Annotated in this window: 211 protein-coding genes, 1 tRNA gene, 2 pseudogenes and 1 riboswitch (2 of these 215 cut by a window edge); of the genes and pseudogenes, 137 read left to right on the forward strand and 77 right to left on the reverse strand. The window is 67.6% G+C overall.

Annotated elements, in window-relative coordinates; genetic code table 11:
- From SGRAN_RS04210 to SGRAN_RS04220, 3 genes are all read right to left on the reverse strand, one after another.
- Positions 1-394, reverse strand: the 5' portion of a protein-coding gene (locus SGRAN_RS04210; protein WP_067180878.1) for a radical SAM protein. It extends 926 nt beyond the left edge of the window; the window shows 394 of its 1,320 coding nt (coding positions 1-394); it begins with the start codon at positions 392-394; its stop codon lies off the left edge, out of view.
- A complete protein-coding gene (dapF, locus tag SGRAN_RS04215) occupies positions 391-1,197 on the reverse strand; it encodes a diaminopimelate epimerase (RefSeq protein WP_067180881.1) in 807 nt (268 codons plus the stop codon). The genes SGRAN_RS04210 and dapF overlap by 4 nt, the downstream gene beginning before the upstream one ends.
- An 88-nt stretch (positions 1,198-1,285) precedes the next feature.
- Entirely contained in the window at positions 1,286-2,908 is a 1,623-nt protein-coding gene (locus SGRAN_RS04220; RefSeq protein WP_067180884.1) for a putative bifunctional diguanylate cyclase/phosphodiesterase, read from the reverse strand.
- 285 nt (positions 2,909-3,193) lie between these two features.
- Between SGRAN_RS04220 and ffh the strand changes: the two genes are divergently transcribed.
- From ffh to SGRAN_RS04245, 5 genes and pseudogenes are all read left to right on the forward strand, one after another.
- On the forward strand, positions 3,194-4,648 hold the full coding sequence (ffh, locus tag SGRAN_RS04225; RefSeq protein ID WP_067180887.1) for a signal recognition particle protein: 1,455 nt from the start codon (positions 3,194-3,196) through the stop codon (positions 4,646-4,648).
- Positions 4,649-4,688: 40 nt separating this feature from the next.
- Positions 4,689-5,138 (forward strand): annotated as a pseudogene (gene rpsP, locus SGRAN_RS22910) (30S ribosomal protein S16); the annotation flags it as partial.
- A gap of 311 nt (positions 5,139-5,449) precedes the next feature.
- Positions 5,450-5,935, forward strand: a complete 486-nt coding sequence (gene rimM, locus SGRAN_RS04235; protein WP_067180893.1) for a ribosome maturation factor RimM — start codon at positions 5,450-5,452, stop codon at positions 5,933-5,935.
- 30 nt (positions 5,936-5,965) lie between these two features.
- Positions 5,966-6,247, forward strand: coding sequence for an AbrB/MazE/SpoVT family DNA-binding domain-containing protein (locus SGRAN_RS04240; protein ID WP_067110728.1), 282 nt, complete (start codon positions 5,966-5,968; stop codon positions 6,245-6,247).
- Entirely contained in the window at positions 6,244-6,621 is a 378-nt protein-coding gene (locus SGRAN_RS04245; protein ID WP_076073733.1) for a type II toxin-antitoxin system VapC family toxin, read from the forward strand. Before SGRAN_RS04240 ends, SGRAN_RS04245 begins: the two co-directional genes overlap by 4 nt.
- Before the next feature lie 12 nt (positions 6,622-6,633).
- Here SGRAN_RS04245 and SGRAN_RS22515 read toward each other — a convergent pair whose 3' ends face one another.
- Positions 6,634-6,804, reverse strand: coding sequence for a hypothetical protein (locus SGRAN_RS22515; RefSeq protein WP_172709608.1), 171 nt, complete (start codon positions 6,802-6,804; stop codon positions 6,634-6,636).
- Positions 6,805-6,889: 85 nt separating this feature from the next.
- On the opposite strand from SGRAN_RS22515, the gene SGRAN_RS04250 reads away from it, so the two are divergent.
- The 4 genes and pseudogenes from SGRAN_RS04250 to SGRAN_RS04265 all read left to right on the forward strand — a co-directional run bounded on the left by SGRAN_RS04250 (position 6,890) and on the right by SGRAN_RS04265 (position 10,079).
- Positions 6,890-7,825 (forward strand): LysR substrate-binding domain-containing protein, encoded by a 936-nt coding sequence (locus SGRAN_RS04250; RefSeq protein ID WP_237233744.1) that lies wholly within the window; start codon positions 6,890-6,892, stop codon positions 7,823-7,825.
- A pseudogene (trmD, locus tag SGRAN_RS04255) lies at positions 7,822-8,569 on the forward strand (tRNA (guanosine(37)-N1)-methyltransferase TrmD). Before SGRAN_RS04250 ends, trmD begins: the two are co-directional and overlap by 4 nt.
- On the forward strand, positions 8,566-8,943 hold the full coding sequence (gene rplS, locus SGRAN_RS04260) for a 50S ribosomal protein L19 (protein ID WP_067110698.1): 378 nt from the start codon (positions 8,566-8,568) through the stop codon (positions 8,941-8,943). Before trmD ends, rplS begins: the two are co-directional and overlap by 4 nt.
- A gap of 110 nt (positions 8,944-9,053) precedes the next feature.
- Positions 9,054-10,079, forward strand: coding sequence for an aspartate-semialdehyde dehydrogenase (locus tag SGRAN_RS04265; protein WP_067180899.1), 1,026 nt, complete (start codon positions 9,054-9,056; stop codon positions 10,077-10,079).
- 15 nt (positions 10,080-10,094) lie between these two features.
- Here SGRAN_RS04265 and SGRAN_RS04270 read toward each other — a convergent pair whose 3' ends face one another.
- Positions 10,095-11,675: an ABC-F family ATP-binding cassette domain-containing protein gene (locus tag SGRAN_RS04270; RefSeq protein WP_067180901.1), complete on the reverse strand. Its 1,581-nt coding sequence runs from the start codon at positions 11,673-11,675 to the stop codon at positions 10,095-10,097.
- Positions 11,676-11,796: 121 nt separating this feature from the next.
- Positions 11,797-12,765 (reverse strand): magnesium and cobalt transport protein CorA, encoded by a 969-nt coding sequence (locus tag SGRAN_RS04275; protein WP_067180904.1) that lies wholly within the window; start codon positions 12,763-12,765, stop codon positions 11,797-11,799.
- A 434-nt stretch (positions 12,766-13,199) separates the two neighbouring features.
- On the opposite strand from SGRAN_RS04275, the gene SGRAN_RS04280 reads away from it, so the two are divergent.
- The 4 genes from SGRAN_RS04280 (at position 13,200) to SGRAN_RS04295 (ending at position 18,204) form a co-directional block, all read left to right on the forward strand.
- Positions 13,200-13,577: a BlaI/MecI/CopY family transcriptional regulator gene (locus SGRAN_RS04280; RefSeq protein WP_067110709.1), complete on the forward strand. Its 378-nt coding sequence runs from the start codon at positions 13,200-13,202 to the stop codon at positions 13,575-13,577.
- Complete coding sequence (locus SGRAN_RS04285) at positions 13,574-15,253, forward strand: M56 family metallopeptidase (protein WP_067180907.1); 1,680 nt, start codon at positions 13,574-13,576, stop codon at positions 15,251-15,253. The genes SGRAN_RS04280 and SGRAN_RS04285 overlap by 4 nt, the downstream gene beginning before the upstream one ends.
- Positions 15,254-15,364: 111 nt before the next feature.
- Positions 15,365-16,123 (forward strand): hypothetical protein, encoded by a 759-nt coding sequence (locus SGRAN_RS04290; RefSeq protein WP_067180910.1) that lies wholly within the window; start codon positions 15,365-15,367, stop codon positions 16,121-16,123.
- Positions 16,120-18,204 (forward strand): TonB-dependent receptor plug domain-containing protein, encoded by a 2,085-nt coding sequence (locus tag SGRAN_RS04295; protein ID WP_067180913.1) that lies wholly within the window; start codon positions 16,120-16,122, stop codon positions 18,202-18,204. The genes SGRAN_RS04290 and SGRAN_RS04295 overlap by 4 nt, the downstream gene beginning before the upstream one ends.
- Before the next feature lie 209 nt (positions 18,205-18,413).
- Here the strand turns inward: SGRAN_RS04295 and SGRAN_RS04300 are convergent, their stop codons facing one another.
- Positions 18,414-20,075, reverse strand: coding sequence for a M28 family metallopeptidase (locus SGRAN_RS04300; RefSeq protein ID WP_067180916.1), 1,662 nt, complete (start codon positions 20,073-20,075; stop codon positions 18,414-18,416).
- Between the two features lie 198 nt (positions 20,076-20,273).
- Here SGRAN_RS04300 and pip point away from each other — a divergent pair, with 198 nt between their 5' ends.
- Positions 20,274-21,365 carry a prolyl aminopeptidase gene (gene pip, locus SGRAN_RS04305; RefSeq protein WP_067180918.1) on the forward strand — a complete coding sequence of 364 codons (1,092 nt, stop codon included), beginning with the start codon at positions 20,274-20,276 and terminating at the stop codon, positions 21,363-21,365.
- 6 nt (positions 21,366-21,371) lie between these two features.
- Here pip and SGRAN_RS04310 read toward each other — a convergent pair whose 3' ends face one another.
- On the reverse strand, positions 21,372-23,534 hold the full coding sequence (locus tag SGRAN_RS04310) for a S9 family peptidase (protein ID WP_067180920.1): 2,163 nt from the start codon (positions 23,532-23,534) through the stop codon (positions 21,372-21,374).
- Between the two features lie 504 nt (positions 23,535-24,038).
- Here SGRAN_RS04310 and SGRAN_RS04315 point away from each other — a divergent pair.
- The 15 genes from SGRAN_RS04315 (at position 24,039) to gp17 (ending at position 35,518) form a co-directional block, all read left to right on the forward strand.
- A complete protein-coding gene (locus tag SGRAN_RS04315) occupies positions 24,039-25,001 on the forward strand; it encodes an IS1595 family transposase (RefSeq protein ID WP_067180923.1) in 963 nt (320 codons plus the stop codon).
- Positions 25,002-25,139: 138 nt separating this feature from the next.
- The gene (locus SGRAN_RS22105) at positions 25,140-25,976 is read left to right on the forward strand and encodes a hypothetical protein (RefSeq protein ID WP_148650792.1); all 837 of its coding nucleotides are present in this window, start codon (positions 25,140-25,142) and stop codon (positions 25,974-25,976) included.
- Positions 25,977-26,242: 266 nt separating this feature from the next.
- On the forward strand, positions 26,243-26,386 hold the full coding sequence (locus SGRAN_RS22520; protein WP_172709609.1) for a hypothetical protein: 144 nt from the start codon (positions 26,243-26,245) through the stop codon (positions 26,384-26,386).
- The gene (locus tag SGRAN_RS04325) at positions 26,383-26,592 is read left to right on the forward strand and encodes a hypothetical protein (RefSeq protein WP_148650793.1); all 210 of its coding nucleotides are present in this window, start codon (positions 26,383-26,385) and stop codon (positions 26,590-26,592) included. Before SGRAN_RS22520 ends, SGRAN_RS04325 begins: the two co-directional genes overlap by 4 nt.
- Positions 26,593-26,792: 200 nt before the next feature.
- Complete coding sequence (locus tag SGRAN_RS04330) at positions 26,793-27,410, forward strand: hypothetical protein (RefSeq protein WP_067180931.1); 618 nt, start codon at positions 26,793-26,795, stop codon at positions 27,408-27,410.
- A 271-nt stretch (positions 27,411-27,681) separates the two neighbouring features.
- Positions 27,682-29,016, forward strand: a complete 1,335-nt coding sequence (locus SGRAN_RS04335) for a DNA-packaging protein (RefSeq protein ID WP_067180934.1) — start codon at positions 27,682-27,684, stop codon at positions 29,014-29,016.
- 167 nt (positions 29,017-29,183) lie between these two features.
- Positions 29,184-30,290, forward strand: coding sequence for a phage portal protein (locus SGRAN_RS04340; RefSeq protein ID WP_067180935.1), 1,107 nt, complete (start codon positions 29,184-29,186; stop codon positions 30,288-30,290).
- A gap of 13 nt (positions 30,291-30,303) precedes the next feature.
- A complete protein-coding gene (locus SGRAN_RS04345; RefSeq protein ID WP_067180938.1) occupies positions 30,304-30,612 on the forward strand; it encodes a DUF6127 family protein in 309 nt (102 codons plus the stop codon).
- Between the two features lie 44 nt (positions 30,613-30,656).
- The gene (locus SGRAN_RS04350) at positions 30,657-31,061 is read left to right on the forward strand and encodes an HK97 family phage prohead protease (protein ID WP_082737413.1); all 405 of its coding nucleotides are present in this window, start codon (positions 30,657-30,659) and stop codon (positions 31,059-31,061) included.
- A 5-nt stretch (positions 31,062-31,066) separates the two neighbouring features.
- Entirely contained in the window at positions 31,067-32,206 is a 1,140-nt protein-coding gene (locus SGRAN_RS04355; protein ID WP_082737065.1) for a phage major capsid protein, read from the forward strand.
- A 161-nt stretch (positions 32,207-32,367) separates the two neighbouring features.
- Entirely contained in the window at positions 32,368-34,113 is a 1,746-nt protein-coding gene (locus SGRAN_RS04360; protein ID WP_067180940.1) for a tail fiber domain-containing protein, read from the forward strand.
- Positions 34,110-34,268, forward strand: coding sequence for a hypothetical protein (locus SGRAN_RS22525; RefSeq protein WP_172709610.1), 159 nt, complete (start codon positions 34,110-34,112; stop codon positions 34,266-34,268). The genes SGRAN_RS04360 and SGRAN_RS22525 overlap by 4 nt, the downstream gene beginning before the upstream one ends.
- Positions 34,269-34,284: 16 nt before the next feature.
- Positions 34,285-34,566 carry a phage fiber-tail adaptor protein gene (locus SGRAN_RS04365; protein ID WP_067180943.1) on the forward strand — a complete coding sequence of 94 codons (282 nt, stop codon included), beginning with the start codon at positions 34,285-34,287 and terminating at the stop codon, positions 34,564-34,566.
- Positions 34,563-35,108 carry a head-tail connector protein gene (locus tag SGRAN_RS04370; protein WP_067180946.1) on the forward strand — a complete coding sequence of 182 codons (546 nt, stop codon included), beginning with the start codon at positions 34,563-34,565 and terminating at the stop codon, positions 35,106-35,108. Before SGRAN_RS04365 ends, SGRAN_RS04370 begins: the two co-directional genes overlap by 4 nt.
- Positions 35,108-35,518 (forward strand): tail completion protein gp17, encoded by a 411-nt coding sequence (gene gp17 / locus SGRAN_RS04375; protein WP_172709611.1) that lies wholly within the window; start codon positions 35,108-35,110, stop codon positions 35,516-35,518. Before SGRAN_RS04370 ends, gp17 begins: the two co-directional genes overlap by 1 nt.
- An 86-nt stretch (positions 35,519-35,604) precedes the next feature.
- Here gp17 and SGRAN_RS04380 read toward each other — a convergent pair whose 3' ends face one another.
- On the reverse strand, positions 35,605-35,943 hold the full coding sequence (locus tag SGRAN_RS04380; protein WP_067112904.1) for a hypothetical protein: 339 nt from the start codon (positions 35,941-35,943) through the stop codon (positions 35,605-35,607).
- Positions 35,944-35,989: 46 nt separating this feature from the next.
- On the opposite strand from SGRAN_RS04380, the gene SGRAN_RS04385 reads away from it, so the two are divergent.
- From SGRAN_RS04385 to SGRAN_RS04430, 10 genes are all read left to right on the forward strand, one after another.
- Positions 35,990-36,397: a phage tail tube protein gene (locus SGRAN_RS04385; protein ID WP_067112902.1), complete on the forward strand. Its 408-nt coding sequence runs from the start codon at positions 35,990-35,992 to the stop codon at positions 36,395-36,397.
- Complete coding sequence (locus tag SGRAN_RS04390) at positions 36,394-36,708, forward strand: gene transfer agent family protein (RefSeq protein ID WP_067180952.1); 315 nt, start codon at positions 36,394-36,396, stop codon at positions 36,706-36,708. Before SGRAN_RS04385 ends, SGRAN_RS04390 begins: the two co-directional genes overlap by 4 nt.
- Positions 36,709-36,711: 3 nt before the next feature.
- Entirely contained in the window at positions 36,712-36,966 is a 255-nt protein-coding gene (locus SGRAN_RS04395; RefSeq protein WP_067180955.1) for a phage tail assembly chaperone, read from the forward strand.
- A complete protein-coding gene (locus SGRAN_RS04400; RefSeq protein ID WP_067180958.1) occupies positions 36,959-37,534 on the forward strand; it encodes a tail tape measure protein in 576 nt (191 codons plus the stop codon). Before SGRAN_RS04395 ends, SGRAN_RS04400 begins: the two co-directional genes overlap by 8 nt.
- Positions 37,534-39,855, forward strand: coding sequence for a DUF2460 domain-containing protein (locus SGRAN_RS04405; RefSeq protein ID WP_067180961.1), 2,322 nt, complete (start codon positions 37,534-37,536; stop codon positions 39,853-39,855). The genes SGRAN_RS04400 and SGRAN_RS04405 overlap by 1 nt, the downstream gene beginning before the upstream one ends.
- A gap of 5 nt (positions 39,856-39,860) precedes the next feature.
- The gene (locus tag SGRAN_RS04410; RefSeq protein WP_237233748.1) at positions 39,861-40,712 is read left to right on the forward strand and encodes a DUF2163 domain-containing protein; all 852 of its coding nucleotides are present in this window, start codon (positions 39,861-39,863) and stop codon (positions 40,710-40,712) included.
- The gene (locus SGRAN_RS04415; RefSeq protein ID WP_237233749.1) at positions 40,705-41,106 is read left to right on the forward strand and encodes an NlpC/P60 family protein; all 402 of its coding nucleotides are present in this window, start codon (positions 40,705-40,707) and stop codon (positions 41,104-41,106) included. Before SGRAN_RS04410 ends, SGRAN_RS04415 begins: the two co-directional genes overlap by 8 nt.
- A 12-nt stretch (positions 41,107-41,118) precedes the next feature.
- The gene (locus SGRAN_RS04420) at positions 41,119-43,296 is read left to right on the forward strand and encodes a phage tail protein (protein WP_067180965.1); all 2,178 of its coding nucleotides are present in this window, start codon (positions 41,119-41,121) and stop codon (positions 43,294-43,296) included.
- 14 nt (positions 43,297-43,310) lie between these two features.
- Positions 43,311-43,757 carry a DUF2793 domain-containing protein gene (locus SGRAN_RS04425; protein ID WP_067180969.1) on the forward strand — a complete coding sequence of 149 codons (447 nt, stop codon included), beginning with the start codon at positions 43,311-43,313 and terminating at the stop codon, positions 43,755-43,757.
- A 137-nt stretch (positions 43,758-43,894) separates the two neighbouring features.
- On the forward strand, positions 43,895-45,013 hold the full coding sequence (locus SGRAN_RS04430) for an OmpA family protein (RefSeq protein WP_067180972.1): 1,119 nt from the start codon (positions 43,895-43,897) through the stop codon (positions 45,011-45,013).
- Positions 45,014-45,528: 515 nt separating this feature from the next.
- Here the strand turns inward: SGRAN_RS04430 and SGRAN_RS04435 are convergent.
- A complete protein-coding gene (locus tag SGRAN_RS04435; protein ID WP_067180975.1) occupies positions 45,529-46,065 on the reverse strand; it encodes a DUF1993 domain-containing protein in 537 nt (178 codons plus the stop codon).
- A gap of 37 nt (positions 46,066-46,102) precedes the next feature.
- Entirely contained in the window at positions 46,103-47,914 is a 1,812-nt protein-coding gene (locus tag SGRAN_RS04440) for an ABC transporter transmembrane domain-containing protein (protein ID WP_067180977.1), read from the reverse strand.
- A 239-nt stretch (positions 47,915-48,153) separates the two neighbouring features.
- On the opposite strand from SGRAN_RS04440, the gene SGRAN_RS04445 reads away from it, so the two are divergent.
- The gene (locus SGRAN_RS04445) at positions 48,154-49,374 is read left to right on the forward strand and encodes a polyhydroxyalkanoate depolymerase (RefSeq protein ID WP_067180980.1); all 1,221 of its coding nucleotides are present in this window, start codon (positions 48,154-48,156) and stop codon (positions 49,372-49,374) included.
- A gap of 321 nt (positions 49,375-49,695) precedes the next feature.
- On the opposite strand, the gene SGRAN_RS04450 is transcribed toward SGRAN_RS04445, so the two are convergent.
- Positions 49,696-50,091: a YkvA family protein gene (locus SGRAN_RS04450; RefSeq protein WP_237233750.1), complete on the reverse strand. Its 396-nt coding sequence runs from the start codon at positions 50,089-50,091 to the stop codon at positions 49,696-49,698.
- Positions 50,092-50,115: 24 nt separating this feature from the next.
- On the opposite strand from SGRAN_RS04450, the gene SGRAN_RS04455 reads away from it, so the two are divergent.
- Positions 50,116-51,108, forward strand: a complete 993-nt coding sequence (locus SGRAN_RS04455) for a dipeptide epimerase (protein ID WP_067180983.1) — start codon at positions 50,116-50,118, stop codon at positions 51,106-51,108.
- Between the two features lie 33 nt (positions 51,109-51,141).
- Here the strand turns inward: SGRAN_RS04455 and SGRAN_RS04460 are convergent, their stop codons facing one another.
- Together SGRAN_RS04460 and SGRAN_RS04465 are read right to left on the reverse strand one after the other, a co-directional pair.
- A complete protein-coding gene (locus tag SGRAN_RS04460) occupies positions 51,142-51,603 on the reverse strand; it encodes a pyridoxamine 5'-phosphate oxidase family protein (protein WP_067111070.1) in 462 nt (153 codons plus the stop codon).
- A 74-nt stretch (positions 51,604-51,677) separates the two neighbouring features.
- The gene (locus SGRAN_RS04465) at positions 51,678-52,079 is read right to left on the reverse strand and encodes a VOC family protein (protein WP_067180986.1); all 402 of its coding nucleotides are present in this window, start codon (positions 52,077-52,079) and stop codon (positions 51,678-51,680) included.
- 200 nt (positions 52,080-52,279) lie between these two features.
- Between SGRAN_RS04465 and soxR the strand changes: the two genes are divergently transcribed.
- Complete coding sequence (gene soxR, locus SGRAN_RS04470; protein WP_067111065.1) at positions 52,280-52,750, forward strand: redox-sensitive transcriptional activator SoxR; 471 nt, start codon at positions 52,280-52,282, stop codon at positions 52,748-52,750.
- Between the two features lie 88 nt (positions 52,751-52,838).
- On the opposite strand, the gene SGRAN_RS04475 is transcribed toward soxR, so the two are convergent.
- From SGRAN_RS04475 to SGRAN_RS22530, 8 genes are all read right to left on the reverse strand, one after another.
- Entirely contained in the window at positions 52,839-53,129 is a 291-nt protein-coding gene (locus SGRAN_RS04475) for a putative quinol monooxygenase (protein WP_067180989.1), read from the reverse strand.
- 19 nt (positions 53,130-53,148) lie between these two features.
- The gene (locus SGRAN_RS04480) at positions 53,149-53,745 is read right to left on the reverse strand and encodes a carboxymuconolactone decarboxylase family protein (RefSeq protein ID WP_067180992.1); all 597 of its coding nucleotides are present in this window, start codon (positions 53,743-53,745) and stop codon (positions 53,149-53,151) included.
- On the reverse strand, positions 53,745-54,926 hold the full coding sequence (locus tag SGRAN_RS04485; RefSeq protein WP_067180995.1) for an acetyl-CoA C-acyltransferase: 1,182 nt from the start codon (positions 54,924-54,926) through the stop codon (positions 53,745-53,747). The genes SGRAN_RS04480 and SGRAN_RS04485 overlap by 1 nt, the downstream gene beginning before the upstream one ends.
- 63 nt (positions 54,927-54,989) lie before the next feature.
- Positions 54,990-55,448, reverse strand: coding sequence for a MaoC family dehydratase (locus SGRAN_RS04490; RefSeq protein ID WP_067111056.1), 459 nt, complete (start codon positions 55,446-55,448; stop codon positions 54,990-54,992).
- Between the two features lie 93 nt (positions 55,449-55,541).
- A complete protein-coding gene (locus SGRAN_RS04495; protein ID WP_067186890.1) occupies positions 55,542-56,672 on the reverse strand; it encodes a mechanosensitive ion channel family protein in 1,131 nt (376 codons plus the stop codon).
- Between the two features lie 65 nt (positions 56,673-56,737).
- Positions 56,738-57,748, reverse strand: a complete 1,011-nt coding sequence (locus SGRAN_RS04500) for a DNA topoisomerase IB (RefSeq protein WP_067180997.1) — start codon at positions 57,746-57,748, stop codon at positions 56,738-56,740.
- A 58-nt stretch (positions 57,749-57,806) separates the two neighbouring features.
- The gene (locus tag SGRAN_RS04505) at positions 57,807-59,186 is read right to left on the reverse strand and encodes a putative O-glycosylation ligase, exosortase A system-associated (protein ID WP_067111052.1); all 1,380 of its coding nucleotides are present in this window, start codon (positions 59,184-59,186) and stop codon (positions 57,807-57,809) included.
- Positions 59,179-59,349 carry a hypothetical protein gene (locus tag SGRAN_RS22530; protein WP_169799691.1) on the reverse strand — a complete coding sequence of 57 codons (171 nt, stop codon included), beginning with the start codon at positions 59,347-59,349 and terminating at the stop codon, positions 59,179-59,181. The genes SGRAN_RS04505 and SGRAN_RS22530 overlap by 8 nt, the downstream gene beginning before the upstream one ends.
- A 95-nt stretch (positions 59,350-59,444) precedes the next feature.
- On the opposite strand from SGRAN_RS22530, the gene SGRAN_RS04510 reads away from it, so the two are divergent.
- Positions 59,445-60,647, forward strand: coding sequence for a TIGR04063 family PEP-CTERM/XrtA system glycosyltransferase (locus SGRAN_RS04510; protein ID WP_067181000.1), 1,203 nt, complete (start codon positions 59,445-59,447; stop codon positions 60,645-60,647).
- Positions 60,648-60,670: 23 nt separating this feature from the next.
- Positions 60,671-61,486, forward strand: a complete 816-nt coding sequence (locus tag SGRAN_RS04515; RefSeq protein ID WP_067186892.1) for a hypothetical protein — start codon at positions 60,671-60,673, stop codon at positions 61,484-61,486.
- Positions 61,487-61,647: 161 nt separating this feature from the next.
- Here SGRAN_RS04515 and SGRAN_RS04520 read toward each other — a convergent pair whose 3' ends face one another.
- Complete coding sequence (locus SGRAN_RS04520; protein WP_237233752.1) at positions 61,648-61,974, reverse strand: hypothetical protein; 327 nt, start codon at positions 61,972-61,974, stop codon at positions 61,648-61,650.
- On the reverse strand, positions 61,971-62,234 hold the full coding sequence (locus SGRAN_RS04525; RefSeq protein WP_067181003.1) for a hypothetical protein: 264 nt from the start codon (positions 62,232-62,234) through the stop codon (positions 61,971-61,973). Before SGRAN_RS04525 ends, SGRAN_RS04520 begins: the two co-directional genes overlap by 4 nt.
- A gap of 135 nt (positions 62,235-62,369) precedes the next feature.
- Here SGRAN_RS04525 and SGRAN_RS04530 point away from each other — a divergent pair, with 135 nt between their 5' ends.
- On the forward strand, positions 62,370-63,041 hold the full coding sequence (locus SGRAN_RS04530) for a S24 family peptidase (RefSeq protein ID WP_067181006.1): 672 nt from the start codon (positions 62,370-62,372) through the stop codon (positions 63,039-63,041).
- Between the two features lie 247 nt (positions 63,042-63,288).
- Here the strand turns inward: SGRAN_RS04530 and SGRAN_RS04535 are convergent, their stop codons facing one another.
- The gene (locus tag SGRAN_RS04535) at positions 63,289-63,594 is read right to left on the reverse strand and encodes a hypothetical protein (protein WP_067107089.1); all 306 of its coding nucleotides are present in this window, start codon (positions 63,592-63,594) and stop codon (positions 63,289-63,291) included.
- Positions 63,595-63,811: 217 nt separating this feature from the next.
- Between SGRAN_RS04535 and aqpZ the strand changes: the two genes are divergently transcribed.
- Positions 63,812-64,537, forward strand: a complete 726-nt coding sequence (gene aqpZ, locus SGRAN_RS04540; RefSeq protein ID WP_067107091.1) for an aquaporin Z — start codon at positions 63,812-63,814, stop codon at positions 64,535-64,537.
- A 36-nt stretch (positions 64,538-64,573) separates the two neighbouring features.
- On the opposite strand, the gene galU is transcribed toward aqpZ, so the two are convergent.
- The 6 genes from galU to SGRAN_RS04570 all read right to left on the reverse strand — a co-directional run bounded on the left by galU (position 64,574) and on the right by SGRAN_RS04570 (position 69,482).
- Complete coding sequence (galU, locus tag SGRAN_RS04545) at positions 64,574-65,437, reverse strand: UTP--glucose-1-phosphate uridylyltransferase GalU (RefSeq protein ID WP_067181009.1); 864 nt, start codon at positions 65,435-65,437, stop codon at positions 64,574-64,576.
- 53 nt (positions 65,438-65,490) lie between these two features.
- Positions 65,491-65,991 carry an OmpA family protein gene (locus SGRAN_RS04550; protein WP_067181012.1) on the reverse strand — a complete coding sequence of 167 codons (501 nt, stop codon included), beginning with the start codon at positions 65,989-65,991 and terminating at the stop codon, positions 65,491-65,493.
- Positions 65,992-66,007: 16 nt separating this feature from the next.
- Positions 66,008-67,207 (reverse strand): diguanylate cyclase domain-containing protein, encoded by a 1,200-nt coding sequence (locus SGRAN_RS04555; RefSeq protein WP_067181015.1) that lies wholly within the window; start codon positions 67,205-67,207, stop codon positions 66,008-66,010.
- On the reverse strand, positions 67,204-67,737 hold the full coding sequence (locus SGRAN_RS04560; protein WP_237233753.1) for a YfiR family protein: 534 nt from the start codon (positions 67,735-67,737) through the stop codon (positions 67,204-67,206). Before SGRAN_RS04560 ends, SGRAN_RS04555 begins: the two co-directional genes overlap by 4 nt.
- A 150-nt stretch (positions 67,738-67,887) precedes the next feature.
- Positions 67,888-68,424 carry a peptide-methionine (S)-S-oxide reductase MsrA gene (msrA, locus tag SGRAN_RS04565; protein WP_067181021.1) on the reverse strand — a complete coding sequence of 179 codons (537 nt, stop codon included), beginning with the start codon at positions 68,422-68,424 and terminating at the stop codon, positions 67,888-67,890.
- A gap of 56 nt (positions 68,425-68,480) precedes the next feature.
- Positions 68,481-69,482: a M48 family metallopeptidase gene (locus SGRAN_RS04570; protein ID WP_067181024.1), complete on the reverse strand. Its 1,002-nt coding sequence runs from the start codon at positions 69,480-69,482 to the stop codon at positions 68,481-68,483.
- 355 nt (positions 69,483-69,837) lie between these two features.
- Here SGRAN_RS04570 and SGRAN_RS04575 point away from each other — a divergent pair, with 355 nt between their 5' ends.
- From SGRAN_RS04575 to rpsI, 4 genes are all read left to right on the forward strand, one after another.
- Positions 69,838-70,866: a COX15/CtaA family protein gene (locus SGRAN_RS04575; RefSeq protein ID WP_067181027.1), complete on the forward strand. Its 1,029-nt coding sequence runs from the start codon at positions 69,838-69,840 to the stop codon at positions 70,864-70,866.
- Positions 70,863-71,630, forward strand: a complete 768-nt coding sequence (locus tag SGRAN_RS04580; protein WP_067181029.1) for a hypothetical protein — start codon at positions 70,863-70,865, stop codon at positions 71,628-71,630. The genes SGRAN_RS04575 and SGRAN_RS04580 overlap by 4 nt, the downstream gene beginning before the upstream one ends.
- Positions 71,631-71,804: 174 nt before the next feature.
- Positions 71,805-72,284, forward strand: a complete 480-nt coding sequence (rplM, locus tag SGRAN_RS04585; RefSeq protein WP_067107115.1) for a 50S ribosomal protein L13 — start codon at positions 71,805-71,807, stop codon at positions 72,282-72,284.
- A complete protein-coding gene (gene rpsI, locus SGRAN_RS04590; RefSeq protein ID WP_067107118.1) occupies positions 72,284-72,781 on the forward strand; it encodes a 30S ribosomal protein S9 in 498 nt (165 codons plus the stop codon). The genes rplM and rpsI overlap by 1 nt, the downstream gene beginning before the upstream one ends.
- A gap of 90 nt (positions 72,782-72,871) precedes the next feature.
- On the opposite strand, the gene SGRAN_RS04595 is transcribed toward rpsI, so the two are convergent.
- From SGRAN_RS04595 to SGRAN_RS04610, 4 genes are read right to left on the reverse strand one after another with little or no spacing between them, the layout of a single operon-like run.
- Positions 72,872-73,915, reverse strand: coding sequence for a phosphotransferase family protein (locus SGRAN_RS04595; RefSeq protein WP_067181030.1), 1,044 nt, complete (start codon positions 73,913-73,915; stop codon positions 72,872-72,874).
- Positions 73,912-75,012, reverse strand: a complete 1,101-nt coding sequence (locus SGRAN_RS04600) for a hypothetical protein (protein ID WP_067181032.1) — start codon at positions 75,010-75,012, stop codon at positions 73,912-73,914. Before SGRAN_RS04600 ends, SGRAN_RS04595 begins: the two co-directional genes overlap by 4 nt.
- 49 nt (positions 75,013-75,061) lie before the next feature.
- On the reverse strand, positions 75,062-75,910 hold the full coding sequence (locus tag SGRAN_RS04605; protein ID WP_067181035.1) for a metallophosphoesterase family protein: 849 nt from the start codon (positions 75,908-75,910) through the stop codon (positions 75,062-75,064).
- Positions 75,907-76,737, reverse strand: coding sequence for a diacylglycerol/lipid kinase family protein (locus SGRAN_RS04610; protein ID WP_067181036.1), 831 nt, complete (start codon positions 76,735-76,737; stop codon positions 75,907-75,909). Before SGRAN_RS04610 ends, SGRAN_RS04605 begins: the two co-directional genes overlap by 4 nt.
- Before the next feature lie 113 nt (positions 76,738-76,850).
- Between SGRAN_RS04610 and SGRAN_RS04615 the strand changes: the two genes are divergently transcribed.
- From SGRAN_RS04615 to SGRAN_RS04625, 3 genes are read left to right on the forward strand one after another with little or no spacing between them, the layout of a single operon-like run.
- A complete protein-coding gene (locus tag SGRAN_RS04615; RefSeq protein WP_067181038.1) occupies positions 76,851-77,780 on the forward strand; it encodes an alpha/beta hydrolase in 930 nt (309 codons plus the stop codon).
- Positions 77,777-78,559: a nucleotidyltransferase family protein gene (locus SGRAN_RS04620; RefSeq protein WP_067181041.1), complete on the forward strand. Its 783-nt coding sequence runs from the start codon at positions 77,777-77,779 to the stop codon at positions 78,557-78,559. Before SGRAN_RS04615 ends, SGRAN_RS04620 begins: the two co-directional genes overlap by 4 nt.
- 55 nt (positions 78,560-78,614) lie before the next feature.
- Positions 78,615-79,379, forward strand: a complete 765-nt coding sequence (locus tag SGRAN_RS04625; protein ID WP_067181043.1) for a phosphocholine cytidylyltransferase family protein — start codon at positions 78,615-78,617, stop codon at positions 79,377-79,379.
- Here the strand turns inward: SGRAN_RS04625 and SGRAN_RS04630 are convergent.
- From SGRAN_RS04630 to SGRAN_RS04650, 5 genes are all read right to left on the reverse strand, one after another.
- Positions 79,367-79,795 carry an HIT family protein gene (locus SGRAN_RS04630; protein WP_067181046.1) on the reverse strand — a complete coding sequence of 143 codons (429 nt, stop codon included), beginning with the start codon at positions 79,793-79,795 and terminating at the stop codon, positions 79,367-79,369. The two genes, SGRAN_RS04625 and SGRAN_RS04630, sit on opposite strands and share 13 nt — an antisense overlap.
- A complete protein-coding gene (locus tag SGRAN_RS04635; protein WP_082737067.1) occupies positions 79,792-80,874 on the reverse strand; it encodes a CDP-alcohol phosphatidyltransferase family protein in 1,083 nt (360 codons plus the stop codon). The genes SGRAN_RS04630 and SGRAN_RS04635 overlap by 4 nt, the downstream gene beginning before the upstream one ends.
- Positions 80,867-81,979: a glycosyltransferase gene (locus SGRAN_RS04640; protein WP_067181051.1), complete on the reverse strand. Its 1,113-nt coding sequence runs from the start codon at positions 81,977-81,979 to the stop codon at positions 80,867-80,869. The genes SGRAN_RS04635 and SGRAN_RS04640 overlap by 8 nt, the downstream gene beginning before the upstream one ends.
- Before the next feature lie 65 nt (positions 81,980-82,044).
- The gene (locus SGRAN_RS04645) at positions 82,045-82,737 is read right to left on the reverse strand and encodes an HAD family hydrolase (protein ID WP_067107149.1); all 693 of its coding nucleotides are present in this window, start codon (positions 82,735-82,737) and stop codon (positions 82,045-82,047) included.
- A 12-nt stretch (positions 82,738-82,749) separates the two neighbouring features.
- Entirely contained in the window at positions 82,750-84,282 is a 1,533-nt protein-coding gene (locus tag SGRAN_RS04650; RefSeq protein ID WP_067181053.1) for a lipopolysaccharide biosynthesis protein, read from the reverse strand.
- Between the two features lie 142 nt (positions 84,283-84,424).
- Between SGRAN_RS04650 and SGRAN_RS04655 the strand changes: the two genes are divergently transcribed.
- The 3 genes from SGRAN_RS04655 to zapE are packed head-to-tail and all read left to right on the forward strand — an operon-like array spanning position 84,425 to position 86,922.
- Positions 84,425-85,207, forward strand: a complete 783-nt coding sequence (locus SGRAN_RS04655) for a succinate dehydrogenase iron-sulfur subunit (RefSeq protein WP_067107158.1) — start codon at positions 84,425-84,427, stop codon at positions 85,205-85,207.
- A 46-nt stretch (positions 85,208-85,253) separates the two neighbouring features.
- The gene (locus tag SGRAN_RS04660; protein WP_082737069.1) at positions 85,254-85,745 is read left to right on the forward strand and encodes a PaaI family thioesterase; all 492 of its coding nucleotides are present in this window, start codon (positions 85,254-85,256) and stop codon (positions 85,743-85,745) included.
- Positions 85,746-85,779: 34 nt separating this feature from the next.
- Positions 85,780-86,922 carry a cell division protein ZapE gene (zapE, locus tag SGRAN_RS04665; protein WP_067181056.1) on the forward strand — a complete coding sequence of 381 codons (1,143 nt, stop codon included), beginning with the start codon at positions 85,780-85,782 and terminating at the stop codon, positions 86,920-86,922.
- On the opposite strand, the gene SGRAN_RS04670 is transcribed toward zapE, so the two are convergent.
- Positions 86,872-87,915, reverse strand: coding sequence for a polysaccharide deacetylase family protein (locus tag SGRAN_RS04670; RefSeq protein ID WP_067181059.1), 1,044 nt, complete (start codon positions 87,913-87,915; stop codon positions 86,872-86,874). The two genes, zapE and SGRAN_RS04670, sit on opposite strands and share 51 nt — an antisense overlap.
- A 402-nt stretch (positions 87,916-88,317) precedes the next feature.
- Between SGRAN_RS04670 and mdh the strand changes: the two genes are divergently transcribed.
- From mdh to SGRAN_RS04715, 9 genes are all read left to right on the forward strand, one after another.
- On the forward strand, positions 88,318-89,280 hold the full coding sequence (mdh, locus tag SGRAN_RS04675) for a malate dehydrogenase (RefSeq protein WP_067107167.1): 963 nt from the start codon (positions 88,318-88,320) through the stop codon (positions 89,278-89,280).
- A gap of 117 nt (positions 89,281-89,397) precedes the next feature.
- Positions 89,398-90,288: a succinate--CoA ligase subunit alpha gene (gene sucD / locus SGRAN_RS04680; protein ID WP_067181068.1), complete on the forward strand. Its 891-nt coding sequence runs from the start codon at positions 89,398-89,400 to the stop codon at positions 90,286-90,288.
- A gap of 105 nt (positions 90,289-90,393) precedes the next feature.
- The gene (locus SGRAN_RS04685) at positions 90,394-90,684 is read left to right on the forward strand and encodes a GIY-YIG nuclease family protein (RefSeq protein ID WP_067181071.1); all 291 of its coding nucleotides are present in this window, start codon (positions 90,394-90,396) and stop codon (positions 90,682-90,684) included.
- A gap of 50 nt (positions 90,685-90,734) precedes the next feature.
- Positions 90,735-93,554 (forward strand): 2-oxoglutarate dehydrogenase E1 component, encoded by a 2,820-nt coding sequence (locus SGRAN_RS04690; protein ID WP_067181073.1) that lies wholly within the window; start codon positions 90,735-90,737, stop codon positions 93,552-93,554.
- An 81-nt stretch (positions 93,555-93,635) separates the two neighbouring features.
- Positions 93,636-94,865 carry a 2-oxoglutarate dehydrogenase complex dihydrolipoyllysine-residue succinyltransferase gene (gene odhB, locus SGRAN_RS04695; RefSeq protein ID WP_067186896.1) on the forward strand — a complete coding sequence of 410 codons (1,230 nt, stop codon included), beginning with the start codon at positions 93,636-93,638 and terminating at the stop codon, positions 94,863-94,865.
- Positions 94,866-94,976: 111 nt separating this feature from the next.
- A complete protein-coding gene (gene lpdA / locus SGRAN_RS04700; RefSeq protein WP_067181075.1) occupies positions 94,977-96,374 on the forward strand; it encodes a dihydrolipoyl dehydrogenase in 1,398 nt (465 codons plus the stop codon).
- 42 nt (positions 96,375-96,416) lie between these two features.
- Positions 96,417-97,781 (forward strand): amidohydrolase, encoded by a 1,365-nt coding sequence (locus SGRAN_RS04705; protein WP_237233754.1) that lies wholly within the window; start codon positions 96,417-96,419, stop codon positions 97,779-97,781.
- 13 nt (positions 97,782-97,794) lie between these two features.
- Positions 97,795-98,436 (forward strand): trimeric intracellular cation channel family protein, encoded by a 642-nt coding sequence (locus SGRAN_RS04710; protein ID WP_067181078.1) that lies wholly within the window; start codon positions 97,795-97,797, stop codon positions 98,434-98,436.
- Positions 98,437-98,492: 56 nt separating this feature from the next.
- Entirely contained in the window at positions 98,493-99,395 is a 903-nt protein-coding gene (locus tag SGRAN_RS04715) for an alpha/beta fold hydrolase (protein ID WP_067181080.1), read from the forward strand.
- Positions 99,396-99,402: 7 nt separating this feature from the next.
- Here SGRAN_RS04715 and sppA read toward each other — a convergent pair whose 3' ends face one another.
- From sppA to SGRAN_RS04740, 5 genes are all read right to left on the reverse strand, one after another.
- Positions 99,403-101,382: a signal peptide peptidase SppA gene (sppA, locus tag SGRAN_RS04720; RefSeq protein WP_148650794.1), complete on the reverse strand. Its 1,980-nt coding sequence runs from the start codon at positions 101,380-101,382 to the stop codon at positions 99,403-99,405.
- Positions 101,383-101,489: 107 nt separating this feature from the next.
- A complete protein-coding gene (locus tag SGRAN_RS04725; protein ID WP_237233755.1) occupies positions 101,490-102,407 on the reverse strand; it encodes an NAD-dependent epimerase/dehydratase family protein in 918 nt (305 codons plus the stop codon).
- 40 nt (positions 102,408-102,447) lie between these two features.
- Positions 102,448-103,554: a glutamate 5-kinase gene (proB, locus tag SGRAN_RS04730; RefSeq protein WP_067186903.1), complete on the reverse strand. Its 1,107-nt coding sequence runs from the start codon at positions 103,552-103,554 to the stop codon at positions 102,448-102,450.
- Positions 103,555-103,679: 125 nt separating this feature from the next.
- Positions 103,680-104,723 (reverse strand): GTPase ObgE, encoded by a 1,044-nt coding sequence (gene obgE / locus SGRAN_RS04735; protein WP_067181082.1) that lies wholly within the window; start codon positions 104,721-104,723, stop codon positions 103,680-103,682.
- Positions 104,724-104,791: 68 nt separating this feature from the next.
- Complete coding sequence (locus tag SGRAN_RS04740) at positions 104,792-105,400, reverse strand: TetR/AcrR family transcriptional regulator (protein WP_067186905.1); 609 nt, start codon at positions 105,398-105,400, stop codon at positions 104,792-104,794.
- Between the two features lie 76 nt (positions 105,401-105,476).
- On the opposite strand from SGRAN_RS04740, the gene SGRAN_RS04745 reads away from it, so the two are divergent.
- Positions 105,477-106,367, forward strand: a complete 891-nt coding sequence (locus SGRAN_RS04745; protein ID WP_067107197.1) for a metal-dependent hydrolase — start codon at positions 105,477-105,479, stop codon at positions 106,365-106,367.
- 99 nt (positions 106,368-106,466) lie between these two features.
- Positions 106,467-107,042, forward strand: coding sequence for a GNAT family N-acetyltransferase (locus SGRAN_RS04750; RefSeq protein ID WP_237233756.1), 576 nt, complete (start codon positions 106,467-106,469; stop codon positions 107,040-107,042).
- A gap of 240 nt (positions 107,043-107,282) precedes the next feature.
- Here SGRAN_RS04750 and SGRAN_RS04755 read toward each other — a convergent pair whose 3' ends face one another.
- Both SGRAN_RS04755 and SGRAN_RS04760 read right to left on the reverse strand, forming a co-directional pair.
- Entirely contained in the window at positions 107,283-107,729 is a 447-nt protein-coding gene (locus SGRAN_RS04755; RefSeq protein ID WP_067107200.1) for an NfeD family protein, read from the reverse strand.
- Between the two features lies 1 nt (position 107,730).
- A complete protein-coding gene (locus SGRAN_RS04760; protein WP_067181083.1) occupies positions 107,731-108,642 on the reverse strand; it encodes an SPFH domain-containing protein in 912 nt (303 codons plus the stop codon).
- 67 nt (positions 108,643-108,709) lie between these two features.
- On the opposite strand from SGRAN_RS04760, the gene SGRAN_RS04765 reads away from it, so the two are divergent.
- Together SGRAN_RS04765 and SGRAN_RS04770 are read left to right on the forward strand one after the other, a co-directional pair.
- Complete coding sequence (locus SGRAN_RS04765; protein ID WP_067181086.1) at positions 108,710-109,516, forward strand: HpcH/HpaI aldolase/citrate lyase family protein; 807 nt, start codon at positions 108,710-108,712, stop codon at positions 109,514-109,516.
- Between the two features lie 242 nt (positions 109,517-109,758).
- A complete protein-coding gene (locus SGRAN_RS04770) occupies positions 109,759-111,258 on the forward strand; it encodes a M28 family peptidase (RefSeq protein ID WP_237233758.1) in 1,500 nt (499 codons plus the stop codon).
- A 249-nt stretch (positions 111,259-111,507) separates the two neighbouring features.
- Here the strand turns inward: SGRAN_RS04770 and SGRAN_RS04780 are convergent, their stop codons facing one another.
- Complete coding sequence (locus SGRAN_RS04780; RefSeq protein ID WP_067186907.1) at positions 111,508-112,881, reverse strand: class II 3-deoxy-7-phosphoheptulonate synthase; 1,374 nt, start codon at positions 112,879-112,881, stop codon at positions 111,508-111,510.
- 251 nt (positions 112,882-113,132) lie between these two features.
- On the opposite strand from SGRAN_RS04780, the gene SGRAN_RS04785 reads away from it, so the two are divergent.
- The 13 genes from SGRAN_RS04785 to SGRAN_RS04845 all read left to right on the forward strand — a co-directional run bounded on the left by SGRAN_RS04785 (position 113,133) and on the right by SGRAN_RS04845 (position 127,600).
- Positions 113,133-113,807, forward strand: coding sequence for a Crp/Fnr family transcriptional regulator (locus SGRAN_RS04785; protein WP_067181092.1), 675 nt, complete (start codon positions 113,133-113,135; stop codon positions 113,805-113,807).
- Between the two features lie 76 nt (positions 113,808-113,883).
- Complete coding sequence (locus SGRAN_RS04790; protein WP_067181094.1) at positions 113,884-114,228, forward strand: arsenate reductase; 345 nt, start codon at positions 113,884-113,886, stop codon at positions 114,226-114,228.
- 75 nt (positions 114,229-114,303) lie between these two features.
- Positions 114,304-114,846, forward strand: a complete 543-nt coding sequence (locus SGRAN_RS04795) for an RNA polymerase sigma factor (RefSeq protein ID WP_067181096.1) — start codon at positions 114,304-114,306, stop codon at positions 114,844-114,846.
- On the forward strand, positions 114,846-115,925 hold the full coding sequence (locus SGRAN_RS04800) for a FecR family protein (RefSeq protein ID WP_067181098.1): 1,080 nt from the start codon (positions 114,846-114,848) through the stop codon (positions 115,923-115,925). Before SGRAN_RS04795 ends, SGRAN_RS04800 begins: the two co-directional genes overlap by 1 nt.
- Positions 115,926-116,399: 474 nt before the next feature.
- Entirely contained in the window at positions 116,400-119,852 is a 3,453-nt protein-coding gene (locus SGRAN_RS04805; protein WP_237233761.1) for a TonB-dependent receptor domain-containing protein, read from the forward strand.
- Between the two features lie 339 nt (positions 119,853-120,191).
- Positions 120,192-121,265: a glycerophosphodiester phosphodiesterase gene (locus SGRAN_RS04810; protein ID WP_067181101.1), complete on the forward strand. Its 1,074-nt coding sequence runs from the start codon at positions 120,192-120,194 to the stop codon at positions 121,263-121,265.
- Positions 121,262-122,197, forward strand: a complete 936-nt coding sequence (locus tag SGRAN_RS04815) for an aldo/keto reductase (RefSeq protein ID WP_067181103.1) — start codon at positions 121,262-121,264, stop codon at positions 122,195-122,197. Before SGRAN_RS04810 ends, SGRAN_RS04815 begins: the two co-directional genes overlap by 4 nt.
- A 158-nt stretch (positions 122,198-122,355) precedes the next feature.
- Entirely contained in the window at positions 122,356-123,219 is an 864-nt protein-coding gene (panB, locus tag SGRAN_RS04820; RefSeq protein ID WP_067113598.1) for a 3-methyl-2-oxobutanoate hydroxymethyltransferase, read from the forward strand.
- Between the two features lie 146 nt (positions 123,220-123,365).
- Positions 123,366-124,136: a tetratricopeptide repeat protein gene (locus SGRAN_RS04825; RefSeq protein ID WP_067181105.1), complete on the forward strand. Its 771-nt coding sequence runs from the start codon at positions 123,366-123,368 to the stop codon at positions 124,134-124,136.
- 1 nt (position 124,137) lies between these two features.
- Complete coding sequence (locus tag SGRAN_RS04830; protein ID WP_067113592.1) at positions 124,138-125,475, forward strand: outer membrane protein assembly factor BamB family protein; 1,338 nt, start codon at positions 124,138-124,140, stop codon at positions 125,473-125,475.
- A gap of 42 nt (positions 125,476-125,517) precedes the next feature.
- Complete coding sequence (der, locus tag SGRAN_RS04835) at positions 125,518-126,888, forward strand: ribosome biogenesis GTPase Der (protein ID WP_067181108.1); 1,371 nt, start codon at positions 125,518-125,520, stop codon at positions 126,886-126,888.
- Positions 126,878-127,099 carry a sulfurtransferase TusA family protein gene (locus tag SGRAN_RS04840; RefSeq protein ID WP_067181111.1) on the forward strand — a complete coding sequence of 74 codons (222 nt, stop codon included), beginning with the start codon at positions 126,878-126,880 and terminating at the stop codon, positions 127,097-127,099. Before der ends, SGRAN_RS04840 begins: the two co-directional genes overlap by 11 nt.
- A gap of 105 nt (positions 127,100-127,204) precedes the next feature.
- Positions 127,205-127,600 (forward strand): Hpt domain-containing protein, encoded by a 396-nt coding sequence (locus tag SGRAN_RS04845; RefSeq protein ID WP_237234048.1) that lies wholly within the window; start codon positions 127,205-127,207, stop codon positions 127,598-127,600.
- Here the strand turns inward: SGRAN_RS04845 and SGRAN_RS04850 are convergent.
- The gene (locus SGRAN_RS04850; protein ID WP_067181116.1) at positions 127,594-128,853 is read right to left on the reverse strand and encodes a DUF418 domain-containing protein; all 1,260 of its coding nucleotides are present in this window, start codon (positions 128,851-128,853) and stop codon (positions 127,594-127,596) included. The two genes, SGRAN_RS04845 and SGRAN_RS04850, sit on opposite strands and share 7 nt — an antisense overlap.
- A gap of 353 nt (positions 128,854-129,206) precedes the next feature.
- Between SGRAN_RS04850 and SGRAN_RS04855 the strand changes: the two genes are divergently transcribed.
- Complete coding sequence (locus SGRAN_RS04855) at positions 129,207-130,031, forward strand: Coq4 family protein (RefSeq protein ID WP_067181118.1); 825 nt, start codon at positions 129,207-129,209, stop codon at positions 130,029-130,031.
- A gap of 120 nt (positions 130,032-130,151) precedes the next feature.
- Here SGRAN_RS04855 and SGRAN_RS04860 read toward each other — a convergent pair whose 3' ends face one another.
- From SGRAN_RS04860 to SGRAN_RS04870, 3 genes are all read right to left on the reverse strand, one after another.
- On the reverse strand, positions 130,152-130,892 hold the full coding sequence (locus SGRAN_RS04860) for a DUF72 domain-containing protein (RefSeq protein ID WP_067181120.1): 741 nt from the start codon (positions 130,890-130,892) through the stop codon (positions 130,152-130,154).
- The gene (gene purL / locus SGRAN_RS04865) at positions 130,889-133,129 is read right to left on the reverse strand and encodes a phosphoribosylformylglycinamidine synthase subunit PurL (RefSeq protein ID WP_067181123.1); all 2,241 of its coding nucleotides are present in this window, start codon (positions 133,127-133,129) and stop codon (positions 130,889-130,891) included. The genes SGRAN_RS04860 and purL overlap by 4 nt, the downstream gene beginning before the upstream one ends.
- Before the next feature lie 73 nt (positions 133,130-133,202).
- Positions 133,203-133,895, reverse strand: coding sequence for a hypothetical protein (locus SGRAN_RS04870; protein ID WP_311880685.1), 693 nt, complete (start codon positions 133,893-133,895; stop codon positions 133,203-133,205).
- Between the two features lie 37 nt (positions 133,896-133,932).
- On the opposite strand from SGRAN_RS04870, the gene SGRAN_RS04875 reads away from it, so the two are divergent.
- The 21 genes from SGRAN_RS04875 to SGRAN_RS04975 all read left to right on the forward strand — a co-directional run bounded on the left by SGRAN_RS04875 (position 133,933) and on the right by SGRAN_RS04975 (position 169,921).
- The gene (locus SGRAN_RS04875; RefSeq protein ID WP_067186910.1) at positions 133,933-134,208 is read left to right on the forward strand and encodes an exodeoxyribonuclease VII small subunit; all 276 of its coding nucleotides are present in this window, start codon (positions 133,933-133,935) and stop codon (positions 134,206-134,208) included.
- A 3-nt stretch (positions 134,209-134,211) separates the two neighbouring features.
- The gene (locus SGRAN_RS04880) at positions 134,212-135,135 is read left to right on the forward strand and encodes a polyprenyl synthetase family protein (protein WP_067181129.1); all 924 of its coding nucleotides are present in this window, start codon (positions 134,212-134,214) and stop codon (positions 135,133-135,135) included.
- On the forward strand, positions 135,135-135,641 hold the full coding sequence (gene coaD, locus SGRAN_RS04885; RefSeq protein ID WP_067108184.1) for a pantetheine-phosphate adenylyltransferase: 507 nt from the start codon (positions 135,135-135,137) through the stop codon (positions 135,639-135,641). The genes SGRAN_RS04880 and coaD overlap by 1 nt, the downstream gene beginning before the upstream one ends.
- 92 nt (positions 135,642-135,733) lie before the next feature.
- Positions 135,734-136,555, forward strand: a complete 822-nt coding sequence (locus SGRAN_RS04890; protein WP_067181132.1) for a peptidylprolyl isomerase — start codon at positions 135,734-135,736, stop codon at positions 136,553-136,555.
- Between the two features lie 152 nt (positions 136,556-136,707).
- On the forward strand, positions 136,708-137,763 hold the full coding sequence (gene queA / locus SGRAN_RS04895) for a tRNA preQ1(34) S-adenosylmethionine ribosyltransferase-isomerase QueA (protein WP_067181135.1): 1,056 nt from the start codon (positions 136,708-136,710) through the stop codon (positions 137,761-137,763).
- 270 nt (positions 137,764-138,033) lie between these two features.
- Positions 138,034-140,307: a TonB-dependent receptor gene (locus tag SGRAN_RS04900; protein WP_067181138.1), complete on the forward strand. Its 2,274-nt coding sequence runs from the start codon at positions 138,034-138,036 to the stop codon at positions 140,305-140,307.
- Between the two features lie 55 nt (positions 140,308-140,362).
- Entirely contained in the window at positions 140,363-141,964 is a 1,602-nt protein-coding gene (locus SGRAN_RS04905; RefSeq protein WP_067181140.1) for an arylsulfatase, read from the forward strand.
- A gap of 133 nt (positions 141,965-142,097) precedes the next feature.
- On the forward strand, positions 142,098-144,275 hold the full coding sequence (locus tag SGRAN_RS04910; protein ID WP_067181143.1) for an EAL domain-containing protein: 2,178 nt from the start codon (positions 142,098-142,100) through the stop codon (positions 144,273-144,275).
- A 58-nt stretch (positions 144,276-144,333) separates the two neighbouring features.
- Positions 144,334-145,458, forward strand: a complete 1,125-nt coding sequence (gene tgt, locus SGRAN_RS04915) for a tRNA guanosine(34) transglycosylase Tgt (protein WP_067181145.1) — start codon at positions 144,334-144,336, stop codon at positions 145,456-145,458.
- Between the two features lie 287 nt (positions 145,459-145,745).
- Complete coding sequence (locus SGRAN_RS04920; RefSeq protein ID WP_067181148.1) at positions 145,746-148,841, forward strand: TonB-dependent receptor domain-containing protein; 3,096 nt, start codon at positions 145,746-145,748, stop codon at positions 148,839-148,841.
- 42 nt (positions 148,842-148,883) lie between these two features.
- Entirely contained in the window at positions 148,884-149,780 is an 897-nt protein-coding gene (locus SGRAN_RS04925) for a D-alanyl-D-alanine carboxypeptidase family protein (protein WP_067181151.1), read from the forward strand.
- Positions 149,781-149,806: 26 nt separating this feature from the next.
- Positions 149,807-151,507, forward strand: coding sequence for an N-acyl-D-amino-acid deacylase family protein (locus SGRAN_RS04930; protein ID WP_082737072.1), 1,701 nt, complete (start codon positions 149,807-149,809; stop codon positions 151,505-151,507).
- A gap of 70 nt (positions 151,508-151,577) precedes the next feature.
- Positions 151,578-159,299 (forward strand): autotransporter-associated beta strand repeat-containing protein, encoded by a 7,722-nt coding sequence (locus SGRAN_RS04935; protein ID WP_067181153.1) that lies wholly within the window; start codon positions 151,578-151,580, stop codon positions 159,297-159,299.
- A gap of 87 nt (positions 159,300-159,386) precedes the next feature.
- Positions 159,387-159,731: a RidA family protein gene (locus tag SGRAN_RS04940; protein ID WP_082737418.1), complete on the forward strand. Its 345-nt coding sequence runs from the start codon at positions 159,387-159,389 to the stop codon at positions 159,729-159,731.
- Between the two features lie 47 nt (positions 159,732-159,778).
- Positions 159,779-160,678 (forward strand): LysR family transcriptional regulator, encoded by a 900-nt coding sequence (locus tag SGRAN_RS04945; protein ID WP_172709613.1) that lies wholly within the window; start codon positions 159,779-159,781, stop codon positions 160,676-160,678.
- A gap of 122 nt (positions 160,679-160,800) precedes the next feature.
- Positions 160,801-162,048 carry an FAD-dependent oxidoreductase gene (locus SGRAN_RS04950; protein ID WP_067181162.1) on the forward strand — a complete coding sequence of 416 codons (1,248 nt, stop codon included), beginning with the start codon at positions 160,801-160,803 and terminating at the stop codon, positions 162,046-162,048.
- 161 nt (positions 162,049-162,209) lie between these two features.
- Positions 162,210-163,520: a dicarboxylate/amino acid:cation symporter gene (locus SGRAN_RS04955; protein WP_082737073.1), complete on the forward strand. Its 1,311-nt coding sequence runs from the start codon at positions 162,210-162,212 to the stop codon at positions 163,518-163,520.
- 8 nt (positions 163,521-163,528) lie between these two features.
- Positions 163,529-165,247 (forward strand): gamma-glutamyltransferase, encoded by a 1,719-nt coding sequence (ggt, locus tag SGRAN_RS04960; RefSeq protein WP_067181165.1) that lies wholly within the window; start codon positions 163,529-163,531, stop codon positions 165,245-165,247.
- The gene (locus SGRAN_RS04965) at positions 165,244-166,947 is read left to right on the forward strand and encodes a gamma-glutamyltransferase family protein (protein WP_067181168.1); all 1,704 of its coding nucleotides are present in this window, start codon (positions 165,244-165,246) and stop codon (positions 166,945-166,947) included. Before ggt ends, SGRAN_RS04965 begins: the two co-directional genes overlap by 4 nt.
- Before the next feature lie 21 nt (positions 166,948-166,968).
- Positions 166,969-168,972 carry a CapA family protein gene (locus SGRAN_RS04970; protein ID WP_067181171.1) on the forward strand — a complete coding sequence of 668 codons (2,004 nt, stop codon included), beginning with the start codon at positions 166,969-166,971 and terminating at the stop codon, positions 168,970-168,972.
- 22 nt (positions 168,973-168,994) lie between these two features.
- Positions 168,995-169,921, forward strand: coding sequence for a D-alanyl-D-alanine carboxypeptidase family protein (locus SGRAN_RS04975; protein ID WP_172709614.1), 927 nt, complete (start codon positions 168,995-168,997; stop codon positions 169,919-169,921).
- Between the two features lie 150 nt (positions 169,922-170,071).
- Here SGRAN_RS04975 and SGRAN_RS22535 read toward each other — a convergent pair whose 3' ends face one another.
- Positions 170,072-170,242 carry a NepR family anti-sigma factor gene (locus SGRAN_RS22535; protein ID WP_172709615.1) on the reverse strand — a complete coding sequence of 57 codons (171 nt, stop codon included), beginning with the start codon at positions 170,240-170,242 and terminating at the stop codon, positions 170,072-170,074.
- A gap of 195 nt (positions 170,243-170,437) precedes the next feature.
- Here SGRAN_RS22535 and SGRAN_RS04980 point away from each other — a divergent pair, with 195 nt between their 5' ends.
- From SGRAN_RS04980 to SGRAN_RS05015, 8 genes are all read left to right on the forward strand, one after another.
- Positions 170,438-171,232, forward strand: coding sequence for a response regulator (locus SGRAN_RS04980; RefSeq protein ID WP_067181177.1), 795 nt, complete (start codon positions 170,438-170,440; stop codon positions 171,230-171,232).
- 160 nt (positions 171,233-171,392) lie between these two features.
- The gene (locus SGRAN_RS04985) at positions 171,393-174,098 is read left to right on the forward strand and encodes a bifunctional [glutamine synthetase] adenylyltransferase/[glutamine synthetase]-adenylyl-L-tyrosine phosphorylase (protein ID WP_067181180.1); all 2,706 of its coding nucleotides are present in this window, start codon (positions 171,393-171,395) and stop codon (positions 174,096-174,098) included.
- Positions 174,095-174,562, forward strand: a complete 468-nt coding sequence (gene bcp / locus SGRAN_RS04990) for a thioredoxin-dependent thiol peroxidase (RefSeq protein WP_067181183.1) — start codon at positions 174,095-174,097, stop codon at positions 174,560-174,562. Before SGRAN_RS04985 ends, bcp begins: the two co-directional genes overlap by 4 nt.
- A 38-nt stretch (positions 174,563-174,600) precedes the next feature.
- Positions 174,601-175,392: a ferritin-like domain-containing protein gene (locus tag SGRAN_RS04995; RefSeq protein ID WP_082737075.1), complete on the forward strand. Its 792-nt coding sequence runs from the start codon at positions 174,601-174,603 to the stop codon at positions 175,390-175,392.
- 108 nt (positions 175,393-175,500) lie between these two features.
- Positions 175,501-176,202, forward strand: a complete 702-nt coding sequence (locus SGRAN_RS05000; RefSeq protein ID WP_067181186.1) for a M23 family metallopeptidase — start codon at positions 175,501-175,503, stop codon at positions 176,200-176,202.
- An 89-nt stretch (positions 176,203-176,291) separates the two neighbouring features.
- The gene (locus SGRAN_RS05005) at positions 176,292-176,633 is read left to right on the forward strand and encodes a HesB/IscA family protein (RefSeq protein WP_067181188.1); all 342 of its coding nucleotides are present in this window, start codon (positions 176,292-176,294) and stop codon (positions 176,631-176,633) included.
- 40 nt (positions 176,634-176,673) lie between these two features.
- On the forward strand, positions 176,674-177,444 hold the full coding sequence (xth, locus tag SGRAN_RS05010) for an exodeoxyribonuclease III (protein WP_067181191.1): 771 nt from the start codon (positions 176,674-176,676) through the stop codon (positions 177,442-177,444).
- 301 nt (positions 177,445-177,745) lie between these two features.
- Positions 177,746-178,609, forward strand: coding sequence for a class I SAM-dependent methyltransferase (locus tag SGRAN_RS05015; protein WP_067181194.1), 864 nt, complete (start codon positions 177,746-177,748; stop codon positions 178,607-178,609).
- Between the two features lie 10 nt (positions 178,610-178,619).
- On the opposite strand, the gene SGRAN_RS05020 is transcribed toward SGRAN_RS05015, so the two are convergent.
- Positions 178,620-179,789: a hypothetical protein gene (locus tag SGRAN_RS05020; protein ID WP_067181197.1), complete on the reverse strand. Its 1,170-nt coding sequence runs from the start codon at positions 179,787-179,789 to the stop codon at positions 178,620-178,622.
- Positions 179,790-179,907: 118 nt separating this feature from the next.
- On the opposite strand from SGRAN_RS05020, the gene SGRAN_RS05025 reads away from it, so the two are divergent.
- Positions 179,908-181,080 (forward strand): fatty acid desaturase family protein, encoded by a 1,173-nt coding sequence (locus SGRAN_RS05025; RefSeq protein ID WP_082737076.1) that lies wholly within the window; start codon positions 179,908-179,910, stop codon positions 181,078-181,080.
- A gap of 285 nt (positions 181,081-181,365) precedes the next feature.
- Here SGRAN_RS05025 and lptG read toward each other — a convergent pair whose 3' ends face one another.
- Entirely contained in the window at positions 181,366-182,463 is a 1,098-nt protein-coding gene (gene lptG, locus SGRAN_RS05030) for an LPS export ABC transporter permease LptG (protein WP_067181199.1), read from the reverse strand.
- A complete protein-coding gene (gene lptF, locus SGRAN_RS05035; RefSeq protein ID WP_082737077.1) occupies positions 182,463-183,671 on the reverse strand; it encodes an LPS export ABC transporter permease LptF in 1,209 nt (402 codons plus the stop codon). The genes lptG and lptF overlap by 1 nt, the downstream gene beginning before the upstream one ends.
- 145 nt (positions 183,672-183,816) lie before the next feature.
- Between lptF and SGRAN_RS05040 the strand changes: the two genes are divergently transcribed.
- From SGRAN_RS05040 to SGRAN_RS05050, 3 genes are read left to right on the forward strand one after another with little or no spacing between them, the layout of a single operon-like run.
- Positions 183,817-184,332: a DUF2141 domain-containing protein gene (locus SGRAN_RS05040; protein WP_237233763.1), complete on the forward strand. Its 516-nt coding sequence runs from the start codon at positions 183,817-183,819 to the stop codon at positions 184,330-184,332.
- An 18-nt stretch (positions 184,333-184,350) separates the two neighbouring features.
- Entirely contained in the window at positions 184,351-185,322 is a 972-nt protein-coding gene (locus SGRAN_RS05045) for a diacylglycerol/lipid kinase family protein (RefSeq protein ID WP_067113740.1), read from the forward strand.
- Positions 185,323-185,332: 10 nt separating this feature from the next.
- Complete coding sequence (locus SGRAN_RS05050) at positions 185,333-186,193, forward strand: hypothetical protein (RefSeq protein WP_067181208.1); 861 nt, start codon at positions 185,333-185,335, stop codon at positions 186,191-186,193.
- A gap of 96 nt (positions 186,194-186,289) precedes the next feature.
- Here the strand turns inward: SGRAN_RS05050 and SGRAN_RS05055 are convergent, their stop codons facing one another.
- The 3 genes from SGRAN_RS05055 to SGRAN_RS05065 form a co-directional block, all read right to left on the reverse strand.
- On the reverse strand, positions 186,290-188,308 hold the full coding sequence (locus SGRAN_RS05055) for an ATP-binding protein (RefSeq protein WP_082737078.1): 2,019 nt from the start codon (positions 188,306-188,308) through the stop codon (positions 186,290-186,292).
- Positions 188,309-188,421: 113 nt separating this feature from the next.
- Complete coding sequence (gene spt, locus SGRAN_RS05060; protein ID WP_067105238.1) at positions 188,422-189,624, reverse strand: serine palmitoyltransferase; 1,203 nt, start codon at positions 189,622-189,624, stop codon at positions 188,422-188,424.
- Positions 189,625-189,712: 88 nt separating this feature from the next.
- A complete protein-coding gene (locus SGRAN_RS05065) occupies positions 189,713-189,949 on the reverse strand; it encodes an acyl carrier protein (RefSeq protein WP_067186916.1) in 237 nt (78 codons plus the stop codon).
- A gap of 148 nt (positions 189,950-190,097) precedes the next feature.
- Here SGRAN_RS05065 and SGRAN_RS05070 point away from each other — a divergent pair, with 148 nt between their 5' ends.
- Both SGRAN_RS05070 and SGRAN_RS05075 read left to right on the forward strand, forming a co-directional pair.
- Entirely contained in the window at positions 190,098-190,688 is a 591-nt protein-coding gene (locus tag SGRAN_RS05070) for a Pycsar system effector family protein (protein ID WP_067186917.1), read from the forward strand.
- 112 nt (positions 190,689-190,800) lie between these two features.
- A complete protein-coding gene (locus tag SGRAN_RS05075; protein ID WP_067181211.1) occupies positions 190,801-192,204 on the forward strand; it encodes an MATE family efflux transporter in 1,404 nt (467 codons plus the stop codon).
- On the opposite strand, the gene SGRAN_RS22110 is transcribed toward SGRAN_RS05075, so the two are convergent.
- Entirely contained in the window at positions 192,152-192,796 is a 645-nt protein-coding gene (locus SGRAN_RS22110; protein ID WP_148650795.1) for a hypothetical protein, read from the reverse strand. The two genes, SGRAN_RS05075 and SGRAN_RS22110, sit on opposite strands and share 53 nt — an antisense overlap.
- On the opposite strand from SGRAN_RS22110, the gene groES reads away from it, so the two are divergent.
- Together groES and groL are read left to right on the forward strand one after the other, a co-directional pair.
- Positions 192,795-193,082 (forward strand): co-chaperone GroES, encoded by a 288-nt coding sequence (gene groES, locus SGRAN_RS05080; RefSeq protein WP_067105234.1) that lies wholly within the window; start codon positions 192,795-192,797, stop codon positions 193,080-193,082. The genes SGRAN_RS22110 and groES overlap by 2 nt on opposite strands.
- A 63-nt stretch (positions 193,083-193,145) precedes the next feature.
- On the forward strand, positions 193,146-194,789 hold the full coding sequence (gene groL / locus SGRAN_RS05085) for a chaperonin GroEL (RefSeq protein ID WP_067105233.1): 1,644 nt from the start codon (positions 193,146-193,148) through the stop codon (positions 194,787-194,789).
- Between the two features lie 66 nt (positions 194,790-194,855).
- On the opposite strand, the gene SGRAN_RS05090 is transcribed toward groL, so the two are convergent.
- The 4 genes from SGRAN_RS05090 to SGRAN_RS22915 form a co-directional block, all read right to left on the reverse strand.
- Positions 194,856-195,551 (reverse strand): DJ-1/PfpI family protein, encoded by a 696-nt coding sequence (locus tag SGRAN_RS05090; protein WP_237233766.1) that lies wholly within the window; start codon positions 195,549-195,551, stop codon positions 194,856-194,858.
- Positions 195,552-195,572: 21 nt separating this feature from the next.
- Positions 195,573-195,665, reverse strand: a riboswitch (ZMP/ZTP riboswitch).
- A 50-nt stretch (positions 195,666-195,715) separates the two neighbouring features.
- Positions 195,716-195,901: a hypothetical protein gene (locus SGRAN_RS05095; RefSeq protein WP_067181217.1), complete on the reverse strand. Its 186-nt coding sequence runs from the start codon at positions 195,899-195,901 to the stop codon at positions 195,716-195,718.
- Between the two features lie 78 nt (positions 195,902-195,979).
- Complete coding sequence (locus SGRAN_RS05100) at positions 195,980-196,309, reverse strand: entericidin EcnAB (protein WP_067181220.1); 330 nt, start codon at positions 196,307-196,309, stop codon at positions 195,980-195,982.
- A 182-nt stretch (positions 196,310-196,491) separates the two neighbouring features.
- On the reverse strand, positions 196,492-197,064 hold the full coding sequence (locus tag SGRAN_RS22915) for a hypothetical protein (protein WP_237233769.1): 573 nt from the start codon (positions 197,062-197,064) through the stop codon (positions 196,492-196,494).
- Between SGRAN_RS22915 and SGRAN_RS05110 the strand changes: the two genes are divergently transcribed.
- The 6 genes from SGRAN_RS05110 (at position 197,045) to SGRAN_RS05135 (ending at position 204,277) form a co-directional block, all read left to right on the forward strand.
- A complete protein-coding gene (locus SGRAN_RS05110) occupies positions 197,045-198,031 on the forward strand; it encodes an ArsR/SmtB family transcription factor (protein WP_067181222.1) in 987 nt (328 codons plus the stop codon). The genes SGRAN_RS22915 and SGRAN_RS05110 overlap by 20 nt on opposite strands.
- The gene (metF, locus tag SGRAN_RS05115; RefSeq protein WP_067181225.1) at positions 198,028-198,969 is read left to right on the forward strand and encodes a methylenetetrahydrofolate reductase; all 942 of its coding nucleotides are present in this window, start codon (positions 198,028-198,030) and stop codon (positions 198,967-198,969) included. The genes SGRAN_RS05110 and metF overlap by 4 nt, the downstream gene beginning before the upstream one ends.
- 25 nt (positions 198,970-198,994) lie before the next feature.
- Positions 198,995-200,047, forward strand: coding sequence for a homocysteine S-methyltransferase family protein (locus tag SGRAN_RS05120; protein WP_067181227.1), 1,053 nt, complete (start codon positions 198,995-198,997; stop codon positions 200,045-200,047).
- A gap of 4 nt (positions 200,048-200,051) precedes the next feature.
- A complete protein-coding gene (locus SGRAN_RS05125) occupies positions 200,052-200,576 on the forward strand; it encodes a GNAT family N-acetyltransferase (RefSeq protein WP_067181230.1) in 525 nt (174 codons plus the stop codon).
- A 24-nt stretch (positions 200,577-200,600) separates the two neighbouring features.
- Entirely contained in the window at positions 200,601-203,222 is a 2,622-nt protein-coding gene (gene metH, locus SGRAN_RS05130) for a methionine synthase (RefSeq protein WP_067181232.1), read from the forward strand.
- Positions 203,223-203,317: 95 nt separating this feature from the next.
- Positions 203,318-204,277 carry a right-handed parallel beta-helix repeat-containing protein gene (locus tag SGRAN_RS05135; RefSeq protein WP_067181234.1) on the forward strand — a complete coding sequence of 320 codons (960 nt, stop codon included), beginning with the start codon at positions 203,318-203,320 and terminating at the stop codon, positions 204,275-204,277.
- A 22-nt stretch (positions 204,278-204,299) separates the two neighbouring features.
- On the opposite strand, the gene SGRAN_RS05140 is transcribed toward SGRAN_RS05135, so the two are convergent.
- The 5 genes from SGRAN_RS05140 to SGRAN_RS05160 form a co-directional block, all read right to left on the reverse strand.
- Positions 204,300-204,803 carry a type III secretion system chaperone family protein gene (locus tag SGRAN_RS05140; RefSeq protein ID WP_067105222.1) on the reverse strand — a complete coding sequence of 168 codons (504 nt, stop codon included), beginning with the start codon at positions 204,801-204,803 and terminating at the stop codon, positions 204,300-204,302.
- Between the two features lie 169 nt (positions 204,804-204,972).
- Positions 204,973-205,251, reverse strand: coding sequence for an accessory factor UbiK family protein (locus SGRAN_RS05145; RefSeq protein WP_067181236.1), 279 nt, complete (start codon positions 205,249-205,251; stop codon positions 204,973-204,975).
- A gap of 37 nt (positions 205,252-205,288) precedes the next feature.
- Positions 205,289-205,837 carry a TspO/MBR family protein gene (locus SGRAN_RS05150; RefSeq protein WP_067181238.1) on the reverse strand — a complete coding sequence of 183 codons (549 nt, stop codon included), beginning with the start codon at positions 205,835-205,837 and terminating at the stop codon, positions 205,289-205,291.
- A 62-nt stretch (positions 205,838-205,899) separates the two neighbouring features.
- Positions 205,900-206,640 (reverse strand): TlyA family RNA methyltransferase, encoded by a 741-nt coding sequence (locus SGRAN_RS05155; protein WP_067181239.1) that lies wholly within the window; start codon positions 206,638-206,640, stop codon positions 205,900-205,902.
- Positions 206,637-208,703, reverse strand: a complete 2,067-nt coding sequence (locus SGRAN_RS05160) for a protein-disulfide reductase DsbD family protein (protein WP_082737420.1) — start codon at positions 208,701-208,703, stop codon at positions 206,637-206,639. The genes SGRAN_RS05155 and SGRAN_RS05160 overlap by 4 nt, the downstream gene beginning before the upstream one ends.
- A gap of 95 nt (positions 208,704-208,798) precedes the next feature.
- Here SGRAN_RS05160 and SGRAN_RS05165 point away from each other — a divergent pair, with 95 nt between their 5' ends.
- Together SGRAN_RS05165 and proC are read left to right on the forward strand one after the other, a co-directional pair.
- Positions 208,799-210,472 carry an alkaline phosphatase family protein gene (locus SGRAN_RS05165; RefSeq protein ID WP_082737079.1) on the forward strand — a complete coding sequence of 558 codons (1,674 nt, stop codon included), beginning with the start codon at positions 208,799-208,801 and terminating at the stop codon, positions 210,470-210,472.
- A gap of 19 nt (positions 210,473-210,491) precedes the next feature.
- Positions 210,492-211,322, forward strand: coding sequence for a pyrroline-5-carboxylate reductase (gene proC / locus SGRAN_RS05170; protein WP_067181243.1), 831 nt, complete (start codon positions 210,492-210,494; stop codon positions 211,320-211,322).
- Between the two features lie 22 nt (positions 211,323-211,344).
- Here proC and SGRAN_RS05175 read toward each other — a convergent pair whose 3' ends face one another.
- On the reverse strand, positions 211,345-211,854 hold the full coding sequence (locus tag SGRAN_RS05175; protein WP_067181244.1) for a MarR family winged helix-turn-helix transcriptional regulator: 510 nt from the start codon (positions 211,852-211,854) through the stop codon (positions 211,345-211,347).
- A 76-nt stretch (positions 211,855-211,930) separates the two neighbouring features.
- On the opposite strand from SGRAN_RS05175, the gene SGRAN_RS05180 reads away from it, so the two are divergent.
- The 3 genes from SGRAN_RS05180 to SGRAN_RS22115 all read left to right on the forward strand — a co-directional run bounded on the left by SGRAN_RS05180 (position 211,931) and on the right by SGRAN_RS22115 (position 213,667).
- Positions 211,931-213,016, forward strand: a complete 1,086-nt coding sequence (locus tag SGRAN_RS05180) for a branched-chain amino acid aminotransferase (RefSeq protein WP_067181247.1) — start codon at positions 211,931-211,933, stop codon at positions 213,014-213,016.
- 54 nt (positions 213,017-213,070) lie between these two features.
- Positions 213,071-213,145: transfer RNA gene (locus SGRAN_RS05185), tRNA-Gln, on the forward strand.
- A gap of 174 nt (positions 213,146-213,319) precedes the next feature.
- A complete protein-coding gene (locus SGRAN_RS22115; RefSeq protein WP_210434199.1) occupies positions 213,320-213,667 on the forward strand; it encodes a hypothetical protein in 348 nt (115 codons plus the stop codon).
- Here SGRAN_RS22115 and SGRAN_RS21495 read toward each other — a convergent pair.
- The 4 genes from SGRAN_RS21495 to SGRAN_RS05210 form a co-directional block, all read right to left on the reverse strand.
- Entirely contained in the window at positions 213,636-214,514 is an 879-nt protein-coding gene (locus SGRAN_RS21495) for a hypothetical protein (protein WP_237233771.1), read from the reverse strand. The genes SGRAN_RS22115 and SGRAN_RS21495 overlap by 32 nt on opposite strands.
- A 621-nt stretch (positions 214,515-215,135) precedes the next feature.
- Positions 215,136-215,879: an SDR family oxidoreductase gene (locus SGRAN_RS05200; protein ID WP_067181253.1), complete on the reverse strand. Its 744-nt coding sequence runs from the start codon at positions 215,877-215,879 to the stop codon at positions 215,136-215,138.
- 55 nt (positions 215,880-215,934) lie between these two features.
- A complete protein-coding gene (locus SGRAN_RS05205) occupies positions 215,935-216,852 on the reverse strand; it encodes an alpha/beta hydrolase (RefSeq protein ID WP_067181256.1) in 918 nt (305 codons plus the stop codon).
- Between the two features lie 10 nt (positions 216,853-216,862).
- Positions 216,863-217,666: an enoyl-CoA hydratase/isomerase family protein gene (locus SGRAN_RS05210; protein WP_067181259.1), complete on the reverse strand. Its 804-nt coding sequence runs from the start codon at positions 217,664-217,666 to the stop codon at positions 216,863-216,865.
- Here SGRAN_RS05210 and SGRAN_RS05215 point away from each other — a divergent pair.
- The 4 genes from SGRAN_RS05215 to SGRAN_RS05230 all read left to right on the forward strand — a co-directional run bounded on the left by SGRAN_RS05215 (position 217,659) and on the right by SGRAN_RS05230 (position 221,340).
- Positions 217,659-218,543 (forward strand): TetR/AcrR family transcriptional regulator, encoded by an 885-nt coding sequence (locus SGRAN_RS05215; RefSeq protein WP_210434200.1) that lies wholly within the window; start codon positions 217,659-217,661, stop codon positions 218,541-218,543. The genes SGRAN_RS05210 and SGRAN_RS05215 overlap by 8 nt on opposite strands.
- Before the next feature lie 90 nt (positions 218,544-218,633).
- Complete coding sequence (locus tag SGRAN_RS05220; RefSeq protein ID WP_067181264.1) at positions 218,634-219,428, forward strand: enoyl-CoA hydratase-related protein; 795 nt, start codon at positions 218,634-218,636, stop codon at positions 219,426-219,428.
- An 11-nt stretch (positions 219,429-219,439) separates the two neighbouring features.
- Positions 219,440-220,603: an isovaleryl-CoA dehydrogenase gene (locus SGRAN_RS05225; RefSeq protein ID WP_067181266.1), complete on the forward strand. Its 1,164-nt coding sequence runs from the start codon at positions 219,440-219,442 to the stop codon at positions 220,601-220,603.
- Positions 220,600-221,340 carry an SDR family NAD(P)-dependent oxidoreductase gene (locus SGRAN_RS05230; protein ID WP_067181268.1) on the forward strand — a complete coding sequence of 247 codons (741 nt, stop codon included), beginning with the start codon at positions 220,600-220,602 and terminating at the stop codon, positions 221,338-221,340. Before SGRAN_RS05225 ends, SGRAN_RS05230 begins: the two co-directional genes overlap by 4 nt.
- Before the next feature lie 18 nt (positions 221,341-221,358).
- Here SGRAN_RS05230 and SGRAN_RS05235 read toward each other — a convergent pair whose 3' ends face one another.
- Positions 221,359-222,105: an SDR family NAD(P)-dependent oxidoreductase gene (locus SGRAN_RS05235; protein ID WP_067181270.1), complete on the reverse strand. Its 747-nt coding sequence runs from the start codon at positions 222,103-222,105 to the stop codon at positions 221,359-221,361.
- A gap of 302 nt (positions 222,106-222,407) precedes the next feature.
- On the opposite strand from SGRAN_RS05235, the gene SGRAN_RS05240 reads away from it, so the two are divergent.
- Entirely contained in the window at positions 222,408-224,753 is a 2,346-nt protein-coding gene (locus SGRAN_RS05240; protein ID WP_067181272.1) for a TonB-dependent receptor, read from the forward strand.
- A gap of 319 nt (positions 224,754-225,072) precedes the next feature.
- Positions 225,073-226,221, forward strand: a complete 1,149-nt coding sequence (locus SGRAN_RS05245; RefSeq protein ID WP_210434201.1) for an acyl-CoA dehydrogenase family protein — start codon at positions 225,073-225,075, stop codon at positions 226,219-226,221.
- A 216-nt stretch (positions 226,222-226,437) separates the two neighbouring features.
- Here the strand turns inward: SGRAN_RS05245 and SGRAN_RS05250 are convergent, their stop codons facing one another.
- On the reverse strand, positions 226,438-226,860 hold the 3' portion of the coding sequence (locus SGRAN_RS05250) for a TetR/AcrR family transcriptional regulator (protein WP_067181275.1). Its footprint extends 183 nt past the window's final position; only the last 423 of its 606 coding nucleotides appear in the window; its start codon lies beyond the right edge, outside the window; the stop codon is at positions 226,438-226,440.

Genomic DNA, 226,860 nt, shown 5'->3' on the forward strand with positions numbered 1-226,860 from the left:
CGAACGGATTTAGAGGACGAATCACCCCCTCGACCGTTCGCCCTGACCCCGGATTAAGTCCGGGGGAAGGGCCGTCCTTCTTCCCAATGCGATAGCTCTCGGCCAGCCCCTTGGCATCGTTCGCCACCACCCGCGCGCCCATGTCCGCGAAGCGCTGCGCTTCCAGTTCCGCCGCGCATCCGGTCACCACGACATCTGCGCCCGGCCGCTCGCGCAACGCGCGTCGCACCGCCTGCCGCGCCTGCCGCACCGCCTCGTCGGTCACCGCGCAGCTGTTGAACACGATCGTGTCGGCCGCGCCCGCGCACAGCGCCGCCGCGCGCACCGCCTCGCCCTCGGCGAGGTTGAGCCGGCAGCCGAAATTGACGACCTCGACGCGGGGGCCGGCGCTCATCCGAAGCGGGCCCAGTCGGTCTCGCCTTCGAACACGCGCGTCGCGGCGCCGCTCATCACGATCGGCTCGCCCTCGGCCCAGCGGATGACGAGGTCGCCGCCGGGCAGCGACACGGTGACGGGCGAGCGGACCAGCCCGGCGCGGATCGCGGCGACCGCGGTCGCGCAGGCGCCGGTGCCGCACGCGTGCGTCAGCCCGACGCCGCGTTCCCAGACGCGCAGCTGAAGCTGGTCCTCGCCGTCGAGGCTGGCGACGTTGACGTTGACGCGCTCGGGAAACAGCGGATCGCTCTCGATCCGCGGCCCCAGATCGGCGAGCGGCACGGCGTCGGCCTCGGGGACGAAGAAGATGATATGCGGGTTGCCGACATTGACCGCCGCGCCATGTTCGAGCTCGTCCCAGGCGACGGGCATGTCGCGCGTGTCCATCGGCATCGCGAGCGGAATCCGCTCCCAGTCGAACGCCGGCTCGCCGAGCGTCACTTCGGCGCCGCCGTCGGCCGGGGTGACGCGCAGCATCCCGCCCAGCGTCTCGATCACCGCGGGCTTGCCGAGCAGCGTCGCGACGCAGCGCGTCGCATTGCCGCACGCCTCGACCTCACCGCCGTCGGCGTTGAAGATGCGCATCCGGACATCGGCCTTGTCCGACGGTTCGAGCAGGATGAGCTGGTCGCAGCCGATGCCGTGGCGGCGGTCGGCGATCGCATGCGCGCGCGCCGGCGTCATCGCGACCGCGCGCTCGCGCGCGTCGATGACGACGAAGTCGTTGCCGAGGCCGTGCATCTTGGTGAAACGATCCGCCATAGCGGGCGCATTTAGGGATGCGGGGCGGGGAAGTCTAGCGAGGCGTCCGAGTCCGCCCGACTCTCGCTTTCCTTGCGGAGAGGGCGTTTCACGCCTGCTTGCGCAATTCGTCTTCCTCGCCCGCCGGCGCGTCGGGCAACGCCGGCATCCGCAGCAGGCCGCGGTCGGCGAGCATCCGCGCCGTGTCGTCGGCGGACATCGCGCGCCCGTAATGCCAGCCCTGCCCCTTGAGGCAGCCGAGCCGCATCAGTTCGATCGCGCTCGCCTCGTCCTCGACCCCCTCGGCGGTGATCGGCATGGCGAGGCTTTCGCCCAGCCGGATGATCGCGACGACGATCGCCCGCGCATCGGAACTGCCGCGCATCGCCGCGATGAAGCTCTTGTCGATCTTGATCCGGTCGAACGGCAGCGCGCGCAGGTGCGACAGCGACGAATAGCCAGTGCCGAAATCGTCGAGCGAAAGCGACACGCCCTGATTCTTGAGGCTGGTGACGATCGAGCGGACGAGCGGCAGATTCTCGAACAGCGAGCTTTCGGTGATCTCGACCTCGAGCTGGCTTGCCGGAAAGCCCGTTTCGACGAGCAGCTTGGTCAGCTTCTGGCTGAACCAGGGGTCCTTCAGCTGCTGCGGCGAGATGTTGACCGCGAGCATGATCGAGGGGTCCCAGGCCTTGGCCGCCTCCATCGCCTGGCGGATGACCTGCAGCGACAGTTCGCCGATCAGCCCGCTTTCCTCCGCGATCGGGATGAAGCGTTCGGGCGGGATCATCCCATATTCGGGCGAATCCCAGCGCATCAGCATCTCGAAGCCGACGAGGCGGCCGCTCGCGATGTCGACCTGCGGCTCGAAATGGGGAACGAACTCGCCGCGCGGCATGCCGCCGCGGATTCCGGTCTCGATCTGGTTGCGGACCTGGACCGCCATCTCCATCCCCGGTTCGAACCAGATGTGGCGGTTCCGGCCCTTGTCCTTGCCGTGATACATGGCGATGTCGGCCTGGCGGACCATCGTTTCCATCGTCGTGCTCGCGTCGTCGGCGAGCGCGATCCCCAGCGAGGCGCCGATGCGGATATGCTGCGCGTCGTGCGCGACCGAATCCTCGAGCGCGGCGACGAGCTGTGCAGCGAGCGCGTCGATCTGGGGCCGCGCGGCGGGCTCGAAGACCAGCATCGCGACGAATTCGTCGCCGCCGAGCCGCGCCTTGGCCGCGTTCGGCGGCAGGACCGTGCTGATCCGGTCGGCCGCGACCTTCAGCACGCGGTCGCCCGCGGCGTGGCCGTGGATGTCGTTGACGGTCTTGAAATGATCGAGGTCGAGCAGGAAGAGCGCGACCTGCCGCTGCTGCGCCGCGGCGCGCGCGATCAGTTCCTGTCCCCGCGCCAGCAGCGCGCGGCGGTTGAGGAAACCGGTCAGCGGGTCGGTGTCGGCGAGGTAGCGCGCGCGCTGCTCGGCCTCGGTCCGCTCGCGGATCTCGCGGTTGAGATCCTCGTAGCGGCGCCAGCCGAACAGGATCAGCGCGATGTTGAGGACCAGCGCGACCGACAGCACCTTGTCGGGGCCGCCGCCCAGGCCGATCAGCGTCTGCACCACCGCCTGCATCACGTTGCTGCCGGTGCCCACGAAAAGCAGGATCGCCGCAACGACGATGCCGCCGGCAACGATATCGCGCCGCGCATCCTCGCTTCGATCGCGCCGCCTGGGCGCCGCCATTGTCTGAATAGTCCCCACCATCGACGCGATACTGCCCGCGAAGCGGTGAAATTTGCGTTAAGTGATCCGGGGCGGCGGAACGGCGCGGTCGCTTCGATCTCCTGCGTTGCCGCGACTTGCCTTTTGCCGCCCTTTTGCCTAAAGGCGCGGCGTGCGTCCGCATGATGCGGATGGACGGATCGACATCCGCGACGGAAATTCTGTCCACGGATAGCCGCTGGTTGGCGAGGTTTCGCTCACCGGCGTCTTTTGCGTTGCGGTGTAGGCAAGGGATTGTAAAGGCGCATGTTCGACAGTCTGAGCAATCGGCTTGGCGACGTTTTCGGAAAGCTGCGCGGTCGCGGCGCGCTGACCGAGGCCGACGTGCGCGCCGCGATGCGAGAGGTGCGAATCGCGCTGCTCGAGGCCGATGTCGCGCTGCCCGTCGTGCGCAGCTTCGTCGATCAGGTCACCGAACTGGCGATCGGCCAGAATGTCCTGCGCTCGGTCACCCCGGGCCAGCAGGTGGTCAAGATCGTCAGCGACGCGCTGACCGAGATGCTCGGCGCCGAGGCGGTCGAGCTCGACCTCGCCGTCACCCCGCCGGCCGTCATCATGATGGTCGGCCTGCAAGGCTCCGGTAAAACCACGACGACCGCGAAGATCGCGAAGCGGCTGAAGGAAAAGGAGCGCAAGAAGGTGCTGATGGCGTCGCTCGACGTCAATCGCCCCGCCGCGCAGGAACAGCTGGCCGTGCTCGGCGAGCAGATCGACGTCGCGACGCTGCCGATCGTCGCGGGCCAGCAGCCGACCCAGATCGCGCAGCGCGCCCTGCAGGCGGCGAAGCTGCAAGGTTTCGACGTGCTGATGCTCGACACCGCGGGCCGCCTCCACGTCGACCAGCAGCTGATGGACGAGATGCAGGCGGTGGCGCGCACCGCCGAGCCGGCCGAGACCCTGCTGGTCGTCGACAGCCTGACCGGCCAGGACGCGGTGCAGGTCGCGCAGCGCTTCACCGAACAGGTGCCGCTGACCGGCGTCGTGCTGACCCGCATGGACGGCGACGCGCGCGGCGGCGCCGCGCTGTCGATGCGCGCCGTCACCGGCAAGCCGATCAAGTTCGCGGGCACGGGCGAGAAGCTCGACGGGCTGGAGACCTTTCATCCCTCGCGCATCGCCAACCGCATCCTCGGCATGGGCGACGTCGTCAGCCTTGTCGAGCGTGCCGCCGAGACCATCCAGGCCGACGAGGCCGAGGCGATGGCGAAGAAGATGGCGAAGGGGCAGTTCGACCTGAACGACCTTCGCACGCAGCTTAACCAGATGCGCCGCATGGGCGGGCTCGGCGCGCTCGCCGGCATGATCCCCGGCCTCAAGAAGGCGCAGGCGGCGATGGCGCAGAGCGGCACCGACGACAAGATGCTCGTGCATTTCGACGCGATCATGGGATCGATGACCCCCAGGGAGCGCGCGAAGCCGGAGATCATCAACGCCAAGCGCAAGATCCGCATCGCCAACGGATCGGGCACGACGGTGCAGCAGGTGAACAAGGTGCTCAAGATGCACCAGGAAATGTCCACTGCGATGAAGAAGATCCGCAAGATGGGCGGGCTGAAGGGCCTCGGCGCGCTGTTCGGGCGCGGCGGCGGCATTCCCGGCATGCCCGGCCTTGGCGGCGGCGGAATGGGCGGCGGTCTGCCCGGGCTGGGCAGCGGCGGCCTGCCGCCCGACCTCGCCAATCTGATCAACAAGAAGAAATAATCCGAATATCCCCGATTTTCAGACAAAGAAGGACAATATCATGGCTACCTCCATTCGCCTGTCGCGCGGCGGTTCGAAAAAGCGCCCCTATTACAAGATCGTCGTCGCCGATTCGCGCAGCCCGCGCGACGGCCGCTTCATCGAGCGTATCGGCAGCTACAACCCGCTGCTCGGCAAGGATAATCCCGAGCGCGTGAAGCTCGACGTCGAGCGTGCGAAGCATTGGGTCTCGGTCGGCGCGCAGCCGACCGACCGCGTCGCCCGCTTCCTCGACGTCCTGGGCGTCAAGGAACGCGCCGCGCGCAGCAACCCGCAGAAGGGCGAGCCGGGCGAGAAGGCCAAGGAACGCGCCGAGGAGAAGGCCGCGAAGCTGGCGGAGGCCGAGGAAGCCGCGAAGGAAGCCGCCGCGGCTCCGGCTCCCGAGGCACCCGCCGAGGAAGCGGCTGCGCCCGACGCCGCCGAAGCGCCTGCGGCTCCCGAAGCCGCCGAATCGCCCGCGGCTCCCGAAGCCGCCGAATCGGATGCGACCGGATCGGTGAAGAGCGAAGCGACGGCCGAAGCCGTTGCCGATGCGGTGGCCGATGAGGTTCCGGCCGAAGCGACCGCCGAAGATGCGACCGCGATCGCCGAGGAAGTCGCCGAGGGCGGCCCGGCCCCGGAAGCCGACGAAAAAGACCGAAGGTTGATTCTTCTCCCCTCCCGCTTGCGGGAGGGGTCGGGGGTGGGCCTGTGACCGCCAGGTCAGAGCGCTCGCCTTCGGCTCGCCCACCCTAACCCCTCCCGCAAGCGGAGGGGAACGATATGGACCGCCCCGTCACCCTTGCCGCCATCGCCGGTGCGCACGGGGTGCGGGGCGAGGTGCGGCTGAAGCTGTTCGGCGAAGGCGCGGATGCTCTCCGCGCCTTTTCCGTTTTCGACGCGGGCGGGCGCAAGCTGACGCTGAAATCGGTGCGCCCCGCCAATCAGGGCGCGGTGGCGAGCTTCGCTGAAATCACCGACCGCGGCGCGGCGGAGGCGCTGCGCGGCACGCTGCTGACCGTCCTTCGCTCGGCGCTGCCGCCGCTGGGCGAGGGCGAATATTACCACCATGACCTGATCGGCCTGCCGTGCGTGTCCACCGACGGAACCGCGCTGGGCCATGTCGCAGCAGTCGAAAATTTCGGCGCGGGCGACATAATCGAAATCGAGAAGCCGGAGGGCAAGCGCTTCATGGTGCCGATGAATGCGCAGGCCGTGCCGGAGTGGAACGAGAATGGTGTCGTCGTTGACGCGGCCTTCGTCGAATAGTATATACAATACGTATATACGGAGGCAGTGATGACGAAGGAATATCGGGCCAAGATATTCAAGTCGGGCAATTCGGTCGCGTTGCGGCTGCCGAAGGCGCTCGGGCTGGAAGCAGGCACCGAGATGATCTTGCGCGAAGAGCATGGCCAGTTCCGTTTCGAACCGGCCGACAAGCCCAAGGCGAAGATCGACGTCAGCGGCTTCGCAGGCAAGGCGCCGGGCATCAAGCTGGCGCCGCGCGAGGACTTCGATGAACGCCCGAGCGCGATTGCAGCGCGCAAGGCAGCCGAGGAAGCGGCAAAGAAAGCGTGATCCGCTACCTGATAGACGCCGACGCCGCTGTCTATGCGATGGACGACGGACACGAATTGCTGACCGCGCGCGTCGCCGACCATGCACCGGGCGAAATCGCGATGTCTGTCATCAGCTATGCCGAAGTCGCCTATGGCACTTATGTCGGTAAGCCGCCGCCGCCCGAAATCCTCGAAGCGTTCATCGAAGCCATACCGCTTGTCCCATTCGACGAGGCGGCGGCGCGGGCCTATACGAAGCTGCCGTTCAAGCGCGCCCGCTTCGACCGCCTGCTTGCGGCGCATGCCCTCAGCATCGGAGCGATCATCATCACCAACAATGAAGATGATTTCGCCGATGTTCCAGGGCTCCGCGTCGAGAACTGGACGCGGTAGCGCCCGGCCTGCTCAGCAAATACCGCTTATGCCGCTGCGGCGGCGGGGGTCGGGGCCGCGCGCGTCTCGCGGGCGGCGTAGCCGGGCGATGGCGGTGGCCAGCGACGCGAAGCCGCGGTCGAGGTCGGCGCTGAAACGGCCGTGATTCTCGGCCCAGCCGCGCATCCACATTTCGTCGATCATCGGTCTTCTCCTGCGGGATGGATGCGAGCCAGATGCGCCTTGCGCCCGCACATCGCCAACAAAAGCTTTGTGGCATGACATAAGGATGACTTATAGGTTGGCGATGCCCAACCTGCCCCCTCTCGCTGCGATCCGCGCCTTCGAAGCCGCCGGCAGGCTGGAGAATTTCTCGCGCGCCGCCGAAGAGCTCGGGATGACGCAGGCGGCGGTCAGCTATCAGGTGCGCCAATTGGAGGATCGCCTCGGCCGGGCGCTGTTCGTTCGCGAGAAAGGGCGGGTGCGCCTGTCCGAGACAGGGCAGCGGCTGCTTCCGGCGGTCCGTGCCGCCTTCGCGTCGATGGGCGACGCCTTCGCCGCGATCGGCGATGACGAGGCGGACATATTGACGATCAGCGCCGCGGTCACCTTTGGCGGCACCTGGCTCAGCGCGCGCATCGGGCGCTTTCAGCTGCGCTATCCCGATCTGGCGGTGCGGTTGTCGATGTCGAACGACTATGTCGATTTCGACGCGTCAAACGTCGACGTCGCGATCCGCATCGGTCCGGGGGGCTGGCCGGGGCTGCGCGCCGATTTCCTGTTCCGCAGCCATGTGACACCGATCTGCTCGCCGGCCTTTCGCGACGCGAACCGGATCGCGGCGCCGGTCGACCTGCTGCGCGTCGAGCGGCTCGCGCCGAACGACGGCTGGTGGGCGGGGTGGCTCGCCGAAGCGGGAGTCGACGTCGCGCCGCCGCCGCGCCGCGGGGTCGAACTCGACAGCCAGCTTCAGGAGGCGAGTGCGGTGCAGGGCGGTTATGGTGTCGCGCTGATGACGCCGCTGCTGTGGCGCGCCGAACTCGACAGCGGGCGGATGGTCCAGCCGTTCGACACCCTCTACCAGCCCGGCGGCGCCAACTGGCTCGTCTATCGCGAAGGCCGCAGCCGCGTGCGCAAGATCGAACGATTCCGCGAATGGCTGCGCGAGGAGATGGAAAAGGATCGTCCGCTGCTGCCCGAGGCGCTATGGGAGCCGCTGCCATGAGCTTCGCCGCCGTTCCCCTGACCCTTTATCCCGACATGTTCCCCGGTCCGCTGGGGCGACAGCATGGCAGGGCGTGCGCTCGAGAGCGGCCTGTGGTCGTGCGCGCCGGTGCAGATTCGCGACTTCGCGGCGGACAGGCATCGCACCGTCGACGACACCCCGGCGGGCGGCGGGGCGGGGATGGTGCTGAAGGCCGACGTGCTGGCGGCAGCGGTCGATCATGCGGCGGCGGAGCATCCCGGTTTGCCGATTCTGGCGATGACCCCGCGCGGCAAGCCGATCACGCAGGCCCGCGTGCGCGACCTGGCGGCGGGGCCGGGGGCGATCATCCTGTGCGGCCGCTTCGAGGGGTTCGACGAGCGCATCTTCGACGCGCGGCCGATCGAGCAGGTTTCGATGGCCGATATCGTCCTGTCGGGCGGCGAGATGGCGGCGCTGCTGCTTCTCGACGCTTGCATTCGACTGCTTCCCGGCGTAATGGGCGCGGCTTCCAGCGGGGACGACGAATCGTTCGAGAACGGTCTGATCGAATATCCGCACTATACCCGACCTGTCACATGGGAAGGGCGCACGATCCCCGAAGTGCTGCGATCGGGGGATCATGCGAAGATCGCCGCCTGGCGGAAACAAAGGGCGGAAGAGGACACACGGTTACGCAGGCCGGACCTTTGGGAGCGTCATGTCGACGCTCGGGACCGACCTGCCTCTGGCGCGCAGCGAAGAGAGAAGGACAAGAGGCCATGAACCTCATCCAGACGATCGAAGCCGAGGAAATCGCCAAGGCCGCCAAGGATATCCCGACGTTCCGCCCCGGCGACACGCTGCGCGTCGGCGTCAAGGTGGTCGAAGGCGAACGCACCCGCGTCCAGAATTTCGAGGGCGTGTGCATCGCGCGCTCGAACAAGGGCATGGGCTCCAACTTCACCGTGCGCAAGATGTCGTTCGGCGAAGGTGTCGAGCGCGTCTTCCCGCTCTATTCGCCCAACATCGACAGCATTACCGTCGTCCGCAAGGGCGCCGTCCGTCGTGCGAAGCTCTACTATCTGCGGGGCCGCACCGGTAAATCGGCGCGTATTGCGGAGCGCCGCGAATACCGGTCGGAAGCCGGCGAAGGCTAAGGAGAGCTTTCTCCCCACAAAGCCGAAACAGCTTTCCAAGACGACCGGTTCCGCCCCAGCGCGAAACCGGTCGTTTTTCGTTTCAAGCACCAGCATCAAAGGACAAGTTCATGGGTTATCGGATCGTCGTCGCGGGCGCGACGGGCAATGTCGGCCGCGAAGTCCTCGCCATCCTCGCCGAGCGCGAGTTCCCGATCGCCGAACTGGCCGCGGTCGCCTCGTCGCGCAGCCAGGGCGAGATGGTCGAGATCGGCGATACCGGCAAGACCGTCAAATGCCAGAATATCGAGAATTTCGACTGGGCAGGCTGGGACATGGCGATCTTCGCCATCGGGTCCGACGCGACCGCGATCCACGCGCCCAAGGCGGCGGCGGCGGGCTGCGTCGTGATCGACAACAGCTCGCTCTATCGCATGGACCCCGACGTGCCGCTGATCGTGCCGGAGGTGAACCCCGATGCGATCGACGGCTATACCGCGAAGAACATCATCGCCAACCCCAACTGCTCGACCGCGCAGATGGTCGTCGCGCTGAAGCCGCTGCACGATGCCGCGGGCGTCAAGCGCGTGATCGTATCGACCTATCAGTCGGTTTCGGGCGCGGGCAAGGCGGGGATGGACGAGCTGTGGAACCAGACGCGCCAGATCTTCGTCGGCGACGAGAAGGACGTGCAGAAGTTCACCAAGCAGATCGCCTTCAACGTCATTCCGCACATCGACAAGTTCCTCGACGACGGGTCGACCAAGGAGGAATGGAAGATGGTCGTCGAGACCAAGAAGATTCTCGACCCCAAGGTGAAGGTGGTCGCGACCTGCGTGCGCGTGCCGGTCTTCGTCGGCCATTCGGAATCGGTGAATGTCGAGCTGGAACGGGAATTGTCGGCCGAGCAGGCGCAGGAGATCCTGCGCGAGGCGCCCGGCGTGATGCTCGTCGACAAGCGCGAGGACGGCGGATACGTCACCCCGGTCGAATGCGTCGGCGACTATGCGACCTTCGTCAGCCGCGTGCGCGACGACAACACGGTCGACAACGGCCTCGCCTTCTGGTGCGTCAGCGACAACCTCCGCAAGGGCGCGGCGCTGAACGCGGTGCAGATCGCCGAACTGCTCGGGCGGCGGCATCTGAAGAAGGGGTGAGGGGGCACCTCCCCCTCATTCGCCCAGCGTCACCGTGCGCGTGATGCCGATCGCCTCGAGGAACGGGCGGTCGTGGCTGACGACGAGCAAGGCGCCGTCATAGGCGGCGACGCCGGTCTCGACCGCGGTCAGCGAATCGAGGTCGAGGTGGTTGGTGGGCTCGTCGAGGATCAGCAGCTGCGGCGGCGTCGGCGCGCCGAGCGTGCAGGCGAGGCCGGCGCGCAGCATCTGGCCGCCGCTGAGCGTGCCGACGACACGGTCGGCGGCGTCGGCGCGAAAGCGGAAGCGCGCGAGCGCGGCGCGGCACTGGTTGTTCGTCGTCCCCCGGTTGAGCCGGGCGAAATTGTCGGCGATCGACAGCATGGGGTCGAGCAGCGAAAGACGCTGGTCGAACAGGGCGAAGGGCACGCCGACGCGGACCCGCCCCCGCTGCGGCGCCAGCGTTCCCGCGACGAGCGCGAGCAGCGTCGACTTGCCCGAACCGTTGGGACCGGCGAGCGCGACGCGTTCCGGGCCGGTGATCGTCAGCGACAGGTCGCGGATCACAGAAACATCCTCGCCATAGCCCGCCAACACATGATCGAGTTCGAGCACCCGGCGCGAGGCCGGCAGTCCGGTCGCGGGCAGCGCGACCGCGAGCGGATCGACGACCTCGATCCGCCCGCGGGCGTCCGACAGCGCGCGTTCGGCCTCGGCCTGCTGGCGGTCGGCCAGCCGCCGGTTCGCGCCGCCGCTGGCCTCGGCGCGGCTCTTGAGCGTGCCGAGCAGGATCGCGGGCTCGTCGCCGCGCGCCGCCTTGCGCCGGCCGCCGGCGTCGCGGCGCGCCTGGCGCTCGGCGGTGACCTGCGCCTGCCGCCGGACCGCATCGAGCCGCTTCTCGGCGACCCCAAGCTCCGCTTCGGCGGCGGCCTGTTCGATGGCCTTGCGATCGGCGTAGGCGCTCCAGCCGCCGCCGTAGCGTGCGGCGCCGAGTCCGGTCAGCTCGACGATCGCGTCCATCTCTTCGAGCAGTTCGCGGTCGTGGCTGACGACGATCGCGCCGCCGCGCCAGCCGCGCAGCAGGTCGCGCACCGCGTCGCGCCCTTCGCGGTCGAGATTGTTGGTCGGTTCGTCGAGCAGCAGGAAATCGGGTTCGGCAAAGATCGCCCCCGCCAGCGCGACGCGCGTGCGCTGGCCGCCCGACAGCCGGGCGAGCGGGGTGTCGGGCGGCACCGGCAGGCCGAGCCTTGCCAGGCTTTCGTCGATCCGCGCTTCGAGCGTCCAGTCGGCATCGGCGAGTTCGTCGGCGGTGGCGTGACCCGCCTCGGCCTTGCGGAGCAGCGCGACCGCGGCGCGCGCGCCGAACAGGTCGGCGACCTGGGCGTCGGGATCGACCTGCACCGTCTGGCGCAGCATCGCGAGGCTGCCGTCGACGGCGATGCGCCCCGACGTCGGCGCGATCTCGCCGGTCAGCAGTCGCAGCAGCGTCGATTTGCCGACGCCGTTGCGTCCGACGATGCCGGTGCGCTCGGGCTGGAATTGGAGGTCGAGGTCCGACAGGACGGCGCGGCCGTCGGGCGTGGACCAGCCGAGATGGGCGAGGGTGATGGCGGGCATGGACAAGGCTTTCCTGAAGGCAAGGCGGGGGACGCTGCGTTCAGTTGCGATCCATGATTCCATCGACTCCGTTGAGGGGGTGAGCCCCCTATCTAGGGTCGCGATGTCCGGCGGGCAAGGGTCACAGCCAGCCGATGTGCTTGAAGCGCCAGTAGAGGAGGCCGCAGATGCCGCCCATCAGCGCGAGCGCGAGAGGATAGCCGAAGGTCCAGCCAAGCTCGGGCATATGCTCGAAATTCATGCCGTAGATGCCCGCGATGGCGGTCGGCACCGCGAGGATCGCGGCCCAGGCGGCGAGCTGGCGGGTGATCGCGCCCTGGCGCTGCTGTTCGAGCAGCGAATTGGTGTCGACGACCGAGGCGGCGACGTCGCGCAGGCCGGTCAGGCGAAATTCGGCGCGCTGGACATGATCCCACACGTCGCGAAAGAAGGGGCGCACGGGATCGTCGATACACGGCAGCGGCGCGGTCGCGAGCTTTTGCGCGACGTCCTTCATCAGGCCGGTGAGTCGCTGGAACCGGATGACATGGTGTCGCTGCGCGTAGAGGTGGCGGATCTCGGCGGCGTCGAGCGGCGTGTCCATCACGCTGTCCTCGAGCAGCAGCAGGCGATCCTCAATCGCGTCGATGACCGGGAAATAGCCGTCGACGATGAAATCCAGAACCGCGTGGAGCACATAGTCGGGGCCGTGGCCGAGCAGCGCCGGGCTCGATTCGAGCTGCGCCCGCACCTCGGCATGGCCGCGCGCCGAGCCGTGGCGGACGCTGACGATGAAATGGCGGTCGACGAAGAAGGCGGTCTCGCCCGGCTGGATCGCGTCGCCGTCGAGGTTGGCGGTGCGCGCGATGACGAACAGCTGATCGCCATAGACCTCGACCTTGGGAAGCTGGTTCGCCTTGAGCGCGTCCTCGACCGCGAGCGGGTGGAGGCCGAAGCGCGCCGCGATGCCTTCGAGTTCGCCGGGCGTGGGTTCGTAGAGGCCGAGCCAGAAGAAATCGCCCGGGTCGCTTTCGTCGGGGATCGTCTCGTCGGGGCCGAGATCGCGGACGAGCTTGCCGTCGTGATAGAGGCGGGCGGCCATGATCGGCATCGGCAATTATCCCCTTTCGACGGGTAATCATTCCCCGGCGAAAGCCGGGGTCCGGACGGCATAGCGCTGCCGCGCGTGGACCCCAGCTTTCGCCGGGGGACAAGTCCCTGCGTGTCTGCAGGACATATACGCCATCGTCTGTGACGGATGCAGCGCCGTTCGACAAGCGTGAGGCGAGGGTGGACGGCGGGAGTGGGGAGCAGGGCGCCGCCCGGTTCGTCATTGACCTCGGAGAAAGCCGGGGGAAGCAATCTCCCGCCATCGGCCTTGCGCAAGACCGATGGCTGGCGATCGCTTCGTCGCCCGCGGCTCCTCGCAACGACGATCGGGTTAGTGGTTCGGACCGGCGGTGTGTCTTATGCGAATAAATCGCTTGCCATGGGTGCGCTACAAATGTAGCTAGGCTACAAATGTAGCGCATAAGGTGATTCGCCATGCTGTCCAGCCTGCCCCCCCGCGAACGCGAGATCGTCGACATCCTTTATGAAAGGGGCGCCTCGACAGTCGCCGAGATCGGCGAGGCGCTGAGCGACGCGCTGTCGGGCTCGGCGATCCGCGCGATGCTCAAGCGGCTCGAGGCCAAGGGCTTCGTCGACCGCACGGCGTCGGAGCGCGGCTTCCTCTATGCGCCCCGCGTGTCGGACAAGGCGGCGCGCAAGTCGGCGCTGAGCCAAGTCGTGCGCGTCTTCTTCAACGGGTCGGCGACGAGCGCGGCTGCGGCGCTGCTCGGCATGCAGGACGAGATGAGCGCGAGCGAACTCGACGAACTGCAAAAGCTGATCGCCGATGCGCGCGAAGGGAGAGCGAAATGACGATCACCGCCGCGAGCCTGCTGGAGCTCGGCCTGAAATCGCTGCTGATCGCCGGGCTGACGCTGGCGATCCTGCGCCTCGTGCGGACGCGTTCGGCGGCCGAGCGGTCGCTGGTCGCGCACGCCGGACTGGTTGCGCTGCTGGCGCTCCCGGTCGCGGCATTGCTGCTGCCGCAATGGACGCCGCTGCCGGCCGCCTGGTCGGTGCGGCAGGCGGCGGCGCTGCCGGTGACGGAAGTCGCGGCGATGCCGGCGGAGGCGCTGCACGATGCAGCGCCCGTGGCGGCGGCGACGTGGAACTGGCCGTCGCTCTCCGACATGGCGCTCGGCATTTATGCGCTGCCGCTGCTGCTGCTGTTCGCGCTGATGGCGCTGGCGGTGGTGCGGCTGTTCGCGATGCGCGCGCGCGCCGACGTGCTGGTCGAGGCGTCGTGGCTGTCGGCCCTGGCCGAGGCGCAGCGGCGCATGGGCTTCAAGCACGGCACCGCATTGCTGGTGAGCGAGGAATTGCGCTCGCCGATCAGCTGGGGCGTGCTGCGCCCGACGATCGTGCTCAGCCCCAAGGCGGTCGGCGCGGTCGGCGAGGCCGAGGCGATCATCGCGCACGAACTGGCGCATGTCGCGCGGCTCGACTGGGCGAAGCTGCTCGCCGCCCGGCTGGCCTGCGCGCTTTTCTGGTTCAATCCGCTGGTCTGGATGCTGGCGCGCGAAAGCCACCAGCTGCGCGAGGAAGCCGCCGACGACGCCGTGCTGATGGCCGACATCGACGGCCCCGATTATGCGACGCTGCTCGTCGGCGCGGCGCGGCACGACAATCAGGGCGCGCTGCTTGCCGCGCACGGCGTCGCGCCGGGCAAGGGCAGCCTCAAGCGCCGGATCACCCGCGTCCTCGACGCGAGCCTGAAGCGCGGGCCGGCGAGCGCGAGCTGGATGCTGATGAGCCTGGTGCTGCTCGCCGGGATCACCGCGCCGCTCGCCGCCTTTTCGGCCACCACCGGGCAAAGGGCAGCGGCGGCAGTCCACGCCGTCGCCGCCCCCGCCCCGACCGCGGCACCGCAGTCCGCCGCGGTCGCGGGCGGCGCCCCGGAGGCCGCGACGCCAGCCGCTCCGGTCGCGAAGCCGCAGGCCGGTCCATTGACCGTCGACGAACTGGTGGGGATGCGCGCGGTGGGAGTGACGCCCGAGGATGTGCGCGCGATGCGCCGTCATGGGTCGGTCGATTCGGACGACATCATCGCCGCGAAGGCGAGCGGGGTCGATCCCGACTATATCGCCGCGATGCGCCGTCTGTTTCCGCACGCGGCACTCGACGACATGATCGGCGCCAGAGCATTGGGCGTCTCGCCCGATTACGCCCGCGCGATGCAGGCGCAGTTCCCCGACGTCGATCTCGACGATCTGACCGCGATGCGCGCGGTCGGGGTGACGCCCGATTATGTTGCACGGATGCGCCGCGCCGGCCAGCCGCTGTCCGATCCTGACGACGCGATCGAGGCGCGGACGGTCGGAAGCTGGGGCAATGGGCGGCACAGCGTCGTCCGGTCGCGGTCGGGGGCGACCGTCCGGGCCGAAGCCGGCGGCAGCGTCGAAGTGCGCAGCGCCGACGGAGCGGTGGTGCGGGTCGCGGCGCCGAGCCCGCCGGGACCGCCAAAGTCGCCCGTAGTACCGAAGGACTGACGCCCGGCCACTGGCCGAAGCGACACCGCCGATCATCGAACCGAAGTTTGGAAACGCCGTTGCGGCGGCGAGCGGAGACGCTCGGCCGGCGCAGGGAGGAGGAGTATCCCCATGAAAGCCAGAATCAACGCCCTGTTCGTCGCCGCGGGCGCCGCGGTCTTGCCGGTCATCGCCTGCACGGCGCCGGCGCAGCAGAGCCAGGCCGCCGCGCCCGCGAGCGACGCCATCCGCTGGGAGGTGTCGGTGCGCGATAGCGGAGACCACGCGCCGCGCCTGCGGCTCAGCCAGCGCAAGTCGACCAGCGACCTGCAACTCGATGGGCGCCGCGCCGAGTTCGGCGCGGCGCGGTCTGCGCTGGGCGGTGCGGCGGGACCGGTGTCGTTCAGCGTCGTGCACGAGGCGGGGCGGCTCGATTGCAGCGGCCGCCTGAATGCCGCGTTCGACGGCGCGGGCCATTGCCGGTTCCAGCCCGATGCGGGATTTGCGCGGGCGCTGTCCGATCGCGGAATCGGAACGCCGTCGCGCGACCAGCAGCTCGCTATGCTGATGGTCGATGCCACCACCGCCCTTGCCGACGGGCTGATCGGAGAGGGCGTGCGGCCGAAGGACGGCAGCGACCTGATCGCCGCGGCGGCGCTCGGGGTCACGGGCGCCTATGTCCACAAACTCCAGTCGGGCGCATTGCGGCTGACGGCGATCGACGACGCGATCGCGTGCAAGGCGCTGGGGGTCGATGGTGCCTATGTGCGCGGGCTCGCCGCGGCGGGCTATGCCTCGCTGTCGTCCGACGAGGTGGTGAGCCTGAAAGCGCTGGGGGTGACGCCCGACTATGCGCGGTCGATGAATGCGGCCGCGAGGGCGGCGAAATGAGCCGCTGGACGAGCATTGTCGCTCTCGCCGCGGCGCTGGGTGCGGGCGCGGTGCAGGCGCAGGAGGCGCCGGCCGCCCCGGCGATCGCCCCCGCTCCCGCGCCGTCCGACGCGGCGCGGCAGGTCTATGCCCCCGCCGACTTCGCGCGCTATGCGCCCAAGAACGCCTATGACATGCTGGCGCAGGTTCCCGGCTTTTCGATCCGCGACAATGAGGAGCGGCGCGGGCTGGGGCAGGCGACGGGCAATGTGCTGTTCAACGGCGTGCGCCCGTCGACCAAGTCCGACGATATGGCGACGCTGCTGTCGCGCATCCCGGCGGGCAATGTCGAGCGGATCGAGATCGTCGACGGCGCCTCGCTCGATATTCCGGGGCTGTCGGGACAGGTCGCGAACATCGTCTATCGCGCCGACGATTTTTCGGGGCAGTTCGCCTGGAAGCCCGAGTTCCGCGCGCATTATGCGCATCCGCTCTATACCCGCGGCGATATCTCGGTGCGCGGGCGGACCGGCGCGATCGAATATGAACTCGGCCTCTACAACAACGAGGGCGCGCGCAGCGCCGCCGGCGGCCCGACGCTGATCCTCGACGGTGCGGGGCGCATCGTCGAGCAGCGGCACGACGTCTGGCGCAGCCCCTATGACACGCCGAAGCTGTCGGGGCATCTGACATGGGACGGCCCCGGCGATTCGATCGCGCATCTCGGTGCCCATTATCAGCGCAAATACGACCGCTATGTCGAGGACGGGCTGCGGACGAGCGTCGGCGACCCCGACCGCTTCCGCACCGTGCGCGAGAAGAACGACAGCTGGAATTACGAGTTGAGCGGCGATTACCAGTTCGGCCTCGGCCCCGGAAAGCTGAAGCTGATCGGCCTGCGGCGTTTCAGTCACGAACCCTATTCGCAGGAGATCGTCACCCGCGTCGCCGACGCGACGCCGCCCGAGGGCGACCGGTTCGCGCAGCGCGGCAATCTGGGCGAGACGATCGCGCGCGGCGAATATCAGTGGAAGATGCTGGGCGGCGACTGGGAATTGTCGGGCGAGGCGGCGTTCAACACGCTCGACAATGTCGCGTCGATCGCGGTGCTCGATCCCGCCGCCGGCGTCTTCGTCGACCAGCCGTTTCCGGGCGGGATCGGCGGCGTCAGCGAGGATCGCTACGAAGGACTGCTCAGCTTCGGGCGCAAGCTGACGGACACGCTGTCGTTCCAGCTCGTCGCGGGCGCCGAGCATTCGAAGATTACCCAGACGGGCATCGGCGGACAGGAGCGCAGCTTCTTCCGTCCCAAGGGATCGCTGACGCTCGCCTGGGCGCCGTCGGCCGATCTCGACATGTCGTTGAAGATCCGGCGGCGCGTGCTGCAGCTGTCCTTCTATGACTTCCTCGCGCGGGCATTCCTGAACGACGACAATCAGAACGAGGTCAACAACGACCTGAGGCCGCAGCAGGACTGGAGTTTCGAGTTCGAGGCGAACAAGACGCTCGGCGTCTGGGGGTCGACGAAGCTGAACCTCGTCTACCGCGATGTCGAGGATCGCGTCGACGTCATCCCGGTCGGCGCGAGCGGCGAGGCAGTCGGCAATATCGACCGAAGCTGGGCCGCGGCGATCGACTGGACGACGACGATCAACCTCGACCCGGCGGGGCTGAAGGGCGTCAAGGTCGACACGCACCTGCTGCTCCAGACCTCGTCGATCCGCGATCCCTTCACCGGCGAGACGCGCCAGTGGAGCGGCTTCACCGACCGGCAGATCGAGATCGACCTGCGGCACGATATTCCGGGCAGCGACTGGGCATGGGGCTTCAACGCCAACCACAGCCACATTCAGCCCAACTATCGGCGCAACCAGGTCGACCGGACGTGGGAGGGGCCGGTGTTCGCCAGTCTCTTCGTCGAGAACAAGGACGTGTTCGGAATGACGGTGCGGGCGCAGGTCGCCAATATGTTCAACGCCCGTTCGCGCCGCGACCGGACCGTCTACACCGGTGTGCGCGGCGAAAGCCCGATCGCCTTCGTCGAGCAGCGCGACCGGCTGATCGGACCGGTCTTCGCCTTTTCGGTGCGGGGGAAGTTTTAGACTCCGATGACTTTGGAATGATCCGCTTCGTCATTGCGAGCGGAGCGAAGCAATCCAGAGCGGTTTACATGAGCTCTGGATTGCCGCGCGGCTTCGCCGCTCGCAATGACGATTCCATTCGATGTGGTTCCCCGGCCGGGGAGGGCCCGCCGGTTCGGTTTCAACGGGCTTTGGCGACGATAACGATTACCGCGCGCCTAACCCTCGCGCTATTGCCGCGCAGCGGCGCTTTCGGCGCGGATGGCGCCGAACTCGCTCGTCGGCTGCCAGCCGGGCCAGCGGGTCGAGCGTGCGAGTTCGTCACCGATCTGGTAAAAAATCTGAATATCCTGAACCGCGCCGTCGAGGTTCCAGCTGGGGTCCCAAGCGTCGCACGCCTGATGATAGCATTGGCCGGTATAGGCATCGACCCATGCCTGTCCGGCGGCCTTGCCGCCTTCGACGAGGTCGGAGGCACCCGCGATGCCCATCATCAGCAGGACGGGAACGCCGCGCTTGGCGAGGCTGAAATGGTCGGCGCGGAAGAAGAGGCCGCGCTCTGGCAGGCTTTCCTCGCTGACGCTGCGCCCCTGCGCCGCCGCGAAGCGGGCGAGGTCGTCTTCCAGCGTGCTCTGGCCCTTGCCGACGAGGATCACGTCCTTCGCGCGGCCCGCAGTCTGGAGGATGTCGAGGCCGAGGTTGGCGACGGTCTTCTCGACCGGGAAGAGCGGATTGGCGGCATAATGTTCGGAGCCGAGCAGGCCGCGTTCCTCCGCGGTCCAGAAAGCGAAGACGATGCTGCGCTCGGGCGGCGGCGCGGCCTTGAACAGGCGCGCCATCTCGAACATGCCGGCGACGCCGAGCGCGTCGTCGTTGGCGCCGGCGCGATAGATGCGGCCCTGCGCATCGGGTTCGCCCTCGCCATAGGCATCCCAGTGCGCGCCGATCATCACCACCTCGTCGGGGCGCTGCGTGCCGGTGATCTTCGCGAGGACGTTCTGGCTCTGCACCTCTTCGTGCGTCGCGGGAATGGCGGCGTCGAAATTCGTGCCGAGGTCGACGGGGCGGAAATCGGCGCGGCGCGCGGCGACGCGCAGCTTCGCGAGGTCCTGACCGGCGGCGGCGAACAGCTTCGTCGCGGTGTCGCCCGAAATCCAGCCCTGCAGCGCGAGGCTGGTCATCTTTTCGGGCGGGACGACGAGACCGTAATTCTCGCCGCCGGGGCTGTTGACGACATTCCAGCCGTAACCCACGCCCTCGGTGTCGTGGACGATCAGCGCCGCGACCGCGCCCCGGCGCGCCGCTTCCTCGAACTTGTAGGTCCAGCGACCGTAATAGGTCATCGTCCGGCCCTTGAACTTGCCGAAGGCGGGCTCGCCCTTCTTCGCGACGAAATCGGGGTCGTTGATCAGAAAGACCGCGACCTTGCCCTTGAGATCGACGCCCTTGAAATCGTCCCAGCCGCGTTCGGGCGCGTTGACGCCATAGCCGACGAACACCATCGGCGCGCCGGCGACCACGGCGCGGTCGTTCGGCTGAAGCGTCGATAGATAGATGTCGGTGCCGAAGGCGAGCGGGGTGGTCGTGCCGCCGCGGTCGAAGGCGAGCGTTTCGGGAGTGCCGAGCCGGGTGTGGAGCAGCGGCACGCGCTGCGTCCAGCCGCCGTCCGATCCGGCGGGTTCGAGTCCGAGCGCCTGCAGCCGGCCGATCAGATAGCCGACGGTGCGTTCCTCGCCGACGGTTCCCGGCGCGCGACCCTGGAACTGGTCGGAGGCCATGGTGCGGACGGTTTCGGTGATGTTCGCGGGGTCGATCGCGGGCGCCGCGGTCTGGGCAAGCGCCGGAACGGCAAGCAGCAGGGCGGCGGTGGAAGCGGCAAGGCGCAAGGTCATAGGGCGGTCATTTCCGATCGGTGCGGCGCGACCGGGCCGGGGCCGGTCGCCTTCTGGGGCTGGCGATGCCACCGCAATTGCGTCGCTGCGGCTTTCGCCGCAAGGACGATTCAGACATGGCATCGGAGTCGCCCTAGCATGGGGGCGTGGCGCGCGGCCACCCCCGAGCGGCGGCGTGCGCAACGAAAGGAAGACAGGATGGATTTCTCGCGGCTGCAGACATCGAGCAAGATCGGCGACGACTGGGTCTATCCCGAGGCGGAGGCGCGGCGCAGCGGGTGGCTGACCGTCGACAGCGATCCCGAGCATCGAGTCTACTGGGAGGACTATGGCAACCCGGCGGGCGAACCGGTGATGGTGCTGCACGGCGGTCCCGGCGGCGCCTGTTCGCCCGCGATGGCGCGCTATTTCGACCCCGCCCGCTATCGTATTATCCTGTTCGACCAGCGCGGATGCGGCAAGAGCGAGCCCAACGTCGCCACGGCGGGACCGGCGGCGGCGCTGGCGCGCAACACCACCGCCGACCTGATCGGCGATATCGAGAAGCTGCGCGACCATCTGGGCATCGCGGGACGGATGCACGTGTTCGGTGGAAGCTGGGGCAGCACGCTATCGATGGCCTATGCGATCGCGCATCCCGATCATTGCGCGAACCTGATCCTGCGCGGCATCTTCCTGGGCGCGGCGGAGGATCTGCTCTATCTGTATCAGGGCAATGCCGCGACGTGGCATGAAGACCCGTTCGGGCTGACCGCACCGGGCGCCTATATCCACTATCCCGACGAATGGCGCGCGCTGCTGGAAGTGCTGAGCGTCGAGGAACGGCGCGACGTGATGCGGTCGTACAAGGCGATCTTCGACATGGTGCCCGCGACCGCCGAGGAGAAGGAACGCCAGCTCGCCGCGGCGGTGACATGGTCCCTATGGGAAGGAACGATTTCGAACCTGATTCCCGAGGCGGGCGATACCGGAAAGTTCGGGGAGGCGGGGTTTGCTTTGTGCTTCGCCCAGATCGAGGCGCATTATTTTGCCCATGACCTGTTTCTGGAGCCGGGGCATTTCTTTCGGCATATCGACACGCTGGTGGCGATTCCGGTGCATATCGTCCATGGTCGGTTCGACGAGGTGTGCCCGCTGACGCAGGCGTCGCGGCTGGTCGCGGCGCTGCGCGGCGCCGGGGCGGAGCCCGCGACCTATGTCGTCACCAACGCCGGGCACAGCGCGATGGAGCGCGAGAATGCGCTGGCGCTGACCGCGATCATGGACGGGCTGCCGCCGCTGGCCGCCTGAGCGCGATCAGTCCGTTCCGCCCGCCGCCGCCGCCCCGGCCGCCGCCGGCGGGGTCCAGCCGTGGCGGTATCTGGCGAACCAGGCGAGGATCGCCGAGGCCTTGGCCGCCGACTGCGACGGCCGCGCGGCGATGCCGCCGTGGCTGGCGCCGGGCACCTTGACGAGCGCGGTCGGGACGCCGCGCAGCCGCAGCGCGGTATAATATTGCTCCGACTCGCTGACCGGGGTGCGGTAATCCTCGCTGCCGACGACGACCATCGTCGGGGTCTTCACCTGGCCGACGAGCGAGAGCGGCGAGTGCTTCCAGAAGGTCTCCGGATTCTCCCACGGCATCGCACCGAGCCAGTAGCGGCCGAAGAAGGCGGGGCCGTCGGCGGTCAGCGCCTGCGACGTCCAGTTGATCACCGGCTTTTGCGTCACCGCCGCCTTGAAGCGGTCGGTGTTGCCGACGATCCAGCTGGTCAGCACGCCGCCGCCCGAACCGCCGGTCACGAACAGCGCGTCGGGATCGGCGATGCCGAGTTCGATCGCGCGGTCGACGATGCTCATCAGGTCGAAATAATCATTGCCCGGATAGGCCTTGTCGATCGTGTTCGCGAACGCCTCGCCATAGCTGGTCGAACCGCGCGGGTTCGACGACAGCACCGCATAGCCCGCGGCGGCGTAGAGCTGGTTGTCGGTCGCGAAATGCGGGCCATAGGCCGAGAAGGGGCCGCCGTGGATTTCGAGGATCAGCGGCACCCGCCGACCCTCGACATAGCCGGGGGGCAGGGTCAGCCAGCCCTCGATCTCCAGCCCGTCGAGGCTGGAGGCAACGGTGATCTTGCGCACCTCGCCCAGCGCCTTGGTCTCGCGCAGGCTGCGATTGAGGTCGGTCAGCATCCGCGTCTTACCGCCCGCGGCGAGCTGAACCTCCGCCGGCCGCGTCGGAGTGCCGCCGGTGAAGGCGATCGCGCCGGTGTCGGCGACCGAGAAGCTGCCGCCGGTGTAGGGCCGGTCGAGCCCGCCGCCCGACAGGCCGGTAACGACGGTGCGCGCCGAGCCGTCGAGCCCGATGCGCGCGACCTTCGTCTCGCCATGATCGTCGTACTGGACATAGAGGCTGCGCCCGTCGGCGGCCCAGGCGACGTCGTCGACGCTGTAGTCCCAGCCGGCGGTCAGGCTGCGGCGGCCCGAACCGTCGGGGTTCATCACGTAAAGCTCGCTATTCTCATAGGCGCGCAGCTTGTCGTCGAAACCGACATAGGCGATCAGCCGGCCGTCGGGCGAGACGACGGGATTGGCGTCGGGGCCGTCGCGGTCAGTGAGCTGGGCGATGCGGCCGCTCGCGACATCGAGCGCGAAAATCTCGCTCTCGCGGGCGTCGTTTTCCCAGTCGGGCTTGCGGTTGGCGCCGAAATAGAGGGTGCGCCCGTCGCGCGACCAGCTGAGCGGCCCGCCGTCGTGATAGGGGCCGAAGGTGAGCTGGCGCGGCGCGCCGCCGGTCGCGGGGACGAGAAAGATCTTCTCGAACCCCGGCTCGATATAGCCCGCGCCGTCGGCGCGATAGGTGAGGAGGTCGTGGACCTCCAGCGGATCGGCCCATTTGGCGCCTTCGGGCTTGTTGGCGGGGGCCGAGCCGAAGGTCGGCGCCGCGTCCTTGACCAGCATCGTATAGGCGATCGAGCGGCCGTCGGGCGACCAGGCGATGCTCGACGGGCTGGTCGGCAGGCCGGTCAGCCGCACCGCCTCTCCGCCATCGATCCAGCGCACCCACAGCTGCGCGCCGCCGCCCTCGGTCGAGGCATAGGCGAGGCGCTTGCCGTCGGGCGACCAGCGCGGCGTGAAGGCGCTGCCGCCGCCGTTGCCGCCGGTGACGGGGGTTTCCTGCCCGGTCGCGGTGTCGATCAGCCAGATGCTGCCGATCGCGCGGTCGGTCATGATGTCATTCTGTCGCCGGACATAGGCGATGCGGCGCCCGTCGGGGCTGATCTGCGGATCGGCGGCGATCGCGAGGTCGAAGATGTCGGCGCCGGTGAAGTGCCGTTCTGGCGCGGTGCGCGCGCTGCCGCTCGCGGATGCGGTCATCGCGGCGGGTTCGGGCTCCGGCGCCGCCGGCTGATCCTGCGCGGCGGCGAGCGAAGCCTGGAACGCGAAGAGGCTGACGCCGAGGATAACGAGTTTGCGCATGGATTTTCGACCCCTGTTTCCCTTTGAATCGCAGCGGTCTGAACCTTTCGACCGGGGCGGTCAAGCGGGCGGCGGAGAGGGCGCGCATCGTTTGAAAACGGCGTGCAGTTTCGCCTGCCTCGTCACTCCGGACAAGCGGGAGCCCGGATCGAGTCGGCAATTCCCCTCAGGCAAGTAATGAGCTGTTCCCCGGCGAAAGCCGGGGTCCAGATGGCACGGCGCTGCCTCGCATGGACCCCGGCTTTCGCCGGGGAACAGTGACTTGTCGAAAAGGGAGGATTGCCGATCAAGTCCGGGGTGACGGGGAGGGGAAAGCGCTTTTCCGGAGCCGGGCTGCGTCGCCGATGGCGGAGGTTGGGCCGCGCGTGCAGGGGAAGCAATATAAAACCATATAGGTTATTTTTATTGACATCGTAACGCTGATATGGCACAAGTAGCGTGATTATGTACTTTACAAACCCACGCTGACATGCTAGGAAAAGCTCATCAAACGGAGCTTTCACCATGTCGGTTCTCTCTTCCCCCTATTTCCACGACGAAGCCAAGGCCTTCGAGTATCTGGAAAGCGTCGTCTGGGCCGACGGTGTTGTCTGCCCGCATTGCGGCGTGGTAGGCGGTCGCGTCTATGACCTGTCGGGCGTTCGCGGCAAGCCGACCCTGAAAAGCCCTGAGGGTGCCGTGCGTTACGGCCTCAAGAAGTGTGGCGAGTGCCGTAAGCAGTTCACCGTGAAGGTTGGCAGTGTGTTCGAGCATGCCCGCATGCCGCTCCACAAGATGCTACAGGCGGTCCATCTGATCGCTTCGAGCAAGAAGGGCATTTCGGCCCACCAGCTTGGTCGCGTTCTGGAGGTCCAGTACAAGACCGCTTGGTTCCTCGCCCACCGCATCCGCGAAGCCATGCGCTCCGGCGACCTTGCTGCCCCGTTCGGTTCGGGCGGCGGCGCTGTGGAAGTGGATGAAACCTATTTCGGCACCAAGGAAGGCCGTCGCGGCGCGAAGGCTGGCACGGCCCACAAGTTCGGCGTTCTGGCGCTGGTGGACCGCGAGAGCGGCACCATGCGCTCGTTCACCTTCGACAAATTCCGCGCGGACGAAGTCCACCCGATCGTTCTCAACAACATCGCCCGCGAAGCCCGCCTGATGACGGACGAAGCCAAGATGTACAAGAAGATCGGCCGCGAGTTCGCGGAACATGGCACGACGTTCCACGGCGCGCGCCAGTACGTCGATTACAGCGACCGCACGATCCACACCAACACCGTCGAAGGCGCGTTCTCGATCTTCAAGCGCGGCATGAAGGGCGTCTATCAGCATTGCGGCGAGCAGCATCTGCACCGCTATTTGGTCGAGTTCGAGTTCCGCTACAACACCCGTCAGGCGAACGGCATTGATGATAGAGGCCGTGCTGTTGCGGCGGCGCGTGGCATCGTTGGGAAGCGGCTCACCTATCGGCGGATTGACGCGTAAGCGATAATTCGCTCACCAGAATGTGTCTTCGCGTCTTTTGTTCCTCATAATTTGGAGACGCGAACGCGCATCGCCTATTGCGCAAACGTCTTCGAGGCCCTATGCGACTCGCCTACCCCATAGGCGGAGTGTGTCTCGATGACAGGCGAAACGGTACAGTTTGAGCAGGCAGCGGCGTCTTCCGATGAAGCTACGAAGCGTGAGCAGTCGACCATCGGCTTCCCGTATCATGATCTCGACGCCGCAAGCGAAGTTGCGCAGGCTGTGTATAATCGGAGCGGCTTGGGAACTTGCGAACTCGATGAGCTCGCAGCGGAAATGGGACAAGTGATTAGCGGCGCGTTTCGCGTCAAACTCGCTGCTGCACGAACATTTGAACTTGTCGAGAAGGACGGGCGTAGCGCGGTGAAGCTGAGCGAACTCGGCCGCCGTATTGTCACCGATGATCATGCCGGGGCTGCGAAGATCGAGGCGTTTTTGAGCGTGCCACTCTACGCTAAAATCTTTGATGCGTATAAGGGCCAGAAGCTTCCGCCGATGAAGGCCCTGGAACGAGAGATGGCAACCCTTGGCGTTGCCGTAAAGCAGACGGACAAGGCGAGGCAGGCTTTTGAGCGCGCAGCTAAGCAGGCTGGTTTCTTTGACGCAGGCAGCGACCGCTTGGTACGCCCTCGCGCCGACGCCCCGAGCGGGGGCGGCAAAGCCGATATTGATAATGGCGATGTTCGAGCAGACAAATTGAAGGATGACGATGCTGCACGCCGCAAGGGCGGTGGGGGTGAACCTCCGAGCGGTAAAGATCACCCTTTGATCAACGGCCTACTGGTCACTCTGCCTGATCCGGGAACGGCTTGGGATAAAAATGGGCGTGCTGCTTGGCTAAAGATGGCGGAGTCGATCTTCGACATGATCTACAAAGTTCCATCGACCAAAGGTAATTGGCAGATCGACGATGACGAAGATGACGACATTTAGAAGTGAAACGGGGCGCGCACTCTTATGCAACAACGCCCCGTCTCACTCGGAACCAACTAGGAAGGAGGTGATGGGCATGGCCCGGCAACAACCTAGCTAGAGGCTAACACCCCGGAGAAAGAGACCTAGACCATCTCCCAATCTGGCAGTGCCCGCAAGGGGGTACAAGAAAAGACTAAGCTCATCCACTCTAGCCCACTCGTAGCCGGGGGTCTAAATGACCCCCGGCCTTTGTGCTATATACGGGAATCGTGGAGAATTTGCAAATGAGCGGTGAACCAAAGCGGTCCCAACTCGATAAGTTCAAGGAAGCGGCGCGCGACCTCGAAACCGACGACGATCCCAAGCACTTCGACGAACGCCTAGGGAAGCTCGTGAAGCGTAAGCCGGTGTCGGAGAAGGGTAAGTGAATCTCCCGCAGCCAATGTCGCTGGAGTTCAACCTGATCGCGGTTGCATTTTTCCTTGTGATTGCCGTCGTGCCGCAACAGGCGCTCAACGTTGCCAGCTTCGGTAGGGTGAAGCAGCTTGGCCCCAAGGAAATATTGGGCTGGCGGTTATTCGCAGGTTTCTTTGCGTTAATGGCCGCAATCAAGGTTGTGAACCAAATAGGTTAGAATATCTTGACAAAGCGTGACGATGGGTGTAGAGATTTCTACATCATGGCGAATCGCGTCCACCGTAAGGGGCGCTCGCCAGTCAAGATGCCTGTGGGTTTGCAAAGTACATAAACGCCACAAGCAGTTCATCATCGAGAATTGCGATTCGGGCCGGCGCCTTCGGGCGATCCGGCCCGATCATTTTGGGGAGCGACGGAATGGAACAGGTGGTGCGGGCCGGCAATCGTCGCCGGCTGATGCGGGCGAAGGCGCCGCGCACGGCCCTTTCGACGCGCCAGTGCGAGACGTTCCTTTCCCATCTGGCGGAAAGCTGCAACGTGACGTGGTCGGCCGCGCAGGCGGGGCTGGTCTGTTCGACGGTCTATCGGCTGCGCGCGCGCGACGAGGCGTTCGCCGCGGCGTGGCAGGAGGCATTGACGGCCGGATATCAGCGCCTGGAAATGGGGCTGGTGCAGGCGGCGCTGGCGCTCGTCGAGGGCAGGCCGGGCGCGACTGTTGCCGGGAGCCGCAAGGGCGGCGAGCCCGGTCCGGGCAGCGCGGACGGAAAAGGCGCAAAGGCGGCGCGCGCGGCGAAGGAGGGCGCCGCGACGGAACCGGACGCCGCGAAAGGCGGCGACGAAGGGCGCGTGATCGCGCCGATGACGGTCGATCAGGCGATCAGCCTGCTCGGCCGGCACCAGGCGTCGGTCCGTGGCGGCCGGGCACGGACGCTGCGGCCCGACAAGCGGATGCCGACGTCCGAGGAAACCGACGCCGCGATCCTGAAGCGGCTCGCCATCCTGCGCCGACAGCGCGGGCTGGCGCCGGAGGGATAGGGGCTTGGACCCCGGCGGACGCCGGGGAACGGTTCGTTGCTGGAAAGGGATGATCGCCAACGCGTTTCGGCATGACGAAGCGGGGAAGCAGGGTGCTTCGACCCAAGGCCGGTGCCTGTTTGCAATCGCCATGATCTCCCTTCTTTCGGGGCAGAACGGGACGGGCAGGCTTCATGCCGCCCGTTCTCCCCTCCCGTTGGCGGGAGGGGATCGCGTGTCATGGCGGGTCATTTCTTTCCCTGTCGGGGAGCGGTGAGGGAGGATCGGGCGGATGGGGCAGGCGCATCGCGATGTCGTCGGCGACGTGCTCGAGAAATTGTCCGCGCTGTCGCCGCGCGACCTGCGCTTCGTGATGCGGGGATTGACCTGGGGCCAGCGCCGCGAGCTGATCGAGCGCTGGCACGGCTGGGCGCAGGACGGGCAGTGCGAGCCGCCGGGCGACTGGCGCATCTGGATGATCCGTGCCGGGCGCGGCTTCGGCAAGACGCGCGCCGGGGCGGAATGGATCAGCGAGTGCGCGCGCTCCATGCCGGGCGCGCGCATCGCGCTGGTCGCGGCGAACGAGATCGACGGGCGGCGCGTGATGATCGAGGGGCCGAGCGGGCTGCTGGCGGTTGCGCGCGGGCATGAAAACCCCGACTGGCGTGACGGGGTTCGCGAACTGCATTTCGGCAACGGCGCGATCGCGACGCTCTATTCGGCGGCGGCGCCGGAGAATCTGCGCGGACCCGAGCATCATGTCGCCTGGTGCGACGAGCTGGCGAAATGGCACCGGGGCGCGACCGCGTGGGACAATCTGGTGCTGGGGATGCGGCTGGGCGACCGGCCGCGCATCCTGATCACCACGACGCCGCGGCCGACCGCGCTGATCCGGACGATCCGCGCGCTGCCGGGGTTCGCCGAAACGGTCGGCGGCACGCACCAGAATGCCTATCTGCCGTCGAGTTTCGTCGAGGCGATGCAGGCGGTCTATGGCGGAACGCGGCTGGGGCGGCAGGAACTGGACGGCGAGTTGGTCGAGGATGTCGAGGGCGCGCTGTGGACGCGCGCGCTGATCGAACGCTGCCGCGTCGGCGCGGCTGGGCTGGGCAAGCCGCGGCGCGTCGTGATCGGCGTCGATCCGCCCGCGACGTCGACCGGCGATGCGTGCGGGATCGTCGTCGCGGCGCTGCTGCGCGACGGGCGGCTGGCGGTGGTCGAGGATGCGAGCGTCGAGACCCCGCCGCCGCATGTCTGGGCGCAGGCGGTGGCTGCCGCGGCGGCGCGCTGGGGCGCCGACCGGGTGGTCGCGGAAAGCAATATGGGCGGCGAGATGGTCGCGGCGACGCTGGCGCAGGCCGACGTCGCGCTGCCGGTCGCCACGGTCCACGCGAGCATCGGCAAGGCGCGCCGCGCGGAGCCGGTCGCGCTCGCCTATGAGCGCGGGCAGGTGGTGCATGCGGGGACGTTCCCGGCGCTGGAGGACCAGCTTTGCGGGTTCCAGACCGGCGGCGGCTATGCCGGGCCCGGCGGTTCGCCGGACCGGGCCGATGCGTGCGTGTGGGCGCTGGCGGAACTGCTGGAACGGCTGAGGAAAGGGCGCGCGCCGGGGGTGCGCAGGGTTTGATCAAAGCCCTCTCCCCTTCAGGGGAGAGGGTTGGGAGAGGGGGAGCCACGCACGCCGGCCCCTCTCAACTTCGGCTAGCGAGCAAGCTCGCAAGCCTGCGTATCTCTCCCCTGAAGGGGAGAGAGTGGGGCTTGCGGTGTGGCGGCTGGCCCATTGAGGAGACAAGCATGAACTGGTTTGGCCGCAAGGCCGCATCGTCGACGGTGCGGCCCGCCTTGTCGCGTGTTTACGGAACGTGGAACGCGCCGGCGCCGCTGTCGTGGGAGGCGCAGGTGCGCGAGGGTTATCTGGGCAATGCGATCGTCCAGCGGTCGGTGCGGCTGGTCGCCGAGGCGGCGGGGGCGGCGCCGATCGCGGCGGGCGACCCGGCGCTGCTGGCGCTGGTCACGGCGACCTCGGGCGGGCAGGGGTTGGTCGAGACGCTGGCGTCGCAGCTGCTGCTCCACGGCAACGGCTATGTGCAGATATTGACCGATGGCGCGGGCGCGCCCGCCGAGCTGTTCGCGCTGCGCCCCGACCGGGTGACGGTCGAGGCCGACGGGCGCGGCTGGCCGGTCGCCTATCGCTACAAGGCGGGCGGATGCGCCGCGGTGCTGCCTGCCGAGGACGGCGCGGGGCGGCCGGCGGTGGTGCATGTCAAGGCGTTGCACCCGCTCGACGATCATTATGGCGCGGGCTGCCTGGCGGCGGCGCAGGGTGCGATCGTGGCGCATAATGCGGCGGCGAAATGGAATGCGGCGCTGCTGGGCAATGCGGCGCGGCCGTCGGGGGCGCTGATCCACGATCCGGGCGACAAGGGGATGCCGCTGTCAGCCGAGCAGGTCGACCGGCTGCGCGAGGAGCTGGCCGAAAGCTTTGCCGGCGGGGCGAATGCGGGGCGGCCGCTGCTGCTCGAGGGCGGGCTGAAGTGGCAGGCGCTGTCGCTGTCGCCCGCCGACATGGATTTCCTGGAGTTGAAGCACAGCGCGGCGCGCGAGATCGCGATGGCGTTCGGGGTGCCGCCGATGCTGCTCGGGCTGCCCGGCGATGCGACCTACGCCAATTATCGCGAGGCCAATCGCGCGCTGTGGCGGCTGACCGTGCTGCCGCTGTGCGCGAAGATATTGGGCGCGGTGTCGCAGGGGCTGGCGGGCTGGTTCGGCGGTGCCGAGCTGCGCGTCGACATGGACCGGGTGCCGGCGCTGGCCGCCGACCGGATGGCGCTGTGGCGCGAGGTGTCGGGGGCCGACTGGCTGACCGCGGCCGAGAAGAAGGCGCTGCTGGGCGTCGACTAGCCGGAGATACGACATGGACGAGGAAGAGGCGCTGGCGCGGCTGATCGCGCTGGCGGGGACGCGCGCGCCCGACGCGGCGCTGCTGCGCGCGGTGGTCGAGGAGGCGAGCGAGCTGGACGCGCGGCGGGCGCTGGCGCGACTGGGGCTCGCCGACGCGGCGGCGCGCGACGACATCGGCGACCTGCGCCAACTGCTCGGCGCGTGGCGCGACGCCAAGACGAGTGCGTGGAAGGCGGCGGTCGACTGGGCGGCGCGCGGCCTGCTGGCGCTGCTGCTGGTGGGGCTGGCGATGAAGCTGGGGCTGCCGGGGCTGCTGCGGTGAGGGGTGGGGTCGTTCGACAGGCCCACCCCCCGGCCGCCTCCCGCCTGCGGGAGGGGGGGATACGGTTCGCGGGCTATGCGTCGGTGTTCGACCGCGTCGACCGCGGCGGCGACGTGGTGCGCGCCGGGGCTTTCGCGGCAAGCCTGCGCGCGCGGCGCGCGGTGCCGCTGCTGTGGCAGCATCGGCCGGGCGCGCTCGTCGGAACGATCGAGATGCTGGCGGAGGATGCGCGCGGGCTGCGCGTCGTCGCGCGGGTGACGCACCCGACCGCGGCGGCGCTGGTCGCGCGCGGGGCGCTGACCGGGCTGTCGTTCGGATACCGGGTGCGCGGGGCGCGGGGCGCGAACCCGCGCGAGCTGCTGGCGCTCGACCTGGCGGAGGTCAGCCTCGTCGCGCAGCCGATGCAGCCGCTGGCGCGGGTGATCGCGGTGGATTCATGGAAGGAGTGAAACGCATGGACGAGATGGAGATGAAGGCGGACGCGCTCGAGGGGGCGTTCGATGCGGTGCTGGCGGCGGAAGCGGTCGACGAGCTGAAGGTATCGGTCGCGGCGCTCAAGGCGCAGGTCGACGCGCAGGCAGTCGCGGCGGCGCGGCTGCCGCTCGACGGGGCGAAGGCGGCCGATCCGGCGCGCGACGCCTTCGTCGACCGCTATCTGCGGCGCGGGATCGATGCCGGGACCGGGATGAAGAGCCTGTCGGGGGCGTCGGGCGGCGAGGGCGGCTATGCCGTGCCGCGCGAGATCGACGGGGCGATCGCGGCGACGCTGAAATCGCTGTCGCCGATCCGCGCCATCGCGACGGTCGTGCAGACGGGGACGAGCGGCTATCGCAAGCTGATCGCGACCGGATCGACCGGCGCGGGATGGGTCGGCGAGACCGACGCGCGGCCCGAGACCGGGACGCGCAGCTTCGCCGAGATCGCGCCGCCGTCGGGCGAGCTTTACGCCAATCCGGCGGCGAGCCAGGCGATGCTCGACGACGCGATGTTCAACGTCGAGGACTGGCTGGCCGACGAGATCGCGCGTGAGTTCGCGGTCGCCGAGGGCGCGGCCTTCGTGTCCGGTAACGGGACGAACCGGCCGAAGGGCTTCCTGTCCTATGCAACGACGAACGAGGCGGACAGCGCGCGGGCGTTCGGGACGCTGCAGTTCGTCGCCTCCGGCGCGGCGGGCGGCTTCGCGGCGTCGAACCCGCAGGACAAGCTGGTCGAACTGGTCCACAGCCTGCGCGCGCCCTATCGGGGCGGCGCGTGCTGGGTGATGAATTCGGACACGCTGGCGCGCATCCGCAAGTTCAAGACCACCGACGGCGCCTTCCTGTGGCAGCCGGGACTGGTCGAGGGCCAGGCGGCGAGCCTGCTGGGCTATCCGGTCGTCGAGGCCGAGGAGATGCCCGACGTCGCGGCGAACAGCCTGTCGATCGCTTTCGGCAATTTCCGCGCCGGCTATCTGATCGCCGACCGCGGCGAGACGCATATCCTGCGCGACCCGTTCAGCAACAAGCCCTTCGTGCATTTCTATGCAACCAAGAGGGTCGGCGGCGCGATCATCGATTCGAACGCCATCAAGCTGATGAAATTCGCCGCGAGCTGATCGGCCCGCGTGCGAGGGGCGCCCGGTTCCTGCCCTCCAACCCTTTCGGGGTGGGGCCGGGCGCTACGCTTCGAGGCCGCCGCCCGGCGGCCTGCATCCCCTGCCGCTGCAACCCTCCCCCGTCGAGGGGATGGAGTCTTGTTGGAAAGGATGGCGCTGCCATGCCGACCCCCTTTTTCGCCGACCTGGTGCGCGAGCTGTGCCACGAGGGCGGCACCGGCCCGCTGACGCCGACCGGCGCGGTGCCCGGCCATCGCCGCTTCGCGGGCGCGGTGCCCGCCGATACCGAGTTCCACTATGCGATCGCGGGCATCGCGCAGCCCGGCGAGTGGGAGGTCGGCACCGGCCGCCTCGATGCCGCCGGCCGGCTGGTGCGCGAGGCGGTCGCCGCCTCTTCGGACGATGGCGGCCGCGTCGATTTCGCGCCGGGGCTGAAGACGCTGGCGCTGACCGTCGGCGCCGGCTGGTTCACGGCGCACGACGCGGCGGTTGCGGCGCTGGATGCGGCCGACGACGATCTGGCCGTCGCGATCGCCGCGAAGCAGCCGCTGTCGACGGCGCATCCTGCGGCGACGACCGGTGCGGATGACGACCTGATGACCGTGCGGCGCGGCGCGGGATGGGTGAATATCCCGCTGGCCGCGCTTGTCCGGCGCGGCGCGGACGGCCATGTCGGCATCGGCACCGCCAATCCGGCCCAACTGCTGGAACTGGCCGGCGGATCGCCGAGGATGCGGATCGTGCCGGCTGCTTCGGAGCAGACGGGCGGGATCGAAATCGTCACCGACGGCGCGCACGAGGCGTCGTTCACCGCTCGCGGATCGACGGGCGAGCTGAATATCGCGGCCGGCCGCGCGCCCGGATGGGGCGGGAACATCCGTTTCTTCACGGACACGACCGAAAAGATGCGACTGACCGCCGCGGGACGCCTGCTGCTGGGCGGCGCGGCCGACAATTATATGCTCAACATCGCCTCCGGCGCGGCGTCACGCGGCATCGTCGCGGACTTCAACACGAACGGCCATGTCGGCGCGCTGATCAGCTTCACGCAAGCCGGCATCACGAACAACTGCTTTGGCACCATTCCCGGCACCGGCGATTTCGGCTGGTATGTGAACCGCAACGGCGTCGCCGACGGCGTGCTGCTGATGCGCCTGACGGCCGCCGGCAGCCTTGGTATCGGGACCGACACGGCCGCCGTCCGCCTCCATGTCAAATCGTCCGGCGAGATCATGCGCCTCGAAACGACGGCGGCGCGCGGGTCGGGCAACGGCTTCCTGTCCTTTTATGATCCGAGCGGTCGGAAGGGCTATTTCGGATATGGCGGCACCAGCGAGACGATTTTCCTCATGAACGAGGAGAACGGCAATATTGAATTCGGCACCAATGCCGTCTCGCGCTGGTATGTGGAAAGTGCCGGCCACTTCACGCCCGTGGCCGACAATGCCTATGACGTCGGCTGGTCGGCGGGTCGCGTTCGGAACCTTCATCTGGCCAGCAATCCAATCGTCACGTCGGACATGCGCGAAAAGGCATGGCGCGGCGCGGCGAGCGCCGCCGAACTGGCGGCGGCAAAGCGGATCGCGTCCGAACTTGGCTTCTATCAATGGAACGATGCGGTCGCCGAAAAGGGGGCCGAGGGCGCGCGGCTGCATTTCGGTGTGCGGGCGCAGGCGGTGTGGGCGATCATGGCCGGCGAAGGGCTGGTCGATCCGATCGACGCCGGGGCCGATCCGACCAGCCGCCATGCCTTTCTGTGCTGGGATCGCTGGGCGGAGGAGCGCGACGCCGAGGGGCGGATCGTCCGCGCGGCGGGCGAGCGGTTCGGCATCCGCCCCGACCAGCTCGCGCTGTTCCTGATCGCGGCGCAGGAGGCGCGGCTCGCGGCGCTGGAGGCGGCGGCATGATCGGCGGCGCGGCGCTGGGCGCGCGCGCGATCGGCGATGCAAGCGGCCGCATCCTTGCCGCCGAATGGCGCGGTCCCGACCGGGTGGCGCCGCCGCGCGCGCGCGTTCGCCTGGCGCCCGACCCGGCGCGCCGGATCGCGGTGGACAGACCCTGACCGGAAAGGACCGACGATGGCGATGATGGTGAAGGATCCGGGAACGCGGATCGACTTCGAATTCGACTGGGCGGCGGCCTGTCCGGCCGGGCAGGCGGTGGCGGCGAGCGACTGGGCGGTCTGGCCCGACGAGCCCGACGGGGTCGCCGTGGCGGCGATGGCGCACGGTCTGGCGCGCGCGACGGTGACGCTGGAGGGCGGGATCGCAGGGCGCGTCTATCGCGTCACCAACCGGGTGACGATGACCGACGGCCAGATCGAAGAGCGGTCGATGGCGGTGCGGGTGGAGGAGCGATGATGGTGGAGAGCCTGTTGCCGGGCGAGGTCCCGGTGAGCCTGGACGAGGCGCGCGGCTGGCTGCGGATGGGGGCGACGATCGACGATGCGGTCGTCGCCGGGCTGGTCCGCGCCGCGGCGAGCATCTGCGAAGCCTTTGTCGGCCAGTGGCTGATCGTGCGCGCGGGCGAGGAAAGCCTTGTCCTGCGCGGCGGCACCCTGCGGCTTGCCGCGCGGCCGGTCGTCGCGGTCGATGCGGTGACGCTGCTGCGGCCCGATGGCGCGGAAACCGTGCTGGGCGCGGACCGCTACCGCGTGACGATCGCGCGCGACGGGTCGGCGCGGGTGGCGATCCACGCGGCCGGCGACGCCGAATATGCGCGCATTGCGTTCCGTGCCGGCATGGCCGCGGGACCCAATGCGGTGCCTGAGGCGATCCGGCAGGGCCTGTTGCGCATGATCCAGCACCTCCACGCCGCGCGCGATGGCGCGGACGAGACGCCGCCGGCGATGATCGCGGCGCTGTGGCAGCCGTGGCGGCGGCGCACGCTGGGAGGCGCATGATGACGGGCGCGGAACAGGCGGTGCGCGCGAAGGCGCTGACGGTGCTGGGCGCGGACGACGTGCTGGCCGGGCTGGTGCATGGCGTGTTCGACGGCGTGCCGCCGCGCGCGAGCGCGCCCTATGTCTCGGTCGGTGCTGCCGAGGGTCGCGACTGGGGGACGAAGGACCGGCCCGGGTGCGAGGTGCGGCTGACGCTGAGCCTGACCGGTGCCGGGTTGCCGGCCGACGCGGGCGGGGCGGCGGCGCGGATGGAGGCGGCGGCGCGCGCGCTGCGCGGCCCGGCGGGCGGCTGGACGATCGTCGCGGTCAGGGCGCTGCGCAGCCGGCTGGCGTTCCGGCGCGAGGGTGGCTGGCGGCACGATCTGGTCGTGCGGTGCCGGTGCCTGGCGGGGGTGCGGGAGGAGGCGTGACCCGGTTCGGCGTCATGCCGCGCTGGGTCCCCGCCTTCGCGGGGACACGGGAACGCTTCGCTCAGGGACGATCGGGACAGGGGCGATCAGGAATCGCCGGGGAGGGTGTTGGTCGAGGAATAATCCTTGAACTTCTCGATGAAGTTCACGTGATAATCGTCGATCTGCATGTCGGCATTCTCGGTGGCGTCGGCCTCCGAATCGCCGCTCGCGCGGTCGAGCGCGATCACCGCCTGACGAAAGGCGGTGCGCTCTGCGGTGCAGGCACCCTTGATCGCCATTTCATATTCGGCGTCGCCCATCTTGCCCTCGAGCGACTTCTTGAGGTGGTCGCGCAGGCATTTGGTGAAGGCGGCGCGCGACGTGTCGACCGCGGCGGTGGGCGATGGTGCCGCCAAGGCCAGGAGCAAGCTTGTGATCAACATCCTGCGACTCCCCGTTTGCAGATGATTTGCGAAGGAGAATTAAACCATGGGGATCGAAAATGGGAGCGCTTTTCTGCTGAAGGTCGGCGATGGCGCGACGCCGCCCGCCTTCGGCACCGTCGCCGGGCTGCGCACGACGCAATTGTCGGTGAACGGCGAGGCGGTGAACGTCACGACCAAGGATTCGGGCGGCTGGCGCGAGCTGCTGTCGGGCGCGGGAGTGCGGTCGGTTTCGGTGAGCGCAGCGGGCCTGTTCACCGGGTCGGCGGCCGAGGTGCGGCTGCGCGGCCATGCGCTGGCGGGCACGATCGACGATTATGAGCTGAGCTTCGAAAGCGGCGAGCGGCTGCGCGGGCGCTTCCTGGTGACGCGGCTCGATTATGCCGGCGATTACAATGGCGAGCGCCAATATGTGCTGGCGCTCGAGTCGAGCGGCGCGGTGGTGAGCCTGTGAGCGCGACCGCGAACCCGCTGCGCGGCGAGGCGGTGCTGCGGATCGGCGGCACCGCGCATGTGCTGCGCCCGAGCTTCGGCGCGCTGGTCGCGGCGGAGGCCGAGCTGGGGCCGCTGTTCGCGCTGGTCGAGCGCGCCGCCGACGGGCGGCTGGCGCTGGGCGAGCTGGCCGGGCTGTTCTGGCATTGCGTGCGCGACCGGCCGGCGGAGCTGACGCGCGAGGCGGTCGGCGAAGCGGTGGTCGCGCAGGGGCTGGCGGCGGTGACGCCCGCGCTGCGGATGCTGCTCGGGCAGATCTTGCAGGGGCGGTGATCGGTGGCGGAGGAGGATGCCCACTCCGCCGCCCGCGAGCGCGAGGGGCGTTTCGGCGATGGCGCGGCGCGATTGTCGGGGGTGATGGCGCGGCTGTGCGGGTGGCGGCCGGGGGAGTTCTGGGACGCGACGCCCGCCGATGTGGCGGCGGTGCTGGCGGGCTGGGCGCCCGAAAATGGCGCGGACGGCGCGGACGGCGCGGGCGGCGTCGATCGCGCGGTGCTGGCGGCGATGATGGAGCAATATCCCGATGGATGACGAAATCGACGAGATTGTCGTCGCGGTGCGCGCCGACACCGGCGCCTTTCGCCGCGACATGGCGGCGCTGCGCGCCGAGCTGGGCGCGCCGCTGGCCGACGCCGCCGATGCGGGCGCGCGCGGGATCGAGCGCGCGCTGGGCCGGGCGGTGGTGTCGGGCAAGCTGGGGTTCGAGGATCTGAAGCGGCTGGCGCTGTCGGTGATGGCCGACATCGCGCGCGCGGCGGTGTCGGGCGGGGTCGGCGCGGTGCTGGGCGGCGCGCGCGGCGGCGGCGGGCTGCTCGCGGTCGGGCAGAGCCTGGCGCTGGGGCTGCTCGGCGCGCCGGGCCGCGCGACCGGCGGGCCGGTGAGCGCGGGGCGCGCCTATCGCGTCGGCGAGCATGGACCCGAACTGTTCGTGCCGGGCGCTAGCGGGCGCATCGAGCCGGCGGCGGGCGCGGCGGTGCGCAATATCGCGATCACGGTGAACGTGCGCGGCGCGGCGGGGAGCGAGCCGGGGCGGCTCGCGCAGACCGGGCGGCAGCTGGCGCGCGCGGTGCGGCGGGCGGTGGCGGAAGGCGAAGGCTGATGGGCTGGGCGCTCGTCGCGGCCGAGCCGCATCACCGCAAGGGCTGGATCAAGCGCTTCGACCCGCGCTTCTGGACCGTCGATTTCGCGCGGCCGATGATGGCGAGCGTGGTGACGACCGCGCCGACGGCGCTGCGCGTCGAGACGGTCTTTTATGACAAGGCGGACCTGGCCGGGCTGATCTGGGAGGCGGAGGACCGCTGGGACCACCCGCTGCTCGCCTATGAGACGCGGCGCGATTTCCGGCATGTGCGGCTGCGCTTCCGCTGGCGATCGGGCGGGGTCAAGCCGCTCGATGCGCTGCACGGGCCGACGCTGACGATCGAGGGGCGCGACGCGGCGGGCAACCCGCGCGCGTGGTATGTGCGGCTGTGGAACTATGCCGAGGGCAGCGCCGAGGATGCGGTGGTGACGCTCGATTTCGACGCGCTGGCCGGCGGTTTTCTGTTGCCGGGGGAAAGCGACCCGGTGTGGGCGGGCGACGTCGACCGATTGTTCGTCTCGCTGGTCGCGCCGGGCTATGACGGCGGCGCGGGCGCGCTCGCGGCGCCGGCGCAGGGCTGGGTCGAGGTCAGCGACATCGCCTGTTCGGGATCGGGATCGGTGCTGGCGATCGGCGACGCGGTGCTGCCCGAGCAGCGGCTGGGAATCGCGAACGGCTATGACGACTGCTATCACCTGACCCCGGCGCGGGTGGTGCGGCAGTTGGAGCAGCTCGGCTATCGCGGCGACGTCGTCCATTATGTCGGGATGAGCCATTATATGCGGCTGGCGGCCGAGGGCGGCGGCTATCGCGTGCAGGCGGCTGGCGGGGTGCTCAATGCGCCCGCCGCGGCGTGGCACCGGGCGCTGGCGAGCGCCTGCGCGGGGGCGGGGCTGGGGCTGGTCTGGTCGCTTTCCTACGAATTGTTCGACGCCTATTGCCCCGAAAGCTGGAAGCAGCGCGACGCCGACGGCGCACCGGCGCTGACCGGGTGGGAGCCGCCGTCGACCCTGCTGTCGCCTGCGCATGCCGAGGCGATGGGATGGCTGCAACTGGTCGCGCGGGCGTTCGCGGCGATCGGGCGCGACGCGAGCCTGCCCGTGAAGTTCCAGGTCGGCGAGCCGTGGTGGTGGGTCGCGGCGGACGGGCGGCTGTGCGCCTATGACGCCGCGACGACGGCGATGCTGGGCGCGTCGCGCGTCGCGATTCCCGATGTGCGCGGTGCGCTGGACAGCGGGCAGCGCGCGATGCTCGACGCGCTGGGCGCGATATTGGCGGGATCGACCGCCGCGCTGGTCGCGGCGGCGCGCGACGAGGCGGGGGCGGCGCCCTTCACGAGCCATCTGCTCGTCTATCTGCCGACGGTGCTCGACCCGGCAGCGCCCGAATTGCGGCGCGCCAATGTGCCCATGGGCTGGACGGCGCCGGCGTTCGACGTGCTGCAGCTCGAGGATTATGACTGGGTCACGGGCGGGCGCGGGGTCGAGACCGATGCGGCGCGCGCGGCGATGGTCGCGCGGCTCGGCTATCCTGTCGCGGATCAGCATTATTTCGCGGGATTCGTGCTGCGCGGCGAGGATCGCGGGCAATGGCGCGCGATCGCCGAGGCGGCGGCGCGGGCGCGCCGCGCCGGGGTAGCGTGCGCCTTCGTCTGGGCGCTGCCGCAGGTCGCGCGCGACGGTTTCGTGGCCTTTGACGGGGAGGAAGAGATGCAGGCTTTCGATGCAGTGGACTTTCCGCTCGCGATCGGGCGCGAGGCGATGGTCGCGACCGAATTCTCGACCCAGATCGTCGCTTCGCCGTCCGGGCACGAGCAGCGCGCGAGCGAATGGGCCGATGCGCGGATGCGCTACGACGCGGGGCCGGGAATCCGGTCGGAGGCGGATGTGCGCCGCCTCGCCGATTTCTTCCGCGCCCGGCGCGGTGCGGCGCGCGGCTTTCGTTTCCGCGATCCGTTCGACCACAGCTCGGCGGCGGACGGCGGGCCGCCGGGCCTTGCCGACCAATGGCTGGGCATCGGCGATGGGGCGCGGCGGCAGTTCGCGCTCGTCAAGCGCTATGGCGGCGGCGAGGCGGCGCAGGCGCGCGCGATCCGGCTGCCGGTCGCGGGCAGCGTCCGCGCGTCGGTAGGCGGGGTCGAGACGGCAGCCTTTACCTTGACGGGCGATGGCGAGGTCGCGTTCGACGTCGCGCCGGCGGACGGCGCGGCGGTGCGCGCGGGCTTTCTGTTCGACGTGCCGGTGCGCTTTGCCGAGGATCGGCTGGAGGTCAGCCGCGCGACCTTCCTCGCCGGCGAAGTGGCGAGCGTGCCGCTGGTCGAGGTGCGTGCGCCATGGTGAGTGCGATGGTGAGCGCGGATGATGATTTCGGCGCGATGACAGCGGCGCCCGCGTGGCTGCGCGCCGAAGTCGCGACGCTCGCCTGGTGCTGGCGCCTGTCGCGACGCGACGGGGTGACGATCGGGCTGACCTCGCACGACCGCGACCTGTTCGTCGGCGGGCTGCTCTATCGGGCCGCGCCCGGAATGAAGCCCTCTGCGATCGAGACGCGCGACAGCCTCGATGCCGCGACGCTCGACCTGCAAGGCGCGGTGGCAAGCGACGCGATCGCGGCGGACGACCTCGACACCGGGCGCTGGGACGGTGCGGCGCTGCGGCTGTTCGTGACCGACTGGGAGAATCCCGAGGCGGCGCCGGTGACGGTGGCGCGCGGGACGCTGGGCGCGATCGAGCGGCGCGGCGCCGCCTTTTCGGCCGAGTTGCAGGGGGTGACGCGGCTGCTCGACCGGCCGGCGTGCCCCGCGACCTCTCCTTCGTGCCGCGCGTCGCTCGGCGACCGGGCGTGCCGGGTCGATCTGGCGTTGCGGACGCACCGGCGCCGCGTCGTCGCGGTCGCCGGGCGGTCGGTGACGCTCGACGCGGCGGTGGGGGGTGGGGCGATGGCCTTTGGCGAACTCGTCTGGATGGAGGGAACGGCCTGCGGGCTCGCGAGCCCGGTGATCGCCGCCGACGGCGCGGTGCTGATGCTGGCGGAGACGCCGGGCGTGCCGCTGGACCTGCCGGTGCGGGTGCGGCTGACCGAAGGGTGCGACAAGCAGCTTTCGACCTGCCGCGACCGCTTTGCCAATGCAGTCAACTTTCGCGGCGAGGCGCATCTGCCGGGCAACGACCTGCTGACGCGATACCCCGGTGGATGAGGTCGGCGCGCGCGCCTTTGCGGCAGCGCGGGGGATGATCGGCGCGCGGTTCCGGCCGCAGGGGTGCGACCCCGCGACCGGGCTCGACTGCGTCGGGCTGGTATGGGCGGCCTATGCCGCGACGGGGCGGCGGCTGTCGCGACCGCATGCCTATCCGCTGCGCGGATGGAGCGAGGCGCGGATCGTCGCGGCGCTGCAAACGGCGGGGTTCGCACGGGATGAAGGCCGCGTCGCGATGGGCGATGTCGCATTGATCGCGCTGCCCGCGGGACAATTTCATCTGGGGCTGCTGGGCGGCGAAACGATGGTTCACGCGCATGCCGGGCTGCGGCGTGTGGTCGAAGCGCCGCTGGACGATGCGGCGCGGACGGCGGTGCGGTGGCGGCTGGATTGAGGAGGGACGGACATGGCAACGCTGGTGCTGACGGTGGTCGGCGGGATCGTGGGCGGCCCGGTCGGCGCCGCGATCGGCGCGGCGATCGGGCAGCAGGCCGACGCGGCGATCTTTCGCCCCAAGGGACGCGAGGGGCCTCGCCTCGCCGACCTGAAGGTGCAGGCATCGACCTATGGCCAGCAGATACCGCAGCTGTTCGGGACGATGCGCGTCGCGGGCAGCGTGATCTGGGCGACCGACCTGATCGAGCGGCGCAGCAAGCGCGGCGGCGGCAAGGGGCGCGCGTCGGTCACCGAATACAGCTATGCGGTGTCGCTGGCGGTGGCGCTGTCGTCGCGACCGATCCGCGCCATCAGGCGCATCTGGGCCGATGGTAATCTGCTGCGCGGGGCGAGCGGCGGCTTTCAGCAGCGCTGCACCTTTCGCTGGCATGACGGCGGCGAGGACCAACCCGCCGATCCGCTGATCGCCTCGGCGCTCGGTCCGGCGTCGGTCAGCGGCTTTCGCGGCATCGCCTATGCCGTGTTCGAGGAACTGGAACTCGGCGCCTTCGGCAATCGCATCCCGTCGCTGACCTTCGAGGTCGAGGCCGATGCCGGGGCCATCGACGCCGGGCTGGTCGGCGATACGCTGTTCGGCGAAGCGGGGCGATGCCTCGGCGGGACGCGCTTCGTGGGCTATGCGGCCTCGGGCGACCGCCTGCGCGAGGCGCTGGCGCCTTTGTTCGATGCCGATGCGGTGCGGCTGGCCAGCGACCCCGGCGGCTGGCGGCTGGCGCCCGCGGACAGCCCGCGTGCGCCGGTGCCGCTGGCCGATTTCCGCGAGGCGCGCCGCGAAGAGGCCGCGCGCGACCGGATCGAGCGCCGCCGCGCGCCGCTGGCCGATGTGCCGGGAAGCATCCGCCTGCGCCATTACGATCGCGAGCGCGACTATCAGCTCGGCCAGCAGACCGGTCCGGTGGCGGGCGGCGGCGCGGCGGAGCAGCGGATCGATCTGCCCGCCGTCCTGTCCGCCGCGGCGGCACGGGCGCTGGCGCAGCGGCTGGCTGCCGCGACGGCGGACGGGCGCGAAAGCTGTGTCTGGCGGATGGACTTGGCGGCGCTCGCGCTGCCGGTGGGGGCGGTGGCGATCGCGGGCGACGGCGGCCGATGGCGGATCGCCGCGCGGACGGTTCGCGATACGCAGGTCGAAGTCGAACTGCGGCGGCACCAGCCGCTCGACCTCGACATGCTGCCCGCCGATTCCGGCGCGCCGGTGCGCGCGCCCGACTGGCCGGAGGCGACGGCGCTGGTCTGCGCCTTCGACCTGCCGAGCCTGGGCCCTGCGGCGGCGGCCGCGCCGCAGGTCGTGATCGCGGGCGCGGGGAGCAACGCCGGCTGGCGCGGCGCCGATACATGGTTCGTGCCGATGCCCGATGCCGCGCCGATGCCGCTGGGCACGCTGCGCCCGGCGGCCGCGCTGGGCGTGCTGGCGGAGCCGCTGGCGCCGGGCGGCGCGCTGCTGTTCGACGATGCGGGCGCGGCGATCGTCACGCTGATCGATCCGGCAATGGAACTGGAAGCGGTAAGCGACGCGCTGCTGCTCGGCGGGGCGAATCGCGCGATGATCGGCGACGAACTGGTGCAGTTCGGCGGCGCCGAACCGCTCGCGCCCGGGCGATGGCGGCTGACGCGGATGCTGCGCGGCCGCGCGGGCACCGAAAGCGCGGCGGCGCATGCGGCGGGAACGCCCTTCCTGCTGCTCGACGATCCCGCGCTGCTGCCGATCCCGGCCGACCATGGCGAGTGGGTGGCGGGCGGCGGCGCGCGCCTGCAATGGGCGGCGTGGAACGACACGAGCCTTTCCGACCTGCCCGTCCCCGCGGACCTGCGCGCGCTGCGCCCGCTTGCGCCGGTGCATGGCCGGGTCCGGCACGATGGGGAAGGCGGCCTGGCTATCGGCTGGACGCGGCGGAGCCGGGCCGATGGCGGCTGGCGCGACCATGTCGACCTGCCGCTCGGCGAGACTCGCGAGCTGTACCGCGTTTCGGTCGAGCCGACGGTCGCCGGGATCGGGCCGTGGGACCTGGAGGTTCCGACGCTGCGCCTGGCGGCGGCGGATGTGGCCGCGCTGGCACCCGGCAGCCTGATCGCGATCCGTCAGATCGGCGATGTCCTGTCGTCGGCACCGCTTCTTCTAACTCTTAAATAGAAAGGATATTCGGCATGACCGACCTGCCCGTCACCGCGCGGTTCGCGCTGCCCCTGCTCGTACAGGCGCAGGCGCAGAAGGAGATCACGCATAACGAGGCGCTGGTGCTGATCGACGCGTTGCTGCAGGCGAGCGTCGAGGATGGGCCGCTCGCCGCGCCACCGACGGCGCCGGAGGCGGGACAATGCTGGATCGTCGGTGCCCCGGCGAGCGGCGCGTGGGCGGGGCGTGAGGCGGCGTTGGCGGTGTGGACGGCCGGCGGCTGGCGCTTCGCCGAGCCTCGACCCGGGATGCGGGTCGTGCGGTCGCGGGATGGGGCGTGGCTGCGATTCGCGGACGGCGCGTGGGTCGAACCCGGCATGATCGCCGCGCCGGCAGGCGGGAGCATGGTCGATTCCGAGGCGCGGATGGCGATCGAGGCTCTGATGACCGCGCTCAAAGCGCATGGCATGCTGATTTAGAGGGGTTTTTTCGTTGCATTCGGGGCTCAACTGCGACTTTTTGGCAACAGATTAGCGATTTGTTATCTTGCGTGGAACCAAAGCCGCGAGTAGGACGTCTGTCGAGACGTATATCTCAATTGAAAGGGGAATCTGTTATGAGGAAGCTAGCCGTCGCCGTGGCGTTGGCCTCCACTGCCCTCGCGTCGCCCGCCGTGGCGCGCGACAACTCCTGGTACGTTGGTGTCGGTGGTGGTGTCATGATCGTCGAGGACATCGACCTTGATATCGGCACTGCAGCCAATGCTGTCAGTCTGGATCACCGCAAGGGATATGATTTTGAAGGCGTCGTCGGCTACGACTTCGGCGGCTTCCGCGCGGAAGTGGAAGTGGGCTATCGCGAAGCCGATATCCGCAACGCATCCGTCAATGCGCCGGGCGTTCCCAATGGTCCCAATGGTGGCGCCCTTGTGACCGGCAACTATCCCATGAACGGCGACAGCAATGCGCTGAGCTTCATGGTCAACGGCATGTTCGACTTCGGTGACGACGACGGCATCCAGGGCTTCATCGGCGGTGGCGCGGGTGTCGCCCGCGTTTCGGTCCAACCCGTCTTCGCGGGTGCCTGGCTCGACGATTCGGACACCGGTTTCGCCTGGCAGGCGATCGCGGGCGTCCGCGCGCCGATCAGCAATAACTGGGATGTCGGCCTGAAGTATCGCTTCTTCAACGCCGACGGTCTCGACCTGGTCGATCAGCTCGGCCGCGACGTGTCGGGCCGTTTCCGTTCGCACTCGCTGCTCGGGACGCTGACCTACAACTTCGGTGGAGCCGAGGCGCCCCCGCCGCCGCCTCCCCCGCCGCCGCCGCCTCCCCCGCCGCCGCCTCCCCCGCCGCCGCCTCCGCCGCCTCCGCCGGTCGTGTGCGCACCGGGACCTTATATCGTGTACTTCGACTGGGATCAGTCGGCGATCACGCCCGAAGCGGCTTCGACGCTGGACAACGCGATCAGCGCCTACAACCAGGGCTGCAGCGGTCAGCAGGTCATGCTCGCCGGTCACGCCGACCGTTCGGGTTCGGCCAAGTACAACGTCGGCCTGTCTCAGCGCCGTGCCGACGCGGTCAAGGCCTATCTGACCGCGCGTGGCGTCTCGGACGGCTCGATCACGACGCAGGCGTTCGGCGAAACCCGCCCGGCGGTTGCGACCGCCGACGGGGTCCGCAACGACCAGAACCGTCGCGTGGAAATCACCTACGGTCCGGGTTCGGGCATGTAAGTTCGATTTCCAGCCCGAAAGGGTTCGGACGAAAAGCGAAGGGCGGCATCGAAAGGTGCCGCCCTTTCTTTTTGGGCTGGTGGCGGCATTTCATGTTCGGACCGGGAGCTTTTGCGCAGGGGCGCGGAACGGAAACCTGAGAGCGGCGCGCTCGAATCGCTGTTGCTTGCTATGAGCGTGTCGAAATCTGCCCCGAGGATCCGCGAGGCATTTGTGAGGATTAATCGCCTCTGCGCGGCTCAACGAAAAGCGGAGCTTCGACAAGTTCAGCGCGAGCGGAAGAGAGGATGGCTCGAATTTATCGGACGCCGTTCCGAGTTTACCCGGCAGGCAGAATAGGCATTCACCGCGGAGGGGCGACCCTTCTTCCCGGGAGGGTGAAGTCGTCGAGATCGAAGGGTTTTGGCGATCCCATGACTCCACACCATCGCGTGAAGCAGAAGTCTCTGCGATCTCCGCGCCTCTGCGCGGACTTCATGGCCTCAGGCGTTGCGTGCGCCAGTGCTGCCGGACGGTCAGGCGGTCGGGGCGGTGCCGGGGCGCAGATATTGCATCATGTAGCCGACATAATCGGCCTTGCCGAGCGGGACGCCCATGTGCCGCATCACCGCATAGGCGGCGACGAGATGGAAATAATATTGCGGCTGCGCCCAGTCGCGAATGTAGCTTTTCGCGTCCATGTCGAAGGCCATGCCGTTGGGCAGGTCGAAGCTGATCGGCCGCGCGGGATCGGTGTCGACCGTCGCGGCATCGACGGTGTCGAGCCAGGCGAGGGTCGCCGCGATCTGGTCCTGAAGCCCGCCAAAATCGGCGGCGTCTTCCGCAAGCGCGGGAGCACCGGCAGCGCCGAGGCGTGCGAGCGGCTGGACCGCCTGGAGGCAGGCGAAGCGGACCTGCGCCGCGAGTGGGAACATGTCGGGCGCCAGCCGCGCCGCGATGAACTGCAGCTCGCCGACATTGTTCGCGGCGCCCCAGGCGAGCGCCTTGTCGAGCTGGGCCGAGAGGGCGCGCAGTCCGTTGGCGTAGGCGGGGACGGTGAGATCGTACAGCATGACGGGCATCCTTCGGGCGCTGGAGGGGATCGCGGGATCAGACCGCGGCCATATTGTCCTGAAATTGCAGGCGCGCGAGGCGAGCATAGAGCCCGTCGGCGGCGACGAGATCGTCATGGCGCCCTTCCTCGACGATGCGCCCCTCGTCCATCACGACGATCCGGTCGGCAGCGCGCACCGTCGCGAGGCGGTGCGCGATGACGATCGTCGTCCGGTCGTGCATCAGCGCCTCGAGTGCGTCCTGCACGAGCCGTTCGGACTCGGCGTCGAGTGCCGAGGTGGCTTCGTCGAGCAGCAGCAGCGGCGCGCGGCGAAGCAGCGCACGCGCGATCGCAACGCGCTGGCGCTGGCCGCCCGACAGGCGCGCGCCTCCCTCTCCCATGAAGGTATCGAGCCCCTGCGGCAGTCGGCGCAGGAAATCCTCGGCGTTGGCGGCACGCGCGGCCTCCCACAGTTGCTCGTCTGTGGCCGCCCAGTTTCCGTAGCGCAGATTGTCGCGCGCCGACGCGGCGAAGATCACCGTTTCCTGCGGCACCATCGCGATGCGTGCGCGGATCGCGGCGGGATCGGCTTCGGGAAGCGGGACGCCGTCGAGCAGCACCCGGCCGTGCTGCGGGTCGTAGAAGCGCTCGGCGAGCTGGAACAGCGTCGACTTGCCCGCGCCCGAAGGCCCGACGATGGCGACCGTCTCGTTCGGGCGGACGGTCAGCGAGAAATCGTGGAGCGCGGGCATGTCGGGCCGCGTCGGATAGCGGAAGATCACATGCTCGAAGGCGAGCGTGCCGACCGGCGGTTCGGGAAGCGGGCGGGGATGCGCGGGCGGCGCGATATCCGGTTCCGCCTCGAGCAGCTCGCCGAGCCGCTCGGCAGCTCCCGCCGCGCGCAGCAGGTCGCCATAGACCTCGGTCAGCGCACCGAAGGCGCCCGCGACGAGGCCGCCGGTCAGGACGAAGGCGGCGATGGTGCCGCCGGTGATCGTCCCCGCCGCCACGCCCTCTGCCCCATACCAGAGCAGGGTGGTGATCGCGCCGAACAGCAGGCCGATCACCGTTGCGGTAATGAACGCGCGCAGCCGGATGCGGCGCTTGGCGGTCGCGAAATTGGCCTCGACCGCGGCGGTGAAGCGGTCCGCCTCGCGCGGTTCCTGGCCGAATGCCTGGACGATCTTCATCGCGCCCAGCTGTTCGGCGGTGGTCGCCCCGATGTCGGCGACGCGGTCCTGGCTGGTGCGCGACACTTTCTGGAGGCGGCGGCCGAGCAGCACGATCGGCATGATGATCACCGGAATGCCGACGAGGATGCCGCTGGTGAGCGCGGGCGACAGGGTGAAGAGATAGGCGATACCGCCGATGCCCATCACCAGATTGCGCAGCGCCACCGACACCGTCGTGCCGACGATCTGTTCGATGATCGCGGTGTCCGACGTCATGCGCGAGGCGATTTCGGACGGCCTGTTTTCCTCGAAGAAGCCGGGCGCGAGCCGCAGCAGGTTTTGCTGCACCGCCTCGCGGATGTCGGCGACGGTACGTTCGCCGAGCCAGCTCACGAAGTAAAAGCGCAGCGCCGTCGCCGCGGCGAGGAGCAGCACGATCAGGTAGAAGAGGCGGAAATGCGGCGCGACATCGCCGCCGCCGGCGACGAAGCCGCTGTCGATCATCTCCTTGAACTGCCAGGGGATGGCGAGCGTCGCGAGCGCCGCGACGCCGAGCGCCACCGCAGCCACCAGCAGCGCGAGCGGGTAGCGGCTGGCATAGCGCCAGACCATGCGCAGGCTGCCGAGCTTGCGTCGCCGCGGCTCGGACGGGTCGGCGGGGGCGGGCGGGGCGGATTGATCGGATGCGGTCGCCATCGCCGACGGCCCTAGCAGCCGCGATGGGGACGCTCAATGTCTGAGAATGGCGCTGCGCTTCACAAGGCTTGAAGCGGCACGACAGGATCGCCCGCAACCGGCACTTTTTCCCGATAATCTCTCGCTTGCGCCGTCGTTGGTGGCTTTGATGCATTGCACAATGGAACCGAAGGCGTAAGACTGGCGCGAAAACAGGGGGCGCAACACGCGCCGGAACGGACGCGAGGAACGACTGCACGATGCTGTATCAAGCCTTTGACTTACAGAAGAGCTGGCTCGCCGGGGCGAGCGCATTGGCCACCGCGGGGGCGCAGGCGATCCAGCATCCCGCCAACCCGCTCGGCTATTTCGGCGGCAGTCCGATGTTCGCCTCCGCGCTCGAGGTGTTCGCGCATGCGGCGGCGCCGCGCGGCAAGCCCGCCTTCGATCTGTACGAGACGGTCGTGGACGGCGAAGCGGTGCGGGTGTCCGAGGCGATCGAGGCGCGCAAGCCGTTCGGGCAACTCAAGCATTTCAAGCACAAGGGCGCGAAGGGGGCGCCGAAGCTGCTGATCGTCGCGCCGATGTCGGGCCATTATGCGACATTGCTGCGCGGCACGGTCGAGCGGATGCTGCCCGATCATGACGTGTGGATCACCGACTGGCGCGACGCGCGCAACGTGCCGCTGACGGCGGGGCGCTTTGACCTCGACGATTATGTCGACTATCTGATCGACTGGCTCGGCCATATCGGGCCGGGCGCGCATATGCTCGCGGTATGCCAGCCGTCGGTGCCGTGCCTCGCCGCCGCGGCCGTCATGGCGGCCGACGGACACAAGTGCCGGCCGAAGACGCTGACGATGATGGGCGGACCGATCGACACGCGCAAGGCGCCGACTGCGGTCAACCAGCATGCGACGACGCGCCCCCATGCCTGGTTCCAGGAAAATGTCATCGCGACGGTGCCGGCCTATTATCCGGGCGCCGGGCGCCGCGTCTATCCGGGCTTCCTCCAGCTCGCGGGCTTCATGTCGATGAACCTCGGCAACCACATGATGAGCCATTGGGAGATGTTCAAGCATCTGGTCGACGGCGATGGCGAGAGCGCGGACAAGACCAAGGAATTCTACGACGAATATCGCTCGGTCTGCGATATGACGGCCGAATTCTACCTCCAGACCGTCGACGCCGTGTTCCAGCGCCACCTGCTGCCCAAGGGCGAGATGGAGCATCGCGGACGCAAGGTCGACCTGACCGCGATCGAGGATATCGCGATGCTGGCGATCGAGGGCGAGCGCGACGATATTTCGGGGATCGGCCAGACCAAGGCGGCGCTGACGCTCGCGAAATCGCTGCCCGCCGAGCGCAAGAAATATCTGATGGCGAAGGGCGTCGGCCATTACGGCATCTTCAACGGCCGCAAGTGGCGTGAAGAAATTGCGCCGGTGGTCGAGCAGTGGATACGCGCCAACGGGGGGTGAGAGCGGCTTTCGGCCGAAAGCCGTCATTCCCGTTTTTCACTTCATCGGTCCCGCGAATGCGGGAACCCAGGGGCCGGTCAGCCGACGCGCGTTCTGGATCCCGCTTTCACGGGATGGCGAAGATAGAATGTCTGGAATCAACCCGAACGACCTTGGCGTATATGTCCTGCAGACACGTAAGAGTTTGCTCCCCGGCGAAAGCCGGGATCCACGCGGGGCAGCGCTATGCCATCTGGACCCCGGCTTTCGCCGGGGAACGACACCCTGTCGAAAAGGGATAATTGCCAACGACCTTCGGCGCCGCCCGTTCCCAGCGGCGCTTCAATGCCAGGGCGACGTCCGCACGCTCCAATAGACGAGATAGAGCAACCCCGCCCAGATCAGCAGGATGGCGATCATGCCGGCGCGGCTCGACGGGCGGTCGCTTGCGGCTTCGGCGGCGGCGTGGAGTTCGGTCCATAACGGATCGGGAATCAGCCGGCGCACCGCCCACAGGCCGAGCGGGACGATCAGCAGATCGTCGATCCAGCCGAGCACAGGGATGAAATCGGGGATCAGGTCGATCGGCGACAGCGCATAGGCGGCGACCGCGACCGCGAGGAGGCGCGCGAGCCACAGCGTGCGCGGGTCGCGCGCCGCGAGCCAGGCGGCGTGCGCCTCGACGGCGAGTCGGTGGCCGAGGTCGCCGATGCGTTCGGATAGGGATTTGCCGGTCATGGCGCACAGCATTACTGTTCTTCGATGGCCATCCAACTGAAAAGCGCGCGCGTCGAACGCTGGCCGGTCGCCGAGCCGTTCGTGATCAGCCGCGGCGCGAAGATTCATGTCGATGTCGTGGTCGCCGAGGTTGCGGCGGACGGCTGCGTCGGGCGCGGTGAGGGAACCCCCGTCGATTATCTGGGCGAAGATGCGGTGGGATGCCGCGACCGGATTTTGCGCGCGGCGCCGCATATCGCCGCGATGGGCGCGGCCGATGCGCGGGCGGCGGTGCAGGAACTGATGCCGCCGGGCGCGGCGCGCAACGCGCTCGACTGCGCGCTGTGGGATCTCGAGGCAAGGCAGCGCGGGCTTCGGCTCTGGCAGCTTGCCGGTTGCGACGGGGCGCCGACCGCGCGCGTTACCGCCTTCACCATCTCGCTCGGCACCCCCGGCGCGATGGCCGAGCGGGCGGCGACAGCCGAGGCCGACGGTTACCGGCTGCTCAAGATCAAGCTGACCGGCGAGGACGATCGACTGCGCGTCGCCGGGGTGCGCAAGGGCGCGCCGCATGCCCGGCTGATCGCCGACGCCAACGAAAGCTGGGGACAGGTCGACATATTGAGCGACGCCGAGGCGCTCGCCGACATGGGGGTCGAGATGATCGAGCAGCCGGTGCCCGCGGGTGCCGACGCATTGCTCGATCCCATCTATGCGCCGATCCCCTTCGTCGCCGACGAAAGCTGCCACACCGCCGCCGACGTTGCGCGCATCGGTCCCTTCTATGACGGGGTGAACATCAAGCTCGACAAGGCGGGCGGGCTGACCGAGGCACTGCGCATCGCCGACGCCGCCGATGCGGCGGGGCTGTCGATCATGGTCGGCTGCATGCTGGGCACCAGCCTGGCGATCGCCCCCGCCTTCTTCCTCGCGCAACGGGCGCGCTGGGTCGATCTCGACGGCCCGGCGCTGCTCGCGCGCGACCGCGAAGGCGGGTTCGCGTTTCGCGACGGGCGGATCGGGCCGCCGGTGGGGTAATCGGCCCCGCCTGTCCGGATCAGCGACGGCGTTCTACAGCGATACCGTTGCGTGCTGCCCGAGTTCGCCTTCCTTCATCGTCATGCCGGTCGCGAGCTTGAACATGCCCTTGAGGCCCGGTTCGGCGGTCCAGATTTCGGCATCGCCGATGTCGAAGCGCAGCAGGACGAGCTTCGGGTCGTCCTTCCCGCCGGAGTACCAGGCGGCGACGCCGTTGTTCCAGAGCTTGTCGAGCACCGCGCGATCCGTTTCCGGACGCAGCGTGCCGGCGAGGCAGGCGAAGAGGTCGTGGCCCTTCGACGCGAATTGCACCATCGCCGCGCCGCCGCCCGCAAGGCGGTTGTCGGTCGCGGTGAAGAACCAGAAGGCGCCGTCGGCATCCTTGTCGAGTTGCGCATTCATCGGGATATGATGCGCGTGCTCGCCGGTCATGCCGACCATCACATAGGGGCTGGCGTCGAGCGCCTTCCAGAAATCCTGCTTGATATCGCTCATCGGTAGAGACTCCTTTTCGGCCTCCCCCAGAACACCCCGATGACCGATCAACGCGGCAGCGGCGGCAATGTTGCTCATCCCGTCGCGGGCTGCACCGCGGTATAGCTCACCACCTCATATTCGATGCCGTCGGGATCGAGGAAATAGAAGCGGCGGCCGGGGTCGTAATCGGCATGCGCGAAGGGCACCAGGCCCGCCGCGATCACCTCCGCCTCGATCGCGTCGAGGTCGTCGACCTGGATTCCGACATGGTTGAGCGGTTCGCCTTTCGGATAGCGTAGCGCGGCATGCTCGCCGCCCGGGCCGGTGTAGAGCGCGACATAGGCGCTGTCCGATCCGACGTGGATCGTCGTGCCGCCGTCGCGCGCCGGGCCGCGCCAGCGCTCGCGCCAGCCGAAGATCGCCGCCATCAGCGCTGCGCTGCGCTCGGGATCGCTGACGGTGACGTTCACATGCTCGATGAAGGGGCGCGTCACGGATTTTCTCCTGATTCGGGTTGACGCGCACCAATATGAAAGTTCAAGTGAGGTTTAGATCAAGGCTTTTATTCGCCCCCGCGAGCGGAGCGGGCCGAAGGCGGCGGGAGGCCAGCCGACCTCCGGCGCCGACGCGGCGCAAGGCCGGTGGCTGGAGATTGCAGCGCGGCTTTGCCGCTCGCAATGACGGGAGAAAGCAGATGCACCGGACCGACCTGATCGCGATCGGCGAGCTGGCGGCGCGCACCGGCGTCGCCGTGTCGGCGATTCGCTTCTACGAGGCGAAGGGGCTGCTCGCCGCGCTGCGCACCGGCGGCGGGCAGCGGCGGTTCCTGCGCGCCGACATCCGCCGCGTCTCCTTCATCCTGATCGCCCAGCAGATGGGGCTGAGCCTTGACGAGGTCGCGGACGAACTCGCGCGCCTGCCGGCGGGGCGCACCCCCAATGCCGCCGACTGGACGCGAATCAGCACCGGGCTGCGCGCGCGGATCGACGCCCGCATCGCGGCGCTGAGCCGCACGCGCGAACTGCTCGACCAGTGCATCGGCTGCGGCTGCCTGAGCCTCAAGAAATGCGGGCTCTACAACCGCGAGGACAAGGCGGCGCAGCGCGGCGCGGGGCCGCGCTACGTGCTCGGCGACCGGGCGGGCGAGATTGCGGAGGTGCCGTGACGCCAACGCGTCCGCCCTGGGGGGCGGACTTTGAAGGATGGCGCCGATTTCCCTTCCCGCCTGCGGGAGGGGAGAAGAGCGGCCGCGGTCAGGCCGCGCTCAACCGTTCGACATTGGGTGCGCCGGCGAGCCAGGGGCCGAAACGGGCGCCGATCTCGCGGAAGTGCGTCGAAGCGCGATGGGCCTCGACTGCCGCGGCATCGTCATAGCATTCGAGCACCTTGTAGGTCCCGGTCTCGTCGGTGCGGAACAGGCGGTAGAAGCTGTTGCCGGGTTCGTCCGCGTTCACCGCGGCGGCAAGTTCGGCGAAGGCCGCCTCGAAATCGGCTTCCTTGCCGGGCTGCACGCGCAGCGTCGCGATCACGCCGATGGCACTCATGTTCTTCTCCCTTTCTTGATCAGGCGCGAAGGTCGGGATCGACCTCCCACCCCTCTTCGACCTGAATGCCGAAGCTGTTCAGGATCATCGACACCTGCGTATATTGGCCGACGGTGAACACCAGATCCATGCGGCCCTTGTCGCCGAGCGGCGCGAGCGCCGCCCAGGTCGCGTCGGTGACGAAATGGCGGCCGGTGAGCTCGTCGGTCGCGCGCAACATCGCGCGCTCGATAGCGGTCCAGCCGTCCGCGTCGGGGCCGGCCTTGATGCGCTCGATCTCGCTTTCGGACAGGCCGCTGTCGAGGCCGATGCGCTTGTGCTGCGTCCATTCGTAGCCCGAGCGGCAGTTGTAGCCGGCGCGCAGGATCACGATTTCGCGATCACGCGCCGACAGCGCGTTGCGCTTCGACAGGATATAGCTGCCCCAGCCGAGGAAGGCGGTCAGCGCCTTCGGCGCATGGGCGAGGGTGCGGAAGATGTTGAGCACCCGGCCGCCCCCGACCTTGCCGCCAACCACTCCGGTATCGGGGGCAAGGAAGGGTTCGAGCGCGGCGCGCTGGTCGGCATCGAGCCGGTCGAGGTCGACCGGCTCGATCCGGGGCGCGTCGAGGCGCATCAGAGGATCTCGAACAGTCCCGCCGCGCCCTGGCCGCCGCCGATGCACATGGTGACAACGGCATATTTGACGCCGCGGCGCTTGCCCTCGATCAGCGCGTGGCCGACGCAGCGCGCGCCGGTCATGCCGAACGGGTGGCCGATCGAGATCGAGCCGCCGTTGACGTTGAGGCGGTCGCCCGGAATCCCCAGCTTGTCGCGGCAATACAGGACCTGCACGGCGAACGCCTCGTTCAGTTCCCACAGGCCGATGTCGTCCATCTTCAGCTCGAAGCGTTCGAGCAGCTTGGGGATGGCGAAGACGGGGCCGATGCCCATCTCGTCGGGCTCGGTGCCCGCGACCGCCATGCCGACGTAGCGGCCGAGCGGGGTCAGGCCTCGCTTTTCGGCGACCTTCGCCTCCATCAGCACCGCGGCCGACGACCCGTCCGAAAGCTGGCTGGCGTTGCCCGCGGTGATCGTGTGGCCTTCGCCCATCACCGGCTTCAGGCTGGCCAGCCCTTCCAGCGTCGTGTCGGGACGGTTGCACTCGTCCTTGTCGGCGACGACCTCCTTGTAGGAGACTTCCTTGGTCTCCTTGTCGACCACGGCCATCGTCGCCTTGCACGGCACGATCTCGTCGGCGAACTTGCCCGCGGCCTGCGCGGCGGCGGTGCGCTGCTGCGACTGGAGCGAATATTCGTCCTGCGCTTCGCGGCTGATGTTGTAGCGCTTCGCGACCACCTCTGCCGTGCCGATCATCGGCATATAGGTGTCCTTGTGCATCGCGATCAGTTCGGCGTCGGGCTCGATGAACACCTTGCCGCTGCCGCTGACCTTCGAGATCGATTCGACGCCGCCGGCGACGACGATGTCCTGGCGGTCGACGATGATCTGCTTCGCGGCGGTCGCGATCGTCATCAGCCCCGACGAGCATTGACGGTCGATCGACATGCCGGGAACGGTGACGGGCAGGCCGGCGCGCAGCGCGATCAGGCGCGCGACGTTCGGCGACTGCGAACCCTGCTGCATCGCGGCGCCGAAGAGGACGTCGTCGATCTCCCCGCCTTCGAGCCCGGCGCGCTCGACCGCGGCCCTGACCGAATAGGCGCCGAGCGTCGGCGACGGCGTGTTGTTGAACGATCCGCGCGCCGCTTTGGTCAGCGGCGTACGGGCGGTGGAAACGATGACGGCGTCACGCATGTCGATAATCCTCTTGTTTGGGTCCGGTGGATCTTTCGGGGGAGGGCGGCCGGTTGAACGGGATCAGACGAAGAACTGGCTGATCCATTCGGCGATCAGCGCGGGCTTGTCCTCGCCCTCGATCTCGACCGAGAATTCGAGCGTCTGCTGCCACTGGCCGGGGCGCTTCTCTTCGAGCTCGAGCAGCTTGAAATGGCCGCGCACGCGCTTGCCCGAGCGGACGGGGGCGAGGAAGCGGACCTTGTTGCCGCCATAGTTGACGCCCATCTTCACGCCTTCGGGGCGCGGGCAGTCGGACTTGGCCATCAGCAGCGGGAACAGCGACAGCGTCAGGAACCCGTGCGCGATGGTCCCGCCGAACGGCGTCAGCTTCGCCTTTTCCTCGTCGATATGGATGAACTGGTGGTCGCCCGTCGCGTCGGCGAACTTGTTGATCATCTCCTGATCGACGAGCACCCATTCGGAACTGCCGAGCGTCTGCCCGACCAGCTTCTGCATCTCCTGCGGCGGAATCGCGCCCATGTCTCATCCTCTCGAGCTTGTTGAAGGCGCGGTTCTAGGCCGTTCATGCCGCATTGCACAAGAGCCTTGGCTCGACGCTGCGGCGCCGTAGCGTCACTCTTTCGTGCGCTTCGCCTTGGGCGTTGCCGTGTCTTCGGCAAAGGGCAGAATCATCGTGCCGTCGGGCGCGGCGGTGAAGGTCGTCTGCGTCGGATAGGCGAAGTCGTAGCCCGCCGCGGTCATCGCCTCGAACAGCCGCACCGCCACATCGCCGCGCGCCGCCGCGACGATGTTGTAATCGTCCGCATGCACGTCGAACAGCAATTCGAAATCGAGGCTCGACGGGCCGAAGCCGGTGAAGCTCGACCGGATGAAGTCGTGGCCCGCCGCCTTCACCTGCTCCTCCAGCAGCGCGGGCAGCGCGCGCAGCATCGCGGGGCTGGTCTGATAGATCACCCCGATCGAGAACTGGACGCGGCGGCGGTGGAGATGCGCGTAGTTGGTGATCTCCTTCGACAGCAGGTTGGTGTTCGAGATGACGAGCAGCTCGCCGTTGACCGAGCGCAGCCGCGTGCTCTTCAGCCCGATGCGCTCGACCGTCGCGGTGCTGGTGTCGTACTTGATCGTCTCGCCGACGCGGAACGGCCGGTCGAAGATGATCGACAGCGAGGCGAAGAGGTCGGAAAATATGCCCTGCGCCGCCAGGCCGATCGCGATGCCGCCGATGCCGAGTCCGGCGACCAGCCCGGTGACGTTCACCCCCATGTTGTCGAGGATGACGATCGCCGCGATCGCGAACAGCGCGACGCTGATCAGCAGGCGGATGATGCCCATCGCGTTGGTCAGCGTTTCGTTGTGCCCGTCGGCGGCGCGCCGCTGGATCAGCCCGATCGCGATCTCGCGCGCCCAGATCGCGACCTGCAGCGCGACGGCGATGGTGAAGACGAACTGGATGATCTGCAGGATCGTCGCCGGCGGCTGGGCATAGCCCGCGACCATGCGGATCGCGACGATCGCGAGCACCGTCGACTTGGTCTTGTGGATCACGCGCCCGACGATGTCGGTCAGCGTGAACTGCCCCGGCGCCGCCTGCGCGCGCTTCAGCGCGAAGGTCCGCACCAGCGACAGCAGGGCATAGATGACGAGCCCCGCGCCGATCGCGATCGCGATCTGCAGCCAGTGGCTGTTCACCCAGGCGATGGAGCCGTTCCACATGTCGCGCAGGTCGGCGAACGGCCCCTGCATGGCGGGCGGCGGTGCGGCGGCGGAAATCGGCAGGGTCACGTCGGTCCTCGAAATCGGTCAAAGGGTCAGGCGGACCGGAGCAGCGTCGCGGCATCGGGCGCCTGCTCCAGATAGGTCAAAAATCCGCGTTCGTAACGCGAAAGATAGCGGGTCGCGCGCGGCAGCCGCCCCGCCGCCTGCGCGAAGTCGGCGCGGGCCTGCGCGGCGGCGATCATCGCCGGGTGGACATAGGCGCGCCGCGCGACCGCGGGGGTGTTGCCGAGCCGCGCCGCGACGTGGCCGAGCACCGCCTTGAGCGGCGGCGGTTCGGGCGCCTCGTACAGGAAGGCGAAGGCCTCGACGCTGCCCCACCAGGTGCGGAAATGCTTGGCGCTGAAATCCTCCCCCATCGCCTCGCGGATATAGACGTTGACGTCGTCCGACGCGACCGCGTGGGTGCCGTCGGCGTCGCGATACTGGAACAGATGCTGGCCGGGCAGGTCCTGCAGCCGGCGGACGAGGGTCGCCAGATTCCGGTCGCTGATCGTCACTTCGCGCCTCGCGCCGCCCTTGGCGCGATAGCTGAGGCGCAGCGTCGCGCCCGACAGCCGCGCGTGGCGCTGGCGCAGCGTGGTGGCGCCGAAGCTGTTGTTCGCGGCGGCATATTCCTCGTTCCCGACGCGCAGCGCAGCGAGGTCGAGCAGCCGGACGACCGCCGCGACGACGCGCTCCTGGCAGAGCGTGCGGCGGGAAAGATCGTCCTGAAGCCGCGCGCGCAGCAGCGGCAGCGCATGGCCGAAGGCAGCGCAGCGGTCGTATTTGCCCGCGTCGCGCGCCAGCCGGAAATCGGGATGATAGCGATATTGCTTGCGCCCGCGCGCGTCATAGCCGGTGGCAAGGATATGGCCGTTCGGCGCCGGGCAGAACCAGGCATCCTCATAGGCGGGCGGCAGCGCGACGGCGTCGAGCCGCGCGATTTCGGCGCGGTCGCGGATCAGCCGGCCTTTCGCGTCGCGATAGCGCCAGCCGTCGCCGGCGCGTTCGCGGCGGATGCCGGGCAGGCTGTCGTCGACATGGATCAGGCGGGCGCGGGGCATGATGGCATAGCGTCCGGCGGCGCCCGATGGTTCCCGGTCCCGGCGCGAGGCGTGCGCCCTACGATCGCGCGTTCGAAAAGGACTGGCGGGCCGGCACCTGCGCCGGGCGCGCCATCAGCGGCCGCCACCCCGCCTCGCGCTCGCGGCGGCGGCAATAGGTCGAAAGCCCGATCTCCAGCGCCAGCATCATGTAGATGAAGGGCTGGAAGGCGATGCCGACGAACAGCGATCCGACCATGTAGACGATGTGCCCGTGCTGGAGCGCGGTCGCGAGCGGGGCGATCCATTGCTCCTCGGCGCGCCGGGTCTTCAGATAGCGGCGGCGCAATCGCTCCATCTGGACGAGCCCGGCGGCCTGGAGCAGCAGCCACAGCGCCAGCCCCGGATAGCCCTGTTCGCCCAGCATCTCGAAATAGCTCGAATGATAGGCGCGCCCCTTGTCCTCATAGACGATCGGCCCGCCCTGCGCGCCTTCGTCATTGGCGCCGGCCTGGCGCTCGACGCGGAGCTGATTCTGGAGGAAGGCGTTGAAACCGCCGCCGAACGGATGGTCCTTCGCATAGTCCCAGGTCCATTTCCACACCGCAACGCGCGTGGACGCGGACGAATCGGCTTTGTAGCCCTGGATCGTCTCCATCCGCTCGGTATAGCTTTGCGGCAGGAAGGGGATCGCGGCGAGCGTCAGCATCCCGATGCCGGCGACATAGAGAAGCCGGTGCCGCACCGCGCGCAGCGACAGCACCGCGAGGACGACCAGGCACACGAGCCCGGTGCGCGCCTGCGTTCCCACGGGCAGCAGCATGCAGGCGAAGCAGAGCGCGAAGCAGAAGAGCGACACGCGCCAGTCGGGCGGAAAGACGGTGCCGTGGCGGCGATACCAGAGGATCAGCGGGATGATCGCGATCCCCACCGTCGACATGATCGAGCCCTCGTAGAGCCCGAAATTCTCGTTGAGCAGCAATTGCAGCTCGCCATAGCCGCCGCCGCCCGCCGCGGTCTTGAGGCCGCCGGCGATCGCGATCGACCCGGCCGACAGCAGCATGATCAGGATCAGCGATTCGATGCGAAGCCGCGTGCGCAGCGTCAGCGGCAGGAAGATCGCCCAGACCAGCGCCTTCCACACCCAGCTCCATTTGTCTTGCGCCTCGACCGGGAAATCGGCGTACATCGTCGTCACGCCGCAATAGATCAGCAGCAGGACCAGCAGCACCTGCCGGCCCGACCAGCGCGTGTCGCGCTTGTCGTCGAGGACGAGCCAGCCGCCGATCGCGAGGATGAAGACGATCAGCGAGATCGGGATCGAATTGATCAGGAAATAGCTGAGCCGCTGCGGCGCCACGATGTCGATGTAGCAGAAGCAGAGGATGAACAGGAACGGCTTGCGGAAACCGACCCCGATGAAGGCGAACAGAAAGGCGACGAAGGCGATGTCACGCATCGCGCGGCTCCTGCGCGGCCTCGGCCGCCGCCTCCGCGTCGCGGCGGCGCTGCCACAGCATCCGCGGGCTCACCTCGTTGTCGAGGTCGTCGCGATAGAGCAGGCGCCACAGTGCGATCGCCATCAGCGCATGGGTGAGGCCAATCGAGAGATTGTCGATCATGGACGGCTGGGCCTTGCTGTGCGCCTGCGGATGCGGCGGTGCTATAGCATCGGGGTTGACGCGGCGTTAAGGCTTGTCGGGCATAGGCGACCGCAATGACCCGCATCCTCCACGTCCTCGATCACAGCCTGCCCGCGCACAGCGGTTATACCTTTCGCACCCGCGCGATCATGAAGGCGCAGGCGGCGAAGGGGTGGGAGGTCGCGGGCGTCACCGCCGTGCGCCATCCGCTGCCGGGCCCGGCATGCGAGGTCGTCGACGGGCTGACCTTCCACCGCACCGCTCCGATCGCCCCGGCGCCCTCGCCGATCCGCGAATGGCGCGAGATCGGCGCGCTCGCGGCGCGGGTCGAGGCGCTGGCGCGCGAATGGCGCGCGGACCTGCTCCACGCCCATTCGCCGGTGCTCGACGGGCTCGCGGCGCTGCGCGCGGGACGGCGGCTCGGCATCCCCGTCCTCTATGAAATCCGCGCCTTCTGGGAGGATGCGGCGGTCGGCAACGGCACCGGGCGCGAGGGAAGTGCGCGCTACCGCCTGACGCGGCGCATCGAAACCCATGTCGTCAAGGCCGCCGACGCGGTCGCGGTGATCTGCGAAGGGCTGCGCAGCGACCTGATCGCGCGCGGGGTCGATCCGGCGAAGATCATTGTCTCGCCCAACGGCGTCGATCTCGACCTGTTCGGCGATCCGCCCCCGCGCGACGACGCGCTCGCCGCCGAACTCGGCATTGCGGCCGACGACGCGGTGATCGCCTTCATCGGCAGCTTCTACGACTATGAGGGGATCGACGACCTGATCGCGGCGATGCCCGCGCTCGCGGCGCACCAGCCCCGCGCGCGGCTGCTGCTCGTCGGCGGTGGCCCGCGGGAGGCGGCGCTGAAGGCGCAGGCGGCGGCCTCGCCGGTCGCGGGCCGCATCCATTTCGTCGGCCGCGTGCCGCACGAGCGGGTCGAGCATTATTATTCGCTGGCCGACGTCCTCGCCTATCCGCGCAAGAAGATGCGGCTCACCGACCTCGTCACGCCGCTCAAGCCGCTCGAGGCGATGGCGCAGGGGCGCCTCGTCGCCGCGTCCGATGTCGGCGGGCACCGCGAACTGATCGAGGACGGGGTGACCGGCACGCTGTTCGCCCCCGACGATCCGGCGGCGGTCGCCGGGGCGCTCGCCGCGCTGCTCGCCGACCGGGCGGGCTGGGACGCGCGGCGGCGGACGGCGCGCGCCTTCGTCGAAACTCATCGTAACTGGTCGTCAAACATTCTACGTTACGAACCGGTTTACCAGCGATTGCTGCGCCTTTAGCGATCATGCGGATCTGGAGCGATATGGACGACGCCAGCGAAAAGCCTGCCAAAGCCCCCGCGGCCGCATTGTGGTGCGCGCTGCGCCCCGCGATGCCCGCGATCATCGGAGCGGCGGCGCTGACCTTCCTGTTCGGCGCGGTGATGCCGTCGGGCTGGGTCATGGGGATCAGCTGGAACCTCTATCTCGACCGGCTGTCGGAACTGTTCGTGCCGCCGGTCGGCGATGCCGGCCGGCTTGCGCTCGCGCTCGGCATGGCGGCGGTCGCCGCGCTGATCGCCGGGCTGGTCGCGCTGATCGCCGCCAGCCCCGATGCGGCGGGACTCGGCGCGCTGCGCCGCCGTCGCCATCGCGGCGCTGCCGACGACGCGCTGCCGCGTCGCCGCGCCGATCTCCATCCCGACGCGCCGCCGCGCCCGCCGATCCGCGCCGGGCGCGACCTGCCGGCGCTGGGGCTGGGGCCGCTGCCCGTCAGGGCCGAAGCTGAAACCCCGGCGGAGCCGCTTCCCGGCGAAGCGGCGGAGGCCGACGATACGCTGATCCTTGCCGACCTCGCGCCCGACGACGCCTTCGACGAAGGCGCGGAACCCTGGTTGCAACCGGTCGAGGCGGCCGGCCCCGCGATGCCCGATCCGGCCGACGCGTCGCTCGGCGCGATGGTCGCCCGCTTCGAGGCGGGGCTGGCGCGACGGCGCCAGGCGCGCGGCGCACCGGCATCGACCGCCGCGATTCCGGTCGAGACGCCGCCGGCGAACGAAGATGCCGAGCCGCCCGTCGATTTCGCGCTCGAAGCGGCGCTCAGCACCCTCCAGCGCATGACCGGCCGCGCCGTCGGCTGATCGATATTTCAAGGCCTGCTGACCGGGCCCGGAGGAGAATCGCTTCAATTGCGTGTTTCCGCGGCGGCGGGAGCCCAGAGCGGCGCAAAGCTCGCGTAAGTGTCAGGACGCTCTGGGTCCCCGCCTCTGCGGGGACACGGCGTTGTTTCGTTCAAGGCCGATCAATCCTCCACCGTCAGCACCTCGATGCGAAGGCCGCGCCCGCTATCGTCGGATTCGACCGCGATGTCGGCGACGATATGCCCCGGCAACCGCCATTCGACGGCGCTCAGCCGCGCGCGTAGCGAGCGGCGGATCGCTTCGAGGTCGCCGACCGCCGCCTGACAGGGGAACGCATGGCGCGCGCCGACGAAGCTGGCGCTTGCCCACGGCCGCCACGTCGATGCGCCGAGCGTGAGGCCGGGCGGCAGTTCGCGCGCGAGCAGGCGGCCCAGCCGGCCGTGCGGGCACGCATGGGGGTGCGGTGTGGCGAGGGGCGTGTGGATCATGGCCGGGCCTCCATCGTGGCGGCGCGCATCGCGCGGGTGCGGCGGTCGCCGCTCGGGCCGATGCGCCCGGCATGCCGCTCGGCGCGCCATCTGTTCATGAAATGTTCCACGCGACATTCGACGCTGCGCCCCACCGCGCGCCCGCCGCGCAGGTCGCTGACCAGCCGCGGATCGTGGACGGCGTCCCGACCGAGAACGCTCGGTGGCATCCGCGATTCCGTCAGAAAGGCCTCGATCCGTTGCAGCAGCGTCTTTTCCATTGCGTTCCTCCCTGTCGATATCCGGTAGCGGGCGAGTCGCCTTTAATAGGATTTTTCCTATTTGAGATAGGATTTCCTACTTGTCTAGGAAAATTCCTGTTGCTACATGCGAAATAGGAAGGAGCCCGCTGGCCGATGACCGATTTCGACGACGATCCGCGTGCCGCGCTCGATCGCCTCCTGCAGGAAAGGGGGATCGACTATGCGCAGCTTTCGGCGCGCATCGGGCGCAACCCCGCCTATATCCAGCAATATATCAAGCGCGGTTCGCCGCGCCGGCTGGCCGAGGAGGACCGTGCGCGGATCGCCGCCTATCTGGGCGTGGCCGAAGCGCTGCTGGGCGGCCCCGTGCGCCGCGTCGCCGCGCCGGTGCCGCAACGCGGCGGCGGCGATATGGTGCTGGTGCCGAAGTTGGCGATCGGCGCCTCGGCCGGCGCGGGCGCGAGCATCGACGGCGAGCCGGTCGAAGGCGCGGTGGCGTTCGATCCGCGCTGGCTGCGCGACCTGGGCGCCGACCCGCGCGCGCTCAGCATCATCCGCGTCTCGGGCGATTCGATGGCGCCGACGCTGGGCGACGGCGACGATATATTGGTCGACGGCAGCGACGCGGCGACGCTGCTGCGCGACGGCATCTACGTTTTGCGGATGGACGATGCGCTGATGGTGAAGCGCGTCGCGCGCGCGCCGGGGGAGGGGCGGATTTCGGTGATCAGCGACAATCCCCACTATCGCAGCTGGGACGATCTGCCGATGACCGCGGTGCAACTCGTCGGCCGCGTGGTATGGACCGGGCGCCGGGTGCGCTAGCGCCCTCGCTTTGCGTAGAAGGTGAAGGGGTCAAGCCGGTGCCACGCCGGGATGCTCGCAGAGGCCGTCTTATCTCCCCTCCCGCTTGCGGGAGGGGTCGGGGGTGGGCCGGCGACGTTGCAAATGCCCACCCCGCTGCGGCTAGCGAACAAGTTCGCAAGCCTCGCTGCCCCTCCCGCAAGCGGGAGGGGAACGGCTTATATGCCTTGAAATAAAGTTACGCGTTCGCGCAATGCTCCGAATCACGCTACATCGGTTCAGCCATCACCGCTTCGATTTCGTGGCTCAGCACCTCGGCGCGCTGGCACTGGTCCTGTCGGCCGTCGCGGCATTTCTGCGCCGCCTTGTCGCGCTGGCGCGTCAGCTTGCCGACGCGTTCCTCGCGCTGGCGCAGGGCGCGGCCGCGGTTGCGGTCGGCTTCCTCCTGGCTGGTCGTCGACCAGTCGGCGACCTGGCCGACCGCCTTGACGGGGGCGGTCACCACCGTCTTCACCGCGCTTACGCAGCCGGCGAGCAGCGGGGCGGCCGAAAGGGCGAGAAGCATTGCACGCATCGACGGGTCTCCGGGGAGGGCGGATCGGCTGCCGTCATCGCACGGCCGTGCTGCCGGGGCCAGAGGATTGCGACGGGCCGCGCCATTGTCCGGCCGCCCGTCGGCCCGAATCCCGCCGCGGGACACATGGTTTACAAGGTCTTGCCGCGTCCTTTCCCTGTGTTAGGCTGATCCGCGCGCCGGCAGCGCGATGACCGCCGGCGGGGAGGAGGGTCATATGACGAATATGCAAAAGGGTCTGGCCGAGGGCATCGGCACCTTCTGGCTGGTGTTCGGCGGCTGCGGCAGCGCGGTGCTCGCGGCGGCCTTTCCCGATCTCGGGATCGGCTTCGCCGGCGTGGCGCTGGCCTTCGGTCTGACGGTGGTGACGATGGCCTATGCGATCGGCCATATCTCGGGCTGCCATCTCAATCCCGCGATCACCGTCGGGCTGTGGGCGGGCGGGCGCTTCGACGCGCGCGACATCCCGCTCTACGTCGTCTCGCAGGTCGTCGGCGCGATCGCCGCGGCTTTCCTGCTCTATTATATCGCGAGCGGCAATCCGGGCTATGATCTGGCGACCAACGGCCTCGCCGCCAACGGTTTCGGCGAGGGGTCGCCGGGCGGCTACGACCTGATCTCGGGCTTCACGATCGAGATCGTGCTCACTGCCTTCTTCCTGTGGATCGTCATGGGATCGACCGACGGCCGCGCCCCCGCGGGCTTTGCGCCGCTCGCGATCGGCCTCGCGCTGACGTTGATCCACCTGATCGCGATCCCGGTGACGAACACCTCGGTCAACCCGGCGCGCAGCACCGGCCCGGCGCTGGTCGTCGGCGGCCTCGCGCTCCAGCAGCTCTGGCTGTTCTGGGTCGCGCCGCTGCTCGGCGGGCTCGTCGGCGGCTGGCTTTACCGAACGGTGGGGGCCGACAGCTTCCCCAAGCCCAATATCGAGGGCGAATGACGGCGGTGCCGGCGGCTCCGGCCGCCGGCGCGCGCGTCAGGTCAGAAGATCGACAGCGAAGGCCCGGACGTCGGCGGCGATATCCGGGCGTTCGAGCGCGAGCGCGAGATTGGCCTGGATATAGCCGGCCTTCGACCCGCAGTCGTAGCGTGCGCCGTCGAAGGTCACGGCGTGGAAGGGTTGCGTGCCGATCATCGCCGCCATCGCGTCGGTGAGCTGGATTTCACCCCCGGCGCCCTTTTCCTGCCGTTCGAGCACGCGCATCACCTCCGGCTGGAGGATGTAGCGGCCAGAGATGATCAGGTTCGACGGCGCGGCCTCGACCGCCGGCTTCTCGACCAGCCCCCGAACCTCGGTCAGCGCGCCGTCGCGCGCGCCGGGGGCGATCACGCCATAGCTCGAAACCTGCTCGTGCGGCACTTCGAGCACCGAGATCAGGTTGCCGCCGACCTTGCGATACGCATCGACCATCTGCTTCATGCAGCCGGGCGAGCCGTGCATGAATTCGTCGGGCAGGAAGATGGCGAAGGGTTCGTCGCCGACGATGTCGCGCGCGCACCAGATCGCATGGCCCAGCCCCATCGGCTCCTGCTGGCGGACATAGGCGCAATTGCCGGGCCCGAGGCGCGTCGGTTCGAGCACCGACAGGTCCTTGCCGCGCTCGGCCATCGTCTTCTCCAGTTCGAAGGCGATGTCGAAATGATCCTCGATCGCGCTCTTGCCGCGCCCGGTGACGAAGATCATCTGCTCGATCCCCGCCTCGCGCGCCTCGTCGACGGCATATTGGATCAGCGGGCGGTCGACGACCGGCAGCATTTCCTTCGGGATCGCCTTGGTCGCGGGCAGGAAGCGGGTGCCGAGGCCGGCGACAGGGAAAACGGCTTTGCGGATCGGTTTCATGCGCGGCAGCCTTAGCCGCGAAAGCCCGCCGGGAAAAGGCCGCGCGAAAGGCCTTATTGGGGTTCGACGATCACGACGACGCGGCGATTGTCCTGCCGCCCCTCGGGCGTGTCGTTGGGCGAGATCGGCAGGCTTTCCCCGCGCCCGACGATCTGGTCGGGGGTGAAGCGCATGCCGTTCGCCTGCATCGGCGCGGCGACCGCTTCCGCCCGTGCCTGCGACAGCGTCAGGTTATAGGCGTCGCTACCGGTGGAATCGGTGTGGCCTTCGACCCGCGCGGTGACGATGCCGACCGACTGCAGGCGATGCGCCATCGTCGAAATCCGCTCGATCTGCTCGGGACGGAGCGCGCTTTCGTTGACCCCGAAGAGCAGCCGTTCGTTGAGCGTCAGCTCCCAGTCGGGCCCGGTGTCGACGAAGCCTTCGGATTGCAGGACGGCGATTTGTTCGGGGGTGAAGCCGGACTTCACCGGAACGCTCTGACAGGCGGCGAGCAGGCCGGCGATGGCGGCGGCCAGGATGGTGCGGCGGACGATGGGGAGAGAAAGGGTCATGATCGGACCTCCATGATCATGTCTGCGAACGTTTGGCTAGCTTTTCGGCATACATGGCGGCGTCGGCGGCGGTCAGCAGCGCGGCGGGATCGGCGCCGTCGGTCGGGAAGGCGGCGACGCCGATACTGACCGCGAGGCGATAGGTGTCGCCGCCCGGCAGAACGACCGGATCGGCCATGCCCGTGCGGATCGGACCGGCGAGCATTTCCGGATCGGTGGCGGTGTCGAGCGGATCGACGATCACGATGAATTCGTCGCCCCCGATCCGCGCGGCGAAATCGCCGGGCCGCAGCGTCGCCTTGATCCGTTCGGACAGCGCGACGAGCAGCGCGTCGCCCGCGGCGTGCCCGAAGCTGTCGTTGGCGAGCTTGAAATTGTCGGCATCGACGAACAGCAGGGCAAAGCGCGTGCCGTCGGTCTCCGCCTTGCCGATGCGCTGCGCGAGTTGTTCGTCGAAGGCGGCGCGGTTCGGCATCGCGGTCAGCGGATCGTGCGACGCGCGATGCGCCAGCATGCGATGCTCGCTTTCCATATGCCCCTGCCACCCCTGCAGCTCGTCGAGCAGCGCGTTGATGTCGCCGCCCAGCCGGTCGAGTTCGGCGATGCCGAGCGGCTGGACGCGCTTGTCGAAGCGGCGGTGCAGCCGCACGTCGTGGGCGACGGTCGCGATCTCGCCGAGCGGCTTGACCAGCTCATATTCGAAGCGGCGGGCGAGGATGATCGTGCCGAGTGCGGTGACCAGCAGGCAGCCGAGCCCCGCGAGCAGCCCGATCCGGACATAGGCGGTCAGCGTCGACGAATCGCCCCATACCTCGATCGTTCCGATCGCCGACCCGTTGCGGCGGACCGTCACCGTGGAGGGTTCGCCGAAGAAGAGATCGGTCAGCAGCGGCGCCGGGTCGGCGTGGGGCGACGTCCATTCGGTCAGCGGCCGGCCTCGGTCGTCGAGCACGCGCAGCCGGGCGATCCCCGGAATATGGGTGAGCGGGTCGAGACCCTCGCGCGCCGCCTCGGGATCGTTGAAGACCAGCGCCGGCTCGACGCCATAGGCACCGAGCTGCGCCGCCAGTTCGAGGTTGCGGTCGGCATAGCCACGCAGCGCGGCGACGCCGGCGAGCAAGATGGTGAGGCCCGACAGCGCCACCGCGAACAGGGTGACGCCGAAGTGGAAGCGCGACAGCAGCTTCTGCAAGGTCGTCCGGTTCGGAGCGGTCATGGGGCGCCTCCGTCGGATCGACCGATCTTGAGCACGCGCGGGTCGATGCGCAGCCGTCCCCGGCCGATGGCGTCGAGATTGACCGAAAAGCCGATACCCCCCGGCTTTTCGGCAAGACAGAACATCGCGCCGTAAAGGCAGTCGGGGTCGTCGTCGCTGATCGTCAGCACCGGACGGTCGCGCACCCAGGCGATCAGGTGGCGTCGGTCGTCCGCGGGCATGCGGCCCAGATAGAGGATGTCGCAATCGCCGCCGCCGGTCACCGCAGCCGCGGTGGTTCTTCGCACCACGACGGATCCGCCGCCGGGCAGGACGGGCGCAAGCCGACCGGCAAGTCGCGGTGCGCCGACGACGCACATCGCCCGCGGCGTACCCGGCGCGTCACCCGGCCAGCGCGTATAGCTGATGATGCCGCCGATCATGCGGTTGACCGCGCGCGCGACGCCTGCGGCGCCATCCTCCACGATGGTCTGGCTGGCGGCCTGGACCGACATCTGCGGCGTCGTGACCGCCGCTCCTATCAGGAACAATGATGCCAGCACCCTGTCGCGACCCTATAACTGCGCTTCGGGGTCATCCTGCCCGCGCAGAACCGGGTCCGCTAGTCCAGACGGCCGTAAAGTCAATGAAAATTAACCCTATGCGACCCGAATGCAACACCGGGCCGGCCGCGCTCGGCCTCAGTCTTCGCGCAGGCGGTCGGCGAAGCCCTTGCGCAGCTTGGCGAGTTTCGGCGGGATGGAGGCGAGACAATAGGGGCTGCTCTGTCCCTCGCCGTTCCAATAGGCCTGATGGTAATCTTCGGCCGGATACCAGGGAGATGCGGGCTCGATCGCGGTGACGATCGGCTGCGGCCAGTTGGGCTGCGCGCGTTCGATCGCGGCGCGCGCCGCGGCGGCCTGCTCGTCGTTCAGCGGAAAGACGGCGCTGCGATACTGCGTGCCGATGTCATTGCCCTGACGGTTGAGCTGCGTCGGGTCGTGCGTCGCGAAAAGGACGTCGAGCAGATCGTCGTAGGCGATGACGGCGGGATCATAGGTGATGCGGATCGCCTCGGCATGGCCCGTGTCGCCGTTGCAGACCTGCTTGTAGGTCGGGTTGGCGACGCTGCCCCCGGTATAGCCGCTCTCGACGCGCTCGACCCCCGCGAGCGATTGAAAGACCGCTTCGGTGCACCAGAAACAGCCTCCGGCGAAAACGGCGGTGTCGTGGGGCATGGCGGGCATCCTTGCGAAGAGTGGGAGGAGGCCCTTCAGATAGGAGGCCGCGCGCGCTATTCCAAGGGCGGCATGTCGTCGATCAACGGCGGATGCAGCGGTTCGCCGGCGGCGCGTGCGGCCGCGATCGCCGCCGCTTCGCGCTCGACCGAAGCGACCCGGTCGCGCCACCCCGGATGGGTCAGCGCCGGAAAGAGCGGGCGCCCCTTGCGTCCGCCGAACTTGCGCCAGAAGCGCGCCGCGGCTTCGGGATCGTAACCCGCGCCGGCGAGCAGCCAGACCGACAGCCGGTCGGCCTCGGCCTCGGTCTGGCGGAACAGACGGGCGCTGCGGCCGAGTTCCTTGAACAGGCCGCGATCGACCCCCGCCGCGTCGAGCCGCGCGCGGTGGCGCAGGATATTGTGCGCCAGTTCGTGCGCGACCGCCGCCGCCAGTTCGGCATCGTCGGTCGCGAAGCTCGCCAGCCCGGCGCTGATCCGCACCAGCCGGCCGTCGGCGCCGCCGGCGGGCCGGTCGGCCGCCTCGACGCGGAAATCGCTCACGCAGCCGGCGACGGGGACGACCGCCGCATGGCGTCCGTCGGCGATCGTGAGCGCCGCGGGCGCATCGACGGGCAGCGCGGCGGCTTGCGTCTCCAAAACGGCGATACGGGCAAAAGGGTCCGCGTCATCGGCGGGCGGCACGGGGATGCCGTCGATCGCGAACACCGGCGTTCCGCGATGCAGGTCGGCGCGCGCGGCGGGTGTATCGGGTGCGACGGCGGCCAGATAGGGCGTGTCGGCGTCGGGCGCGGCATAGGCGGCGAGTGCGGCGGGGCGCCGGCTCTCGTCATAGAGGCGCGGATCGCCCCAGATCCAGCCGAACTGCGGTTGCTGCGCCGTGCACCACGCCGCATTGGCGGTGGTCAGACGAAAGCCGATCGCCGCGACCCGCGCCTCGAGGCCCGCGAGCTGGTCGTAAAGACCGGCTGGCCCGGGTGTCGCCGCGACCGCGGGCGTGGCGGTGCTGGCGGCGAAGGCGGTCAGGATGGGCAGGAGGAGACGGACGGCGCGCGGCATCGGTCCGCCCTATCAATCCTCGCCTGTCGCAGCCATGAATTTCAGAATCGCTCCCCTCCTGCTCGTGGAAGGGCAGCGAGCGCTGCCAGCTTGCTCGCTACGCGCAGCGGGGTGGGCCTTGACCGCGCCGCCCCGTCGCGGCGACGACAATCCACTTTGAAAAACGGCGCATGATTCGGCCGATCTCGTCACCCCGGACTTGATCCGGGGTCCCGCTTGTCACCGTCGCCGCGTGGGACCGCGGATCAAGTCCGGGGTGACGAGGAAGACAAGTGCGCCTCTCAAGGTCAGATGGCGCCACCCTCCTCCGTTCGGGCCCTTGCCTATCGCATCGCAAGCGGCGATAGGGCGGGCGATGACGCAGGCTCCCGTTCATCCCCGCCCGGCGGCGCTCGCGCGCTGGCTGTGGGCCGTTGCGCTGCTGGTGATCGCCGTGGTCGCCGTCGGCGGCATCACCCGCCTCACCGAATCGGGGCTCTCGATCACCGAATGGAAGCCGGTGTCGGGCGTGTTGCCGCCGCTGACCGACGCCGCCTGGCTGGCCGAGTTCGAGAAATACAAGCAGATACCCGAATATCGGGAGATCAACTTCGGCATGTCGCTCGCCGCGTTCAAGGCGATCTTCTTCTGGGAATGGCTGCACCGCATCCTCGGCCGGCTCGTCGGGCTGGCGCTGCTCGTCCCGCTCGCCTGGTATGCGTGGCGCCGCGCGGTTCCCGCGGGCTATGGCTGGCGGTTGCTGGCGCTGGCCGCGCTCGTCGGATTGCAGGGCGCGATCGGCTGGTGGATGGTCGCCTCGGGACTCGTCGATCGCACCGACGTCAGCCATTACCGTCTGGCGACCCATCTGCTGACCGCGCTCTTCCTGCTCGCCGCGCTGGTCTGGACCGCCCGCGATCTCGGCACCCTCGCGCGCGATCCCGCTGCCCGGCCCGCGCCGTTGACCGGACCGGGGATCGCCGTCGCGCTGATCCTGACCGTCCAGCTTCTGCTCGGCGCCTGGGTCGCGGGGCTCAATGCCGGCTATGTGGCGAGCGACTGGCCGATGATGAACGATCATTTCGTGCCGCGCGGCATCGATTGGTCGAACGGTGTCTGGTTCGCCGTCACCAACGACCCCTTCCTGCTGCATTTCCTGCATCGCTGGTGGTCCTGGATTGCCGCGCTTGCGCTGTTGCTGCTGGCGCGTGTGCTGGCGCGGCGCGGCGCGCGGGTCGAGCCGGCGCTGCTGCTGCTCGTCGTCGCCGCGCAGATGACGCTCGGCATCCTCACCGTCGTCAGCGGCATTTCGATGTGGATCGCGGTGCTGCACCAGTTGACGGGCGCGCTGCTGGTCGCGGTGACGGCGGCGGCGCTGCATCGGCTCGGCCGCCGCACCGCATGATGTTCGCCGCCGCGTTGCTGTGGCTCGCCGGCCCGGCATCCGCGCCGCCGCCCGCCGTCGTCCCGGCGCCTGCGGCATCGGTCGTCTTCGCGCCGCCGCTCGACCGGCCGATGCGCTATCGTGTGACGACCCGCCGCCTGGGGCGCGACGGCGGGCTGCTCGGCTTCTCGTTGCTCTACGACCTGCAATGGCAGCGCGCGGGGCGTGGTTACCGGCTGGTCGCGACGCTGCGCCGGATCGATTCGGATGCGCCGCCCCGCGCCGTGCGCGCGCTGACCGCGGTGCTCCAGCCGCTGGTCGGCGAGGCGATGACCTATCTCGTCGCGCCCGATGGCGGCCGGATCGACCTCGTCGACGCCGAACGGCTGTGGGATCGCGCGATGGCGCGCACCGAAGCGCTTGCCGCCGCTGCGGACCAGCCGGAGGCGAAGCAGCTGGCGGCGCTGGTCGCGGCGCTCTCGCCCGATGAGCGCGCGGCGCTCGCGAGCGCCGACATCCGCGCGCTGCTCGCGCCCGCCAACGCCGCCAGCGGGATCGGCGGCACCGTGGCGCCGGACGGCGACGGTACGCGCGAAACAGTGGCGAAGGTCGAGGCCACGACCGCCGCGGCGCAGCCGCTCGTCATCGACAACCTGTGGACCATCGACCGGGCGACGGGACTGGTCCTGCGCGAGCAGCGACAGAGCTGGATCGTCGGGGCGGACGGCGGCGCCCGCACGCTCGTCGAGGAACGGATTCGCGCGATCGAACCCGACGTCTCCTGATCAAGGTATCATGATACCTGTCGGCAAAGCCGCGCGATACTTGACTTTCCGCGCCGTTCCCGCCATTGGCCCGCTCCGAAGCGCCGCTTCGCCCCTTGCGGGCAGGCGGCGCGGCTTGTTTCGGGGCGGCGGCCGGTTCCGTCGCCCGGTTCCATCTCTGTCAAGGAGCGTGCCATGAAGGCGCTGACCAAGACGACCCAGTCGGCGAACGCCGCGACGGTCGAAAAGAAATGGGTGCTGATCGACGCCGACGGCCTGGTCGTGGGCCGCGTCGCGACGATCATCGCCAACATCCTGCGCGGCAAGCACAAGCCGAGCTTCACCCCGCACGTCGATTGCGGTGACAATGTCATCGTCATCAACGCCGAAAAGGTGAAGTTCACCGGCAAGAAGCTGACCGACAAGAATTATTACAAGCACACCGGCTATGCCGGCGGCATCAAGGAAATCTCGGCGCAGAAGGTGCTCGAGGGCCGCTTTCCCGAGCGCGTGCTCGAAAAGGCCGTCGAGCGCATGATCCCGCGCGGCCCCCTCGGGCGCCAGCAGATGCGCAACCTGCGCGTCTTCGCCGGCAGCGAGCATCCGCACGCCGGGCAGAACCCCGAAGTGATCGACGTCGCGTCGATGAACCGCAAGAACAAGGTGGGTGCATAATGGCTGACGAACAGACCATGACCGATCTCAAGGATCTCGCCGGCGCCGTCGAAGGCACCGTCGCCCCCGCGGCCCCGGCCGCGCCGCTGCGCGAAAAGCAGGTCGACAAGCAGGGCCGCGCCTATGCGACCGGTCGCCGCAAGGACGCCGTAGCCCGCGTGTGGGTGAAGCCCGGTTCGGGCAAGATCACCATCAACGGCCGCGACCAGGAAACCTATTTCGCGCGCCCGACGCTGCGCCTCGTCATCAACCAGCCGTTCGGCGTCGCCGATCGCGTCGGCCAGTATGACGTCGTCGCGACCGTCAAGGGCGGCGGCCTGTCGGGCCAGGCGGGCGCCGTGAAGCACGGCATCGCGCAGGCGTTGACCCGCTTCGAGCCCGCGCTGCGCGGCACCGTCAAGGCGGCCGGCTTCCTGACCCGCGACAGCCGCGCGGTCGAGCGCAAGAAGTACGGCAAGGCGAAGGCCCGCCGCAGCTTCCAGTTCTCGAAGCGCTAACCAGCTTTTTCCGCCGACGGGTGGAAAAGAGGAGGGCGGTCCGGCAACGGGCCGCCCTTTTCGCATTAGGACGGGTGCCGGTCCGGCGCGCTACAGCAGGTCGAGGCTGCCGAGCGCCAGCGCCTGGCGTGCCGGGCGTTCGGCCATCACCGCGAACATCTCGTCGCCGCGATCGGTGCGCTCGACGTTCATCGAAGCGAAGACCGCCATGAAATAGCCGCTGAGGGCGCCGACGCGGTAATCGGTCCACAGCGCCTCGGCATCGGCATCGATGCCGCGCGCGTGCAGCGCGGCGATCCAGCGGTCGAAAGCGGGCCGGTCGGCCGCGGCGCGTTCAGCCGGATCGGCGATGCTGGTGCCCACCAGATAGGCGAGATCGGTCGCACCGCTGCCGCGCCCCAGCGTCTGCCAGTCGACGAGCCAGCAACGCGCCGCGTCGGGGGAGAAGAGGATATTGTCGATCCGGAGGTCGCCGTGGACGATCGTCCTGACGGCGGGCACGCGTGTCAGCCAGGCGTCGAGTCGGTCGACGATCCCGGTGCCGAGATCAAGCGTCTCGCGGTCGAGCCGCGCCGCGTAGCGCTCGCGAAAACCTGCATAGAGTTGGGGGAAGAGCGCGCGGACGACATCGGCGCTGTCGCGCGCGAGCCACGGCAGCGCGTCGAGCCGCGCGTCGTTCCACAGCAGCGCATGCAGCCCCGCCGCCGCGTCGATGCAGGGGCCGAGCCCGGCGAGGTCCAGTCCGGCCAGCTGGTCGCCTTGCCGCGCGGGCGCGAGGTCGGACAGGATCAGGATGAAGTCGATGGCATTGTCGGCGATCTCGGCATGGTGGCAATGCGGTGCGGCGACCCCGCTTCCCGCCGCGAGTTCGCGATACCAGCTCACCTCCTTGACGTAGGTGCCGACGACTGCCGCGATGTGACGGCTCGCTTCGTCGCGGCTCGGGCATTTGGCGACGACCGTCGCGGGGGTTTCGGCGCCGTTGGCCCAGTCGAGCGTCAGGCGGAAGCTGTCGCACATCTGCCCGGTGCCGATCGGCGTCGCGGTGAACCCGCGGAGCGCGCCTGGCGGCCGGCCGAGTGCGTCCGCGAGCCACTCCGCCGTCATGTCATCCGGCGTCGTCGGAAAGCTCATGTCGCAGGGTCCATCAGGCCGGAAAGGCCGCTCGGCGCATGCGGGCCGACGAAAAGCTGTTCGAGCACTCCGACGCCGCGCTGCACGCCGCCGCCATCGGCGAGTTCGGCCGCGACGAAGGCCTGGATATGCATGGCGAGCGGATTGCCCCAGTCGCGCTCGGCTTCGCTCAGCCTGTCGTGCGCGACGGCGTCGTCGCCATGGTCGAGGCCGTGGCCCCAGACCGGGTGACCATAGCCCAGCCCGCTCATCGCGAACACCGGCCCCGACGGGGTAAGCGTCAGCGACCGGCCGGCGCCGAGGGCGGCGATCAGCTTCGCGATGCGCCGCGTGCCGCCTTGCCAGGCGATTTCGAAGGTCGCGGCATCGAAATGCCGTTCGCTGCCCCCCTTGCTCGAGGCATCGCCGACGATCACGGCGCGGCGATTCCACGGTGCCCCCGCGCCATCGTCGTTGCTGTGGAAGAACAGCGAGCTCCGGTCGAAGTTGCACGGCGTCCAAAGCCAGAAGAACTGGTTGAAATTGCCCTCGGGCGGCGGCTGCGGCTCGCTGGCGCCGACTGGGCGCACGCCCCAGCTCCGGTCGCGCGTTCCCGTCCAGTCGGCGCCGGCGTCGATGCGGACGCCGTCCACCGACAGCCAGCCCGTCCAGCGGCCGTTCTGCGTCAGCCGCGTATAGTCCATGAACAGGCGCGTCCCGTTACGGCGGATGAAGCGCGGCTCCTCGATCGGGAAATGACGGCCGGTGAAGCTGAGTTCGGCGGCCAGCGGACCGTCGTTCGGGGCGATGCGCAGCGTCAGCCGTTCGAGCGGCGCGTCGATGCGGATCGCGATCGGGCCGACCGCCAGGTCGAGCCGCTCGCCGCCCGAGCGCCGGCTTGCGCGCAGATTATACTGGATGCCGTCGACGATCGCGCAAAAGCTGGCGTCGACGATGCCGAGCTGCGGATAGAAGCCCATCGCTGCCGCGAAGAAGACCGACCCGTCCGGACTGGCGCCGTTGAAGAAATAGCGATCATAGAAATTGCGGTCGGTGCCCGCGAACGCAATCGGCTCGCTGGTCTGGTGAAGCGGAAAATCGTCGCCCTTGGTCAGCATGGTTCCTCGTCCCGTTTTTTCTTGCAACCTAACGGGATAGGGCCGCGCGTCAATGCACCGGCGGATCGACCGGCGGCACCGCGCCGATGGGGGCGACCGGCTCGTCCGCGTCGCGCGGCGGCAGTGCGTCGGGCGGCACGGCGTCTATCTGCATGTCGCGGGTCGGGACGTGGGCGAGGTTGCGGACGCGCACCTCGACCTGCTTGCCATCGAGGGTGATGGCGTTGAAGCTCGGTGGGGTCGATCGGATGCGCTGCGACAGCGTGCCCGCGCCGATCATGCGGATCGGACCCGCGGGGGTTTCCCGCATCAGGTCGAAGGGGTCGTGGACATGGCCGGTCAGCACCGCCGCCACCCCGCGCGCGGCGAGCGCGGTCAGCGCCGCCTCGCCGCCCCGCGTCAGCGCGCGTCCCTTCGTTCCCGCCTCGACAAGTGGGTGGTGCGCGGTGACGAGGACGACCGCGCTATTCGGCAGCGAGTCGATCGCGGCGAGCGTCCTGTCGAGCGCGCGCGGGGTCACGCAGCCCTTCGACCAGTCGAGCCGCCACTGCGCGCGCGCCGTGGTCTTGAGCGGCACGACCGAGACGCCGGCGAGATCGAGTTCGCGTTCGACCAGCGCACGAATCCGCCCGATGCGCGCATAGGGGCGAAAGGCGCGCGCGATGGGATTGAAATAGGGCAGATCGTGGTTGCCGACCTCGACCGTCACCGGCAGGTCGAGCGCCGCGATCCAGTCGCACGCGGCGGCGAATTCGCGGCTTCGCGCACGCATCGTCAGGTCGCCGGTGATCAGCACCGCATCGGGGCGTTCGCGCCGCACGCAGTCGCGGAACCAGGCCAGCGCATCGCGATCCTCCAGCCCGAAATGCAGGTCGCTGATATGGAAGAGGCGCGTCATGCCGTCGCGATGAAGTCGACCGCGCTCTGTCCGATCGCGAAGCGCGCGGGGGCGGCGATCTCGTCGAGCTCGCCGTCATATTCGAGACTGATCGGGCTTTCGCTTTCGAGGACGATCGTTTCGCCCTGCGCGAGGTCCTCGCTCGGTCCGTCGCGGAAATCGCCGCCGAGCCACGCGAGACCGTGCCGCAGCACGTCGGCCGACCCGTCGATTATCACGCCGTCGGCGCGAAGACCGCGGCGCGTTGGAGTCAGGACGATCGCCGGATAGCTCTTTCCATCGCCGCCGATCCGCACGCCGGGGGCGTTCAGCATCGCGTCGATCGCATCGGGCGCGTCGCGGCTTGCCTCGATCAGCCCTTGCTGGCGCATCGTCTCGCGTACCTCGGCCCAGCGCGTCGCGGGCCCGGCGACGACGGTGATGAACGCCTCGCGCGTTGCCGACCGGACGGTCGGAATGGGTGCGCGCCGCCCCTTTCCGCCCAGCGCATCGGTCAGGATGTCGGCCGCGGGCCGGTCGCCGTGCAATTGCTTGGACAGCAGGTTCAGCGTTCCGCCGGGCAGCGGCAGGACCGCGCCCGGCCAGCCCGCGCATCGCGTCGCGGCGGCATTGATCGTCCCGTCGCCGGTCCACACGGCCAGCAGATCGATGTCCTGCGCGCGCAATGCCTCCGCATCGGGCAGGTCGTCGTCGGGCAGCGCGACGGTGGCGGCGAGCGGGACACCGGCCGCGCGGCAGGCGTCGACCAGTTGCCGGTGCACGGCTTCGTCGTAGCTGCCGCTCTGGCTGTTGCAGATGAGGGCGGGGCGGTGGAAGGCGCGGGTCATGCCGCATTCTACGCACGAGCGCGCAAATGGTGGCGGCGCTCGGTGCTTGTTCGGCGGCGCGCGGCCCTGTAGGTGCGGGGGCCTGCGCAGGCGCCGCGATGGAAAGGCGACGATTGATCAAGGTCCTCCTCCTCATCGGGCTGCTCGTCCTGCTGTTCGGTGGCGGCGCAAAGGCGGCCGTCTCCCACGGGACGAAGGCGCTCGACCTTGCCGACAAATTGCTTGGTAAAGGCGCGCGCGCCGCGCGGCGGTTGCTGGCCGGCCAGCCCTATGGCCGCGGACCGCGCCAACTGCTCGACATCTGGGTGCCGGAGGGCACGGAGCGCGGCGACCGGCTGCCGGTCGTTGTCTTCTTCTATGGCGGCGGCTGGAGCAGCGGCGAGCGCGAGAGCCATGGTTTCGTCGCCCGCGCGCTTGCCGGCGAGGGGTTCGTCGCGGTGATTCCCGACTATCGGCTGACGCCCAAGGCGCATTGGCCCGATTTCCTGGAGGATGCCGCCGCCGCGGTCGCCTGGACGCGCGATTATATCGGCGATCTCGGCGGAGACCCCGACCGTATTGCGCTGATGGGGCATTCGGCGGGCGCCTATAATGCGGTGATGCTTGCGCTCGACCCGCAATGGATGCGCGGCGCAGGAAGCGACGCATCGGTGATCCGCGGGGTAGTGGGCCTCGCCGGCCCCTATGATTTCCTGCCGTTCGAAAAGGGCGGCATGGCCGACAAGGCGATGGGCAAGATTCGCCCGCCCGAGCGGACGCAACCGATCGCACAGGTGCGCGGCGATGCGCCACCGCTGTGGCTGGCGAGCGGCGACCAGGATCGCACGGTGCGTCCGCACAACAGTCGCAATCTGGCCGCCGCAATCGAGAAGGCGGGCGGCTCCGTCACTTTGCGGCTTTATCCCGGCATCGGGCATATCGGGATTGTCACGGCACTGGCGGCGGCCTTCCGGGGCAAGGCGCCGGTGCTGGCAGACGCGAGCGATTTCCTGCGTGGCGTCACCGGACGCCGCATCGCGCCGGCAGAGGATGCCGCCCGATGACCGCCGCGCATCCGGTTCCCATCCCCGCCATCCTTCTCGCGGGCAGTCGCCCCGGCCCCGATCCGCTGCTGACCGGAAGCGGCGTGTCGACCAAGGCGCTGCTGCCGATCGCGGGCCAGCCGATGCTCGTCCATGTCGTCGCGGCGCTGCGCGCCTCGCCGCTGGTCGGGCCGATCACCATCCTCGCACAGGCCAGCGCCGAACTGGCGGCGGAGCCGGGGCTCGCGGGGTTCGCCGACCTGCATTTCGCGGACTCGGGACAGGGGATCAGCGCCTCGCTTGCCGCCGCGCTGCCGGAGGGCGACGCGCCGGTGCTGGTGACGACCGCCGACAATGTGCTGCTGACCCCCGCGATGATCGCCGCCTTCCTGACCGGCGCGGAGGACAGCGATGTCGCGGTCGCGATGGTCGAGCGCCGGGTGCTGCTGGCACGCTATCCCGAATCGAAGCGGACGTGGCTCAAATTTCGCGGCGGCTGGTGGTCGGGGGCGAACCTGTTCCGCCTGCGCGGTCGGCGCGTGCTGCCGTTGCTCGATTTCTGGAGCCGCATCGAGCGCGATCGCAAGAAAGGATTGAAGATCGTCGCCGCCTTCGGCCCGTGGCTGTTGATCGGGGCGCTGCTGCGGCTCTTCACGATCCAGCAGGGCGTCGCGCGCGCCGGGCGGCGCTTCGGGCTGAAGGCGAAGGTTGTGCCGATGGCGGAAGGCGAGGCGTGCATCGACGCCGACAAGCCTGCCGACATCGAACTGATCGAGCGGATTCTCGCCGCGCGCCGCTGAACGCTGCGGTCGCTTTTTGTGGCAACCGGCGCCAAGCGGTTCTAGGGCGACGGCCATGAGCATCAAGAAAGCCATCATCCTGTCCGCCGGGCAGGGATCGCGGCTGCTGCCGCTGACCCGCGACCTGCCCAAATGCCTGATCGAGTTCAACGGGCGCAGCCTGCTCGGCTGGCAGGTCGCGGCACTCGCCGCCAATGGCGTCGAGGATATCGTCGTCGTGACGGGATTCCGGACCGAGCGGGTCGAGGATCACGCACTGGAACTCTATCGCGATACCGGCGCGCGCGTCCGCACCCTGTTCAATCCCTTCTTTCAGGTCGCCGACAATCTGGGCACCTGCTGGATCGCGCGCGGGGAGATGGACCGGGATTTCATCATCCTCAACGGCGATACCATCGTGTCCGACGAGATCGTGGCCCGGCTGATCGCCGGTGCGAGCGAACCGATCACCGTCACCGTCGACGTCAAGGACGCCTATGACGACGACGACATGAAGGTGACGCGCGACGCCGAGGGACGACTTCATGCGGTCGGCAAGCGGCTGTTGCCCCCCGATACCAATGCCGAATCGATCGGCATGCTGGCGTTCGTCGACGACGGCCCCGCGATCTTTCGCAACCAGGTCGACCAGATGATGCGCACCCCCGACGGCGTCGAGCGTTGGTATCTGCGGGCGATCGACATCATCGCCAAGGGCAATCGCGTCGGCACCGTGTCGATCGAGGGCCTCGACTGGCAGGAGGTCGATTTCCCGCAGGACGTCGAGGCGGCCGATGCGCTGACCGCCCGCTGGGCGACCGAGGGACGCTACGCGAAATAGGGCTTGAGCCAGGCGGCGAGCGCCGCGACCTGCCCGTCGTCCAGCTTCACTGCCTTACCGAGATCGGGCTGGCCGGGCCAACCAGCGTCGACGGCGGCCACGCCCGCCGCGGATCGTTCGCCCTCGTAGCGGGGCAGGACGTGGAAGTGGACGTGCGGGTCGACCATCATCAGCATCAGATAGTTGATTCTCGCATAGCCCACGGCGGCGGTCAGCGCCGATTCGATGGCGACCGTCACGGTCTTGAGCTCCGCATGGGCGGCAGCGGGCAGGTCGCCGAAGGCGGTCGCGTCGGACTTTGCCGCCAGCACCAGCGAACCGAGCGTCGGCTGGGCGGGGCGCAGCAGGACGAGCCAATGGTCGAACTCGGCGATCAGCGTCGCCGGATAGCCGAATTTCTCTATGGTTGCGTTCATGGCGCGGCCTCCTCCATCCAACTGACGATCGGGCGCCCGGATCGGCGCATCCGATAGGCCTGGGCGAGCCGCACCGCATGGACGACCAGCGAGATGACCGTCCACCAGGCAAGCGCGATCAGGCCGATGTCGGGCCGGCCGGCGAGCGTCGCGACGAAAAGGATCGCCATGTTCGGGTTGCGGCGCGCGGTGATCAGGCGAAAGCGGCTGTCGAATGTCTGCCAGACATGGATGTCCATGCCGAAATCCTTGATGAACAGCCCCTCGATCACGCGCTGGAGGATATAGCCCGCGATCACCGCGACCATGACCAGCAGAAACGCCTGGCTCGACAGGGCAAGCCCCCAGGCGGAAAGGCCGACGCCCCAGAAATACCACCAGAAAGGCGGGTGGATCAGGTCGACGCCATGATCGGCGACATTGCCCCATTTGGACGAGGTGATGGTGCAGCGCGCAAGCTTTCCGTCGACCGTGTCGAGCACCATGAAGATGAATCCCGCCAGCATCCCCGTCCAATACTGCCCCTGCGCGAACAGGACGGTGGCATAGACGCACAGCGCCGCACCGATTGCGGTCACCATGTTGGGCGTCATGCCCAGTCGGGCCGCGATCCGCGTCAGCCACAGCGCGAGTTCGGGCCACAGATATTTGGTAAGCAGGTCGGTCACGCCCTTGTAGGCGCCGAAATAGCTTTGCCGTTCGATGGCCCGGCTTCTTTCCGGCGTCAGCCGCTCGGCAAACGGCGTTTCCAGCTTGCGAAGCTGCTCGTTGTAAAAGCTGCGGTTCTCCAGCGGCAACCGTTCGATCCCGTCGAGCCGCAAGGGGTCGGTGCCGTCCGGCAAGACGCCCAGCACCAGTTCGCCGCCGATGGTCAGCGCGACGCCCGGGCGCTTGATCGCCTCGTCGATCAGCGTCGGATCGAAAGCAAAGGCAAGATTGACGTACAGCGCCTCGCCCGGTGCGATCCGTTCGGCGATGGCGCGCTTGACGGCGAGCCGTCGGACGCGCTCGGCGTTGCTCATTCCCCAGATCGGCGTGGTATTGTCGCCGATCAGGCGCAGCGCGGATATGTCACCCATGATTGTCCTGTCCCTCACCCATCGCGGCCAGGTGGCTCGCGACGGCATTGGCTGTTGTATAGGGAAGCGCGAAACGCCTGAGATCGGTGCGCGGGGGCGGTGCCTCGAGCCATTTCCGCAGCGCATCGCTCAGCGCTTCCGTCGACCGCTCGACTGTCGCGCACCCGGGCAGGTCGGCCAGCAGTTCGCGTGCGCTGGCGAAGCAATCGGTGCTGACGACCGGAAGGTTGGATGCCAGGGCCTCGATCACCACCGCGGGCAGTCCTTCGTAATCCGAGGACAGGACAAACAGGTCGGCGGCGGCCATCTGCGCCGGCATGTCCGGTGTATAGCCGATCATCTCCACCCGATCCGCCACGCCGAGATCGGCGGCAAGGGCGGCGAGGGCCGCGCGCTGCGGACCGTCGCCCGCGATGCGCAACCGCGCGTCGCGAGGGTTGGCGGCGGCAAAAGCCCGCAGCAGCCGGTCGAAACGCTTTTGCGCGGTCAGTCGGCCGGCGCCGAGCAACAGGATCGGGCCATCTGCGCGCCCTTCGCGCTCGGGCGCGGCAAAGGCATCGGTCAGATAGGCATTGTGCACCATATGGAACCGGTCACCTGCAGCCGGAAATTGCTTCCGGAGCAGCGTCGTTTCCGCATCGCTCAGCGTCAATACCCCGGCGGCACGGCGAAAGATCAGGCCATAGACCGCACGCCGCAGACGGCCGGCGACGGCGCCGTCCGACTGGCGGACGATCGGGTTCGTCGTCTTGATGTAATAGCGCGCGTGCGTTTTGGCTGAAATCACGCCCAGCGCCGCGAACCAGTTGATATTGTTTCCGGTCGCCAGCACGATGTCGGGACGATGCTTGCGCAACCAGCGGCGATAGGAAAGGAAGGTGACGATCTGTCCCAGCGCCCGGCTGCGCTGGCGGCGGTCGGCGAGCGCATGGCTTTCGACGCCCGGGCGCGGCATGTCTTCCAGATCGGGAGCCTGGCCTGCCGAGGTGCAATAGAGGATGGCCACCCGGTGCCCGGCTTCCGCGAAGCCGTTGGCGAGATGGTTCAGCACGCGCGTCGTTCCGCCCTGATCCGCAGCATAGGCTACGAGTGTTATGAAGGCCAAGCCGGGGTCCTTTGCGCAAACCGGCCGATGCCGTCGGGGGGTCCTACTAGAGCCATTGGACGCGTTCAAGCCGGGCGTGAGAAGTCGACCAGCGTCCATCCATGTTCGCGCGCCTGCCGTGCCAGTTTGCGGCTTCGTCCGACGGCATAGCGTTCCTCGGCCAGCGCGAAGCTGGGCGCGTCGCTGGCGTGGTCCGAATAGAAGCGCAGCCGGCGCCGGCCCGGACCCGCATGTTCGGCGAGCCATTTTTCGATCCGCCGGGCCTTTTCGGCCCCATAGCAGTTGGTTCCGTCGATCGTCGGCAGCCACGCGCCGTCGGCTTCACGCAAGTGCCGCGTCGCGACCACGCCGTCGAATCCGAGTGCCGCGCCGATGGCCTCCGCATAGAATTCGGGCGCAGCGGTGGCGAGCAGCAGGCGATATCCCTCCGCCCGGTCGCGCGCTATCGCCGCCGCGGCTCCGGGCGGAACATCGGCCGGCACGCGCCAAGCGGCGAAGCGCTGTGCCAGATCGGCCGCGCGCGCGGTGGAAATCCGCTTTCCCAGCATCAGCCGGATTGCGGCAGGCTTGAATCGGTCGCGCCCGAACAGTTTCAATCCGGCCCCCGCCAATAGAAGCAGCAGCACTGGCAGCGCCAGCAGCCGCCACGGCGCGACGCGCGCGGCTGCCCACAGCAGGAACAGCGTGAAGGTCGGCTTGCGCAGCACGGTGCGGTCGAGGTCGTAGATTGCGATACGGACGGGGGTGGGCGAGGTCATGGCTTGGGGCTTTCAAAACAGCCGCAGTCGGCGCCCGGTCTTGCCCAGCGACGCCCGGTCGGCGAGCGGCAGGGCGAAGCGCAGGGCGGCCCAGATCGATGCGGCCGCAATCAGGGCGATCAGGGGCAGGGCGACCGGATCCGGCAGCTGCGCGGCGAGCAGCGCCGCGCCGCCCGCCGCGACTGTGATCGCGATCCCGTGCAGGGCGACGGTGGGGAACCGGGAATCGAACGGGTGCAGCTTCTCGCTGATCGCGAGTTGGGTCATGGGAATTCCCGCCATCGCGACGAGGCCGATCGACATGGCCAGGGTGACGCCGGTGAGCGGGTCCAGATGCCCGACGATGACCCAGCCCGCGCCGACTGCGATCGCCAGCCCGAACAGGCCCGCGACAAGCTGGTGGCGAAAGGCGGCGACGACCTGAAGCACCGGCAGCGAGATGCCGAGCACCGCCTCGAAAGCGCGCGCGAACAGCAGGATCACGACGGCGGCCTGCGCGACATGCGCTTGCGCCCCAAACAGACTGAGCAGCGACGAACTGCCCGCGGCGAGCACTGCAGCGAGCGGCAGCGCGATCGCAAAGATCAGCCGCGTCGCATAGGCGTAGATGTCGGCGACCTGCGCGCGGTCGGCGCGCTCCGCGCTCGCGGCAAGCGGCGCGAGCACATAGGAGAAGGCGATGCGGACGAGCTGGACGACGCTCGACAGCTTGCGCGCGATGGTGAACAGCCCCGCCGCTGCCGCGCCCGCCGCACCGGGAAGCAGAAGGTTGAGGATCAGCGCGGGCGCATCGCCGAACAGCCGCCCGATGATGTTCGACGGCAGGATCGACAGCCCCGCCCGCAAGGTGTCGCGCTCGGCCGTGCTGCCGCGTCCCCCGCGCCGCAGTTCGGCGAAATCATAATAGCGCGCCAGCAGGCGGACGCACAGCAAGGCGGTCACGGCGAGCGAACAGAGGTGCGCGATGAACAGGCCCTTGAGCCCGAGTCCGCCCGCGAAGAACAGCCCCGCGAACACCAGCCGCAGAATCTGCTCCCAGACGATGCGGAGGCGGATCTCGGCGCCGAATACCATGCGCGCGCGCATCGCGCTCGTCGCGATCTCGACGAAGGCCCACAGCGGCAGTGCCCAGACGAACAGCTGGATCGCGGGCACGACGAGCGGCCGGTCGCGCTCGGCGACGTTGAGCAGCGGCGCCAGGTCGGCGGCGAAGGTCGCGATCAATGCCGCGACGACCAGGCACGGCACGACGCCGAACAGCATTGCGGTGCGCAGCGCCGCAGCGGCTTCGGCTTCGCTCGCCGACTGCGGCACGGTGCGCTGCAGCGCGTTCGTCATGCCGGCGTCGCAGATATTCTCGAGCAGATTGACCGCCGCCCACAGCACCGCATAGAGCCCATAGCCGGCGAGGCCGAACATCAGGACATAGAGCGGCTGGGCGACGATCTCGATCACCCCGCCCAGTCGTGCGAGCACCGTCGTCCCCAGTCCGCGCGCGACATGGCGGCTGGTCACGGCGGGAGCGGCGGCGGGTTCTTCGCTCATCGGTGCGCCCCTAGCGATAGTCGGGAACGGAAGGAAGCCGAAACCCCTCCTCCGCAGCCGCGGGCTTAATTGCCGCCTCACCCCTTGCCGACTCCGCCAATCGGGTCTAGTCGGACCCCGACTGCATCAGGGAGCCCGCGACATGGCCGAATTTCGCCTGCCCAAGAACAGCCGCATCCACAAGGGCGGCACGGTCCACAAGGCCGAGGGCGCGACCAACGTCAAGAAATTCAAGGTCTATCGCTACGACCCCGACAAGGGGGAGAATCCGCATTTCGACACCTTCGAGATCGACCTCGACACCTGCGGTCCGATGGTGCTCGACGCCCTGATCAAGATGAAGAGCGAGCAGGATTCGACGCTGACCTTCCGCCGCTCGTGCCGCGAGGGCATCTGCGGAAGCTGCTCGATGAACCTCAACGGCAAGAATGGCCTCGCCTGCACCACCGCGATCGAGGATCTGAAGGGCGACATCACGATCACCCCGCTGCCGGCGATGGACGTGATCAAGGACCTCGTCCCCGACTTCACCCATTTCTATGCCCAATATGCCTCGATCGAGCCGTGGCTGAAGACCAAGTCGACGACGCCCAGCGGCAAGGAACGGCTCCAGTCGCCCGAGGAGCGTGAGAAGCTCGACGGGTTGTACGAGTGCATCCTGTGCGCCTGCTGCTCGACGAGCTGCCCCAGCTATTGGTGGAACAGCGACAAGTTCCTCGGCCCCGCGATCCTGCTCCAGGCCTATCGCTGGCTCGCCGACAGCCGCGACGAATATACCGGCGAGCGGCTCGACGAACTCGAGGATCCCTTCCGCCTCTATCGTTGCCACACGATCATGAATTGCGCCAACGCCTGCCCCAAGGGGCTCAGTCCGGCGCGTGCGATCGCCGAGATCAAGAAGCTGGAAATCGAGCGGCAGGTTTGACGTTGGCTGGCGTCGGCCTGCGCCCCCATTTCTCGAAAGTGCGGATGTGAACGACGGCATCGAGGAACCGAAGCGCCGCGAGAATTTCACCGCCGAGGAACTCGCGGACGGCTGGATAAGCTGGAATATCAAGGACCCGAGCCGCTTCAACGCCTTTATCGAACCGCTTGCGGTCCGGACGGAAGGGCTGACGCCCGACGGACGGCCGCGCGCCCGCGTGCGGATGCATCCGACGCGCAAGCACAGTAATCTCGGTGACAATGTTCATGGCGCGGTCAGCCTGGCGCTCGTCGACATCGCGCTGTTCGCGGCCTCGCATCAGTTCGGCGCGCTCGACGCGGGGCATTCGGTGACGCTCGACCTGTCGACGCAGTTCGTCGGCGCCGGCCGGGTCGGTGAACCGATGGACGCGCTGGTCGAACTGGTGCGCGAGACGGGGCGGCTGGTCTTCCTGCGTGGGCTTGTCGTCCAGGGCGAAGACGATGCGCATATCGTGCTCAGCTTCGCCGGAACGATCCGCAAGGCGAGCCGCAAATGACGGGCGCGGCCGTGATCGGGAACTGCCGTTCCGCATGACCGACCTGCTCGCTGCCTATGACGGGCTCGTCGCCGATGGCGAACTGAAGCCCGATCCCGAACAGCGCGCCGCCGCGGGACGGCTGGCCCGGCTGCAACAGGAACTGGAGGCCGCGCCGCCGCGCGGCAGCCTGCTCTGGCGGATCGCCGGTCGCAGGCCGGAGGCGCCGCGCGGCGTCTATCTGTGGGGCGCGGTCGGGCGCGGCAAGTCGATGCTGATGGACCTCTTCTATGACCGGCTGGCGATCCGGCGAAAGCGGCGGGTCCATTTCCACGCCTTCATGCTGGAGGTGCACGCGCGGATGCGCGAGGTGCGCAAGAGCGAGAGCGGCGACCCCATCCCGCAGGTGGCGGCGGCGCTGGTCGAGGATGTCCGCTGTCTCGCCTTCGACGAGATGGTGGTGAACAACAGCGCCGACGCGATGATCCTCTCGCGGCTGTTCACGGCGCTGATCGGGCATGGCGTGACCGTGGTCGCGACATCGAACCGGCCGCCGTCCGATCTCTACAAGAACGGGCTCAACCGCGAGCATTTTCTGCCATTCGTTGCGTTGATCGAGGCGAAACTCGACGTGATGAGCCTGAACGGCCCGACCGATTATCGCCGGCATCGGCTGGGCGACGGCAAGCGCTGGTTCGTGCCTGCCGATGCGGCGGCGACCGAGGCGCTGTCGGCCGCCTTCTTCCGCCTCACCGACTATCCGCCGGAGGATCGCGCGCACGTCCCCTCGCTCGACCTCGATGTCGGCGGCGGGCGGTTGCTGCACGTGCCGAAGGCGTTGAAGGGCGTCGCCGTCTTCTCCTTCAAGCGGCTGTGCGCAGAGGCGCGGGGCGCGTCCGACTATCTGGCAGTCGCGCGCCATTTCCACACGGTGATCATCGTCGGCATTCCGCGCATGGGGCCGGAAAATCGCAACGAGGCGGCGCGCTTCGTGACGCTGGTCGACGCGCTCTACGAATATAAGGTCAAGCTGCTGGCGAGCGCCGCGGCCGAGCCCGATCAGCTCTACGTCGCCGGCGACGGCGCCTTCGAGTTCGAACGCACGGCAAGCCGTCTCGCCGAAATGCAGTCGGACGATTATCTGGCTCTAGGCCATGGCCAGGATGATGCCGCCGACGATCTTGCCCCAACGCGATGAGTTGATGGCGACATAGGCGACGTTGCGGACGTAGCGGACCTCGTGCGCCAGATGGCCGAACGCCTGCTCGACGACGCGGCGCGCGGTCCGCAGCGGGCGTGGCGCGGCGACCTCGATCCGCCCGGGGCGCGGTGGCGGCAGCGGCAGCGTCGCAAAGCCGCCATTCGTGATTTGCGGATCGTCGGCGACGGCCCGGCACAGTGCTTCCATCCGCGCGACCGCCAGCCAATTGGGCACCGCGCGGTCGCGGCTCAGCAATTCGAAACTGTGGCTGAAAGCCGAGAACTGGATCGCGCCGCTTTCCGCCGCATGGTCGAGCGCGTCGCGCATTTCCTCCTCGGACATCGCGCAGAGCTGAGCGGGGCGAAAGCGGCCGCTGCCTTCCATCAGTCCGCTGACCGGAACCTCGCAGACACCGTGGTGAAACCGCATGCCCATGTTCGCCGGGTCGAGCGTGATCGCGCAGCCATGATCCCGATAGGCGCCGTTGAAGCTGCTGTCGTAGCGAAAGCCGAGCGCGGCGACCGCGCGCAGCGTGTCATCGTTGGCGCCGAAGTTTCCGGCGCGGAAGGCAACCGGCCGCGGCGCCCCGGCGCGCATCAATATGTCGCGGGCGAGGGCGATCAGCTTCTTCTGCGCCGGCAGGGGGAAATCGGCGATGTTGCGTCCCGTCTGCCGCCCCGCCGGATTGAACGGCGCGAACTGCAGCCATTCGGTGTGGATGTGCAGTTGTACCTCGTGGCCGCGCCGAAGAATCGGCTCGACGATCGCCTCGACGATCCGCGGGCCATGAACCAGCGCGGGCATCGGGTCGACGAAGAAGACGCCCTTCAGGCCGTGGCGTTCGAGCATGTCCATCTGGAACAGGATGCCGAAGTCGCCTTCGCGGCAGCGACCGAGGATCGAGCTTTCGAAATTGGCGCGCGCGTCGACCCCCCGCTGGTGGAGCCCGGCGGAAAGTTCGGTGTCGAAACTGATGATTGCCCGCGTCATCGGCGGGGACCCTAGCGTACAGGGGGTAAAGGAGGGTTAATCGCCGGTCCGGGATTCCTGCCGGAAATGCGGGATCGTCGGCGTGCCTCCGCCGGCTTTCCCCTTCGCCCGCTCCATCGGTTTCACGCGATCCGGGAGGGCGCCGCTTTCCCCGACGAACGCGCCCCGGACGCGATGCGTTCCGGCCGCGCCATCGCGGACCTCCAAACCGCCTCATTCCTCATAATGATATTGCGAACTGTTTGCAGAAAAACCCGGTTATTCGTGCTTTTCGCGGTTGTTTCGCCTGGGGAATCAGCGTAGGGGCGGCGCGAGTCTTGGGACCGGCATGCGGCAATGGCCCGTGCCCCGCCGGTCCGTGAACCGCATTGCCGGGCTTGCCAGAAGGGAGTGCCGCGCGCCATGGGACGCAAGAAGATCGCTTTGGTCGGAGCCGGGATGATCGGGGGCACGCTCGCCCACCTCGCCGCCATGAAGGAAATGGGCGACATCGTCCTCTTCGACATTGCCGAAGGCATGCCCAAGGGCAAGGCGCTCGACCTCGCACAGGCGGGACCGGTCGAGGGCTATGATGCGGGGCTCAAGGGCACGAGCGATTATGCCGACATCGCCGGCGCCGACGTCGTCATCGTCACCGCGGGCGTGCCGCGCAAGCCGGGGATGAGCCGCGACGACCTGCTCGGCATCAACCTCAAGGTCATGAAGGCGGTCGGCGAGGGCATCAAGGCCAACGCTCCCGACGCCTTCGTCATCTGCATCACCAATCCGCTCGACGCGATGGTGTGGGCGCTGCGCGAATTCTCGGGGCTGCCGCACAACAAGGTCGTCGGCATGGCCGGCGTGCTCGATTCGGCCCGCTTCCGCCACTTCCTGGCTGAAGAATTCAACGTCTCGGTCGAGGACGTCACGGCATTCGTGCTCGGCGGCCACGGCGACACGATGGTTCCGGTCATCGAATATTCGACCGTCGCCGGCATCCCGGTTCCCGACCTGATCAAGATGGGCTGGTCGACGCAGGAGCGGATCGACGCGATCGTCGCGCGCACCCGTTCGGGCGGCGGCGAGATCGTCCAGCTCCTCGGCAACGGCTCGGCCTATTATGCCCCCGCGACGAGCGCGATCGCGATGGCCGAGAGCTATCTCAAGGACAAGAAGCGCCTGCTGCCCTGCGCCGCGCATCTGACCGGCCAGTACGGCGTCGACGACCTCTATGTCGGCGTGCCGGTGGTGATCGGGGCGAACGGCGTCGAGCGCGTCGTCGAGATCGCGCTGAACGAAGGCGCGAAGGCGAACTTCGACAAATCGGTCCACGCGGTCCAGGAGCTGCTGGTCGCGTGCAAGGGTCTGGAGCCGAGCCTGGCCTGAGTCCCGACGCCCCGCGAAGGCGGGGCCCGTCGCCCGCCCCCTCGGAACGAGGGTGCGGGTGAACTGGTATCTGGAGGTGGTCCCACCCGGGGCGCACGGAAAACGGAACGAAAATCTATGAGCATCCTGATCGACAAGAATACCAAGGTCATCACCCAGGGAATGACCGGCGCGACCGGCACTTTCCACACCGAACAGGCGCTCGCCTACGGCACGCAGATGGTCGGCGGCGTGACGCCGGGCAAGGGCGGCACGACGCATATCGGCCTGCCGATGTTCGACACCGTCGCCGAGGCGAAGCAGGCCACCGGCGCGACCGCGTCGGTCATCTACGTGCCGCCGCCGTTCGCCGCCGATTCGATCCTCGAGGCGATCGATGCCGAGGTCGAGCTGATCGTCGCGATCACCGAGGGTATTCCGGTGCTCGACATGGTCAAGGTGAAGCGCGCGCTGTCGGGCTCCAAGTCGCGGCTGATCGGCCCCAACTGCCCTGGCGTGCTGACCCCCGACGAATGCAAGATCGGCATCATGCCGGGGTCGATCTTCAAGAAGGGCAGCGTCGGCGTCGTGTCGCGCTCGGGCACGCTGACCTATGAGGCGGTGTTCCAGACCTCGAACGTCGGACTGGGCCAGACGACCGCGGTCGGTATCGGCGGCGACCCGGTCAACGGCACCAACTTCATCGACGTGCTCGAACTCTTCCTTGCCGACGAGGCGACCAAGTCGATCATCATGATCGGCGAGATCGGCGGCGACGCCGAAGAGCAGGCGGCGCAGTTCCTGATCGACGAGGCGAAGCGCGGCCGCAAGAAGCCGATGGTCGGCTTCATCGCGGGCCGCACCGCGCCTCCGGGGCGCCGCATGGGCCATGCCGGCGCGATCGTGTCGGGCGGCAAGGGCGACGCCGAAAGCAAGATCGCGGCGATGGAAGCCGCGGGCATCACCGTGTCGGCCTCGCCATCGGAGTTGGGCACGACGCTGGCGGAGGTGCTGAAAGAGCGGGTGTGACCCCCAATTGCTCCTCTTTTTCGTGTGTCCCCGCGAAGGCGGGGACCCATTGCTGTGTCTCCTGGACCCCCGCCTTCGCGGGGGAACACGTCGGGACGATTTAGGATGGTCCCGCCCGGCTATGTCTATATCATGGCGAGCCGGAAAAACGGGACGATCTATATCGGTGTGACCAGCGATTTGCCGAAAAGGGTTTGGCAACATCGCGAAGGCATGATCGAAGGTTTTACGAAGCGTTATGGTTGCAAACTGCTGGTGTGGTTCGATTGCTTTGAAAGCATCCACGACGCCCGGCAGCTTGAAGTGCGGATGAAGAAATGGAACCGGGCGTGGAAGATCAATCGCATCGAGGAGCATAATCCCGAGTGGAATGATTTATCCGAAACGTTGAATTAGGCCTCTGGAGATCGATCCCTGCCTTCGCAGGGCACGAATAGGTTGGGAAAATGAACCTCGAACGACAAAGCTTCGACATCGACGAACCGCAGCCCGGACCGAGCTGGGCGCCCAGAAACTGGCCCCTGGTCGACAGCGATGACCTGACCGCCGCGCTCGATCCGCAGCAGATGCAGGTCGCGGTGAAGGCCGCCGCGGCGAAGGCCGGCGCGCCGCTCTCTAACGCCGAGGTCGAGCGCGCGGCCGACGAGGCGATCCGCGCGATGATGCTGATCCGGACCTATCGGGTGCGCGGCCATCTGGCGGCGTCGCTCGACCCGCTCGGCCTGTCGAAGCATGAACTGCCCGCCGACCTCACCCCCGAATATCACGGATTCGTCGGCGCCGACCAGGATCGGCCGGTTTTCCTCGGCGGGACGCTGGGGCTCGAAAAGGCGACGGTGCGCGAGATCGTGGCGATCCTGCAGGCCAATTATTGCGGGAATGTCGGCCTCGAATACATGCACATCGCCGACGTCGAGGAACGGCGCTTCCTGCAGGACCGGATGGAGGGCGCCGACAAGCATGTCGAGTTCACCCCCGAGGGCAAGCAGGCGATCCTCAACAAGGTGATCGACGCCGAGGAGTGGGAGAAATTCCTCGCCCGCAAATATGTCGGCACCAAGCGCTTCGGCCTCGACGGCGGCGAGGCGATGATCCCCGCGATGGAAGCGATCATCAAATATGGCGGCCAGTACGGCGTGCGCGAGATCGTCTATGGCATGGCGCATCGCGGCCGGCTCAACATGCTCGCGAACGTGATGGCGAAGCCCTATCGCGTCATTTTCCACGAATTCCAGGGCGGCAGCGCGAATCCCGAGGCCGTCGGCGGTTCGGGCGACGTCAAATATCACCTCGGCACCTCGACCGACCGCGAGTTCGACGGCATCTCGGTGCACATGTCGCTGGTGCCCAACCCGTCGCACCTCGAAGCGGTCGACCCGGTGGTGCTCGGCAAGGTGCGCGCGCAGCAGGTGGTGCGCGACGACCTGATCGAGCATGAACAGGTCCTGCCGGTGCTGATCCACGGCGACGCGGCCTTCGCGGGGCAGGGAATCGTCTGGGAATGCCTCGGCTTCTCGGGCATCCGCGGCTACAATACGGGCGGCTGCATCCACTTCATCGTCAACAACCAGATCGGTTTCACGACCAGCCCCCAGTTCGCGCGCTCGTCGCCCTATCCGTCGGACGTCGCGAAGGGCGTCCAGGCGCCGATCCTGCACGTCAACGGCGACGATCCGGAGGCGGTGACCTTTGCCTGCAAGCTGGCGATCGATTTCCGCCAGCAGTTCAAGCGCGACATCGTCATCGACATGTGGTGCTATCGCCGCTTCGGCCATAACGAGGGCGACGAGCCGTCGTTCACCCAGCCGCTGATGTATGCCCGCATTCGCAAGCATCCGGCGGTATCGGACCTCTATGCGCAGCGGCTGGAGGAAGAAGGGGTGATTGCGGCCGGCGACGCCGACGCGCACCGCCGCGAATTCACCGCGCGGCTCGAGGAAGAGTTCGAAGCGGCGAAAAGCTACAAGCCGAACAAGGCCGACTGGTTCGCCGGTCGCTGGTCGGGGCTGCACATGCCGGGCGATTCCGAACATGCGCGGCGCAATATCGCGACCGGCGTTTCGGAAAAGCTGTTCGACAGCATCGGCCGCATCATGACGACCATTCCCGACGACCTGCAGGTGCACAAGACGCTGCGTCGCGTCATCGACGGGCGCGCCGCGATGTTCGCCGACAAGAAGAATGGCGACGTGTTCGATTGGGCGACCGCCGAATCGCTCGCCTTCGGCACCCTGCTCAGCGAGGGCTATCAGGTGCGCCTGTCGGGTCAGGATTCGGGGCGCGGCACCTTCAGCCAGCGCCACGCCGTCTGGGTCGACCAGACCGACGAGCATAAATATATTCCGCTGAAGACCGTGCCGCACGGCCGCTTCGAGGTGCTCGACAGCCCGCTGTCGGAATATGGCGTGCTCGGTTTCGAATATGGCTATGCGATGGCCGATCCGAAGAGCCTCGTGCTGTGGGAAGCGCAGTTCGGCGACTTCGCCAACGGCGCGCAGATCATGATCGACCAGTTCATCGCGGCGGGCGAGGCCAAGTGGCTGCGTGCCAACGGCCTCGTGATGCTGCTGCCGCACGGTTACGAGGGGCAGGGGCCCGAGCATAGCTCGGCGCGCCTCGAACGCTTCCTGCAACTGTGCGCGGGCGACAATATCCAGGTGTGCAATATTTCGACCCCGTCGAACTATTTCCACGTCCTGCGCCGCCAGATGCTGCGGTCGTTCCGCAAGCCGCTGATCATCATGACGCCTAAGTCGCTGCTCCGCCACAAGCTGGCGGTTTCGCAGCGCAGCGACTTCATCGGCGATGCGCATTTCCGGCGCATTATGTCCGATCGCAACCCGCCCGAGGATGGCGCGATCCGGCGCGCCGTCTTCTGTTCGGGCAAGGTCGGCTATGATCTGATGGAGGCGCGCGATGCCGCGGGCCTGACCGACACGACGATCATCCGTATCGAGCAGCTCTATCCCTTCCCGGGCGAAGCGCTCGCGGCGCGGCTGAAGCGGATGACGAACCTCGAAGAGGTCGTCTGGGCGCAGGAAGAGCCGCGCAACAACGGCGCGTGGTTCTTCGTCGAGCCGCTGATCGAGGAAGCGCTGGACGAAGCCGGGCACAAGGGCAAGCGCGCCCGCTATGCCGGCCGCGCCGCCGCCGCCTCGCCGGCGACGGGCCTGATGAGCCGCCACCAGACCGAGCAGGGCGCGCTCGTCGCCGATGCGCTCGGCCTGTCGGTTCGCGCCGAGATTCGCCGGACGAAGAAGAAATAGGGGCTGGCGCGTCCATCCCGATGCAACGACAATCCCGATGGACAGGGGTAGTCCCTGTCCATGGTCCCCAAGGAAGAAGCGATGAGCACCGAAGTCAAAGTCCCCACCCTGGGTGAAAGCGTGACCGAAGCCACGGTCGGCGAATGGCTGAAGCAGCCGGGCGACGCCGTCGCGATCGATGAGCCGATCGCGAGTCTCGAAACCGACAAGGTCGCGGTCGAGGTGCCGTCGCCGGTCGCGGGCGTGATGGGACAGCAGGTCGTCGCCGTCGGCGACACCGTCGCGGTCGGCGCGGTGATCGCGACGATCGAGGCGGGTTCGGGCAAGGCGCCGGCCGCGGCGCCCGCTCCGGCCGCCAAGGCCGAAGCCGCGGCCTCCGCACCCGCCGCGACGGCCAGCGACAATGCGGTCGACACGGTGACGACGATGTCGCCCGCGGTGCGCCGTCTCGTGCTCGAACACGGCGTCGATCCCACGAAGATCAAGGGGACCGGCAAGGACGGCCGCCTGACCAAGGAGGATGTGCTCGCCGCCGCCAATGCCGCGCCGGAAGCCGCTCCCGCTCCCGCCGCGCCTGCCGCACCCGCGCCGGCCGCCGGAGGCGCCCCGGGCCGCCGCGAGGAGCGCGTCAAGATGACGCGGATGCGCCAGACGATCGCGAAGCGCCTGAAGTCGGCGCAGGAAACCGCGGCGATGCTGACGACCTTCAACGACTGCGACATGTCGGCGGTGATGGCGGCGCGCGAGCGCTATCGCGACAGTTTCGAGAAGAAGCATGGCGTGCGCCTTGGCTTCATGAGCTTCTTCACCAAGGCGGTCGCGCTCGCAGCGCATGATATTCCGGCGGTCAACGGCCGGATCGAGGGCGAGGAGATCGTCTATCACGACTATCTGGACGTTTCGGTCGCGGTCAGCGCGCCCAACGGGCTGGTCGTGCCGGTCGTGCGCAATGCCGAGAGCCTGAGCTTCGCCGAGATCGAGAAGGCGATCGCCGACCTCGGCAAGCGTGCCAAGGACGGCACGCTGACGATGGCCGACATGACGGGCGGCACCTTCACCATCTCGAACGGCGGCGTGTTCGGCGGCCTGATGTCGACCCCGATCATCAACCCGCCGCAGTCGGCGGTGCTCGGGCTTCACCGTATCGAGGACCGCCCGGTCGTGCGGAACGGCGAGATCGTCATCCGCCCGATGATGTATCTCGCGCTCAGCTACGATCACCGGCTGGTCGACGGCCGCGAGGCGGTGACCTTCCTCAAGACGATCAAGGAAGCGATCGAGGACCCGACGCGGCTGCTGATCGATCTTTAAATATCCCACATCCGTTCGGGCTGAGCTTGTCGAAGCCCCGTTCTTCTCTTGAGAGCGACGGATTGAGAAAAGTACGGCCCTTCGACAAGCTCAGGGCGAACGGAGATTGAAATGTCGGACTTTGACTACGACGTCCTTGTCATCGGTGCCGGGCCCGGCGGCTATGTCGCCGCGATCCGCGCGGCGCAGCTGGGCCTGAAGACCGCGTGCGCCGAAGGACGCGAAACACTCGGCGGCACCTGCCTAAACGTCGGCTGCATCCCGTCGAAGGCGATGCTCCACGCGTCCGAATATTTTGAAGCCGCCGCTGGCGGCGCGATGGCTAAGATGGGCATCAAGGTGAAGCCCGAACTCGACCTCGACACCATGCACGGCCAGCGCAAGGATGCGGTCAAGGGCCTGACCGGCGGCATCGAATTCCTGTTCAAGAAGAACAAGGTCGACTGGCTGAAGGGTTATGCGAAATTCACCTCCGCCGACACGGTCGAGGTCGCGGGCAAGGCGGTGCGCGCGAAGAATATCATCATCGCCACCGGCTCGTCGGTGACCCCGCTTCCGGGTGTTGAGGTCGACAATGCCAAGGGCGTGATCGTCGATTCGACCGGCGCGCTCGAACTCGCCAAGGTGCCGGGCCATATGGTCGTGATCGGCGGCGGCGTGATCGGGCTCGAACTCGGCAGCGTGTGGCGCCGCCTCGGCGCCAAGGTGACCTGCATCGAGTTCCTCGACCAGATCCTGCCCGGCATGGACGGCGATGTCCGCAAGGAAGCGAACAAGATCTTCAAGAAACAGGGTATCGAATTCAAGCTTAAGACCAAGGTCACGAAGGCCGAGGTCAAAGGCAAGAAGGCGGTGCTGACGCTCGAACCCGCTGCGGGCGGCGATGCGGAGACGCTGGAAGCCGACGTCGTGCTGGTGTCGATCGGGCGCCGCCCGAACACGGATGGGCTGGCGCTCGACAAGGCTGGACTCTCGGTCAACAAGCGTGGCCAGATCGAAACCGACCATGATTTCCGCACGAACGTTCCCGGCATCTGGGCGATCGGCGACGTCGTGCCGGGGCCGATGCTCGCGCACAAGGCCGAGGATGAAGGCATCGCCTGCGCGGAGAATATCGCGGGATTGACTGGCATCGTGAACCACGACGTCATCCCGTCGGTCGTCTACACCATGCCCGAGATCGCCGGGGTCGGCCTGACCGAGGAAGCCGCGAAGGAGCGGGGAGAGGTCAAGGTCGGCAAATTCCCGATGCTCGCGAACAGCCGCGCCAAGACGAACCACGAGCCCGACGGCTTCGTCAAGGTGATCGCCGACGCGAAGAGCGACCGCGTGCTGGGCGTCTGGTGTATCGCCAGCGTCGCGGGCACGATGATCGCGCAGGCCGCGCAGGCGATGGAATTCGGTGCGACGAGCGAGGACATCGCATACACCTGCCACGCGCATCCGACGCACAGCGAGGCGGTGAAGGAAGCCGCGATGGCGGTGACGGGCAAGCCGATCCATATCTGACGCCGCCGTCGGCGGCCGGGGCACGAACGGGGGAGAGTGACGATGGCGGCACGACTGGGATTATGGATGGCGGCATCGATGGCGGCGGCGTGGCCGCTCGCTGTACAGGCAGCCGATGGCGCCATTCCGGCGGCCGCCGCGCCTGACCTTTCGGTCGTCAGCCAGCGCCTCGACGCGTTGCTCGACCGCGATTATCCGGCGCTCGAAGCGCTTTACAAGGATCTGCACGCGCATCCCGAACTGGGGATGCAGGAGGCGCGCACCGCCGGTATCCTCGCGACGCGTCTGCGCGAGGCAGGTTTCACCGTCACCGAGAAGGTCGGCGGCACCGGCGTCGTCGGCGTGCTCCGCAACGGTGCGGGGCCGACGATCCTCGTCCGCGCCGACATGGATGCGCTGCCGCTCGAGGAAAAGACCGGCCTGCCGTGGGCGAGTAAGGCGCGCGCGACCTATGAGGGCAAGGACGTGCCGGTGATGCACGCCTGCGGTCACGATACACATGTCGCCTATCTGGTCGGCGTCGCGCAGGCGCTCGCCACGATGCGCGACAGCTGGTCGGGGACGGTGGTGCTGATCGGTCAGCCCGCCGAAGAGCCGCTGCAGGGTGCCCGGGCGATGCTCGACGACGGGCTGTTCAAGCGCTTTCCCAAGCCCGATTTCGGCTTTGCCGCGCATGTCAGCAACCTGCCTTCTGGCGTGGTGGCGATCAAGGCGGGGCCGTCTTCTTCGGCGTCCGACAGCTATTCGGTCGTCTTTCACGGTCGCGGCGGCCACGGCTCGATGCCCGCTGCGACGATCGATCCGATTCCGATCGCGGCGCGCTTCGTCACTGACGTGCAGACGGTGATCAGCCGCGAAAAGGACCCGGCGGCGTTCGGCGTGCTGACGATCGGCGCGATCCAGGCCGGCAGCGCGCCCAACATCATCCCCGACAGTGCCGAGGTGAAGGTCAACCTTCGTTCGCAGGCGCCCGATGTGCGCGAACTGCTGCGCAGCGGCACCGCGCGTGCGGCAAAGGCGGCGGCGCAGATGGGCAACGCGCCCGCGCCGACGATCAGCTATCTGGGCGGCACCGGCGTGCTGATGAACGACGAGGGCATGGCGGCCGCGGCGGCCGCGATGCTGAAACCCGTGTTCGGCGACCGTCTCGCCTTCGCACCGGCGAGCGCGCCGCCGATGTCGGGCAGCGAGGATTTCTCCGAATTCGTCGATGCCGGCGTTCCGTCGATCTTCTTCGCGATCGGCGGCTACGATCCCGCCGTCCTCGCCGCGCTCAAGGCGAAGGGCGAACCGGCGCCGACCAACCACTCGCCTTTCTTCGCCCCGCAGGCCGAGCCCGCGATCCGCAACGCGGTGACGGCGATCGTGCTGTCGATCGTCGGCGGCGTCCGGCCGGCGGAGCGCTGACCGGCCCGCGCCGATGGACGCCATCGACAACGCGCTGCTCGTCCGCCTGCTCGACCTCGTCGGGATCGGCGTGTTCGCGCTGTCGGGTGCGCTGATGGCGGTGCGGTTGCGGCAGACCTTGGTCACGGCCTGCTTCTTTGCACTGGTCACGGGCGTCGGTGGCGGCAGCGTGCGCGACCTGCTGATCGGCGCGCCGGTGTTCTGGGTCCAGGACGGCGCGATTGCCGCGGTGTGCATTGCGATCGCGCTGACCGTCTGGCTTACCCCCGAACGATGGTGGCGGCGCGGGCAGTTGCTCGAATGGGCCGATGCGGTCGGGCTCGCCGCCTACAGCGTCTTCGGCACCGCCAAGGCGATCAGCTGGGGCGTGCCCCCGGTACCGGCACTGATGATGGGCGTCATCACCGGCTGCGTCGGGGGCACGATCCGCGACGTGCTGGCGGGCGTGCCGTCGATCATCATGCGCCCCGAAATCTATGTGACCGCGGGGGCGCTGGCATCGGGCCTGTTCCTGGCGCTGCTCTGGCTCGGCGCGGGGACGGCCGTGGCGGCGGTGACGGGCGCGACCGCGGGTTTCATCCTGCGCGGCGCGGCGATCCGCTGGTCGCTGGGCCTGCCCACCTATGGCCGCGCCGGCGGCGACGGGACAAGCTGACGCTTGACCGGCGCGCGCCGCGCGGCAAGGTTGGCGTCCTTTGGCAGGGGACACGCATGACGACCGACCGGACGACCGCCAACGGCATCAGCATCGCCTTCGAGGACAAGGGGCCGCGCGACGCCCCCGCGATCCTGCTCGTCATGGGATTGGGCGGGCAACTGACGCTGTGGCCCGACGAGTTCGTCGATGCGCTGGTCGCGCGTGGGTTCCGCACCATCCGCTACGACAATCGCGACGTCGGCCTGTCCACCCGCTTCGATGCGGCTGGGGTGCCCAACCTCAAATGGATGTTCGTCAAGGCTGCGCTGGGCCTGCCGGTGCGCAGTGCCTATCGGCTCGCCGACATGGCCGACGACGGCGTCGCGCTGCTTAACCGTCTGGAGATCGACCGGGCGCATGTCGTCGGCGCGTCGATGGGCGGGATGATCGCGCAGCATATCGCCGCCAGCCATCCGGGGCGCACCCTGTCGCTGACCTCGATCATGTCGACAACCGGCAACCGCCGCCTGCCGCGCGCGAAGAAGGAAGCGATGCAGGTGCTGGCGAACCGGCCGATGAGCGGCGATCCGGAAGACATGATCGCCTATTCGGTGCGCGCCGCGCGGGTCATCGGCAGCCCCGGTTATCCGGCGGAGGAGGAGCGTTTGCAGCGGCGGGTGCGCGGCGATTTCGAGCGCGGCTGGTATCCGCAGGGCGTCGCGCGCCAGATGGCGGCGATCGTCGCCGACGGCGACCGGCGACCGATGCTGAAGGCGGTGCGGGCGCCGACCCTTGTCATCCATGGCGAGGCCGACCCGCTGGTCCCGATCGCGGGCGGCCGGGACACGGCGGCGCATATCGCGGGAGCGCGGCTGATGACGATCCCCGGCATGGGACACGACCTGCCGCTGGCGCTGGTCGACACGCTCGCCGATGCGATCGCGGAGCATGCCAAAGGCGCGGCCGTGGCGCCCTGATCGGCCGTTACCTCAACAGCAACGCCAGCGCGGCGAACACGCCTTTCGGGCCGGTCGCGCCCGGCCGCGGCACCACCGGTAGATAGGCGCGGCAGTCGAGGCACGCAGCCTGCACCGACCCCGACGCCGACAGCATAGACAGGTCCTGCACCAGCCGGCGTTCGGCCAGCTGCCGGTTCATCGCCGCGATGCCGAACCAGCCGCGCGGCGCGGCGGCGTCGGCGCTGTCGTCGCGCGTCAGGCTGGCGAGCAGCTTCGACCATTCGCTCGGCTCGTCCTCGAAATATTTGGCGTGGAAGGCGCCGTCGACCTTGGCCAGCTTTGCCGCCGCCGCCAGCGCGTCGGGCAGGCCGCCGAACTGGTCGACCAGCCCGATCTGGCGCGCCGTCCCCCCGGCCCATACCCGGCCTTCGGCGATCGGCAGCACCTTGTCGAGCGGCTGCTTGCGGCTCTTGGCGACGAGGCCGGTGAAGCGGGCATAGATCTGCTCGACGCTCGCCTGTGCGAGCTGGTTGAACGGTTCGTTGACGCCGCCCAATATGTCGGGCTGGCCCGACAGCGGCGTCGTCGCGATGCCGTCGGTGGTCACGCCAATCTTTGCCAGCGCCTGATCGAAACTCGGCAGGATGCCGAAGACGCCGATCGAGCCGGTGATCGTGTCGGGCTCTGCGAAGATGCGGTCGGCGGGGGTCGAGATCCAGTAACCGCCCGACGCCGCGACATTGGCCATCGAGACGACGATCGGCAGCTTCTTCGCCTTGGCGGCGAGCAGTGCCTGGCGAATCTGTTCGGACGCCAGCACCGATCCGCCCGGCGAATCGACGCGCAGCACGATCGCCTTCACCCCGCCGTCGCTCGCGGCGTCGAGGATGTGACCGGCGATCGTTTCCCCGCCGGCGGTTCCGGTCGAGGCTTCGCCGTCGACGATCTCGCCCGCTACCGGGATCACCGCGATCGCGCGGCCCTTCTGCGCGGGCGGATTGGCGGCGACCCAATTGTCGAGCGGGATGGCGTTATAATCCCACGGCCGGCTGTCGTCCGCGGCGCCGCTGATTTCGGCCACGCGCGCGCCGAATGCCATGCGTCCGCCAAGCTTGTCGACCAGCCCGGCGGACAGCGATGCCTGGCCCAGGTCGCCGCTTGCCGCCCAGACCGCGCCCGGCGTATCGGCGATGAAGGCGTCGAGCTTTGCCTTCGGCCTTGCCGCCTTCACGTCGGCGAGCCACTTGTCCCACAGCACGCCGGCATAGGCGAGGTCGGCCTGCTTCGCCTCGGGCGACTGGTCGCCGCGCAGATAGGGCTCGACCGCGCTCTTGAAGGTGCCAACGCGATAGATGTGGGCGGTGATGCCGAGCCGGTCCATCAGCCCCTTGTAATAGAGACGCGACCCGCCGGGCCCGGCGATGGCGACGCCGCCCATGTCGTCGGCCCATATCTCGCTGGCATGCGCCGCGACCTGATAGCTGTCGGTCGTATAGGCGGTGGCGAAGGCGAGCACCGGCTTTTTCTTCGCGCGCACCTTGTCGATCGCGGCGCCGATTTCTGCGAGCGAGACCTGCCCGCCGCCCAAAAAGCGGTCGAGATCGAGGACGACCGAGGTCACGCGCTTGTCGTCGGCGGCGGTTTCGAGCGCCTGGACGATGTCGCGAACGCGATATTCGCGAAGCTGCGCGCCGCCTGACAGCGCCGCGAACGGGTCGATTTCCGCCGGCTGTTCGGTGACGATGCCGTCGAGCTGGAGCAGGAGCGCCCCCTTGCTGACCGGCAGCGAGGCGTTGGGACGGCCCGCGAGCAGGCCGAACAGTGCCGCGAAGAACAGCAGCAGGAAGACGAGCGCCAGCCCATCCTTGATCGCCACGAGCAGCCGCCAGACCCGGCGCGGAAAGCTGATCGTGCCGCGCGGCGTGTCGTCGCCGGGTAGCGGACGGCGCACGGGGATGGCCCAGGGGCCGGCGGGATTCGGGGCGGAGGCTGGGGTGTCGGTCATTGTGCAAATCTAGTGCGTGATGATCCGAGATGGAACCGTCATTGCGAAGAGCCGAAGACGGCGAAGCAATCTCATCCCCCCTCGCGCTTGCGGGAGGGGAGACGGCGTCACAGCCATCCTTCCTGCCGGTACCAGCGCACCGTCTCGGCGAGGGCATCGGCGGTGTCGACGGCGGGGCGCCACAGGTCGGGCGGCGGACGGGCGCCCTCTGCCGCCACCCAGTCCGGATGCGCGATATAGCGGGCGCGGTCGGCCGTCAGCTTGGCGCGGTGGCGGCGCACCAGCATGTCGAGGCGGCCCCCGGCGTGCAGCAGCGGCGCCGGGACAGCGAGCGTTGCGACGCGATCGCGCCCGACTGCGCGGCCGATGGCGCGCGCGAAGCCGCGATGCGACCAGCCGCCGGGCTGGCCGTCGTCGGGTTCGTAGGTCTGCCTGACGCGGGCATGGCGCTCCGCCGCGAGCGCGACCAGCAGCCGCGCCAGTTCGTCGACGTAGATCGCCGACATCCGGCCGCGCGGCGGGATCAGCATCAGGCCGCGCCGCGCCATGCGGAACAGGTCGAGCATCTCGGTATCGCCGGGGCCGAAGACGGCGGGCGGGCGCACGATCGTCCAGTCGAGTCCGCTCGCCTCGACGATCGTCTCGGCGCGCGCCTTCGACCAGCCATAGTGCGACAGGCCGGGTTCGCGCGCGGCGAGCGATGAAACGTGGACGAAGCGCTGCACCCCGGCGCCGCGCGCGGCCTCGACGACATTCGCCGTGGCGACCGCGTTGCCCGCCTCGAACGCCGCGCGGGTCGGGACGTTGACCACGCCCGCGATGTGGAGCAGCGCATCGGCCCCGGCCGCCATCTCTGCAAGGCTGTCGGGCCGGTCGAGCGCGCCGGCGATCCACGTGACGCCGTCGCGCGCCTCCTGCGTGCGGCGGGTGAGCGCGCGGACGTGCCAGCCGGCTTCGACCGCCTGGCGCAGCGTCGCGCGCCCGACGAAGCCGGTTGCGCCGGTCATCGCCAGCGTGGGTTGCATCAGAGCCGCCCCGGCACGGGAAGGATTTGGTCGCGCGTCATCACAGCAGCACCATGTGATCGCGATGAACAACCGCACTGCGCGGTGCATGGCCGAGCGCCGCCTCCTGCGCGTCACGCCCGAGGCCGAGGATCGCCGCGGCGTCGGCGACCGGATATTCGGACAGGCCGCGCGCGACGATGCGCCCGTCGGGGCCCGCGATATCGACGATGTCGCCGCGTGCGAAATCGCCGCTGGTGGCGATGACGCCCGCCGCGAGCAGGCTGGCGCCGCCCTGCAGCGCGCGGACCGCGCCGGCGTCGATGGCGAGCCGGCCCTTGACGATCAGTCGTCCCGCGAGCCACGCCTTGCGCGCGCTGGCGCCGCGCTTGGGAAGGAACAGCGTATGCCGCGCCTCGGCCGACAGCGGCCGGTCGATGCGGCCCGACGCGATCGCGAGATGCGCGCCCGCGGCGTTGGCGATGCGCGCCGCCGCGATCTTCGACACCATGCCGCCCGATCCCATGCCCGAAGCCGACCCGGCGTCGGCCATCGCCTCGATCCGCGCGTCGATGCGCTCGACCCTTGCGATATGCCGTGCGCCGGGAATCGCAGGATTGCGGTCGTAGAGCCCGTCGACGTCGGACAGCAGCACGACGCCGTCCGCACCGGCCGCCTGCGCGACGCGCGCTGCGAGCCGGTCGTTGTCGCCGAAGCGGATTTCGGCGGTCGCGACGCTGTCGTTCTCGTTGATGATCGGCACGACGCGCAGCGAGAGCAGCCGGTCGAGCGTCGCCGCGGCGTTGAGGTAGCGGCGACGATGTTCGAGGTCGTCGAGGGTGACGAGCATCTGCGCCGCGGTCAGACCCTCGGCGCCGAGCAGTTCGGCCCAGACCTGCGACAGCGCGATCTGCCCCGTCGCGGCGGCGGCCTGCGCATCCTCCAGGCTCGCGCGCCCGCCCTTGGCGAGCCCCAACCGCCGCGCGCCCAGCGCGATCGCGCCCGACGACACGACCGCAACCTGCTGCCCGGCGCGCGTGCGCGCCGCGATGTCTGCCGCGATCCCCGCGACCCAGTCGCGCCGCACCGCGCCATCGGGATCGACGAGCAGCGCCGATCCGATCTTGACGATCAGCCGCGGACAGGAGGCGGGAGGAAACAGCATCATGCCGCCGCCGATAGCGCGCGCGGCGCGGCGCGCCAATGCGAATATCCCCGAGTCGCGCAGGGAAAAATGGGAATGGCGGCTTTCGGGCGAAACCGGCTGGCCTGCGGTTTCGCCCGCCAGGTCGTTCAGATCGGCGACCAGTCGCCGCTGGCGTCTTCTCTTTCGTCGCTGCCCGGTTCGGGATGGTCGATCGCTTCCAGCAGCTTGTCGAGTATCGCCTCGACCCCCGCGCCGCTCGCGCCCGACAGCGCCATCACGGGCTTGCCGCTTTCTTCGGCGAGTTCCGCCGACAGCGCCGCGATCAGTTCGTCGTCGAGCGTGTCGACCTTGTTGAGCGCGACGATCACCGGCTTGTCGGTCAGCCCGGCGCCATAGGCCTCCAGTTCGTCGCGCACGATGCGATAGCTGGTCGCGACATCCTCATCATTGGCGTCGACGAGATGCAGCAGCACGCGGCAGCGTTCGATGTGGCCGAGGAAGCGGTCGCCGATCCCCGCGCCGTCGGCGGCGCCCTCGATCAGGCCGGGAATGTCGGCGATCACGAATTCGCGACCCTTGTGGCTGACCACGCCGAGCTGCGGCCGCGTCGTGGTGAAGGCATAGGCGCCGACCTTGGCCTGCGCGTTGGTGACGGCGTTGATGAAGGTCGACTTGCCGGCGTTGGGCAGGCCGACGAGCCCCGCGTCGGCGAGCAGCTTCAGCCGCAGCCACACCCACATCTCTTCGCCCGGCCAGCCGGGGCCGTGCTGGCGCGGCGCGCGGTTGGTCGAACTTTTGTAGCTCGCATTGCCGCGCCCGCCGTCGCCGCCGCGCAGGAAGACGATGCGCTCGCCCGCCCGGGTCAGGTCGGCGAGCAGCGTCCGTTCATCATCGTCGGCGAGAATCTGCGTGCCCACCGGCACCTCGATCACCAGATCGTCGCCGCCCGCGCCGGTGCGGTCGCGGCCCGCGCCGGGGGTTCCGCGCCTCGCCTTGAAATGCTGGGTATAGCGGAAGTCGATCAGCGTGTTCAGCCCGGCGACCGCCTCGAACACGACGTCGCCGCCCTTGCCGCCGTTGCCGCCGTCGGGGCCGCCATATTCGATATATTTCTCACGCCGAAAGCTGACGGCGCCGGGGCCGCCGTCGCCCGACTTGATGAAGATCTTGGCCTGATCGAGGAAATGCATCGCCGCCCTTTACGGGGAAGGCGGGGACTTGGCTAGGGATCGTCGCCCCGGCTTGCGCCGGGCGATAGTCAGCAGCCCGGCTTCCCGCCCTGTTCGGCCCAGAAGGTTCCGATCCGCCCGGCGATCAGTTCGGTCGCCAGCGCGCGCGCGGTGTCGCGCGGCAGGCCCAGCGCCTCGGCCATCGGGCCGCCGAGGTGCGCGTCGCCCATCGCCATCAATACCAGCGCGAGTGTGTCCTCGTGCATCAGGCGCTTTTCGTGCGCGTCGGGGGCCATGCCGTCGATCAATCGGTGGATCGCAGCGATGATCGGGTCGAGCGAATCGTCGTTGCCGGTTGCCGCCATCCACGTCGCCAACGCCCCCGCGCCGCCGCTGTCGAAAGCGTCGAAGGCGAGGTCGACGATCTCGCGCACGTTGCGTTCGCCCGGCGGCGAGGCGGTCATCTTGGCGGCGATCGTGTCGCACACCGTTTCGGCCAGATAGGCGGCCAAGGCCTTTTGCAGGCCCGCCGCGCTGCCGAAATGGTGGAGCAGATTGGCGTGGGTGCGGTCGATGCGTCCCGCCACCGCCTTCAGCGTCAACGCCTGCGGCCCCAGTTCGATCAATATCTGACGGGCTGCTTCCAATGCGACCGACCGGCTCTCCTCCGGGCTCAGTCGCTTCTTTGCTATTGACACCACTGTAAGTAATTCCTAGATACTTGCCCCAGAGGCGCCCCCGCGCCTTCACCCCCTATTCGCTGGTGAGGAAGATATGTCCAGCCTTTCGCTCTCCCCCACGCCGCATGATCTGGCGATCACCCCGCGCGACATGCGCTTCGGCCGCGACGACCGGCAGGGGCGCTGGTGGCTGAACGGCGATCCGATCGCTTCGACCTTCCACACCGCGCTGTCGGTGACCTTTCCGAAGGGCGAGGCGATGTTCATCGAGGCAGTGAAGGCCCACCGCGACGGCGTGCCCGACAAGCTGGCGCGCGAGATTCGCGCCTTCACCCAGCAGGAAGTGATCCACAGCCGGGAGCATGTCGTCTTCAACCGCAAGGCGGAGGAGGCGGGCTACGACCTCTCCGAACTCGAGGCCGATGTCGACGCGGTGATGGAACTGATCAAGCAGCGACCGCCGATCGTGAACCTGATGGCGACGATCGCGCTCGAACATTATACCGCGATGCTTGCGGCGATCATGCTCAAGGACCCCGCCATGTATCAGGGCGCCGAGCCCGAGTGGGGCGCGCTGTGGAAATGGCATGCGATCGAGGAGATCGAGCACAAGGGCGTCGCCTACGACACGTGGCTTCACGCGACGAAGGACTGGAGCCGCTGGCGGCGCTGGAAGGCGAAGTCGCTGATGATGCTCGTCGTCACGGCGCGCTTCTGGCCGAAGCGCGTCCGCGGCATGAAGATATTGCTGCGGCAGGACGGGCTGACCGGCTGGCGGGTGACCGCGCGCATCTGGTGGTATCTGCTCGGCAAGCCGGGGGTGCTGCGCAAGAGCTTCCGGCCCTGGCTCGCCTATTTCATGCCGGGCTTCCACCCCTGGAACCATGACGATCGCGCGCTGATCGGTCGCTATGAGGGTGCTTATGCCGACGCGCTGATGCCCGCACATTCGTCGGCGGCGCCTGCGGCGGCTGCGGCCGCCTGAAGCGTCGGGCTTTCGCAAGCAGAGCGTTTCGCGAAGGCGGCCGGACCGGTCTTCTCTCTCCCGGTCGTCCGGCCGCCTTCGCGGAAATCGCGGGCTTGCATGACGGCGATTGCCGTCCGCGGCGCGATGCGGCATTGCGCACCCATGATCAGCGCTCCTCCCGTCATCGAGACCGACCGCCTGCGCCTGCGCGAGCATCGCCTGTCGGACAAGGATGTCCATATCGCGATGTGGGCCGATCCGCGCGTGACGCGCTTCATCGGCGGCGAGCCGCGCGCGCCCGATGTCGCATGGGGCAAGTTCCTGAGCTCTGCCGGGATGTGGCCGGTGCTCGGCTATGGCTATTGGGTGTTCGCCGACAAGGCGACCGACCGGCTGGTCGGGCAGGGCGGCCTGTCCTATTTCTGCCGCGGCATCGCCGAACTGGAAGGGCAGCCGGAAGCGGGCTGGGCGTTCGACGCCGACCACTGGGGCATGGGCCTGGGGACGGAGGCGATGCGCGCGGTTCTTGGCTGGGCTGACGCGACGCTTGACGCGGCCGAAGTGCGCTGCATCATCGATCCCGGCAACGAGGCGTCGGAGCGGGTGGCGGAGAAGCTCGGCTTCCGCCTGATCGGCGACAGCGATGCGCTGGGCCATGTCGTCGCGATCTACAGCCGCCCGCGCGGGGGGTAGCCCCCGCTTTCGTCATTGCGAGCATAGCGAAGCGAGCCAGAGCGGGTTTTGCCTGCTTCATGCTGGCAAGGAACCGCTCCCCGGCGAAAGCCGGATTCCATGCTGGTCGGCGCGACACCATCTGGACCTTGGCTTGCGCCGGGGAACAGGGGTCACGGATGCTGAAACAAATTCAGCATGACGGAAAAAGGACAATGCGGAAACCGGAATTCCTGCAGATCGCAGGCCGTCGACGCGGTTTCAGGCCGGTTCCACCACCAGCACGCCGCCATCGGCGCTGACGACGCGGACCTTGGCACCCTCGGCGGCGTCGGGGCCGTGGACCGGCCATTCGCCGTCGCCGACCTTCGCGCGGCCGCGGCCGTCCTCGATCGCCCGCGTCACGGTCAGTACCTCGCCGACCAGCCGCCCGGCGCGCTGGTTGAGGTGGGGGTCGGCGGAAGCGATCGGGTTGGCCTTCAGCCAGCGCCGCGCGGTGTAGAGCACGATGAACGACAGTACCGCGAAGATGCCGAGCTGCAGCGGCACCGAGATCGGCACGATCCAGGCGACGACCCCGGTGACGATCGCGGCGGCGCCCAGCCAGATGAGAAAAAAGCCCGGCGCGACGATCTCCGCCGCGGCGAGCAGCACGCCGAGCGACAGCCACACCCAATGCGGGTCCATGTGCGACAGCCAGCCCGGCATGTCAGGCGCCCTTGCGTTCGATGGCGTCGCGCGCCAGTTCGCCGATGCCGCCGAGCGTGCCGATCAGCTGCGTCGCCTCGACCGGGAAGAGGATCGTCTTGCTGTTCGGGCTGGTCGCGAACTGGCTGACCGCCTCGACATATTTCTGCGCGACGAAATAGTTGATCGCTTGCGCATTGCCGCTGGCGATCGCGTCCGACACCATCTGCGTCGCCTTCGCCTCTGCCTCCGCCTCGCGCTCGCGCGCCTCGGCGTCGCGGAAGGCGGCTTCGCGGCGCCCTTCGGCCTGCAAGATCTGGCCCTGCTTCTCGCCCTCGGCGCGCAGGATTTCGGAGGCGCGCAGACCCTCGGCCTCGAGGATCGCGGCGCGCTTTTCGCGCTCGGCCTTCATCTGCCGCGCCATCGCGTTCGAGATGTCGGCGGGCGGGCGGATGTCCTTGATCTCGACGCGGGTGATCTTGACCCCCCAGGGCGTCGTCGCGTCGTCGACGACATGCAGCAGCCGCGTGTTGATCTCGTCGCGCTTCGACAGCGTCTCGTCGAGGTCCATCGACCCCATCACGGTGCGCAGGTTGGTCGTCGTCAGGTTCATGATCGAGAGGTAGAGATCGCTGACTTCATAGGCGGCCTTGGCGGCGTCGAGCACCTGAAAGAAGACGACGCCGTCGACCGCGACCATCGCATTGTCCTTGGTGATGATTTCCTGCCCCGGAATGTCGAGTACCTGCTCCATCATGTTCACCTTGCGCCCGACGCGGTCGAAGATCGGCATGATGAAGTTGAGCCCGGGCTGGGCGGTGTGCGTGTAGCGCCCGAAGCGCTCGATCGTATAGGCATAACCCTGCCGCACGGGCGTCAGCGCCCAGACGAGGAACACCAGCGCCAGAATCACCAGTGCGAGTGCGAATTCCATCGGTCGTCCCTCCTGCAAATCCTTTCCCTTATTGCGGCAATGGCGCGGGTACGCCACAGAAAAGCGCATGATCGACTTTGCTCCCTGCTCGCTGCTCTACGTTCCCGCCTCCAACGCGCGCGCGCTCGAAAAGGCGCGCGGGCTTGCCGCCGACATGCTGATCGTCGACCTGGAGGATGCGGTGCCGGCGGACCGCAAGGCGGAAGCGCGCGAGGCGATGCGCGCTGCGGTCGCCGCGGGCTTTCCCGGCAAGCGCGTCGCGGTGCGGATCAACGGCACCGGCAGCGCGCATCAGGCGGCCGATCTCGATGCGCTCGCCGGGCTGGCGCTCGACGCGGTGGTGCTGCCCAAGGTCGATGCACCCTCCGATCTCGCCCCCGCGCGCGGATTCGGCCTGCCGCTGTTCGCGATGATCGAGACGCCCGCCGCCATCTATGCCGCGCGCGACATCGCCGCCGACCCGGCGACGCACGGGCTGATCGCCGGGCTCAACGACCTCGCGCACGAGCTGAAGCTTCCCGACGGGACCGATCGCGGCGCAATGAGCCATGCGATCCAGGCGATCGTGCTCGCCGCGCGGGCGGGCGGTGTGTGGTGCTTCGACGGCGTCTATAACGCCATCGACGATGCGGCGGGCTTTGCGGCTGAGGCGGCCAACGGGCGGCGGCTCGGCTTCGACGGCAAGACGCTGATCCACCCGACGCAGGTCGATCCGTGCAATGCCGCCTTCGCTCCGTCGCCGCGCGAGATCGCCGCCGCCGAGGCGCTCGTCGCAGCCGCGACCGGCGGGGCGCAGCGGCACGAAGGACGGATGATCGAGGACATGCACGTTGCTGCGGCACGGGCGTTGCTGGAGCGGGCGGGGCGCGGATAGGAGATTCGCGCAGAGGCGCAGAGATCGCGGAGGATTCAGGCCGACAGGCTTCTGCGTTCTGCGACCTCGGTTCGAAATCGGCGGTTGAGGGAAATAGCCGCGGCGCAGGAAAGGCTATTCCTCCATACCTCCGCGTCTCCGCTTGAATCCTGTCATGCGACCACCTGTTCCCCCCTCCCGCTTTTCGTCGTTCGACGAACGCGCCTTGCCTGCCCGGGGCGGGCATGCCATGCGGCGCGTCCATGAAAACGCCGAAATTCCGCGCCGCGCTTGCCGCCGTGGCGCTCGTCGCTCTTGCCGTCCCCGCCGCGCAGGCCAGGGACGATGCGCCGGTCACCGAGACCGAACTCGCCGATCATATCCGCACCCTGTCGAGCGACGCCTTCGAAGGGCGCGCGCCGGGGAGCGAAGGCGAAGCGCGCACCATCGCCTATATCGTCGGCGAGTGGGCGAAGGCGGGACTGAACCCGGTGCCGGGAAGCGCCACCCCTTGGCTCCAGCCGGTCCCGCTGGTCGAGACCCAGGCCACGGGAAGCCATGCGCGTTTCAAGGTGCGCGGGCGCGATTTCGCGATCGAGGAGGATGGCGTCATCCTGACCGGCCGCGATGCCGCGGCGTCGCTGTCGGACCTGCCGGCGGTCTTCGTCGGCTATGGCGTCGACGGCGAAGGCCGGGTCAACGCCGACGTGCGCGGCAAGCTGGCGATCATGCTGATGGGCAATGCTCCGTTCGGCGACGACCTGCCGCGCTATCGCGAACGGCGTCAGTTGCTCGCCGATGCGGGCGCCTCGGCGGTGCTGGTTATCGCGACCGACGCGCTGCCCTGGGCACAGCTTCGCGATGCGCTGGGCAGCCGGACGACGCGCCTCGCTGACGCGAAGGCCGGCCCGCCGATCGGCGGCTTCCTGTCGCTCGAGGCGAGCGACGCCCTGTTCGCCAAGGCGGGGGAGGATGGCGCGGCGGCGCGGGCGGCAGCCGGGGCGGCCGACTTTCGCGGGCTGGCGCTGCCGGTCACGGCCGACCTGTCGGCGACGGCGACCGTCCGCAGCGTCGACAGCCATAATATCATCGCGAAGCTGCCGGGCGCAAAACCCGACGGCAAGGCGGTGCTGTTCCTCGGCCATTGGGATCATCTCGGCATCTGCGCGCCCGAAGGGGCGGCCGACCGCATCTGCAACGGTGCGGTCGACAATGCGAGCGGCATCGCGGTGCTGATCGCGGTCGCCCGGCGGCTTGCCAAGGGACCGCGCCCCGACCGCGACATCTATTTCATGGCGACGACGGCGGAGGAGAAGGGGCTGCTCGGCGCGCGCTGGTTCGCCGATCATCCGGTGCTGCCGCTGACCGACATCACCGTCGCGCTCAACATCGACACCATCGCCATCTCGCCGCGCGGCACGCCCGTCGCGACGATCGGTCGCGGGCGCCCCGCCCACGACGCGCTGGTGCGCGAGGTCGCGTCCGCGCTCGGCCGCACGATCGACGACGATGGAGAGGCTGACCCCTTCATCCAGCGGCAGGACGGCTGGGCGCTCGGCGCCAAGGGCGTGCCGTCGCTGATGGTGGGGGGCAGCTTTTCGGACATGGGGCTGCTGGAGGCGTTTCTGGAAAGCGACTACCACGGACCCGGCGACGAATTTTCGGACAAGGTGCCGCTGGGCGGCGCGGCCGAGGACGCCGACCTGCACGTCGCGCTAGGGCGGGCCTTTGCCGATACGAAGCGGTGGCCTGGGACGAATTAGAGCATCGAGCCCTGATCTGAGATGATGCTGGCTGAACGCACGCCGCTCTCGTCATTGCGAGCGGCGAAGCCGCGCGGCAATCCAGAGTAGACGTAGACCGCCCTGGATTGCTTCGCTCCGCTCGCAATGACGCACAGGACAATCGAAAGCCATCGCGCTCCAGCCATCGCCCGGCGAAAGCCGCGGCCGCTAGCGGACGGGCGCAGGATCGTGAGCGGCCGCGGCTTTCGCCGGGGCGACATTTATCTATCAGGCCGCCTGTTTCGCCCGGTCGGCCATTTCCTGGTTGAGCATCTCGGCCAGCAGGAACGCCAGTTCCAGCGATTGCCCGGCGTTGAGGCGCGGGTCGCAGTGGGTGTGATAGCGGTCGGCGAGGTCCATCTGGGTCACGTCCATCGCGCCGCCGGTGCATTCGGTGACGTTCTGGCCGGTCATCTCGATATGGATGCCGCTGCCGTGCGTTCCCTCGGCGCGGTGGACGGCGAAGAAGCCGCGCACCTCGGCCAGGATGCGTTCGAACGGGCGTGTCTTGTAGCCGGTCGAGGTCTTGATGACATTGCCGTGCATCGGGTCGCACGACCAGACGACGGGATGACCCGATTCCTTCACCGCGCGCACCAGCTTCGGCAGATGCGCCTCGATCTTGTCGTGACCATAGCGGGTGATCAGCGTCATTCGCCCCGGCACATGGTTCGGGTTGAGCGTGTCGAGCAGCCGCAGCAGCGCGTCGGGCTCCAGCGTCGGGCCGCATTTCATGCCGACCGGATTGCCGATGCCGCGCAGATATTCGATATGCGCCGATCCCTCGAAGCGAGTGCGGTCGCCAACCCACAGCATGTGCGCTGACGTGTCGTACCAGCCGCCGGTCAGGCTGTCCTGCCGGGTGAGCGCCTGCTCATAGGGAAGCAGCAGCGCCTCGTGGCTGGTGTAGAAGCTGGTCCCCTTGATCTGCGGGACCGTCTCCGGCGTCACGCCGCACGCTTCCATGAAAGCGAGCGCCTCGGAAATGCGCGCGGCGGTTTCCTGATATTTCTTGGCCCACGGGCTGCGGTCCATGAAATCGTGCGTCCAGGCGTTGACCTGATGCAGGTTCGCATAGCCGCCGTGCGCGAAGGCGCGCAGCAGGTTGAGCGTCGCCGCCGCCTGGCTGTAGGCGCGGACCATGCGCCGCGGGTCGGGCTCGCGCCCCACCGCCTCGAACGCGATGTCATTGATGATGTCGCCGCGATAGCTCGGCAGCTCGACACCGTTCACCTCTTCCATGTCGGCGGAGCGCGGCTTGGCGAACTGGCCCGCCATGCGACCGACTTTCACCACCGGCACCTTCGATGCGAAGGTCAGCACGACTGCCATCTGGAGCAGGACGCGGAAGGTGTCGCGGATGTTGTTCGGATGGAATTCGGCGAAGCTTTCGGCGCAATCGCCGCCCTGCAACAGGAACGCCTTGCCCTCGACCGCCCGTGCGAGTTCGTCCGTCAGCGCCCGCGCCTCGCCCGCGAAGACCAGCGGCGGATAGCTCGCGAGCTCACGCTCGGCCGCGTTTAGTGCGGCCTCGTCGGCGTAGGTCGGAAGCTGGCGGGCCTCGTGCGAGCGCCAGCTATGCGGTTGCCATGGTTGCGTCATCTTTTGCGTCTTCTGCTTCCAAAATCGAATCTCGCGCGCCGCCTTGGCTCGGATGGGCCAGGGAAGCAAGGACAGGAAATTAGCATCATCGGCCCATTTATGCACCCGCGCTTTTCTTGCGCTGCGGAAACTGGTAATTTGCTGCGGTTTCGGCAGGCGTGATCGGGGGCGCGCCGCCGCGCGCCGTTCGGAAATTGGTAACCGTTTCATACCTAAGGGTCTCGACGGGACCACAACGCGAAACGAAGGCTATGGCACACTTCGATTCCGCCTGGTTCGGCTATGCCGCCCTGTTGTTGCTGCTCGCGACAGGCTTTGCCGTCCGCATCGATCACGTGCGGATCGGAATCGCGCTGGCGGCGCTGCTCGCCCTGCCCATGGCGCTGTTCGGGCGCGGCCCCGCCGGCGTGGTCCTGCTCCTCGCGCTGCTCGCGCTCATCAACCTGGGTCTCGGCCTTCGCGGCTGGATCCGCGACACGCGAATCGCTTTCTCGCCCGAGGAGCAGCAGTTGCGCCAGTTGCATTTCGGCGGCCTCGGTCCCGTCGAGGCGCGGCGCCTGATCGACCAGGGGCACTGGATTTCGGCGCGCCGCGGCGAGGTGCTGATCCGCGAGAACGAGGCCGTCCCCAGCCTCTTCTATCTGGCGGAGGGAGAGGCGGCGATTCAGCGCGACGGTGCCGATGTCGGCCTGCTGTCCGACGGTGCGCTGATCGGCGAGGCGACGGTGCTCGACGGGGCGAATGCGACGGGGACGGTAACGCTGGCCACCCGGGCCCGGCTGTGGTTCGTGCCCGCCGAAGCGCTGCGATCCTATCTGGCGGCGAACCCCGGGATCGCGGCGGCGCTGCACGAGGGTTTCGCACGCGCCCTGCGCGGCAAATTGGCGAGCGCGAACACTCGCCTTGCCGACCGGACCCCGCTATGATCCTGAACTGCGCGTTCGTTGCAACGCCGCAGGCCAACTAACGCGCTGTTCCGATTTGAAATTTGAAGGTGTGAAAATGCCCGTTACCCTATTCGGGATTCCCAACTGCGATACCGTCAAGAAGGCTCGCGCCTGGCTTGCGGATCGCGGCGTCGATTATGCGTTTCACGATTACAAGAAAAGCGGCGTCGACGCCGACCAGCTGGCGGACTGGACCCGCCGATTCGGTTGGGAAAAGCTGCTCAACCGGTCCGGCACCACATTCCGGAAATTGCCCGACGAGGTGAAAGCCGACCTGGACGCCGCGAAGGCGATAGCGATCATGATCGCGAATCCCTCGGCCATCAAACGCCCGGTCGTGGTCCATGATGGCGGGGTATTGCTGGGCTTTGACGCGGCCGAATGGGAGCAGGCGCTGTAGCGGACCCCGTCCACCCACAACCCGTCTTGCGGCCATGGAAATTGTGAATCATCCTCGCGCGCGAGGGTGAGGGACATGGTCAGACGACAGCGCCGATACGAATATAGCGAGGAAGACAGGGCGGCGCTCGACCGGCTCGACCGCGATTTCCGCCGCTCGCTGCTCAGCTGGTTCGGCCGCCGCACGCGTGACCGCGCTGACCTCGAGGACATGGTGCAGGAGGTGTTCGAGCGCCTCGTCAAACGCGGCGGCGCCTCCGAACTCGAACGCCAGAATCTCAGCGCCTATGTGTTCGAGACCGCCAGCAGCGTCCTGACCGACCATTTGCGCAAGAAAGTGACGCGCCATTCGGACGCTCACGAACCATTCGATCAAAATCAGCATGGGGGTGCGGATTTTTCGCCCGAGCACGTTCTGATGGATCGACAACAGCTTGCGCGGGCAACCGCCGTGCTGCTCGAACTGCCGGAACGGACCCGGGTGATATTTGTGCTGAGACGGCTCGAAGGCATGCGCCTGAACGACATAGCGAAGCGGCTCGGAATATCCGTGAGCGCGGTGGAGAAGCATATGCAGCGCGCCATCACCCACATCATGCGAAGGATCGACTTCGAGTGATGACAATCCCCTCTCCCTCGACCCTGCGCGGGCTGGCGCCCGACGAGGCCGCCGCCGCGTGGCTCGTCCGCATCGACGCGGGACCGCTCGGCCCAGGGGATCAGGACGAGTTCAACGCCTGGCGTGCGGAATCGGCCGCGAACGCCGCCGCTTTCGCCAAGGCTGAAGCGGCATGGAAGCTGTTCGACGGCGCCCCGGGCGACCCTGCGCTGGACGCCCTGCGCGCCTCGGCGCTCGCGGCCGGGAAGGAACCGCGGCGCGGCCTGTGGGCGGGGATCGGCGTCGGCATTGCGGCCTCGCTGCTCGCGGCGGTCGCGCTGGGCACCGATTATCTGCCGTTCGGCCAGAAGGCCGACGCGCCGCAGCTCGCGGCCCGATCCGCCCCGGCGGCCGACGCCACCCCCAAGGCACCCGACAGCGGCGAGTTCGCCACGGCCAGGGGCGAGCGCCGCACCGTCCGCCTTGCCGACGGCAGCGCGATCACCCTCAACACCGACAGCGCGATCCGCGTCGGCTACGTCGCCGACCGCCGCCTTGTCCGCCTGCTGCGCGGGCAGGCGCTGTTCGAGGTCGCCAAGGACCCGCACCGTCCCTTCGTCGTTCAGGCGGGCGCGAAGCAGGTCACCGCGCTCGGCACCATCTTCGAGGTCCGCCTGCTCGACTCCGACCGCATGAAGGTCACGCTGGTCGAGGGCAAGGTCGTCGTCGATGAGGGCGAGGACCGGCCAGCCGACGATGCGTCCGTCATGGTCCCCGCCGTTCTCGGCCCCGGCGAGGCGTTGCTCGTGTCCGACGGCGCACGGCCCGTGAAGTTCAAGGCCGACATCGACCAGCAGCTTCGCTGGCGCGAAGGCTTCGTCGAGTTCAACGACGTGACGCTGGCCGAGGCGATTGCCGAGATGAACCGCTATTCGGGCAAGCAACTCGTCATCGACGATCCCGCAACCGGCAATCTGCGCGTCAGCGGCGTGTTCCGTACCGGCAGCCCCGAACGCTTCGCCGCCATCGTCGGCGAGCTTCTGCCTGTCCGCCAGCGCCCGCTGCCCGACGGTGGGGTCGAATTGCGCGCCGGGCGTTGATCTCTCGCCCGCAACCGGTCTCTCTTCTTCCGTCATGCTGAACTTGTTTCGGCATCCAAGGCCAGGCCTCTCCTTCAAGGCCGCGTTTCATTCGAGGGCAGGCGATGGCCCCCCGGATCGGGTCCGGGGCAGGCTCTGAAACGAGTTGGCGATTATCCCTTTTCGACAAGTCACTGTTCCCCGGCGAAAGCCGGGGTCCAGATGGCACGGCGCTGCCAAGCATGGACCCCGGCTTTCGCCGGGGAACAGTGACTTGCCTCAAGGGTAGATATCCCAAACAAGTTCAGGGTGACGACGGAGGGAGAATGCGAAGCGGAGGGACTGAGAGAAGGAGCGTCATGACGCTACGGTAAGGCGGCACTGCGGGCCGTGCGAAAATTTTCTGCAAATTTCCGATGCGGATTTTTCGCCCGCTCACGTTCTGATGTCCGACGCCGTCAACCGGCGCGGAGCATCACAGAGGGAGGGGCAAGCATGACATTCGCTACACGCACCGCATTTTCGTTCAAGGCGGCCATGTATCTAGGGGTCGCCGCGCTGGCGGTGAGCGCGGCCGGCGCGATGCAGGCGCAGGCGGCGGAAGCGAAGCAACTCGACATTCCGGCGCAGGCGCTCGCGAACACGCTGACGCAGATCGGCCGCCAGACCGGCAGCGAGGTCGTATTCCAGGCAGGCGACGTGCGGGGACGACAGGCGCCGGCGGTGCGCGGCGCGCTGACCGCGGGTCAGGCGCTGGACGCGGCCTTGCGGGGAAGCGGCCTGCGCGCCCGCCACACTCCGCAAGGGGCCTATGTCGTCGAACGCGCCGCAACCCCGCCGCCGGCCGCGCGCAACGAGATCGACGACGGGTCGGAGATCGTCGTCACGGCGCAGCGGAAGGAAGAGAAGATCATCGATGTGCCGATCGCGATGACGGCGCTGTCGTCGAACCGGCTGGACGATCTGAAGATCGAAGGCGGGGCGGAGTTGCTGCGCGCCGTCCCGAACGTCAGTTTCACCAAGACCAATTTCAGCATGTATAATTTCTCGATCCGCGGGATCGGGACGCAATCCATTTCCGCAACGAGCGATCCCGCCGTGGCCGTGAGTTTCAACTCCACGCCGCTTGTTCGCAACCGGCTGTTCGAAGCCGAGTTTTTCGATATGAACCGCGTGGAGGTGCTGCGCGGTCCGCAGGGTACGCTTTATGGCCGCAACGCGACCGCCGGCGTGGTGAATATGATCCCCGCACTGCCCGAATCCGAATTCGGGGGCGAGGTAAAGGGCGAGACCGGCAGTTATAAGACCAGACGCCTGAGCGGTATGCTCAACGTACCACTCTCCGATACATTGGGTGTTCGCGTCGCGGGGATGATGACCAAGCGCGACGGTTTCGATTACAACAGCTTTTTCAATACGCGCATCAATGGGCGTGACCTGTGGTCGACCCGCGCCACTTTGGCGTGGGAACCGAGTGATCGCTTCAAGGCCAATGTCATTTGGCAGCATTTCGAGGAGGATGACAATCGGTCGCGGTCGGCCAAGCAATTGTGCACGACCGATCCGGGCACGGCAAAAATTGGTGATGTTGAGATTACGGACCAGCTTCTACGGGGTCGTATTAGCCAAGGCTGCCTTCCCGGATCCCTTTATGACGATGCGGCCTTTGGAAAGCCCAATAGCGCTGCGCTCGTTTATCTTTATCACCCTGCCACCTCAATGAGGGTTGGAAATCGGCTGGAAGGCCGCACGCAGATTCAAATACCCGCGATCATCCCTGATCCGATGGGCGGAGGTATGCAATCCAGAAATTTGCGGGAAATTGAATCCAATTGGGATCCAATATTTCGTGCAAAAAATGATGTCGTCCAGTTCAACTGGGAATATAAGCCATCCGAAACCCTGCAATTCATTTCACAAACGGCTTATTCCCGTGATCGATTCTATTCATCACAGGACTATAACCGGTTTGTCACGGAGCCCATGTTTGCGGATAGCTCGGATCAGCCTATTTACGTGGGTACCAAATTGATTGACTCGGAAAAGTATCCGGGGCCGACACCGGGCGGTATTTATTGCGATTACCAACTCGGTTGTTCGGATCGCATGGTCTCGGCGGATTTGAACCGATCCAGAAATCGGCAATGGTCCCAGGAATTCCGCCTGCAATCCAGTTTCGATGGGCCGTTGAATTTTCTGGTCGGCGCCAATTATCTCGATTTTAAATCGCAAGATGATTATTATGTCTTCAACAATATGTTCACCTATATCGCTCAGTGGTACTATAGTAGAGCTCCAACTATACCTGCCGCGCCCGGTTATGCTGGGGATGGATGGGTATTGCGGCCTTGCGAGCTGGGCAATGAGGATAGGGAATGCCCCTATGTCGATACCAACCCAATCGATAGCTTGAACGATCAGGGTCATAATTATTTTCTGAGCAAAAATGGTGTTCATATCAAGTCAAGGGCACTGTTCGGTGAATTATATTGGAACATAAATGAAAATCTGAAATTAACCGTTGGCGCCCGTTATACAAAGGATAAGAAAAAAGCAGATCAAATTCCCAGTCAGCTATTATTGGGTGGAGGAAGGAATAATCCAAGTACCGTAGCTAACGGTGGCCCTGATGATCCATATGGTTCCCAGTTTATTGGAGATATCACCGGTGGTCGTGTCAACAGCGGCTATCCCGCTCAGGATGATATAAACCTGTCCTGGGGGAAATTCACTGGGCGTGTGGTGCTCGATTGGAAGCCGGATATCGGCTTCACCGATGACAGCCTCATCTATGCCTCGATATCCCGTGGCTATAAGGGCGGCGGCGTCAATCCGCCCAGAATCGATTTCAACACCAATGTGGTTCAGTTTCAATTCCTGCCGCAAACATTCCGTCCGGAATATGTCAATGCCTTGGAAATCGGCATGAAGCATAGCTTCAATGGTGGGCGCTTCACGCTGAACGCCACAGGATTCTTTTACGATTATAAGGATTTCCAGGTTTCCCAGATCGTTGACCGCATTGCCTATAATGAAAATTTCAATGCGACGAGTTGGGGATTGGAGCTGGAGGCGGCGTGGCGCCCGTCGCGCGCTTTTCGGGTCGATGGCAATCTGGGCTATCTGCGGACACGATTGGGCAAAGGCGCGCAATCGATTGACGTGATGGACCGGACGCAGGGGGACCCCGATTGGGTGGTTTTGCGGCCCTGGTTGCAAGTTCCCTCCAACTGCATTGTTCCGCGTGCCTATGTTGAACAGATTTTGAAGAAGAATGCCGAGGGACTGATTCCGAAGGGGGGGCCGGAGAGTGCGCTGATCTTGTCCAGCCTATGCCCGGGTGGAGACCGTTATGGCAGTTGGAATCCGGCCAGGCCAACCAGAGTTACCGGCCTCAATTACTGGAATCCCGCTCGAGGGAACGTGCTTGTAAATCCGGCCTATGGTATCACCTATGACCCTCTGGCGCCTTATAATCCCGATACCGTGGGTGCGCTTGTACCCTATGATCCCGCTAATCCGGAAGCCTGGATCGGTGGGGCGAGCGGTGCTCCCAATGGCGGTCGCGGATTTTATGCGGACCTCGAGGGGAATGAGCTGCCTAACGCGCCGCGCCTGACCGCAAATATCGGTTCGCAATATACGTTCTTCCTCGAAGAGGGCGATTGGGAACTGACCTTCCGGGGCGACTATTATTTCCAGTCGAAAAGCTTTGGTCGTGTTTACAACACGGAGTTCGACAGGCTGCGGGCGTGGGATAATATGAACGTCGCCGTCATGCTGACCCGGCCGGAATCGGGCCTTTCGTTTCAACTCTATGTCAAGAACCTGTTCAAGAAAATGCCGATCACGGGGTTCTTCGTGAACAGCGACGACAACGGCCTGACGACCAACGTGTTCACGCCGGACCCGCGCATCATCGGGTTCAATGCGTCGCTGAAGTTCTAAATCTTCTCCGTCCATTCCACTGGAGAAACCTCGGGTCGATGTCGTGCTCACTCCCAGGCCGGCGTCGACCCGGCCTTTTTACACTCTGATGACTTTAGATTGACCCAGTGCCATCATGCTCGGGACGCGGCGCTCAACGAAAGCGCAGGCCATGGATGTTGAACCAGGTTCAGCATGACGAAGAGAGGGATGGGCGCGGCGAAGCCCGCGCCCGCACGTGAAACTTTTTCCTCCGGACCCCGAAAACCGCTGGCCAAGGCGACGGCGTTCGGCCTATTTTCCACGCGTGGACAGGCTCCCGCTGCTCGCCGCCGATGACCGGCAGGCCCGCCTTGCGGCATGAGGCGCTGGTACGCCGCCGTGCTGGCGCTGTTGCTGCCCGGCTGCGCCGCTGAGCCGATGGCGGCGGTGCCCACCCTCGACGGCCAATCGCCGATCGTTATCGCGCATCGCGGTGCATCGGGTGAGCGGCCCGAGCATACGCTGGCGAGCTATGAGCTGGCGATCGAGCAGGGCGCCGATTTCATCGAGCCCGATCTGGTGCTGACGAAGGACGGCGTGCTCGTCGCGCGGCACGAGAATGAGATTTCGGAGACCACCGACGTCGCCGACCGTCCCGAGTTCGCGGATCGAAAGGCGTCCAGGCGGATCGACGGCAAGGACGTCACGGGCTGGTTCACCGAGGATTTCACTCTCGCCGAACTCAAGACGCTGCGCGCGAAGGAGCGCATTCCGCGGCTGCGCGGCACTGCCAACGACGGCAAGTTCGAGGTTCCGACCTTCGAGGAGATTCTCGACCTTCTCGCGCGCGTGAACATGGAGCGCGAGCATCCGGTCGGCGTCTATCCCGAGACCAAGCATCCGGGCTATTTCGCCGCGATCGGTCTGCCGCACGAGGCGCCCTTGCTCGCGCTGCTCGAAAAACACGGTTATCGCGGCCGGAAGGCGCCGGTGTTCATCCAGAGCTTCGAGGTCGCCAACCTCAAGGCGATCCGCGCGAAGAGCGACCTGCCGCTGATCCAGCTGATGGACGATGAGGGCGGGCCCGCCGACGACCCGCGGACGAGCTATGCCGCGATGGCGTCGCCCGCGGGGCTGAAGGCGGTCGCCGCCTATGCCGACGGCATCGGGCCGAACAAGGCGATGGTCATCCCGCGCGGCATGCTGGGCACGCTGGGCGATCCGACGTCGCTTGTCCGCGATGCCCATGCGGCGGGGCTGAAGGTGCATCCGTGGACCTTCCGCCGCGAGAATTATTTCCTGCCGCTCGCCGACAAGGGCGGACTCAATCCCGCCGGGCACGGCGATCTGGCGGCGGAGATCGCCGCCTATCTCGCGACGGGGATCGACGGGCTGTTCAGCGACAACCCGCGTGAGGCGGTGCCCGCGGTGAAGGAAGGAGCGTCACGATGACCGAACGCGCACTGGGCAAAAGCGGCCTGTCGATCCGACCGTTCGTGCTCGGCGGCAATGTTTTCGGCTGGACCGCCGACCGGGCGGCGAGCTTCGCGATTCTCGACCGCTTTGCGGCGCGCGGCGGCGGCATGATCGACACCGCCGACGTCTATTCGGCGTGGGTGCCGGGGCATCGGGGCGGCGAATCCGAGGCGATGATCGGCGCATGGCTCCGCGAAAGCGGCGCGCGCGACCGGGTGCTGATCGCCACCAAGGTCGGGATGGGGGAGGGCGGCCTGCGGCCCGACGCCGTTCGCGCGGCGGCGCAGGGCTCGCGCGACCGGCTGGGGGTCGACGCGATCGATCTCTATTTCGCGCACCAGGACGATCCCGACGTGCCGCTTGACGAGGTGCTGGGCGCGTTCGGCGAATTGCGCGACGCGGGGATCGTGCGCGCGATCGGCGCGTCCAACTATTCGGCCGAACGGCTCGGCGAGGCGCTGCGCGTCGCCGATGCGAAGGGGCTGCCGCGCTTCACCGCGATGCAGCCCGAGCTCAATCTGCTCGACCGCGCGCAATATGAAGGCGCGCTCCAGCGGCTCTGCATCGCAGAGGGGCTCGGCGTCATTCCCTATTACAGCCTCGCCGCCGGCTATCTGTCGGGGAAATATCGCAGCGCCGACGATCTTGGCCAGAGCCCGCGCGGCTACAAGGCAAAGGCCTATATGGCGGACAAGGGGCCCGCGGTGCTCGCCGCCATGGATCGCATCGCCACCGAAACGGGCGCCAGCCTGGCGCAGATCGCGCTCGCCTGGGTGGCGGCGCAGCCGGGCGTCACCGCACCGATCGCCAGCGCGACCACGGTCGCGCAGCTCGACGACATCATGGACAGCATGGCGCTGCGGCTGACCGGCGAACAGCTGACCGCGCTGACCGAAGCGGGGGCCTGAGGAGCGACAACGAACGGGGGACGGCGTGCGACTGTCTGTCTCCCCGCCCCTCCCGCTTGCGTGAGGGGGAGAAAACAATGCCGCCTGTTCGGCTGCGCCGGCGCCCCGACGAAACTCTGTCTTTCGCAGCGCAACATAAACCGCTAGGCTCCCGTCCCATGTCCACGCTCCCCAAGACGCTCACCCTCGACACCTCGACCAGCCGCGCCAACCCGACGCCGCAGCCGATGAAGCGCCTGACGGTGCCGCGCATCCGCCAGCGCAAGGGGGGCGAGCCGATCGTCATGCTCACCGCCTATACGGTGCGCCAGGCGCAGCTTCTCGATCCGCATTGCGACATGCTGCTTGTCGGCGATTCGCTCGCGCAGGTGATCTATGGCCTGCCGCACACCGTCGCGGTGACGATGGAGATGATGGCGCTGCACGGCGCCGCGGTGGTGCGCGGCAGCTATCATGCCGCGGTGATCGTCGACATGCCATTCGGCAGCTATGAGGCGGGCCCCGAGCAGGCGTTCGCCAACGCCTCGCGCCTGCTCAAGGAAACCGGCGCCGCCGCGGTGAAGGTCGAGGGAGGCAAGGTGCTCGCCCCGACGATCGAATTCCTGACCCAGCGCGGCATTCCGGTGATGGGGCATGTCGGCCTGACGCCGCAGGCGGTCAACATCCTCGGCGGCTATGGCGTGCGCGGCAAGAGCGACGAGGAAGCACGCTCGATCGTCGAGGACGCGGTCGCGGTGGCGAAGGCCGGCGCCTTCTCGATCGTCATCGAGGGTGTGCTCGAATCGATCGCAATCGAGATCACGAACAAGGTCGCCTGCCCGACGATCGGTATCGGCGCTTCGGCGCAGTGCGACGGTCAGGTGCTCGTCACCGACGACATGCTCGGCATGTTCGAGCGCGTGCCGCGCTTCGTGAAGCGCTACAGCGACATGGCGAGCGTCATCGACGGCGCGGTCCGGGACTATGCCGAGCAAGTCAGGTCCCGTTCATTCCCGACATCCGAACAGATCTACGCCGGTTGAGGCCGGACGAATGGGCGCGGCGCAGCCCGGCGGAGCGCCGCCGCGGCCGGGTGAGTGAATCGCTTGGCCTTTCCGGGCCTCGCCGCTAAGGAAAGCGACCGGCGGGCCATGCGCCCCGCGCCCGTAGCGAGACGATGGAGGTTTGATTGGCCCTGAGCCCGGACAATGCCGCCTTTTTGCTGGAAGTCGACGAGGCGGTCCGCAAGGACCGGCTCGACACGCTCTGGCGGCGCTATGGCTGGTGGATCATAGGCGCGATCGTCGCGGCATTGGTCGCCTTCGGCGGCTGGCTCTATTGGGGCCATGCGCAGCAGGTGCAGCGCGGCGAGCAGGCCGAAGCGCTGGTCGCTGCCTTTGAAAAGGCCGCGGCTAGCCAGCCGAACGCCGCGGCGAAGGATCTCGACACGATTGTCGCGGAGGGCAGTCCCGCCTATCGCTCGGCCGCGCTGATGCAGCAGGCGAACATCAAGGCGCAGGCCGGCGACCGCAAGGGCGCGGCCGCGCTGATGGCGAAGGTCGCGGGCGACAAGAAGATCGACCCGGCGCTGCGCAATGCCGCGCTGCTTCGCCAGACCGCGCTCGAATTCGACACGCTGAAGCCGCAGGCGGTGATCGACCGCATGAAGCCGCTGGTCGAGGCGAAGGATCCCGCGTCGAGCTGGTTCGCCAGCGCCGCCGAACTCAGCGCCATCGCCCATTATCAGCTCGGCCAGTACAATCGGGCGGGCGAACTCTATGGCCGTATCGCCAAGCTGCCCGACGTGCCGAAATCGCTCCAGTCGCGCGCGGTGCAGATGGCGGGCATGCTGGGCGTCGATGCTGTCGCCGATCGTGCCGGCGAAAGCGCGGACAAGGATCGCAAGGACGCCGCCGGGTCGCAGACGGCGGCAACTGAAAAGACTGAGGAAACCAAATAATATGCTGAAGAAGCGGCATTATATTCTCTGCGCGGCCCTGTTGGCGCTGCCCCTTTCGGGCTGCGGCGCGTTCAAGGACAAGGGCGGACCCAAGACGCCGACGGTCGGCGAGCGGGTGTCGATCCTGTCGAACGACAACAGCATCAAGGTCGATCCGGCGACCGCGGAGATCGCGGTGGTGCTCCCCGAGCCCGTCGTCAACGCAAGCTGGGCGCAGTCGGGCGGCAACGCGTCGAAGGCGATGGGCCATGTCGCGCTGGGCACGACCCGCGCGCGGCTGTGGCAGGCCAGCATCGCCGGCAGCACCAAGAAGCAGCGCCTCGCCGCGTCGCCGGTCATCGCCGATAATCGCCTGTTCGTCGTCGACACCGACGCGGTCGTCTCGGCCTTCGCGGCCGACACCGGTGCCTCGCTGTGGCGCACGCCGATCGGCAGCACGGGCAAGGATTACAAGGATTCGTTGTTCGGCGGCGGTGCCGCGGTCGACGGCTCGGTCGTCTACGCGACCAGCGGGTCGGGCGATGTCGCGGCGCTCAACGCCGCCGACGGGTCGGTGATCTGGAAGGTGAAGCCGGCCGGTCCGCTGCGCGGCGCGCCGACCATCGCCTTCGGCGGTGTATACGTCATCAGCCAGGACAATCAGATCATCGCGCTCAGTGCCGCCGACGGCGCGGTGCAGTGGCAGGCGACCGCGTCGCTCGAACCCGGCAGCGTTTTCGGCGCCGCCTCTCCCGCGGCGGGGCAGGGCACGATCGTCGCCGGCTTCTCGTCGGGCGAGGTGCAGGCTTATCGCTACGAGAACGGCCGCGACCTGTGGGAGGATGCGCTCGCGCGCACCTCGATGGCGCTGTCGGTGTCGACGCTGTCCGACGTCGATGCCGATCCGGTGATCGATCGCGGTCGCGTCTTCGCGCTCGGACAGGGCGGCCGCATGGCGAGCTATGAGCTCGTCACCGGCCAGCGCACCTGGGAAATCTCGATCGCCGGCATCTCGACCCCTTATGTCGTCGGCGAGTGGGTCTATGCGATGACCGACGATGCCAAGCTGCTGTGCGTTGCGCGCGGATCGGGCAAGGTGCGCTGGATTCAGCAGCTCGCGCGCTTCCGCGTCGAGACCGACAAGAAGAAGAAGGACCCGATCCGCTGGACCGGGCCGATCCTCGCCGGCGGCCGGCTGATCGCGGTCAATACCGAGGGTACGCTCGCCGAATATTCCCCTACCGACGGCTCGCTGCTCGCCTCGACCGAGTTCAAGTCGCCGCTGTCGCAGACGCCGGTGGTCGCCAACAATATCTTGTATATTTTGGCAGACGACGGACAGATCACCGCCTGGCGATGACGGGATGGGGCGCCGCGCGGCCCCGCATGATAGGATAAGCAGATGGCGCGATCCGCAACGATCGCCATTGTCGGCCGGCCCAATGTCGGCAAGTCGACCCTGTTCAACCGGCTCGTCGGCAAGCGGCTCGCGCTTGTCGACGATCAGCCGGGGGTGACGCGCGACCGGCGCGAGGGCGACGGGCAACTGCTCGGCCTGACGTTCAGCATCGTCGATACCGCGGGGTTCGAGGATCAGGACGCCGCGACGCTGCCCGGCCGGATGCGCGTCCAGACCGAAAAGGCGGTGCGCGAGGCCGACGCCGCGCTGTTCTTGATCGACGCGCGCGCCGGCGTGACGCCGCTCGACGAAGAGATCGCCCGCTGGCTGCGCAGCGAGGACACGCCGATCATCCTCTGCGCGAACAAGGCCGAGGGCAAGCAGGGCGAGGCGGGGCTGATGGAGGCCTATGCGCTCGGCTTCGAAAATCCGATCGCGCTCAGCGCCGAACATGGCGAGGGGCTGGTCGACCTGTTCGACGCGCTGCGCCCGATCGTCGAGCCGTTCATGGAAGCCGAGGAAGCCGAAACCGGCGAGGATGACGAGGAACCGCTCGGCCCGCTCAAGCTCGCGATCGTCGGGCGGCCCAACGCGGGCAAGTCGACGCTGATCAACCGCATGATCGGCGAGGACCGGCTGATTACCGGGCCCGAGGCGGGGATCACGCGCGATTCGATCCGCGTCGACTGGCAATGGGAAAAGGACGGCGAAGTCCATCCGATCCAGCTGTTCGACACCGCGGGAATGCGCAAGCGCGCGAAGGTGCAGGACAAGCTGGAGAAATTGTCGGTTGCCGACGCGCTCCACGCGGTCGATTTCGCCGAGGTGGTCGTACTGTTGCTCGACGCGACGAAGGGGCTGGAGGCGCAGGACTTGCGCATCGCCGACCGGGTGCTGGAGGAAGGGCGCGCGCTGATCGTCGCGCTCAACAAATGGGACGTCGCCGAAAATCCGTCAGCGCTGTTCAACGGCGTGCGCGCGGCACTCGACGACGGGCTGTCGCAGGTCAAGGGCGTGCCGCTGCTCAGCATCTCCGGCGCGACGGGCAAGGGGATCGACACGCTCGTCCGCGTCGCCTTCGAACAGCGCGACATCTGGACGCGACGCATGTCGACCGCGAAGCTGAACCGCTGGTTCGAGGGTGCGGTCACCGCCAACCCGCCCCCCGCGCCGGGGGGCCGGCGGATCAAGCTGCGCTACATCACCCAGGCGCGCACGCGGCCGCCGACCTTCGTCGTCTTCGGCAGTCGCACCGACGCTCTGCCCGCGAGCTACCAGCGCTACCTGACCAACGGCATGCGCAAGGAACTGGGGTTCCAGGGGGTGCCGATCCGGCTCAACTTCCGCAACACGCGCAATCCCTATGACGATTGAGGCACCCGTCGTCGTCGATGCTCGCGGGATGCGCTGCCCGTGGCCGGCGCTGCGGCTGGCGCGCGCGATGCGGGCCGAGCCGCAGGTGCTGTTGATAGCCGACGATCCGAAGGCGGAGCGGGAGGTCGCCGCGCTCGCCGCCGAACAGGGGTGGGCGCTCGCCGCCGATCCGGGCGCGGCCGGCCCCGGACGCTGGATCGTGACGCGCTGAAACAGCCGTCCGTCGTCGCCGTAACCGCCTATTAACCGCCTTTTGGCATGCAGGCGTCGGGACCACCGGCCGAATTGCATGCCAAGGGACGGAACATTGGACGAGATGCTGGTCGATTGGAATGAATTCCGCGCGACGCGCACCCAGCTGGGCGCGGCGTTCATCCGCATATTGGGCTATTTCCGCGAGGACGGCATCAAGTCGGTCGCCGCGATCGAAGAGGCGATGCGCGCCCGCGACGCGCGCGGGCTCGTCATGCCCGCGCACACGCTGAAGAGCGAGGCGCGCCAGTTCGGCGGCGAGCGGCTGGGCACGCTGGCCGAGGATATCGAGATGTTCGCGCGCCACTGCGTCGAGGCGCAGATCAGCCCCGAGGAATATCTGCCGCGCGTCGTCACGCTGCGCCCGCTGTTCGAGGAAACGCTGGCGGCGCTGGAGCGCGAGGCCAATCCGCTCGTCCAGCGCGGCCGCTCGAGCTTCGGCCGCGCCGTCGGCTACTGAGCCGGGGACGCCCGCCGCATCGGCTGCACGGCCCCGCGCGCGAGGCTGCGCCACAGCCATTCGAGCGGCCCATAGCGGAAGCGCGCGAGCCATGGCTTCGACCATAGCAGCATCAGCGCCGAGGCGCCGATCACGAACAGATAGAGCGGCAGGCGCCCGACCGCGCCGAACAGCCCGAGGCCATAGCCGTAGAAGAGGCTCGTCATCACGAGGCTGGTGCCGATGTAGTTGGAGAAGGCGGCTTGCCCCGCGGCCGCGACGCGGGCGATCCAGCCGCTCGCGGCATGGCGCCGGATCAGCAGGACCAGCAGCGCGACATAGCCGATCGTCATCATCAGCCGTGCGGGCTGCGCCCAGGCGAGGAAGATGTTGAGCGACAGCAGATAATCGAACCCGCCGCGCCACTGGACCCATGCCAGCAGTATCGTGAGCAGCAGTCCCGGCGGCAGCCAGCGGAGCGCCGTGCGGCGATAGGCGGCGGACTCCCAGCGGCCGGCAAGGAAGCCGCTACGCAGCAGCGCCATGCCGATCATCATCAGCGGCAGCGTTTCGAGCGCGCTCATCAGCACCATCAGCAACGGCGTGTCCGCATGGCCGAGCCGCTCGGCGAGGATCGGCAGATAGCCGCCGCGATAGAGCGCCAGTTCAGCGTCGACGGCGTCGCCAAGCCCCACATATCCGGCGATCACGTCACGTCCCGCCGCCGCCATCGCCGCCGGCGCGTCGGGATCGTCCACCGCCTGCGCGAGAACGAGCTGCGCGCCGAAGAGCGACGTCATCAACAGCGTGCCGAGTGCGAACAGCCCGACTGCCCAGCGGATCAACCGCCGCGCCTCCCAGTCGCGAAAGGCGAAGGCGATGCAGCCGATGCACGCATAGAGGAACAATATGTCGCCCCACCAGAGGAAGAGATAATGGGCGAACCCGAACACCGCGAGCCACGCCATGCGCCGGTAATGCACCGCCGCGGCATCCTGTCCCGACGCCCTTGCGCGCTCGACGATCAGCAGCATACTCGCCCCGAACAGGATCGAGAACAGCCCGCGCATCTTGCCGTCGAAGAGGATGAAGCCGATCGCCCAGCCGGCCAGATCGGCCGGCGTCCCCCCGCCATAGGCCTTCGGCGAAATATAGGCCGCCTCGGGCATCGCGAAGGCGACGATGTTCATCGCCAATATGCCCATCACCGCGAAGCCGCGCAGCGCATCGAGCGTGACCAGCCGCTGCGCCGGTGCGCCGTCCTGCTTATCCATTCGCGCCTCCGCTGCGTTCCGCCGGAAGGCTATAGGGCATTCGCTTCGGGATCATATCCCTCTCGGCGCGGCGGCAACGCCCTTTGGTCTTGAAGGCGCCTGCCTCTTCGTCACTGCGGACATGATCGGCATATAGCTTTCAGGCAAGGCAGGAACTGTTCCCCGGCGAAAGCCGGGGTCCAGATGGCACAGCGCTGCCTCGCATGGACCCCGGCTTTCGCCGGGGAACAGTGACTTGCCGAAAAGGGAGGATTGCCGACTTGATCCGGGATGACGGGAACAGGCGATAACTATTGACATATATGTCAATAATGCTATTGCGAACCACGAAGCCGAAGCATGAGAGATTCGCCATGACCGCTCTTCCCCTCTGCCATCCCGACCGTGCCGACACCGGGTTTCGCCCGCTGAAGGCGTGGCATCATTTCCGCAAGCTGATCGCCGACAAGGAGGACACCGAACAGGTGTTCCACATCATCGACGCGCTGCGCGACAATCGCTTCACGCGGTCGGTCGAGGCGTTCTTCGCGACGCCGGTGGGGGCGAAGGTGCTCGCTGAGCGCCCCTATCTGCCGACGTTGCTCGACGATCACGACCGGTTGAAGGCGCTGCCCGAGGGGACGGTCGGGCGCGTCTATGTCGATTTCATGGAGCGCGAGGGGCTGACCGCGCAGGGCCTCGTCGACGAATCGATGAAATTCCGCGAGAAAAAGCCGCGCTACGATGACATGATGGAGATATTCGGCGACCGGCTGCGCGACACGCACGACCTGTCGCACATCCTGACCGGCTATGGCCGCGACGCGTTGGGCGAACAGTGCGTGCTCGCCTTCTCCTACAGCCAGACGCCGAGCTGGGGCACGCTGTTCATCGCATGGGCCGGCGCGCGCGAGATTCGCAAGGGTTTCGGACGCCGCTACCCCATCTATGCTGCGGTGCGCGAGGGCCAGCGCAACGGCCGCGCCGCGCGACACATCGCGCATCAGGATATCGAGGCGCTGCTCGCCGAGCCAATCGAGACGGCGCGCAAGCGGCTGGGGATCGTCGAACCGACGATCTACAAGCAGGTCCACGCGATGATGCGCGCCGACGGCATCGACCCCTATGATCTGCTGGGGACGAAGGCGATCGAAACCGCCACCGCTCCCGCGCAGCCGGAACTGGCGAAGGCGGCCTGATTCCGTCGCCTGTCGGACTGGACCGGAGAAAAATATAGTGATGCGTCCCCGCCTGCGAGGGAACGCTATATTGATTCATCCAAAGTCGATGACGATCCAGCCGTAGATGGTGGACGAGCGTCAGCTTCCAAGTCGCGCGATCAGCGCCTGCGCTGCCGCGGGGTTGCGGACTTTCGCGCCGGCGATGAAGAAGAGGTAGACGTCGCGCCCGCCCTTCGCCCAACCGCGCGCGCGGTCGGCCCAGCCGTCGAGTGTCGCCTCGTCATAGCCGGCGGGCTCGTTCTCCACCGTTCGCTGCAGGCGCGCATAGGTGAAATCGGCCGTTGCCTCGTCGATGCAGGGAAATTCTTCGCTGTCGGCGAAGACGATCGCCATGTTTCGCTCGCGTGCGAGGTCGACGAACGCCGGATCGCGGAAGCTTTCGTGCCGCACCTCGAGCGCATGGCGCAGCGGCAGGTCGTCCTGCGTCGCGGGCAGCAGGTCGAGGAAGCGCGCGAAATCGTCACGGTCGAACTTTTTCGTCGCCATGAACTGCCAGAGGATCGGCCCGAGCCGGTCGCCGAGCCGGGTCAGCCCCTGCGTCAGGAATTTTTCCACCGACGCCGCGCCGTCGGCGAGCAGCTTGCGATTGGTCGCGAAGCGCGACGCCTTGACGCTGAAGCGGAAGCCGTCGGGCACCGCCGCCGCCCAGTTGGCGAAGCTCTCGGGCTTCTGGCTGCCGTAATAGGTGCCGTTGATCTCCAGTCCGGTCAGATGCCGGCCGGCATATTCGAGTTCGCGCTTCTGCGGATGGCCGGGCGGGTAGAAGGTGCCGCGCCACGGCTCATAGGTCCATCCGCCGATGCCGACGTGGATGCTCACCCTTCCATCAGCTTCGGGAAGAAGCCTTCGTGCGCTTCGCGCAGTTCCGCGAGCGTGACCTGATGGTCGCTCTCCGGAAGCTCGAACACGATGCGGTCCCTGATCGTGCGGCCGAGCGGGTCGACCGGCACATCGGCGCGGTTCGCCGCGTCGAGGAAGTCGGCGAGGCAGGTGTCGCAGACGGTGACGATGTAGAGCCCCTGATCCTCGCCGAAGAAGCTTTCGGCGATGCCAAAGGGCTGTTCTTCGCTCACCAGAACGCCGATATCCGACCTGAGCGCCATTTCGGCGAGCGCGACGGCGACGCCGCCATCCGACACGTCGTGGCAAGCCGTGATCCAGCCCTGATTGATCGCATGGCGGATGAAGTCGCCGGTGCGCTTTTCCGCCTTCAGGTCCACCGGCGGCGGCGGGCCTTCTTCTCGGCCGTGAATCTCGCGCAGCCAGATCGACTGGCCCAGATGGCCCATCCGCTCGCCGACCGCGAGAACGATGTCGCCGGTGCGCTTGAAGCCGATGCCGACGGCCTTGCTCAGGTCGTCGATGACGCCGACGCCGCCGATCGCGGGGGTGGGCAGGATCGCGCTGCCGCCACCGGTCGCCTTCGATTCATTATAGAGGCTGACGTTGCCCGACACGATCGGATAGTCGAGTGCGCGGCACGCCTGCGCCATGCCGTCGAGGCAGCCGGTGATCTGGCCCATGATCTCGGGCCGCTGCGGATTGGCGAAGTTCAGGCAGTTGGTGATCGCCCGCGGCGTCGCGCCGACCGCGGTGATGTTGCGCCACGTCTCGGCCACCGCCTGCTTGCCGCCCTCGACCGGGTCGGCATAGCAATAGCGCGGGGTGCAGTCGGTGGTCATCGCGAGCGCGCGGTTCGTGCCGTGGATGCGGACGAGCGCCGCGTCGCCGCCGGTCTGCACCGTGTCGGCGCCGACCTGGCTGTCATATTGCTCCCAGATCCAGCGGCGCGACGCGATGTCGGGGCTGCCCATCAGAGTCCTGAGGTCCGCCGCGACGTCCTGCGTTTCGGAGACATTCGCAAGCTCGGACTGCTTGGGCGTCGGCACGTGCGGCCGGTCATAGAGCGGCGCGTCGTCGGCGAGCGGCGCGAGCGGAATGTCGCAGACGATCTCGCCATGATGCTCCAGCACCATGCGACCGGTGTCGGTGACGGTGCCGATCACGGCGAAGTCGAGTTCCCATTTGCGGAAGATCGCCTCCGCGAAGGCCTCCTTGCCGGGCTTCAGCACCATCAGCATGCGTTCCTGGCTTTCGGACAGCATCATCTCATAGGCCGTCATGCCGGCTTCGCGCTGCGGCACGTCGTCCATCCTGAGGTGGAGGCCGACCCCGCCCTTCGACGCCATCTCGACCGACGAACTGGTTAGCCCCGCGGCGCCCATGTCCTGGATCGCGACGATCGCGTCCGACGCCATCAGTTCGAGGCACGCCTCGATCAGCAGCTTCTCGGTGAACGGATCGCCGACCTGAACGGTCGGGCGCTTCTCCTCGGCATCCTCGCCGAAGTCCGCTGACGCCATCGTCGCGCCGTGGATGCCGTCGCGGCCCGTCTTCGATCCGACATAGACGATCGGATTGCCGACGCCACTCGCGGCCGAATAGAAGATCTTGTCCTGCTCGGCGACGCCGACGGTCATCGCGTTGACCAGGATATTGCCGTCATAGGCCTTGTGGAAATTGACCTCGCCGCCAACTGTGGGGACGCCGACGCAATTGCCGTATCCGCCGATACCGCGGACGACGCCCGAGATCAGATGCTTCATCTTCGGATGGTCGGGACGGCCGAAGCGCAGCGCGTTAAGGTTCGCGACCGGCCGCGCGCCCATGGTGAAGACGTCGCGCAGGATGCCGCCGACCCCGGTCGCCGCGCCCTGATAGGGCTCGATATACGACGGGTGGTTGTGGCTCTCCATCTTGAAGATGGCGGCAAGCTTCTTGCCCCCCGGCCCTTCGCCGATGTCGATCACGCCCGCATTCTCGCCGGGACCGCAGATCACCCACGGCGCTTCGGTCGGCAGCTTCTTCAGGTGGATGCGCGAGCTCTTGTAGCTGCAATGCTCGGACCACATGACCGAGAAGATGCCAAGCTCGACGAGATTCGGCTCGCGGCCGAGGGCGTTCAGGACGCGCTGATATTCCTCGGGCGACAGGCCGTGCTCGGCGACGATTTCGGGAGTGATGGCGGGCGAGGGGGCTGCGGCGGACTGGGTCATGGCGCGCCTTTAGCCGGGCCGGCGCGATAGGAACAGACCCCAATATCGCCGGCACCGCTCACAAGATGCCGCCTCAGCTATGGGAAAGCGGCGCGCGGGTCCGTCCTGCCCACCAGGCGGCGAGCGATAGCAGCGCGTAGGCGAAGAGCATCGTCGCGGGGATGGCGAGCGAATAGGCGCTTTCCTGCGGTCCGAACCAGTTGATGGCCTGGACCAGCGCAAGCAGCGCGGCGAGCGCCCACAGGCGGCCGTTTCCGGCCGGGTCGCGCGTGCGGCTGGCGTAATAGGCGAGAGCGCCGCCGACCAGCGCGACCTCCAGCGGCATCGCGACCAGCGGATGGTTCCACAGGCCAAGCCCGATCTTCGGCGGCGCGCCGAACAGCGTGAGGTCGGGGATGTGGACGAGCAGGTCGATGAACCAGTGCGACACGACGACGATCGCGGCGCCGATCGCCGCCTCGCGCCGCCGCGTCGCGGCCCAGACGATCAGGCCGAACAGCAATCCCCACAATCCCGCGCCGAGCAGGCTATGCGTATAGGGCATGTGGTAAAGGTCCATCGGGTTCATCGCCGTGATGCCGGGCGCGATCCGCATCGCCTCCACCCCCGGGATCAGCAGCGCCGCGAAGCCGATGTCGACGAGCTGCGCCGCGACGAACAGCGTGCCGAGCCCGGCGGCGCGCGGGCGGGCGGCGACGATCAGCGCCGGGGCGAAATGGCCGACGAACATGCGGCCCGACCCTATCGCGGTGCCGGGCGACGTCAAGCTTGACCGCATGGGGGCGAGCCGCCAAAGCAGGGGGATGACCGACACGCCCGACCCCGCTGCCGCGCCGGCCCCGGCTCCCGAGATCGCGTCGCTGTCGTTTGAGGCCGCGATGGGCGAGCTCGAAACGATCGTGCGGCGGCTCGAGAGCGGCGACGTCAGCCTCGAGGAATCGGTAGCGCTCTACGAGCGCGGGCATGCGCTGCGCGCGCATTGCGAGGCGCGCCTTGCCGCCGCGCAGGCGCGGATCGAACAGGTCGGCTTCGGTGCCGACGGCCGGCCGGCGGGAACCACGCCCTTCGGCGAGAGCTGATCCATGGCCGCGCGCGCCGATGGCGAAACCGTGGTAGAGGCGTCGCTGCTGCACGCCGCGCAGGCAGAGGTCGCGGCGGGGATCGACGCCCTTTTCGACCGGCGTCTGGCCATTCCATCCGATCCGCGCGAGCGGCTCTATCGCGCGATGCGCCATGCCGCGACGGGCGGCGGCAAGCGGCTGCGCCCCTTGCTCGTCCGTGCCGCGGGCGACCTGTTCCATGTCGATCGCGCGCTGTCGTTGCGCGTCGGCGCGGCGGTCGAGGCGATGCACGTCTATTCGCTGATCCACGACGATCTGCCGTGCATGGACGATGATGACGTGCGGCGCGGGAAGCCGACGGTCCACCGCGCCTATGACGAGGCGACGGCGGTGCTCGCGGGCGATTCGCTGCACGCGCTCGCCTTCGAATGGCTCGTCGATCCGGCGACGCATGCCGACCCCTTCGTGCGCAGCGAACTGGTGCGCGAACTCGCGCTGGCGGCGGGCCCCGCGGGCATGGCTGGCGGGCAGATGATGGACCTGGCGGCGGAGACGGTCAGCTTCGACCTGCCGACGGTGACGCGGCTGCAACAGCTCAAGACCGGCGCGCTGATCGGCTTTTCGGTCGAGGCGGGCGCGATCCTCGCGCGCGTTCCGCCCGAGGGGCGCAAGCCGCTGCGCGCCTATGCGCGCGACATCGGGCTCGCCTTCCAGATCGCCGACGACATATTGGACGTTGAGGGCGACGAGGCCCTGGCGGGCAAGGCGCTGAACAAGGACGCGGCGGCGGGCAAGCAGACCTTTGTGACCCTGATGGGAATCGACCGCGCCCGGGCGCAGGCCAGCCTGCTCGTCGATCAGGCGACCGCTCATCTGGCGGGTTTCGGCGACGAAGCCCGGCTGCTGCGCGAAATCGCGCACTATATTGTGGAAAGGGACCGTTGATGCGGATTGGGGTCTATCCCGGAACCTTCGACCCGATCACCCTCGGGCATATGGACATCATCCGGCGCGGGGCGAAGCTGGTCGACCGGCTGGTCGTCGGCGTGACCACCAACATCGCCAAATCGCCGCTGTTCGACGACGAGGAGCGGATCGAGATGGTCCGGGGCGAGGTCGCGGCGCTGGGCGGCGACATTCGCGTCGTCGGCTTCAATTCGCTGCTGATGGACTTCGCCGAGCGCGAAGGTGCAAGCGTCATCGTCCGCGGGCTGCGCGCGGTCGCCGACTTCGAATATGAATACCAGATGGCGGGAATGAACCAGCAGCTCAACAACCGTGTCGAGACCGTCTTCCTGATGGCCGATGTCAGCCTGCAGCCGATCGCGTCGCGGCTGGTCAAGGAGATCGCGATCTTCGGCGGCGCGATCCACAAGTTCGTCACCCCCGCGGTGCGCGATGCGGTCGTCGCGCGTATCGCCGAGCGCGGCCTGCGCCAGGGCGAGGGATGACGCGACGCTTCCTCATTGAGCGTTCAGCTTTTACCCGCTAGGTCGCGCGCAAGCGGGGCGCACAGATATTCCACGATAGAGGCCGATCCAGCATGACCATCACATTCCGCCCCCTGATCCTGTCGGCCATGGCGCTCGGTCTCGCGGTGTCGGCTGTCGCACAGGAGGCGCCGCCCGCGCCGTCGCCTGACGGAACCCCGGCCCCCGCGCCGACCGAAAGCGAAACCGTTCCGCCACTCGACCCCGCACCCGCTCCGACGCCGGCCCCCGCTCCCGCACCCGCGCAGGGCGATGCGGCCCCGGCGGCGGAAGCGCCGGCCGCACCGGCGATGACCCCCGATCAATATATCGGCAACCCCGAATATATGCTGAACCTCGACCTTTCGACCGGCGGCCGGGTTGTGATCCAGCTGTATCCCAACCTTGCCCCGCAGCATGTCGAGCGCGTCAAGCAACTGGCGCGCGCGGGGTTTTACGACGGGGTGAAATTCCACCGCGTGATCGACGGCTTCATGGCGCAGACGGGCGATCCGACCGCGACCGGGCAGGGCGGCTCGCAGCTTCCAGACCTGAAGGCCGAATTCAATCCGATGCCGCATCTGCGCGGCACCGTGTCGATGGCGCGCGCCGAGAGCGAGGACAGCGCGAACAGCCAGTTCTTCATCATGCTCCAGCCGCGCTTCGCGCTCGACCGCCACTATACGGTCTTCGGCCGTGTCGTGTCGGGGATGCAATATGTCGACGCGATCCACAAGGGCGAGCCGCCCGCGGTGATGTCGCGCATGGTGCAGGCGTCGGTCGCCGCCGACAACCGGCCGATGCCGCCCGCCTCGATGCTGACCGATCCGGCACCCGCCTCTGCCCCCGCGGCGGAGATCACGCCCGACCAGCTCAACGCGCCGATCGGGCGCTGAGCAGCATTCCTTGAAGGATGACTCCGGTTTATTCCGTTCGTGTCGAGCGAAGTCGAGACGCCGATCGACGTAGCGCCAGACGGATGGGTGTCTCGACTTCGCTCGACACGAACGGGCATAGGAATCCTTCCGAAGCTGTCGGCCTTTAGCCGATGCGCGTCGACGCCTTCGATTTCGAATTGCCGCCCGATCGCATCGCGCTGCGCCCGGCGCGTCCGCGCGATGCGGCGCGCATGCTGGTCGTCGCGGGCAGCGGGCTGCATGACGCCGGGGTGCGCGACTTGCCGGCGTGGTTGCGCCGCGGCGACTGCCTTGTCTTCAACGACACGCGCGTCATCCCCGCCCGGCTCGAAGGCGTGCGCGGCGGCCGCGACGGAGATGGCGCCGCCGGGGCGAAGATCGGCGCGACGCTGCACAAGCGCGTCGACCTGCGCCGCTGGCAGGCCTTCGTGCGCAACGCGAAGCGGCTGCATGTCGGGGAAACGGTCGATTTCGGCGCGGGCGTGATCGCCGTCGCCGAGCAGCGCCTGCCCGACGGCAGCTTCGTCCTTGCCTTTCAGGGGGACGAGCCGGTCGAACTGCTGCTCGACCGCGCCGGGACGATGCCACTGCCGCCCTATATTGCGGGCAAGCGCGCGACCGACGAAGCCGACCGCGCCGATTATCAAACGATGTTCGCCCGGGCCGACGGCGCGGTCGCGGCACCGACGGCGGCGCTGCATTTCACCCCGGCGCTGCTCGCCGCGCTCGGCGAGGCGGGAATCGCCAGCGAGACGCTGACCCTGCATGTCGGCGCGGGCACCTTCCTGCCGGTGAAGGCCGACGACACGGCGGATCATGTCATGCACGCCGAATGGGGATGCATCGACGCCGATGCCGCGGCGCGGCTCAACGCGGTGCGCGCCGCGGGCGGCCGGGTGATCGCGGTCGGCACCACCAGCCTGCGCCTGCTCGAAAGCGCGGCGCGCGCCGACGGGACGATCGAGCCGTTCACCGGCGACACCTCGATCTTCATCACGCCCGGCTATCGCTTTCGGGCGATCGACGGACTGATGACCAATTTCCACCTGCCGCGCTCGACATTGTTCATGCTGGTCAGCGCGTTGATGGGGCTCGATGTGATGCGCGCGGCCTATGATCATGCCATTGCGGAAGGCTATCGTTTCTACAGCTATGGCGACTCCAGCCTGCTGCTGCCGGACGGATAAGGCGAAAGCCGTCCCGGCGCATCCGCATCCAGCGGGAAGCCGGATGGCGCCGGCATCATTATGCAAATGAGGAATAGTGAGGACGCGTTTTTTTATTATTATGATATAATCCGGTCTGCCACCCAGCAATTCCGATACGCATATAAAAATGGAATAGGGGAGGCTGTGATGGCTGTAAGGGCGTCGTCGTTGGGGGGGATTCTGCTGCCCCTGTCCTGTCTTGCGGTAGCGGGAAATGCCGCTGGCCAGACGGCCGATCCGGCGCCGGGCATGGATGAAATCGTCGTCACGGCCGAAAAGCGCGCGACCAATTTGCAGGATACCCCGATCGCGGTGTCGGTGCTGACGGGCGACGACGTCACGCGCTCCGGCATCAGCGGCATGGCCGGGCTCAACGACCGCGTTCCCAATCTCGATATCGCGGGCGACGTCAGCACGCCGAACGCTACGCGCGTCACGCTACGCGGCATCGGCGCCCAGAATGTGACGCTCAACGGCGAGGCGGGCGTCGCCTTTCATCAGGACGGCATCTATTATGCGCGGCCGCAGGGGGTCAACGCCTCCTTTTTCGACATCGAGCGCGTCGAGGTGCTGCGCGGCCCGCAGGGCACGCTTTACGGCCGCAACGCGACCGGCGGCACGGTCAACATCATCGGCAAGCGGCCGCGGATGAACGAATTCGGCGGCGAGGCGACGCTGTCCTATGGCAATTACGACGCTTTTATCGGCGGCCTCGCCGTCAACGTCCCGATCCTGACCGACGTCATGGCGATGCGGGCCAGCCTGTTCCGCGACCGGCACGACGGCTATGCCCGCAATGTGGCGGGCAACAACCTGCCGAATCTCGACGACGCCGACGATCTGTCGATGCGGCTGCAACTGCTGGTCGAGCCGAGCGACCGCCTGTCGCTGTTGCTGCGCGGCAATTATTTCAAGCGCGGTGGCGTCGGCAGCGCGAGCAAGCTGATCGCCGATGCGGCCGTGCTGCCCGACGGCGCGCCCAATCCGGGCGCGGGGGACCGGAATCCCGACTATGTGATGGTTCCGGGTACGGGATTCGGCCGGATTCCCAAGGCGGGCAATTACGACCTCGGCTATTACCAGCGGAACGGTCTGATCCCGATCAGCAACGATCCCTGGGAAGTCGCTTATGATTTCCCCAGCCGCATCCGCAATACGCAGAAGACCGTGTCGGCGGAACTGAACTGGGATGCGGGGCCGGCCAATCTGACCGTGCTGGGCGCGATCATCGAGGATTCGATCTTCCAGCATTACGACAGCGATTACACCAACGTCGCGGCCGGGACGAAATATTTCCGAGGCGAGACCCGCGAAAGGACGCTTGAGGTCCGCCTGGCGTCGCCGTCGGGGTCGCGGCTCTATTGGGTCGCGGGCGCTTATTATTTCGACGAGGAGAACCGGCCGACCGGCGGGCCGCTCAGCGACAATTTCGGCGGATTGCAGATCCTCAACATCCATTATCCGCCGCTGGAAAATCTGGTCGGTCCGGGGGTGACGCTGCCGCCCGAATTCTCGGGCCCGATCGTCGTCGGACAACGAATCGACAATGCCTCGCTCGCCCTGTTCGGGCAGATGACCTATCCGCTGACCGACGCGCTGAATATCACCGGTGGCCTGCGGTGGAATCGCGACCGCAAGTTCGCGCGGCGGACCAACTATAATAATTTCGTCATCCCCGCGGCCGCGCTGACCAACGACAGCAACCGGGCGACCTTCGAAAAGGTCACGTGGAAGCTGGGCCTCGACTGGAAGGTCGCCCCCGACGCCATGGTCTACGGCTCGGTTTCAACGGGCTTCAAGCCCGGCGGCATTTCCTTCACCGCGGTCGACAAGCCCTATGGTGCCGAAACAATCACCGCTTATGAGGTGGGCGCCAAGACCGAATGGCTCGATCGCCGCCTCCAGCTCAACCTTTCGGCCTTCTATTATGATTATTCGGGGCTTCAGGTCAGCCAGCTCATGCCCGATCTCGTCGGCTTCATCATCGTCAACGCCGCGCGCGCGGAGGTGAAGGGGCTGGAACTCGAATGGCAGGCGCGGATCACCCCGCAATTCAGGCTCAGCGGCAGCGCTGCCTATCTGGACGCGACGTTCGAGGATTATGCCGACGCGCCCTATGACCCCTATCTCGCGACCAGCCTGACGCCGCAGACGGTGGATCTCAGCGGAGCACGGATGCCGAACGCGGCGCGCTTCACGGCGACGGGCGGCTTCGATCACAAGCTCGAGCTCGCCAATGGCGGAACGATCACCTCCACCGCGCGCCTGTCCTACCAGGGGGCCATGTATCTTCAGCAATATACGGCCGCGCATTATCGCCGCGCGCCCTATGCGAAGCTCGATGTGCTGCTGACCTATGGAGCGCCCGGCGGGGCATGGTCGATCACCGGCTTCGTCAACAATCTCACCAACAGCAAAGTCCTCAAGGCGATCGAAAGCATGGGAACGAACCTCGGCAACGGATTGGCGGCCCGCTATGCGGCGCCCCGCACCTATGGCGTGCGCGCCAGCCTGTCCTTCTGACATGGCGGCGCGGCGGGGTCGGAAGAGGAGCAGGGCACGCCGAACGGGCTGGCTGGTGCTGGCGGTCTTTCTGGGACTGTCGGCGCCTGCGGCCGCCGCCGGAAAGGCGGCGGAAAAGCGTCCCAACATTCTGCTGATCCTTGCCGACGATCTCGGCTATTCCGACATCGCGCCCTATGGCGGAGAGATACCGACGCCCAATTTGAGCTGGCTTGCCGGGCAGGGGCTGGCGCTCGACAATTTCTATGCCAGCCCGAGCTGCTCGCCGACGCGCGCCATGCTGCTGACGGGGCAGGACCATCATCGCGTCGGCTTCGGCAGCATGGAGGAACGGATCGCGCCCAACCAGATCGGGCGTCCGGGTTATGAAACCTATCTCAATGCGCGGTCGGTTTCGGTTGCCGAACTGCTCCGCCGAGCGGGGTATCTGACGGCGATGGCCGGTAAATGGCACCTTGGCGCGGGAGAGGAGCACAGCCCGGCCGCGAACGGGTTCGACAGGTCGTTCGTCCTGCTCGAAGGGGCGGGCAGCCATTTTCCCGACCGGCTCGGCACCTTCGCCAGCGAGCCGGTCGCCCATTACCGCGAGAACGGCCGAATGGTCGAGCGACTGCCGTCCGACTTCTTCTCCACCCGCTTCTACACCGATTATATCCTGTCGGCGATCGACGAGAGCCGGCGCGAGCGAAAGCCCTTCTTCGCCTATCTCGCCTATACTGCGCCGCACTGGCCGCTTCAGGCGCCGGACGCCTATCTGCGGCGCGCGCAGGGCCGCTACGATGCCGGCCACGAAGCGATATGGCGCCAGCGCCTCGCGCAGATGATGCAATTGGGAATCCTGCATGCGGGGCAGGCCGCGCCCGCGCACTTTTCGCGCGCATGGCAGGACATGCTTCCGGCCGACCGCGCGGTCGAGGCGAAGCGGATGGAAATCTATTCCGCGATGGTCGAGCAGATGGACGATGAAATCGGCCGCGTGCTCCGACATCTGGCCGACGGCGGCGATCTGGCGAACACGCTGATCCTGTTCCTGTCCGACAATGGCGCGGAGGGCGTCCAACCCGACCGCTTTCCGCGTAATGCACCCTGGGTCGCACGAACCTTCGACAATAGCCTCGCCAATATGGGGCGCGCCGGGTCCTATATTTCCTATGGGCCCGACTGGGCGGCGGTGAGCGCGGCGCCCCACGGCGGGTCGAAGGGCTCGGTTGCCGAAGGTGGCATCAAGGTGCCCGCCATCGTCGCCGGTCCGGCTCTCGGCATCCGCAGGGGCGAGCGCAGCGCAGCGCTGATGACGATCCGCGATCTTCCCGTCTCGCTGCTCGCGCTGGCGGGCGTGAAGGCGCCCGATTCCTATTCCGGCCGGTCCATCCTCGCCCATGCCCGCGGACGCCAGCCGCGCGTCCATCGGGCGGAGGAGCTGTTCGGATGGGAGTTGCATGGCAGTCGCGCCATGCGCCAGGGCAACTGGAAGCTGAGCCGGCCGGCTTCGCCGCAGGCGGCGTGGCAACTCTTCGACCTCGCCGCCGATCCCGGCGAAACGCGGGATATTGCCGCCGCGAAACCATCGCGGGCTGCAAGGCTGGCGGAATATTGGCGCCGCTATGCGGCGGCGAACGGCGTCGTATCGCCCGAACCGTCCGGCGCGGGGCGGTAACGCCGCGCTTCGGAGCAGGCCGTTGCGCGGGTTCGCCCGGCGTGGCGACATTTACCGTATCGCAAGGCCTGATTGGCATAGCGGTCTGATGGCGGGGATCAGTACGAATCGGGGGACCCAATCGTCCGCGCGCATGCGTGCCGACGATCCGGCGGACGCGGGCGCGGCGGCGGGGCAGCGCGGCTTTCTGGGCAAGCTCGGTTCGCGGCTCGGCGGACAGCGCGCGGAGACGCCGCTGCCCGGCCTGCATACGCGCGAGGCGGTGCTGCTGCTCCGCAATTACGAGGACAGCGGTCGCGGTTGGTTCTGGTCGACCGATGCCGGCGGCGCGCTGACCTATATCAGCGAAGCCGTCGCCGAGGTCATGGACAAGCGGGCCGCCGACCTGCTCGGTACGCCGCTCACCGACCTGTTCCACCCCGCCGACAGTCATGGCGAGCGGCAGCGCACGCTGCCCTTTCTGCTGACCCGGCAATCGAAGTTCGACGAGCTGCCGCTGCGTGCGGCGATCGATGGCGAAGAGCGCTGGTGGTCGGTTTCGGGGCGCCCGCACTTCGATGCCGCGGGCCAGTTCACCGGCTATCGTGGCAGCGGCACCGACGTCACCGCGCAGCGCCGCTCGGCCGAGGACGCCTCGCGCCTCGCCCTATACGATTCGCTGACCGGACTCGCGAACCGCTTCCACATCTCGAAGAAGCTCGAATCGACGCTCGCCGCCTTCACGCAGCAGCAGCGGAGCTGCGCGATCATGCTGCTCGATCTCGACCGCTTCAAGCAGGTCAACGACACGCTCGGCCATCCGGCGGGCGACGCGCTGCTCAAGCAGGTTGCCGAACGGCTGCTCAAGATCGTCGGCGACAAGGAGATGGTCAGCCGCCTGGGCGGCGACGAATTCCAGATCATCCTGCCCGATCAGGACGACCGCGGCAAACTGGGCGACCTTGCCGCCGAAATCATCGCCAACCTGTCGCAACCCTATTCGGTCGAGGGCAGCCGCTGCATCATCGGCACCTCGGTCGGGGTCGCGATTGCGCCCTTCGACGGCATGACCAGCGAAGACCTCGTGCGCAACGCAGACCTCGCGCTCTATGCCGCGAAGGGCGGCGGGCGCGGGCGCTTCCGCTTCTATTCGAGCGACCTCCATCAGGCGGCCGAGGATCGCCGCGCGCTGGAGGAGGATCTGCGCGATGCACTGGCGCGCGGGCAGATGGAACTCAGCTATCAGCCGGTCGTCCATTCGCAGTCGAACATGGTGACCGGCGTCGAGGCGCTGGTGCGCTGGTTGCATCCCGAGCGCGGAATCATCTCCCCCTCGATGTTCATCCCGATCGCCGAGGAGGCGAATCTGATCTGGCCGCTCGGCGAGTGGGTGCTGCGCAAGGCGTGCGAGGACGCCGCGCGCTGGCCGGGCGGGCTGCGCGTCGCGGTCAACGTCTCGCCGATCCAGTTCGCGAACGAGAATTTGCCCAAGATCGTCGCCAATGCCCTCGCGGCCACGGGGCTGTCGCCCGACCGGCTCGAGCTCGAGATCACCGAGAGCGTCTTCCTGGGCGATTCGGCCGAGACCGCGCGAATGTTCAAGGCGCTGAAAGGGCTCGGCGTGCGGCTCGCGCTCGACGATTTCGGTACCGGCTATTCCTCGCTCGGCTATTTGCAGTCGGCGCCGTTTGACAAGATCAAGATCGACCAGAGCTTCGTGCGCGGCGCGACGGAGAAGGGGTCTCGGAATGCGGCGATCATTGCGGCGATCGTAGCACTTGCCGAGGCGCTCGACATGGAAACGACGGCGGAGGGCATCGAATCGCTCGACCAGCTCGACCTGATCCGCAAGCTGGGGGTCAGCCACGTCCAAGGCTATGTCTACAGCAAGCCGGTGGCTGACGGCGAACTGGTCGAGCATGCCGAGGCGGGGTCGTGGACGATCAAGCCGTCGGGGCCGGCGAAGCAGCGCAACGACCGTTTCCAGATGTTCCGCAAGGTCGGCGCGGTCCACGGCAATCATCGTTATGCCGTCGTCATCCGCAACCTGTCGGCGACCGGCGCCTTCATCGAAGGACTGCTCGACGTGCCGGTGGGCACGCAGTTCGTGATCGACTTCGGCGAGGGGCAGCTCGTGACCGCCACCGTGCGGCGCTCGACGAAGCATCAGCAGGGCATCGAGTTCGAGCATTCGCTCGTCAGCGACGGCAACGGCGGGCTGTGCACCCGCCACCGCGTCTCGCCCTATCTGATCGCGGCGGCGAACCAGCAGATCGAAACGAATATGACCTTGCCCGCCTTCACGACGACGAACGACTGGAAGGCCGCCTGAGGCGCCTCCGCGCCGCCGCCCTCGACTTTCGGCGGCGCCCCCGCCATAGGCGCGCGCGATGACCGACAGATTCGCCTTCACCGTCGCCGCGACCGACGGCCCCGCGCGGACGGGCGTGATCCGCATGGCGCGCGGCGAGATCCGCACCCCTGCCTTCATGCCGGTCGGCACCGCGGCGACGGTGAAGGCGATGCGCCCCGCGGAGGTGCGCGCGAGCGGCGCCGACATCATCCTCGGCAACACCTATCACCTGATGCTGCGCCCGGGGGCCGAGCGCATGGCGCGGCTCGGCGGGCTGCACGATTTCATGGACTGGGAACGGCCGATCCTGACCGACAGCGGCGGCTATCAGGTGATGAGCCTGTCGGCGCTGACGAAGCAGAGCGAGGAGGGCGTCGCCTTCAAGAGCCATCTCGACGGATCGCGCCACCTGCTGACCCCCGAACGCTCGATGGAGATCCAGCGGCTGCTCGGCAGCGATATCGTCATGGCGTTCGACGAATGCCCGCCCGCCGGGGTCGACGCGAAACGCGCCGAGGCGAGCATGGAGCGCTCGATGCGCTGGGCGGCGCGCAGCCGCGCGGGCTTCGACGCAGGCGAGGCGCACGCCGCACGCGCCGCACTGTTCGGCATCCAGCAGGGCTCGCTCGACGAAAGGCTGCGCAAGCGTTCGGCCGAGGCGCTGATCGACATCGGCTTCGACGGCTATGCGATCGGCGGCCTTGCGGTGGGCGAGGGGCAGGCGGCGATGTTCGGCGTGCTCGACTTCGCGCCCGCCCAGCTTCCCGCCGACCGGCCGCGCTATCTGATGGGGGTCGGCAAGCCCGACGATCTGGTCGGCGCGGTCGCGCGTGGCGTCGATATGTTCGACTGCGTGCTGCCGACGCGATCGGGCCGCAACGGGCAGGCCTTCACCTGGGACGGACCGGTCAATATCCGCAACGCGAAGCATGCGGAGGACCTGGGACCGCTCGATACATCGTGCGGCTGTCCGGTCTGCACGACCTGGTCGCGCGCCTATCTCCACCACCTCGTCCGCGCGGGCGAGATGCTCGGCGCGATGCTGATGACACAGCACAATCTGCATTTCTATCAGGCGCTGATGCAGGCGATGCGCGACGCGATCGCGGCCGGACGCTTCGCCGCCTTCCAGACCGGTTTTACGGCCCGCTACCGCAAATAGGACGCCATCCCCTCGCCTTTTGAAAGGGTATGGAGCAATTGCGGCCGGCACGTAATGCCTTTTCCGCCGCTGCCGCGCTGCGAAGGCAGGGCATAACCTGAAGGCATACCCTGTCGAACCGATTTGGGTTGAGCACCTTCCTTCGTCTGATAGCTTGATCTGCGAATACGCAAGACAAGATCAGATAAAATCTCGCCGATAAATCAAATCCCTCAGTTCGTCTTGAGGGGCTGACATCGTGCGACGTAATGAAAATTCACATATAAATAAAAAAGGGGTAGAGGGGGATGAAAAATTCTGTCGGATATTTGATGGCGGGCACGGCAATTGCGTTGCTTCTGCCCTCTCCGGCTTTCGCGCAAGCGAGTTCTTCTTCTGATGCCCCGGCCACAGCGGAGGATGTTCAGGCCCCCGCATCGCCACGTGAGAATCCGGGCGACATCGTCGTCACCGGATCGCATATCCAGGGCGCCAACCCGACCGGGCTGCTGCCGGTCACGAACATGGACGAAGACGAGGTTGCGGCGACCGGCGCCGATACTGGCGACGACCTGTTCCGCGAGGTCGCGCAGGCGGGCGACGTCGGTTTCAATGAAAGCCGGATGTCGGGCAATCTGACCGATTCGCGCGGGGACGTCGCGTCGATCAACATCCGCAGCCTGGGCACGGGCAACACGCTGGTGCTGCTCAACGGCCGCCGCATGGTCAAGCATCCCGGCACCCAGGTCGAGAATCTGGTGCGCGTGCAGACCGCGAACATCAACGAGATTCCCGTCTCCGCCATCCGCCGCGTCGAGATCCTGCGCGACGGCGCCGCCGCCATCTATGGCGCCGATGCGGTCGCCGGGGTGGTCAACATCGTGCTCGACAAGCGGTACGAGGGGCTGAAGCTGACGGCGCGCTACGGCTTTTCGGAGGATACCGACCATTATCGCCTCAGCTCTTCCTTCAAATGGGGGCGGAGCTTCAACGACGGGCGGACGAACCTGACGCTGTTCGGCAGCTATTACAAGGCGAGCCCGATGCGCGCCGACGAGCGCGACTATTCGGCCAGTTCGGACCAGCGGCCGCGCGTCGAGGGAACGCCGTTCGAGGGCGATACCAACTTCGACCTGCGATCGAACACCAACCCCTGGGCGTGGCTCGTCCTGGTCAACCCGCGCACCGTGCGCCAGGGCACGACGGCGCTGACCAACAGCAGCGGCCAGTTCCACATCGTTCCGGTGCAGAACGGCTGTTCGGGGTCGAGCGTCATCGCCGGCGGCAACTGCCTGAAGACCGGGTTGCAGTCGGCCACGACCGACCGCAACCTCTACTGGAACGAAAACGACCAGCGCTGGCTGCTCGGCGGACGCGAGCGTTACAATCTGTACAGCACGCTCGAACATGAATTCTCGGAGAATCTCGAGGGCTTTGCCGAGTTCAACTATTATCGCGCCGACTATCAGGGGCAGCGCAACCGGGTCGGCACCACATCGACCTCGATGATCCGGATTCCGGCGAGCAATTACTGGAATCCGTTCGGCCCGCTCACCATGCCCGACGGCAGCCCCAATCCGAACCGCCTGCCCGGCCTGACGCTCGCGACGGTGCCGGCGGAAGGGCTCGACGTCTATCTGCGGACCTACACGCCCGTGGACGTCGGCCCGCGGCCCTATACGGTGAAGGATGAAAATTATCGCGTCGTCGCGGGTCTGCGCGGCCGGTTCGGCCGGTTCGACTGGGAATCGGGCTTCGTCTATTCCGAGGCGCACAAGAAGGACATCAGCCACGCCGAGATCAGCAAGACGCTGTTCCAGCAGGCGCTGGCCCGCACCACGCCCGATGCCTACAACCCGTTCAACGGATCGAGCGCCACCGATCCGTCGGGCCCCGACGCCCTGCCTTCGGAAGACCTGACCAGTTTCCTGGTCAGCAACACGCGTGCTTCGAAATCGTCGCTGGCGTCGTGGGATGCCCGGCTGTCGACCCCCGACCTGTTCCAGTTGCCGGCCGGCGACGTCGGTATCGCGCTGGGGACCGAATGGCGGCGCGAAACCTATGCTGACGACCGCGGCGACCGGATCAACGGCACGATCAAGTTCGAGGACATGTTCGGTCGCACCGACGGCAATTCGGACAGCGACATCATGGGGTCGCAGCCGCTTCCCAACACCGCGGCGAACCGCAACGTCATTTCGGCCTACGCCGAACTGGCGATCCCGTTGGTATCGCCCGAGATGGGCATGCCGCTGATCCGCGCGATCGACGTGCAGCTGGCCGGCCGGGTCGAGCGCTATTCGGACTTCGGCTGGATCGCGAAGCCCAAGGTGGCGGCGTCGTGGGAAATCGCGCCCCGCCTGCTCGTGCGCGGGTCGTGGTCGCAGAGCTTCCGCGCGCCCGACCTGGCGCAGGTGTCGAACGCCGACTCGCAGGCGAGCAGCGGCTATCAGGATTATTATCGCTGCGAGGCCGACAAGCGCGCCGGCCGCATCCCCGATTTCGGCGTCTGCGCCCGCGCGACCACGCTGACCAACTATCGCGCCAATGCCGACCTGCTGGCCGAGGATGCCGAAACCTTTTCCTACGGCGTCGTTTTCCAGCCCAAGCTGCCGAGCGGCTGGGGACGGCTGACGCTGATGCTCGATTACTGGCGCGTCCATCAGATCAACGCGATCGGCCTGTTCGGCGCCGGCAATCATATCGCGCTCGATTATCTTCTGCGCCTGCGCGGAAGTTCGAACCCCGCCGTGATCCGCGACGAGGTGACGCCCGAGCAACTCGTCACCTTCGCCGGAACGGGGCTCGAGCCGGCCGGCACGATCATCGAGGTCTTCGACCGGTTCATGAACCTTCAGCCCGAAACGATCGAAGGGCTCGACATCACGGCGCGATACGATGTCCGGGGAACGCCGATCGGCAATATTTCGGTCCGGCTGAACGCGGCCCACCTGCTCAAATATCAGCAGGAACCGTCGGCCATGGCGCAGGAACTGCTCGACGCGCAGGCATCGGGAGAGATCGATTCGCAGTTCCTCGTTCCCGGGACGGGCGACCTTCTCCGCCAGAACGGCCGTCCGCGGTGGCGGGTGACCGGAAGCCTGACCTGGCGCAACGGGCCCGTCGTCGCCGGCATGTCGGCGCGCTACATCAGCTCGGTCGAACAGACGGGTGCGCGGCTCGCCGACCTCACCCTGTGGCAGGTCGACTCGTGGACCACGGTCAACGCCTATGTCGGTTATGATTTCAAGCACGGGGCGATGAAGGGGACGAGCGTCCGGTTCGGCGTCAACAATATCGCCAACAAGGCGCCGCCGCTGGCGGCCGCCGACTTCGGCTACCTCGGCTCGCTTCACAACTCGATCGGCCGTCACTTCTACGCCCAGCTGTCGAAGTCCTTCTGAGCGCCGCCGGCCGCTCTGCCCCATTACCCAGAGGAGATTTTCATGCGTAGGTTCAAAGGGCTCTATACAGCGCTGGCGGCCGGGCTGATCGCTGTTTGCGCGACCCCCGCGATGGCGCAGGCCGACGATGCGACCGAACAGGATGCGGCGGGCATTTCGGCGCCGTCCTGGATCATGGTCGACAATCCGAGCGGCAAGGTCATCGCCCAGCACAATGCAGAGGAACGGCTCAAGATCGGCGGTTTCCCCAAGCTGATGACGGCGCTTCTGGTGGCGCGGCTCGCGGCGGAGGACCCGAAGCTGCTCGACCAGACAATCGAGATCCAGGCCTATATGACGAAGATCCAGGTGACCAAGTCGGGCGCTTTGGGCGGCGAGCGCATGACCGTGCGCGACGCGCTCTATGCGACGCTGGTCGGGGCGGCGAGCGACACCGCGCTCGCGCTGTCGCGGACGTTCAACAATCGCTTCGCCGAATCGAACTTTCGCCAGCTGGAAAAGGTTCCGGCGCACAGCCGGTCGTTCATCGCCGAGATGAACCGCGCCGCGCGCAAGCTGGGCATGAAGGACAGCGTCTTTCGTTCCGCCTATATCGACGCCGGGGAGAACGGACGCGCCAGCACCGCCCACGACCTTGCGCGTCTGGGGATCGCGGTGATGGCGGACCCGATCCTGCGCGAGATCGTCGGCGCCAAGAGCTATAGCGCGACGATCATCGGCACCGACGGCACGACCCGCAGCAAGTCGTGGAACAACGGCAACCGCCTGCTTGGGCCGGACGTCGGCGGCGTCGCGACCACGGGCACCCCGTCGTCGGGGCAGAGCATCATCCTGGCGACGTCGAAGAGGGGCAGCAACCGCATCATCGTCGTGCTGGGAAGCGAGACCTCGTCGCAGCGGTTCGCCGACGCGAAGGCGATCGCGGCGTTGGCCAACTGACGTCCGGCCGGCGGGGAGGTGAGAAGATGGCCAAGGAAAATGAAACGCGCGATCCGGTGGTGCCGCTCGATCGCCGCGCCTTGCTGGGGCTGCTCGGCGCGGGCGGGGCGGGGGCGCTGCTTGCCAGCCATGCGGCCCTGGCCGCGGACGGCGGCGAGGGGGCGGCGGCGACCGGGCCCTATGACCTCGTCATTCGGGGCGGCCGCGTCGTCGACGGCAGCGGCGCGCCGGGATTCGAGGCCGACGTCGCGATATCGGGCGGCCGGTTCGTCGAGGTCGGCGCGGTCGGCCGGCGCGGCAAGCAGGAGATCGACGCGCGCGGGCTGGTCGTTTCGCCGGGCTGGATCGACACGATGGATCAGTCCGGCCGCGCGGTGCGCAATCGCGGGTCGGGCGGCAGCAAGGTCCGCATGGGCCTGACCACCCTGATCGCGGGCGAGATGGGAACGCCGGTTCCCGCCGACCAGGTCTCGGCCTATCTGGCCGACCTCGACGCCAATGGCATGGCGGTCAATTTCGGCACCTATTACAGCGCGTCGCAGGCGCGGCGGGCCGTGGCGGGATCGTCCGCCGCGCGGCCGAGCAAGGCGCAGATCGCGGAGATGGCCGATCTGGTCGACGAGGCGATGCGCGCCGGCGCGCTCGGCATGTCGACGGCACTCATCTATCCGCCCGCCAGCTTCATGACGACGGAAGAGCTGATCGAACTGGCGCGTCCCGTCGGCCGTTACAAGGGGACCTATGCGACCCACATGCGCGACGAGGGCGAGTTCGTCCTCGACGCGATCGACGAGGCGATCGGGATCGGGCAGGCCGCCGGAACCGACGTTCATATCTATCATCTGAAGGCCGCCTTCGCGCCGGGCTGGGGCAAGCTGATCGGCGAGATGGGGCGCAAGATCGACCGCGCGCGCGCGGGAGGCCTCAACGTCTTCGCCGACATGTATCCCTATGAAGCGGCGGGAACCGGACTGCGCACGACCGTTCCCAACTGGATGTTCAAGGATGGGATGGCGCACGCGAAGGAACAGCTTCGCGACCCGGCGATCCGCGCCCGGCTGAAGGCCGAGGTCGCCAAGGGCAACCAGAAGGACTGGACCAACTTCGTCTACAACGCCGGCGGATGGGACCGGGTGGTGCTCGGCGTGCCGTTCAGCGAGGAATATGATCGCTTCCGCGGCATGAAGATCACCGACATCGCGGCGGCCTTGGGCAAGGACCCGGCCGATGCGGCATGGGACATCGTGCTGGCGGAAAAGCAGCGCGCCAGCGCCTTCTATTTCATGATGAGCGAGAAGGACATTGAAACGGCGCTGAAGTTTCCGTGGATCGGCATCGGCAGCGATGCCGGGGTCCGCTATGGACCGGGAAGCGACAAGGGCTATCCGCATCCGCGGTCTTATGGGTGTTTCCCGCGAATCGTTGCCGAATATGTCCGCCGCCGGAAGGTGCTGACGCTCGAACAGGCCATCGCCAAGATGACCTCGGTGCCCGCGGCCAATCTTCGTCTTGCTGGGCGCGGCATGATCAAGCCGGGGAACTGGGCCGACGTCACCATCTTCGACTACGCGCGCATCGACGACGTCGCCACGTTCGAGAATCCGATCCAGCTGCCGGTGGGCATCGAACATGTGATCGTGAACGGCACGCCGACGATGCTGGCCCGCAAGCGGACCCCGGCGCGGCCCGGCAAGGTCCTGCGCGGGCCCGGCGCCCGCGCCGCATAGGCGCAACCACGACCGCAGCCACGACCATCGCCGGAACGGCGTCACGACGGAATATCAAGGGGTAATCAGGATGAAGCGTCACGCAAACATCTCGCTACGGGCGCTGCTGTGCGCGTCGGTCTTCGGTGGGGTGCTGCCCACTGCGGCGGCCGCGCAGGACATCACGATCGACGATGCGACGACGGCGCAGGTCAGCCTGGGCGCCGGACAGACGCTGACGGTCACGGAGACCGGCAGCATCACCACCGCCGGGCGGGTGATCGGTGTGCCCACGACCGGAACCGGCACGGCCACCATCGTCAATCGCGGACGGATCGAATCGACTTCGACCACGACGCTGACCAGCACGATCGGGCCGGCTTCCACGATCAACCTCAATCTGACCAACGAAGCCGGCGGTTCGATCACGGGCGCGCGGCCCGTATATTTCACCACGGGCGAGCTGATCAACCGCGGCACGATTGCGTCCACCATGACCGGGACCTCGACCGCGGACGCGATCAATGCCGTGCAGGACTCGATCGTGCGGCTCGAGGCGGGGAGCGTCACGTCGGCGAGTTCGGCGACGACGGGAAACAGCTATGCCGTGAACTTCACCGGCGGCGGCAACAGCATCTATATCGACACCGGCGCGACGGTGAACGGCACGATCCGGGCTGCAACCGGCGGTGTGGGCGCCAATCGTGTCTATCTGACCGGCACCGGCACCCAGACGCTGGGGCCGATCTCGGGTTTCAACGGCTATTATATTGATTCCGGCGACTGGACGGTGACCAGCTCGATCACCGCCGCGGCCGAAGGCAGCACCATCGCGGAGGGCGCGACGCTGCGCTGGGGCAATGGCGGCGCGACCGGCAGCATCAGTGGCAATATCGTCAACAATGGCCGACTGATCGTCAACCGCACGAACCAGGTGGTCGGCTTCACCACCGCGTCGATCACCGGCACCGGCCAGTTGATCGTCGATTCGCCCGGTGCCGCCGGCGGCCTGACGCTGCGCGCGCCGGGGACGAGCTACAGCGGCGACACCATCGTCAAGAATGGCACGTTCAGCGGCGTTGCGACCAATGCGATGTCGGCGAGTTCCGAGGTTGTTCTCGAAAGCGCCGGCATTCTCGACATCGTCACGGGCTTCGATCAGGAGATCGGCGGTCTGTCGGGCGCCGGCGCGACCAATATCAACGGCGCTGCGCTCACCCTCGGCGGCAAGGGAACGAGCACCAGCTATACCGGCGCCTTCGCCGGCGACGGGTCGCTGACCAAGGTCGGCGCCGGGACGTTCACCTATGACGGCACCGGCGCGCTCGGCGGCGGCGTCACGGTACGCGGCGGCGGTTTGCTCCTTGATGGCACGCTGACCAGCGACCTGCTGGTCGAGAATGGCGGCCAGCTCGGCGGCACCGGCTCGCTCGCCGGCAATGCGGTCGTCAACGGCACGCTCGCCGGCCTGTCCGGCCAGACGCTGACCTTGCAGTCGCTCCAACTTGGCGCCGGTTCGACCGTCTCGGCGACGCTCGGCAGCGAGAGTGCGCCGGTGCTGTTCGACGTGCTGGGCGATCTGACGCTCGACGGCGCGCTGACCGTAACGCCGGCGACTGATTTCGGGGCCGGCCTCTACCGAATCTTCTCCTATGGCGGGACGCTGACCGACAACGGGCTCGACGTCGGGGCGCTCAGCGGCGGGGCGACCGGCGCGTTGCAGACCGCGACCGCGGGGCAGGTCAATCTGGTCGTGTCCACCGGTTCGACGCTTTCGGACATCCAGTTCTGGAATGGAACGAAGGTGGCGGGCGACGGCACGATCGCGGGCGGCGACGGCGTGTGGAGCGTTGACGGACGGACCAACTGGACCGACCTCGACGGCGCAACGACTGAAACCTGGGGCGGCCGCTTCGCGGTATTCACCGGTCCGGCCGGAACGGTCACGGTCGACGACGACGCAGGTGCGATTTCGACCTCGGGCCTCCAGTTCGTCAGCGATGGCTATCGTATCGAGGGCGACCCGCTGACGCTGGCGGGCGCGGCCGATGTACGTGTCGGTGACGGCACGGCGGCTGGCGCAACAACCTCCGCGACGATCGCATCCAACATCACCGGCAGCGGCAGCTTGGTCAAGCAGGACCTCGGCACGCTGATCCTCGCGGGCGCGAACGACCATGCCGGCGGCACGCGGATCGCGGGCGGCACGCTGCGGATCGACGCCGGCGGATCGCTCGCCACGACCGGAGCGACGCCCGCGGTCGGCATCGCCGCATCGACGCCGGCGAGCGCCCTGACGCTCGTCAATGCGGGGCGGATCACCGCGAGCGATCGGGCCATCGACGCCGCGACGGGCACGACGCTGTCGCTGCTCAACGAAAGCGGCGGAGTGATCGAGGGCGCGTCGGGCGTCTATCTGGATGCGGGCGAGGTCATCAACCGCGGTTCGATCACCGCGACGACTGGCGATGCCATCCAGGCGGCGGCCGGCTCGACGGTGCGGCTCGAAGCGGGCAGCACGACCGCCTTCACCGGCAGTGGTACCAATTATGCCGTCAATTTCCTCGGCGGGTCGAACACGCTCTATCTCGACACCGATGCGACCGTGACCGGCCAGATTCGCGGCGCGTCGGCAGCGGGTTCGGGACCCGATCGCGTCTATCTGAACGGCACGGGTTCGGCCGTGCTGCCCAGCATGACCAATTTCGAGGGATATTATTTCCAGTCGGGCGATTGGACCGTGACTGCGTCGTTCCTCGCCACCGCCGAAGGCAGCACGATCGACGAAGGCGCCACCCTGCGCTGGGGTAATGGCGGGACGACGGGCAGCATCAGCGGCCAGGTTACCAACAATGGCCAGCTGATCGTCAACCGGACGAATCAGGTGGTAGGCTTTACCACCGCGCCGATTACCGGCACCGGCCAGCTGATCATCGATTCGCCCGGTGCCGCCGGCGGCTTGACGCTGCGCGCTCCGGGCACGACCTACAGCGGCGATACCATCGTCAGGAACGGCACCTTCAGCGGCGTTGCGACCAATGCGATGTCGGCCAATTCCGAGGTCGTTCTCGAAAGCGCCGGTATCCTCGACATCGTCGCGGGCTTCGATCAGGAGATCGGCGGTCTGTCGGGCGTCGGGGCGACGAACATCAACGGCGCCGCGCTGACGATCGGTGGCAAGGGGACGAGCACCAGCTATACCGGCGCCTTCGCCGGCGACGGGTCGCTGACCAAGGTCGGCGCCGGAACGCTGACTTATGGCGGCACCGGCGCGCTCGGCGGCGGCGTCACGGTGCGCGGCGGTAGCCTGCTCCTCGAAGGCAATCTGACTGGCGATCTGCTGGTCGAGAATGGTGGTCGGCTCGGCGGCACCGGTACCCTGGCCGGCAATGCGGTTGTCGACGGCACGCTCGCCGGCCTTTCCGGCCAGACGCTGACGCTGCAATCGCTCGTCCTTGGTACAAACGCCACGGTCGCCGCGACGCTCGGCAGTGAGAGCGCGCCGGTTCTGTTCGACGTGCTGGGCGATCTGACGCTCGACGGCACGCTGGCCGTGACGCCGGCCACCGATTTCGGCGCCGGCCTCTATCGAATCTTCGCCTATGGCGGCACGCTGACCGACAATGGGCTCGACGTCGGGCCTCTTGGCAGCGGCACGAGCGGCGCGTTGCAGACCGCGACCGCTGGTCAGGTCAATCTGGTCGTGTCCACCGGTTCGACGGTTTCGGATATCCAGTTCTGGAACGGAACCAAGACCGCGGGCGACGGCACCATCGCGGGTGGTGACGGCGTGTGGAGCGCTGGCCCCGCCACCAACTGGACCGACCTCGACGGCGTATCGACCGAAGCCTGGGGCGGCCGCTTCGCGGTGTTCGCCGGTGCGGCCGGAACGGTCACCATCGACGATGATGCGGGCGCGATCGCACCCGCCGGTATGCAGTTCGTCAGCAGCGGCTATCGTGTCGAGGGCGACCCGCTGACGCTGACCGGCGCGGTCGATGTGCGCGTCGGCGACGGTACCGCGGCCGGTGCGGCGACGAGCGCGACGATCGCATCGAACCTCACCGGCGCGGGCAGCCTGGTGAAACGGGACCTGGGCACGCTGACCCTGACCGGCACGAACAATCATGCCGGTGGCACGCGGATCGCGGACGGCACGTTGCGGATCGATGCGGGCGGGTCGCTCGACACGGCCGGCACGACGCCCGCGGTCGGCATCGTCGCATCGACACCGGCGAGCACGGTGACGCTTGTCAATGCGGGACGGATCACCGCGAGCGAGCGGGCCATCGACGCCGCGGCGGGAACGACGCTGTCGCTGCTCAACGAAAGCGGCGGGGTGATCGAGGGTGCGTCGGGCGTCTATCTGGCCGCGGGCGAAGTCGTCAATCGCGGCTCGATCACCGCCACCAATGGCGATGCCATCCAGGCGGCGGCGGGTTCGACGGTGCGGCTCGAAGCGGGCAGCACCACCGCCTTCACCGGCAGCGGCACCAATTATGCCGTCAATTTCCTCGGCGGGTCGAACAACCTCTATATCGACACCGGCGCGACGGTGACGGGGCAAATTCGTGGGGCTTCGGCCACCGGATCGGGACCCGACCGCGTCTATCTGACAGGCAGCGGCTCGGCCATTCTGCCCAGCATGACGAATTTCGAGGGATATTATTTCCAGTCGGGCGACTGGACCGTGACCGCATCCTTCGTCGCCACCGCCGAGGGCAGCACGATCGACGCGGGCGCCACGCTGCGCTGGGGCAATGGCGGGACGACGGGCAGCGTCAGCGGCCAGGTCACCAACAACGGCCGGCTGATCATCAACCGCACGAATCAGGTGGTGGCCTTCACCACCGCGCCGATTACCGGTACCGGCCAGCTGATCGTCGATTCGCCCGGTGCCGTCGGCGGCCTGACGCTGCGCGCTCCGGGCACGACCTACAGCGGCGACACCATCGTCAGGAACGGCACGTTCCGCGGCGGCGCATCGAACGCGATGTCGGCGAATTCCGAGGTCGTCCTCGAAAGCGCCGGTACCCTCGACATCATCGCCGGCTTCGATCAGGAGATCGGCGGTTTGTCGGGCGTTGGCGCCACCAATATCAACGGCGCCGCGCTCACCCTCGGCGGAACGGGGCTCAGCACCAGCTATACCGGCGCGCTGTCGGGTGACGGCTCGCTCGTCAAGACCGGCACCGGGACGCTGACCTATGGCGGCACCGGCGCGCTTGGCGGCGGTATCACCGTGCGCGGCGGCGGCCTGACGGTCGACGGCAATCTGACGAGCGACGTCCTTGTCGAAGCCGGCGCATCGCTGGGCGGTGCCGGCCTGCTGGCGGGGAATGCGGTCGTCGACGGCACGCTCGCCGGCCTGTCCGGCCAGACGCTGACGCTGCAGTCGCTTGAACTCGGCGCGGGTTCGACCGTCGCGGCGACACTGGGAAGCGAAAGCGCCCCGACCCTGTTCGAGGTGCTCGGCGACCTGACGCTCGACGGCACGCTGGCCGTGACGCCGGATACCGGCTTTGGCGCCGGTCTCTATCGGATCTTCGCCTATGGCGGCGCGCTGACCGACAACGGGCTCGACGTCGATCCGCTGGGCGCCGGCATCACGGGGACGGTCCAGACCTCGATCACCGGCCAGGTCAATCTGGTCGTCGACGACGGAAGCGGCCTCTCTTCCATTCAGTTCTGGAACGGGACGAAGACCGCGGGCGACGGCACGATCGCGGGCGGCGACGGCGTGTGGAGCGCCGGAAGCGGCAGCAACTGGACCGACTCCGACGGCGCTTCGAGCGAAGCCTGGGGCGGACGCTTCGCCGTGTTCGATGGCGCGGCCGGGACGGTCACGATCGACGATGCCGCGGGCGCGGTGTCGGCGACCGGCATCCAGTTCGCGACCGACGGCTATCGCGTCGAAGGCGACCCGCTGACGCTGGCGGGCGCGGTCGACGTGCGCGTCGGCGACGGCACCGCAGGCGGTGCGGCGACGAGCGCGACGATCGCATCGAACCTTACCGGCGCGGGCAGTCTTGCCAAGCAGGACCTCGGCACGCTGATCCTGACCGGCGCGAACGATTATACGGGCGGCACGCGCATCCTGGCGGGCACGCTGCAGGTCGGCGCGGGCGGCACCAGCGGGACGCTGCCGGGCAACGTCCTGATCGGCGGCGGCACGCTGGCCTTCGACCGGTCGGACGATGTCGGTTATGGCGGCACGATCACCGGTCAGGGGCAGCTGCGCCAGCAGGGCTCCGGCACCCTGACGTTGACGGCCGATTCCTCGGCCTTCACCGGAACCACGACCGTCGATGCGGGGCAATTGCGCGTCAACGGCGCGCTGGGCGGAACCGCGATCGCGGCCGCCGGCGGGCTGCTGGGCGGTACCGGGCGGCTCGGCGACATCATCGTCCGCAGCGGCGGCACGCTGGCGCCGGGTAACAGCATCGGGCTGCTGACCGCGCGCTCGGCGACGTTCGAGGCGGGATCGGTGTTCGCGGTCGAGGTGAATCCCGACGGCACCACCGACCTGCTGCGCACCACGGGGCAGGTCGTGATCGACGGCGGCACGGTCGAGGTGCTGGCCGGCGCCGGCAATTATGCGATCACCAGCGATTACACGCTGATCGAGGCCGCCGGCGGGGTGGTTCGCGGCGGCGCCTCCAACGGGTTCGAGGGGGTGACGACGAACCTCGCCTTCCTGACGCCGACGCTGGGCTATTCGGCCAATGCGGTGACGCTGAACCTGACGCGCAACGACGTCGATTTCACCGACGTCGCGGCGACCGCCAACCAGCGCTCGGTCGCTTCGGCGATCCAGTCGGCGGGCCTCGGCAGCGCGCTGTACGACGCGGTGCTCTATCTCGACGGCGCCGGTGCGCGCAGCGCCTTCGACCTCGCATCGGGGGAGATCCACGCTTCGGTCCGCACCGCGATGGTCGAGGATCTGCGCCGGCCGCGCGCCGCCGTGATGCAGCGGCTCGGCACCGCGCCCGACGGGTTGGGCATGTGGCTCCAGGGCTTCACCAGCCGCGGCGACAATCGCGACCGCCCGAATGCCGCGCGCATCGAGCGCCAGACCAACGGCATCATCGGCGGGATCGACGTCGGCGACGCGGATGCGCGGGGCGGCCTGGCCATCGGCTATGGCAGCAACGACGTCACCGGCGCGGCCCGGGCGAGCAGCGCCCGTGCGAAATCGCTGCACGTCATGGCCTATGGCGGCGCGCGGCTGGCCGGGCTGCGGCTCAGCGTCGGCGCCGGCTATTCGGACGTCGATGTGGATAGCGAGCGCGCTCCGGCGTTCGGCGGTCTCTCGGGCAATCATACGGCCAGCTATGGCGGCAGCGTGCTGCACGGCTTCGCCGATGTCGGCCTGCCGCTGGCGCTCGGCGGCGGCAGTGTCGAACCCTTTGCGGGAATCGCCCATGTCGAGGCGCGGACCAAGGCGTTCACCGAAACGGGCGCCGGGCCGCTCGCCCTTGCCGCCGATCGCGCCAAGGACGGCTTCACGCTGTCGACCCTCGGGCTGCGCGCTGAAACCTCGGCGACCGGTCCGCTGGCGGTGCGCGCCTCGGCCGCGTGGCAGCATGGTTTCGGGACCATCGCCCCGGTGTCGAACCTGCGCTTTGCCGGCGGCACCGCGGCGCCGTTCCGCGTGGCGGGGGCCGCGATCGCGCGGGACGCCGCGGTTCTGGACGTCGATCTGATGTGGCGTCTTACGGACAAGATGCGCTTCAGCCTCGGCTATTCGGGTCAGCTTGGCGCGAATGTCCAGGATCACGCCGGCACGGTCTCGCTGGGCTTCGTCTTCTGACGCGGCGGTTCGCGGCGTCCGCCTCCCCGGCGGCGCCGCGAACCCGTTCGCCCGCCTCATCGGGGGCGGGCATGATTGGAGAGAATGATGACGGCTCCCCCCCTTTCGGCGTCGCGCTGCGCTGATTCCCTCGTCTTCACCTCGGGCCAGCTTGCCCGCGGCGATGACGGCGAGATCGTGCCGGGCGGCATCGAGGCACAGGCCGAGCGTGCGCTGGCCAATCTCGTCCGCGTTCTGGCGAGCGAGGGATGCACGCCGCGCGACGTTGTGAAAGTCACCGCCTGGCTGACCGACGCCCGCCATGGCGCGGCGTTCAATGCGGCCTATGTGCGCGTGTTCGGGGACCCCTATCCGGCCCGGTCGACGGTGGTTTCGGCGCTGCTCGCGCCCGATGCGCTGGTCGAGGTCGAAGCCGTCGCCAAACGACCATGACCGCGAAAGCCGTTGGTCCCGTGCTGTTGCAGGGCTACAGAGGGGGCATGCGGTTTCGTCAGATTGAAGTCTTCCATGCGGTCTATACCCATGGATCGATCAGCGCCGCGGCACGCGTGCTGGGCGTGTCGCAGCCCTCGGTTTCCAAGACCTTGCGCCATGCCGAGGACAATCTGGGCTTTCAATTGTTCCAGCTCGCGCGCGGCCGCCTGATCCCGACCGACGAAGCGCATGCGCTGATTCGCGAAGCCGGCGATATCTTCGACCGGCTGGCCTCGCTGCAGCAGACCGCGCGCAATCTGGCGCAGGTGGGGGGCGGCCATATCCGCCTGGGCATCGTGCCCAGCCTCGCGCTCGACGTCATCCCGCAGGCGATGGCGCAGTTCCGGCGCGATTGGCCGCGCGTCACCTTCGAAGTGCATACCCACCATCACGACGATCTCGTCCGCTCGCTGATCGAGCGCGAGACCGATCTGGCGATCGCCTATACTCCGCCCCCGCATCCGCGGCTGACGAGCGCCGTACTGGCGCACGGGGAGCTTGTCGCCTTCGCGCCGGCGCAGGCTTTCGGCGACGTCGAGGACCGCCTGCCGCTCGACCAGCTGGCGGACCGCGACCTGATCGGCGTCGCCGCGACGGGACCGATCGGCGACGTGCTGACCCGTGCCGCGCTGGAGCGCGGCATCGCCTATCGCGAGGCCGTGTCGGTGCAGACCTTCTTCATCGCAGCGCGCCTCGCCCAGCTCGAAGGCGGCGTGACCGTGGTCGACGAATTCACCGCGCGCGCGTCGCAATCGCCCGACTTCAACTGGTTCCGGACCGACCCGCCGCTCGAATTCACCATTTCCTGGGTGACGCTGGAGGATCGTCAGCCGTCGAAGGTCGTCCGCCAGTTCCTCCGCACCTTCAGCGACGTCCTGGAAGCCGTCCGCGACACCGGTTCATAGCTTCGGGCTATACCAGCCGCAAAGGTTGCCGCTTTGCGGCCGGCACCGGTTCGACAATCATCCCCCTCGAACAAGCGGCTCCGCTTCATGGGCACGCCGGCATGGGGGATGGAATCAACTAGATGCGCGCAGAATTTCGTCTGGGCGAGGCGTCGGCAACGGCACCGCGGGACCTGATCGTGATCGGCGCCGGGGTCGTCGGCATGGCCACGGCGCTGACGCTCGCCGACCGCGGTCACCGGGTCACCCTGATCGACCGCGCCGAAGGGCCGGGTCGCGGGACGTCCTTCGCCAATGGCGCACAGCTCAGCTATGCCTATACCGACGCGCTCGCGAGTCCCTCGACCATCGCGCAATTCCCCTGGCTGCTGCTGTCGCGCGATCCGGCTTTCCGCTTTTCTCCGCGCCTAGACCTCGATTATCTGCGCTGGAATCTCGCGTTCCTGCGCAACGGCAGCGCCGGCCGCTTTCGCCGCAACACGCTGGAGGGGCTGGCGCTCGCTTTCCTGTCGCGCCGCGCGTTGCACGCGCTGGTGCGGCGGCACGCGATCGATTTCGCGCACGATCGGCCGGGCAAGATCATCGTCTATCGCTCGGCCAAGAGTTTCGCGGCAGCGCAAACCCTTCTCTCCGACAAGATGGCGGCCGGCGCCGAACAGACCGTGCTCGACCCCGACCAGGCCGTCGCGATCGAACCGGCGCTCGAATCGATCCGTGCCTCGATCGTCGGGGCGATCCACACCGCGGGCGAGGAGGTCGGCGATCCCTATCGCTTCTGCACGGGTGCGCAGGCGGCGCTGGCGGCTCGGGGGGGCTTCGCCAGCCTTTATGACATCGCCATCGACCGCATCGACGCGAGCTGGCGCCGCCCGGCGGTGATCGCCGGCGGCCAGCGGATCGAGGCCGACCATATCGTCCTGTGCGCCGGCATGGCGTCGGTGGGCCTCGCGCGCAGCGTCGGTGTCCGCCTGCCGGTCATGCCGATGAAGGGGTATTCGATCACGGCGCAGCCGGGCGATGGGGCACCGCGCGTCAGCATCACCGATTCGGCCAATCGCGTCGTTTTCGCGCGGCTCGGAGACAGGATGCGGATCGCCGGCCTTGCCGATCTCGGCCGCCGCGACGCGGCGGTCGACCCCGCGCGCCTCGCTGCGCTGGTACGGAGCGCGCGGGCCGCGCTGCCCGCAGCCGCGGATTATGACCAGATCGAATCGAGCTGGGCAGGCCTTCGTCCGATGACCCCCGATTCGCTTCCGATCACCCGGCTGATTGCGCCGGGCGTGATCGCCAACACGGGACATGGGGCGCTTGGCTGGACCTATGCGGCGGGTTCGGCCGAACGCGTCGCCGCCATCGTCGAAGGGGGCTGAGCGGTGGCGGTGCGAATCGAGGACAGAGCGGCCGGATAAGGACGCCGACCCACCGTTCCCGCCGATCCACTGGGGCGGGAACGGTGGGAACTTGTAACAGGGTATGACAAGAGGTCGCTCGGCACGACCATGAAGGGAGCGGGCCGCAAAGGATGGAACAGATGACGGAAACTTCGCAGCCGGCCCCCCGACCGACGGAGGCATCGCCCGGGGTGCTGCGCCGCGCCTGCGGCTGGTGGTTCGGCGTTGCGCTGTGGAAACGCATCTTGGGTGCGCTCGTCCTCGGCGCAATCCTCGGGTTCGTCTGGGGTGAGGACGCGACCTCGATCGCGTGGATCGGCGAACTTTTCGTGCGGTTGATCCGCATGCTGGTCATTCCGCTCGTCTTCCTGACCATCGCCTCGGGCGTCGCTGCGCTCGCCGATCCCAAGCGCCTCGGCAGCATCGGGGTAAAAACGCTCGGCATGTATGTTTTCACCACCGCGCTTGCGGTGATGACCGGCCTCATCGTCGCGACGCTGATCGCGCCGGGGGCGGGGGCGAGTTTCGCCGGCGCGGTTCCGCGCGCCGTCGCCGAGCCGCAGGACACGGCGCGCATGTTCATGGAGATCGTGCCCGACAACCCGATCGGCGCGATGGCGAACGGCTCCACGCTGTCGGTGATCTTCTTCGCCGTCCTCGTCGGTGCGGGGGTCATCGCCGCGGGCAAGGAGGCCGAACCGGTGCGCAACCTGCTCGCGGGCGGTGCGGAGGTGATGCTGCGCATCGTCGGCTTCGTCATGGAAACCGCGCCCTTCGGCGTTTTCGCGCTGATCGCGGTGGTGATGGGCACGACGGGCCCGGCGAGCTTCCTCGCGGTGCTCAAGCTCGGCCTCTGCGTTGTCGTGGGATCGGCGATCGTGACGCTGGTCATCCATGGCGGCATCGTCGTGCGGCTGCTCGCCTGGCTGCCGCCTCTGCCTTTCTTTCGCGGCATCGCCGATGCGATCATGGTCGGTTTCTCGACCTCGTCGAGCAGCGCGACGCTGCCCGTCGCAATTCGCGTTGCCGAACGCAACCTGGGCGTATCGCCCCCGGTTGCCTCGACCGTGCTGCCGCTCGGCGCCACCATCGGCATGGACGGCGCCGCCATGTATGTCGCGATGCTGACGCTTTTCGCCGCGCAGGCATTCGGCGTCGATCTGAGCCTCGCCGATTATCTCGTCATCGCCGGCACGACGACGATCGTCGCGATGGGGGTCGCGCCGGTGCCCTCGGGGTCGCTTTTCGTGCTCGCCGCGGTGCTTCATGCGATCGGCATCACGCCGGAGCAGACCGCGATCGTCGTCGGCTTCGTCCTGCCCTTCGACCGCATCCTCGACATGATCCGCACCATTCCCAACGTCACCTCCGACCTGTCGATCGCGACCGCCGTCGCACGCTGGGAAAAGGAAATGGACGTGCGCGAATATCTTTCCGCCGACGACGAATGAGGCCCACCATGCCCTTTCGCCGCTCGATCGGCGCTGCTCTCGCGCTGGCGCTCGCGTTCCCCGCGCCGCTCGCGGCGCAGACGCGGCACCTGCTCGAATATCCGTCGGTTCATTCGCCCGTCGTCGGCACGCGCGGCATGGCGGTCAGCCAGAATGCGATCGCCAGCGAGGTCGGCGCGCAGATCTTGCGCGACGGCGGCAATGCCGTCGATGCGGCGATCGCGATGGGCTTCGCGCTCGCGGTCACCTTGCCGCGGGCGGGCAATATCGGCGGCGACGGGTTCATGACCGTCTATGACGCCGCGTCGGGGCAGGTGCGGGTGATCGACTTTCGCGGGGTGGCGCCGCGCGCCGCGACGCCCGACATGTTCGTCGACGAAAAGGGCAAGGAACGCGCAGCGGCCAACTACGGCTATCTGGCGCCCGCGGTGCCGGGCACCGTCGCGGGCCTCGATCTCGCCCATCACAAGTGGGGCAAGCTCCCCTGGGACAAGCTCGTCGCGCCCGCCATCGCGCTGGCGCGCGACGGCGTCCGGCTGACCGCCGACGAGGCCTTCGTCTTCCAATGGGGCAAGCCGCGCCTGTCGAAGAGCGAGGCGGGCAAGGCCGCTTTCTACAAGGCCGACGGCTCGCTCTATCGGAAGGACGAGGTGATGAAGCGCCCCGCGCTCGCCTGGACGCTGGGCGAGATTGCGAAGAACGGCGCCGACGGCTTCTACAAGGGGGAGGTCGCCCGGCGCATTGCCGCCGATATGGCGGCGCATGGCGGCCTGATCGGCGCAGAGGATCTTGCGTCCTATCGGCCGATCGAACGGGACCCGTTGGTCGGCAGCTATCGCGGTTACACCATCTATACCGCCCCGCCGGCGAGCGCGGGCGGCCCCGCACTGCTCAACATCCTGAACCAGCTCGAACATTTCGACCTGAAGGCGATGGGGGCGGGCTCGGCTGCGTCGCTGCACGTGATGGCGGAGGCGATGAAGCTGGGTTATGCCGACCGCACGCGCGCGCTCGGCGATCCCGCGTTCGTCACCGCGCCGGTCCGGGGCTTCATCGCGAAGGAATATGCTGCCGAACGGGTCAGGCTGATCGACCCTGCACGCGCGCGGCCGATGAAGGAACTGCCCGCCGGCGATCCGCTGAAATATGAAAGCCCGTCGACCACCCATCTGTCGGTCGTCGACGGGCAGGGGAATGCCGTGTCGATGACCTATACGCTCGGTTCCGATTTCGGGTCCGGCGTGATGGTCGAGGGAACGGGCATATTGCTCAACAACCAGATGAACAATTTCAGCCACGAACGGGCCTGGCAGGCGCGCCGCAAGGGCGGCCGGGCGCCGCTCAACGCGATGGAACCGGGAAAAAGGATGCTGTCGACACAGATGCCGACGATCGTGATGAAGGACGGCAAGCCGTGGATCGTCGCCGGTACGCCGGGCGGTTCGACGATCATCACCTCGATGGTGCAACTGATCGTCAACGTCATCGATCATGGCATGAACATCGCCGAGGCGACGCACCAGCCGCGCATCTATCAGGGCGCGGTCAACACGCTGCGCGTCGAGCCCAATTTCAATCCCGATACGGTCGCCGCGCTGAAGGCGATGGGGCATCCGGTCGTCAGCGGAGAGACGATGGGCAGCGCCCAGTCGATCATGATCGACAAGGGCTTGTTCCTGGGCGCCGCCGATCCGCGCCGGCCGGGCGCGCTGGCGGTCGAGCCATGATCCGCGGCTGGATTCTCGCCGCCGCGGCGCTGCTCGCGGCCTGTGCACCCGCGTCGCCGCCGCAATCGGCGGCATCGCCCGCGGGCGAGCAGGCGGCGCGGCAGGCGTTCGTGGCGGCCGCCCACCCGCTCGCTGTCGAGGCCGGCCTCGACGTGCTGCGGCGCGGCGGCAATGCGATCGATGCGGCCGTTGCCGTCCAGGCGATGCTGGGGCTCGTCGAGCCGCAAAGCTCGGGTCTCGGCGGCGGCGCCTTCATGGTCCATTACGACGCGGCGACGAAGGCGGTCACCGTCTACGACGGGCGCGAGGTCGCACCCGCCGGCGCCACGCCCGACATGTTCCTGGACGACGGCGGCAGGCCGCTTCCGTTCCAGACCGCCGTGCTCAGCGGCCGCGCCACCGGCGTTCCCGGCGCGGTCGCGATGCTCGCGATGGCGCAGAAGGCGCGCGGAAAGCTGGGCTGGTCCGATCTGTTCGGTGAGACCGAGCGGGTCGCGCGCGAAGGCTTCACGGTGACGAAGCGGCTCGAACGCTTCGTCCACGGTCCCTATCCGCAGGCGGGCGCTCCCGATGTCCTGCGCTATTTCAGCGACGGTCACGGCGGCAAGGTCCGCGCCGGCGATACGCTGAAGAATCCCGCCTATGCGGCGTTCGTCCATCGTCTGGCGGTGGAAGGTCCGGACGCCCTCTATCGCGGCGAGACCGCGCGGCGCATCGTCGCGCGGCTGCATGAGGGCACGCTCGCCGGCAGCATGACCGAGGCCGACCTCGCCGCCTACAGGCCCGTCGTGCGGCAGGCGCTGTGCGGCAACTACCGCGTCTATGTCCTCTGCGTGCCGCCGCCGCCCTCGAGCGGGGTGGGCCTGCTCCAGTTGATGGCGATGGTCGAGCGCACCGACATCGCCGCGCGCGGCCCCGACGACCCGGTGGCGTGGGTGAAATATGCCGAGGCGAGCCGGCTGATGTATGCCGATCGCGACGCCTATGTCGGCGACGTTGCGAACGTGCCTGTCCAGGGGCTGCTCGATCCCGCCTATGTCGCGGCGCGCGCGGCGCTGATCGGCGACCGTGCCGGCCCCGTGCCGGAGGCGGGGCATCCGCCGGGGGCAGTGGCGATGCGCATCGATGCGACGGCCGAGGTTCCGGGCACCTCGCATTTCGTGATCGTCGACGGCGACGGCAATGCGGTGTCGATGACGACGACGGTCGAAAGCTTCTTCGGTTCGGGCCGCATGGTCGACGGCTTCTTCCTCAACAACCAGATGACCGATTTCTCTTTCGTGCCCAGCGGCCCCAATGCCATTGCGCCGGGCAAGCGGCCGCGTTCGTCGATGACCCCGACGATCATCCTCGACCGCGACCGCCGCCTTGCGGGCGCGATCGGTTCGCCGGGCGGCAATGCGATCCTCGCTTATGTGTCGAAGGCGCTGATCGGCGCGATCGACTGGCATCTGCCGCTCGACCAGGCGTTCGCGCTGCCCAATCTCGTCGCGCGCGGGCCCGGTTTTGCCGGAGAGGAGAGCCGCTTCGCGCCCGCGTTGCGCGCGGCGATGGCGGCGCGCGGCGTCGCGGTGCGCGCTGGGTCGGGCGAGGATTCGGGGCTCCACGGCGTCCTGATCCGCGACGGCCGTTTCGAGGGCGCGGCCGATCACCGCCGCGACGGCGTTGCGCGCACGATCGACCTCCCACTTCATCATTGATCCCCCGCGAAAGGAAGACATATGCGGTTTCTGGCATCGGCGGCCCTCGCCCTGATCGCGGCGTTCGGCGCCAGCCATTGCACGGCGTCCGTCGCCGCGCCGGCGGCGGCAACCGCTGCGCCCGTCACGCAGACGGTCAAGGGACAGGTGCGGATCGTCGGCGGCGCCAGCGAACTGGCGGCGCTCGACGTTCGCGTCAACGGCGATCCTGTCGGCATCGCGCCGGACGGCAGCCTGTCGGGCCGGATCGGTGAAGCCGATCTCTACCGGCTGACCGTGAAGGGCCCCACCATCTTCGATGCCGTCTCCACTTTCGCGGCGAGCGAGGTCGCCGCGGCCGATGGCAACATCGTCCTGCCGGCGGTCGAGGCGGTGGCACGCGCGCCGGGGCGCATCGAGATGTTCTTCGGCGGCGACGTGATGATGGGGCGCCGCTTCGAGGCGCCGCTGGATGGCGAGCCGACGGTGATCCGCGAGGCGAACCGCGCCGCCGACATGGCGCGGCTGCTCGATCCGATGAAGCCCTATTTCACCGGTGCCGATCTGGCTTCGGTCAATCTCGAAACCGTGCTGGCGACGCGCGACCTCGGCAATTCGCCGGGCAAGTCGGTCGTCTTCTACACGCACAGCGACGCCGCGCGGGCGCTGGTCGATGCGGGTATCGACTATGTCACGCTCGGCAACAATCATGTCTATGACTATGTCGAACCCGGCCTTGCCTCGACGCTCGTCGCGCTCGATGCGGTGCGGATGCCCTGGTCGGGCGCCGGCCGCGACGAGGCGGAGGCGCTGAAGGCCGCGCGCCTCTCGGTCGGCGGGCGCGCCTGGTCGATGCTCGGCTTCGTCGGCTGGAAAGGCAATGTCGAGCCCAACCAGGTCGCCGAAAGCGGCAAGGGCGGTGCCGCCCTGGGCAGCGACGCCAATATCGAGGCGGCGGTGCGCGGAGAGGTCGCCGCGGGACGCACGCCGATCGTCCAATATCACGGCAGCACCGAATATAGCGCCCGTCCAACCGCGATCAGCGAGCGGCGGATGAAGCTGGCGATCGATTCCGGCGCCGCGCTCGTCGTCTCGCATCATCCGCACGTCGCGCACGGTCTCGAACTCTACAAGGGACGCCTGATCGCCTATTCGCTCGGCAATTTCCTCTTCGACCAGAGTTTCCCCGAGACGCATGCCAGCTTCGCGCTCCGCGTCTGGATGGACGGCGACCGGCTGTTCCGCGCCGAAATGGTCCCGATCCAGATCCTCGACTATCGCCCGGTCCCGGCGGTCGGCGGGATGCGTCAGGCGGTGCTCGGCCGGATCATCGACCTGTCGGCCGAACGCGGGACGCGGATCGGGATCGTCGGGGGGCATGGCGTCATCCAGCCGTCGGCGCCGCTCGCACCGCCGCAGCGCTGCGCCGCCGATGCCGGCAGCGGCCTCAACGTCTTTCGCTACGACCTCTACCGGCCCGCAGCGGCCTGCCGCGACAACGCGGTCGCGGCGGGCCACGACCTGCTGGCGCGCGGCGATTTCGAGGCGGTGCGCTTCGGGGACGCCCGCGATCGGAGCTGGAGCGTCGAGGGCGGGGCGATCGATTTCGATCGTGATGCCCATGCGGGCCGTGCCGCGCTCGCCGTGTCGGTCCCCGGTGCGGGCGCTGCGACGGTCGGACCCAAGGTCTTCTTTCGGCCCGTTGCCGAGCGCCGGCTGACCTTCACCGGCTGGGTCAAGCTCGACGCGCCGGCGACGCTCGAACTGCTGATCCAGGAACAGCGCAAAGGCAGCGGACGCACCAGCGCGCTGGCCAATGCGCCGCGGCAGTCCGCCGGAACGCAGCGGATCGCGGCCGGCGGCTGGCAGCCGTTCCGCTTCGAGTTCGATCGCGGTGCGGACACCCCCGCGCAGCCGCTGCGGCCGCTGCTGCGCATAGAAGGGGCGTCGCGGGCGCTGCTCGACGATCTGGCACTGATCGCCTGGGGCGGCGATGCGCCGGGGCAATCCTATGGTTCGCGCGGCAACGCGGCCGCGGTCGAATAGAGAATCGAGAGGGAGAAGAATCATGGATATTCGCACAGTAATTCGCGCCGCCTGTCGGCCGGTGATGATGGCGGCGCTCGTCGCGGCCAGCGGTCCGTTGCTCGCCCCGTCGGTGGGCCATGCCGCCGAAGCGGCTGCCGTCGAGGGCGTGACCGCCGCGGCCTGGGCGGTCGCCGATGCCGAAACGGGCGAGGTGCTGGCATCGCATGAGCTGGAGCGGCCTTCGAACATCGCGAGCGTCACCAAGCTGATGACGCTGCTCGTCGTCTCCGAAATGGCCGCCGCGCAGCCCGCCATTCTCGACGAGGAACTGAGCTTTGCCGAACGCGCGGTGGCGATCGGCGGGACCAAGACCGGGCTTGCCGCCGGGGAACGGATCAGCGTGCGCGAAGCGCTTTACGGCCTGATGCTGCCGTCGGGGAACGACGCCGGATACATGCTGGCGATCCATTTCGGGGCGCCGATGGTGGCGGCGGGAGTGGATGCGACTCCCGCCTCGGCCTACAAGGCCTTCGTCGCGGCGATGAATCGGAAAGCGCGGGCGCTCGGCATGACCCAGACGCGCTACAGTTCGGCCTTCGGCGATGCGCTCGATCCCGATCGCCGGACGAGCAGCGCGCGCGACCAGCTGATCCTCGCCCGGGCTGCGATGGCAAATCCGCTGGTGCGCCAGGTCGTCGGCACGCGCGACCATGAAACCATGGCGCGGACCGCATCTGGCGCCGAACGCCGCGTCGCATGGCACAACACCAACGAACTGCTCGGCCGTCCGGGGGTCACCGGGATCAAGACCGGCTCCAATCGCAGCGCCCACTCCTGTCTGCTGACCGAGGTCAGTATCGACGGACGTCGCTACCACGTCGCGGTGCTGGGCAGCCGGACCAGTGCCGACCGCTATAACGACACGCTGAAAGTGTTGAAATCCGTGACGGGCCGCACGGTGAAATGAGCGCCTCCGCCCGACGCCTGCCCGATCGGAGCAGGCCGGCATAGGCCGCCTGTCAGCGGAGAGCATAAAGTTGAAACAGGCACGGTCCCCGGCGAAAGTCGGGGACCGAATGCTATAAGGTGGTCAAGGGGGACTGCGGCGCGGCCGCTGTCAATCGAGCTTGTCGAGCAGGTCCAGCATCGATTGCGGAATCGTTTCGTCGATCGCGGACTCGTAAGCCCGGCGCAGGGCGATGTTCACGTCCTGCGCTTTCCTGGGGATTTTCTTTCCGGCGTCTTTCCCGGCCGTTTTCTTGGGCGCTACGCCGGGTTCAGACGACATTGTCGATGCATCCGCTGGACATGGGGCCTTTTGCTAACCGCGCGTTCATCAAACTGCAATGGCGCGTTTTCCTTCCCTTGGAAACCAAATTAGGGCTAAATCGTTCCCATGTGGTGAAATAATTCGGCGGACGGCGACATTTTGCGCCGTTCGCCTGCTTTTCTGCGGGTTTCAGCCCGCTACAGGAGATACTCTATGTCGCTGGGCCAGGCTATCGCACCGCATCTTCCCTATCTGAGACGCTATGGCCGGGCGATTTCGGGAAGCCAGCAGGCCGGCGACGCGCTGGTCGCGGGGCTGCTCGAATCGCTCGTCGCGCATCCCGATGCGGTCGACCCCTCGGGCGAACTGCGAATCCAGCTCTATCGCATGGTCCACGACAATTTCGGGCTCGCCGCCGAACAGGCGGCTGCGCCCGATCCCGACGCTGCGTCCGATCTGGCGATCGCCGACGCGCGCCTCAGCCGGATTCCCTCGCTTGCGCGGCAGGCGCTGCTGCTCACCGCGGTCGAGGGTTTCAGCACCGCCGAAACCGGCCGGATCATCGGCCGCGATACCGCCGCGGTCGAGGCGCTGATCGCCGACGCGATGGAAGAGATCGACCGCCAGACCCGCGCGCGCATCCTGATCATCGAGGACGAGCCGATCATCGCGATGGATATCGAGATGATCGTGCGCGACCTGGGGCACGAGGTCGTCGCGGTGGCGACCACCCATGCCGAGGCGGTCGCCGAGGCGCAGGAGCACCGCCCCGGTCTCGTGCTCGCCGACATCCAGCTCGCCGACAACAGCTCGGGGATCGAGGCGGTGCAGGAAATCCTCACCGGGATGAACGTGCCGGTCATCTTCATCACCGCCTTTCCCGAACGGCTGCTGACCGGCGACCGGCCCGAGCCCGCCTTCCTGCTCACCAAGCCCTATCAGCCCGCGACGCTGCGCGCCGCCATCTCGCAGGTGCTGTTCTTCGACGAAAGCACGGTTCCGGCCTGACGCCGCCTCGATGGGGAAGGCTCGATGGGGAAGGGATGCCGCGTCTCTCCCGATCCTGTCATTCCCGCGTTTGCGGGAATGACAAAGGCTGAGAAATCGCTCGCAGCCGGGATTCCGTGCGTCTTGTAAAGGATCGCGGCACGGGTGATAGCGGCGGACGATGACCGCCCCTCCCGCCTCCCGTCAGTCCGCGCTCGACCGGCTGACCGCCAACGCGCCTTTCCTTGCCCGGCTGGCCGAGATCAACCCCGGCGATGTCGCCCGTTTCCTGGACGAGGGGACCGACGCCGCGCTCGCACGGGTCGCGCCGCCCGCGCCCGGCGACGACATCATGCGCGGCCTGCGCCAGTGGCGCGGGCGGATCGCGCTGCTGCTCGCGCTCGGCGACCTGTCGGGTGAGCATGACGTCGCGGCGACGACGCGGCACCTGACCGCCTTTGCCGATACGGCCTGCGACGCCGCGCTCGCCGCTGCCTTTGCCGAGCGCGTCCCCGACGAGGCGCCGCGCGGGCTGGCGGTGATCGCGCTCGGCAAGCTCGGCAGCCACGAACTCAACTATTCCTCCGACATCGACCCGATCCTGATCTTCGACCCCGCGACGCTGCCGCGCCGGTCGCGCGACGATCCGGACGAAGCGGCGGTGCGCATCGCGCGGCGGATGGTCGAGATCTTGTCGGCGCGCACCGCCGACGGCCATGTGCTGCGCGTCGACCTGCGGCTGCGCCCGCATCCGGAGGTGACGCCGATCGTGCTGCCCGAAAGCACCGCCATCTCCTATTATGAATCGCAGGCGCTGGCGTGGGAGCAGGCGGCGTTCATCCGCTCGCGCGCCTCGGCGGGCGACCGTGCGCTCGGCGAGCGCTTCCTCGCCGCGATCCAGCCCTTCATCTGGCGGCGCAGCCTCGATTTCCGGCAGCTTCGCGAAATCGGCGCGATGAGCGACCGCATCCGCGATCATTTCGCGCAGGGACAGGCGCTTGGCCCCGGCTACGACCTCAAGCGCGGACGCGGCGGGATTCGCGAGATCGAATTCTTCGCGCAGGTCCACCAGCTGATCTATGGCGGGCGCGACCCGTCGCTGCGCGTGCCGGCGACGGTCGACGCGCTCGCCGCGCTCGCCCGCGCCGGCCGGGTCGCCCCCGACGTCGCGGAGCGGCTGACCGACCATTATGCGGTGCTGCGGCGGATCGAGCACCGGCTTCAGATGGTCGAGGATCAGCAGACGCACAGTCTGCCGGTGCAGCCCGCCGCGCTCGACGGCGTGGCGCGTCTCGACGGGCTGGCCGACGGCGCGGCGCTGCTTGCCGCGCTCGAACCCGTCGTCGCCGACGTCGGCGCCGTCTACGATCGCCTCGTCGCCGAGCGCGCGGCGCCGGGCGGCCTGCCGCGCGACGACGGCGAACTGGCGGCGGCGCTGGCGGCTGCGGGGTTTGATCCGCCCGATGCCGCGCTGCGGACGATCGCCGAATGGCGCAGCGGCAAGCTGCGCGCGCTGCGCAGCCCGGCGGCGCTCGAAGCGCTCGAAACGGCACTGCCTGAACTGGTCGGGGCGCTGGGCGCCTCGCCCGACCCCGACGCGACGCTGCGCCGGTTCGATACGCTGGTGTCGGGTCTGCCGAGCGCGATCAATTTCTTCCACCTGCTCGCCGCGCAGCCGGCGCTGGCGCGGGTCGCGACGCGCATCCTGTCGCTCGCCCCGACGCTCGCCGATGCGCTCGCCGCGCGCGTCGAACTGATCGAGGGGCTGATCGACAAGCGCGCGTTCGAGGCGCCGATGGACAAGGACGGGCTGCTCGCCGAATGGGCGCCGGGGCTGGCGGGGCTCGATTACGAGCGGCTGCTCGACCGGGTGCGCGACCGCGTCGGCGAACGGCGCTTCGCCTATGGGGTGCAACTGATCGCAGGATCGGCCGATCCGCTCGTCGCCGCGCGCGGCTATGCCGACCTCGCCGAAGCGGCGCTGCAGGTGCTGGCCGACGCGACGGTCGCCGAGTTCGTCGCCGCGCACGGGCGCGTCCCCGACAGCGAACTGGTGGTGCTCGCGCTCGGCCGGCTTGGCGGGCGGGCGCTGACGCATGCGTCCGATCTCGACCTCATCTATCTGTTCACCGGCGACCATCTCGCCGAATCGGACGGGCCGCGCCCGCTCGGCGCGACGACCTATTACAATCGGCTGGCGCAGCGCGTGACCGCGGCGCTGTCGGTGCCGACCGCGGCGGGCAAGCTTTATGACGTCGATACGCGGCTGCGGCCGCAAGGCGCGCAGGGGCCGCTCGTCGTCACCGTCGACAGCTTCGAGCGCTACCAGCGCGAAGAGGCGTGGACTTGGGAGCATATGGCGCTGCTTCGCGCGCGGCCGGTCTATGGCTCGGACGACGCGCGCGCCGCGGTCGCGCGCGTCGTCGCCGAGGTGCTGGCGAGCCCGCACGATCCGGGCGACGTCGCACGCGACGCCGCCGGGATGCGCGACAAGATCGCCGCGCACAAGCCGCCCGCCGGACCGCTCGACATCAAGGGCGGGCCGGGCGGTCTCGTCGACCTGGAATTCGCGATGCAGGTGGCGCAGCTTGCCGGCGGCCGCTGCCACGATCCCCGGATCGGCGAGGCGCTCGCCTGCCTGACGGCGGCGGGGCTGGCGCCAGAGGGGATCGGTGCGGCGCACGACCTGCTCGCGCGGATGCTGGTGATGCTGCGCCTCACCGCCCCCGCGGGCGAGCCGCCGGCCGCCGCCGCGCGCCAGCTCGTCGCCAGCGCCTGCGGCGAGCCGGGCTGGCCGCAACTGCTTGCCGCGCACGACGCGGCGCGGCAGGAGGTGGCCGACTGGTGGGCCTCGATTCGCCCGCCGCAGCAGGAGAAGCAAGGATGAGCGGACTTTCGATCGGCGATGCGATCCCGCCCGTGACGCTGGCCGACGCCGACGGCGCGACCATCGACCTCGCCCGCCTGAAAGGCGCGCCGCTGGTCGTCTATTTCTATCCCAAGGCCGACACGCCGGGCTGCACGACCGAGGCGCAGGACTTCACCCGTCTCGCCCCCGATTTCGCGCATCTGAACGCGCAGGTGCTGGCCGTGTCGCGCGACGCGCCGGCGAAGCTGTGCAAGTTCCGCGACAAATATGGACTGACCGTCCGGCTGGCTTCGGACGAAGACGGCGCGGTGTGCGAAGCCTTCGGCACCTGGGTCGAGAAACAGAATTACGGCCGCACCTATATGGGGATCGAGCGGTCGACCTTCCTGTTCGGCGCCGACGGCAAGCTGGCGAAGGTCTGGCGCAAGGTGCGCGTCAAGGGCCATGCCGACGCGGTGCTGGAGGCGGCGAAGGCGCTGTGACCGTCTCTCGCGCGACCCGACGGAATTGAGGTGAGGACGTGACCACGCTGGGCGAAGCTGCGCGCGCGGTGCTGCTGACCGCCGACCCGCACGCCAAGCGCCGCGCGGCGCGGGGGTTCGCGCGGGCCTGGCGGCGCGGAGAACTCGTCCATCGCTGCGACGTCGCCATGCCCGACCGGCCGGCGTGGCCCGAGCGGCCCGAACTGCTGGCGCCCGGCCGGATGCCGCGCCGGCGCGGCGGCGGGTCGGAACGCGGCCGCATCGCGATGCTGCACGCACTCGCGCATATCGAATTCGTCGCGATCGACCTTGCCGTCGATCTGGTCGGCCGCTTCGGCGGCGCGTTTCCGCGCGGCTTCGTCGACGACTGGATCGGCGTCGCGGCCGACGAGGCGATGCATTTCGCGCTGCTCGACCGGCGCCTTGCCGGCCTCGGCAGCCATTATGGCGCGCTGCCCGCGCACGCCGGGCTGTGGGAAGCGGCGGAGGCGACCGCCGACGACGCGCTGGCGCGGCTCGCGATCGTGCCGATGGTGCTCGAAGCGCGCGGGCTCGACGTCACCCCCGCAACGATCGACCGGTTCCGCGGCGCCGGGGACGAGGCGTCGGCGCGCATCCTGTCGCGCATCTATACCGACGAGATTCGCCACGTGTCGGCGGGCACGCGCTGGTTCAACTGGCTGTGCGCCGAACGGGGATTCGGGCCGGCGGCGACGTGGCAAAGCCTCGTAAAATCGCGATTTCGGGGGGTGTTGAAGCCGCCGTTCAACGACTCGGCGCGCCGCGATGCCGGTTTAACGCAAGAATACTACGCGGTCATTGCTTCGTAAGGATCGACCACGCAGAACCCCTCGCGGGCAGGGATTGCATCCCATCCACAAGAACAACCGGCACCAGCGGCCTGACCGTTGGCGACAGGACAGATGCGGGGTCGATACGTGCTGAACGCTTCACTGGCGCAAAAGTTTCACCATGGCCTGATTGTTGGTGCGGCAGCCCTGATGGGAACGGCCGCGGCGGCCAACGCCGCCGAAACCGGCGCCGACGCGGGGATCGTGGTTCCCGACGAACCCGATGACGACAGCTTCACCGCCGGCGTTCCGGCCCCCGCCGAGGACAGCGAGGCACGCGCGCTCTTTCAGGCGTGGAAGCGCCTCGATACCGGTCTGGCCGCGAGCCTCGGCGTCGCCGTGCCGTCGCGCCGCCCGATCGAGCAGATGTCGCTTTCCTCCTCCTACGGCATGCGGGTCCATCCGATCACCGGCCGCGTCGCGCGCCACAACGGCATCGACATTCCCGCCCCCCACGGCACCCCCATCTATGCCACCGCCGACGGCATCGTCGGCCGCGCCCAGCGCCTCGGCGGTTACGGCAATTACGTCGAGATCGAACATGGCAACGCGATCCAGACGCGCTACGGCCACATGTCCTCCTTCATCGTCCAGCCCGGACAGCAGGTGAAGAAGGGCGAGATCGTCGGTTATGTCGGCTCGACGGGCCGCTCGACCGGCAACCACCTGCATTATGAAGTCCGCATCGACGGCGCGCCAGTCAATCCGCTGCCCTTCGTCCGGTCGGATTCGATGGCGATCGCGGCGCTGACGGGCGATCATCTCGCGATGGGTGGTCCCGAAGACTGAATTTCTATGGGTCGGAGAGGAGGGGGCGCCCGCTGGCCATAAGGTCGCGGCGCCCTTTTCATTTGCGCCGAACATCCTATCTTGCCGATATGGCCTCGACCCTGTCCGATATCACCCTTTCGCCCGCCGCGGCGGCGCGCATCCGCTGGATCGCCGAACGCAAGGCGGGCGCGCTCCCCGCGCTTCGCCTCGCCGTCGACGGCGGCGGCTGCTCGGGCTTCACCTATCGCTTCGGCCTCGCCGACAGCATCGAGGCCGATGATGTCGTGACCGAAACCGACGGCGTGAAGCTGGTCGTCGATCCGGTGAGCATCGACCTGATTCGCGACTGCACCGTCGATTTCGTCGATTCGCTGGGCGGATCGTCGTTCAAGGTCGAGAATCCCAACGCCGCCTCGGGCTGCGGTTGCGGGTCGAGCTTCTCGGTCTGAGGCTCTTTCTAAGCGACCGGCTTCCTGCCATAGCGGCGCGATGAAGATCGCAACCTTCAACATCAACGGAATCAAGGCGCGGTTGCCGCGCCTCGTCGAATGGCTGGACGAAACGCAGCCCGACATCGTCTGTCTTCAGGAACTGAAATCGAGCGACGAGACGATCCCGACGGCAGAGATCGAGGCCGCGGGCTATGGCGCGCTCTACCATGGGCAGAAGGGGTTCAACGGCGTCGCGGTCCTCGCGCGCGGCACGCAGCCGGTCGAGGTCCAGCGCGGTCTCGCGGGCGAGGAAGAGGATGAGCAGTCGCGCTATCTGGAGGCCGACGTCGGCGGCGTGCGCGTCGCGTCGATCTATCTCCCCAACGGCAATCCGCAGCCGGGACCGAAATTCGATTACAAGCTGCGCTGGATGACGCGGCTGCGCGAGCGCGCGAAGGCGCTGCTGGCGGCCGAGATTCCGACCGTGCTCGCTGGCGACTATAATGTCATTCCCCACGACGACGACGTGTGGGACCCGCGCGCGATGGCGCACGACGCGCTGATGCAGCCCGATTCGCGCGATGCCTGGTTCCGCATCCTCGGCGACGGCTGGACCGACGCTTTGCGCAGCCGCCATCCCGCGGGGCATGTCTGGACCTTCTGGGACTATCAGGCGGGCGGCTGGCAGCGCGACCATGGCTTCCGCATCGACCATCTGCTGCTCAGCCCCGCGATGGCCGACCGGCTGGTCGACGCGCAGGTCGACAAGGACTATCGCGGCCGCGAGAAAGCCAGCGACCACGCGCCGACCTGGGCGCTGTTCCGCTAGGGTCAGGACCCATTAATTTGCGGTTCGAGGTTTGAAGCGATTTTGCTCAGGGCGAGAAGGCAAGGCGCAGGAATATGTCGATATTTCAAGACTTGCCGACGAAGCCATGGGCAAAATCGGTCAAATCCCGCAGGGACGTCGAAATGGCTTCGATCTCAGGCTCGTGCGGCCTTGCGGGTAGCGATGCTACCCGCTGCGTCCGCCCAAGCCCGATATCTTCGCCATTTCGACGCCTCGAACCGCAAATTAATGGGTCCTGACCCTAGAACCATCACCCCGACACGGCGGCAAGGAGATCGGAATGACAGCGAAGAACAGCTATCAGGTCGCTGACTGGAACGGTCCAGGCGGCGAGCGCTGGGTCGCCAACCAGGCGCGGCTCGACCATATGCTCGCGGCCTTCGGCGACGCGGCGATCGCGGCGGCGGCGCCCCGGACCGGCGAGCAGGTGCTCGACATCGGCTGCGGCGCCGGAACGACGAGCTTCGCGCTCGCCGCGCGCATCGGGGAGCAGGGGCGGGTGCTGGGCGTCGATATTTCGGAGCCGCTGATCGCCCGCGCCCGTGCCTGCCTGCCGCCGGGTGCGCCGGTTGCCTTCGAGATCGCCGATGCCGGCAGCGGCACCGTGCCCGAACGGGCGTTCGACCTGCTCTTCTCTCGCTTTGGCGTGATGTTCTTCGACGACCCGGCGGCAGCGTTCGCGCATATGCGCGGCGCATTGAAGCCCGGCGGACGGCTCGCCTTCGTCTGCTGGCGGACGGCGGCCGAGAACGACTGGGTGCGCCTGCCGATGGGCGCGATCCGCGACATCGTGACGCCGCCTCCGCCGCCCGATCCGGAGGCGCCCGGCCCCTTCTCCTTCGGCGACCGCGGCCGCGTCGAGCGCATCCTGGCCGATGCGGGCTTCGTCGACGTCGCCCTCGCGCCGTTCGACCATCTCGTCCCCTTCGGTCGCGGCACCACGCGCGCGGCGGCGCTCGACGATGCGGTCGAGATGGCGTTCCAGGTCGGCCCCTTGTCGCGCGCGCTCGCCGATCAGCCCGACGCGATTCGCGCGCAGGCGGCGGACGCGGTGCGGGCGGCCTTCGCGAAACGGCCGGGCGAGGAGTCGGTGCTGATCGACGGCGCCGCGTGGATTGTCACCGCGCGCAATCCCGCCGCCTGACCGCGCGGCGTCAGGCCAGCGGCTTGTCGTAGAGCTGATAGACGCGGTTGACGGTTGCGTCGATCGCTTCGGCGACCGCGTTCATCCCCTGATTGTCGTCGAGCACCCAGCCGATGTCGCCCTGCTGCGCGCCATAATGCGCGACGCCGTCGCGGCGGATATATTCGATCATCATGAAGGCGAGCGTGCTCGCCATGCGGCTGTTCTGGAGTCGCTTGACCACCCCCATCAGCGGCACGCGCAGCCGGCGGCTCTTCGGTTTCCGCAGCCACCAGAGCAGCCGCGCCCAGTTGAAGGGCAGGAGCGAGCCGTCCATGTCGATCAGCAGTTCGTTGATGTTCGGCAGCACGATCATGAAGGCAACCGCCTCGCCGTCGACCTCTGCGACGCGGATCAGGTCCTCGAACACGATGTCCTTCAGCTTCTTGCCGATATAGGCGATCTCGCTGTCGGTCAGCGGCACGAACCCCCAATTGTCCGACCAGGCATCGTTCAATATGCCCATGATCAGTCGTGCCTCGGCATCGAAGCGGCGCTTGTCGACGCGGCGGATGCGGATGCGCTCGTTCCGTTCGCCCGCCGCGACGATGCGGTTCACCAGCGGCGGAAAGCCATCGATGATCTCGACCGCATAGTTGATGAGTTTCTTGACCGGGCGATAGCCCTCGGCCTCGATCCACGCCCGATAGAGCGGGCTGTTGTGGCCGAGCATGATCGTCGGCGGCGTGTCGAAGCCCTCGACCAGCAGGCCGGGTTCGTCCCAGATCGAGATCGACAGCGGTCCAAGCGCACGGTGCATGCCCTGGCTGCGCAGCCAGTCCTCGGCCGCGACGATCAGCGCGTGCGCGGTTTCCGCATCCTCTGCCTCGATCAGGCCCCAGTTGCCGGTGCCGGGCCCCATGCCCTGCTCTGCCGGCTGTTCGAGTGCGAGGAAGTCGATATGCGCCGAAATGCGCCCCACCGTCCGTCCGTCGCGCCGGGCAAGGAAGAATTGCGCCTTGCCGTGCTCGAACCACGGATTCTTCCCCGGCGTCAGCAGGGCGAACACCTCGCCCTTCAGCGGCGGTACCCACGCCGGATCGCCGCGGTTGAGGCGGAAGGCCAGCTCGACGAACTCGCGCTTGTCGTGCTTCCCCTCGACGGGATGAATCGTGATCGGGCCGGCCGGATGTGCGCTCATGGGTGGTTTCCCGGATGATGGTGCCTATATGTCTGGCGAGCCAATAAGGCATAGGCGTGGCGCTGGCGACCCGCATTCGGCCATCATGCTGCCACGAAAAGATGGTGAAAACCGCGTTATGACGACGATCAATCCTTCTGCCGATCGGATCGCGACCTCCCCCGCGCGCCCGCCGGCGAATGCCGGCCCGATGGAAGCGCCGGCGAATGCCGGCCCGACGGAAGCGCCGGCGAAGGCCGCCAGGGCGCCCAAGTCGGCGATTGCCGACGACATGGCGATGATCCGCGCCGCGTCGGAGCTGACGCGCGACCTGGTGCAGCCGAACGCGCGCATCTATTGGGCCGATTTCCTCGCTTCGACCTTTGTCGGCTATGCCGGCGTCGCGGCGGCGATCCTTGCGCCCTCGACGCCGTGGATGCTCGCGGCGGCGTTCGTCGCGGTGCTCGCCCTCTATCGCGCGGGCAGCTTCATCCACGAGATCACCCATATCCGCAAGCAGACGCTGCCGGGCTTCCGCCTCGTCTGGAACCTGCTGATCGGGGTGCCGCTGCTGATCCCGTCGTTCATGTACGAAGGCATCCACAGCCTGCACCACAACCGCACCAAATATGGCACGGTCGAGGACCCCGAATATCTGCCGCTGGCGCTGATGAAGCCGTGGACGGTGCCGCTGTTCGTCGTCGCGGCGGCCTTTGCGCCGCTGGCGCTCGTCTTCCGCTATGCGGTGCTGACGCCGCTGTCCTTCCTGATCCCGCCGCTGCGCCGCGTGGTGCGCGAGCGCTATTCGGGGCTGATCATCAACCCGGTGTTCCGCCGCAAGTCGCCCGAGGGCGAATTCCGCCGCCAATGGGCGTGGCAGGAGGGCGGGGCCTGGGCCTGGTCGACGCTGCTGGTCGCGGCCGGCATCTTCGGCTGGGTGCCGCTGCGCGCGCTGCTGATCTTCGGCGGGATCGCCGCGGCGAGCATCGTGCTCAACCAGATCCGCACCCTCGTCGCGCATCTGTGGGAAAATGACGGCGCGGTGCTGACCGTGACCGCGCAGTTCCTCGACAGCGTCAATGTCCCGCCGCCGGGCCTGCTGCCCGAACTGTGGGCGCCGGTGGGCCTGCGCTATCACGCGCTGCACCACCTGCTGCCCGGCGTTCCCTATCACGCGCTGCCCGAGGCGCACCGCCGCCTGAAGGATGCGCTACCCGCCGATTCGCAATATCACCGGGCCAATTATCGCAGCCTGCCGAAGCTGGTGATGAACCTGGTGGCGGGATCGGCAAAGGGCGGAGCGGCGGCATAGCGTTTCCGGGTTCGGGCCCCCGTTCGTCATCCCGGACTTGATCCGGGATCCATTCTTTCAGCGCTGCGTGAACGGACACCGGATCAAGTCGGCAATTATCCCTTCTCGACACGTAACTGTTCCCCGGCGAAAGCCGGGGTCCAGATGGCACAACGCTGCCCCGCATGGACCCCGGCTTTCGCCGGGGAACAACTCCCTACTTGCCTGAAGGGTATATATCCCGATCAAGTCCGGGGTGACGATGCGGGATAGGTCGGTTTCCCGGCTGTAGCTGGTCAGCCGATCCTACTCTTCGGTCCGGATCAGGATCATCTCGCCGATCAGCGCGAAGAGGATGAACGGCCCCCACGCCGCGAGGAACGGCGGATAGGCGCCGAGGTCGCCCATCGCGAGCGCGAAATTGTCGGCGACGAAATAGGCGAAGCCCAGCGCCATGCCCAGGATCGCGCGCACGAACAGCTTGCCCGACCGCGCGAGGCCGAAGGCCGCAACGGCGCCGAGCAGCGGCATCAATATCGCCGACAGCGGCCCCGAAATCTTGTGCCACAGCACGCCTTTCAGCGCGTCGACCGGCCGCCCCGCGACCTCGAGGTCGTCGATCGCGCTCTTGAGCGCGAGGAAGGGCAGTTCGTCGCCATCGACCTGCGCCAGCGTGAACTGGTCGGGGCGCACCCCCTTGGCGGCGACGATGGTGCCGAGCGGCTCGACCGTTCCTGATCGGCGGATGAAGCGCCGCGCGCCGGTGAATTCCCATCCGCCCGCGACCGCGCGGCCGCTGTCGGCCGACAGCATCGACGCCAGTACGCCGCCCTTGCGTTCGATGATGGTGACGTTGCGGAGCAGCACCGCCGCGCCCTTCGTCTCGACCGTTTCGGCGTTGATCAGGTCGTCGCCGGCGCGGACCCAGACGTTGGTGCGGACCCCCGTGTCACGCGGAATCTGCGCATATTCGACCTTCTGCCACGCGCTGAGCGCCGCGGTCGCGCGGGTGACGATGCGTTCGTTGAAGGCGAAGCTGATCCCGGCGACGAGCAGCGCGGCAAGGAACAGCGGCGCGAGCACCTGATGCGCCGACATGCCGGACGCCTTCATCGCGATCACCTCGCTGTTCTGGTTGAGCGTCGCGAGCGTCAATATGGTGCCGAGCAGCACCGAAAAGGGCAGGAAGGTTTCGACGATCTGCGGAAAGCGCAGCCCGACATAGCGCCACACGTCGCTGTCGCTGTTGCCGGCGACCGCCAGTATCTTGCCGCTTTCCCCCAGCAGGTCGAGCGTCTGGAGGATCAGCACCAGCGCGAACAGGATCGCGAAGCTGCGCACCAGAAACAGGCGCCCGACATAGAGCGCCATGGTGCGCGAGGGGAAGAAATGAAGCTGATTCATCAGGTGCGCCGTTGCTTGCGCTGGAAGAGCTGGAGAAGGCCGCGGATGCGCTGCCCCGCCTTCGCGGCGACGCGTTCGAGCGCGCCGATCGGCTGCCCGCCCGGCACATGCGCGAGGGTGTAGTACATCCAGATCGCGAGCGCGGCGAACAGCAGGAAGGGCACCCACAGCGCGATGATCGGGTCGATCGTCCCGCGCGCGCCCATATCCTCGGCATATTGGTTGATCTTGTGCTGCGTCACCAGCAGCACGATCGACAGGAAAACCCCTAGCGAACTGGTCGATCGCTTCGGTGGGATGGCCAGCGCGACCGCGAGCAGCGGAATCAGGAACATCGACGCCACCTCGACGATCCGGAAATGGAAATTGGCGCGCGATTCGAGGCGGGTCTTCAGCGGTTCGGCCTTGTCGTTGCCGACGACGAACAACTCGGGAATGGTCAGCTCGCGGTCGGCGCCGCCGCGGGTGCGGAACGCCTCGATCTTGGGCAGCGGGATCGGCAGGTCGTGATTGTCGAAACTCAGCACGCGCGGCACGGAAAATTTCGGCGATTCGTGGATCAGCACCCCGTTGGTCAGCCGCAGGATGATCGTGTCGGGATCGTCGGTGGCGAGGAACTGCCCCTGCGCCGCGGTGGCCGATACGCGCTGCCCGTCCTTGTTCTCGCCGCGCACGAAGATGCCGCGCAGGCTGCGGCCGTCGTTGTAGCTTTCCTCGATGCGCAGCGTCATGCGGCTGCCCAGCTTGGTGAACTCGCCGACCTTGATCGAGGCGCCGAGCGCGCCCGAGCGCAGCTCGAACTGCAGCCCTTCATAGGCATAGCGGGCATAGGGTTGGATGAAGCCGACGATCGCGAGGTTGATCAGCGCCAGCGCCAGGGCAAAGACATAGGGCATGCGCATCAGCCGGCCGAAGCTCATGCCGACGCCGCGCAGCACATCGAGCTCGCTGGTGGTCGCAAGCCGCCGGAAAGCCAGGAGGATACCCAGCATCAGCCCGATCGGAATGCCGAGCGAGAGATATTCGGGGATCAGATTGGCGAGCATGCGCCAGACGACGCTGACCGGCCCCCCTTCGGTCGCGACGAAATCGAACAGGCGCAGCATCTTTTCCAGCACCAGCAGCATCGCCGACACGACGAGCGTTCCGAGCATGGGGAAGAAGATGAGCCGCGCGATGTAGCGGTCGATGGCGGGTAGTCTATTCAAGCTTTCGTCGCCCCATCACCATGATTTGGCCGCAAATGTTTCCAATATGCCGAGTCAAGGGCGACAGGGACCCATGCCAGCGTGTGCTTCAGCGCGTGCGCAAGCGAACGCCGGCATGGTTATAGCCTCTGGAGGAATTGAGGTCATGTCGAAAATGTTTTTCGCCGCGATGCTCGCCGTCGGCGCCGTTGGAGCGCTGGCAGCGCCCGTCGCCGCGCAGGGCGCGACGCTGGGCCCCTCGGCCCATCTGTGCAACAGCAATGCGACCGCGGTGCTGGTCGACGTGCGCGGTTTCAAGGCGCACACCGGCACGCTGCGCGTCCAGATCTACGATGCGGACAGCAGCTATCTGGAAAAGCGCAAATGGCTGGAACGGGTCGATGTTCCGGTATCCCGGTCGGGCAACATGCAGGTCTGCGTGCCGGTCAAGACACCGGGCAATTACGTCGTCTCGGTGCGCCACGACATCAACGGCAACGGCAAGTCGGACAAGAGCGACGGCGGCGGCATGTCGGGCAATCCCGACATGAAGGTCACCGATTTCATCTTCAAGCGCAAGCCGAAGCTGGCGGCGGTCAGCTTTGCGGTCGGCGGCACGACCAAGCGCGTGCCGGTCACGCTCAACTATATCAGCGGCCTGTCGTTCGCACCGGTCGATTAGGAAAGGCATGGAGGGGTAGTGGCCAGCGTCGCGCTTCTTTCCAATCCGCGCTCCACGGGCAACCGTTCGCTGTTGCCGCGCGTGCGCGAATATTGCGCGGCGCACCCCGACATCTTTCACTATGAGGTCGAGCATGTCGACCAGATCGGCGAGGCGATCCGCACCATCGCGATGGTCTCGCCACGGGTCGTCGCGATCAACGGCGGCGACGGCACGGTGCAGGCGGCGCTGACCGAGCTTTATTCGGGCGGTCATTTCGGCGGGTCGCCGCCGCCGGTCGCGGTGCTGCCCAACGGCAAGACCAACCTGATCGCGCTCGACCTCGGCGCGGAGGGCGACCCGATCAAGGCGTTGCGGCGCGTTGTCGAGCTGGTCGAGGCCGGATCGCTCGAGGATCATGTCATCGAACGCCAGCTTATCGCGCTCGACAGCGGCGGTGCGCGGCCGGTGCTCGGCATGTTTCTCGGCGGCGCCTATCTCGCCGACGTCATGCTCTATTGCCGCAATCGTATCTATCCGCTCGGCCTGCCGAACGGGCTGTCGCACGTGCTCGCGGCGATTCTCGGCCTGTTCGCGATGGTGCTCGGGATCGGCGGCGGACGCCTGCCGCCCAAGCCGCAGCCGATGACGGTCTCGCTCGTCCGCCAGGGCGAGTTCAAGGGCAAATTCTCGCTGCTGATCATCACGACGCTGGAAAAGCTGCTGCTCAGCATCCGCACCAGCGACGCCCATGGGACCAACGGCCATATGAAGCTGCTCGCGACCGACAGCAGCGTCGGCGCGCTGTTCCGCATGCTCGGCGCGGCCTGGCGCGGCACGCTGGGGCAGAAGCCGCTCGAAGGCGTGCATTTCCAGCAGGGCGACGAAATCCATATCGAGGGCGAGCGCTCGAACGTCATCCTCGACGGCGAGATTTTCGAAACCTCGGGCGGCCGGCCGATCATCCTGACTTCGACCCAGCCGGTGCCGTTCCTGCGTCTCGCAGCCTGAGCGTCGGCCCGTGCGCGACATCGCCAGCCTCGTCCGCGAAGAATTGGCGCTCCCCGTCGACCCGCGCGTCGCGGCGATGGCGGCGGCGATCGCGGCCCGATATCCGGGCAGCGCACGCGCGGTGCTCTTCTATGGGAGCTGTCTGCGCGAGACGCAGCTCGACGGGCTGATGCTCGATTTCTACCTGATCGTCTCCGACTATGGCGATGCCTATCCGAAACGCTGGATGGCGCTCGCCAACCGGCTGATTCCGCCGAACGTCTTTCCCTTTCAGGCGGGCGGGCTGATGGCCAAATATGCCGTGCTCAGCGAAAGCGACTTCCACCGGCTGAACGGGTCGGAAACGCGCAACGTGTCGGTCTGGGCGCGCTTTGCGCAGCCGTCGCGGCTCGTCTGGGCGGTCGACGACACCGCGCGCGACAAGGCGGCGGCGGCGGTGGCGCGCGCGGCGCCGACGCTGCTCGCGGCGGCCGGCCGCCTCGACGGCGAATCGGTCCTAGACTGGTGGCGCCGCGCCTTTTCACTCACCTATTCGGTCGAGCTGCGTGCCGAGCGGGCGAGCCGCGCGCAGTCGGTGGTCGACGCCGATCCCGACCGCTACCGCGATTTCGGCGAGGCCGCCGCCGCGGCCATCCCTGTGGGTGCGCCGAGCGGCGGCTGGACGCGCCGCCGCATCGAGGGCAAGGCGCTCAGCATCGCGCGGCTCGCCAAGGCCAGCCTGACCTATGCCGGCGGGATCGACTATCTGGCGTGGAAGATCAATCGCCACGCGGGCACGAAGATCGAGATCAAGCCCTGGCAGCGCCGCTGGCCGCTGCTCGCCGCGCTGACGCTGGTCCCGCGCCTGATGCGGAGCGGCGCGATCCGTTAGAGTGTTTTCAAGTCAGGTGGAATCACCTGACGACTCGGAAAACACGGCAAAACAACAATCTGAAGTGCCGGTTTTGATTCAATCAAAACCGGCACTTCAGGACGATGTCGTACGGGCGGTACGGGCGAGCGTCGCCGCCGACGCATCGGCGGCTTCCTGCCTAGTCGCGGCCCGTTCGGGCGCGAGAACGTCGCGGCAACGGCGGATCGCCTGGTCGAGCGCGGCGAGGGTAAAGGGTTTGCGCAATACGTCGTGGTCGCCGAAGCTCGCGATCTCGCTTGCGTCGCCGGCGTAACCGGTGACGAACAGCACCGACAGGTCGGGCCAGCGCGCCTTGAGCCGTTCCACCATCTCCGGCCCGGTGAGTTCGGGCATCAGCACGTCGGACAGGATCAGGTCGAACCCGCCGTTGGCCGCGACCAGCGCCTCGGCCTTCAGCGGATCGTTGCAGGCGACCGCGCGGTGGCCCAGCTCCTCGACCGCATCGACCGTCGCGGCCAGAACGCGCCGGTCGTCCTCGACCACCAATATGTCGAGCGCATGGGACGGGCTGCTGGAGAGGGCCTTGCCGCCGTTCGCCACCGCCGCGGCGGTCTCGCCGGGCCGCGCGACTGGCAGCAGCATCGCGACGCTTGTCCCCTCGCCGACGGTCGAGGCGATCTGAACTTCGCCTCCCGACTGGCGGCAGAAGGCGAAGACCTGCGTCATGCCCAGCCCGGTGCCCTGGCCGGCGGGCTTGGTGGTATAGAAGGGGTCGAACACGCGTTCGATCACCTCGGGCGCCATGCCGCAGCCGCTGTCGATCACCTGCACCGCGAGCGCCGCGGTTTCGGCTCTTTTGTCGCGCAGCGTGCGGATGACGAGCGTGCCGTGACCGTCCATGGCGTCGCGCGCGTTGACCGCGAGGTTGAGCAGCGCATTCTCGAACTGCTGCCGGTCGAGCCGGCAGGCGAGCTCTTCCGCGCCGAGGTCGAGCGACAGCGCGATCCGGTCGCCGATCGTGCGTTCGATCAGCTCGGCGAAACTCGCGATGCACTCGTCCACGGGAGTGAATTCGGGACGTGCGGGCTCCGACCGTGCAAAGGCGAGTAGTCGCCGCGTCAGGTCGGCGGCGCGGTTGGCGCCGTCGAGCGCGTTGCCCAAGTGGCGCTGCGCCTTGTCGGGCGCTTCCGACAGCCAGCGCTGGGCCAGTTCGAGCCCGCCGACGACGACCGCGAGCATATTGTTGAAATCATGCGCGATGCCGCCGGTGAGCTGGCCCACGGCCTCCATCTTCTGCGCCTGCCGCAACTGGGCCTCGGCTGCTTCGCGCTCGACCATCTCGCCGCGTAGCGCCTCGTTGGCTTTCGCCAGTTCGGCGGTCCGTTCCTCGACCGCGGCTTCGAGCAGCATCGCGCGGTCGCTCTCGGCGAGTTGCTCGCGCCGCGCCATGCGCCGCTCGCTTTCCGCCCGCACGAGCGAGAAGCTCGCCGCGATGGCGATCACCGCCGCGAGCGCGCCGAGCAGCGAGAAAAGCAGGATCGCCTGGTTCAGGCTCGCGCGGTCGGAGGCGGCGATGCGGTTGCGCTCGCTGAGCAGCGCGCGCTCGTTGCGGATCAGCTCGGTGAGCAGCTTGTCGATGCGGCCGAGCGCCGGGTCGTGCCCGGCCGCATTATATTTGGAGATCGCCGCGACGGTCTGGCGATAATTGGCGCTGAGCGCCGCATCGCCGAGCTGCGTGCCGCGCTGGGCGAGCTCGGCGGTCAGCTGCTGCACCAGTTCGGCCTGCTTGGGATTGTCGCGCACGTTGCGCCGAAGCAGCGCCAGATATTGCTGCGCGAGGCCCCATTGCTGCTGATAGATGCGCCCATCCTCTTTCTGCAGCCCGACCGCGAAGCGGCCGAGAGCGGATTCGGCGCGGGCGAGCGCGGCGTCGAGGCTGCGGGTTTGCTGGATCACCTCCAGGCTGTGCGCCTGATAGCCGAGCGAGCGATCATAATTGTCGTTGGCGCGCATCAGCAGCAGCACGAGCGCCGCGACGACCCCGGCCAGGATCGTGCCGACGCCGACCGTCAGCCAGAAGCGCACGCGCTCCCGGCGGCTTTCGCTTTCACTGTCGCCATCCCGCTCGAACACCGCGCTTGTTTACCGGCATTCGGCGGCCCGGCAAAGCGGCGAAGCGCCTGGAATGCGGTGCGATGCTCGGTTCGCCCCGAAAAGGAATCCGCTGGTCGGCGCGCAGGCTCGTTTCAGCCGATAATGCCGGTGCGCTTGCCCGCGCGCTCGAAGCGGCCGAGGATCTCGCCGACCTGATCGGCCGAGTGCTCGGCGCACAGCGAGCAGCGCAGCAGCGTCATGCCCGCGGGGGTTGCCGGCGGGCGGGCTAGGTTGACGTAAAGCCCTTCCTCGAGCAGCGCTTCCCACATCATCGCGCCCCTTTCGAGGTCGGGCATGATGACGGCGATGATCGCCGACTGCGGCTCGTCGGTGCCGAGCGTGAAGCCGAGGTCACGCAGCCCCTTGTGCAGCGCCTTCGAATTCTCCCACAGGTGCGCGCGCTTGTTCGATCCGTGCATCAGCTTGCGGATGCTCGTCGCGGCGGTCGCGACGACGCTCGGCGGCAGCGAGGCGGTGAAGACGTAGGGACGGCAGACGAGCCGCAATATCTCGAACTTCGGATGGTTCGACACGCAGAAGCCGCCGACGGTGCCGACGCTCTTCGAAAAGGTGCCGATGATGAAATCGACGTCGTCGATCACCCCCTGCGCCTCGGCGACGCCGCGGCCGTGCTCGCCGATGAAGCCCATCGAATGCGCCTCGTCGACCAGCACCATCGCGCCATTCTCCTTGGCGATGCGGATCATCTCCTTCAGCGGCGCGACATCGCCGAGCATCGAATAGACGCCCTCCAGCACGACGAGCTTGCCCGCCTCGGGCGGCAGGCGCTTCAGGCGCTTTTCCAGCGCTTCGATGTCGTTGTGGCGAAAGGCGACGATCTCCGCATCGCCCATCTTGCAGCCGTCGTAGATCGAGGCGTGACTGTCGATGTCGAGGATGATGTAGTCGCCCTTGCCGGCGATCGTCGAGATGATGCCGAGGTTCGCCTGATAGCCGGTCGAGAACACCATGGCATGATCCATGGCGTAGAAGTCCTTCAGCGCCTCCTCGACCTCCCGGTGCCCCTGATAGGTGCCGTTGAGGACACGGCTGCCGGTCGTGCCGCTGCCGAATTTGTCGAGCGCGTCCTTGCCCGCGGCGATGACGTCCTCGTCGAAGGTCATGCCCATGTAATTGTAGGTGCCGAGCAGGATCGTCTCGCGCCCGTTGCAGATCGCGACGGTGGGCGAGAGCACCTTTTCCATCACCAGGCTGAACGGATCGGTGACGCCGGTCGACAGCAGCGCCGCGCGCTGCTCGATCAGCGGGTCGAATTTCGAGAAAAGATCGGTCATGTTCCGTTTCCATGTTCCCCGGCGAAGGCCGGAGTCCAGACAGGTTGCGCGAGGGTGGTGGAGACCGGCGTTCGCCGGGATGCAGAGGTCAGCCCTGCAGTTTCTCCACCGCGGCGATCAACTGGCCGACATTCTCGATTTCCGCCTGCATGTTCATGCTGATGATGATGTCGAAACTGTCCTCGACCTCGGCGACGAAATCCATGACGGTCAGGCTGTCCCATTCGAGGTCGCCGGCAAAGGTCGTGGCGTCGGTCAGTTCGACGCCCTTCTTGTTGAACGGCTCGATCAGGCTGTGAATCGTCTCGCGCAGCGCGGTGCTCATTTCGGTGCGTCCCAAAAGTGGAAATATCGCGCGGACATGCCGCGACCATGGTTCCTTGGCAAGCGATTGCGGCGGCAATCGGGCAGCATCTTGCCGATCGACGCCCGGCATGCCATCGCTGGTGCGGTTCGATGATCGGGGATGGCCTATGAGCAAGGAACCGGAGAAGCGGCCGAAAAAGGCGCCGGAACGCGTGGAGCCGCCGCCCGCGACCGGCTTTCCGCCCAATGCGGTCCATCTGGTCCGCACCAATCAGCAGATCACGATGCAATTGTCGCAGATGGCCGATCAGAAGGCGTCGATCCTGATGGGCGCGACCTTCGTCGTCTTCACCCTCGCGATCGGACAGGCGCGCGCCGGGGCGGGGGCGCTCACGACGCCGCTCGCGATCCTCGCGACCTTTTCCTTCCTGTCGGCGCTGCTCGCCATCTCCGCCGTGCTGCCGCGCGTCGGCAAGGCGCCACCCGCCGCGCGCGACGGCGAGGATCGCGGCAATCTCCTCTTCTTCGGCCATTTCGCGCAGATGGGGGAGGATGAATTCATCGCCGCGGTCAAGGCGCGCCTGCGCACCGAAGAGGACCTCTACGAGGTGATGCTGCGCGACACCTGGCAGAATGGCGTCGTGCTCGCGCGGCGTAAATATCGCTATCTCGCCTACGCCTATCGGTTGTTCGTGGTCGGGCTGACGCTGACCTTCCTCGCCTTCGCGGTCGAGATGACGACAATGTGGATGGAATAAATCCGGGGTGAGAGGAACGGCTGTGGCCTTTTTATCACCCCCGCTCGTCAAACCGCACGTCTCGCCCCGTCGCTATTGAACCGCCGGAACCCCGCGCTTATCCGGGCCGGCCATGCTCGATCAGGCCCACCCCCTGACCGCGGAACCGCCGCGGACATTCCGCGTCGAATTCCGCGAAACACTGGCGCTCGCCTGGCCCCTGGCCGCCGCGAACCTGCTCCAGATGCTCGTCCATGCGATCGACGTGATCTTCGTCGCAAGGCTCGGCGACACGGCGCTCGCCGCCTCGTCGCTCGGCGTCGCGATCTTCGGCCTTCTGCTGTGGACGGGTACCGGGCTGGTCGGCGCCGCGGCACCGCTGATCGCCGCCGAACTCGGCCGGCGCAGGCACAGCGTGCGCGAGGTGCGGCGCACCGTGCGCATGGCGCTGTGGCTCAGCCTGCTCGTCTCGCTCGTCTTCATGGGCATCTGCGCCGCGGGCGGGCCGATCATGCGCGCGACCGGACAGGACCCCGAATTGACCCATCGCGCCGCCAGTTTCCTGCTGATCCTGATGTGGGGAATGGCGCCGATGATCGCGGCGAGCGTGCTGCGTATCTTCGTTTCGGCGCTGGGGCGGCCGACGATCGCGACCGCGATCACCTTCCTCGCGCTGTTCGTCAACGCGCTCGGCAACTGGACGTTGGTGTTCGGTCACCTCGGCCTGCCCGCGCTAGGCCTCCACGGCTCGGCGCTGTCGAGTGTGCTGACCAGCGCCGCGATGCTGATCGCCTATGTCGTGGTGATCCAGAGCGACCGGCGGCTGCGGCGCTATCTTCTGTTCGGCAACTGGTGGCGCAGCGAATGGAGCCGCTTCGTCGAGATCGTCCGCATCGGCACCCCGATCGGCCTGACCATCCTGGCCGAGGCGGGCCTGTTCACCGGCGCCGCCTTTCTGATGGGCCGGATCGGCGAGGCGCAGCTGGCCGGGCATACGATCGCGCTGCAGGTCGCGGCGCTCGCCTTCCAGATTCCGTTCGGCGTCGCGCAGGCGGCGACGATCCGCGTCGGGCTCGCCTATGGCGCGCGCGACCGCCGCGCCATCGCGCTCGCCGGCCGCGCCTCGCTCGGGCTCGGCATCGGCTTCATGGGGCTGACCGCGCTCGGCATGTGGCTCTATCCAGCGACGGTGCTGTCGCTCTATGTCGATGTGGACGATGCGAAGAATGCCGCGCTCGTCGGCTTCGCGATGCAGTTTCTCGTCATCGCCGCCGCCTTCCAGCTGTTCGACGGGGCGCAGACGGTCGCCGCTGGGGTGCTGCGCGGATTGCAGGACACGCGCATCCCGATGCTGATCGCGGTGTGCGGCTACTGGATCGCGGGCTACGGCACCGCCATCTACCTCGGCTTCTGGACCCCCCTTCAGGGCGTCGGCATCTGGATCGGCCTCGCGGTCGGACTGGTGGTCGTCGCCGCGCTGCTGCTCATGCGCTGGCGGATGCGGGAGCGGCTGGGGCTGTTGCCTTCTGTTTCTTAAGCCAACCGGCCAATTGCATGGCTTCTTGGGCCATCTCTTTAAAATCGTTTATTGTAACGATCTTGAGAGGCTTGGAGCTGTCGCATGCATTTTGAAAACCAAATCGGTAGTCCATGGATTTCTTGCCGTCATAGCGGACCATGACAGTTAGCACGGCGTGCACAATATCTGCACGCGCCTCATTTAGCCGACATATCGCTTCAAGCTTCACGTTGAACATCTTTCCGTCGTTGAACCGTCCTTTGGATTCCGCCAGTTTTTTCAGTTTGCCGGATAGCGGCGCACTGGGCGTAACATCCGACTCCAATTCGACAATCTGATCCATGACTGCATTTTCGAGCCGCGCAAAGGCGTCGAGATAGGCTCCACGAAGCACGTGTCCATGTTCGCGCGCGGCGATAAGGTCGATGGGCTCAATGACATGTTCGATTCGATTTCCGCACACCATCTGGCTGCTGTAACTTGCATCCGAAAAATTTCCCTTAATCGCCTTGACGCCCCACGACCCTCCACCCATATGCCCGCCTGTTAGCACTCTCCCAATGTGAGTGCTAAGAACGACAGTCATCCGCATTTCTGGAGGGAAATCCATGAAATTTCGTCCGTTGCACGATCGCGTGCTCGTCCGCCGTATCGAAGCCGAGGAAAAGACGGCCGGCGGCATCATCATCCCCGACACCGCCAAGGAAAAGCCGCAGGAAGGCGAGATCGTCGCCGTCGGCGAGGGCGCCCGCGACGAGGACGGCGATCGCATCGCGCTCGACGTCAAGGCCGGCGACCGCATCCTGTTCGGCAAGTGGTCGGGCACCGAGATCAAGGTCGACGGTGAAGAGCTGCTGATCATGAAGGAATCGGACATCCTCGGCATTCTCGCCTGAGTCCGTCCATCGAATTGAGAGTGAAGTTGCGCAGTTTCCTGCGCCTTTGAAAGGAACGAGCCAATGGCTGCCAAGGACGTTAAATTTTCGCGCGACGCGCGCGAGCGCATCCTCAAGGGCGTCGACATCCTCGCCGACGCCGTCAAGGTCACGCTGGGCCCCAAGGGCCGGCATGTCGTGATCGACAAGAGCTTCGGCGCTCCCCGCATCACCAAGGACGGCGTCAGCGTCGCCAAGGAAATCGAACTCAAGGACAAGTTCGAGAACATGGGCGCGCAGATGCTGCGCGAGGTCGCCAGCAAGGCGAACGACAAGGCCGGTGACGGCACCACCACCGCGACCGTGCTGGCGCAGGCGATCGTCCGCGAAGGCATGAAGTCGGTCGCCGCGGGCATGAACCCGATGGACCTCAAGCGCGGCATCGACCTCGCCGTCGGCAAGGTGGTCGAGGATCTCGCCGCCCGCTCGACGCCGGTATCGGGCTCGTCGGAAATCGCGCAGGTCGGCATCATCTCGGCCAACGGTGACACCGAAGTCGGCGAGAAGATCGCCGAGGCGATGGAGAAGGTCGGCAAGGAAGGCGTCATCACCGTCGAGGAAGCCAAGGGTCTCGAATTCGAACTCGACGTCGTCGAGGGCATGCAGTTCGACCGCGGCTATCTGAGCCCCTATTTCATCACCAACCCTGAAAAGATGACGGTCGAACTCGCCGATCCGTATATTCTGATCTTCGAGAAGAAGCTGTCGAACCTCCAGTCGATGCTTCCGATCCTCGAAGCGGTCGTACAGTCGGGCCGTCCGCTGCTGATCATCGCCGAGGACATCGAAGGCGAAGCGCTGGCGACCCTCGTCGTCAACCGTCTGCGCGGCGGCTTGAAGGTCGCGGCGGTCAAGGCGCCGGGCTTCGGCGATCGCCGCAAGGCGATGCTGCAGGACATCGCGATCCTGACGCAGGGCGAGATGATCAGCGAAGACCTGGGCATCAAGCTCGAATCGGTCACGCTGAACATGCTGGGCCAGGCGAAGCGCGTCACCATCGACAAGGACAACACGACCATCGTCGACGGTGCCGGCGAAGCCGACGCGATCAAGGCTCGCGTCGAGCAGATCCGTGCCCAGATCGAGACCACGACCAGCGACTACGACCGTGAAAAGCTGCAGGAACGTCTGGCGAAGCTCGCCGGCGGCGTTGCGGTGATCAAGGTCGGCGGCGCGACCGAGGTCGAGGTGAAGGAGCGCAAGGACCGCGTCGACGACGCGCTGCACGCGACCCGCGCCGCGGTCGAGGAAGGCATCGTCTCGGGCGGCGGCACTGCGCTGCTCTATGCGACCAAGGTGCTCGACGGGCTGAAGGGCGTCAACGACGACCAGACGCGCGGCATCGACATCGTCCGCAAGGCGATCGAAGCGCCGCTGCGCCAGATCGCGGCCAACGCCGGCCACGACGGCGCGGTCGTCGCGGGCAACCTGCTGCGCGAAGACAATGTCGATCAGGGCTTCAACGCCGCGACCGACACTTATGAGAATCTGAAGGCTGCCGGCGTCATCGACCCGACCAAGGTCGTGCGTACCGCGCTTCAGGATGCGGCGTCGGTTGCCGGCCTGTTGATCACCACCGAAGCGGCGGTCAGCGAGCTGCCCGAAGACAAGCCGGCGATGCCGATGGGCGGCGGCGGCATGGGCGGCATGGGCGGCATGGACTTCTAAGTCCCGCATCCCAGCCGACATATGCTGGAAAATCGGGGCCGGGGGAGCGATCCTCCGGCCTCTTTTTCATGCCCGCAGCGCCGCTTCCATGTGCGCGGCGGCCGCGTCGTAGACGCGCGCCTTCAGCCCCGCCGTCACCGCCTGCGGCGCGCGGTTGGGGTGGCCGCCGGCGAAGGGCGGCGCGGGGTCATATTCGATCGCCAGCTGGATCGCCTGCGCGACCGTGGGGCCGCGCAGACGACCGATCAGCGTCAGCGCGAAATCGAGGCCCGAGGTCACGCCGCCGCTGGTGACGACGCGGCCGTCCTCGACGACGCGCGCATCCACTGCCTCCGCGCCGACCAGCGGCAGCAGATGGGCATAGGCCCAGTGCGTCGTCGCGCGCCGCCCCTGCAACAGGCCGGCGCGGCCGAGCAGGAAAGCGCCGGTGCACACGCTCGTCACCCACTGGGCGCCGGTGGCCTGCCGTTCGATGAAGGCGATCGTCGCCGCATCGCCCAGCGCGGCGGCGACGCCATGCCCGCCCGGCACGCACAGGATGTCGGCCTGCGGACAGTCCGCGAAGTCATGCGTCGGGACGATCGAAAAGCCACTATCGGTGGCGATCGGCGCGCGGCTTGCCGCTACACCGGCCAGCACCGCGCCGGGCATGCGGCTCAATGCCTGCGCGGGCGCGGTGAAGTCGAGCTGGGTGATGCCCGGAAAGAGAAGGAAGACGATGGTGGTTTGGGGGGTGTTTTCGGGGGCGGTGGTTTCGGTCACGCGGATGCTCCTCGCCATGCAATGGATCACCCAGGCGCGCGGCTCGCGCCGGCCATCGGCCGGACCCCGCTTCCCGATGGGACTCCATCTTCAGCGCCAGTCGCGGAGCCGCGGCAGCATAGGACGGGGCGGCCGCGGTGGAAAGGGCGTTGCAGGAGGCGATGCTACCGTCCGGCTTCCGTATCCGCGTCCGCCGCGCCGTCGCGGCTTTCGAGCATTTCGGCTGCGTCGTCGAGCGCCTTGGCTTCGCTGACGGTGACGCCGCCGGGGCCGGGCTCATTGTCGGTGCGGCTGCACCCCGCGGCGAAGAGCAGCACGAGCGCCGCGATGGACGCGATGCGAGGGGTCATGTGGCCTCTCCCACGAAAAAGGGCCCCATCCTCATCGGATGGAGCCCCTTCATAACAAGGCGAAAGCCTGCCAGCGACTTACTTCTTGTCGTTGGCTTCGGCCTTCTTGGTTTCCGCAGCGATCTTGTCGCCCGCGGCCTTGGCGGCGTCGCCGGCGGCGTTCACCGTGCCTTCGACCGCATTGCCGGCATCCTTGGCCGCATCCTCGACCGCCGCACCGGCGTCCTTGGCGGCATCGGCGGTCGCGTCGGCGGCGTCGGCCGCGCCCGCGGCCACGGCATCGCCCGCGGCGGCGGCATCGTCAGCTACGGCGGTGCCCGCTTCGGCGGTTTCGTTCTGCGCCTTTTCCGAGCAGGCGGCGAGGCTGAACGCGGCTGCGGCCATCGAGGCGATAATGATCTTGCGCATAGAAATTCCTTTCGAATGGGCGGTGGCCAGCCTGCGGCCACTGTGCGAAGAATTAGCGGTGGATGAAGCCCTTGGCAACCGGCGAGCCGATGCGGGTCCGCTGGTTCGGGCAACCATGTGAAAAGGGGCCGCCGGCGCGTGCCGACGACCCCTTTTTCAACTGGTCGAATGCCAGGAAGGGATTACTTCTTGGCTTCTTCCATCGCGCCCTTGGCAGCGTCGGTCGCTTCCTTGGCGGCGTCGGCGGCTTCGCTCGCCTTGTCGGCAGCCGTGTTTGCGGCAGCGGCGGCGTCGCCGGCAGCATTCGCGGTCGCGTCGGCCGCAGCGGCGGTCGCATCGGCGGCGCCTTCGGCCGCTTCCATCGCGCCGTCCGCCGCGCCCTCGACGGTCGCGGTGTCTTCGGCGGCCGGAGCTGCTTCGTCGGCAGCCTTTTCACCGCAGGCAGCGAGGCCCAGCGAGGTGGCAAGGACGAGCGACAGAGTGATCGACTTCTTCATTTGGGAATACCCCTCTCGATTGAACTGATTGACCGGCATTCGGATGCGAACAATTCGATCCGGCACGTTGCCAATCGCCGACAGAGCTACAATTTCGGCCAAAACGGTGCAACGGACTTTTTGGTTGCGGCGGCTCTCAAACCGACGAGTCGAGCCCGATGCCGCCGCCGCAAGCCCCGGAAACAGGGCGCTTTCGGCCGGTTGACTGGATATAAAGAATTCTTTATATCGCCTTCCCATGGCCGAGCTGCTCGACATTTTCCGTGCCCTTGCCGACCCGACCCGGTTACGAGTCGTGGCGCTGCTGCGCGAGATGGAACTGGCGATCGGGGAACTGGCGATCGTCCTCGATCAGAGCCAGCCGCGCGTGTCGCGGCACGTCCGCATCCTGGCCGAGGCCGGCATCGTCGAGCGGCGGCGCGAGGGAAGCTGGGTGTTCCTGCGCATCGTGCAGGACGGGCCGATCCGGACGATGATCGATCAGGTCGAGAAATGGCCTTTCTCGGCGCGCGAGGGCCGGGTGATCGCCTATGATGCCCGACGCCTTGCCGCCATCCGCAACGAACGCGCGGCGGCCGCCGCGCGCTATTTCGCCGAGCATGCCGCCGAATGGGACGCGATCCGTTCCCGCCACGTCGCAGAGAGCGAGGTGGAGTCCGCGATGCTGGCGATGGTGGCGGGGCGCCGGCTCGGTCATCTGCTCGACATCGGAACGGGCACTGGCCGGATGGCAGAGATTTTCGCGCCGACCGCGCGGCGCATCACCGCGCTCGACCGCAGCCCGGAAATGCTGCGGCTCGCGCGCGCCAAGCTGGCCGATCAGCCGGTCCCAATCGATCTGGTGCAGGGCGATTTTCTGGCGCTGCCGATGGATGATGCGAGCATCGACAGCATCGTCATCCATCAGGCGCTGCATTTCGCACACGAACCCGACCGCGTGATCGCGGAGGCGGCACGGGTGCTGCGCGGCGGCGGGCATCTGCTCGTCGTCGATTTCGCGCCGCACGAGGATGAGGAACTGCGCATGCTTGCGGCGCACGCCCGTCTCGGCTTTTCGGATGCCCAGATCCGCGGCTGGTTCGCCTCCGCCGGCTTGCTGCTCGAAAGCGGCCAGACGCTCGAGGGCGGCGAGCTTGCAGTGAAACTGTGGCTCGGGCGCCGTCGCAGCGATGAAGATCAGACCCCCGCCAGCGAAGGCGGGCAGACCAGGAAACTTGCCGCATGACATCGAACCTCAATTCGCTGGCGGAGGCCAGGCGCGCCGCGGCGTCGCCGCTGTTCGCCAATCTCGACGGCGACATCGGCGTCAGCTTCGAATTCTTCCCGCCGAAGACGGAGAAGATGGAGGCGCAGCTCTGGGACACGTTCCGCACGCTCGAACCGCTCGGGCCGCGCTTCGTTTCGGTCACCTATGGCGCGGGCGGCTCGACGCGCGAACGCACCCACGCCACCGTCGCGCGCATCGCGGCGGAAAGCGCGGTGCCGCCCGCGGCGCACCTGACCTGCGTCGAGGCCTCGCGCGAGGAAATCGACGCGGTCGCGCGCGCCTATTGGGAAGCGGGCGTGCGCCACATCGTCGCGCTGCGCGGCGACGTGCCGGGCGGTGCGCCCTATCGCGCCCACGCGCAGGGCTATGCCAATGCCGCCGAGCTGGTCGCGGGGCTGAAGGCCGTCGCGCCCTTCGACATTTCGGTCGCCGCCTATCCCGAGGTGCATCCCGACGCTGACTGCCCGCAGACCGATCTCGACAATCTCAAGCGCAAGCTCGACGCCGGCGCGACACGCGCGATCACGCAATTCTTCTTCTCGCCCGAAGCCTTCCTGCGCTTCCGCGACGCGGCGGCGGCGGCGGGGATCGATGCGCCGATCGTTCCCGGCATCCTGCCGGTGTCGAACGTGTCGCAGACCCGGCGCATGGCCGACATGTGCGGTGCGGCGATCCCGGCGTGGATGATCTCGCTGTTCGACGGGCTCGACGACCTGCCTTCGGCGCGCCAGCTCGTCGCCGCGACGATCGCCGCCGAACTCTGCCGCCGCCTCTATGCCGGCGGCGTGCGCGACTTCCATTTCTACACGCTCAACCGGGCGGAGCTCAGCTACGCCATCTGCCACCTGCTGGGCCTGCGTCCGCCGGCGGCGCCCGCGGCGGAGAAGGCCGCATGAGCCGCATATCAAGGAAGGATCGTCGATGACCAGCGCACGCGAAGCCCTGCAGCAGGCGGCCCGCAGCCGCATCCTGCTCACCGATGGCGGCTGGGGAACGCAGATCCAGCTCCGCAAGCTGACAGAGGCCGACTATGCCGGCGCGCTCGGTCTCGGCCGCGACCAGAAGGGCAATAACGATATTCTCGCGCTGACCCGCCCCGACGTCGTCGCGGCGATCGGCGAAGCTTATCTGGCGGCGGGGTCGGACATCGTTTCGACCAACACCTTCAGCGCCAACCGGATCAGCCAGGCCGACTATGGCGCCGAGCATCTGGTCGCCGACATCAACCATGAAAGCGCCCGACTGGGACGCGAGGCGGCCGACAAATTCGCCGCGCGCGACGGCCGCCGCCGGTTCGTCGCGGGCGCCGTCGGGCCGACCAACAAGACGCTGTCGCTGTCGCCCGACGTCAACAATCCCGGCTATCGCGAGATCGATTTCGACGAGCTCAAGGCGGTCTATTGCGACCAGGTGGTCGCGCTGGCCGAGGGCGGTGCCGATTTCATCCTGATCGAGACGATCTTCGACACGCTCAACGCCAAGGCGGGGATCGCTGCGACGCTCGAGGCGGAGGCGAAGCTGGGGCGCGATCTGCCGCTGATGATCTCGATGACGCTGACCGACCTGTCGGGGCGCAACCTGTCGGGACACACGGTCGAGGCTTTCTGGTACGCGGTGCGCCATGCGAAGCCGCTGACCGTCGGGCTCAATTGCAGCTTCGGCGCGGCACAGCTTCGCCCGCATGTCCGGGTGCTGTCCGATCTCGCCGATACGCTGGTGATGGTCTATCCGAACGCCGGCCTGCCCAACGAACTCGGCGAGTATGATGAGCAGCCGGAGACGACCGCGGGGCTGGTGCGCGAATGGGCCGAGCATGGGCAGGTCAATATCCTCGGCGGTTGCTGCGGATCGACGCCCGCGCATATCGCCGCGATGGCGAAGGCGGTCGAAGGCCTTGCGCCGCGCCATATCCCCGAAGTGCCGGTGCGCACACGTCTCGCGGGGCTGGAACCCTTCACCATGGCGGCGGCCTGATCCGATGGAGGATGGACAAGCATGGACGATCCGCGAGGCCGGCGTCGATGACGCCGCCGCGCTGGCACTGATCGGCGCGGCAACCTTTCTCGAAACCTTCGCCGGCATTCTCGACGGCGCGGCGATCATCGGCCATTGCGCCGCGCAGCATGGCGAGGCGGCCTATCGGGCCGCCCTGGCGTCGGGCGCCCGTGCCTGGCTGGCCGAGGCGTGTCCCGGCGGTGCGCCCGTCGGATTTGCCCTTGTCGGCGCGCCGGGCCTCGCGGCGGCACAGGACGGCGATATCGAGCTCAAGCGCATCTATGCGTTGTCGCGCTTCCACGGCACCGGGCTGGGCGCGGCACTGATGGCGCGGGCGGTCGAGGCGGCGGCGGGGCATCGCCGGCTGCTGCTCGGCGTCTATGCGCGCAATCACCGCGCGCTCGCCTTCTATCGCAAGCAGGGCTTTGCCGACATCGGCACCCGGCAGTTCGACGTCGGGGGCAAGCTCTACGACGATCTCGTCCTCGCCCGCCCCGTCGCGGCCTGACCTCTCTTCCTTTCGGGACCTTCGATGACCCAGACCCTCTCCTCTTCGTCCTTCGTCAATATCGGTGAGCGCACAAACGTCACCGGATCGGCGGCGTTCAAGAAGCTGATCCTCGCCGACGATTTCACCGCCGCGGTCGAGGTCGCGCGCCAGCAGGTGGAAAATGGCGCGCAGGTCATCGACGTCAACATGGACGAAGGGCTGCTCGACGCCGAACGGGCGATGACGACCTTCCTCAAGCTGATCGCCGCCGAGCCCGACATCGCGCGCGTGCCGGTGATGATCGATTCGTCGAAATGGAGCGTCATCGAGGCGGGCCTCAAATGCGTGCCCGGCAAGCCGATCGTCAACTCGATCAGCATGAAGGAAGGCGAGGAGCCTTTTCTCGCGCAGGCGCGCAAGTGCAGGGCCTATGGCGCCGCGGTGGTCGTCATGGCGTTCGACGAGGTCGGGCAGGCGGATACCAGGGAACGCAAGATCGAGATCTGCGAGCGCGCCTACAAGCTGCTCACCGGCATCGGCTTCCCGCCCGAGGATATCATCTTCGATCCCAATATCTTCGCCATCGCGACGGGGCTCGAAGAGCATGACAATTATGCCGTCGATTTCATCGAGGCGGTGAAGGTCATCCGCCAGCGCTGCCCGCACGCCCATTTTTCCGGTGGGCTGTCCAACCTGTCGTTCGGCTTTCGCGGCAACGAGACGGTGCGCCGCGCGATGCACAGCGTTTTCCTCTATTATGCGATCCCGGCGGGGCTCGACATGGCGATCGTCAACGCCGGACAGCTCGACGTCTACGACACGATCGACCCGGAGCTTCGCAACGCCTGCGAGGACGTGATCCTCAACCGCAAGGTGGAGGGCGAGGCCGAATCGCCGACCGAACGGCTGATCGCGCTCGCCGAACGCTACAAGGGCAAGGATGCGGCGCAGGAAAAGGCGGCCGAGGAATGGCGCGGCTGGCCGGTCGAAAAGCGGCTCGAACATGCGCTGGTCAAGGGGATCGACGCGCATATCGTCGCGGATACCGAAGAGATGCGCCTGGCGATGGACCGGCCGATCGAGGTGATCGAAGGGCCGCTGATGGACGGGATGAACGTCGTCGGCGACCTGTTCGGGTCGGGCAAGATGTTCCTGCCGCAGGTCGTGAAATCGGCGCGCGTGATGAAGAAGGCGGTCGCGCACCTGCTGCCCTTCATCGAGGCCGAGAAGGAGGAAGGCGCCAAGGGCAAGGGCAGGATCGTGATGGCGACCGTCAAGGGCGACGTCCACGACATCGGCAAGAACATCGTCGGCGTGGTGCTCCAGTGCAACGGCTTCGAGGTCGTCGACCTGGGCGTCATGGTGCCGTGGAGCAGCATCCTGCAGGCCGCGAACGAGAATGACGCCGACATGATCGGCCTGTCCGGCCTGATTACCCCGTCGCTCGACGAGATGGTGACCGTGGCGGAAGAGATGCAGCGCGCCGGCATGACGATGCCGCTGCTGATCGGCGGCGCGACGACCTCGCGCATGCACACCGCGCTGCGCATCGACCCCGCCTATGAAGGACCCGTGCTGCACGTGCTCGACGCGAGCCGCGCGGTCGGCGTCGCGACGGCGCTGGTCAGCGATACCGGCTACGACGCCTATGTGCAGGGCTATAAGGAGGATTATGCGCATATCCGCGAGGTGCGCGCGAACAAGGGGCAGAGCGCGCTGATCCCCATCGAGGATGCGCGCGCCAACGGCTTCGCGGTCGACGAGCATATCCGGCCCTTCCCGCCCGAAAAGCCCGGCGTGCATGCGTTCGACCAATGGGACATGGCCGAACTGGTCGAATGGTTCGACTGGACCCCCTTCTTCCGCGCCTGGGAACTGGCGGGCACCTTTCCCGCGATCCTCGACGATGCGGTGGTGGGGGAAAGCGCGCGCGGGCTCTATGCCGACGCGCAGGCGATGCTTGCGAAGATCGTCGGCGAAGGCTGGCTGCACGCGCGCGGGGTAGCGGGGCTGTGGCCGTGCCGCCGCGACGGCGACGATGTCGTCATCCACCTCGAGGAAGAGGAACGGCACGTCCGCATCCCCTTCCTGCGCCAGCAGATCGCCAAGCGCGAGGGGCGTCCCAACATGTGCCTCGCCGATTTCGTCAGCCCCGACGGCGACTGGATCGGCGGCTTTTCGGTCGCGATCCACGGCATCGAGCCGCATCTCGCGCGCTTCAAGGCCGCGCATGACGATTACAGCGATATCTTGCTCAAGGCGCTGGCCGACCGCTTCGCCGAAGCCTTTGCCGAACGGCTCCACGCGCATGTCCGCACCGTGCTCTGGGGCTATGCGCCGGGCGAGCAGCTGACGCCGGAGGCGATCATCAAGGAGGAATATCGCGGCATCCGCCCGGCGCCGGGCTATCCGGCCTGCCCCGATCACAGCCTGAAGCCGATCCTGTTCGAACTGCTCGACGCCGGCAACACCTCGGGCGCGATCCTGACCGACCATTTCGCGATGCTGCCGACCTCGGCCGTCTCGGGCTTCTATCTGGGGCATCCCGATGCGAGCTACTTCGGGGTCGCGCGCGTCGGCGAGGACCAGCTGGTCGATTATGCGGAACGGCGCGGCGTCGATCTCGAGACCGCGCGCCGCTGGCTGCGCCCCAATCTCGACTGAAACTGATCGCCCGCCGCCTGTCCGATAAAGGGACAGGTGGCGGGTTAACCAGCTTCGCAAAGGACGCGCGGCGCCGAAATCGCTATGACGGCGCCATGATCCAGATGCTCCTCCGCCGGCCGCTGTTGCCGCTGCTCGCCCTTCCGCTGCTGCTCGCGCCGATGCCGCTGCCCGCGCAATCGGGCGACGCGCCCTATGTCGTCGCCGAAAGCGGCCGCGCCTTCGGCCGCTTGCAGCAGGCCGTCGACGCGATCGGCGAGGGGCAGGGGACGATCCGCATCGCCCCCGGCTATCATCGCGATTGCGCGGTTCAGACGGCGGGACATATCGCCTTCGTCGCTGCCGAGCCGGGGCGCAGCATATTCGACGGCGTGACCTGCGAGGGCAAGGCGGCGCTGGTGCTGCGCGGCGACGGCGCGCGGGTCGACGGCATCGTCTTTCAGAACATGCGGGTGCCCGACGGCAACGGCGCCGGAATCCGGCTCGAACAGGGTGACCTGACCATCGTCAACAGCCTGTTCCGTGGCAGCGAGGAGGGCATCCTCACCGCCGACGACCCGCAGTCGACGCTGACCATCGAGCGCTCGACCTTTTCGCGGCTCGGCCGCTGCGACCGCGGGCTGAGTTGCGCACACAGCGTTTATACCGGCGCCTACGGCCGCGTCGTGGTGACCCACAGCCGCTTCGAAAAAGGCAGCGGCGGCCATTATCTGAAGGTCCGCGCGGCACAGGTCGACATCCGGGACAACAGTTTCGACGACACGCAGGGGACGGCGACCAATTACATGATCGACCTGCCCGCGGGTGCGACGGGGCGCATCGCGGACAATCTGTTCGTGCAGGGGCGCGACAAGGAGAATTATTCGGCGATCATCGCGGTCGCTGCCGAAGCGCGCGACAATCCGTCGCGCGGCCTGTCGATCGAGGGCAATCGGGCCAGCCTGCCCGAAGGGCTCGGCCGCAACGTGGCGTTCGTCGCCGACTGGAGCGGCGAGCCGCTGGCGATCGGCGCCAACGACCTCGGGCCGGGACTCAAGCGCTACGAGAAACGGTGAAGCGGTCCGAACGGAGCAAGCGCTACGCCTCTCCGCGCGTTTCGATGAGCGAGGCGGCGAGCGCCTCGGCCGGGGTCTTGCCGCCCCACAGCACGAACTGGAACACCGGATAGAAGCGCTCGCATTCGTCGATCGCGCTTTCGACCAGCGTTTCAGCGAGGTCGAGCGACAGCGCGGCGTCGCTTCCCAGCAGCATGCCGTGGCGGAACAGGATCGTGCCGCTGTTCGACCACAGCTCGAAATGGCCGAGCCAGAGCTGTTCGTTGATCAGCGCCAGCGCTTCGTGCGCGGCGGCACGCTTGTCCTCGACGACGCGAATGTCGGGGAAGGCGAGAAGCTGGATGACGCCGTCGTCGGGACGCCACACCGCGCGCAGTTCGTAGGTCGTCCAGCTTCCCTGCGCGGTCGCGACGATCTCGTCCTCGCCGACCATCTCGTGCGCCCAGTCATGCGCGGCGAAATAGGACGCCAGCATATCCATCGGCGCTGCTTCCTGGCCGTCGTCATCGTAGATATCGTCACTCATGGAGCGCCTTTAGCGGCTGATGGCTGACCTGGCGAGTCCGCACACCTTGTCCACCCCGGACTTGATCCGGGGCCCATTCGACACTCGCTATCGGGGACGGAGCGAGAATGGATGCTGAATCAGGTTCAGCATGACGAAGACAGGAAGCGGCAGTTCCTTTGACGGCCGCCTATTTTTTGGGTGTGGTCCGGGGTTTCGAAGCCGGCTTCGGCGCACCTTCCAGCGCATCGAGCCGCGCCTTCAGCGCCTCCGCCTCCGCGCGCGCCGTTGCGGCCATCGCCTTCACCGCCTCGAATTCCTCGCGGCTGACGAAGTCCATGCGGCCGATCCATTCCTTGGCGCGCTCGCGCATTGCGGCTTCGGCCTCGCGACCGGCGCCTGCGACCGTGCCGGCGATGCCGTTCATCATCTTGGCCAGATCGTCGAAAATGCGGTTCTCGCTCTGCATCACTCTATCCTTCGTCGGGGTCGGCCCCTTGCCGCGCCTATATCTGGGTGCTCGCCGCGTGCGGGACAAGGGTTTCGGCGCCGGGGTTGCGCTGGTCGATCTGGAAATTGAGGACGCTCGCGAAAGCGAGCCACAGCAGATAAGGCACGAGCAGCCACGCCGCCGCCTTGCGGATCGACGCAAAGGCGAAGGCGGTGGCAAGCGTCACCATCAGGATGAAGATGATCAGATACAGCGCGCTCGTCACCTGATGCGCGGCGAAGAACAGCGGCGACCAGGCGAAATTGGCGACGAGCTGGACAAAGAAAAGCAGCAGCGCGAAGCCGCGCCCCCTGGCGCCGCGCGCATGAAGGACCATCGCCAGCGCCAGCCCGAGGCAGATGTAGAGCAGCGGCCACACGACCGCGAACACCCAGCCTGGCGGTACGATGGACGGTAGGTCGAGTGCCGCGAACCAGCGATTGCCGTAGCCGCTGTTCGAAAGCAGGCCCATCAGGCTGCCGATCAGCACGATCGCGGGGACCGTGATCATGGCCCAGCGCCAATAGGAAAGGCGTAGCTGGCCCGGTGTGGCGATCTCGCTCATGCTCGGCTGGTCCCTTTTCGCGATTCTGCGTGCCAATGGTGTCGCGACTCGCGAGCCCAGCGTCAAGCGTTCCGCTTTTGCGCCGCGACCAGAAATTCGACATTGCCCTCGGGCCCGGTGATCGGGCTTTGGATCAGGTCGAGCACGATCCAGCCGCTTTCCTCGATCCATGCGCGGACCTCTGCGCACACGCGCGCATGGACGGCGGGGTCGCGCACGACGCCCTTCTTGCCGATCTCGTGCCGTTGCGCCTCGAACTGCGGCTTGATCAGCGCGACCAGCCGCGCACCTTCGGCCGTGAACGACAGCGGCACCGGCAGAACCTTCGACAAGGCGATGAAGCTCGCGTCGCAGACGACTAGGTCGATGGGCTCGGGGATATGGTCGGCGGTCAGGATGCGCGCGCTCGTCTGTTCGTGGACGATGACGCGCGGGTCCTGCCGCAGCTTCCATGCGAGCTGGTTGGTGCCCGAATCCACCGCGTGGACGCGCGCCGCGCCGCGCGAGAGCAGCACGTCGGTGAAGCCGCCGGTCGACGAACCCACGTCGATCGCGACCGCGCCCGCCACATCCCAGCCAAGGTGCGCGAGCGCGTGGTCGAGCTTGATCCCGCCGCGCGACACCCATGGATGATCGCGCCCCTTGATGCTGATTTCGGCATCGTCGGCGATCTGCTGTCCCGCCTTGTCGATCTTGCGGTCGCCGACGAAGGCGAGCCCGGCGAGGATCAGCGCCTGCGCGCGCGTCCGGCTTTCGGCGAGGCCGCGATCGACGAGCAGTTGGTCGGCGCGCTGCTTGCTCACCGGCGCTGCGCCTTTCCGATCAGCAGCCCGGGGGTCAGTATCTGCGGCAGGATTTCGGGCCGCGCGGCGCCCGGCGCATACCAGAGGTAGAGCGGCACGCTGTTGCGTCCATGCTCGGCGAGGGTGCGCGTGATGATCGGATTGCCGTTGGTCCAGTCGCCGACGAGCGTCGTGACTCCGGCCTTGTCGAACGCGGCCTGCACCGCCTCGCGCTCGATCGCGCCCGCTTCGTTCGCCTTGCACGACAGGCACCAGTCGGCAGTGAAATAGACGAACACCGGCTTGCCGGAGGCGCGGGCCCTGACGAGCGCGTCGGGAGAAAAGGCGGTGGCGTCGGTCGGCGCGGTTCCCCCTGCGCGCGCGGCGTGGTTGGTCCACAATGCAAGCGGGACGAGCAGCAGCAACAGCGCGAACAGCGGTGCGACGGCACGCCCATGCCGTTGCGCGCGGCCCGCGGCGAAAGCCAGGGCGCCCGCGAGCGCCGCGGCACTCAGCGCCGCGAAGAGGCCCGTCGGGCCGGCCTGACGCCACAGCAGCCACGCCAGCGCCACCGCCGTGAGGCCCATCGGCAGCGCCATCCACCTGCGAAAGCGGTCCATCCATGGTCCCGGCCTGGGCAGGCGGCGCCGCAGGGCGGGGATGAAGCCGACGGCGAGGAAGGGCAAGGCGATGCCGAGCCCGAGCCCGCCGAAGATGGGCAATGCCGCCCAGGCGGGCAGGACGAGCGTCGCGCCGAGCGCTGCTCCGAGCAGCGGGCCGCTGCACGGCGTCGCGACGAAGGCGGCGAGCGCCCCGGTCCAGAAACCGCCCGCAGCCCCGCCGCGTGCCGCGAGCGCCTGTCCGCCGCCGATCGACGGCAAGGCGTAAAGGCCGAGCAGGTTGAGGGTGGTCGCACAGGCGAGGACGAGCAGGATCAGGATGCTGGCGGGATGCTGGAGCTGAAAGGCCCAGCCGACCTGTTCGCCCGCCGCGCGCAACGCGAGCAATGCGCCGCCGAGCAGCAGCGCGGTCGCCACCGCGCCGGCGGTGTAGGCAAGCGCTTCGACCTTCGCCTCGCGAGCAACACCGCCCGACCGTGCGAGGCTGAGCGCCTTCAGGCTGAGGATCGGGAAGACGCACGGCATCAGGTTGAGGATCAGCCCGCCGAGGATCGCCCCGGCGAGCGCGGTCCAGAACAGCGCGGCGTCGGGGCGGCTCGCCGCCGCGACCGCCTTGCCGGCGGCCGGGACCGTGCCCGGCTCGAACCGCAGCGAGAGGCCGCGTCCGTCCGAGAGCTTGAGCAGCCCCTCGGCGACGCCGGTCGTCTCGCCGCGAGCGCGCGTCTCGACGATCAACTGATCGCCGTTGCGGCTGAATGCCTGCGGCGCGGCATAGTCGGCAAGGTCGCGGGTCGCGAGAAAAAGATGCGGGGTATCGAGCGCGGTGCCTGCGGGCAGGGGGACGGCGAAGCGCAGCGTATCGCCGCGGCGTTCCCATTTTCCCGGCCGGTCGAGCGGTTGCGGCAGTCGCGCGCGCCAGCCGTCGAACTGGCGGCGCGTGGCGGGCGCGATCGCGCCGTCGCCCGCCTTCATCGCGACCGAGATCACCGCCTTTTCGGGAACGCATATCTTGTCGGTGCACGCCAGCCAGTTGGCGATGCCGGTCAGCGTCAGGTCGGAACCCGATGCGACACTGCGATCGACCCGCACGTCGGCGAGCAGCGCGTAGGGATGCTCATAGACATGATTCATCATCCCGAAGAGGATCAGCGCCTCGGGAACCGGATAGCGAAAGGGTGCGACGGTGACGCCGTCGGGAAGGTTCCATTCGACTTGCATGCCGAATCCGGCGTCGCCGCCGTTCGACCAATAGCCGTGCCAGCCCGGCTCGGGAGTCATGACGAGCGCAACGGTCGTCGATCCGCCGGGCAAAGGCGCGGGCGACTCGGCGACCAGCCTTGCCGCGATATGCGGCGCCGCGGCCTGCGCCGGGCCCGGAACGAACAGCACCAGCAGGGCGAGCGCGAGCAGCGCCCGCGCACAGCGCCCCGCTGCCGTCATCCGCCTGTCTTGCGCACGCTCCATGCCCATGCCGCTTCCGTTCGCCTTTCAAGGCTTGCCATATAGGCGGCTTTCGCCGAGAGGACAGCCCGCACCGACACCCGCAACGGAGAAGGCTCGTGACGCTGAAACATCTGACCACCGCGCTTGCCGCCGCCCTCTGCGTCGCCGGCGCCGGGGCGAGCCTCGCGCAGGATGCGGCGCCCCCAGTGCAGAAAGTGACCGCCGCGACGCCGCCGCCCAGGCTGGTCGTGATGATCGCGGTCGACCAGTTCTCCGCCGACCTGTTCGCCCAGTATCGCAGCCATTTTACCGGCGGCCTCGCGCGTCTCGCTTCGGGCGTGGTGTTTCCGTCGGGCTATCAGGCGCATGGCGCGACCGAAACCTGCCCCGGCCATTCGACGATCCTGACCGGCAACCATCCCGCGCATACCGGCATCATCGCCAATAATTTCTTCGACCTGTCGGCCGCGCGCGAAGACAAGCGGCTCTATTGCGCCGAGGACGAGACGGTGCCGGGCACGAGTTCGCGCAGCGGCCAATATGCGCCGTCGGTCGATCATCTGATGGTCCCGACGCTCGGCGACCTCATGAAGGCGCACGACCCGCGGGCGCAGGTCGTCTCGGTTGCGGGCAAGGATCGTGCCGCGATCATGATGGGCGGACGCCAAGCCGACGAGTTGATGTGGCTCGCGCCGACCGGACTCACCAGCTATCGCGGCCGGGCGCTGTCGCCGACCGCGACGCAGGCGGGCACGGCCATCGCTGCCGCGATCGCGCAATCGCGCCCCGGCCTGACGCTGCCTGCCGACTGCACCGTGCACGACATTGCGATCCCGGTCGACAAGGGCGGGACCGTCGGCACCGGCCGGCTGGCGCGCGACGGCGGCGATTTCCGCCGCTTCATGGCATCGCCCGAGGCCGACGGCGCGGTGCTCGCGGCGGCGACTGCGCTGCGGCAGGCGCGCAGGCTCGGCGAGGGCGAGGCGACCGACCTGCTGATCCTCGGCCTGTCGGCGACCGACTATATCGGTCACGGCGTCGGCACCGAAGGCAGCGAGATGTGCCTCCAGATGCTCGCGCTCGACCGCGAACTCGGCGATTTCTTCACCCGGCTCGATGCGACCGGCATCGACTATATGGTCGCGCTGACCGCCGATCACGGCGGCCATGACATGCCCGAGCGCAATCGCCAGAACGGCTGGCCCGCCGCCGAGCGCGTCGCCCGGACGCTCGACCCCGCGGCGATCGGCAAGGCGGCCGCCGAAAAGCTCGGTCTGCCGCAGCCGCTCTTCCATGCCGACGGCCCGTTCGGCGATATGTATCTGTCGAAGGCGCTGACCCCGGCGCAGCGCAAGGCGGCGCTGGCCGAACTTGTCGCCCGCTATCGCGCGCATCCGCAGGTCGAGGCGGTCGTGACCGCCGAAGAACTGGCGTCGCGCCCGATTTCGAAGCGCGCCGCCGACACCTGGAGCCTGCTCGACAAGCTGCGCGCCTCGTACAATGCACAGCGGTCGGGCGACTTCATCGTCGTGCTCAAGGATCGCGTGACGCCGATCCCCGAATCGGGCGTCGGATATGTCGCGACGCACGGGTCGGTCTGGGACTACGACCGGCGCGTTCCCATGCTGTTCTGGCGCAAAGGGCTTGCCGGGTTCGAGCAGCCCAATGCGGTGATGACGGTGGACATCCTGCCGACGCTCGCCGCGCTGATCGGCCTGCCGCTCGACATGAGCAAGGTCGACGGCCGCTGCCTCGACCTGCTGTCGGGGCCCGAGAGCAGTTGCCGCTGACGAACGAGAGACAAGGATCATGACAAAGGCTTTGCGGGATTTTTCCGGCCGGATGCTGCTGGTCGGCTGTGGCAACATGGCGGGGGCGATGCTCGACCGCTGGCTGGCGGCGGGGCTCGATCCCGCGCGCGTCGCGGTCGTCGATCCGGCCGCGGAGCCCCGCGACGGGGTCGCGCTCCATGCGACGCTCGCCGACTGGCAGGCGGCCGACGGCGCCGCCGACTGGGTGATGCTCGGCATGAAGCCGCAGCAGCTTGGCGAGGTCGCGGAGGCGCTGGCGCCGGTCGTGACCGGCGATACCCATCTCCTGTCGATCCTGGCGGGCGTCTCGCTAGCGGACCTCGCTGCGCGCTTTCCGGCGGCCCGGGCGCAGGCGCGCATCCTGCCCAACCTCGCGGCGCGGATCGGCGCGGGCGTGTCGGCGCTCGCCTCCAGCGGCGATGCCGACGGCGACATGCTGACGGCGATGCTGGCGGCGCTCGGTCAGGTCGTCACGCTTGCCGACGATTCTTCGATGGACCTGATCACGGCCTTCACCGGCAGCGGCCCCGCCTTCGTCTTTCGCCTGATCGAGGCCTATGCCGCCGCCGGCGAGCGGCTCGGCCTGTCGAACGAGGATTCGCTGACACTGGCGGCCGCGACCTTCGGCGGCGCGACCGCGCTGCTCGACGCCAGCGGCGAAAAACCCGGTACGCTCGTCGCGCAGGTCGCGAGCAAAGGGGGGACGACGCAGGCGGGACTCGACGTGCTCGACGAGGATGGCCAGCTCGTCGCGTTGATGACCAACGTCCTGCGCGCGGCGCGCGACCGCGGCCGCGAACTAGCCGACCTGGCGCGCGGCGAGGAATAGGCTTTCCGGCCGCGCCCTGGGGTCAGGCTTCTTTCCCCAGTTTCGCGATCCGGCCGCGATCGCGCGGCGGCAGCAGCGCTTCGTTGACCTGCCAGAAGCCCGTGACCGCAGCCTGCCCCGCATGGGTGTAGGCACGGCTCATCGCGTCGCGGAGCTGCGAGAAGATCGCGCTTTCGAGCTGGCGTCCTTCGGGGGTCAGCCGCAATTCCTTCTGCCGCCGGTCGCGGTTGCCCGGCCGCGTCGCCAGCAGCGCGCGTGCCTCCATCTCCTTGATCACGCGTCCCAATGACTGCTTGGTGATGCCGAGCAGCGCAAGCAGGTCGGAGATCGTCAGGCCCGGCTGGCGCGCGATGAAATAGAGTGCCCGGTAATGCGCGCGGCCCAGGCCGTTTTCCGCCAGCCGCGCGTCGATCGTCCGCCACAGCGCGGCGTGGCCGAAAAACAGATATTCGATGCCCCGGCGGACTTCTTCCTCGCGTAAGAAAAGAGCGGAAGCGGCGGGGACTTGCGACAGGAAATTTTCCTCGGCCATGGCGACTCCCGTTGCGCCTGCGCCCTTGCTTTGGCAAGAGGCGCGCACCGATCCACCCCCAACGAACAGGTCATCCATGTCCGCTCCCGCCTTTGCCCGTCTGCCGCATCCCAATCCCACGGCACAGGATGCCCGTGCGGCGGCGATCGCGGACCCGGCGTTCGGGCGTGTCTTCACCGACCATATGGTGTCGATCCGCTACGCGGAAGGAAAGGGCTGGCACGATGCGCAGGTGATGCCGCGCGGCCCGCTGCTGCTCGACCCCGCAACTGCGGTACTCCATTATGCGCAGGAGATATTCGAAGGGCTCAAGGCCTATCGGCTCGACGACGGGGCGATGGCGCTGTTCCGTGTCGAGGCCAACGCCGCGCGCTTCAACGCCAGCGCGCGCCGCATGGCGATGGCCGAACTGCCGGAGGAATTGTTCATCGAGGCGGTGAAGCAGATCGTGCGCGTCGACGCCGACTGGTTCCCGCAGGTGGAGGGCGGCGCGCTCTATCTGCGTCCCTTCATGTATGCGAGCGAGGTGTTCCTCGGCGTCAAGCCGGCCGCCGAATATCATTTCCTCGTCATCGCTTCGCCGGTCGGCAACTATTTCAAGTCGGGCGCCCCGGCGGTCTCGCTCTGGGTGTCGGAGGATTATACGCGCGCCGCGCCGGGCGGCACCGGCGCCGCCAAGTGCGGCGGCAACTATGCCGCGAGCCTCGTCGCGCAGCAGCAGGCGATCGCCAAGGGACACGACCAGGTCGTTTTCCTCGACGCGGCCGAGCATCGCTGGATCGAGGAACTGGGCGGGATGAACATGTTCTTCGTCTTTGCGGACGGCAGCCTCGTCACCCCGCCGCTGACCGGCAGCATCCTGCCCGGCATCACGCGCGACGCGATCATGACGCTGGCGCGCGACGCGGGCCTGACGGTGCGCGAGGAACCCTATGCGATCGACCAGTGGCAGGCCGATGCGGAAAGCGGACGCCTCACCGAAAGCTTCGCCTGCGGCACCGCGGCGGTGGTGACTCCGGTGGGCAAGGTGGCGCGCGGCGCGGGCAGTTTCACCATCGGCGCTGGCGGCCCCGGACAGGTGACGGCGATGCTGAAGGAAAAGCTGGTCGACATCCAGCGCGGCCGTGCGGCGGACCCCCACGGCTGGGTGACGCGCCTCTAGGGCCGCCTTGCCAACCATTCGCGAAACGCTATAGAGCGCGCTCGCACCGGCCGTTGGGGCGTAGCCAAGCGGTAAGGCAGCGGTTTTTGGTACCGCCATGCGCAGGTTCGAATCCTGCCGCCCCAGCCAGCCGGATTCTGGTCGAATCACTTTGGGATTCGGCCGAAAAGGTGAGTTTTCAGGCAACGGACGAGCCAGAGGGGTCGAGGCAGATTCCGCCAGTTTCGGACTGGTTTGGACAGATATTGTTACCCGATTTGTTACCTGTTTTCCTGCCTCGGGGAGCCGGCGATGGAGTCGGTCATGTCCAGGAAAGGTGGTTTTACGCCTGCGTCGATCGACGCGCTCAAAACAGGTTCGCTCGGTGATCCCTTGATGCCGGGCTTGAGGATCGCCCCCGACCTGACGCGCCAAAAACTCGCACGCCCATTCGATCGCGCTCGGCCGTTGGGGATGGCTTCGAACAAAAAATGCACAAAATTTACGGCAATTCTTCCGTCGTGCATCGTTGGGGTGAACGGAGCGAAAAAGACGAATGACGTGAACCGGGAGAAGCGCGCAAGAATCATGGCTTGGATGGGGCGGGGAATCCTGCCGCACGAAGCCGCCACGGCTGAACCTAACGCCGTCCCGTGCCGTAATCGATTCTGATACGGACCCAGGCGCCGACCAATAGCTGTCCGCCGCGTCGCGGAGGTCGCACTCTGAATTGCCATGCTGCGGCAAGCACCGCGCGATTGATCTGTGATCCGCTTGGATATTCGTCGAGTCCGACGCAATCCTCTACACGGTAATCGGGTGCTGTGCGGCAGGCGATCAGGCCCCAGCCGGGGCCGCTGGCGGTGGATAGATAGCCGCGCAGTTCGTTGTCGCTTGGCTCGCGATACCAGGCGGCGGCATAAAGCGGTTCGCCGTTGGGTGCCGTTCCAACCTGTTCCGTATCGCGGAAAGCAGAGGACCGGCCGCCGCTGTTGGGCGGCCCGTAAACCTTTCCGTCGGACGGCCGGAGGACGGGCTGGGGAGGTAGCGGCGCGGGTGGCCGCTCACTCGGGGTCGGCGGGGGCGGCGCGGCTGTCGGGTTGAGGATTGGCGTGGGCGGAGGCTTGGGCGTTTCCGGTTGCGGCTCGGCGGTCGGTTGTGTCGGTGCGGGTTTCTCGTCGGCTTGCTCGCGTTCCCGGCTGTCCGGTTGGGGGGCTTCTTCGGAATTCCCAGCGGCCTCCAAGGTCACGATCGTGACGCGCTCTTCCCGGTTATCTGCCGGTTTCCCCAGGCCAAAGGTGAGGAGCATGAGCAGCAGGCCGCCAGTGATCAGCAGGGCCAGGCTTATGGAAAGCGTCCGTCGCCCGGCGCCGATGCCGAGCGGTTCCGCGTAGGGAGTGGCCGGAACAGGGATCAGGGAAAGCCTTCTTCGGTGGCGGCGGCGTTTGCGGGATAGGGGCGCGTCGGGCCGATGACAAGAGCGAGGGCGAGGCAAGATCGAGCGGGTGCCGCACACCATTATTCGACTTCAACCGATGGCGGTTTTTGGAGGCAATGAGACCCTATGCCGCTTTGCTCCCGGCAATTTCTTGAGCCCCGGAATCGAGTGCGCTAATCTCCCAATACCCGTAGAAATCTGCGGATTTCGATCAGGCCGGAGTATCGGCCGGGTGGCGGTTCCAGTGTTTTTGGTACCGCCATGCGCGGGGTCGAGTCCTGCCGCTCCAGCCAGCCGGATTCTGGTCGAATCACTTTAAGGATTCGGCCGAAATGTTAGGGTTTTCCAGTACAGATGGATTAATCGGAACGTGACAAGTCGAACCAGCTTCGGACTGGCTTGGACGTTATTTGTTATTCGATTTCCTCCCTAGGCGGAAGCTATGCTCGACATCGCTCGTGCGGCCTGACTCACATTGGGCGCAGAACGCCTTATCGTCGAATCTCCGCCGACTCTTCGCTGTCGCGGTAGATATGGGGGCTGCATCAACGCGCTACCGCGTCGGTGTCAGGCCAACTGGTACGGCACTCGCTGCGCGCCGTGAACCTCAAAACAGATGTCTTCCGCTGACAATGATCTTCCCCTTCCTCCCGATCCGCCGACTTGGCGGGCCAGCGATTGTTGTCATTATCGCGAGACGTGTCATGTCAGGCGTGCGCCACCGTCGATTATCAACTCGATCCCGTTGACATAGGCATTGGTCATCAGAAACAGCGCGGCATCGGCGATTTCCGAGGGCTCCGCTGCTCGTCCGATTGGAATGTCGCGCGCGAGCGAGGCGAGGATGGTTTCTCCCTCGTCGCCAAATGTCTTCGACCACAACGCTGTCCGAGTATAGCCAGGACACAGTGCGTTGAAACGGAGCGGCGCCATGCTCACCGCGAGCGAGCGCGCAAGCGACTGCACCGCTCCACACGCGGCCGATGTCAATGCGGCGCCTTCCGGATACCAGGATGCAGTTCCCGACATGAAGGTTACCGAACCGTCGTGTCGCAGGCGGTCGGTGCAGTGACGCACGATGTGGACGCAACTCCAAAGCCGGCTGTCGTGAATCGCACGCAACTCATCGATCGCGGTCGTGCGGATATCATCGGGCGCGAAGGCTCCCGCGGTTGTGAAGAGGTGGTCTAGGGGGGGGAGGTTTGCGGACATCCTCGCAACGGCGTCTTCGGATGCGGCATCGCAGACGTGCGTTTGCACGTCCGGGCCGAGCTGCGCGCGGGCGGCCGCCAGCGACGCGCTCGTCCGCGCGGCGATGTGGACGTGCCCGCCCGCGGCGAGCACGGCCTGCGCCGTCGCCAGGCCGATTCCCGAAGATCCCCCGACGATCAGGACCGTCTGGCCGGACAATCGAAGATGGGACGCCGGTTCCGTCTTGCCGCTCATGCGAAGCCTGCCGATCGCGAGTGCCGGATGCCGCCGGCCCGTCGCATGCGTCGCATCATGGTTGCGGGGTCCAGAGGCTGCGGTTGAGCTGGCGGGTCATGAAGTCCGCCGCCGCCGCCGCCGCTTCGTCGATATATTCGATATAGGAAGTATAATGGTCGCCGGGGATGATCTTCAGTTCCTTCGGCCCCTTGATGCGGGCGAAGCCCGCGATGGCGATATCGGCCGGGGTCGTCATGTCGTCCTCGCCGATGACGAACTGGAACGGAGTCGTGCCGAGCGCCTCGAGATAGGGGGTCGGGTCATATTCGAGACACAGGTCAAGCGACTGGACGGTGCATTCGTTCTTCCAGTTCGCGGCACGATCGCCCCATGCATGGAAGAAAGCGTGGGTCCGCAGGCCGGGAAAGGCGTGCGGCACCGCCGGATCGTCCGAGCAGACCGCGATCATCGCTGGCGGTTCGCCGCGCGCCCAGCGGCGGCGCTCATCGTTGAGCATCTCGATGAAAGGCTTCCAGCCATTCATCGTCTCGGCAAGGCGCTGGATGTTCGCGAGGCCGGCCAGCATCGGCACCTGCGCACAGCCGGCCTTGACCCGGCTGTCGACGGCCGAGACGACGATGGCGTGCGCCCCCGAATAGCTGGTTCCCCAGATGCCGATGCGGCCGGGATCGATGCCGTCGAGCGTTTCGGCATAGCTGACCGCGGCGCGCGCATCGTGAATCTGTTCCCAGGGGTCGATATGGCCGCGGATTTCGCCGTCGCTTTCGCCGAGATTCCGCTGATCGTAGACGAGCGCCGCAACCCCCGCCTTCACCATATGCTCGGCAACGACATCGAGCGTCTGTTCCTTGACGCAGGACCAGCCGTGCGAAACGATGCAGATCGGAAACGGGCCGTCGCCTTCGGGCCGGTAAAGCCAGCCGCGCAAGGTCACGTCGCGCGCGCGGAACTCGACATTTGTTCGCATCATGCTCTCCATCCTATGAATTGGCTCGTATTGGGGCGGACCCTGCGCGGGCGAAGACAGGCGCGCGTTTCTCGAAAAAGGCCGCAACGCCTTCCTTGAAATCATGCCCGCCGGCGCAGGCCAGAAAGGCTCGCTTCTCGGCCGAAAGCTGCTCGCGAAGCGAGGTCTCCGCAGCGGCCCGGACGAGCGTCTTGGTTTCGGCGTTCGCCAAATGCGAATTCGCGACGAGGCGCTCCGCAAGCGCCCGCGTGCGCGCTTCCCGCTCGCCGTCGGCGACGATTTCGTTGACCAGTCCGAGGCGCAGCGCATCCTCGGCACCGATCGGGCCCGAGGCCAGCAGCAGCCCGAGGGCGCGCTGCCGACCGACGATCGCAGGCAGGTTATGGGTCAGCCCCCCGTCGGGCGTGGCGCCGAGCGTCGCATAAGCAAAGACGAAGCGCGTTTCGTCCGATGCCAGGACGAGATCGCAGGCGAGCATGATCGCCAGCCCACCGCCGGCGACCGCGCCGTGCACCGACGCGAGTATGAGGCAGGGGGTGCTGGCGAGCGCTTCCACAAAGGCGTTGAGCGACGACAATGTCGATCCGACCGTGGTCTGCACGACGGCATCGTCTCCGCGGAAGGCGTTGATGTCGCCGCCCGCCATGAAGGCCCGCCCTTCGCCCTGGAGAACGACCAGTCCCAATTCGCGATCGGACCGCAGCAGCGATGTCAGCTTGTCGAGTTCGGCTGCCATCGAGGCATCGAGCGCGTTGAGCGTCGCGGGATTGGAGAATGTGGCGAACAGCGTCCGGCCGACATGTTCCAGCTTGATCATCGATGCCTCTCCGTTCGATTTGCCTGATCATTGCGCAGCCCGCGTCAATGTTCAAGTTAAAATGAATGGCGGTTCACCATTTATCGAGCAAATCGAATCGTGGACAGGCGCCCCACATTTTCTTAAAAACGACCGACCAGATGAAAGGCACGGGATGAAGACGGCACGTCGGCGCAAGGACCAGGCGATTGAAACGGGGCGTAGCGGGGGCGAGTCGCCATCGAAGGCTGGCGGTGCCGACGACAGACCCTTGCCGCGACCCATGCGCAAGACCCAGAAATCGGTGACCCGGGCCGAGCGATCGGAGGAGATTGCGCGAACGATATTCGCCGCGGCCTTTCACGTCGTGGGGCGCGAAGGCTATGCCGAGGCGTCCGTCAGCAAGATCACGGCGCGGGCGAAGGTCGCGTCGGGAACCTTCTATAACTATTTCGAATCGCGCCAGGACCTTTTCGACCAGCTGCTGCCCACTTTGGGCGAGCAGTTGCTGGTCAGCATCCGGGCGGCTTGCGGAACCAGCACCGGCATCGAGCGCGAGCGCAGGCGGATCGCGGCCTATTTCGATTTCTGCCACGAAAACCCCGGCTTCCTGCGCATATTGAACGAAGCCGAGGTTTTCGCGCCCAAGGCCTTTGCGCAGCATTTCTCCAACCTGGCCGCGGGTTACGCGCGCGCGCTGCATCGCGGCCACGAGCGCGGCGAGATGCCCGAACTCTCCGAAGAGGAGATCGAGCCGATGATTTACATGCTGATGGGTGCGCGCAGCTATTTGACCTATTTGTGGCTCGCGACCCCGCCTGCGATGCGTCGCGCGCGCGCCGAAGAACTGGTCGACGCCTATGTGAAGCTGGCCGAGCGAGCGCTGTTCAAGGCCTGAACCGCTGCGCGATTGACAGAAGTGCCTCCATACGAATAATGAACCATGGTTCACGCTTCTTACTGGAGCGAAATTCTGGAAGGAGGCGGCATGGATTACGGCGACTACAGGTCGTTCACGGCGGAGCGGCGCGAGAGCGTGCTCATACTGCGAATCGCCACCGGAACCCCCCTCAACGCTGTCGACGAATCGCTTCATTCCGAGCTGGGCCGCATTTTCGTCGACGTCGCCGATGACGAGCGGACGCGCGCCGTCGTGCTCACCGGTTCGGACCGGGCATTCTGCGCCGGCGGCGACATGCTCTGGCTTCAGGGCTATATCGATCGGCCGCGCGATTTCGACCGCATGGCGCGGCACGGAAAGCGCATCATCTATACCCTGCTCGATTGTCCGAAGCCGATCGTCTCGGCGATCAGGGGGCCGGCCGTTGGGCTGGGGGCTTCGGTGGCGCTTCTGTGCGATATGATCTTCGCCTCGGAGAAGGCGGTCATCGCCGACCCCCATGTGAAGATCGGTTTCGTCGCGGGCGACGGCGGCGCGCTGATCTGGCCGCAGCTCATCGGTTTCGCGCGCGCCAAACATTATCTGATGACGGGCGACCCGATCGACGCGCGCGAGGCCGAGCGCATCGGCCTCATCAATTTCGTCTGTCCGGACGAGGAAGTCGAAGAGCGGGCCGTCGCCTATGCGATGCGGCTCGCGACCGGCGCGCGCAGCGCGATCGAAGGAACGAAGATGTCGATCAACGTCGCGCTGAAGCAACTGGCCCACAGTATCATGGAGACGTCGCTGTCGCTCGAGGCGGAATCGAACCGCTCCGCTGACCATCGGGAAGGCGTCGCGGCGTTTCGTGAAAAGCGCCGCCCGGTCTTCACCGGCGATTGAGGAGCAGCGACATGGGTTATCAGGACATGGATTTCGGGCTCGACGAGACGGCGATCGCGTTGCGTGAAACCGTGGCCCAGTTCGTCGACCGCGAAGTGATACCGATCGCCGACCAGATCGATCGCGACAATGAATTTCCGCGCCACCTGTGGAAAAAGATGGGGGCGCTCGGGCTGTTGGGCCTTACGGTCGAGGAGGAATATGGTGGGATCGGCCTCGGCTATCTCGAGCATGTGCTGGTGACGGAGGAACTGGCGCGTGGCTCGGCTTCGGTCAGCATGTCCTATGGCGCCCATTCGAATTTGTGCGTCAACCAGATTCGCCGCTGGGGCTCCCACGAACAGAAGCGACGGTTCCTGCCCGCGCTGATCGCGGGCGACCATGTCGGCGCGCTGGCGATGTCCGAGGCGAGCGCCGGGTCGGACGTCGTTTCGATGCGTTTGCGGGCGACACCGGTCGAGGGCGGATATCGTCTGACCGGCACCAAGATGTGGATCACCAACGGTCCCGACGCGGATGTATTGGTTGTCTATGCGAAGACGACGCCCGAGGCCGCCCAGCGCGGGATCACGGCCTTCATCGTCGAACGGGGCATGGAAGGATTTTCGACTTCGCCGAAGCTCGACAAGTTCGGCATGCGCGGATCGAACACCTGCGAACTCGTCTTCGACGATTGTTTCGTGCCCGAGGCGAATGTGCTCGGCCCCGTCGACGGCGGCGTCGCGGTGCTGATGAGCGGCCTCGATTCGGAGCGGATCGTCATGGCCGCGGGGCCGTGCGGCATCATGCGCGCCGCGATGGACGTAGCGCTGCCCTATGTGCACCAGCGCGAGCAGTTCGGGGCGCCGATCGGCACCTTCCAGTTGATGCAGGGCAAGCTTGCCGACATGTTCACCGCGATGAACAGTTGTCGTGCCTATGTCTATGCGGTGGCGCGTGCGCTCGATCAGGGCCGGCCGTCGCGCAAGGAAGCGGCGTCGGCGATCCTGCTCGCGGCGGAAAAGGCGACCTGGATGGCCCTCGAGAGCATGCAGATATTGGGCGGCAACGGCTATATCAACGAAACCAGTCCCGGGCGCCTGGTCCGCGATGCCAAAATCTATGAGATCGGGGCCGGCACGAGCGAAATCCGGCGGATGCTGATCGGGCGGGAACTGTACAGGGAAAGCGCATGATCGATCTTCTGGCCGGCAAGCGGATTCTCGTCACGGGCGGCGCGAGCGGGATCGGGGCTGCCGCCGCGCGGATCGCCGCCGAAACGGCCGGGACGGTCATCGTCGCGGATCGCGATGAAGCGGGCGCGCGGCAGGTGGCCGGCTCGCTTCCGGGCGACGGGCACCGGGCGCTGGCGATCGATGTGGCGTCGGCGGCCAGTGTCGAAGCGGCTTTCCGGACGATCGGGGAGGGGGGCGATGCCCTCGACGCGCTGATCCACTGCGCGGGCATCTGGAAATTCGGGCACGATGGCGCGATCGACCGCGTCGACGATGCCGTCTGGGCCGAAACGATCGCGGTCAATCTGACCGGCACCTTCCTGGTATGCCGCGCGGCGGTGCCGCTGCTCGAACGCAGCGCCGCCGCGGCGATCGTGACCGTCGCGTCGGTGGCCGCATTGGCGGGGTTTCAGCGCACGACGGCCTATGCCGCAAGCAAGGGCGGGATCGTCGCGCTCAGCCGCGTCATGGCGCTCGACCTTGCCGGCAGGGGCATTCGCGCCAATTGCCTGTGTCCGGGGGTCGTGGAAACCGAACTGACGCGCGCCGCCCTGTCGCGCGGCGGCCCCGATCTGCCGATCGGACGTCTGGGGACGCCCGAGGATATTGCGCGAACGGCGGTGTTCCTGGCTTCCGACTGGGCGGCCTTCACCACGGGAACCGTTCAGGTGGTCGATGGGGGCTTCGTCGCGACCTGACGGAAGCCTGTCCCTTCCTCATTGCTCGACGATCGTCTTGCCGACGGTATGGCCGCCGTCCATGACGAACTCCGCCCCGGTGCAATAGGCGCCCTCGTCGGACGCCAGGAACAGGACGAGCGACGCCATTTCGCCGGGTTCGGCGTAGCGCGGCAGCGGTTGATCGGCGGCCGGCGGAACGCCCTCGGTCATCGCGGTGCGGATGAAGCCGGGGTGGACCGAGTTGACCCGGATCTTCGACGGGCCGAACTCGATCGCGGCGCTCTTCGTCATGCCGCGCACCGCCCATTTGCTCGCGACATAGGGCATGATCCCCCAATAGCCGATCAGTCCCGCGGTGCTGGAAAAGTTGATCATCGCGCCGCCGCCCGCCTTTTCCATCGAGGCGAGAACATGTTTCATGCCCAGGAACACGCCGGTCTGGTTGACCTCGATCGTTTCGCGATAATCGGCCTCCGACGTGTCGCGGATCGGGGTGTTCCACTTGATGATGCCCGCATTGTTCACGAGGACGGAGACCGGGCCGTACCGCGCCTCTGCCTCGGTGACGACCGCATCCCATTGCCGGGCGGACCGGACATCATGCCGCATCAGATAGAGGCTGCCGCCATGCTCGACGGTGCCAGGCTCGCGGTCCGCGAACTGCACGTCGGTGCCGACGACCGAGGCGCCTTCCGCGGCCAGCCGCTCCGCGACCGCCCGGCCGATGCCGCGCCCGGCGCCGGTGACGATGGCGACTTTTCCCGCTGCTCTTTTGCCTGACACGAATCCGTCTCCTTTGAATTCCGGGGGCGAGGGGAAGCGGGCCGGGCAGGGGGCGCCGGCGGATCGGCTGCCCTTGTCAGCCCAACTCGACCATAGCTTTGTGAACGAAGATTCAGGTAATATAATTGCCTCTCAAGCTCCTGTTCTATGCGAGGTTCAGTCAGCAATTCAAGCGAATATTCCCAGAAAATACGTAGAAACTACTATCGATATGACAGAAGAAGAATCAACTTGATGAACGACGATTCATTTGTCATTATATGTCCTCAGACCAGAGAGGATTCGACAGGGAGAGGGCGAAGATGCGTATCGGGAAATATCTGCTCGGGGTCAGCATGGCGTCGATCCTGCTGGCTTCGCATGCGCAGGCGGGCGCGGTCGCGTCGGCGCCGAATGACGCGGCGCCTTCGCAGGACGATGCTAACGAGATCATCGTCACGGCGAACAAGCGGTCGCAGGCGCTGAACGATGTCGGCCTCGCCATCACGGCGATCGGCGGCGACAGCCTCGAGCGCCGGAAGGTTTCGTCGCTCAGCGACCTTGCCCAGAACGTCCCCGGCCTCTCGTTCACGCCGAGCACCAACAGCACGCCGGTCTATACGCTGCGTGGCATCGGCTTCTACGAAACCTCGCTCGCCGCCTATCCGACGGTGAGCGTCTATCTCGGCGAAGCGCCGCTTCCCTTTCCGGTCATGACGACGCTGACCAATTTCGACCTCGATCGCGTCGAGGTCCTGAAGGGGCCGCAGGGAACGCTGTTCGGCAACAATGCGACAGGCGGTGCCATCAACTATATCGCCGCGAAGCCGCAGGCCGCGTTCGGCGTCGGCGGCAGCCTGAGCTATGCCCGGTTCAACGACGTTCGCGCGGAGGCCTATGTCACCGGCGCGCTTTCCCCGACGCTGAACGGGCGGCTCGCGGTGGTCACGCAGCAGAGCGACGGCTGGCAGCGCAGCATGACGCGGCCGCGCGACAACAATGGCGCGACGCATAGCGTCGCCGGGCGCCTGCTCCTCGACTGGGAGCCGTCGAGCGATCTCCGCATCCAGCTCAACATCAACGGCTCGTCGGATCATAGCCAGCCGATGGCGGCGCAATATTCCGCGTTCCGCGAGCAGTTCCCCGGTTCGGTCAACCGGTCGCTGCTCGAATCGCAGATCCCCGCGCCGCGCGATCCGCGCGTGGCCGACTGGAGCGACCTATTCCGCCCTTCGGCGCGCAACTGGCTCGCGCAGGGCATATTGCGCGCCGATCTGGAACTCGGCAACGGCGTCACCCTGACCTCCCTCACCTCGTACACGCACTATGATCACGACCAGGTCGTCGATGGCGACGGCCTTGCGCTCAGCGTCGTCGACTTCATCTCGAACGCGGGCAATATCGACAGCTTCTCGCAGGAACTGCGCGTCGCGAACGATCCGGCGGCGGATTTCCGCTGGCTGCTCGGGGCCAATTACGCGCGTGACGTCGTGTTCGAGGACAATCTCATCGACTATAAGGACACGACCGCATTCGATACCTTCGGGGGAGTGTCGGTGTCGGGCTATGACAGCCGGCAGACGATGAACAATTACGCGGTGTTCGCGAACCTCGAGTTCGACGTCGTGCCGACCGTCACGATCAAGGGCGGCGCGCGCTATACCCAGGCCGACCGTCACGCCAACATCTGCGCCTATGATCCCTATGTCGTCTACGATCCGCGGTCGAACGGCTCGCAGGGACAATTCGCGGCCTTCATCACGGCAACGTCGACGGCGCTCAGCGGCAGCACGACGCCGCTGATCGGCCCCTATCAATGCTATCAGCTCAACGCCCAGTTCAAGCCCGAACGGACGATCCGCGATCTCGACGAGGACAATCTCTCCTATCGCGTCGGCATCGACTGGAAACCTTCGCGCGACCTCATCGTCTATGCGAACGTCGCAAAGGGCTACAAGGCCGGGAGCTTCCCGACGCTGGCCGGCACGTTCGACACGTCGTTCAACCCGGTCACCCAGGAATCGGTGCTGTCGCTCGAAGGCGGCATCAAGGCGACGCTCGCCGACCGGCTGCTCTCGATCGACGCCGCGCTGTTCCATTACGACTATCGGAACAAGCAGCTTCGCTCGAAGCTCAACGATCCCGTGATCGGCGTCCTCGACGCGCTCGTGAACATCCCCAAATCATCGGTCATCGGCTTCGAAGTCGCCGCAACGCTCCGGCCATCGCGCGAATTGTCGATCGGCGGAGCCCTGACCTATCTCGATGCGACGATCGACCGGTTCACCGGCGTCAATGCCGCCGGCGTGAATCAGGACTTCGATGGCTTCCGGGTCCCCTACACGCCGAAGTGGCAATATGGGATCAACGCCGACTACATCGCGCCGCTGTCCGATCGTCTCAACGGTTTTGCCGGGGTCCAGTGGAACCACCGGTCTGGCACGAACGCCGTCATCGGCGACCCGGCCCTGTTCGCGCTGCCGTCCCATGGGCTGCTCGATTTCCAGCTGGGCGTGGAAGCCGACGACCAGCGTTGGCGCGCCTTCGTCTGGGGCAAGAATGTGACCAACGAATTCTACCTGACCCACGTCCAGCAGTCCTACGACGCGGTTGCGCGTTACGCCGGCCGCCCGGCGACCTACGGCGTCACCGTCTCGTTCAAATATTGACGGTATCGGCTCGCGATGATCGGTGCCGGCCGGCGCGTTAACGCATCGCCGGCGCTGATCTCGTCGCCATGGCGACAAATGCGCCGGGCGCCACCGGCGCTGCACGCGTCAAGCTTAGTGCCCCAAGAGGGCGCGATCATCATCCCGTTCCGCCTCCGGATGCCGATCCCGCCGGTCCGTGCCGGCCGCATTCGATCGGCCGGCCGGTCGTCGTTCGATTCCCGATAGATTGACGTGCAAAAAAATTCTTCTAAATAGTCATTAGAATTAGTAGCGACACGGGCCGGCTTGAACATGCGGCCGCAGGGATGAGGGAAGAATGCAAATGTTCGAAAATTATTCGTCCCACTGGATGGATGGCGACCTCGAACAGTTCGAGGCGGTGGTCGCGCGCTTCTTTCGCGAACAGGTCGAGCCGAACGACCTGAAATGGCGCGAAGCGAAGCGAACGGGGCGGGACGTGTGGCGCAAGGCAGGCGAACTGGGGATCATCCTGCCCGACGTGCCCGAACAATATGGGGGATCGGGTGGCACGCCGGCCCATATGGCGGTTGTCATCCGCGAGCAGGCGCGCGTCGGCGATGCCGCGTTCGGTGTGATGCTCAGCCACATCGTAGGACACTATATCCTCGCTTTCGGTACCGAAGCGCAGAAGCTCCGCTGGTTGCCCGGTATCGCGAGCGGCGAGGTTATCTGCTCGATCGCGATGACCGAGCCCGGCACCGGGTCGGATTTGCAGGCCATCCGCTGCCGTGCCGACCGGGCCGGAGACGCCTATGTCGTCAATGGCGCAAAGACCTTTATCACGAACGGCCAGCAGAGCGATTTCGTCCTGGTCGTCGCGCGGACGGGCGCCGAGGGGGCGAAGGGGATTTCCCTGATCCTCGTCGAGACCGCCACGCCCGGATTCCGGCGCGGGAAATGCCTCGACAAGATCGGCATAGAAGGCGCCGATACGTCGGAAATGTATTTCGACGATTGTACCGTGCCGGCGGACAATGTGCTGGGAGGCGTCGAGGGGCAGGGCTTTTACCAACTGATGGGGCAGCTTCCCCATGAGCGGGCGGCGATCGCGATCTCCGCGCAGGGCGCGATGGAGCGGGCACTGGCGCTGACGCTGGATTATGTGAAGGAGCGCAAGGCGTTCGGCAAGGCGATCGTCGATTTCCAGAACACGCGCTTCGAGCTCGCCGACATCAAGGCCACCGTGCTGGCGTGCCGGACCTTCTGCGATCATGTGATCGAGAAATGGGTCGACGGGACGCTCGATTCCGCTCTCGCCTCGATGGCGAAATTCTGGCTCACCGACCGGCAGGTCGAAGTCATCGACCGCTGCCTGCAGTTTTTCGGCGGCTATGGCTATATGCGCGAATATCCGATCGCCCGCATGTACACCGATGCCCGCGTGCAACGCATCTATGGCGGCGCCAACGAGATCCAGCGCGAGCTGGTGGGGCGGTCGCTGTAGCGTCCAAGGCCGGCCGAGGGACTCCGGCAGGATCGGTGACGATCCCTTTTTCGGCAAGGAATCGTTCTCCGGCAAAAGCGGGGTCCATGCGGGGCCGCGCTACGCCATCTGGACCCCGGCTTTCGCCGGGGAACAAACCCTTACCTGTCTGAGGAGCATATAGGCCGGCAGGCTCGGGGCTGCCGCAACGCGCATCCCCTTGAATCGGCCAAGACCTCAGGCGGTAAGACCGCGCAGAAAGATGGCGAGGAAGTCGTCCGCGACCTGACTGGGCGCGCGCGATCCCGGGCGGTACCATCGGACGATGCCGTTGAACGCGCCGAACAGGATGCGGCTTATATCCTTCTGGTCCGCATCGCGGAGCGTTCCGTCCGCGATGCCGGCCGCGATCATGGATTGCACCGCTTCGTGAAGCTCGCGCTGTCCGACCCTGGTTCGTATCTGGGCGGGCTCGGCCAGTTCCGTGATGTTGAGCCGGACGAAGAACCGTCCGAAATCATCGCAGATGATCTCCGCATAGCGGCGGAAGAAGGCGACGATCTGTTCCCGGCCCGTCTGGTGCCGCTGCGCGCTTTCGACCGCCTCGTTGAATTGCTCGGCCGCCTTGTCCGAACATTGGGTTGCCAGTTCGTCCTTGCT

Origin of the sequence: Sphingopyxis granuli (genome assembly GCF_001559015.1) — a bacterium.
GTDB classification, from domain to species: domain Bacteria; phylum Pseudomonadota; class Alphaproteobacteria; order Sphingomonadales; family Sphingomonadaceae; genus Sphingopyxis; species Sphingopyxis granuli.

Coding starts and splice junctions, on each gene's coding strand:
- SGRAN_RS04630 (WP_067181046.1), bottom strand. CDS start 79,795: ATGAACGCAACCATAGAGAAATTCGGCTATCCGGCGACGCTGATCGCC.
- ggt (WP_067181165.1), top strand. CDS start 163,529: ATGCCCTTTCGCCGCTCGATCGGCGCTGCTCTCGCGCTGGCGCTCGCG.
- SGRAN_RS04910 (WP_067181143.1), top strand. CDS start 142,098: ATGCGTGCCGACGATCCGGCGGACGCGGGCGCGGCGGCGGGGCAGCGC.
- SGRAN_RS04365 (WP_067180943.1), top strand. CDS start 34,285: ATGGCGATGATGGTGAAGGATCCGGGAACGCGGATCGACTTCGAATTC.
- SGRAN_RS04240 (WP_067110728.1), top strand. CDS start 5,966: ATGACGAAGGAATATCGGGCCAAGATATTCAAGTCGGGCAATTCGGTC.
- SGRAN_RS04935 (WP_067181153.1), top strand. CDS start 151,578: ATGAAGCGTCACGCAAACATCTCGCTACGGGCGCTGCTGTGCGCGTCG.
- SGRAN_RS04945 (WP_172709613.1), top strand. CDS start 159,779: ATGCGGTTTCGTCAGATTGAAGTCTTCCATGCGGTCTATACCCATGGA.
- SGRAN_RS04405 (WP_067180961.1), top strand. CDS start 37,534: ATGGGCTGGGCGCTCGTCGCGGCCGAGCCGCATCACCGCAAGGGCTGG.
- SGRAN_RS04745 (WP_067107197.1), top strand. CDS start 105,477: ATGTCCAGCCTTTCGCTCTCCCCCACGCCGCATGATCTGGCGATCACC.
- SGRAN_RS22110 (WP_148650795.1), bottom strand. CDS start 192,796: ATGGATTTCCCTCCAGAAATGCGGATGACTGTCGTTCTTAGCACTCAC.
- groES (WP_067105234.1), top strand. CDS start 192,795: ATGAAATTTCGTCCGTTGCACGATCGCGTGCTCGTCCGCCGTATCGAA.
- SGRAN_RS05005 (WP_067181188.1), top strand. CDS start 176,292: ATGGCCTCGACCCTGTCCGATATCACCCTTTCGCCCGCCGCGGCGGCG.
- SGRAN_RS05095 (WP_067181217.1), bottom strand. CDS start 195,901: ATGACCCCTCGCATCGCGTCCATCGCGGCGCTCGTGCTGCTCTTCGCC.
- SGRAN_RS04495 (WP_067186890.1), bottom strand. CDS start 56,672: ATGCAGGGGCCGTTCGCCGACCTGCGCGACATGTGGAACGGCTCCATC.
- SGRAN_RS04950 (WP_067181162.1), top strand. CDS start 160,801: ATGCGCGCAGAATTTCGTCTGGGCGAGGCGTCGGCAACGGCACCGCGG.
- lptG (WP_067181199.1), bottom strand. CDS start 182,463: ATGAATCAGCTTCATTTCTTCCCCTCGCGCACCATGGCGCTCTATGTC.
- SGRAN_RS04575 (WP_067181027.1), top strand. CDS start 69,838: ATGACGCAGGCTCCCGTTCATCCCCGCCCGGCGGCGCTCGCGCGCTGG.
- rimM (WP_067180893.1), top strand. CDS start 5,450: ATGGACCGCCCCGTCACCCTTGCCGCCATCGCCGGTGCGCACGGGGTG.
- SGRAN_RS04780 (WP_067186907.1), bottom strand. CDS start 112,881: ATGACGCAACCATGGCAACCGCATAGCTGGCGCTCGCACGAGGCCCGC.
- SGRAN_RS04815 (WP_067181103.1), top strand. CDS start 121,262: ATGACCGAACGCGCACTGGGCAAAAGCGGCCTGTCGATCCGACCGTTC.
- SGRAN_RS05025 (WP_082737076.1), top strand. CDS start 179,908: ATGACGACGATCAATCCTTCTGCCGATCGGATCGCGACCTCCCCCGCG.
- zapE (WP_067181056.1), top strand. CDS start 85,780: ATGACCGACCTGCTCGCTGCCTATGACGGGCTCGTCGCCGATGGCGAA.
- SGRAN_RS05150 (WP_067181238.1), bottom strand. CDS start 205,837: ATGAGCGAGATCGCCACACCGGGCCAGCTACGCCTTTCCTATTGGCGC.
- msrA (WP_067181021.1), bottom strand. CDS start 68,424: ATGCCCCACGACACCGCCGTTTTCGCCGGAGGCTGTTTCTGGTGCACC.
- SGRAN_RS04785 (WP_067181092.1), top strand. CDS start 113,133: ATGGCACACTTCGATTCCGCCTGGTTCGGCTATGCCGCCCTGTTGTTG.
- bcp (WP_067181183.1), top strand. CDS start 174,095: ATGAGCGGACTTTCGATCGGCGATGCGATCCCGCCCGTGACGCTGGCC.
- SGRAN_RS04445 (WP_067180980.1), top strand. CDS start 48,154: ATGCTGTATCAAGCCTTTGACTTACAGAAGAGCTGGCTCGCCGGGGCG.
- SGRAN_RS04750 (WP_237233756.1), top strand. CDS start 106,467: ATGACGGCGATTGCCGTCCGCGGCGCGATGCGGCATTGCGCACCCATG.
- SGRAN_RS22525 (WP_172709610.1), top strand. CDS start 34,110: ATGATCGGCGGCGCGGCGCTGGGCGCGCGCGCGATCGGCGATGCAAGC.
- gp17 (WP_172709611.1), top strand. CDS start 35,108: ATGACGGGCGCGGAACAGGCGGTGCGCGCGAAGGCGCTGACGGTGCTG.
- SGRAN_RS04480 (WP_067180992.1), bottom strand. CDS start 53,745: ATGCGCCTCGACGCGCCCCGGATCGAGCCGGTCGACCTCGACCGGCTC.
- SGRAN_RS05200 (WP_067181253.1), bottom strand. CDS start 215,879: ATGAGCGGCAAGACGGAACCGGCGTCCCATCTTCGATTGTCCGGCCAG.
- SGRAN_RS05070 (WP_067186917.1), top strand. CDS start 190,098: ATGAGCAAGGAACCGGAGAAGCGGCCGAAAAAGGCGCCGGAACGCGTG.
- SGRAN_RS05015 (WP_067181194.1), top strand. CDS start 177,746: ATGACAGCGAAGAACAGCTATCAGGTCGCTGACTGGAACGGTCCAGGC.
- SGRAN_RS05100 (WP_067181220.1), bottom strand. CDS start 196,309: ATGCGCAAGATCATTATCGCCTCGATGGCCGCAGCCGCGTTCAGCCTC.
- SGRAN_RS04455 (WP_067180983.1), top strand. CDS start 50,116: ATGGCCATCCAACTGAAAAGCGCGCGCGTCGAACGCTGGCCGGTCGCC.
- SGRAN_RS04280 (WP_067110709.1), top strand. CDS start 13,200: ATGCTGTCCAGCCTGCCCCCCCGCGAACGCGAGATCGTCGACATCCTT.
- SGRAN_RS05180 (WP_067181247.1), top strand. CDS start 211,931: ATGTCCGCTCCCGCCTTTGCCCGTCTGCCGCATCCCAATCCCACGGCA.
- sppA (WP_148650794.1), bottom strand. CDS start 101,382: ATGACCGACACCCCAGCCTCCGCCCCGAATCCCGCCGGCCCCTGGGCC.
- SGRAN_RS04550 (WP_067181012.1), bottom strand. CDS start 65,991: ATGACCCTTTCTCTCCCCATCGTCCGCCGCACCATCCTGGCCGCCGCC.
- soxR (WP_067111065.1), top strand. CDS start 52,280: ATGCACCGGACCGACCTGATCGCGATCGGCGAGCTGGCGGCGCGCACC.
- SGRAN_RS04670 (WP_067181059.1), bottom strand. CDS start 87,915: ATGACGCGGGCAATCATCAGTTTCGACACCGAACTTTCCGCCGGGCTC.
- SGRAN_RS04725 (WP_237233755.1), bottom strand. CDS start 102,407: ATGCAACCCACGCTGGCGATGACCGGCGCAACCGGCTTCGTCGGGCGC.
- SGRAN_RS04855 (WP_067181118.1), top strand. CDS start 129,207: ATGACCGCTCTTCCCCTCTGCCATCCCGACCGTGCCGACACCGGGTTT.
- SGRAN_RS21495 (WP_237233771.1), bottom strand. CDS start 214,514: ATGGTGTGCGGCACCCGCTCGATCTTGCCTCGCCCTCGCTCTTGTCAT.
- SGRAN_RS22520 (WP_172709609.1), top strand. CDS start 26,243: ATGAGCGGTGAACCAAAGCGGTCCCAACTCGATAAGTTCAAGGAAGCG.
- SGRAN_RS05220 (WP_067181264.1), top strand. CDS start 218,634: ATGGATTACGGCGACTACAGGTCGTTCACGGCGGAGCGGCGCGAGAGC.
- SGRAN_RS04530 (WP_067181006.1), top strand. CDS start 62,370: ATGACCGATTTCGACGACGATCCGCGTGCCGCGCTCGATCGCCTCCTG.
- SGRAN_RS05225 (WP_067181266.1), top strand. CDS start 219,440: ATGGGTTATCAGGACATGGATTTCGGGCTCGACGAGACGGCGATCGCG.
- SGRAN_RS04755 (WP_067107200.1), bottom strand. CDS start 107,729: ATGCCGGGCTGGCTGTCGCACATGGACCCGCATTGGGTGTGGCTGTCG.
- SGRAN_RS04970 (WP_067181171.1), top strand. CDS start 166,969: ATGCGGTTTCTGGCATCGGCGGCCCTCGCCCTGATCGCGGCGTTCGGC.
- odhB (WP_067186896.1), top strand. CDS start 93,636: ATGAGCACCGAAGTCAAAGTCCCCACCCTGGGTGAAAGCGTGACCGAA.
- SGRAN_RS04830 (WP_067113592.1), top strand. CDS start 124,138: ATGCTGAAGAAGCGGCATTATATTCTCTGCGCGGCCCTGTTGGCGCTG.
- rplM (WP_067107115.1), top strand. CDS start 71,805: ATGAAGGCGCTGACCAAGACGACCCAGTCGGCGAACGCCGCGACGGTC.
- SGRAN_RS04840 (WP_067181111.1), top strand. CDS start 126,878: ATGACGATTGAGGCACCCGTCGTCGTCGATGCTCGCGGGATGCGCTGC.
- SGRAN_RS04985 (WP_067181180.1), top strand. CDS start 171,393: ATGACCGCCCCTCCCGCCTCCCGTCAGTCCGCGCTCGACCGGCTGACC.
- coaD (WP_067108184.1), top strand. CDS start 135,135: ATGCGGATTGGGGTCTATCCCGGAACCTTCGACCCGATCACCCTCGGG.
- SGRAN_RS04800 (WP_067181098.1), top strand. CDS start 114,846: ATGACAATCCCCTCTCCCTCGACCCTGCGCGGGCTGGCGCCCGACGAG.
- SGRAN_RS04300 (WP_067180916.1), bottom strand. CDS start 20,075: ATGACCTTGCGCCTTGCCGCTTCCACCGCCGCCCTGCTGCTTGCCGTT.
- SGRAN_RS04335 (WP_067180934.1), top strand. CDS start 27,682: ATGGGGCAGGCGCATCGCGATGTCGTCGGCGACGTGCTCGAGAAATTG.
- SGRAN_RS22915 (WP_237233769.1), bottom strand. CDS start 197,064: ATGTCGAGCAGCTCGGCCATGGGAAGGCGATATAAAGAATTCTTTATA.
- metH (WP_067181232.1), top strand. CDS start 200,601: ATGACCCAGACCCTCTCCTCTTCGTCCTTCGTCAATATCGGTGAGCGC.
- SGRAN_RS04270 (WP_067180901.1), bottom strand. CDS start 11,675: ATGCCCGCCATCACCCTCGCCCATCTCGGCTGGTCCACGCCCGACGGC.
- SGRAN_RS04490 (WP_067111056.1), bottom strand. CDS start 55,448: ATGGGCGCGATTCCGCCGCAGGAGATGCAGAAGCTGGTCGGGCAGACG.
- SGRAN_RS04380 (WP_067112904.1), bottom strand. CDS start 35,943: ATGTTGATCACAAGCTTGCTCCTGGCCTTGGCGGCACCATCGCCCACC.
- SGRAN_RS04845 (WP_237234048.1), top strand. CDS start 127,205: ATGCTGGTCGATTGGAATGAATTCCGCGCGACGCGCACCCAGCTGGGC.
- ffh (WP_067180887.1), top strand. CDS start 3,194: ATGTTCGACAGTCTGAGCAATCGGCTTGGCGACGTTTTCGGAAAGCTG.
- queA (WP_067181135.1), top strand. CDS start 136,708: ATGCGCGTCGACGCCTTCGATTTCGAATTGCCGCCCGATCGCATCGCG.
- SGRAN_RS05240 (WP_067181272.1), top strand. CDS start 222,408: ATGCGTATCGGGAAATATCTGCTCGGGGTCAGCATGGCGTCGATCCTG.
- SGRAN_RS04310 (WP_067180920.1), bottom strand. CDS start 23,534: ATGCGCAAACTCGTTATCCTCGGCGTCAGCCTCTTCGCGTTCCAGGCT.
- SGRAN_RS04385 (WP_067112902.1), top strand. CDS start 35,990: ATGGGGATCGAAAATGGGAGCGCTTTTCTGCTGAAGGTCGGCGATGGC.
- SGRAN_RS05245 (WP_210434201.1), top strand. CDS start 225,073: ATGCAAATGTTCGAAAATTATTCGTCCCACTGGATGGATGGCGACCTC.
- SGRAN_RS04650 (WP_067181053.1), bottom strand. CDS start 84,282: ATGAGCGAAGAACCCGCCGCCGCTCCCGCCGTGACCAGCCGCCATGTC.
- mdh (WP_067107167.1), top strand. CDS start 88,318: ATGGGACGCAAGAAGATCGCTTTGGTCGGAGCCGGGATGATCGGGGGC.
- SGRAN_RS05135 (WP_067181234.1), top strand. CDS start 203,318: ATGATCCAGATGCTCCTCCGCCGGCCGCTGTTGCCGCTGCTCGCCCTT.
- rpsI (WP_067107118.1), top strand. CDS start 72,284: ATGGCTGACGAACAGACCATGACCGATCTCAAGGATCTCGCCGGCGCC.
- SGRAN_RS04370 (WP_067180946.1), top strand. CDS start 34,563: ATGATGGTGGAGAGCCTGTTGCCGGGCGAGGTCCCGGTGAGCCTGGAC.
- SGRAN_RS04810 (WP_067181101.1), top strand. CDS start 120,192: ATGAGGCGCTGGTACGCCGCCGTGCTGGCGCTGTTGCTGCCCGGCTGC.
- SGRAN_RS04875 (WP_067186910.1), top strand. CDS start 133,933: ATGACCGACACGCCCGACCCCGCTGCCGCGCCGGCCCCGGCTCCCGAG.
- SGRAN_RS05065 (WP_067186916.1), bottom strand. CDS start 189,949: ATGAGCACCGCGCTGCGCGAGACGATTCACAGCCTGATCGAGCCGTTC.
- SGRAN_RS04710 (WP_067181078.1), top strand. CDS start 97,795: ATGGACGCCATCGACAACGCGCTGCTCGTCCGCCTGCTCGACCTCGTC.
- SGRAN_RS04580 (WP_067181029.1), top strand. CDS start 70,863: ATGATGTTCGCCGCCGCGTTGCTGTGGCTCGCCGGCCCGGCATCCGCG.
- SGRAN_RS04655 (WP_067107158.1), top strand. CDS start 84,425: ATGGCCGAATTTCGCCTGCCCAAGAACAGCCGCATCCACAAGGGCGGC.
- SGRAN_RS04460 (WP_067111070.1), bottom strand. CDS start 51,603: ATGAGCGATATCAAGCAGGATTTCTGGAAGGCGCTCGACGCCAGCCCC.
- SGRAN_RS04930 (WP_082737072.1), top strand. CDS start 149,807: ATGGCCAAGGAAAATGAAACGCGCGATCCGGTGGTGCCGCTCGATCGC.
- SGRAN_RS04610 (WP_067181036.1), bottom strand. CDS start 76,737: ATGACCCGCGCCTTCCACCGCCCCGCCCTCATCTGCAACAGCCAGAGC.
- SGRAN_RS04975 (WP_172709614.1), top strand. CDS start 168,995: ATGGATATTCGCACAGTAATTCGCGCCGCCTGTCGGCCGGTGATGATG.
- xth (WP_067181191.1), top strand. CDS start 176,674: ATGAAGATCGCAACCTTCAACATCAACGGAATCAAGGCGCGGTTGCCG.
- lpdA (WP_067181075.1), top strand. CDS start 94,977: ATGTCGGACTTTGACTACGACGTCCTTGTCATCGGTGCCGGGCCCGGC.
- SGRAN_RS04345 (WP_067180938.1), top strand. CDS start 30,304: ATGGACGAGGAAGAGGCGCTGGCGCGGCTGATCGCGCTGGCGGGGACG.
- SGRAN_RS04440 (WP_067180977.1), bottom strand. CDS start 47,914: ATGGCGACCGCATCCGATCAATCCGCCCCGCCCGCCCCCGCCGACCCG.
- SGRAN_RS04805 (WP_237233761.1), top strand. CDS start 116,400: ATGACATTCGCTACACGCACCGCATTTTCGTTCAAGGCGGCCATGTAT.
- SGRAN_RS04360 (WP_067180940.1), top strand. CDS start 32,368: ATGCCGACCCCCTTTTTCGCCGACCTGGTGCGCGAGCTGTGCCACGAG.
- SGRAN_RS04400 (WP_067180958.1), top strand. CDS start 36,959: ATGGATGACGAAATCGACGAGATTGTCGTCGCGGTGCGCGCCGACACC.
- SGRAN_RS04420 (WP_067180965.1), top strand. CDS start 41,119: ATGGCAACGCTGGTGCTGACGGTGGTCGGCGGGATCGTGGGCGGCCCG.
- SGRAN_RS04285 (WP_067180907.1), top strand. CDS start 13,574: ATGACGATCACCGCCGCGAGCCTGCTGGAGCTCGGCCTGAAATCGCTG.
- der (WP_067181108.1), top strand. CDS start 125,518: ATGGCGCGATCCGCAACGATCGCCATTGTCGGCCGGCCCAATGTCGGC.
- obgE (WP_067181082.1), bottom strand. CDS start 104,723: ATGCATTTCCTCGATCAGGCCAAGATCTTCATCAAGTCGGGCGACGGC.
- SGRAN_RS04450 (WP_237233750.1), bottom strand. CDS start 50,091: ATGACCGGCAAATCCCTATCCGAACGCATCGGCGACCTCGGCCACCGA.
- SGRAN_RS04790 (WP_067181094.1), top strand. CDS start 113,884: ATGCCCGTTACCCTATTCGGGATTCCCAACTGCGATACCGTCAAGAAG.
- rplS (WP_067110698.1), top strand. CDS start 8,566: ATGAACCTCATCCAGACGATCGAAGCCGAGGAAATCGCCAAGGCCGCC.
- SGRAN_RS05040 (WP_237233763.1), top strand. CDS start 183,817: ATGTCGAAAATGTTTTTCGCCGCGATGCTCGCCGTCGGCGCCGTTGGA.
- SGRAN_RS04880 (WP_067181129.1), top strand. CDS start 134,212: ATGGCCGCGCGCGCCGATGGCGAAACCGTGGTAGAGGCGTCGCTGCTG.
- SGRAN_RS04980 (WP_067181177.1), top strand. CDS start 170,438: ATGTCGCTGGGCCAGGCTATCGCACCGCATCTTCCCTATCTGAGACGC.
- SGRAN_RS05120 (WP_067181227.1), top strand. CDS start 198,995: ATGACCAGCGCACGCGAAGCCCTGCAGCAGGCGGCCCGCAGCCGCATC.
- SGRAN_RS04940 (WP_082737418.1), top strand. CDS start 159,387: ATGACGGCTCCCCCCCTTTCGGCGTCGCGCTGCGCTGATTCCCTCGTC.
- SGRAN_RS05175 (WP_067181244.1), bottom strand. CDS start 211,854: ATGGCCGAGGAAAATTTCCTGTCGCAAGTCCCCGCCGCTTCCGCTCTT.
- SGRAN_RS04850 (WP_067181116.1), bottom strand. CDS start 128,853: ATGGATAAGCAGGACGGCGCACCGGCGCAGCGGCTGGTCACGCTCGAT.
- SGRAN_RS04435 (WP_067180975.1), bottom strand. CDS start 46,065: ATGCTGTACGATCTCACCGTCCCCGCCTACGCCAACGGACTGCGCGCC.
- SGRAN_RS04520 (WP_237233752.1), bottom strand. CDS start 61,974: ATGATCCACACGCCCCTCGCCACACCGCACCCCCATGCGTGCCCGCAC.
- SGRAN_RS22530 (WP_169799691.1), bottom strand. CDS start 59,349: ATGATCGACAATCTCTCGATTGGCCTCACCCATGCGCTGATGGCGATC.
- SGRAN_RS04765 (WP_067181086.1), top strand. CDS start 108,710: ATGATCGACTTTGCTCCCTGCTCGCTGCTCTACGTTCCCGCCTCCAAC.
- SGRAN_RS04425 (WP_067180969.1), top strand. CDS start 43,311: ATGACCGACCTGCCCGTCACCGCGCGGTTCGCGCTGCCCCTGCTCGTA.
- SGRAN_RS04355 (WP_082737065.1), top strand. CDS start 31,067: ATGGACGAGATGGAGATGAAGGCGGACGCGCTCGAGGGGGCGTTCGAT.
- SGRAN_RS04770 (WP_237233758.1), top strand. CDS start 109,759: ATGAAAACGCCGAAATTCCGCGCCGCGCTTGCCGCCGTGGCGCTCGTC.
- SGRAN_RS04475 (WP_067180989.1), bottom strand. CDS start 53,129: ATGAGTGCCATCGGCGTGATCGCGACGCTGCGCGTGCAGCCCGGCAAG.
- SGRAN_RS04295 (WP_067180913.1), top strand. CDS start 16,120: ATGAGCCGCTGGACGAGCATTGTCGCTCTCGCCGCGGCGCTGGGTGCG.
- galU (WP_067181009.1), bottom strand. CDS start 65,437: ATGAAACCGATCCGCAAAGCCGTTTTCCCTGTCGCCGGCCTCGGCACC.
- SGRAN_RS04705 (WP_237233754.1), top strand. CDS start 96,417: ATGGCGGCACGACTGGGATTATGGATGGCGGCATCGATGGCGGCGGCG.
- SGRAN_RS04595 (WP_067181030.1), bottom strand. CDS start 73,915: ATGAGCTTTCCGACGACGCCGGATGACATGACGGCGGAGTGGCTCGCG.
- SGRAN_RS04925 (WP_067181151.1), top strand. CDS start 148,884: ATGCGTAGGTTCAAAGGGCTCTATACAGCGCTGGCGGCCGGGCTGATC.
- SGRAN_RS04890 (WP_067181132.1), top strand. CDS start 135,734: ATGACCATCACATTCCGCCCCCTGATCCTGTCGGCCATGGCGCTCGGT.
- SGRAN_RS04605 (WP_067181035.1), bottom strand. CDS start 75,910: ATGACGCGCCTCTTCCATATCAGCGACCTGCATTTCGGGCTGGAGGAT.
- SGRAN_RS04690 (WP_067181073.1), top strand. CDS start 90,735: ATGAACCTCGAACGACAAAGCTTCGACATCGACGAACCGCAGCCCGGA.
- sucD (WP_067181068.1), top strand. CDS start 89,398: ATGAGCATCCTGATCGACAAGAATACCAAGGTCATCACCCAGGGAATG.
- proC (WP_067181243.1), top strand. CDS start 210,492: ATGACAAAGGCTTTGCGGGATTTTTCCGGCCGGATGCTGCTGGTCGGC.
- SGRAN_RS04920 (WP_067181148.1), top strand. CDS start 145,746: ATGAAAAATTCTGTCGGATATTTGATGGCGGGCACGGCAATTGCGTTG.
- purL (WP_067181123.1), bottom strand. CDS start 133,129: ATGACCCAGTCCGCCGCAGCCCCCTCGCCCGCCATCACTCCCGAAATC.
- SGRAN_RS22515 (WP_172709608.1), bottom strand. CDS start 6,804: ATGATCGACGAAATGTGGATGCGCGGCTGGGCCGAGAATCACGGCCGT.
- SGRAN_RS04410 (WP_237233748.1), top strand. CDS start 39,861: ATGGTGAGCGCGGATGATGATTTCGGCGCGATGACAGCGGCGCCCGCG.
- SGRAN_RS05205 (WP_067181256.1), bottom strand. CDS start 216,852: ATGATGCGAACAAATGTCGAGTTCCGCGCGCGCGACGTGACCTTGCGC.
- SGRAN_RS05125 (WP_067181230.1), top strand. CDS start 200,052: ATGGAGGATGGACAAGCATGGACGATCCGCGAGGCCGGCGTCGATGAC.
- SGRAN_RS04250 (WP_237233744.1), top strand. CDS start 6,890: ATGACTTATAGGTTGGCGATGCCCAACCTGCCCCCTCTCGCTGCGATC.
- SGRAN_RS04570 (WP_067181024.1), bottom strand. CDS start 69,482: ATGCCGCGCGCCGTCCGTCTCCTCCTGCCCATCCTGACCGCCTTCGCC.
- SGRAN_RS04955 (WP_082737073.1), top strand. CDS start 162,210: ATGACGGAAACTTCGCAGCCGGCCCCCCGACCGACGGAGGCATCGCCC.
- SGRAN_RS05020 (WP_067181197.1), bottom strand. CDS start 179,789: ATGAGCGCACATCCGGCCGGCCCGATCACGATTCATCCCGTCGAGGGG.
- tgt (WP_067181145.1), top strand. CDS start 144,334: ATGACCGACAGATTCGCCTTCACCGTCGCCGCGACCGACGGCCCCGCG.
- SGRAN_RS04625 (WP_067181043.1), top strand. CDS start 78,615: ATGAGCATCAAGAAAGCCATCATCCTGTCCGCCGGGCAGGGATCGCGG.
- SGRAN_RS05140 (WP_067105222.1), bottom strand. CDS start 204,803: ATGAGTGACGATATCTACGATGACGACGGCCAGGAAGCAGCGCCGATG.
- groL (WP_067105233.1), top strand. CDS start 193,146: ATGGCTGCCAAGGACGTTAAATTTTCGCGCGACGCGCGCGAGCGCATC.
- SGRAN_RS04275 (WP_067180904.1), bottom strand. CDS start 12,765: ATGCCGATCATGGCCGCCCGCCTCTATCACGACGGCAAGCTCGTCCGC.
- SGRAN_RS04500 (WP_067180997.1), bottom strand. CDS start 57,748: ATGCCCCGCGCCCGCCTGATCCATGTCGACGACAGCCTGCCCGGCATC.
- SGRAN_RS05210 (WP_067181259.1), bottom strand. CDS start 217,666: ATGATCAAGCTGGAACATGTCGGCCGGACGCTGTTCGCCACATTCTCC.
- SGRAN_RS04965 (WP_067181168.1), top strand. CDS start 165,244: ATGATCCGCGGCTGGATTCTCGCCGCCGCGGCGCTGCTCGCGGCCTGT.
- SGRAN_RS05075 (WP_067181211.1), top strand. CDS start 190,801: ATGCTCGATCAGGCCCACCCCCTGACCGCGGAACCGCCGCGGACATTC.
- SGRAN_RS04220 (WP_067180884.1), bottom strand. CDS start 2,908: ATGGCGGCGCCCAGGCGGCGCGATCGAAGCGAGGATGCGCGGCGCGAT.
- SGRAN_RS22535 (WP_172709615.1), bottom strand. CDS start 170,242: ATGTCGTCTGAACCCGGCGTAGCGCCCAAGAAAACGGCCGGGAAAGAC.
- SGRAN_RS04340 (WP_067180935.1), top strand. CDS start 29,184: ATGAACTGGTTTGGCCGCAAGGCCGCATCGTCGACGGTGCGGCCCGCC.
- SGRAN_RS22115 (WP_210434199.1), top strand. CDS start 213,320: ATGTCCAGGAAAGGTGGTTTTACGCCTGCGTCGATCGACGCGCTCAAA.
- SGRAN_RS04535 (WP_067107089.1), bottom strand. CDS start 63,594: ATGCGTGCAATGCTTCTCGCCCTTTCGGCCGCCCCGCTGCTCGCCGGC.
- SGRAN_RS04315 (WP_067180923.1), top strand. CDS start 24,039: ATGTCGGTTCTCTCTTCCCCCTATTTCCACGACGAAGCCAAGGCCTTC.
- SGRAN_RS05230 (WP_067181268.1), top strand. CDS start 220,600: ATGATCGATCTTCTGGCCGGCAAGCGGATTCTCGTCACGGGCGGCGCG.
- SGRAN_RS05145 (WP_067181236.1), bottom strand. CDS start 205,251: ATGCAGAGCGAGAACCGCATTTTCGACGATCTGGCCAAGATGATGAAC.
- pip (WP_067180918.1), top strand. CDS start 20,274: ATGGATTTCTCGCGGCTGCAGACATCGAGCAAGATCGGCGACGACTGG.
- SGRAN_RS04485 (WP_067180995.1), bottom strand. CDS start 54,926: ATGCGTGACGCCGTCATCGTTTCCACCGCCCGTACGCCGCTGACCAAA.
- SGRAN_RS04515 (WP_067186892.1), top strand. CDS start 60,671: ATGGACGACGCCAGCGAAAAGCCTGCCAAAGCCCCCGCGGCCGCATTG.
- spt (WP_067105238.1), bottom strand. CDS start 189,624: ATGACCGATCTTTTCTCGAAATTCGACCCGCTGATCGAGCAGCGCGCG.
- panB (WP_067113598.1), top strand. CDS start 122,356: ATGTCCACGCTCCCCAAGACGCTCACCCTCGACACCTCGACCAGCCGC.
- SGRAN_RS04900 (WP_067181138.1), top strand. CDS start 138,034: ATGGATGAAATCGTCGTCACGGCCGAAAAGCGCGCGACCAATTTGCAG.
- SGRAN_RS04265 (WP_067180899.1), top strand. CDS start 9,054: ATGGGTTATCGGATCGTCGTCGCGGGCGCGACGGGCAATGTCGGCCGC.
- SGRAN_RS04290 (WP_067180910.1), top strand. CDS start 15,365: ATGAAAGCCAGAATCAACGCCCTGTTCGTCGCCGCGGGCGCCGCGGTC.
- SGRAN_RS04555 (WP_067181015.1), bottom strand. CDS start 67,207: ATGACCGCTCCGAACCGGACGACCTTGCAGAAGCTGCTGTCGCGCTTC.
- dapF (WP_067180881.1), bottom strand. CDS start 1,197: ATGGCGGATCGTTTCACCAAGATGCACGGCCTCGGCAACGACTTCGTC.
- SGRAN_RS04715 (WP_067181080.1), top strand. CDS start 98,493: ATGACGACCGACCGGACGACCGCCAACGGCATCAGCATCGCCTTCGAG.
- SGRAN_RS22105 (WP_148650792.1), top strand. CDS start 25,140: ATGACAGGCGAAACGGTACAGTTTGAGCAGGCAGCGGCGTCTTCCGAT.
- SGRAN_RS04645 (WP_067107149.1), bottom strand. CDS start 82,737: ATGACCTCGCCCACCCCCGTCCGTATCGCAATCTACGACCTCGACCGC.
- SGRAN_RS04525 (WP_067181003.1), bottom strand. CDS start 62,234: ATGGAAAAGACGCTGCTGCAACGGATCGAGGCCTTTCTGACGGAATCG.
- SGRAN_RS04760 (WP_067181083.1), bottom strand. CDS start 108,642: ATGGAATTCGCACTCGCACTGGTGATTCTGGCGCTGGTGTTCCTCGTC.
- aqpZ (WP_067107091.1), top strand. CDS start 63,812: ATGACGAATATGCAAAAGGGTCTGGCCGAGGGCATCGGCACCTTCTGG.
- SGRAN_RS05160 (WP_082737420.1), bottom strand. CDS start 208,703: ATGGAGCGTGCGCAAGACAGGCGGATGACGGCAGCGGGGCGCTGTGCG.
- SGRAN_RS05110 (WP_067181222.1), top strand. CDS start 197,045: ATGGCCGAGCTGCTCGACATTTTCCGTGCCCTTGCCGACCCGACCCGG.
- metF (WP_067181225.1), top strand. CDS start 198,028: ATGACATCGAACCTCAATTCGCTGGCGGAGGCCAGGCGCGCCGCGGCG.
- SGRAN_RS04795 (WP_067181096.1), top strand. CDS start 114,304: ATGGTCAGACGACAGCGCCGATACGAATATAGCGAGGAAGACAGGGCG.
- SGRAN_RS04635 (WP_082737067.1), bottom strand. CDS start 80,874: ATGGGTGACATATCCGCGCTGCGCCTGATCGGCGACAATACCACGCCG.
- SGRAN_RS04510 (WP_067181000.1), top strand. CDS start 59,445: ATGACCCGCATCCTCCACGTCCTCGATCACAGCCTGCCCGCGCACAGC.
- SGRAN_RS04430 (WP_067180972.1), top strand. CDS start 43,895: ATGAGGAAGCTAGCCGTCGCCGTGGCGTTGGCCTCCACTGCCCTCGCG.
- SGRAN_RS04330 (WP_067180931.1), top strand. CDS start 26,793: ATGGAACAGGTGGTGCGGGCCGGCAATCGTCGCCGGCTGATGCGGGCG.
- SGRAN_RS04620 (WP_067181041.1), top strand. CDS start 77,777: ATGACCGCCGCGCATCCGGTTCCCATCCCCGCCATCCTTCTCGCGGGC.
- SGRAN_RS04685 (WP_067181071.1), top strand. CDS start 90,394: ATGGTCCCGCCCGGCTATGTCTATATCATGGCGAGCCGGAAAAACGGG.
- SGRAN_RS04505 (WP_067111052.1), bottom strand. CDS start 59,186: ATGCGTGACATCGCCTTCGTCGCCTTTCTGTTCGCCTTCATCGGGGTC.
- SGRAN_RS04600 (WP_067181032.1), bottom strand. CDS start 75,012: ATGCTGACCAAGGGCGACGATTTTCCGCTTCACCAGACCAGCGAGCCG.
- proB (WP_067186903.1), bottom strand. CDS start 103,554: ATGATGCTGTTTCCTCCCGCCTCCTGTCCGCGGCTGATCGTCAAGATC.